This is a genomic window from Pseudomonas sp. X10 (assembly GCF_054889225.1).
In genome coordinates this window covers 3,137,618-3,360,506 of the sequence record NZ_CM142677.1, presented here as the reverse complement: position 1 = coordinate 3,360,506, position 222,889 = coordinate 3,137,618, and the positions used below count along the sequence as shown (strand labels likewise).

Annotated in this window: 215 protein-coding genes, 5 tRNA genes, 9 pseudogenes and 1 riboswitch (1 of these 230 only partly in view); of the genes and pseudogenes, 133 read left to right on the top strand and 96 right to left on the bottom strand. The window is 62.1% G+C overall.

Annotation, left to right across the window (positions count from 1 at the left end):
- Positions 1–294: 294 nt before the first annotated feature.
- From ACYU03_RS15415 to ACYU03_RS15400, 4 genes are all read right to left on the bottom strand, one after another.
- On the bottom strand, positions 295–1,719 hold the full coding sequence (locus ACYU03_RS15415; RefSeq protein WP_461891477.1) for a GGDEF domain-containing protein: 1,425 nt from the start codon (positions 1,717–1,719) through the stop codon (positions 295–297).
- A 149-nt stretch (positions 1,720–1,868) separates the two neighbouring features.
- Positions 1,869–3,698 (bottom strand): SLC13 family permease, encoded by a 1,830-nt coding sequence (locus tag ACYU03_RS15410; RefSeq protein ID WP_461885483.1) that lies wholly within the window; start codon positions 3,696–3,698, stop codon positions 1,869–1,871.
- Positions 3,699–4,047: 349 nt separating this feature from the next.
- On the bottom strand, positions 4,048–4,446 hold the full coding sequence (locus ACYU03_RS15405) for a glycine zipper domain-containing protein (protein WP_461885482.1): 399 nt from the start codon (positions 4,444–4,446) through the stop codon (positions 4,048–4,050).
- Between the two features lie 67 nt (positions 4,447–4,513).
- A complete protein-coding gene (locus tag ACYU03_RS15400; protein ID WP_461885480.1) occupies positions 4,514–4,708 on the bottom strand; it encodes a hypothetical protein in 195 nt (64 codons plus the stop codon).
- A gap of 221 nt (positions 4,709–4,929) precedes the next feature.
- Here ACYU03_RS15400 and ACYU03_RS15395 point away from each other — a divergent pair, with 221 nt between their 5' ends.
- Positions 4,930–6,090 carry a GGDEF domain-containing protein gene (locus ACYU03_RS15395; protein WP_461891476.1) on the top strand — a complete coding sequence of 387 codons (1,161 nt, stop codon included), beginning with the start codon at positions 4,930–4,932 and terminating at the stop codon, positions 6,088–6,090.
- A gap of 99 nt (positions 6,091–6,189) precedes the next feature.
- Entirely contained in the window at positions 6,190–6,540 is a 351-nt protein-coding gene (locus ACYU03_RS15390; RefSeq protein WP_461885478.1) for a hypothetical protein, read from the top strand.
- 3 nt (positions 6,541–6,543) lie between these two features.
- On the opposite strand, the gene ACYU03_RS15385 is transcribed toward ACYU03_RS15390, so the two are convergent.
- Positions 6,544–7,242, bottom strand: coding sequence for a YoaK family protein (locus tag ACYU03_RS15385; RefSeq protein ID WP_461885475.1), 699 nt, complete (start codon positions 7,240–7,242; stop codon positions 6,544–6,546).
- A gap of 265 nt (positions 7,243–7,507) precedes the next feature.
- Between ACYU03_RS15385 and ACYU03_RS15380 the strand changes: the two genes are divergently transcribed.
- On the top strand, positions 7,508–8,329 hold the full coding sequence (locus ACYU03_RS15380) for a class I SAM-dependent methyltransferase (RefSeq protein ID WP_461885474.1): 822 nt from the start codon (positions 7,508–7,510) through the stop codon (positions 8,327–8,329).
- A 3-nt stretch (positions 8,330–8,332) separates the two neighbouring features.
- Here the strand turns inward: ACYU03_RS15380 and ACYU03_RS15375 are convergent, their stop codons facing one another.
- The 4 genes from ACYU03_RS15375 to ACYU03_RS15360 form a co-directional block, all read right to left on the bottom strand.
- A complete protein-coding gene (locus tag ACYU03_RS15375; protein WP_461885472.1) occupies positions 8,333–9,100 on the bottom strand; it encodes an SDR family oxidoreductase in 768 nt (255 codons plus the stop codon).
- A gap of 23 nt (positions 9,101–9,123) precedes the next feature.
- Positions 9,124–10,191 (bottom strand): phosphotransferase family protein, encoded by a 1,068-nt coding sequence (locus ACYU03_RS15370; protein WP_461885470.1) that lies wholly within the window; start codon positions 10,189–10,191, stop codon positions 9,124–9,126.
- A gap of 205 nt (positions 10,192–10,396) precedes the next feature.
- The gene (locus ACYU03_RS15365; RefSeq protein WP_461885468.1) at positions 10,397–10,714 is read right to left on the bottom strand and encodes an SCP2 sterol-binding domain-containing protein; all 318 of its coding nucleotides are present in this window, start codon (positions 10,712–10,714) and stop codon (positions 10,397–10,399) included.
- Positions 10,715–10,770: 56 nt separating this feature from the next.
- The gene (locus tag ACYU03_RS15360) at positions 10,771–11,481 is read right to left on the bottom strand and encodes a histidine phosphatase family protein (protein WP_461885466.1); all 711 of its coding nucleotides are present in this window, start codon (positions 11,479–11,481) and stop codon (positions 10,771–10,773) included.
- Between the two features lie 200 nt (positions 11,482–11,681).
- On the opposite strand from ACYU03_RS15360, the gene sohB reads away from it, so the two are divergent.
- A complete protein-coding gene (gene sohB, locus ACYU03_RS15355; protein ID WP_461885465.1) occupies positions 11,682–12,698 on the top strand; it encodes a protease SohB in 1,017 nt (338 codons plus the stop codon).
- A 154-nt stretch (positions 12,699–12,852) separates the two neighbouring features.
- Positions 12,853–12,926 (top strand) — tRNA-Cys (locus ACYU03_RS15350).
- A gap of 123 nt (positions 12,927–13,049) precedes the next feature.
- Here ACYU03_RS15350 and ACYU03_RS15345 read toward each other — a convergent pair.
- On the bottom strand, positions 13,050–13,790 hold the full coding sequence (locus ACYU03_RS15345; protein WP_461885463.1) for an SDR family NAD(P)-dependent oxidoreductase: 741 nt from the start codon (positions 13,788–13,790) through the stop codon (positions 13,050–13,052).
- Between the two features lie 72 nt (positions 13,791–13,862).
- Between ACYU03_RS15345 and ACYU03_RS15340 the strand changes: the two genes are divergently transcribed.
- Complete coding sequence (locus ACYU03_RS15340) at positions 13,863–14,780, top strand: LysR family transcriptional regulator (protein ID WP_461885461.1); 918 nt, start codon at positions 13,863–13,865, stop codon at positions 14,778–14,780.
- Positions 14,781–15,256: 476 nt separating this feature from the next.
- Here ACYU03_RS15340 and ACYU03_RS15335 read toward each other — a convergent pair whose 3' ends face one another.
- The 3 genes from ACYU03_RS15335 to ACYU03_RS15325 form a co-directional block, all read right to left on the bottom strand.
- Complete coding sequence (locus ACYU03_RS15335) at positions 15,257–15,418, bottom strand: hypothetical protein (protein WP_461885459.1); 162 nt, start codon at positions 15,416–15,418, stop codon at positions 15,257–15,259.
- 956 nt (positions 15,419–16,374) lie between these two features.
- Complete coding sequence (locus ACYU03_RS15330) at positions 16,375–16,971, bottom strand: hypothetical protein (protein WP_461885457.1); 597 nt, start codon at positions 16,969–16,971, stop codon at positions 16,375–16,377.
- A gap of 381 nt (positions 16,972–17,352) precedes the next feature.
- A complete protein-coding gene (locus tag ACYU03_RS15325; RefSeq protein ID WP_461885455.1) occupies positions 17,353–18,396 on the bottom strand; it encodes an aldo/keto reductase in 1,044 nt (347 codons plus the stop codon).
- A gap of 88 nt (positions 18,397–18,484) precedes the next feature.
- Between ACYU03_RS15325 and ACYU03_RS15320 the strand changes: the two genes are divergently transcribed.
- The 3 genes from ACYU03_RS15320 (at position 18,485) to ACYU03_RS15310 (ending at position 21,152) form a co-directional block, all read left to right on the top strand.
- The gene (locus ACYU03_RS15320) at positions 18,485–19,042 is read left to right on the top strand and encodes a TetR/AcrR family transcriptional regulator (RefSeq protein ID WP_461885453.1); all 558 of its coding nucleotides are present in this window, start codon (positions 18,485–18,487) and stop codon (positions 19,040–19,042) included.
- Between the two features lie 482 nt (positions 19,043–19,524).
- Positions 19,525–20,742, top strand: a complete 1,218-nt coding sequence (locus tag ACYU03_RS15315; protein WP_461885452.1) for a multidrug effflux MFS transporter — start codon at positions 19,525–19,527, stop codon at positions 20,740–20,742.
- Positions 20,743–20,960: 218 nt separating this feature from the next.
- Complete coding sequence (locus ACYU03_RS15310) at positions 20,961–21,152, top strand: hypothetical protein (protein ID WP_461885450.1); 192 nt, start codon at positions 20,961–20,963, stop codon at positions 21,150–21,152.
- A 37-nt stretch (positions 21,153–21,189) separates the two neighbouring features.
- Here ACYU03_RS15310 and ACYU03_RS15305 read toward each other — a convergent pair whose 3' ends face one another.
- Positions 21,190–21,603: a DoxX family protein gene (locus tag ACYU03_RS15305; RefSeq protein WP_461891475.1), complete on the bottom strand. Its 414-nt coding sequence runs from the start codon at positions 21,601–21,603 to the stop codon at positions 21,190–21,192.
- A gap of 111 nt (positions 21,604–21,714) precedes the next feature.
- A tRNA-Leu gene (locus ACYU03_RS15300) sits at positions 21,715–21,799 on the bottom strand.
- A 394-nt stretch (positions 21,800–22,193) separates the two neighbouring features.
- Here ACYU03_RS15300 and ACYU03_RS15295 point away from each other — a divergent pair.
- The 3 genes from ACYU03_RS15295 to ACYU03_RS15285 are packed head-to-tail and all read left to right on the top strand — an operon-like array spanning position 22,194 to position 25,187.
- Positions 22,194–23,354, top strand: a complete 1,161-nt coding sequence (locus ACYU03_RS15295) for a two-component system sensor histidine kinase NtrB (protein WP_461885448.1) — start codon at positions 22,194–22,196, stop codon at positions 23,352–23,354.
- Between the two features lie 5 nt (positions 23,355–23,359).
- A complete protein-coding gene (locus tag ACYU03_RS15290) occupies positions 23,360–24,805 on the top strand; it encodes an ATPase domain-containing protein (RefSeq protein WP_461885446.1) in 1,446 nt (481 codons plus the stop codon).
- Between the two features lie 19 nt (positions 24,806–24,824).
- The gene (locus ACYU03_RS15285; protein WP_461885444.1) at positions 24,825–25,187 is read left to right on the top strand and encodes a response regulator; all 363 of its coding nucleotides are present in this window, start codon (positions 24,825–24,827) and stop codon (positions 25,185–25,187) included.
- A 72-nt stretch (positions 25,188–25,259) separates the two neighbouring features.
- On the opposite strand, the gene csrA is transcribed toward ACYU03_RS15285, so the two are convergent.
- The 7 genes from csrA to ACYU03_RS15250 all read right to left on the bottom strand — a co-directional run bounded on the left by csrA (position 25,260) and on the right by ACYU03_RS15250 (position 30,108).
- The gene (gene csrA, locus ACYU03_RS15280) at positions 25,260–25,457 is read right to left on the bottom strand and encodes a carbon storage regulator CsrA (RefSeq protein ID WP_461885442.1); all 198 of its coding nucleotides are present in this window, start codon (positions 25,455–25,457) and stop codon (positions 25,260–25,262) included.
- Positions 25,458–25,770: 313 nt separating this feature from the next.
- A complete protein-coding gene (gene modC / locus ACYU03_RS15275; protein WP_461885440.1) occupies positions 25,771–26,859 on the bottom strand; it encodes a molybdenum ABC transporter ATP-binding protein in 1,089 nt (362 codons plus the stop codon).
- A 2-nt stretch (positions 26,860–26,861) separates the two neighbouring features.
- Positions 26,862–27,542, bottom strand: coding sequence for a molybdate ABC transporter permease subunit (gene modB / locus ACYU03_RS15270; RefSeq protein WP_461885438.1), 681 nt, complete (start codon positions 27,540–27,542; stop codon positions 26,862–26,864).
- On the bottom strand, positions 27,542–28,300 hold the full coding sequence (gene modA, locus ACYU03_RS15265; protein WP_461885436.1) for a molybdate ABC transporter substrate-binding protein: 759 nt from the start codon (positions 28,298–28,300) through the stop codon (positions 27,542–27,544). The genes modB and modA overlap by 1 nt, the downstream gene beginning before the upstream one ends.
- A gap of 204 nt (positions 28,301–28,504) precedes the next feature.
- On the bottom strand, positions 28,505–29,578 hold the full coding sequence (locus tag ACYU03_RS15260; RefSeq protein ID WP_461885434.1) for an NAD(P)H-dependent flavin oxidoreductase: 1,074 nt from the start codon (positions 29,576–29,578) through the stop codon (positions 28,505–28,507).
- A 49-nt stretch (positions 29,579–29,627) separates the two neighbouring features.
- Positions 29,628–29,798 carry a hypothetical protein gene (locus ACYU03_RS15255; protein WP_461885432.1) on the bottom strand — a complete coding sequence of 57 codons (171 nt, stop codon included), beginning with the start codon at positions 29,796–29,798 and terminating at the stop codon, positions 29,628–29,630.
- A gap of 7 nt (positions 29,799–29,805) precedes the next feature.
- Positions 29,806–30,108 (bottom strand): DUF1883 domain-containing protein, encoded by a 303-nt coding sequence (locus ACYU03_RS15250; RefSeq protein WP_461885431.1) that lies wholly within the window; start codon positions 30,106–30,108, stop codon positions 29,806–29,808.
- Between the two features lie 161 nt (positions 30,109–30,269).
- On the opposite strand from ACYU03_RS15250, the gene ACYU03_RS15245 reads away from it, so the two are divergent.
- From ACYU03_RS15245 to gorA, 6 genes are all read left to right on the top strand, one after another.
- Positions 30,270–30,623: a hypothetical protein gene (locus ACYU03_RS15245; protein WP_461885429.1), complete on the top strand. Its 354-nt coding sequence runs from the start codon at positions 30,270–30,272 to the stop codon at positions 30,621–30,623.
- A 143-nt stretch (positions 30,624–30,766) separates the two neighbouring features.
- Positions 30,767–31,417: a c-type cytochrome gene (locus tag ACYU03_RS15240; RefSeq protein WP_461885427.1), complete on the top strand. Its 651-nt coding sequence runs from the start codon at positions 30,767–30,769 to the stop codon at positions 31,415–31,417.
- Complete coding sequence (locus ACYU03_RS15235; RefSeq protein ID WP_461885425.1) at positions 31,414–32,328, top strand: c-type cytochrome; 915 nt, start codon at positions 31,414–31,416, stop codon at positions 32,326–32,328. Before ACYU03_RS15240 ends, ACYU03_RS15235 begins: the two co-directional genes overlap by 4 nt.
- Positions 32,329–32,499: 171 nt before the next feature.
- On the top strand, positions 32,500–33,861 hold the full coding sequence (locus ACYU03_RS15230) for a UDP-glucose dehydrogenase family protein (RefSeq protein ID WP_461885423.1): 1,362 nt from the start codon (positions 32,500–32,502) through the stop codon (positions 33,859–33,861).
- Between the two features lie 49 nt (positions 33,862–33,910).
- Positions 33,911–34,750, top strand: a complete 840-nt coding sequence (gene galU / locus ACYU03_RS15225; protein ID WP_461885421.1) for a UTP--glucose-1-phosphate uridylyltransferase GalU — start codon at positions 33,911–33,913, stop codon at positions 34,748–34,750.
- 111 nt (positions 34,751–34,861) lie between these two features.
- Entirely contained in the window at positions 34,862–36,217 is a 1,356-nt protein-coding gene (gene gorA, locus ACYU03_RS15220) for a glutathione-disulfide reductase (RefSeq protein ID WP_461885420.1), read from the top strand.
- 124 nt (positions 36,218–36,341) lie between these two features.
- On the opposite strand, the gene ACYU03_RS15215 is transcribed toward gorA, so the two are convergent.
- The gene (locus ACYU03_RS15215) at positions 36,342–36,506 is read right to left on the bottom strand and encodes a hypothetical protein (protein WP_461885418.1); all 165 of its coding nucleotides are present in this window, start codon (positions 36,504–36,506) and stop codon (positions 36,342–36,344) included.
- Here ACYU03_RS15215 and ahpC point away from each other — a divergent pair.
- The 3 genes from ahpC (at position 36,505) to ACYU03_RS15200 (ending at position 39,012) form a co-directional block, all read left to right on the top strand.
- Entirely contained in the window at positions 36,505–37,068 is a 564-nt protein-coding gene (gene ahpC / locus ACYU03_RS15210; RefSeq protein ID WP_461885416.1) for an alkyl hydroperoxide reductase subunit C, read from the top strand. The two genes, ACYU03_RS15215 and ahpC, sit on opposite strands and share 2 nt — an antisense overlap.
- Before the next feature lie 126 nt (positions 37,069–37,194).
- Positions 37,195–38,757 carry an alkyl hydroperoxide reductase subunit F gene (gene ahpF, locus ACYU03_RS15205; RefSeq protein ID WP_461885415.1) on the top strand — a complete coding sequence of 521 codons (1,563 nt, stop codon included), beginning with the start codon at positions 37,195–37,197 and terminating at the stop codon, positions 38,755–38,757.
- Between the two features lie 63 nt (positions 38,758–38,820).
- Positions 38,821–39,012: a hypothetical protein gene (locus tag ACYU03_RS15200; protein WP_461885413.1), complete on the top strand. Its 192-nt coding sequence runs from the start codon at positions 38,821–38,823 to the stop codon at positions 39,010–39,012.
- 143 nt (positions 39,013–39,155) lie between these two features.
- Here the strand turns inward: ACYU03_RS15200 and ACYU03_RS15195 are convergent, their stop codons facing one another.
- The 3 genes from ACYU03_RS15195 to nhaR form a co-directional block, all read right to left on the bottom strand.
- Positions 39,156–39,797 carry a YceH family protein gene (locus tag ACYU03_RS15195; RefSeq protein WP_461885411.1) on the bottom strand — a complete coding sequence of 214 codons (642 nt, stop codon included), beginning with the start codon at positions 39,795–39,797 and terminating at the stop codon, positions 39,156–39,158.
- 96 nt (positions 39,798–39,893) lie between these two features.
- Positions 39,894–41,105, bottom strand: a complete 1,212-nt coding sequence (gene sstT, locus ACYU03_RS15190; RefSeq protein WP_461885410.1) for a serine/threonine transporter SstT — start codon at positions 41,103–41,105, stop codon at positions 39,894–39,896.
- A gap of 150 nt (positions 41,106–41,255) precedes the next feature.
- A complete protein-coding gene (gene nhaR, locus ACYU03_RS15185; protein WP_461885409.1) occupies positions 41,256–42,152 on the bottom strand; it encodes a transcriptional activator NhaR in 897 nt (298 codons plus the stop codon).
- 135 nt (positions 42,153–42,287) lie between these two features.
- Here nhaR and ACYU03_RS15180 point away from each other — a divergent pair, with 135 nt between their 5' ends.
- The 3 genes from ACYU03_RS15180 (at position 42,288) to ACYU03_RS15170 (ending at position 44,413) form a co-directional block, all read left to right on the top strand.
- The gene (locus ACYU03_RS15180; protein WP_461885408.1) at positions 42,288–42,530 is read left to right on the top strand and encodes a hypothetical protein; all 243 of its coding nucleotides are present in this window, start codon (positions 42,288–42,290) and stop codon (positions 42,528–42,530) included.
- A 26-nt stretch (positions 42,531–42,556) separates the two neighbouring features.
- A complete protein-coding gene (locus tag ACYU03_RS15175) occupies positions 42,557–43,309 on the top strand; it encodes a TerC family protein (RefSeq protein ID WP_461885406.1) in 753 nt (250 codons plus the stop codon).
- A 363-nt stretch (positions 43,310–43,672) separates the two neighbouring features.
- Positions 43,673–44,413 (top strand): peptidase C39 family protein, encoded by a 741-nt coding sequence (locus ACYU03_RS15170; protein ID WP_461885404.1) that lies wholly within the window; start codon positions 43,673–43,675, stop codon positions 44,411–44,413.
- Between the two features lie 18 nt (positions 44,414–44,431).
- Here ACYU03_RS15170 and ACYU03_RS15165 read toward each other — a convergent pair whose 3' ends face one another.
- Positions 44,432–45,715: an NAD(P)/FAD-dependent oxidoreductase gene (locus ACYU03_RS15165; RefSeq protein WP_461885403.1), complete on the bottom strand. Its 1,284-nt coding sequence runs from the start codon at positions 45,713–45,715 to the stop codon at positions 44,432–44,434.
- Positions 45,716–45,904: 189 nt separating this feature from the next.
- On the opposite strand from ACYU03_RS15165, the gene ACYU03_RS15160 reads away from it, so the two are divergent.
- The 12 genes and pseudogenes from ACYU03_RS15160 (at position 45,905) to ACYU03_RS15105 (ending at position 55,364) form a co-directional block, all read left to right on the top strand.
- Positions 45,905–45,981, top strand: a tRNA-Val gene (locus tag ACYU03_RS15160).
- A 229-nt stretch (positions 45,982–46,210) separates the two neighbouring features.
- Positions 46,211–46,287: transfer RNA gene (locus ACYU03_RS15155), tRNA-Val, on the top strand.
- 441 nt (positions 46,288–46,728) lie between these two features.
- Positions 46,729–47,595, top strand: a complete 867-nt coding sequence (locus ACYU03_RS15150; RefSeq protein ID WP_461885402.1) for a pirin family protein — start codon at positions 46,729–46,731, stop codon at positions 47,593–47,595.
- A 55-nt stretch (positions 47,596–47,650) separates the two neighbouring features.
- Positions 47,651–48,340 carry a hydrolase gene (locus ACYU03_RS15145; protein WP_461885401.1) on the top strand — a complete coding sequence of 230 codons (690 nt, stop codon included), beginning with the start codon at positions 47,651–47,653 and terminating at the stop codon, positions 48,338–48,340.
- Positions 48,341–48,369: 29 nt separating this feature from the next.
- Positions 48,370–48,996 carry an isochorismate family cysteine hydrolase YcaC gene (gene ycaC, locus ACYU03_RS15140; protein ID WP_461885399.1) on the top strand — a complete coding sequence of 209 codons (627 nt, stop codon included), beginning with the start codon at positions 48,370–48,372 and terminating at the stop codon, positions 48,994–48,996.
- Between the two features lie 255 nt (positions 48,997–49,251).
- Positions 49,252–49,805: pseudogene (locus ACYU03_RS15135) on the top strand (OprD family outer membrane porin); the annotation flags it as partial.
- Between the two features lie 8 nt (positions 49,806–49,813).
- Entirely contained in the window at positions 49,814–51,967 is a 2,154-nt protein-coding gene (locus ACYU03_RS15130; RefSeq protein WP_461885398.1) for an FUSC family protein, read from the top strand.
- Positions 51,957–52,163: a DUF1656 domain-containing protein gene (locus ACYU03_RS15125; RefSeq protein ID WP_461885396.1), complete on the top strand. Its 207-nt coding sequence runs from the start codon at positions 51,957–51,959 to the stop codon at positions 52,161–52,163. Before ACYU03_RS15130 ends, ACYU03_RS15125 begins: the two co-directional genes overlap by 11 nt.
- Positions 52,164–53,111, top strand: a complete 948-nt coding sequence (locus ACYU03_RS15120; RefSeq protein ID WP_461885394.1) for an HlyD family efflux transporter periplasmic adaptor subunit — start codon at positions 52,164–52,166, stop codon at positions 53,109–53,111.
- 19 nt (positions 53,112–53,130) lie between these two features.
- On the top strand, positions 53,131–54,039 hold the full coding sequence (locus tag ACYU03_RS15115) for a LysR substrate-binding domain-containing protein (RefSeq protein ID WP_461885393.1): 909 nt from the start codon (positions 53,131–53,133) through the stop codon (positions 54,037–54,039).
- Positions 54,040–54,147: 108 nt separating this feature from the next.
- Positions 54,148–54,726 carry an SPOR domain-containing protein gene (locus ACYU03_RS15110; protein ID WP_461885392.1) on the top strand — a complete coding sequence of 193 codons (579 nt, stop codon included), beginning with the start codon at positions 54,148–54,150 and terminating at the stop codon, positions 54,724–54,726.
- Positions 54,727–54,938: 212 nt separating this feature from the next.
- On the top strand, positions 54,939–55,364 hold the full coding sequence (locus tag ACYU03_RS15105; RefSeq protein WP_461885390.1) for a GTP pyrophosphokinase: 426 nt from the start codon (positions 54,939–54,941) through the stop codon (positions 55,362–55,364).
- A 3-nt stretch (positions 55,365–55,367) separates the two neighbouring features.
- Here ACYU03_RS15105 and ACYU03_RS15100 read toward each other — a convergent pair whose 3' ends face one another.
- From ACYU03_RS15100 to ACYU03_RS15090, 3 genes are all read right to left on the bottom strand, one after another.
- Entirely contained in the window at positions 55,368–56,060 is a 693-nt protein-coding gene (locus ACYU03_RS15100) for an endonuclease (RefSeq protein ID WP_461885389.1), read from the bottom strand.
- 6 nt (positions 56,061–56,066) lie between these two features.
- Positions 56,067–56,309 (bottom strand): DUF1654 domain-containing protein, encoded by a 243-nt coding sequence (locus tag ACYU03_RS15095; RefSeq protein WP_461885387.1) that lies wholly within the window; start codon positions 56,307–56,309, stop codon positions 56,067–56,069.
- Positions 56,310–56,557: 248 nt separating this feature from the next.
- Complete coding sequence (locus ACYU03_RS15090; protein WP_461891474.1) at positions 56,558–57,646, bottom strand: asparaginase; 1,089 nt, start codon at positions 57,644–57,646, stop codon at positions 56,558–56,560.
- 332 nt (positions 57,647–57,978) lie between these two features.
- Between ACYU03_RS15090 and ACYU03_RS15085 the strand changes: the two genes are divergently transcribed.
- The 7 genes from ACYU03_RS15085 to ACYU03_RS15055 are packed head-to-tail and all read left to right on the top strand — an operon-like array spanning position 57,979 to position 64,910.
- Positions 57,979–58,935: a substrate-binding domain-containing protein gene (locus tag ACYU03_RS15085; protein WP_461885386.1), complete on the top strand. Its 957-nt coding sequence runs from the start codon at positions 57,979–57,981 to the stop codon at positions 58,933–58,935.
- A gap of 44 nt (positions 58,936–58,979) precedes the next feature.
- Positions 58,980–60,530: a sugar ABC transporter ATP-binding protein gene (locus tag ACYU03_RS15080; protein ID WP_461885385.1), complete on the top strand. Its 1,551-nt coding sequence runs from the start codon at positions 58,980–58,982 to the stop codon at positions 60,528–60,530.
- On the top strand, positions 60,527–61,522 hold the full coding sequence (locus ACYU03_RS15075; protein WP_461885384.1) for an ABC transporter permease: 996 nt from the start codon (positions 60,527–60,529) through the stop codon (positions 61,520–61,522). Before ACYU03_RS15080 ends, ACYU03_RS15075 begins: the two co-directional genes overlap by 4 nt.
- Before the next feature lie 3 nt (positions 61,523–61,525).
- Entirely contained in the window at positions 61,526–62,548 is a 1,023-nt protein-coding gene (locus tag ACYU03_RS15070) for a LacI family DNA-binding transcriptional regulator (RefSeq protein WP_461885383.1), read from the top strand.
- Between the two features lie 9 nt (positions 62,549–62,557).
- Positions 62,558–63,466, top strand: a complete 909-nt coding sequence (gene rbsK / locus ACYU03_RS15065) for a ribokinase (RefSeq protein WP_461885381.1) — start codon at positions 62,558–62,560, stop codon at positions 63,464–63,466.
- A complete protein-coding gene (gene rbsD, locus ACYU03_RS15060) occupies positions 63,463–63,867 on the top strand; it encodes a D-ribose pyranase (protein WP_461885379.1) in 405 nt (134 codons plus the stop codon). Before rbsK ends, rbsD begins: the two co-directional genes overlap by 4 nt.
- Positions 63,868–63,890: 23 nt before the next feature.
- Entirely contained in the window at positions 63,891–64,910 is a 1,020-nt protein-coding gene (locus tag ACYU03_RS15055) for a nucleoside hydrolase (RefSeq protein WP_461885377.1), read from the top strand.
- Here the strand turns inward: ACYU03_RS15055 and ACYU03_RS15050 are convergent.
- Complete coding sequence (locus tag ACYU03_RS15050) at positions 64,882–65,094, bottom strand: hypothetical protein (RefSeq protein WP_461885376.1); 213 nt, start codon at positions 65,092–65,094, stop codon at positions 64,882–64,884. The two genes, ACYU03_RS15055 and ACYU03_RS15050, sit on opposite strands and share 29 nt — an antisense overlap.
- A gap of 291 nt (positions 65,095–65,385) precedes the next feature.
- Between ACYU03_RS15050 and ACYU03_RS15045 the strand changes: the two genes are divergently transcribed.
- On the top strand, positions 65,386–65,709 hold the full coding sequence (locus tag ACYU03_RS15045) for an I78 family peptidase inhibitor (RefSeq protein WP_461885375.1): 324 nt from the start codon (positions 65,386–65,388) through the stop codon (positions 65,707–65,709).
- Between the two features lie 235 nt (positions 65,710–65,944).
- Here ACYU03_RS15045 and ACYU03_RS15040 read toward each other — a convergent pair whose 3' ends face one another.
- Complete coding sequence (locus tag ACYU03_RS15040) at positions 65,945–66,157, bottom strand: cold-shock protein (RefSeq protein WP_007956027.1); 213 nt, start codon at positions 66,155–66,157, stop codon at positions 65,945–65,947.
- 157 nt (positions 66,158–66,314) lie between these two features.
- A complete protein-coding gene (locus tag ACYU03_RS15035; protein WP_461885373.1) occupies positions 66,315–66,620 on the bottom strand; it encodes a hypothetical protein in 306 nt (101 codons plus the stop codon).
- 330 nt (positions 66,621–66,950) lie between these two features.
- Here ACYU03_RS15035 and thrS point away from each other — a divergent pair, with 330 nt between their 5' ends.
- From thrS to ACYU03_RS14990, 9 genes are all read left to right on the top strand, one after another.
- Positions 66,951–68,873, top strand: a complete 1,923-nt coding sequence (gene thrS / locus ACYU03_RS15030) for a threonine--tRNA ligase (protein WP_461885372.1) — start codon at positions 66,951–66,953, stop codon at positions 68,871–68,873.
- Complete coding sequence (gene infC, locus ACYU03_RS15025; RefSeq protein WP_461891473.1) at positions 68,873–69,424, top strand: translation initiation factor IF-3; 552 nt, start codon at positions 68,873–68,875, stop codon at positions 69,422–69,424. Before thrS ends, infC begins: the two co-directional genes overlap by 1 nt.
- Before the next feature lie 60 nt (positions 69,425–69,484).
- Positions 69,485–69,679, top strand: a complete 195-nt coding sequence (rpmI, locus tag ACYU03_RS15020; RefSeq protein ID WP_009394045.1) for a 50S ribosomal protein L35 — start codon at positions 69,485–69,487, stop codon at positions 69,677–69,679.
- 28 nt (positions 69,680–69,707) lie between these two features.
- A complete protein-coding gene (gene rplT / locus ACYU03_RS15015; RefSeq protein ID WP_003250671.1) occupies positions 69,708–70,064 on the top strand; it encodes a 50S ribosomal protein L20 in 357 nt (118 codons plus the stop codon).
- A gap of 108 nt (positions 70,065–70,172) precedes the next feature.
- Positions 70,173–71,189 carry a phenylalanine--tRNA ligase subunit alpha gene (gene pheS, locus ACYU03_RS15010; protein ID WP_461885370.1) on the top strand — a complete coding sequence of 339 codons (1,017 nt, stop codon included), beginning with the start codon at positions 70,173–70,175 and terminating at the stop codon, positions 71,187–71,189.
- A gap of 35 nt (positions 71,190–71,224) precedes the next feature.
- Entirely contained in the window at positions 71,225–73,603 is a 2,379-nt protein-coding gene (pheT, locus tag ACYU03_RS15005; protein WP_461885368.1) for a phenylalanine--tRNA ligase subunit beta, read from the top strand.
- Positions 73,604–73,606: 3 nt separating this feature from the next.
- Positions 73,607–73,909: an integration host factor subunit alpha gene (gene ihfA, locus ACYU03_RS15000; protein WP_002553164.1), complete on the top strand. Its 303-nt coding sequence runs from the start codon at positions 73,607–73,609 to the stop codon at positions 73,907–73,909.
- Positions 73,890–74,246, top strand: coding sequence for a MerR family transcriptional regulator (locus ACYU03_RS14995; RefSeq protein WP_461885364.1), 357 nt, complete (start codon positions 73,890–73,892; stop codon positions 74,244–74,246). The genes ihfA and ACYU03_RS14995 overlap by 20 nt, the downstream gene beginning before the upstream one ends.
- Positions 74,247–74,357: 111 nt before the next feature.
- Positions 74,358–74,434 (top strand) — tRNA-Pro (locus tag ACYU03_RS14990).
- A gap of 87 nt (positions 74,435–74,521) precedes the next feature.
- On the opposite strand, the pseudogene ACYU03_RS14985 reads toward ACYU03_RS14990, so the two are convergent.
- A pseudogene (locus ACYU03_RS14985) lies at positions 74,522–74,746 on the bottom strand (integrase); the annotation flags it as partial.
- Between ACYU03_RS14985 and ACYU03_RS14980 the strand changes: the two are divergent.
- Complete coding sequence (locus ACYU03_RS14980; protein ID WP_461885363.1) at positions 74,690–75,040, top strand: MarR family winged helix-turn-helix transcriptional regulator; 351 nt, start codon at positions 74,690–74,692, stop codon at positions 75,038–75,040. The pseudogene ACYU03_RS14985 and the gene ACYU03_RS14980 sit on opposite strands and share 57 nt — an antisense overlap.
- A gap of 275 nt (positions 75,041–75,315) precedes the next feature.
- Here ACYU03_RS14980 and ACYU03_RS14975 read toward each other — a convergent pair.
- Positions 75,316–75,411, bottom strand: a pseudogene (locus tag ACYU03_RS14975) (LysR substrate-binding domain-containing protein); the annotation flags it as partial.
- Positions 75,412–75,431: 20 nt separating this feature from the next.
- On the opposite strand from ACYU03_RS14975, the pseudogene ACYU03_RS14970 reads away from it, so the two are divergent.
- From ACYU03_RS14970 to ACYU03_RS14950, 5 genes and pseudogenes are all read left to right on the top strand, one after another.
- A pseudogene (locus ACYU03_RS14970) lies at positions 75,432–75,620 on the top strand (hypothetical protein); the annotation flags it as partial.
- 348 nt (positions 75,621–75,968) lie between these two features.
- Positions 75,969–76,178, top strand: coding sequence for a hypothetical protein (locus ACYU03_RS14965; RefSeq protein WP_461885362.1), 210 nt, complete (start codon positions 75,969–75,971; stop codon positions 76,176–76,178).
- 139 nt (positions 76,179–76,317) lie between these two features.
- Positions 76,318–76,731, top strand: a complete 414-nt coding sequence (gene arfB, locus ACYU03_RS14960) for an alternative ribosome rescue aminoacyl-tRNA hydrolase ArfB (RefSeq protein ID WP_461885361.1) — start codon at positions 76,318–76,320, stop codon at positions 76,729–76,731.
- A gap of 75 nt (positions 76,732–76,806) precedes the next feature.
- Positions 76,807–77,101 (top strand): annotated as a pseudogene (locus ACYU03_RS14955) (IS66 family transposase); the annotation flags it as partial.
- A 55-nt stretch (positions 77,102–77,156) separates the two neighbouring features.
- Positions 77,157–77,777 carry a hypothetical protein gene (locus ACYU03_RS14950; RefSeq protein ID WP_461885360.1) on the top strand — a complete coding sequence of 207 codons (621 nt, stop codon included), beginning with the start codon at positions 77,157–77,159 and terminating at the stop codon, positions 77,775–77,777.
- Positions 77,778–77,849: 72 nt separating this feature from the next.
- Here the strand turns inward: ACYU03_RS14950 and ACYU03_RS14945 are convergent.
- A pseudogene (locus tag ACYU03_RS14945) lies at positions 77,850–78,095 on the bottom strand (type 2 periplasmic-binding domain-containing protein); the annotation flags it as partial.
- A 298-nt stretch (positions 78,096–78,393) separates the two neighbouring features.
- Between ACYU03_RS14945 and ACYU03_RS14940 the strand changes: the two are divergent.
- Positions 78,394–79,287 carry a serine hydrolase domain-containing protein gene (locus tag ACYU03_RS14940; protein WP_461885359.1) on the top strand — a complete coding sequence of 298 codons (894 nt, stop codon included), beginning with the start codon at positions 78,394–78,396 and terminating at the stop codon, positions 79,285–79,287.
- Positions 79,288–79,309: 22 nt separating this feature from the next.
- Here the strand turns inward: ACYU03_RS14940 and tnpC are convergent.
- Positions 79,310–80,095, bottom strand: a pseudogene (gene tnpC / locus ACYU03_RS14935) (IS66 family transposase); the annotation flags it as partial.
- Positions 80,096–80,193: 98 nt separating this feature from the next.
- On the bottom strand, positions 80,194–81,156 hold the full coding sequence (locus tag ACYU03_RS14930; RefSeq protein ID WP_461885358.1) for an XdhC family protein: 963 nt from the start codon (positions 81,154–81,156) through the stop codon (positions 80,194–80,196).
- A gap of 62 nt (positions 81,157–81,218) precedes the next feature.
- Between ACYU03_RS14930 and ACYU03_RS14925 the strand changes: the two genes are divergently transcribed.
- A complete protein-coding gene (locus tag ACYU03_RS14925) occupies positions 81,219–81,857 on the top strand; it encodes a TetR family transcriptional regulator (RefSeq protein WP_461885357.1) in 639 nt (212 codons plus the stop codon).
- 2 nt (positions 81,858–81,859) lie between these two features.
- Here ACYU03_RS14925 and ACYU03_RS14920 read toward each other — a convergent pair whose 3' ends face one another.
- The 4 genes from ACYU03_RS14920 to ACYU03_RS14905 form a co-directional block, all read right to left on the bottom strand.
- Positions 81,860–85,423 (bottom strand): molybdopterin cofactor-binding domain-containing protein, encoded by a 3,564-nt coding sequence (locus ACYU03_RS14920; protein WP_461885356.1) that lies wholly within the window; start codon positions 85,421–85,423, stop codon positions 81,860–81,862.
- The gene (locus ACYU03_RS14915; RefSeq protein WP_461885354.1) at positions 85,420–85,893 is read right to left on the bottom strand and encodes a (2Fe-2S)-binding protein; all 474 of its coding nucleotides are present in this window, start codon (positions 85,891–85,893) and stop codon (positions 85,420–85,422) included. The genes ACYU03_RS14920 and ACYU03_RS14915 overlap by 4 nt, the downstream gene beginning before the upstream one ends.
- 362 nt (positions 85,894–86,255) lie before the next feature.
- Positions 86,256–86,732, bottom strand: a complete 477-nt coding sequence (locus tag ACYU03_RS14910; RefSeq protein ID WP_461885353.1) for a MarR family winged helix-turn-helix transcriptional regulator — start codon at positions 86,730–86,732, stop codon at positions 86,256–86,258.
- Between the two features lie 69 nt (positions 86,733–86,801).
- Complete coding sequence (locus tag ACYU03_RS14905; protein ID WP_461885352.1) at positions 86,802–87,854, bottom strand: 2,5-dihydroxypyridine 5,6-dioxygenase; 1,053 nt, start codon at positions 87,852–87,854, stop codon at positions 86,802–86,804.
- A gap of 330 nt (positions 87,855–88,184) precedes the next feature.
- Between ACYU03_RS14905 and nicC the strand changes: the two genes are divergently transcribed.
- From nicC to ACYU03_RS14875, 6 genes are all read left to right on the top strand, one after another.
- Entirely contained in the window at positions 88,185–89,333 is a 1,149-nt protein-coding gene (gene nicC, locus ACYU03_RS14900) for a 6-hydroxynicotinate 3-monooxygenase (protein ID WP_461885350.1), read from the top strand.
- Positions 89,330–90,136 carry an N-formylmaleamate deformylase gene (gene nicD, locus ACYU03_RS14895; protein WP_461885349.1) on the top strand — a complete coding sequence of 269 codons (807 nt, stop codon included), beginning with the start codon at positions 89,330–89,332 and terminating at the stop codon, positions 90,134–90,136. Before nicC ends, nicD begins: the two co-directional genes overlap by 4 nt.
- 13 nt (positions 90,137–90,149) lie before the next feature.
- Entirely contained in the window at positions 90,150–90,902 is a 753-nt protein-coding gene (locus tag ACYU03_RS14890) for a maleate cis-trans isomerase family protein (protein ID WP_201206609.1), read from the top strand.
- Between the two features lie 14 nt (positions 90,903–90,916).
- Positions 90,917–91,558, top strand: coding sequence for an N-carbamoylsarcosine amidohydrolase (locus ACYU03_RS14885; protein ID WP_461885348.1), 642 nt, complete (start codon positions 90,917–90,919; stop codon positions 91,556–91,558).
- Positions 91,559–91,767: 209 nt separating this feature from the next.
- Positions 91,768–93,081, top strand: a complete 1,314-nt coding sequence (locus ACYU03_RS14880) for an MFS transporter (protein ID WP_461885347.1) — start codon at positions 91,768–91,770, stop codon at positions 93,079–93,081.
- Between the two features lie 138 nt (positions 93,082–93,219).
- Positions 93,220–94,512 (top strand): OprD family porin, encoded by a 1,293-nt coding sequence (locus ACYU03_RS14875; protein ID WP_461885345.1) that lies wholly within the window; start codon positions 93,220–93,222, stop codon positions 94,510–94,512.
- A 173-nt stretch (positions 94,513–94,685) separates the two neighbouring features.
- On the opposite strand, the gene ACYU03_RS14870 is transcribed toward ACYU03_RS14875, so the two are convergent.
- Positions 94,686–94,871, bottom strand: a complete 186-nt coding sequence (locus ACYU03_RS14870; protein WP_461885344.1) for a hypothetical protein — start codon at positions 94,869–94,871, stop codon at positions 94,686–94,688.
- Between the two features lie 294 nt (positions 94,872–95,165).
- Positions 95,166–96,206, bottom strand: coding sequence for an alpha/beta fold hydrolase (locus ACYU03_RS14865; protein WP_461885343.1), 1,041 nt, complete (start codon positions 96,204–96,206; stop codon positions 95,166–95,168).
- 122 nt (positions 96,207–96,328) lie between these two features.
- Here ACYU03_RS14865 and ACYU03_RS14860 point away from each other — a divergent pair.
- Positions 96,329–97,466 (top strand): annotated as a pseudogene (locus tag ACYU03_RS14860) (IS3 family transposase).
- 665 nt (positions 97,467–98,131) lie between these two features.
- On the opposite strand, the gene ACYU03_RS14855 reads toward ACYU03_RS14860, so the two are convergent.
- Both ACYU03_RS14855 and ACYU03_RS14850 read right to left on the bottom strand, forming a co-directional pair.
- Positions 98,132–98,722, bottom strand: coding sequence for a chorismate mutase (locus ACYU03_RS14855; RefSeq protein WP_461885342.1), 591 nt, complete (start codon positions 98,720–98,722; stop codon positions 98,132–98,134).
- 107 nt (positions 98,723–98,829) lie between these two features.
- Entirely contained in the window at positions 98,830–99,168 is a 339-nt protein-coding gene (locus tag ACYU03_RS14850; protein WP_461885341.1) for a chorismate mutase, read from the bottom strand.
- A 529-nt stretch (positions 99,169–99,697) separates the two neighbouring features.
- Here ACYU03_RS14850 and ACYU03_RS14845 point away from each other — a divergent pair.
- The gene (locus ACYU03_RS14845) at positions 99,698–100,282 is read left to right on the top strand and encodes a TetR/AcrR family transcriptional regulator (RefSeq protein WP_461885339.1); all 585 of its coding nucleotides are present in this window, start codon (positions 99,698–99,700) and stop codon (positions 100,280–100,282) included.
- A 4-nt stretch (positions 100,283–100,286) separates the two neighbouring features.
- A pseudogene (locus tag ACYU03_RS14840) lies at positions 100,287–100,412 on the top strand (IS5/IS1182 family transposase); the annotation flags it as partial.
- A gap of 85 nt (positions 100,413–100,497) precedes the next feature.
- Here ACYU03_RS14840 and ACYU03_RS14835 read toward each other — a convergent pair.
- The gene (locus tag ACYU03_RS14835; protein WP_461891472.1) at positions 100,498–103,812 is read right to left on the bottom strand and encodes a type III effector HrpK domain-containing protein; all 3,315 of its coding nucleotides are present in this window, start codon (positions 103,810–103,812) and stop codon (positions 100,498–100,500) included.
- An 808-nt stretch (positions 103,813–104,620) separates the two neighbouring features.
- Between ACYU03_RS14835 and ACYU03_RS14830 the strand changes: the two genes are divergently transcribed.
- Complete coding sequence (locus tag ACYU03_RS14830; protein ID WP_461885338.1) at positions 104,621–104,767, top strand: hypothetical protein; 147 nt, start codon at positions 104,621–104,623, stop codon at positions 104,765–104,767.
- A 23-nt stretch (positions 104,768–104,790) separates the two neighbouring features.
- Here ACYU03_RS14830 and ACYU03_RS14825 read toward each other — a convergent pair whose 3' ends face one another.
- Positions 104,791–106,554: an ATP-binding protein gene (locus tag ACYU03_RS14825; protein WP_461885337.1), complete on the bottom strand. Its 1,764-nt coding sequence runs from the start codon at positions 106,552–106,554 to the stop codon at positions 104,791–104,793.
- 563 nt (positions 106,555–107,117) lie between these two features.
- On the bottom strand, positions 107,118–108,035 hold the full coding sequence (locus ACYU03_RS14820) for a helix-turn-helix domain-containing protein (protein ID WP_461885336.1): 918 nt from the start codon (positions 108,033–108,035) through the stop codon (positions 107,118–107,120).
- Positions 108,036–108,288: 253 nt separating this feature from the next.
- Here ACYU03_RS14820 and ACYU03_RS14815 point away from each other — a divergent pair, with 253 nt between their 5' ends.
- The 9 genes from ACYU03_RS14815 (at position 108,289) to ACYU03_RS14775 (ending at position 118,364) form a co-directional block, all read left to right on the top strand.
- The gene (locus tag ACYU03_RS14815) at positions 108,289–109,119 is read left to right on the top strand and encodes an SDR family NAD(P)-dependent oxidoreductase (RefSeq protein WP_461885335.1); all 831 of its coding nucleotides are present in this window, start codon (positions 108,289–108,291) and stop codon (positions 109,117–109,119) included.
- Positions 109,120–109,199: 80 nt separating this feature from the next.
- Positions 109,200–110,945, top strand: a complete 1,746-nt coding sequence (locus ACYU03_RS14810) for an FAD-dependent oxidoreductase (RefSeq protein ID WP_461885334.1) — start codon at positions 109,200–109,202, stop codon at positions 110,943–110,945.
- Position 110,946: 1 nt separating this feature from the next.
- On the top strand, positions 110,947–111,279 hold the full coding sequence (locus tag ACYU03_RS14805; RefSeq protein WP_461885333.1) for an NIPSNAP family protein: 333 nt from the start codon (positions 110,947–110,949) through the stop codon (positions 111,277–111,279).
- A 176-nt stretch (positions 111,280–111,455) separates the two neighbouring features.
- Positions 111,456–112,814: an MFS transporter gene (locus ACYU03_RS14800; protein WP_461885331.1), complete on the top strand. Its 1,359-nt coding sequence runs from the start codon at positions 111,456–111,458 to the stop codon at positions 112,812–112,814.
- A gap of 388 nt (positions 112,815–113,202) precedes the next feature.
- A complete protein-coding gene (locus ACYU03_RS14795) occupies positions 113,203–113,988 on the top strand; it encodes a transporter substrate-binding domain-containing protein (protein ID WP_461885330.1) in 786 nt (261 codons plus the stop codon).
- A gap of 162 nt (positions 113,989–114,150) precedes the next feature.
- Positions 114,151–115,038: an AEC family transporter gene (locus tag ACYU03_RS14790; protein ID WP_461891471.1), complete on the top strand. Its 888-nt coding sequence runs from the start codon at positions 114,151–114,153 to the stop codon at positions 115,036–115,038.
- A gap of 249 nt (positions 115,039–115,287) precedes the next feature.
- Entirely contained in the window at positions 115,288–115,860 is a 573-nt protein-coding gene (locus tag ACYU03_RS14785; RefSeq protein WP_461885329.1) for a hypothetical protein, read from the top strand.
- Between the two features lie 358 nt (positions 115,861–116,218).
- Positions 116,219–116,371 (top strand): hypothetical protein, encoded by a 153-nt coding sequence (locus tag ACYU03_RS14780; RefSeq protein WP_461885328.1) that lies wholly within the window; start codon positions 116,219–116,221, stop codon positions 116,369–116,371.
- 736 nt (positions 116,372–117,107) lie between these two features.
- Complete coding sequence (locus tag ACYU03_RS14775; protein WP_461885327.1) at positions 117,108–118,364, top strand: HNH endonuclease; 1,257 nt, start codon at positions 117,108–117,110, stop codon at positions 118,362–118,364.
- A gap of 72 nt (positions 118,365–118,436) precedes the next feature.
- Here the strand turns inward: ACYU03_RS14775 and tynA are convergent, their stop codons facing one another.
- Entirely contained in the window at positions 118,437–120,728 is a 2,292-nt protein-coding gene (tynA, locus tag ACYU03_RS14770) for a primary-amine oxidase (RefSeq protein WP_461885326.1), read from the bottom strand.
- 410 nt (positions 120,729–121,138) lie between these two features.
- On the opposite strand from tynA, the gene ACYU03_RS14765 reads away from it, so the two are divergent.
- Both ACYU03_RS14765 and ACYU03_RS14760 read left to right on the top strand, forming a co-directional pair.
- Positions 121,139–122,068 carry a helix-turn-helix domain-containing protein gene (locus ACYU03_RS14765; protein WP_461885325.1) on the top strand — a complete coding sequence of 310 codons (930 nt, stop codon included), beginning with the start codon at positions 121,139–121,141 and terminating at the stop codon, positions 122,066–122,068.
- A gap of 252 nt (positions 122,069–122,320) precedes the next feature.
- Entirely contained in the window at positions 122,321–123,433 is a 1,113-nt protein-coding gene (locus tag ACYU03_RS14760) for an FAD-dependent monooxygenase (protein WP_461885324.1), read from the top strand.
- 81 nt (positions 123,434–123,514) lie between these two features.
- On the opposite strand, the gene ACYU03_RS14755 is transcribed toward ACYU03_RS14760, so the two are convergent.
- A complete protein-coding gene (locus ACYU03_RS14755; protein ID WP_461885322.1) occupies positions 123,515–124,087 on the bottom strand; it encodes a LuxR C-terminal-related transcriptional regulator in 573 nt (190 codons plus the stop codon).
- Positions 124,088–124,236: 149 nt separating this feature from the next.
- On the opposite strand from ACYU03_RS14755, the gene ACYU03_RS14750 reads away from it, so the two are divergent.
- The 5 genes from ACYU03_RS14750 to ACYU03_RS14730 all read left to right on the top strand — a co-directional run bounded on the left by ACYU03_RS14750 (position 124,237) and on the right by ACYU03_RS14730 (position 129,167).
- Positions 124,237–125,415 (top strand): acetyl-CoA acetyltransferase, encoded by a 1,179-nt coding sequence (locus ACYU03_RS14750; protein ID WP_461885321.1) that lies wholly within the window; start codon positions 124,237–124,239, stop codon positions 125,413–125,415.
- A gap of 2 nt (positions 125,416–125,417) precedes the next feature.
- A complete protein-coding gene (locus ACYU03_RS14745) occupies positions 125,418–126,959 on the top strand; it encodes a class I adenylate-forming enzyme family protein (RefSeq protein ID WP_461885320.1) in 1,542 nt (513 codons plus the stop codon).
- A 52-nt stretch (positions 126,960–127,011) separates the two neighbouring features.
- Positions 127,012–128,364, top strand: a complete 1,353-nt coding sequence (locus ACYU03_RS14740; protein ID WP_461885319.1) for an MFS transporter — start codon at positions 127,012–127,014, stop codon at positions 128,362–128,364.
- Between the two features lie 114 nt (positions 128,365–128,478).
- Positions 128,479–128,982: a DUF2199 domain-containing protein gene (locus ACYU03_RS14735; RefSeq protein ID WP_461885318.1), complete on the top strand. Its 504-nt coding sequence runs from the start codon at positions 128,479–128,481 to the stop codon at positions 128,980–128,982.
- The gene (locus ACYU03_RS14730) at positions 128,874–129,167 is read left to right on the top strand and encodes a TPM domain-containing protein (protein ID WP_461885317.1); all 294 of its coding nucleotides are present in this window, start codon (positions 128,874–128,876) and stop codon (positions 129,165–129,167) included. Before ACYU03_RS14735 ends, ACYU03_RS14730 begins: the two co-directional genes overlap by 109 nt.
- Here ACYU03_RS14730 and ACYU03_RS14725 read toward each other — a convergent pair.
- From ACYU03_RS14725 to ACYU03_RS14705, 5 genes are all read right to left on the bottom strand, one after another.
- Positions 129,123–130,418 carry an MFS transporter gene (locus ACYU03_RS14725; RefSeq protein WP_461885316.1) on the bottom strand — a complete coding sequence of 432 codons (1,296 nt, stop codon included), beginning with the start codon at positions 130,416–130,418 and terminating at the stop codon, positions 129,123–129,125. The two genes, ACYU03_RS14730 and ACYU03_RS14725, sit on opposite strands and share 45 nt — an antisense overlap.
- A gap of 39 nt (positions 130,419–130,457) precedes the next feature.
- Entirely contained in the window at positions 130,458–131,315 is an 858-nt protein-coding gene (locus ACYU03_RS14720; protein WP_461885315.1) for a sugar phosphate isomerase/epimerase family protein, read from the bottom strand.
- Positions 131,316–131,427: 112 nt separating this feature from the next.
- Positions 131,428–132,603 carry a dihydrodipicolinate synthase family protein gene (locus tag ACYU03_RS14715; RefSeq protein WP_461885314.1) on the bottom strand — a complete coding sequence of 392 codons (1,176 nt, stop codon included), beginning with the start codon at positions 132,601–132,603 and terminating at the stop codon, positions 131,428–131,430.
- Between the two features lie 15 nt (positions 132,604–132,618).
- Positions 132,619–133,389, bottom strand: coding sequence for a 3-ketoacyl-ACP reductase (locus ACYU03_RS14710; protein ID WP_461885313.1), 771 nt, complete (start codon positions 133,387–133,389; stop codon positions 132,619–132,621).
- Positions 133,386–134,531: an acyl-CoA dehydrogenase family protein gene (locus ACYU03_RS14705; protein WP_461885312.1), complete on the bottom strand. Its 1,146-nt coding sequence runs from the start codon at positions 134,529–134,531 to the stop codon at positions 133,386–133,388. The genes ACYU03_RS14710 and ACYU03_RS14705 overlap by 4 nt, the downstream gene beginning before the upstream one ends.
- Positions 134,532–134,719: 188 nt before the next feature.
- Between ACYU03_RS14705 and ACYU03_RS14700 the strand changes: the two genes are divergently transcribed.
- The gene (locus ACYU03_RS14700; RefSeq protein ID WP_461885311.1) at positions 134,720–136,228 is read left to right on the top strand and encodes a CoA-transferase; all 1,509 of its coding nucleotides are present in this window, start codon (positions 134,720–134,722) and stop codon (positions 136,226–136,228) included.
- A gap of 59 nt (positions 136,229–136,287) precedes the next feature.
- On the opposite strand, the gene ACYU03_RS14695 is transcribed toward ACYU03_RS14700, so the two are convergent.
- Positions 136,288–136,944, bottom strand: coding sequence for a TetR/AcrR family transcriptional regulator (locus ACYU03_RS14695; protein ID WP_461885310.1), 657 nt, complete (start codon positions 136,942–136,944; stop codon positions 136,288–136,290).
- Between the two features lie 231 nt (positions 136,945–137,175).
- On the opposite strand from ACYU03_RS14695, the gene ACYU03_RS14690 reads away from it, so the two are divergent.
- From ACYU03_RS14690 to ACYU03_RS14650, 9 genes are all read left to right on the top strand, one after another.
- Positions 137,176–138,684 carry an aldehyde dehydrogenase family protein gene (locus tag ACYU03_RS14690; RefSeq protein ID WP_461885309.1) on the top strand — a complete coding sequence of 503 codons (1,509 nt, stop codon included), beginning with the start codon at positions 137,176–137,178 and terminating at the stop codon, positions 138,682–138,684.
- A gap of 38 nt (positions 138,685–138,722) precedes the next feature.
- Positions 138,723–140,375 carry a GMC family oxidoreductase gene (locus tag ACYU03_RS14685; protein WP_461885308.1) on the top strand — a complete coding sequence of 551 codons (1,653 nt, stop codon included), beginning with the start codon at positions 138,723–138,725 and terminating at the stop codon, positions 140,373–140,375.
- A gap of 250 nt (positions 140,376–140,625) precedes the next feature.
- Positions 140,626–141,726, top strand: a complete 1,101-nt coding sequence (locus tag ACYU03_RS14680) for a sugar ABC transporter substrate-binding protein (protein WP_461885307.1) — start codon at positions 140,626–140,628, stop codon at positions 141,724–141,726.
- A 93-nt stretch (positions 141,727–141,819) separates the two neighbouring features.
- Positions 141,820–142,764, top strand: coding sequence for an ABC transporter permease (locus ACYU03_RS14675; RefSeq protein ID WP_461885306.1), 945 nt, complete (start codon positions 141,820–141,822; stop codon positions 142,762–142,764).
- 11 nt (positions 142,765–142,775) lie between these two features.
- Complete coding sequence (locus tag ACYU03_RS14670; protein ID WP_461885305.1) at positions 142,776–144,278, top strand: sugar ABC transporter ATP-binding protein; 1,503 nt, start codon at positions 142,776–142,778, stop codon at positions 144,276–144,278.
- Positions 144,279–144,290: 12 nt separating this feature from the next.
- Positions 144,291–145,238: an ABC transporter permease gene (locus ACYU03_RS14665; protein WP_338744568.1), complete on the top strand. Its 948-nt coding sequence runs from the start codon at positions 144,291–144,293 to the stop codon at positions 145,236–145,238.
- A 27-nt stretch (positions 145,239–145,265) separates the two neighbouring features.
- Positions 145,266–146,015, top strand: a complete 750-nt coding sequence (locus tag ACYU03_RS14660) for an electron transfer flavoprotein subunit beta/FixA family protein (protein WP_461885304.1) — start codon at positions 145,266–145,268, stop codon at positions 146,013–146,015.
- Position 146,016: 1 nt separating this feature from the next.
- On the top strand, positions 146,017–146,946 hold the full coding sequence (locus tag ACYU03_RS14655; protein WP_461885302.1) for an electron transfer flavoprotein subunit alpha/FixB family protein: 930 nt from the start codon (positions 146,017–146,019) through the stop codon (positions 146,944–146,946).
- A gap of 102 nt (positions 146,947–147,048) precedes the next feature.
- Complete coding sequence (locus tag ACYU03_RS14650; RefSeq protein WP_461885301.1) at positions 147,049–148,407, top strand: carbohydrate porin; 1,359 nt, start codon at positions 147,049–147,051, stop codon at positions 148,405–148,407.
- Between the two features lie 24 nt (positions 148,408–148,431).
- On the opposite strand, the gene ACYU03_RS14645 is transcribed toward ACYU03_RS14650, so the two are convergent.
- Positions 148,432–149,130 carry a FadR/GntR family transcriptional regulator gene (locus ACYU03_RS14645; protein WP_461885300.1) on the bottom strand — a complete coding sequence of 233 codons (699 nt, stop codon included), beginning with the start codon at positions 149,128–149,130 and terminating at the stop codon, positions 148,432–148,434.
- A 275-nt stretch (positions 149,131–149,405) separates the two neighbouring features.
- Between ACYU03_RS14645 and ACYU03_RS14640 the strand changes: the two genes are divergently transcribed.
- Genes ACYU03_RS14640 through ACYU03_RS14625 form a run of 4 tightly spaced genes read left to right on the top strand, consistent with a single transcriptional unit; the run spans position 149,406 to position 152,233 of the window.
- On the top strand, positions 149,406–150,191 hold the full coding sequence (locus ACYU03_RS14640) for a transporter substrate-binding domain-containing protein (protein ID WP_461885298.1): 786 nt from the start codon (positions 149,406–149,408) through the stop codon (positions 150,189–150,191).
- A gap of 10 nt (positions 150,192–150,201) precedes the next feature.
- Complete coding sequence (locus ACYU03_RS14635; RefSeq protein ID WP_461885297.1) at positions 150,202–150,867, top strand: amino acid ABC transporter permease; 666 nt, start codon at positions 150,202–150,204, stop codon at positions 150,865–150,867.
- Positions 150,868–151,515, top strand: a complete 648-nt coding sequence (locus ACYU03_RS14630; protein WP_461885296.1) for an amino acid ABC transporter permease — start codon at positions 150,868–150,870, stop codon at positions 151,513–151,515.
- Positions 151,502–152,233: an amino acid ABC transporter ATP-binding protein gene (locus ACYU03_RS14625; protein WP_461885295.1), complete on the top strand. Its 732-nt coding sequence runs from the start codon at positions 151,502–151,504 to the stop codon at positions 152,231–152,233. The genes ACYU03_RS14630 and ACYU03_RS14625 overlap by 14 nt, the downstream gene beginning before the upstream one ends.
- 27 nt (positions 152,234–152,260) lie before the next feature.
- Here ACYU03_RS14625 and ACYU03_RS14620 read toward each other — a convergent pair whose 3' ends face one another.
- Together ACYU03_RS14620 and ACYU03_RS14615 are read right to left on the bottom strand one after the other, a co-directional pair.
- Positions 152,261–153,196 (bottom strand): cyclase family protein, encoded by a 936-nt coding sequence (locus ACYU03_RS14620; protein ID WP_461885294.1) that lies wholly within the window; start codon positions 153,194–153,196, stop codon positions 152,261–152,263.
- 343 nt (positions 153,197–153,539) lie between these two features.
- Positions 153,540–154,175 carry an MFS transporter gene (locus ACYU03_RS14615; RefSeq protein WP_461891470.1) on the bottom strand — a complete coding sequence of 212 codons (636 nt, stop codon included), beginning with the start codon at positions 154,173–154,175 and terminating at the stop codon, positions 153,540–153,542.
- A gap of 56 nt (positions 154,176–154,231) precedes the next feature.
- Between ACYU03_RS14615 and ACYU03_RS14610 the strand changes: the two genes are divergently transcribed.
- The 3 genes from ACYU03_RS14610 to tenA all read left to right on the top strand — a co-directional run bounded on the left by ACYU03_RS14610 (position 154,232) and on the right by tenA (position 155,941).
- Positions 154,232–154,375 (top strand): hypothetical protein, encoded by a 144-nt coding sequence (locus tag ACYU03_RS14610; RefSeq protein ID WP_461885293.1) that lies wholly within the window; start codon positions 154,232–154,234, stop codon positions 154,373–154,375.
- Positions 154,376–154,439: 64 nt separating this feature from the next.
- Positions 154,440–154,554: riboswitch (TPP riboswitch) on the top strand.
- A gap of 77 nt (positions 154,555–154,631) precedes the next feature.
- The gene (locus tag ACYU03_RS14605) at positions 154,632–155,279 is read left to right on the top strand and encodes a TenA family protein (RefSeq protein WP_461885291.1); all 648 of its coding nucleotides are present in this window, start codon (positions 154,632–154,634) and stop codon (positions 155,277–155,279) included.
- Positions 155,276–155,941, top strand: a complete 666-nt coding sequence (gene tenA / locus ACYU03_RS14600) for a thiaminase II (protein WP_461885290.1) — start codon at positions 155,276–155,278, stop codon at positions 155,939–155,941. The genes ACYU03_RS14605 and tenA overlap by 4 nt, the downstream gene beginning before the upstream one ends.
- A gap of 119 nt (positions 155,942–156,060) precedes the next feature.
- On the opposite strand, the gene ACYU03_RS14595 is transcribed toward tenA, so the two are convergent.
- Positions 156,061–157,017 carry a LysR family transcriptional regulator gene (locus ACYU03_RS14595; protein ID WP_461885289.1) on the bottom strand — a complete coding sequence of 319 codons (957 nt, stop codon included), beginning with the start codon at positions 157,015–157,017 and terminating at the stop codon, positions 156,061–156,063.
- Between the two features lie 162 nt (positions 157,018–157,179).
- Between ACYU03_RS14595 and ACYU03_RS14590 the strand changes: the two genes are divergently transcribed.
- From ACYU03_RS14590 to ACYU03_RS14580, 3 genes are read left to right on the top strand one after another with little or no spacing between them, the layout of a single operon-like run.
- The gene (locus ACYU03_RS14590; protein WP_461885288.1) at positions 157,180–158,484 is read left to right on the top strand and encodes an MFS transporter; all 1,305 of its coding nucleotides are present in this window, start codon (positions 157,180–157,182) and stop codon (positions 158,482–158,484) included.
- 30 nt (positions 158,485–158,514) lie between these two features.
- Positions 158,515–159,744, top strand: a complete 1,230-nt coding sequence (locus ACYU03_RS14585) for a Zn-dependent hydrolase (RefSeq protein WP_461885287.1) — start codon at positions 158,515–158,517, stop codon at positions 159,742–159,744.
- Positions 159,745–159,754: 10 nt separating this feature from the next.
- Positions 159,755–160,777 (top strand): histone deacetylase family protein, encoded by a 1,023-nt coding sequence (locus ACYU03_RS14580; RefSeq protein ID WP_461885286.1) that lies wholly within the window; start codon positions 159,755–159,757, stop codon positions 160,775–160,777.
- Positions 160,778–160,848: 71 nt separating this feature from the next.
- Here ACYU03_RS14580 and ACYU03_RS14575 read toward each other — a convergent pair whose 3' ends face one another.
- Positions 160,849–162,273: an aminotransferase-like domain-containing protein gene (locus tag ACYU03_RS14575; RefSeq protein WP_461885285.1), complete on the bottom strand. Its 1,425-nt coding sequence runs from the start codon at positions 162,271–162,273 to the stop codon at positions 160,849–160,851.
- A gap of 462 nt (positions 162,274–162,735) precedes the next feature.
- Here ACYU03_RS14575 and ACYU03_RS14570 point away from each other — a divergent pair, with 462 nt between their 5' ends.
- A complete protein-coding gene (locus ACYU03_RS14570) occupies positions 162,736–164,148 on the top strand; it encodes an amino acid permease (RefSeq protein ID WP_461885284.1) in 1,413 nt (470 codons plus the stop codon).
- A gap of 137 nt (positions 164,149–164,285) precedes the next feature.
- Here ACYU03_RS14570 and ACYU03_RS14565 read toward each other — a convergent pair whose 3' ends face one another.
- From ACYU03_RS14565 to ACYU03_RS14555, 3 genes are all read right to left on the bottom strand, one after another.
- Positions 164,286–165,440: a cysteine desulfurase family protein gene (locus ACYU03_RS14565; protein ID WP_461885283.1), complete on the bottom strand. Its 1,155-nt coding sequence runs from the start codon at positions 165,438–165,440 to the stop codon at positions 164,286–164,288.
- Between the two features lie 242 nt (positions 165,441–165,682).
- A complete protein-coding gene (locus tag ACYU03_RS14560; protein ID WP_461885282.1) occupies positions 165,683–166,924 on the bottom strand; it encodes an MgtC/SapB family protein in 1,242 nt (413 codons plus the stop codon).
- 33 nt (positions 166,925–166,957) lie between these two features.
- Positions 166,958–168,031 (bottom strand): NAD(P)-dependent alcohol dehydrogenase, encoded by a 1,074-nt coding sequence (locus ACYU03_RS14555; RefSeq protein ID WP_461885281.1) that lies wholly within the window; start codon positions 168,029–168,031, stop codon positions 166,958–166,960.
- 273 nt (positions 168,032–168,304) lie between these two features.
- Here ACYU03_RS14555 and ACYU03_RS14550 point away from each other — a divergent pair, with 273 nt between their 5' ends.
- Entirely contained in the window at positions 168,305–169,228 is a 924-nt protein-coding gene (locus tag ACYU03_RS14550) for a universal stress protein (protein WP_461885280.1), read from the top strand.
- A gap of 58 nt (positions 169,229–169,286) precedes the next feature.
- Here the strand turns inward: ACYU03_RS14550 and ACYU03_RS14545 are convergent, their stop codons facing one another.
- On the bottom strand, positions 169,287–169,859 hold the full coding sequence (locus tag ACYU03_RS14545) for a GNAT family N-acetyltransferase (RefSeq protein WP_461885279.1): 573 nt from the start codon (positions 169,857–169,859) through the stop codon (positions 169,287–169,289).
- A gap of 175 nt (positions 169,860–170,034) precedes the next feature.
- Positions 170,035–170,967, bottom strand: a complete 933-nt coding sequence (locus ACYU03_RS14540) for a LysR family transcriptional regulator (protein ID WP_461885278.1) — start codon at positions 170,965–170,967, stop codon at positions 170,035–170,037.
- A gap of 139 nt (positions 170,968–171,106) precedes the next feature.
- On the opposite strand from ACYU03_RS14540, the gene ACYU03_RS14535 reads away from it, so the two are divergent.
- Positions 171,107–172,336, top strand: a complete 1,230-nt coding sequence (locus ACYU03_RS14535) for an acyl-CoA dehydrogenase (protein WP_461885277.1) — start codon at positions 171,107–171,109, stop codon at positions 172,334–172,336.
- Between the two features lie 51 nt (positions 172,337–172,387).
- Here the strand turns inward: ACYU03_RS14535 and ACYU03_RS14530 are convergent, their stop codons facing one another.
- From ACYU03_RS14530 to ACYU03_RS14515, 4 genes are all read right to left on the bottom strand, one after another.
- Positions 172,388–173,449 (bottom strand): TerC family protein, encoded by a 1,062-nt coding sequence (locus ACYU03_RS14530; RefSeq protein WP_461885276.1) that lies wholly within the window; start codon positions 173,447–173,449, stop codon positions 172,388–172,390.
- Positions 173,450–173,621: 172 nt separating this feature from the next.
- Positions 173,622–174,932 (bottom strand): substrate-binding domain-containing protein, encoded by a 1,311-nt coding sequence (locus tag ACYU03_RS14525; protein ID WP_461885275.1) that lies wholly within the window; start codon positions 174,930–174,932, stop codon positions 173,622–173,624.
- Between the two features lie 154 nt (positions 174,933–175,086).
- Positions 175,087–175,692: a helix-turn-helix domain-containing protein gene (locus tag ACYU03_RS14520; protein WP_461885274.1), complete on the bottom strand. Its 606-nt coding sequence runs from the start codon at positions 175,690–175,692 to the stop codon at positions 175,087–175,089.
- Between the two features lie 40 nt (positions 175,693–175,732).
- Positions 175,733–177,685 carry an oxidoreductase gene (locus ACYU03_RS14515; RefSeq protein ID WP_461885273.1) on the bottom strand — a complete coding sequence of 651 codons (1,953 nt, stop codon included), beginning with the start codon at positions 177,683–177,685 and terminating at the stop codon, positions 175,733–175,735.
- Between the two features lie 191 nt (positions 177,686–177,876).
- Here ACYU03_RS14515 and ACYU03_RS14510 point away from each other — a divergent pair, with 191 nt between their 5' ends.
- Both ACYU03_RS14510 and ACYU03_RS14505 read left to right on the top strand, forming a co-directional pair.
- Positions 177,877–178,920, top strand: a complete 1,044-nt coding sequence (locus ACYU03_RS14510) for an ABC transporter substrate-binding protein (protein WP_461885272.1) — start codon at positions 177,877–177,879, stop codon at positions 178,918–178,920.
- 74 nt (positions 178,921–178,994) lie between these two features.
- Positions 178,995–179,765 carry a class II aldolase/adducin family protein gene (locus tag ACYU03_RS14505; protein WP_461885271.1) on the top strand — a complete coding sequence of 257 codons (771 nt, stop codon included), beginning with the start codon at positions 178,995–178,997 and terminating at the stop codon, positions 179,763–179,765.
- 72 nt (positions 179,766–179,837) lie between these two features.
- On the opposite strand, the gene ACYU03_RS14500 is transcribed toward ACYU03_RS14505, so the two are convergent.
- On the bottom strand, positions 179,838–181,235 hold the full coding sequence (locus tag ACYU03_RS14500; RefSeq protein WP_461885270.1) for a purine-cytosine permease family protein: 1,398 nt from the start codon (positions 181,233–181,235) through the stop codon (positions 179,838–179,840).
- Positions 181,236–181,521: 286 nt separating this feature from the next.
- On the opposite strand from ACYU03_RS14500, the gene ACYU03_RS14495 reads away from it, so the two are divergent.
- The 4 genes from ACYU03_RS14495 to ACYU03_RS14480 all read left to right on the top strand — a co-directional run bounded on the left by ACYU03_RS14495 (position 181,522) and on the right by ACYU03_RS14480 (position 183,662).
- Entirely contained in the window at positions 181,522–182,406 is an 885-nt protein-coding gene (locus ACYU03_RS14495; RefSeq protein ID WP_461885269.1) for an EamA family transporter, read from the top strand.
- A gap of 51 nt (positions 182,407–182,457) precedes the next feature.
- Entirely contained in the window at positions 182,458–182,778 is a 321-nt protein-coding gene (locus tag ACYU03_RS14490; RefSeq protein ID WP_461885268.1) for a YbjQ family protein, read from the top strand.
- Positions 182,779–182,922: 144 nt separating this feature from the next.
- Positions 182,923–183,111 (top strand): hypothetical protein, encoded by a 189-nt coding sequence (locus ACYU03_RS14485; protein WP_461885267.1) that lies wholly within the window; start codon positions 182,923–182,925, stop codon positions 183,109–183,111.
- Positions 183,112–183,356: 245 nt separating this feature from the next.
- Positions 183,357–183,662 carry a hypothetical protein gene (locus tag ACYU03_RS14480; protein WP_461885266.1) on the top strand — a complete coding sequence of 102 codons (306 nt, stop codon included), beginning with the start codon at positions 183,357–183,359 and terminating at the stop codon, positions 183,660–183,662.
- Here the strand turns inward: ACYU03_RS14480 and ACYU03_RS14475 are convergent.
- The 3 genes from ACYU03_RS14475 to ampC all read right to left on the bottom strand — a co-directional run bounded on the left by ACYU03_RS14475 (position 183,653) and on the right by ampC (position 185,975).
- Positions 183,653–184,075, bottom strand: coding sequence for a group II truncated hemoglobin (locus ACYU03_RS14475; RefSeq protein WP_461885265.1), 423 nt, complete (start codon positions 184,073–184,075; stop codon positions 183,653–183,655). The genes ACYU03_RS14480 and ACYU03_RS14475 overlap by 10 nt on opposite strands.
- A 115-nt stretch (positions 184,076–184,190) precedes the next feature.
- The gene (locus ACYU03_RS14470; RefSeq protein ID WP_461885264.1) at positions 184,191–184,523 is read right to left on the bottom strand and encodes a hypothetical protein; all 333 of its coding nucleotides are present in this window, start codon (positions 184,521–184,523) and stop codon (positions 184,191–184,193) included.
- A 285-nt stretch (positions 184,524–184,808) separates the two neighbouring features.
- Positions 184,809–185,975 (bottom strand): class C beta-lactamase, encoded by a 1,167-nt coding sequence (gene ampC, locus ACYU03_RS14465; protein WP_461885263.1) that lies wholly within the window; start codon positions 185,973–185,975, stop codon positions 184,809–184,811.
- Positions 185,976–186,102: 127 nt separating this feature from the next.
- Here ampC and ACYU03_RS14460 point away from each other — a divergent pair, with 127 nt between their 5' ends.
- Entirely contained in the window at positions 186,103–187,032 is a 930-nt protein-coding gene (locus tag ACYU03_RS14460) for a LysR family transcriptional regulator (RefSeq protein WP_461885261.1), read from the top strand.
- On the opposite strand, the gene ACYU03_RS14455 is transcribed toward ACYU03_RS14460, so the two are convergent.
- A complete protein-coding gene (locus tag ACYU03_RS14455; RefSeq protein WP_461885260.1) occupies positions 187,006–187,803 on the bottom strand; it encodes an AraC family transcriptional regulator in 798 nt (265 codons plus the stop codon). The genes ACYU03_RS14460 and ACYU03_RS14455 overlap by 27 nt on opposite strands.
- Before the next feature lie 80 nt (positions 187,804–187,883).
- Here ACYU03_RS14455 and ACYU03_RS14450 point away from each other — a divergent pair, with 80 nt between their 5' ends.
- A complete protein-coding gene (locus ACYU03_RS14450; RefSeq protein ID WP_461885259.1) occupies positions 187,884–188,876 on the top strand; it encodes a bile acid:sodium symporter family protein in 993 nt (330 codons plus the stop codon).
- A 64-nt stretch (positions 188,877–188,940) separates the two neighbouring features.
- Here the strand turns inward: ACYU03_RS14450 and ACYU03_RS14445 are convergent, their stop codons facing one another.
- Together ACYU03_RS14445 and ACYU03_RS14440 are read right to left on the bottom strand one after the other, a co-directional pair.
- A complete protein-coding gene (locus tag ACYU03_RS14445) occupies positions 188,941–189,543 on the bottom strand; it encodes an eCIS core domain-containing protein (RefSeq protein WP_461885258.1) in 603 nt (200 codons plus the stop codon).
- Positions 189,530–190,093 carry a TetR/AcrR family transcriptional regulator gene (locus ACYU03_RS14440; protein WP_461885257.1) on the bottom strand — a complete coding sequence of 188 codons (564 nt, stop codon included), beginning with the start codon at positions 190,091–190,093 and terminating at the stop codon, positions 189,530–189,532. Before ACYU03_RS14440 ends, ACYU03_RS14445 begins: the two co-directional genes overlap by 14 nt.
- Before the next feature lie 86 nt (positions 190,094–190,179).
- On the opposite strand from ACYU03_RS14440, the gene ACYU03_RS14435 reads away from it, so the two are divergent.
- Positions 190,180–190,911, top strand: a complete 732-nt coding sequence (locus tag ACYU03_RS14435; protein WP_461885256.1) for an SDR family oxidoreductase — start codon at positions 190,180–190,182, stop codon at positions 190,909–190,911.
- A gap of 32 nt (positions 190,912–190,943) precedes the next feature.
- Positions 190,944–191,534, top strand: coding sequence for a 2-hydroxychromene-2-carboxylate isomerase (locus tag ACYU03_RS14430; protein ID WP_461885255.1), 591 nt, complete (start codon positions 190,944–190,946; stop codon positions 191,532–191,534).
- A 4-nt stretch (positions 191,535–191,538) separates the two neighbouring features.
- Here ACYU03_RS14430 and ACYU03_RS14425 read toward each other — a convergent pair whose 3' ends face one another.
- From ACYU03_RS14425 to ACYU03_RS14400, 6 genes are all read right to left on the bottom strand, one after another.
- The gene (locus tag ACYU03_RS14425) at positions 191,539–192,777 is read right to left on the bottom strand and encodes a DUF1835 domain-containing protein (RefSeq protein ID WP_461885254.1); all 1,239 of its coding nucleotides are present in this window, start codon (positions 192,775–192,777) and stop codon (positions 191,539–191,541) included.
- Positions 192,778–192,968: 191 nt separating this feature from the next.
- Positions 192,969–193,280: a DUF7693 family protein gene (locus ACYU03_RS14420; protein WP_461891469.1), complete on the bottom strand. Its 312-nt coding sequence runs from the start codon at positions 193,278–193,280 to the stop codon at positions 192,969–192,971.
- A gap of 12 nt (positions 193,281–193,292) precedes the next feature.
- Positions 193,293–193,838: a cupin domain-containing protein gene (locus tag ACYU03_RS14415; protein ID WP_461885253.1), complete on the bottom strand. Its 546-nt coding sequence runs from the start codon at positions 193,836–193,838 to the stop codon at positions 193,293–193,295.
- An 87-nt stretch (positions 193,839–193,925) separates the two neighbouring features.
- Positions 193,926–195,134, bottom strand: coding sequence for an MFS transporter (locus ACYU03_RS14410; protein WP_461885252.1), 1,209 nt, complete (start codon positions 195,132–195,134; stop codon positions 193,926–193,928).
- A gap of 149 nt (positions 195,135–195,283) precedes the next feature.
- Entirely contained in the window at positions 195,284–195,823 is a 540-nt protein-coding gene (locus ACYU03_RS14405) for a cytochrome b (protein WP_461885251.1), read from the bottom strand.
- Positions 195,820–196,866, bottom strand: a complete 1,047-nt coding sequence (locus ACYU03_RS14400; protein ID WP_461885249.1) for a catalase family peroxidase — start codon at positions 196,864–196,866, stop codon at positions 195,820–195,822. Before ACYU03_RS14400 ends, ACYU03_RS14405 begins: the two co-directional genes overlap by 4 nt.
- 132 nt (positions 196,867–196,998) lie before the next feature.
- Here ACYU03_RS14400 and ACYU03_RS14395 point away from each other — a divergent pair, with 132 nt between their 5' ends.
- The gene (locus ACYU03_RS14395) at positions 196,999–197,508 is read left to right on the top strand and encodes a sigma-70 family RNA polymerase sigma factor (protein ID WP_461885248.1); all 510 of its coding nucleotides are present in this window, start codon (positions 196,999–197,001) and stop codon (positions 197,506–197,508) included.
- A complete protein-coding gene (locus ACYU03_RS14390; protein WP_461885247.1) occupies positions 197,505–198,257 on the top strand; it encodes an anti-sigma factor family protein in 753 nt (250 codons plus the stop codon). The genes ACYU03_RS14395 and ACYU03_RS14390 overlap by 4 nt, the downstream gene beginning before the upstream one ends.
- A gap of 90 nt (positions 198,258–198,347) precedes the next feature.
- Here the strand turns inward: ACYU03_RS14390 and xthA are convergent, their stop codons facing one another.
- Positions 198,348–199,160 carry an exodeoxyribonuclease III gene (gene xthA, locus ACYU03_RS14385; protein WP_461885246.1) on the bottom strand — a complete coding sequence of 271 codons (813 nt, stop codon included), beginning with the start codon at positions 199,158–199,160 and terminating at the stop codon, positions 198,348–198,350.
- Positions 199,161–199,323: 163 nt separating this feature from the next.
- On the opposite strand from xthA, the gene ACYU03_RS14380 reads away from it, so the two are divergent.
- The 3 genes from ACYU03_RS14380 to ACYU03_RS14370 are packed head-to-tail and all read left to right on the top strand — an operon-like array spanning position 199,324 to position 205,432.
- On the top strand, positions 199,324–199,974 hold the full coding sequence (locus ACYU03_RS14380; RefSeq protein WP_461885245.1) for a GNAT family N-acetyltransferase: 651 nt from the start codon (positions 199,324–199,326) through the stop codon (positions 199,972–199,974).
- 44 nt (positions 199,975–200,018) lie between these two features.
- Positions 200,019–201,761, top strand: coding sequence for an autotransporter assembly complex protein TamA (locus ACYU03_RS14375; protein ID WP_461891468.1), 1,743 nt, complete (start codon positions 200,019–200,021; stop codon positions 201,759–201,761).
- Entirely contained in the window at positions 201,758–205,432 is a 3,675-nt protein-coding gene (locus ACYU03_RS14370; protein ID WP_461885244.1) for a translocation/assembly module TamB domain-containing protein, read from the top strand. Before ACYU03_RS14375 ends, ACYU03_RS14370 begins: the two co-directional genes overlap by 4 nt.
- A gap of 12 nt (positions 205,433–205,444) precedes the next feature.
- Here ACYU03_RS14370 and ACYU03_RS14365 read toward each other — a convergent pair whose 3' ends face one another.
- The 4 genes from ACYU03_RS14365 to ACYU03_RS14350 all read right to left on the bottom strand — a co-directional run bounded on the left by ACYU03_RS14365 (position 205,445) and on the right by ACYU03_RS14350 (position 207,910).
- Entirely contained in the window at positions 205,445–205,990 is a 546-nt protein-coding gene (locus ACYU03_RS14365; protein WP_461891467.1) for a DUF2589 domain-containing protein, read from the bottom strand.
- Positions 205,991–206,104: 114 nt separating this feature from the next.
- Positions 206,105–206,722, bottom strand: a complete 618-nt coding sequence (locus ACYU03_RS14360; protein WP_461885242.1) for a DUF2589 domain-containing protein — start codon at positions 206,720–206,722, stop codon at positions 206,105–206,107.
- 62 nt (positions 206,723–206,784) lie between these two features.
- On the bottom strand, positions 206,785–207,165 hold the full coding sequence (locus ACYU03_RS14355) for a transcriptional regulator (RefSeq protein ID WP_461885241.1): 381 nt from the start codon (positions 207,163–207,165) through the stop codon (positions 206,785–206,787).
- Between the two features lie 283 nt (positions 207,166–207,448).
- Positions 207,449–207,910, bottom strand: coding sequence for a hypothetical protein (locus ACYU03_RS14350; RefSeq protein WP_461885240.1), 462 nt, complete (start codon positions 207,908–207,910; stop codon positions 207,449–207,451).
- Between the two features lie 160 nt (positions 207,911–208,070).
- Here ACYU03_RS14350 and ACYU03_RS14345 point away from each other — a divergent pair, with 160 nt between their 5' ends.
- On the top strand, positions 208,071–208,259 hold the full coding sequence (locus ACYU03_RS14345) for a hypothetical protein (RefSeq protein ID WP_461885239.1): 189 nt from the start codon (positions 208,071–208,073) through the stop codon (positions 208,257–208,259).
- Positions 208,260–208,297: 38 nt separating this feature from the next.
- Here ACYU03_RS14345 and ACYU03_RS14340 read toward each other — a convergent pair whose 3' ends face one another.
- Positions 208,298–208,666 carry a fe2+ zn2+ uptake regulation protein gene (locus ACYU03_RS14340; protein ID WP_461885238.1) on the bottom strand — a complete coding sequence of 123 codons (369 nt, stop codon included), beginning with the start codon at positions 208,664–208,666 and terminating at the stop codon, positions 208,298–208,300.
- Positions 208,667–208,868: 202 nt separating this feature from the next.
- On the opposite strand from ACYU03_RS14340, the gene pvdQ reads away from it, so the two are divergent.
- Positions 208,869–211,187, top strand: coding sequence for a bifunctional acylase PvdQ (pvdQ, locus tag ACYU03_RS14335; protein ID WP_461885237.1), 2,319 nt, complete (start codon positions 208,869–208,871; stop codon positions 211,185–211,187).
- Positions 211,188–211,225: 38 nt separating this feature from the next.
- Here the strand turns inward: pvdQ and lpxH are convergent, their stop codons facing one another.
- Complete coding sequence (lpxH, locus tag ACYU03_RS14330; protein WP_461885236.1) at positions 211,226–211,948, bottom strand: UDP-2,3-diacylglucosamine diphosphatase; 723 nt, start codon at positions 211,946–211,948, stop codon at positions 211,226–211,228.
- A complete protein-coding gene (locus ACYU03_RS14325; protein ID WP_461885235.1) occupies positions 211,945–212,445 on the bottom strand; it encodes a peptidylprolyl isomerase in 501 nt (166 codons plus the stop codon). The genes lpxH and ACYU03_RS14325 overlap by 4 nt, the downstream gene beginning before the upstream one ends.
- Before the next feature lie 235 nt (positions 212,446–212,680).
- Here ACYU03_RS14325 and ACYU03_RS14320 point away from each other — a divergent pair, with 235 nt between their 5' ends.
- Together ACYU03_RS14320 and cysS are read left to right on the top strand one after the other, a co-directional pair.
- Entirely contained in the window at positions 212,681–214,384 is a 1,704-nt protein-coding gene (locus ACYU03_RS14320) for a glutamine--tRNA ligase/YqeY domain fusion protein (protein WP_461885234.1), read from the top strand.
- Between the two features lie 9 nt (positions 214,385–214,393).
- On the top strand, positions 214,394–215,779 hold the full coding sequence (gene cysS, locus ACYU03_RS14315; protein WP_461885233.1) for a cysteine--tRNA ligase: 1,386 nt from the start codon (positions 214,394–214,396) through the stop codon (positions 215,777–215,779).
- A 153-nt stretch (positions 215,780–215,932) separates the two neighbouring features.
- Here cysS and ACYU03_RS14310 read toward each other — a convergent pair whose 3' ends face one another.
- The 3 genes from ACYU03_RS14310 to ACYU03_RS14300 all read right to left on the bottom strand — a co-directional run bounded on the left by ACYU03_RS14310 (position 215,933) and on the right by ACYU03_RS14300 (position 218,669).
- Positions 215,933–217,327: a sensor histidine kinase gene (locus ACYU03_RS14310; RefSeq protein ID WP_461885232.1), complete on the bottom strand. Its 1,395-nt coding sequence runs from the start codon at positions 217,325–217,327 to the stop codon at positions 215,933–215,935.
- Positions 217,305–217,985 (bottom strand): response regulator transcription factor, encoded by a 681-nt coding sequence (locus ACYU03_RS14305; protein WP_461885231.1) that lies wholly within the window; start codon positions 217,983–217,985, stop codon positions 217,305–217,307. The genes ACYU03_RS14310 and ACYU03_RS14305 overlap by 23 nt, the downstream gene beginning before the upstream one ends.
- 114 nt (positions 217,986–218,099) lie before the next feature.
- Complete coding sequence (locus ACYU03_RS14300; RefSeq protein WP_461885230.1) at positions 218,100–218,669, bottom strand: GNAT family N-acetyltransferase; 570 nt, start codon at positions 218,667–218,669, stop codon at positions 218,100–218,102.
- Between the two features lie 103 nt (positions 218,670–218,772).
- Between ACYU03_RS14300 and ddlA the strand changes: the two genes are divergently transcribed.
- The 3 genes from ddlA (at position 218,773) to ACYU03_RS14285 (ending at position 221,477) form a co-directional block, all read left to right on the top strand.
- A complete protein-coding gene (ddlA, locus tag ACYU03_RS14295; protein WP_461885229.1) occupies positions 218,773–219,867 on the top strand; it encodes a D-alanine--D-alanine ligase in 1,095 nt (364 codons plus the stop codon).
- A 144-nt stretch (positions 219,868–220,011) separates the two neighbouring features.
- On the top strand, positions 220,012–220,533 hold the full coding sequence (locus ACYU03_RS14290; RefSeq protein ID WP_461885228.1) for a sigma-70 family RNA polymerase sigma factor: 522 nt from the start codon (positions 220,012–220,014) through the stop codon (positions 220,531–220,533).
- Positions 220,530–221,477, top strand: coding sequence for a FecR domain-containing protein (locus ACYU03_RS14285; protein WP_461885227.1), 948 nt, complete (start codon positions 220,530–220,532; stop codon positions 221,475–221,477). The genes ACYU03_RS14290 and ACYU03_RS14285 overlap by 4 nt, the downstream gene beginning before the upstream one ends.
- Before the next feature lie 6 nt (positions 221,478–221,483).
- On the opposite strand, the gene ACYU03_RS14280 is transcribed toward ACYU03_RS14285, so the two are convergent.
- Positions 221,484–222,401, bottom strand: a complete 918-nt coding sequence (locus ACYU03_RS14280) for an AraC family transcriptional regulator (RefSeq protein ID WP_461885226.1) — start codon at positions 222,399–222,401, stop codon at positions 221,484–221,486.
- A 103-nt stretch (positions 222,402–222,504) separates the two neighbouring features.
- Between ACYU03_RS14280 and ACYU03_RS14275 the strand changes: the two genes are divergently transcribed.
- Positions 222,505–222,889 carry the 5' portion of a carboxymuconolactone decarboxylase family protein gene (locus tag ACYU03_RS14275; protein ID WP_461885225.1) on the top strand. 173 nt of this gene lie beyond the right edge of the window, so the window shows 385 of its 558 coding nt (coding positions 1–385); the start codon lies at positions 222,505–222,507; its stop codon lies off the right edge, out of view.

Genomic DNA, 222,889 nt, shown 5'->3' with positions numbered 1-222,889 from the left:
TCGCCAACCTCCTCAACACAGGTGGCCTCTGCAAGCGCATTGCGCCTGTGTTGAGACACGTATGTTTCAAGGGAAAAACTGTCCACAAAAATCGTGGGTAGGTCTGTGGATAAATTGCTGTAGGCCAGACTGGCGGCGGCCTTTGTTAAATTGTGTAGAAATTGAACAGTGACAGGATGCGTCGAATCACGCAGTAGGCCGGGCGTTTCGCAAGGTCAGGTTGGGTCGGATCTGTTCCTGATCTGGCTGTGTGTGTTGACCGTCAAGCTGTCCTGGGATCTGCGAGTGGCCGGATCAAACTGCCTGGCGTTGAGCCTCGGCCAGTTCGATGCGGTTGCGGCCGTGGGCCTTGGCCCGGTAGAGCGCCTGGTCGGCTTGGGCCAGCAGTTCGTCCAGAGCAGGGGCGGCGGCGTCTTCGCTACAACCGCCAAGGCCGATGCTTACGGTGATCTGCAGGCGCTGGTCGGCTTGGACCACATGCAGGTCCTGTACGGCACGGCGCACCCGTTCGGCGGTGAACTTGGCCTGCTGCGCAGATTGGCCAGGCAGGACGATGACGAACTCTTCACCGCCCAGTCGGGCGAACAATCCGCCTTCAGGCAACTGGTCGGCGACCGTGCGAGTGAATTGCTTGAGTACCTGGTCGCCCACGGCATGGCCATGGTGATCATTGATGGTCTTGAAATGGTCGATGTCGAGCATCAGCAGGGCCAGGGGTAGGCACTGGGCATGTTGCTGGCGTGCGTCGAGCAGGGCGTTGGCACGTTGGGTGAAGGCGCTGCGGGTCAGGATGCCGGTCAGGTGATCGTTGTTGGCCCGGTGCGCCAGGCGGTTCAGTAGGCTGCGGTTGGCCTGGCTGACGCAGGCCACCACCAGTGGGCCGAGCACCAGCATGGCGATGCCCAGGCGCGCCGACACCAAGGTGGTGATGCCCAACTCGCTCTGCGGTGCGCTGAAGTGCATGAGGTTCTGCGCTACGGCGATGATCAATGCGCTGCCGGTCAGCACGGTCAGCAGGGCGACCAGGAAGGATGAATAGGTCAGGGCACACCATAGCAAGGCGGCAATAGGGAAGGCGATCGCACCCGGACCACCGAAGGCGATGCCCAAGGTCAACGAAAGCAGCAGCACCAGCAGCGGAGCGAAGCGGATCGGTTGGCTGTCGCCGCGTATCAATGCGCCCGGCGACGGCACCGTGAGCAGCGCCGGCAGCACCAGGATGCTGGTAGAAAATTGTTCGCTGAACCAAGCCAGCCAAGTGGGTTGCAATGATTGTTCGAACCAGGGCGTGGCCATGACACAGGCCAGGCTGGCAGCTACGGCGGCGCCTGCTGCGCATGCAGCGAACAGGCAAAGCACGCCGTGCGGAGTGCGCAAGCGCCGATGAGCGCGTGGCAAGCGGATTAGCAGTTGCCAGACGGTGAGGATAAAGCCCAGGTTGCACAGATTGAACCAAAGGGCCGGTTGCCAGGCACTGCCACAGGCCAGGTCGGCGCATACCATGGCGGCATACATCAAGGTGACACCCTGGGCTGTGGCCAGGCGCGGATAGCGCAGCAGTACACCGGCCAGCACGGCATTGACCGGCCAGAACAGCGACAGGGATTCGATCGGGCGGGCCAGGATGCCTGCCAACGTCAGGGCGAAGGTCAAGGCGAACAGGATGAAATAAGGCAGCAGGCGCGAATGGGTTGAAAACACCATGGGCTTGACCGACAGGCTGAGACGGAATCCAGGACGACGTCTGTAGGCACCTGGCTTGGATCCCGTCAGTGTGTTCAAGAAGGTATTTGATGTCAATTGGATATTATCGTGTAGCGAACTGCACGGATAATATCCAATATGCCTTTATTTGCGCCGGGCTTTGCTCAGAGTCCGAAAAACCAGGGTACCATCACCACGCTGACCAGCATCACCAGCAAGGTGAAGGGTACGCCGACTTTGACGAAGTCACTGAAGCGGTATTGTCCAGGGCCCAGCACCAGCGTGTTGACTGGCGACGACACCGGCGTCATGAACGCAGCCGAAGCGGCCAGGGCGACGATCATGGCGAAGGGGTAGGGCGACAGGCCGAGTTGCTCTGCGGTGCTGATCGCTACGGGTGCCATCAGCACTGCGGTGGCGGTGTTGGAAATGAACAGACCGATCAGCGCCGTCAGGGCGAACAGGCAGGCCAGGATGGCGCTGGGGCCGGCATCGCCGAGGGCGCCGACCAAGGCGCTGACCGCCAGGTCGATGCCGCCGGTCTTCTGCAGGGCCAAGGCGAAGGGCAGCATGCCGACGATCAGCACCAGGCTCTGCCAGTGGATGGCGCGGTAGGCGCTGTTCATGTCGATGCAGCGGCCGGCGCCCATCAGCAGGCAACCGATCAACGCAGCGATAACATTGGGCACGATGCCACTGACCATTAGCCCAACCATCACGGCCAGGCTGACCAGCGCGTAGGGCGCCCGGGTGCGTGCCGGGGCTACCTGGTCGATTTCCGTTGGCAGGCTGAGCACCAGGAAGTCGCGGGGCTTGCCCTGCAGTTGACGTACGGCTTTCCAGGGGCCGATCACCAGCAGGGTATCGCCGAGCTTGAGCTTTTCTTCCACCAGCTGTTCTTCTATGGCGCTTTGCTCGCGGCGCAGGCCGACCACGTTGAGGCCGAAGCGGCTGCGAAAGCCCAGTTCCAGGATGCTCTTGCCGATCAGCTGCGAGCCGGGTGGCAGTGACACCTCGGCCATGCCCAGCTCTTGGGACTGGTCGATGAAGTAGGCGGCCTTGAAGTGCAGGGGTTCGAGCAACATGGTCTGGCACAGGTTGCGCAGATCGTCGCGGTTGGCGAACAGGTCGAGCAGCAGCACGTCGCCCTGGTGCAGGATCGTGCTGGAGTCGGCGTTGATCACCCGGGTGGTGAACTTGTGCTGGCGCTCGATGCCAACCACGTTGGCACCATGCCGGGTGCGCAGTTCCAGCTCGCCCAGGCTGTGGCCGATCAGCGGCGAGCGGGGGCGGATGCGCAGGCGTCGTTCGCGGCCGGCCAGCTTGTAGTCGAGTATCAGGTCAAGGAGGGTGCGGCGCGACTCCACCCGGCCATCTTTGCGCACCTCGCCATTGAGCCAGTGGCGGGTCAGCAGCATGTAGCCAATGCCCAGCACCAGTACCACCAGGCCGAAGGGCGTGAAGCTGAAGAAGCTGAAGCCGGTTTCGCCGTGGCGCACCAGTTCACTGTGCACCACTACGTTGGGTGGTGTGGCCACCAGGCTGAGCATACCGCTGATCAGGCCGGCGAAGCTCAGCGGCATCATCAGCCGGCTGGGTGAAATCTGCAGGCGCGCGGCAATGCTCAACACCACCGGGATGAAGATGGCGACCACGCCGGTAGAACTCATCACCGAACCGAGGCCTGCCACGGCGACCATCAGCAGCACTAGCAGGCGGGTTTCGCTGTTGCCAGCGCGTTCGGTCAGCCATTCGCCGATGCGGTAGGCGATGCCGGTGCGTACCAGTCCCTCGCCGATCACGAACAAGGCGGCTATCAGCACCACGTTCGGATCGCTGAAACCGGCAAGGGACTGTTCGACGGTCAGGATGCCCGACAGGGGCAGTAGCACGATCACCAGCAGGGCGACCACATCCATGCGTGGTCGGTTGGCAATGAACAGGGCAACGACAATGGCCAGCAGACCAAGGACCCAGAGCAGATCATGGTTCATGGGACGAGGGTGTTCCTTCACAAAAGGGCACGCAAGATATGTGCGCCAGTGTGCCAGCTCGCACTGGAGGCGTCCTTGATGTACTGCAGTTTTTTCTTCGACGCAAACAGAAAACCCCGCCAAGGCGTAATGCTGTTCACTTAAGACATCTGTCGTATGGTTTGGGGCCGCTGCGCGCCCTATCGCGACACAAGGCCGCTCCCACAAGAGGCTTGCCGATACGTAAACGCGTGGCTTGCAAGCCCTCTGTGGGAGCGGCCTTGTGTCGCGATGGGCTGCGTAGCAGCCCCACCCGAAGGCACTCCAGCTTAAGTGAACAGCATTGCCGCCAAGGCGGGGCTTCTATTGGTCAGTGACGGTGGCGGCGCTTGTGCTTGTGCTTCTTGCTGCCGTTGTCATCGCCCAAGTGATTGCCAATGGCACCGCCAGCCGCACCGCCAAGGCCTGCGCCGATGGTCGAACCGGTGGAGCCACCAACCTTGCCACCGAGCAGCGAACCACCCGCCGAGCCCAGGCCACCGCCGAGGGCGGCCTCGGTGCGATTGCCCTTGCGCGCGCCGACCGCGCTGCCGGCCGCGCCACCTACGCCAGCGCCGATGGCCGCACCGGTGCTGCCGCCGATCTGCTGGCCGACGACATTACCCAGGGCGCCACCGAGGCCGCCACCTATGGCGGCGGTGCCGTCACCGGCCAGTGCGTTTTGGCACAGCAGCAGGCCGAGGGCGAAGGAAGGCAGAGTCAAACGCATGGTATGAACCTCGAAGAAATCATCAGGGGAAGGCGCCGCATGCAAGGCGGCGGGTCAAAGGGGCCATTCAACGGTAGCGGCGGTCGCGGTAACTACGGCGATCACCATCCCGGTCATGGCGCTCGTAGCGGCGGTCATGATGATGGCGGTGCTTGTCGCGGTCGCGCCAACCATCGTTGCGGTCATGGTGATGGTGGCTGCTGCAGCCGGTCATCAACAGCGCGGCGGCGATCAGTGGAAGGCTTGCAAAGCGGGTTAGCACGATATAGGTCCTTGATCCGCAAAGGTTTACGGGGCACACCCTGAGACCGGGTTTTGTCGATTTTGTTTCTGCAGCGCGCAAAATATTGCTGCGCCAGCGATGAGCGGCATGTTTGCCGGGTTGTTGTTCTGTCCCGATGGGTCATGGCCGAGCAGGATGCTGGCCTCTAGACTTTGCCGTAGCCGCGCATGACGCCGGCCATCTGCCCCGGTGAAACATTGATGATCGCCCATACCCCGACCCTTTTCGGCACCGTCGCCCTGGTCGCAACTATCCTGGCGTTCTGTCTGCTGCTGGTCGGTCAGCTCAACCGACGCGACAACATGCTGTTGACCGGATGCGGATTGCTATCCCATGCCTTGGCCTATGTCTGTTACACCCTCTACGGCCATGTGTCGCTGTGGATCAGCTACAGCCTGGGCAACAGCCTGCTGTCGCTGGCGCTGGCGTTCTATTCCGCAAGCCTGTTCCGCGTCCGTGAGCAACCAGTGCCCTGGCGTGGCCTGTTTTGCCTGCCGCTGGTGATGCTCATCGGTCTGGCCGCGTTGTTCGACACCTTGGAGCCGCGCATGCTGCTCGCTTCCCTGGTGCTGATGTTGCAGTGCGTGCTGATTCTCTATTGGGCGCAGCGTCATGCCGAGCGCCACGGCAAGGCGCATTTGCTACTGGTGATGGGCGCGATGGTCAGCCTGGTCGGTCTGGGCATGCGTGTGCTGGCGATCCTCGGCGGCGGTGCGTCGGAGATGCGCTACGACACCAGCAACCTCAAACAGACGATTTCTGTGAGCATCGGCACTGCCACGGTGATGATGTATTCCATCGGCCTGGTGCTGATGGCCAAGGAGCGCAGCGAATCACGCCTGCAGCATATGGCGTTGCGAGATGTGCTGACCGGGACCTACAACCGCCGGGCGATCCTGGAGCGCTTCGCTGTCGAGCTGGAGCGGGCGCGGGGTGAGCAGAGCCGCTTGGCGGTAGCCATGATCGATATCGACCACTTCAAGCGCATCAATGACCTGCATGGTCACCTTGCCGGCGACGAAGTGCTTTGTCATTGCGTGCGCCAGTTGCAGCAACGCCTGCGCCAGGGCGACAGCCTGGGGCGCTATGGGGGCGAAGAGTTCCTCCTGCTGTTGCCGCGCACCGACCAGGTGGGGGCCATGGCTGTGTTGCAAGGCTTGCGCGAGAGCATTGCCCACAGCCCAGCCTGTTATGCCGGGGCGGACATCCACCTGTGCTTCAGCGTTGGCCTGTGGTGCGGCGTGCCGACAGCGCAGGACAACACCGCCAGCCTGATCGCCATGGCCGATGCGGCGCTCTACCAAGCCAAGGCGGGCGGGCGCAATGCTGTGCACATGGCCAGGGTTGTCGGCCTGGGATGAACCGGTCCCGCCCAGGCGGGCATTTCATTTGGGAAATCCGCATTCTCGTCTGGGGCCGGCAATGCTAGAGTCGGACTCCTTTTACCTTGAGGATGCAATATGCGATCAATTGTGGCGATGGCCGCGGCGATGCTGCTGGCCGGCTGTGCGTCGTCGGCCATGGAGGCTGCGCGGGGCAAGGCGCCGAGCGCGCAGATGGATTCGCAGAAGGCACAGGAGGTCGTTGCCCAGTGCATCCAGTTCAGTTGGCAGGACGAGGCTGTGTTCGGTGTCGATGCCAGCGGCTACCTGGAGCCACGCAAACAGGGTGGTTTCACCATCTATACCCGCGAGGCTGAGTCGTTCGCCGATGTCTACCCGCAGGCCGGTGGCACCCGCGTCGATTATTACGCCCAGAAGACCAACAGCATTGCCCTGCGTCGCAAGGCAGCCGCTGCCACCTGCCTGTGATCCTCAGCGGGGCATATAGCGCAGTTGCCAGCGCCGCGGGATCTTCAGCGACACCAGGCCGAGAACCGCTGCCAGCAGCGCGCTGAACAGCAGCGCCGCCAGCTCGAACCGTTGCTCCAGCAATACGCCGACAACGGCGCCGAGGAACATGCCGGTCCAAGGGATCAGTTGCACCCGCCAGCCCAGGCGTTGCTGCCCCAGCAGGGTACGGCCCAGGCCCCGGCCAAAGCGCGACAGGGCACCGGTGACGTAGGTCAGGCCGATGGGCAGGCCGTTCACTTCCTCGACCACGGCATTGATCATGCCCATGGCCAGCACCGCCGCGACCAGCGCCAACAGCTGTATTGCCGGCGGCAGCAGACCAGCCAGGGCCAGCAGGGTGGCGATCAGGGTCAGTAGCGGCCAGGGGCGGCGGCCGCTCTTCGCCGCGATGATCACGCCTACCGCGTTGCCGAGGACAAAGGCGCCGATCACTAGGGTCAGGCGCAACACCGGTCCGAGGTCGGCAGCGCCCAGCGACACCGCCAGGCGCGTGGTATTGCCACTCATGAACGAGATGAAATCGCCGGTGGCCATGAAACCGATGGCATCAGTCATGCCCGCCAGCACCGACAGACAGGCGACGAAATACAGGCCGACCGTACCCCGTTGTTGCACCCACTTTTGCCGCTGACCCTTGGGGGACAGGCTTCCTGGTAACATGATGATTCCTCGGCAGATCAGGTCAGACTGGCCAGGCGCGTCTCGAGCCCGGCGGTATGTTCGGTGTTGTCCAGACTGAGGCCGGCCATCTTCGCTCCCTCAAGGGCATGCTGTTCTGGAGCGCTGGCCGAAGCCGGCAGTATACCCGAGCGCCCCCTTCGGTTGACGGCCTCGAGGGCCTTTCGTGGGCCAGCGGCCTGAGGGTTGCCATCGATGCGCAGCGCTGGTTACCGTAGCTTCGTGCCACCTTGGAGCAAGGATACTCATGACCCGCTCATTCGAACTCAACCGCGCCAGCTGGGACGAGCGGGCGCCGTTGCATGCTGCTTCCTGTGATTACCAGGTCCAAGCGTTCCTGGACAGGCCCGATCACCTGTCCGAGGTGGTGCGCTTCGACCTGTCACGCCTCGGCGATATCCAGGGCCTGCGCACGGTACACCTGCAATGCCACATCGGCACCGACACCTTGTCGTTGGCCAGGCTTGGCGCTCAGGTCACAGGCCTGGACTTTTCGCCGGCGTCGCTGGCGCAAGCGCGCCAACTGGCCGAGCGCTGCGGCACGCTCATCGATTATGTCGAGGCGGATGTCTACCGTGCCCATGAGGTCTTGCCCGCCGGCAGCTTCGACCTGGTCTACACCGGCATTGGCGCGCTCTGTTGGCTGCCCAGTATCCAGCGCTGGGCGCGCGCCGTGGCCGCCTTGCTCAAGCCGGGTGGGCGCTTGTTCCTGCGTGATGGGCACCCCATGCTCATGGCGGTGAACGAAGATCATCAGGATCGCCTGCAACTGGACTATCCCTACTTCGAACAGGAAGCCCCGACGGTGTGGGTCAGCGACCAGACTTATGTCGATACCGACACGGCTTTGACCCAGACCGAAACCCATGAATGGAGCCATGGTCTGGGCGAGGTCATCACCGCGCTGCTGGACAACGGTTTGCGCCTGACCGCGCTGGTCGAGCACCAGAGCATTCCCTGGGAGGCATTGCCGGGGCAGATGAGCAAGGGAGAGGACGGCGAATGGCGCCTGCTGCGCGAGCCCTGGCGGTTGCCGTTGAGCTACACGCTGCAGGCGCTCAAGGACTGAGGCTCAGGACAGGAAGCCGCCGTCCACGTTCAGGGCGACGCCGGTGGTGTAGCTGGAGGCATCGCTGGCCAGGTACAGCACCGCGCCGGCCATCTCCTTGGGATCGGCCACGCGCTTGAGCGGGATTTGTTGCAAAGCGGTGTTGAGGATGGCGTCGTTCTTTACCAGCGCGGAGGCGAACTTGGTGTCGGTCAGGCCTGGCAGCAGGGCGTTGCAGCGGATGCCGAACTGCGCGCATTCCTTGGCGAAGACCTTGGTCATGTTGATCACCGCGGCCTTGGTCACCGAGTAGATCCCCTGGAAGATCCCCGGCGACACGCCATTGATTGAGGCGACGTTGATGATGCTGCCGCCTCCCTGTTCGCGCATCAGCTTGCCGGCTTCCACCGACATGAAGAAATAACCCCGGATGTTGACGTCCACGGTCTTCTGGAAGGCGCCCAGGTCGGTGTCCAGCACATTGCAGAACTGCGGGTTGGTCGCCGCATTGTTGACCAGGATGTCCAGGCGCCCGAACTGCTCACGGATGCCTGCGAACACCTGGGTGATCTGCTCCATCTCACCGATATGGCAGGCCACGGCGGTAGCTTTGCCGCCGGTCGCGATGATTGCGTCAGCGACCTGCTGGCAACCTTCGAGCTTGCGGCTGGAGACGATCACATGGGCACCTTGCTGGGCCAGCAGGTGAGCGATGGCTTCGCCGATGCCTCGGCTGGCGCCGGAGACGAAGGCGATCTTGCCGTCGAGGTCGAACAGTTGGGTCTTGGACATGATGTTTTCCTTGTTGGATGTCGTCAGAGGCTGGATTTGCCGATCACCTGCAGGCTCATCTGCTCCAGCAGCCGGTTCATGTGGATGAACTGGGCGAAGCGTTTGTCCTGGGTCTGGCCGTGGTAGAAGCGGTAGTAGATCTGCTGGACGATGCCGGCCAGGCGGAACAGACCGTAGGTGTAATAAAAGTCGAAATTGTCGATGGCGATGCCGGCGCGCTCGGCGTAGTAGTCGACGAACTGGCGACGGGTCAGCATCCCGGGTGCGTTGCTGGGCTGGCGGCGCATCAACTGCACGGGAGCAGGGTCGCCGGCCTCGATCCAGTAGGCCAGACTGTTGCCCAGATCCATCAGTGGGTCGCCGATCGTGGCCATCTCCCAGTCCAGCACGCCGATGATACGCATGGGGTTGTCGGCATCGAGGATCACGTTGTCGAAGCGGTAGTCGTTGTGCACGATGCTTGGACGTGGGTGGTCGGCAGGCATTTTTTCGCGTAGCCAGGCGACTACCTGTTCCCAGCGCGGCGCATCGGGGGTCAGGGCCTTCTCGTAGCGTGAGCTCCAGCCTTCGATCTGGCGTTGCACATAACCTTCGGGCTTGCCCAGATCGCCCAGGCCGCAGGCGTTGTAGTCGACCTGGTGCAGCTCCACCAGGCGGTCGATGAAGCTCTTGCACAGGGCTTCGGTGCGGCCGGTGTCCAGGCCCAGTTCCGCTGGCAGGTCAGAGCGCAGGATGACGCCTTTGACCCGTTCCATCACGTAGAACTCGCCACCGATCAGTGATTCATCGGTGCAATGCACATAGGCCTTGGGGCAGAAGGGAAAGCCGCTGTTGAGCTGGTTGAGGATGCGGTATTCGCGGCCCATATCGTGAGCCGATTTGGCTTTGTGGCCAAAAGGCGGGCGGCGCAGCACGAATTCCTGTCCGGGGTACTTGACCAGGTAGGTCAGGTTGGAGGCGCCGCCAGGAAACTGGCTGATGGTCGGCACGCCGGACAGTCCCGGAACATGCGCTTTCAGGTACGGGTCGATAACCGCTGCATCGAGTTCTTCGCCGGGGCGTACCTGGGTGGACTGGTCGGTGAGCGTCATGCGTTTACCTTATGATTCAGGTCAAGGACTATTGGCTAATCTAATCCCCGCTCCAGACTGGAACAAGCGTCCCAGGGCCTTATTGGCGCGGGTGTTGCCGGGCGATCAACACACCTGATGCCGCAGGCTCCGGCCCTGGCGCAGGCAAAAAAAAGACCGAAGCGCGTCACGCTTCGGTCTTCTTCATTGCCAGGGCAGCCGCCACTCAGGCTGGGAACAGCTCGCTGAGCTTCATCGATAGCATCATGTCGCCTTCGACACGCAGCTTGCCGCCCATGAAGGCCTGCATGCCGTCGGTTTCACCGCTGACGATGCCCTTGAGGGTCTCGCTGTCCAGCACCAGGGTGCAGTTGGCATCGGGGTTCTCGCCTTCCTGCACGTCGCAGGTGCCGTCCTTGATGATCAGCGAGTAGTGCTTGTCTTCATCGGTGATGTTGAAACCGAATACCAGGTCCAGGCCAGCGGCGGCGGCTGGGTTGAACTTGGCTTTCATCGCTTCGACGGCTTTTGCTACATCGCTCATGGTGTGTTCCTTATTTAGTGGTTGTGGCGGCCGGTCGAGGCCGTCATGGGCCGGGCTTATCGATAGGTAACAAGCTCCGGCGTCCTCAACAACTGCACATGGGCTTGGCTGTTGAAGAAAGCTAGGGCTACGTCGCGGCCGCGGAACTTCAGCTGGCTGAGCGACGTGTTGATGATCTGCCAGTTCAGCGCGAAGGCTTGGCTGGGCGTGATCCGGGTAACCAGGTGGAGCAGGGCGGCGATGGTGCCGCCTGAGGTGAAAATGGCAATGTTGTGGCCGCTTTCGGCTTGCTGCAGTATCCGCTGCAGGCCCGCATCGACACGGGAGATGAAGGATTGCCAGCTTTCCAGGCCGTCGTCCGCATGTTCGCCGTCGTGCCAGCGTTGCACCATCAGGGCGAATAGGCGCTGGAACTCGCTGCGGTTCTGCGCGCCATTGCGCAGGATGTGCAGGGCTTCGGGTTCTTCCGGCAACAGGCCAGGGAGCAGAGCGCGGATCACGCCGTCGGCATCGAATTCGTTGAAGGCCGGATCGGTCTCCAGGGCAGGGTTCGGGCAACCGGCGGCCTGCAGGCTTTCCAGGGCTAGGCGTGCGGTATCCTGCTGGCGCCGCAGGCTACCAGCCAGGCAGCGATCCAGGCGCAGGCCGAGTTGGGCCAGGTGTTCGCCCAGTGCTTGGCTCTGACGCACGCCCACGGGCGAGAGGACATCATAGTCGTCGGCACCGAATGAGGCTTGGCCATGTCGAATCAGGTAGATGCTGCCCACGTCGGTCATCCGGCAGTGGTAAAGGTTGATGCGAGGTTAGGTCGCAGGCAGGAGGCTGTCAACGAAAAAACATACAAGCGTTTGAAAAGAGCGTTTGAACTGTGTTGCCAGCATTTTCCCATGCTGGCAGCCGCCCAGACGCATCGGTATGCTTGGAACAGTTTCGCGCCGCGACGGCGCTGGTCTATCAAGGAGTCAATGTGGAGTTTCTTGCCGAGTACGCAAGCTTTCTCGCCAAAACCGCAACGCTGGTGATTGCCATCCTGGTCATCCTTTCGGCCATCGCCGGATTGCGTGGCAAGGGCCGGCGCAAGGGCGGCGGGCAGTTGCAGGTCACCCGTCTCAACGAATTCTACAAAGAGCTGCGCGAGCGCCTGGAGTCGGGCTTGCTCGACAAAGCCCAGCTCAAGGCCTTGCGCAAGCAGCAGGCCAAGGCGCAAAAGCAGCAGAAGAAAAAGCCCGAGGACAAGAGCCGGGTATTCGTTCTCGACTTCGACGGCGACATCAAGGCCTCGGCCACCGAGAACCTGCGCAACGAAATCACCGCCCTGCTGACCCTCGCTACCCCTCGGGACGAAGTGGTCCTGCGTCTGGAGAGCGGCGGTGGCCTGGTGCACAGCTATGGCCTGGCTGCCTCTCAGCTGGCCCGCATCCGCCAGGCGGGCATTCCGCTGACCGTGTGTATCGACAAGGTCGCTGCCAGCGGCGGCTACATGATGGCCTGCATTGGCGAGAAGATCGTCAGCGCCCCCTTCGCCATACTTGGCTCCATTGGCGTGGTGGCGCAGTTGCCCAACGTCAACCGCCTGCTGAAAAAGCACGACATCGACTTCGAAGTGCTGACCGCCGGCGAGTACAAGCGCACCCTCACCATCTTTGGTGAAAACACCGAGAAGGGGCGGGAGAAGTTCCAGGAGGACTTGGACGTCACCCACCAGCTGTTCAAGGACTTCGTGTCCCGCTACCGTCCGCAACTGCACATCGACGATGTGGCCACTGGCGAAGTCTGGTTGGGCGTTGCCGCCCTGAACAAGAAGCTGGTCGATGAACTGCGTACCAGCGACGAGTACCTGAGCGACCGCGCCCGAGAGGCCAACCTGTTCCACCTGCACTATGCCGAGCGCAAGAGCCTGCAGGAGCGGGTGGGGCTGGCGGTCAGCGGCTCGATCGAAAATGCTCTGGTCAGCCTTTGGAGCAAACTCGGCCGCTTTCGCTAAGACGTTGAACCCCTTGAAGATTTTTTCCAGGCAAGGGGTTGCAAGCTTCATCGAATGCAGACATAATGGCGTCCATCGAAACGCAGCGGACTTGAAAAAGCCGAGCGATTTCAAGGAGATAGCAAAGCGTCAAGCAGCTGTTTCCGAGCTTTGAGGCCGAGTAGCAAAGTGGTTATGCTCCGGATTGCAAATCCGTCTACGCCGGTTCGATTCCGACCTCGGCCTCCACATTCGAAAGCCCCGCAGATTAACGTCTGCGGGGTTTTTCTTTGCGGGTCAGAAAAGTCATGGGTTCCGAAACTAAAGGGGTTGAGTTCCGAAACAACGTTTCCTCCAGGCCAGAACGGAATCTCAGAAAATCATACCGCCAGCGACATCGAGCGTGGTACCCGTTACCCAGCCTGCATCTTCCGATACGGCATACGCCACCGCCGCAGCAATATCCTTAGGTTTGCCTACGCGTCCCAACGGGGTTTTGGCGATAAAGAACTCATCCATGCCTCGTGCCGACTCCGCATTGCCTTCTGTGTGGACAAACCCTGGCGCTATGCCTACTACACGAATACCTCGGTGGCCCAGTTCCAGACCGAGGGAGCGGGTCAATGTATTGACCGCGCCTTTGGTGGCGCAATATACATGTACCTGTGGGTAGGGGCTGTGGGCCAGGCCTGAACTGATATTGACGATAACCGAACCAGCCTTCATAACCCGAGCAGCTGCTTGCGTGGTGAGTAATAGCCCCCGAACGTTCAGGTTGAAATGCTCATCGAAACTTTCGGCACTCAACTCTTCCAGTGAATCGGGTTTATATACGCCGGCGTTATTGACCAGAATATCCAGCCTGCCAAATGCTCGGACAGTCGCGTCGATCAATAGGGCGATTTCGTCCGGACGGGAGATGTCTGCCTTGTGCGCCAAGGCCTTGCCACCCGCCGCAGCGATACGCTTGACGACCTTTTCTGCGTCTTCGGCGCTTCTTGAATAGTTGACGATAACTTTGGCGCCTTCGGCTGCCAGGCGTTCGGCAATCCCCGCACCTATGCCTTTGGAAGATCCGGTGACGATGGCAACCTTTCCGGTCAAATCACTCATGCATACCGCTCCTATCAGATTGAGGCTCCATGGTAGGCTCGGAAAAACTTCTCAGTAACAGGCGTAATCAGCATGCAGTATGAAGATTTGCTTCACAATGGAGTCATACGATCAGACCTGTTGCCCGGTATTGCCGCCTTTGCCCAAGTCGCTAAATATGGCAGTTTCACCAAAGCGGCGGCGATGATGGGTATCTCGGCATCGGCACTTTCGCAAACTGTGCGCACGCTCGAAAGCCGGCTAGGCGTGCGTTTGCTTGAACGCTCCACGCGAAAAGTTGGCTTGACTGAGTTTGGTGAGCGTTTTTTGCAACACGCGCAGCCAGGCCTAGCCGCTCTCGCTTCGGCAATCGAAGACGTCAATGAGCTGCGCGATAAACCCACTGGGCTGCTGCGACTCAATCTCTCCCGAACTGCGGCGGATATTGTCCTAATGCCTCACTTGGTAGCTTTTATGGAGGCCTATCCAGACATTGTTCTGGAGATTAATTGCGACAATGCATTGTTGGACTTGGTGGCACACGGTTTTGATGCGGGTATTCGGGTAGGTGAACACCTCGCCCAAGATGTTGTTGCGTTACCCATAGGCGGCGCTCATCGTATCGCCACTGTTGCCGCGCCCCGTTACCTGCGGGGCCGCGAGCACCCGCACACACCTGAGGATCTGCGCCTGCATCGCTGCCTCAACATTCGCCTGGCCGACGGAGTTCGGCGCTGGGAGTACAGTCAAAACGGACGCACCGTAGATATCCAGCCTCCCGGCCCACTGATCAGCAACGACGCAGACACCATGATGCAAGCTATTCGTGCAGGGGCAGGAGTCGGGTGTTCGTTTGAAGCCCAAGTGCGAGCCGAGATCGATAGCGGGCAACTGATAGCACTACTCGAACCCTGGTGGCCTAGTGTCTCGCTGTTCCATCTTTACTACCCGAGCCGTACCCACGTTCCACGGAAACTGCGTGCTTTCATTGATTTCATGAGAGAGCAGTAGAACATTTGAGTCCGCAGCCGCCCTCTGAATCAGGTAGCCGTTCACGTGGTGCGGGGGATCTAAGGCATGAAACAGTATTGGTTTGCGTTTCTCTGTTAGATGCTAGGAGCGTTCATCGATCCGTTCAAGTTGGGCGTTCTAGGCAAGGACCTCAGGGAGGTAAAAGAAGCGGTTTACGATAATAACGGAACCCTTTTGGAGCCAACCCTGGAAGCCGGGGATGTCTACAACGTTCGTTTGACTGAGTTCCTCGCCCTCAAGTGTGCAGCACTATCTCGCAACCTGAAGTGGCTAGAAGAGCGCTTGGCAGCGCTTGAGGCTAAGTAGTTGAATTTTCGGGGCAAGAGTCCTACTTGCCCCGATAGTTTGTAGCAACTCCAATAACGCCCGTGTCGACGGGCGTTATCAAGTAAGCTAGATGTTATCAGTCCCGCGTCTATGCCAGAATCCTTTGGGTACGGGCAATTGCATGTGAATTAGTTTTCTGTCTCATTGAAGTGCTCGGACTCTCGCTTCATTACTTCAAGACGAATGAGGTCCTTAATTGCTTCGATTTGATCTGGCGTGAATATTTCTGAAAGCCTTTCATTGACTTCTGCTTCAAGCTTCTCTATTGCTCTAGGGCTGATGTCTTCCATTAGTTCCCGCCGATAATAAGTATTTAAATTTTTGTTAAGTGGTTTTATGTTTTAAGACAACCTAAAAGCGGCTGTCAATAGCATTTTGACATAATAGTGAATAATACCTGCTCCATTGAAGTCAAGAGACTTCTGGCTGGAGAAGCCCATGGCTCGATTTTCTACTGCCCAAGGGAGGGCGTGAACGTGCTCGCCTTCGACCATCGCCTCCAGCAATGACGGCTACAACGTCCTGGTTGGCGGCAAGCTGTTCACCGACTACAGCAAGTACCCGCGTGTGCTGGCGCTCTTGCCACGCTATGGGTTCAAGGGACGGTTCATCCCTGAGGCCTAGGACCTGGCGGTGATCAAGCTGCTGACTGAGTGCGGCGCACTGCCGCTGATCAGGGCTGGAGGCGATCGCTAAGGCCGCCCCGATCTTGGCCAGTCTGCCCGGCCTGGGTTTGGCCATCGGCACCTGATTGCCTCAATTGCTTTCGACATAGATCAATGTGTATTTCATTTCCTGAAGGACGGATACCTCACGCAACCTGCCCAGGTGAGCTAATCGCAACTGGAGCTCGATCCGCTATCACTGGAGCCGCTGTCACTCGATGAGTGGCTACCGCTATCAGGGTCGTAGCCGCCATGGCTATGACTGGAGCAACTGTGGGATCGGGATGGCTCGCTGGTGTCGATGTGGTTGACCGTATACAGGGTGCTCATCGGGCTTGCTGGGTCGGGCGTTTTATCTGGGTGCTTGGCTGAAGCATCTCGACGGGAGGCGCCTGGTGGTTGCGGCTGCTTCTTGCGTCCAAAAAGTCGAGTCAGGAAATTAGGCATGTTCCATCCTTGCCGCCAGGCGCGGGTCTGGGGTCGGGGTGCAGGGTTGAAGGTGCGCCGTACCCGGCACCTCCTTGCATGATTGGCCTGCACTGGCGTTGCATTGAACGATTAGGCAACACGCAGCGCCAGATTCACAGCTTGGGCTCATCCGTCTCGCGTGTCGGAACGGTCGCTGTTTCTACGGCGGGGGTGGCAGTGTCAGCCGACCGGGAAAAGGTCACTGCATATTTCCCCAGGTCGTCGTCGATCCGCTGAAAGTTGATCGTCACCTTCTCGCCCTTCCAGGTCAGTACCTCATTGAGGTAGGACGCTCCGGATTTCATCTTGATCCAATGGCTTGTCTGTTCAGCGGGTTGTCCGTATCGCTCTGTCAGCATGTCGGTGACCAAGTAGAGGCTGCTGGCATTGCCCGTGAAGAGCAACTGCTCTATTCGCCCTTGCTGCAGTTTTGCCACAAGGCTATAGCCTGGCGGAATTGGCAGGTAGGGGAGGCCGCGGATGACATGTTGATCCGGAGCGGCAGTGATTTCACGGCAGATCTTTTCCAATTTCGCGACACCAGCCGGGCACTCCTTGACCTGTTCCAGAAAGTCTCCGTGCAGATCGACACCGAGGAACGTGCTTGGCTCCTGGGGCCATGGGGTGATGATTGCCGTCCTGTCAGTGGCGCATACGGGAAGAGCACCGATCAGGCCTGCCGATAAAAGGAGGAGTGAAAGAGGCTTCATTGAACCGTCCTTGGGAGCGTAGTGCTAGAGAATCCCTCATGGTACAAGAGTACTCAATGCTGTCACTAGGCTATTGCCATGACTCGGAGAGTTCGCCCTGTAGGTTGGGAAATTTCCGACTGAAGGGGTAGGGCTGGCAGGCGGGGAAAAAGAAAACCCGCCGGTGGGCGGGTCAAGAGAACGTATCGAAGTGGTTGTAGAGTGCCTGATCGGATGTCAGAAATTCGTGAAGAGGATGTGAACTGGTCGTTCTCATCACCTCATGCGCTTTGGTAAGTAAGCGCCGTATCTTGGAGGGCATTCACGCCATTGGTACAGCCAGTCGTCGCTGTCGATTTCGCCTATGACTCCCGTCACAAGTATTTGTGTTCATGTCGTTCTTCACGCTATTGGAGAGATTGGGTGTTCTACCCGGTCGGGCAACCCTCCTGCCAGTCGTTCGCGTTGGGCGTCTGCCGCCAGCATTTCGTGCGGGAAACCGAGTGCAATAGCACTTGCAGCGTCCAGGCGTGCTAACTGCTCGGTTGTCAGATCGACACCTGACGCGGCCAGATTGTCGCGAAGCTGATCGGCTGTTCTGGGACCCAGGATCGGGATCACGCCCTGCGCGCCCACCCATGCCAGGGCGGCGACTGTCGGTGTCACGCTGGCCTCGTCAGCAACTTCCAGTAGCGCGTCGACTGTTGCGGCCTTTACTGGGTCGGATTCGGTGTGGATCAAACGATTGAAGGTCGTAGCACGACCCTCTTCGCCGCGGCGGTACTTGCCGGTGAGCAGGCCGCCGCCCAAAGGTGACCAGCCAACCGTACCAAGGCCCAGGCCTTTCGCCATCGGCAGCAATTCCCGCTCAGGCGTCCGCTCTACTAGGCTGTACTCCATTTGTAGGCCCACAACCGGAGCCCATCCGCGCAACTCGGCGATAGTCGCAGCCCGGGCTACGCGCCAGGCCGGGAAATCCGACAATCCGATATAGAGGATCTTTCCGCTACGAACCAGGTCATCAAGGCCGCGCATCAATTCGTCGGAAGAGGTGACACCATCTGGCATGTGTACCCAGAGTAGATCGATACGATCCGTTTGCAGGCGCCGCAGGCTTGCCTCGACCGAGCGCACCATTGTTTTACGGCTATTGCCCACAGCGAGGACGCCATTGCTGGCGTTCGCGCCGAGCGAGAATTTCGTGGCAAGCACGAGATCATCACGGGTGTGCTTGATGAACTCGCCCAGCAGTTCCTCGGACTCACCAATTTGATAGGAGTCAGCGGTGTCGATGAAGTTACCGCCAGCGTCGATGTAAGTGTCAAACATGCGCCGCGCCTCGGTGGGTTCGGCGCCATAACCCCAGCGTGTACCGAACGTGCCACAGCCTAGCGCCAGTTCGGACACCCGAAGGCCCGAGCCCTTGCCGAAGAGTCTGTATCGCATGGAACACCTCATTCATGTTGGTTGTCATGTTTATTATAATCATGTTTGGGAACATGTATAGTGCCCCCCCGAAACGAGAGAGGTAGCTATGAAAGTGAGCCGGGAACAGGTCGCCGAAAACCGCCGCAACATCCTTGATGCGGCAGCTCGGCTATTCAAAGAACGGGGCTTCGATGCGGTGACCGTCGTCGAAGTGATGAAGGCGGCAGGCCTGACCCACGGTGGGTTCTATGGGTACTTCAGGTCCAAGGACGACTTGGTCACCCAGGCATGCATTCACGCGATAGAGGCAATCCAAACCACCAAGCCGCAATCGCTGCAGGACTATTCATCTCGTTACCTGAGCTCGAGGCATCGCAACAATCGGGCAGGTGGCTGCCCGTTCGCTGCGTTGGGGTCGGAGGTATCGCGCCAGTCGGCAGAAACGCAGCATGAGCTGACCCAGGGTTTGCGGCTGACCATTGAGCAACTCTCCAAGGCGGCTCCAGGTGAGACGGCCGATGCACGTCGTGCCGCTGCAATCGCTTCTTTCTCTGCGATGCTCGGGGGGATCATCCTGGCTCGCATCGTAGATGACCCTGTATTTTCGGAAGAGATACTGGTCGCTAACCGGAAAGCTTTAGGCGCAGTGCCTGAGAACGAGTGAACGGGGTAAGCCCTACCCTAGCTGACGCGCTGTGCTGTTGATGGCGAAAGCGGTGTCGCTGGCGCCAAGCTCAGGGCGGCACTCGTCATCTCCTCATGGGTCCTTGGTACTGCCTTCTGCACGCTCGCGGATGGCTTCCCATGCTTCTCGCATGGGCAAGTTCTTCCGCTGCATGCGTGTGCGGATTCAGATGGCCAAGTCGATGTCCTTCGCTTTCGCTCCTGACGTTATTCATATCTGGTTTGTGGCATGTGCTCCATGGAATGGCTTGACAGGTTACATGATGGCAATCATATAATTTTAATCATGATATGTGTAATGTAATTTCGCTGCCGTAGGCACAAGCATCCTGGGTCAGGGCATTACTACCGTGCTCGATGCGCTTTGACCATATGCCATGGCCGCACTCATCTCATGCCGGTGGGGTGCTCACTATGCGCATGGCATCTCTTCCTGCCTGATCGTCCATCCGGAGGCCAAACGTGGTTGATAATGCGAGCGTTACTCAAACAGTTGCGCCGATCGAGCAGCAGTTGACCCGTAGCCAATTGCTCCTGCTCGCTGGATTGGCGGCACTCGGCGCCTTGTCTACCAACATCATGCTGCCCTCGTTTCCTTCGATAGCGCAGGCATTGCAGGTTCCAACCAGTGCGTTGGGCATGACGCTGAGCAGCTTCTTCGTCGCCTTTGCCGTGGGCCAGCTTGCGGTAGGGCCGCTTTCGGATCGCTATGGACGCCGGTCGCTGGTGCTTGGTGGGCTGGCCATCTTTCTGGTGGGGAGCGTGCTTTGTGCCAGCGCCACCGAGATGCCCACGCTCATAGTGGGCCGTATTGTTCAAGCATTGGGCGTCTGCGCGGCGTCGGTACTTTCCAGAGCGATCGCGCGTGACCTGTTCGCAGGGGAGGCGCTGGCACGTGTTCTCGCGCTCACCATGGTGGCAATGTCTGCGGCACCAGGGTTCTCGCCATTGCTGGGTGGCGCGCTGGAACAGGCTTTCGGTTGGCGTGCCGCATTCATTTTTGTGGCGATCATCGGCATCGTGTTGGCAGCTCACTATGTGCTGGTTATTGGCGAAACCCACCCAGTGCACCGGCGTGCTCCGATTTCACTGCGCACCATTGCCTACGGTTACGCGAAACTCGCTGGCAACCGCCTGTTCATTCGCCCGGCTTTGGCGGTAAGCCTGATTATCGGCGCGTTGTATGCCTTCTTCGCGACCGCTCCTGCCATTCTCATGGAGATACTTGGATTGTCGGCCATACAGCTCGGGCTGTTCTTCGCGGCCACAGTGCTGGTTGTTTTCGCTGCCGGCATGCTGGCTCCACGCATGGCCCACCGATACGGCGCGCGCAGTACGGCAACCGCCGGTTTTGGTATCGCTCTGCTGGGTGGCCTGGCGCTGGTTCTATCGGCGAGCCACATTGGCTTGTTGACCTTCTCGATGGCGATCACGATTTTCCTGTTTGGGATGGGACTGGCTAATCCCTTGGGAACTGCTGCCGCGTTGCAGCCATTCGGTCAGCAGGCGGGGCTCGCTTCGGCCTTGCTTGGATTCCTGCAGATGGGCTGCGCGGCAGCCGTCATTGCTGTTGCGAGCGCTCTGCCGGTTACACCCGTCGCATCGTTGGGGTGGGTACTGACGGGGGCTTCGCTGCTTGCCGTTTTCTTGATGGCGTATCGCGGGTCATTACTGAGATGAAAGAGGCAGCATTCCTTAGGCAGATTGCGGCGGGTCAGTGAAATAAAAAAGGCCCGCTAAGGTAGCGGGCCAAGACGTTTGAAGGGAGAGCGTCCAGAGTAGTGGAGGTCGGGTTAAGCCAGCATTAACCCAGCGTGCTCTTGGGCTGCCGGCCATCTGGTCATTGACCTTGGTATCCGTTCCGCCTATATAGGCGGGCCGTTATCCTGGAGAAGGTCATGCGCGACGAAGACGATATCCCCGAACCTGAGCACGATCACTTGCTCGATCACGAGTTCCATGACGGCGGTGCCGGACAGGAGCTTGATGCTTCTCCCTTCGACGACGCGCTGGACGAAGACGAAGCTCTGCTCGACGAACTCGAAGGTATGGACCATCCCGCCTGGCACGACGAAGTCGCTGACGACTGAGGCTCCCGGTACGCCGGGAGCCCTGCTCTGAAAAGTGTCAGCCGCGGTCGAGGGAGAAGCGTCCGGCGCCGGTCACTGCGAGTAACAACATGCCGCCGACGATGCTCAGGTTCTTGAAGAACTGTGTCATGTTGGCGCTGCGCTCCGGATCGACCATGCTCCAGAACGGATGGCCGATCAAGGCTGTGCCCAGCACGAACAGGGCGAACAGGAAGGCCAGTGGCCGGGTGTAGAAACCCAGGATCAGCACAATGGCGACGAAGAACTCCATGATCACCGCGATAGCGGCAGCCAGCATGGGGGCGGGTGCTCCCAGGGAGGTCATGTAGCCGACCGTGCCTTCGAAGCCGGTCAACTTGCTCCAGCCGGACATGACGAACAGGATCATCAGCAGGATGCGGGCTAACAGGATGATGGCGTCTCGTTGGCCTTCGAACAGGGTATGGCGCATGGTGGATTTCCAGTGGACAAGGGTCATGTTCCACTCTAGCAGCTGCGCGAAAGTTTTCCGGTCGAGTGGCAGATAGCGAAAAGGCGCCTCTAAGGCGCCTTTCTCAGAAGATGGTGCGAGTGGCGGGACTCGAACCCGCAAGGCTCACGCCGGCAGATTTTAAGTCTGCTGTGTATACCAATTCCACCACACTCGCACGCTTGAAAGGGTCATGGCGACCGGGCGCGCTTCAGATTAGAAGGGCCAGGAGAGAATAGGTTTTCTCCGCAATCAAGCGGGCTTTATAACTCATCGTTATATTTGCGTCAACCGCGTCGTCCTCTTGCAACCCATGCACTTGGGGGCAACCCTTTCTGATGCTCTTGGTCGTGGATGTCTACGGCGGCTTGGCGCACGCCCCGCGCTTGACGGCTCCAGGTGACTAGGTGCTGATTCTGGGGGCTGTCTGTGGCCGTTGAAAGTAGTGATACACCATCGCTTTCGCCCTGTGGCCGTGGAGAGCGAAACCTGAACATTCGCTTCACAGGAATTGTCGACGGGGGCTATTGTCTACGCTCAATAATGTCGAATGCGGTGCCTGTGGAGTTGTCATGGTTCCTTCCGACCGCTCGGATTCTTTTGTCATGTCCTCCAACCGCTATGAGCAACTGGTTCAGGCGGTGGTGGACTACGCTATCTACATGCTCGATGTTTCCGGCCATGTAGTGTCATGGAATCCTGGCGCCGAGCGTATCAAGGGCTATCGCGCCGAAGAGGTCATCGGACGGCATTTCTCGCTGTTCTTTACCGAACAGGACTGCGCCGAAGGGCGGCCCGACTGGCTGCTGCAGCGCGCCTTGAGCACGGGCGGGGCCCAGGATGAGGGCTGGCGCGTGCGCAAGGACGGCACGCAGTTCTGGGCTTTGTCGGCGTTGGATGTGATCCGCGGTCCACAAGGTGAGATCGTCGGCCTGGCCAAGGTCACCCGTGACATCACTGACAGGCGTGACTCCGCACTGCAACTGGACGCCATGCGCGCCCAGTTGTTCCAGGCACAGAAGCTCGAAGCGCTCGGCCAACTCACCGGTGGCCTGGCCCATGACTTCAACAACCTGTTGACCATCATCATCGGCTCGGCCAGGTTGGCGCTGGGCAGTCAGGATCCGCAGCGTGCCCAGCGCTTGCTGGAGCACATTCTCGATGCCGGCCACCGTGGTTCGCAGCTGACCCAGCAACTGCTCAGCTTTGCCCGGCACAAGCATTTGAACGTAACGCGCATTGCTCCTGTCGAACTGGTTGAGTCCACCCGTGGCCTGGTCAGCCATGCGCTGCCGGGCGGGGTCGACTTCGAAGAGCGCCTCCAGCCCGACCTACCTTTTATTGAAGTGGACGCGGGGCAACTGCAGATGGTCCTGCTCAACCTGATCTTCAATGCCCGCGATGCCGTGGGCGCGGAAGGGAGCATTACCCTAGCGGTGAGCTGTGGTGAACTCAATGGAGAGGTGGACGGCTTGCAAGGGCCCTTCGTGCGTTTCGATGTGCGTGACAACGGGCAAGGGATCGACGCCAAGGTAATGCCGCGGATTTTCGAACCTTTTTTCACCACCAAGGCGTTTGGCAAGGGTACCGGCCTGGGGTTGAGCCAGGTCTATGGTTTCGCCAAGCAAAGCAATGGTGCCATCACCGTGTCCAGCGTGGTGGGCGAGGGGACTTGCATGAGCCTCTACCTACCCGCCTGGCGAACGGCCGATGACATCGAACTCGACGGGTGACTGCGATGGTTGAACCACTCAAGCGTCTGGCCACGGGAATCAGCGGACTCGATGCCCTGCTCAAGGGCGGCCTGGTGGCAGGGGCGTCCTATATCGTCCAGGGCCGCCCGGGGTCGGGTAAGACGATCCTGGCCAACCAGCTGGCCTGCAACCACGTCCGGCAGGAGGGGCGGGTGCTGGTGGCGACGCTACTCAGCGAGTCCCACGAGAGACTGTTCCAATACCTGTCGACTCTGAAGTTCTTCGATCCGTCGCTGGTTGGCGACCAGATCCAGTTCGTCAGTGCCTTCGATACCCTGGAGGAGGAGGGCCTTGGCGAGGTGGTCAAGGTCTTGCGCCAGGAGATCGCCCGGCACCAGGCCAGCCTGCTGATCGTCGACGGGTTGCTCAATGCCCGATCCCGAGCGGACACCCCGCTCGACACCAAGAAGTTCATTTCCGAATTGCAAGGGCATGCGGCGTTCGCCGGCTGCACTGTCTTGTTGCTGACCAGTTCGCGGCTGGACGATGGCAGCCCCGAGCACACCATGGTCGATGGCGTCATCGAGCTGAGCGAGCAACTGGTCGGTAGTCGTGCGGTACGGCAGATCCAACTGCGCAAGACCCGCGGCAGCGGCGCGCTGTCGGGGTTGCATGAGTGCGAGATCACCGACGAGGGGTTGCAGGTCTATCCGCGACTGGAGTCACTCTACAGCCACCCCAGCCACTTGGGTTGCGCCACCCTGAGCCGTGTCTCCAGCGGCATCGAGTCTCTCGACCGGGTGCTCGCCGGAGGCCTGGCGGAGGGAGCGGTAAGCTTGGTGATGGGCCCTTCGGGTATTGGCAAGACCTCGCTTGGTCTGAGCTTCCTGGCAGCATCCACGACCGCAGAGCCTGGGCTGCATTTCGGTTTCTACGAAACGCCAGCGCGGTTGCGTCTGAAAGCGCGTTCATTGGGGCATGACTTCACGGCATTGGAACAGCAAGGCTCCCTGCATTTGTGTTGGCAGCCGACCACCGAGGGCCTGCTGGACCAGGTCGGCGCCCGGTTGCTGCAAACCGTGGAGCAGCACGGTATCAAGCGCGTGCTGGTCGACAGCCTGGGGGCGTTCAGCCGCCTGGCGAACAACCCGGCGCGCCTGAACGAGTTCTTCCGTGCGCTGACCGGCGAGCTGCGTGCCCGCAATATCAGCGTGCTGCTGACTTGGGAGATGCGCGATATCTTCGGTTCGGAAATCAACGCTCCGGCACCGGACCTGTCGAGCATCGTCGACAACCTCCTGCTCATGCGGTTCGTCGAACTGGACTCCCAACTCAAGCGCATGCTCTCTGTGCTCAAGGTTCGGGACAGCCAGTACGATCCGGCCCTACAGGAAATGCTCATCAGTGGGCAGGGTATTACCCTGCGCAAGGCCTTCTCTGGTGCCAGCGGCGTGCTTACGGGTACGCCGGTGCCGCCAGCGCAGAGCTGATGAGAAAGGTGATGGGACGATGAACACCATTCTGATCGTCGACGACGAGTACCTGATTGCCGATATCCTCGGTTTTGCCTTGGAGGACGAGGGCTACCTGGTGGAAAAGGCCAGTAACGGCAAGAAGGCACTGGATGTTCTGAACGAGAAGCGTGTGGAGCTGGTGATCACCGACTACATGATGCCGGTGCTCAATGGCGAGGAGTTGGCGCGGGAAATTCGCGAGAAGCTGCAGATGCCTGATTTGCCAGTGATCCTCATGAGCGGCGCGCAGGCCAGCATGGGGCGGACCAGTCCACAATTGTTCGCCGCGGTGTTCGACAAGCCTTTCGACATGGACAAGATGGTCGCCAAGGTGCGCGAACTGCTTGGCACCTCCTGAGGCAAAGGCAGATTCCCGCACGGGCGGGCAATCGGGGTCAAGCGCATCCGTGCGGCTTGAAGCAGTCGCCACTCAGTGCTGGTCGTCCCCTTTCTCCGGAGCCGGAGTGCCGGCCTGAATGCGCTTGTAGATCTCTTCTCGGTGGACCTGGACATCCTTCGGCGCATCGATGCCGATCCTCACTTGCATCCCTTTGACGCCCAGAATGGTGACTTTGATGTCATCGTTGATGACGATGCTTTCGCCAACCTTGCGGGTGAGTATCAGCATGTAGTTCTCCTTGGTGATATTGAAAGCCGCGCAGCAATCGCCGCAACGGCCGGGAGCGGGGCCCTGTGGCCTGTCCCTCTTCCTTCTCATTAAAGACGCTTTCGGCGGATATTAATTCCTCCGCAGACAAATTCTGTAGCGTGTCTTTAGTCGCAGGTGCCCACAGTCAACAGGGCCAAAGACTGTCGGTGGAGGTGCTCTGGTGGCAAGGATAGGGGGCTTGGGCCGATATGGGAAATTTCTCTTCATGATGAAGGGTATAGACCCAATCGATGAGCTCTCACAGGGCTTCAAGTCACGCCGGTGCCGGTGCTCAACCCAGCAGCGCCACCGACTTGATCTGAGCCCACAACGCTTGCCCCGGGTGCAGCCCGAGCTGGTCGGCCGAATAGCGGGTGATGCGGGCCAGCAGCAGGTTGCCAGCAGCGTCCAGGCTGACCAGGACATGGGCTGCGTTATCGGCAGGGCGGAATTCGCGCACTTGCACTGGCAGGCGATTGAGAATGCTCGACGCACAGTCTTCGCTCAGGCTGAGGCTGACATCACGAGCTTGCACCTTGACCCGCAGCGTGGTGCCTGTGGCTTGGGCGGAATGGGTGATGCGCAGCAGTGGCCCGTCTCCTGGCAACTGCAGGTCGAGCAATTGGTAGTGTGGGTCATGGGCGCGTACCCGGCCCTCTAGCACTACGCCGGCATCCTCGCCCTGAGCCAGGGGCAGGTCGAGGCGGGCCAGGGTATCGGCGACCGGCCCGCTGGCCATGGCCTTACCCTGTTCCAGCAGGACCACGTGATCGGCCAGGCGGGCGACTTCGTCCTGGGCATGGCTAACATAGACCAGTGGGATATCCAGCTCGTCATGCAGGCGTTCCAGGTACGGCAGGATCTCACGTTTGCGAGGGCCATCCAGGGCTGCCAGGGGTTCGTCCATCAGCAACAGCCGCGGGCTGCTCAGCAACGCCCGGGCAATGCCGACGCGCTGCGCCTCGCCGCCAGACAAGGTGGCGGGCTTGCGCTGCAGCAGGTGGCCGATGCCGAGCAACTGGCAGGCTTGGTCCAGGCTGACCTTGCGCTCGCTGGCTGCAATGCGGCGCCAACCGAACTCGAGGTTGCCACGCACCGACAGGTGTGGAAACAGGCTGGCTTCCTGGAATACATAGCCGACCGGGCGTTTGTGTGGGGCGAGGAAATAGCCGCGCTGGGAGTCTTCCCAGACCTCGCCATTGATTTCGATGTAGGCCTGGGGCGCGCGTTCCAGGCCGGCCAGGCAGCGCAGGCAGGAGGTCTTGCCCGAGCCGGAATGGCCGAACAGCGCGCTGATTCCGTGTCCAGGCAGTTGCAGGTCGACATCCAGGATGAAATCACCACGGCTGAGGGTCAGCCGCGCATGGATCGCTGTACTCATGTTCAGCTCCAGCCCGCCTTGCCACGGCGTCCGGCATAGAGCATCAGCAGCACCAGGAAGGAGAACACCAGCATGGCACCGGCCAGCCAGTGGGCTTGCGAATATTCCATGGCCTCGACGTGATCGAAGATCTGCACCGAGACCACACGGGTCTTGTTGGGAATGTTGCCGCCGATCATCAGTACCACGCCGAACTCGCCCACGGTATGGGCAAAACCGAGGATGCTGGCAGTGATGAAGCCAGGGCGGGCCAGCGGCAACACGACATGGACGAAGGTATCCCAGGGACTGGCGCGCAGGGTCGCGGCCACTTCCAGGGGGCGTTCGCCGATGGCGCTGAAGGCGTTCTGTAGCGGCTGCACCACGAAGGGCATGGAATAGACCACCGAGCCGATCACCAGCCCCGTGAAGCTGAACACCACGCTGCCCAGGCCCAGGGCTTGGGTAGCCTGGCCAATCCAGCCGTTCGGGCCGAGGGCGAGCAGCAGGTAGAAGCCGATCACGGTCGGTGGCAATACCAGCGGCAGGGCCACCACCGCGCCTATCGGCCCGCGCAGCCAGGAGCGCGTGCGCGCCAGCCACAAGGCGATAGGCGTGCCTACCAGGAGGAGGATCAGGGTGGTCAGGCTGGCCAGTTTAATGGTCAGCCAGACTGCGCCCAGGTCGCTGGCGTCAAGTGGCATCAGAGTTCGTAGCCGTACGACTTGATCACTGCAGCGGCTTTCGGACCTTTGAGGTAATCAACCAGTGCCTTGGCGGCCGGGTTGTCCTTGCCTTTGTTGAGGATCACCGCATCCTGGAGGATCGGCTCATGCAACTCGGCCGGGACGATCCAGGCAGAACCGCTCTCGACCTTGCCGTCCTTGTAGATCTGCGACAGCGCCACGAAACCCAGCTCGGCATTGCCGGTGGAGACGAATTGGAATGCCTGGGTGATGTTCTGACCCTCGACCAGTTTTGGCTTGGTCGCTTCGGTCAGGTTGAGCTTGTCCAGCACCTGGGTGGCGGCCAGGCCGTAGGGCGCGGCCTTGGGGTTGGCGATGGAGAGGTGCTTGAATTCGTTCTTCTTCAGCACTTCGCCCTTGTCGTCGACATAGCCGGGTTTGGCCGACCACAGTGCCAGGGTGCCGATGGCGTAGGTGAAACGCGAGCCGGGAACGATCTCGTTTTCCTGCTCCAGCTTGGCGGGTGTGGTGTCATCGGCGGCGAGGAACACCTCGAAGGGGGCGCCGTTCTTGATCTGCGCGTAGAACTGGCCAGTGGCGCCAAAGGCGGCGACCAGCTTGTGACCGGTGTCCTGCTCGAAGTCCTTGGCAATGGCCTGGATTGGTGCGGTGAAGTTGGCGGCAACAGCGACCTGAACTTCATCGGCCCAGGCGCTGCCGAGGGCGAACAGGCTGGCCAGGGCACCGAAGGCCATATGGGACGGGCGAATACGCATGAGGACAGCTCCTTGGGGCGGGTTATCGTTATGTGGCCGACTATATAGCGATAACCCGTCCGTCGGGAAGTGGGCAATGAGCGCGGCTGCGCAGCTCATAACAGGTTTCCTGCATACCTCGTTCATCTAGTCGACGTAGCAGGGCCTGTAGGAGCTAGCGTCAGCTGGCGAAGTGTGATGAAAGACAGTTGTCCTTGCCTGGGCTCAACGCCCCAACAGCTTCAGGGCGTTTTCCGCCAGGTTGCGGGTCAGCTCGCCAGCCGGCAGGTGCTGGCCCAGGCGCAGGGCCTGACCAGACCAGAGGTTGCTGAAGTCGCTGCTGCCCTGGGGCTCACTGATCGCCCGCAGTGGCATCAGGGCGCCTCCTGCCAGGGGGAAGCGTGGTGCCAGCCCGCTGATCGGCCCCAGCTCGCGCATGATGCGGTTGTTGATGCCACGGGCCGGACGGCCGGTGAACAGGTTGGTCAGTGCCGTGTCGCTGGCCGAAGCGTTGTCCAGCGCGTGGCGGTGGGCTGGTGAGACCTTGGCCTCGGGGCTGAACAGGTAGGCGGTGCCGATCTGTACCGCCGAGGCACCCAAGGCCAGGGCCGCGACCAGGCCGCGGTGGTCGCCGATGCCGCCGGCTGCGATCACTGGCACCTTGACCGCATCCACCACCTGCGGCACCAAGGCGAAGGTGCCGATCTGGCTGTGGATGTTCTCGGTGAGGAACATGCCGCGATGGCCGCCGGCCTCATAGCCCATGGCAATGACCGCGTCGCAGCCATGGGCCTCCAGCCACAGGGCTTCCTCGACCGTAGTGGCGCTGGACAGCACCTTGGCGCCGCTGGCCTTGACCCGTTGCAGCAACGCTGCCTCGGGCAGGCCGAAGTGAAAGCTGACGACCTCCGGGCGCAAGGACTCCACCAACTCGCAGCTCTGTTCATCGAACGGAGCGCGGTTGGAGACGGGCGTCGGTGCCGCGAAGTCCGCGCCCACTTCCTCGTAATAGGGCTTGAGTGCCTGCTTCCACCGCGCATCGTGCCCGGCATCGGGGGCGGGCGGCTGGTGGCAGAAGAAGTTCAGGTTGAGCGGAGCTTGGCAGCCCAGGCGGAAGACCTCGATCTCGGCGCGCACTTGCTCGGCCGTGAGCATGGCGCAGGGCAGGGCACCGAGGCCACCGGCATTGCCTACCGCAATGGCCATGGCCGAACCGCAGGCGCCGGCCATGGGCGCCTGGAGAATGGGCACCTCGATGCCCAGAAGGTCGAGGATGCGGCTGTCTGGCCAGGTGCTCATGCGCGGAGGCTCCTTTCTATGCGGCGTGTTGATCCTGTGTTCAGGTGGATTACAGGGCCTTGCTGACCTGGATATCGCTGATCTTCCCGGCGTCATCGCCATGGATCTTGCGCAGGGCTTGCTGGGCCTGCTCCAGCGAGGCATCAGGCATGTGTGCGAAGTCCCAGCGGCGCTCGCCGTCGAGCTTGTACTTGATCACGTATTTGATGGTCTGGGTCATGGCGCTTTTATCTCAGTTGCGACGACGAACGACGGATGATCTTGATCTTGTGGGTGAAGGTCGGCTTGCGCACCACCGAGAGGGCGCGGGGGCCGACAGTGTCGATGGTGATGTTCCAGAAGCCGGTGCTTGGAACGGTGATCTTGGCCGGGAAGCGGATGAAGGCACCGCCGTGGTAGGTGTGTCGGCCACCGTTCTTGAAACTGCGGAAGTTGGCGTCATTCATCAGACGGATGTTGCAGCGCTGGGAGCATTCGATGACGACGATGTCGTCCTCGTTGAGGTGCTCGCGCTGGTGTACGAATTTCATGGAGGTCTCCGCAAGGGATTGGTTCAGCAAAGGCAAAAGATACCACGATGTCGGGCTACACTGGCGGTTCAGAGGGTGGGGCAGGGATAAAACCGCCAGGCAAGGGAGCAAAATTGCCTGGGCATTGTCCAACCGTTTCTTTAATGGCAGAGGTGTTGCGAATGAGGTGGATGTTGGCAGCGTTGGCAGTGACGCTGGGGGGATGCGTCAGTGTGTCGGAGCTCGAGCAATCGCGTGAGACGATGGATGTGATTTCCGGCAAGACGCCACGTGAATATGCCGATTGCATCAAAGCGAAACTGGCTGATACCCGCGAGCCACTGCAGGAAGAAACACGCGATGAAGGCTACCGTCTGGTCGTGCCGCAGAAGCTGGCTGGCGGGCCGGCTGCGTTGATCGATATCGACAAGCGCGGCAGTGGCAGTAGCATCAAGGTCCATGAACGTTTGAATAACTTCCCCCTGCGCCTGGGCGATGTACGCACCGCGGCCACCCAGTGCATCTCCGGTTCTTGACTCAGCTCAGCAAATGATCGATTAGCAGGCAAATTGCCACTTCCTTGTCCGCCCGGGCGTTGTTCCTGGGCGGCTATAGGCCTAATATTTTTAGGCTTATATCTTTTAAGCCTAAGCTTATAACAAGGAAAGGGAGTCCCGTGATGAACCTACTGGGTCGCTTTTTGATCAGCAGTATGCTGATAGGGGGCTGGTCTATGGCGCAGGCCGCCGATGGCCAGAAAATCTTCACACAAGGCGGACAGGACCCCGCCGCCATGGCTTGCCTGGGGTGCCATGGCCCTGATGGAAAAGGCGTTGCCGCTGCGGGGTTTCCGCGTTTGGCGGGCTTGCCAGCCGGTTACCTGAGCAAGCAACTAGCAGACTTTCGCAGTGGCAGCCGCAAGCACGCCATCATGGAGCCACTGGCCAAGGCGCTCAGTGATGAGGAGATTCAGGCCGTCAGCGCCTCGCTGGCCAACATGCCGTCTGATCCCGCACCGGACTTGCGTCGTCAGCGGATGACCAGCGATCCGGTGGAGAAGTTGGCGCTCTACGGCGACTGGAACCGGCAGATCCCTGGCTGCGTTCAATGTCACGGACCGGGCGGCAGTGGCGTTGGCGAGCATTTTCCACCTCTTGCCGGGCAACCGGCGACCTACCTGATCGCACAACTCGATGCCTGGCGCGACGGCAGCCGCAGCAATGACCCGAACCAGTTGATGGTTGGCGTGGCCAAGGCCATGACCGATGCCGAGGTCAAGGCAGTCGCTGAGTATTTCGCCAATGTCGTCAGCCAGGAGGCCCAACAATGAAACGCTTGACTCCAGCCATTCTGGCCCTCGGTCTGGGCAGCACCCAGGCGGCGACCATCGCCATGGAAGACCAGTCCCAGCTCAAGGTCCCGGGCAGCCAGGCTGCCCCAGTGTTCATGCCGCCCGCTGAAAGCGACTTGCCGGACAACGCATTCGGCGAGATGGTCCGTGAAGGTTACGCCTTGTTCGTCGATACCCGCCGGCTGATGCCGGAAGCCGTGGGCAATGGCATGAACTGCAGCAACTGCCACCTTGACCAGGGCCGTATGGCCCATTCCGCGCCATTGTGGGGCGCCTACCCGATGTACCCGGCCTATCGCAAGAAGAATGACAAGGTAAATACCTACGCCGAGCGCATCCAGGGTTGTTTCCAGTTCAGCATGAATGGCAAGCCCCCAGCGGCCGATAGCCCACAGATGACCGCGCTGTCGGTCTATTCGTACTGGTTGGCGAGCCAGGCCCCCATCGGTGTGGAAACCCCTGGCCGTGGCTACCCCGAGGTACCACAGCCCAAGGGCGGCTATGACTTCAAGCGCGGTGAGCAGGTCTACCAGCAGCAATGTGCGATCTGCCATGGTGACAACGGGGAGGGGCAGAAGGTCGCCGGTGAGTACGTGATGCCGCCTTTGTGGGGCAAGGACTCCTACAACTGGGGGGCCGGCATGCACCGGATCAACACCGCCGCTTCCTTCATCAAGCACAACATGCCCCTGGGCAAGCCCTCCAGCTTGAGCGACCAGCAGGCCTGGGACGTGGCTGCCTGGATCAACCGCCACGAACGGCCGCAGGACCCACGCCTGGTGGAGGGCTCGGTCGAGAAAACGCGGCTGAAGTTCCATGGCAACGACGGCGTCAACCTCTATGGCCAGCAGCTCGATGGCGTGCTGATCGGACAAGGTACCGATGGCTGATAGACCCTGAGTGCAAGGCACGCCACTCCCACACGCGGGCGACAGCCGAAGGAGCGTGCCTTTTTGGGGCTGTTGGCATGGCTTCCACTGTCACCGCATTGCCCCAAGGCTGTCACCGCCCTGCAATGGCCCTTGGGTGCAATGGCTGCATCTTGCTGAGGAGGTGCGGCCATGGAGCTCTGTGTGATCGGTGCGGGGTATGTGGGGCTGGTCACGGCGGCCTGTTTCGCCGAGATGGGCAACCGGGTGGTCTGCCTGGAGCGTGACCAGGCGCGCCTGGCGCAACTGCGGCAAGGACAGTGTCCCATTCATGAGCCGGGCTTGCAGGCGCTGCTGCAGACCCAATTGCGCAGCGGCCAGCTGAGCTTCACCGAGCAGTGGGAACAGGCGCTGGCCAAGGCTGATGTCATCTTCATCGCCGTGGGTACGCCCAGTCAGGAGGACGGCTCAGCCGATCTGCAGCATGTGTTGGCGGTGGCCGACAGCCTTGGCCGCTACTTGGTGCGCTCTTGCTTGGTGGTCAACAAGTCAACCGTGCCGGTGGGCACCGCAGAGCGTGTGGCAGGGCACATCGGCGCAGGTATACGTAAGCGGGGAGCATCCTTTACCGTCGACGTGGCGAGCAACCCAGAGTTCCTCAAGGAGGGCAGTGCCGTCAGCGACTTCATGAGGCCAGACCGGGTCATCATCGGCTGCGATAGCGAGCAGGCGAGCCAGTGCCTGCAGCGGCTCTACGCGCCGTTCGTTCGTAACCACGAGCGGGTGTTGCTGATGACTCCGCGCGCTGCCGAGTTCAGCAAGTACGCGGCCAATGCCTTCCTTGCCACCAAGATCTCCTTCATCAATGAGTTGGCCGGGTTGTGCGCGCACCTGGACGTGGACATCGAGCAGGTGCGCCGTGGCATAGGCAGCGACCGACGCATCGGCAGCCATTTCATTTATGCCGGTTGCGGCTACGGCGGTTCGTGCTTTCCCAAGGATGTGCGGGCGCTGATCCATTGCGCCGAGCAGCAGGGCTATCGGCCTGCGATCCTGCAGGCCGTGCAGGCACGCAATAACGAGCAAAAAGCCTTGTTGTTCCGCGCCTTGCATCAACATTTCGGAGGCTTCCTACGCGGCCGCACCGTGGCGCTCTGGGGGCTGGCCTTCAAACCGGGAACGGACGACCTGCGTGAAGCGCCGAGCCTGGTTCTGCTCGAGGCCTTGCTGGCAGCGGGGGCTCGGGTGCAGGCCTGCGACCCGGCAGCCCTGGCAGGTGTCGCCAGCGCCCATCCGCAGGCCCTGGCCAGCGGCCAACTACGGCTGATGGAGGACCCTTACGCCTGCGTCGAAGGCGCCGATGCCCTGGTGCTGGTGACCGAGTGGAAGCAATTCCGCCAACCGGACTTCTTGCGGGTGCGCGGGCTGATGCGCATGCCGGTGCTATTCGACGGGCGCAATATTTACGATCCATTGGAACTATCTACGCTGGGTTATCTCTATCATGGAATTGGCCGGCCGCCGGCGGGGCATTGTAAGGTGTCTGCCGCCTGATTAGACTGCGCCGAGAGTTTCGTACGCAAAACCCTTGTTAAGGATGGATATGATCAAGAAATGCTTGTTCCCGGCAGCCGGTTACGGCACCCGCTTCCTGCCCGCTACCAAAGCCATGCCCAAGGAAATGCTGCCAGTGGTCAACAAGCCACTTATCCAGTATGGCGTCGAAGAAGCGCTGGACGCTGGCCTGAACGAAATCTCCATCGTTACCGGCCGTGGCAAGCGTGCACTGGAAGACCATTTCGACATCAGTTATGAGCTGGAAACCCAGATCAAGGGCACCGACAAGGAAAAATACCTGGTCGGCATCCGCCGCCTGATCGACGAGTGCTCTTTCTCCTACACCCGTCAGACCGAAATGAAAGGCCTGGGCCACGCTATCCTCACTGGCCGTCCGCTGATCGGCGATCAGGCGTTCGCGGTGGTCCTGGCGGATGACCTGTGCGTCAACCTCGAAGGTGACGGTGTGCTCAAGCAGATGGTCAAGCTGTACGAGCAATTCCGCTGCTCGATCGTCGCCATCCAGGAAGTCGACCCGCAGGAAACCAACAAGTACGGCGTGATTGCCGGCGAGATGATCCGCGACGACATCTACCGTGTGAACGCAATGGTCGAGAAGCCCAAGCCTGAAGACGCCCCGTCCAACCTGGCGATCATCGGTCGCTACATCCTGACGCCAGACATCTTCAAGCTGATCGAAGAAACCGAGCCGGGCAAGGGCGGTGAAATCCAGATCACCGATGCGCTGATGAAGCAGGCGCAAAACGGCTGTGTGATGGCCTACAAGTTCAAGGGCAAGCGCTTCGACTGCGGTGGCGCCGAAGGCTACATCGAGGCGACCAACTTCTGCTTCGAGAACTTCTACAAGTCGGGCAAGGCGTACTAAGCCACAAGCTACAAGTCGTCCGCGCAAGCTTCTCGCACTTCCTGTAGCTTGGAGCTTGAAGCTTGGCGCAAAAGAAGCCACCCTCGGGTGGCTTTTTTGGAGGAGTTTATTGTGGCCTACGATTTTGATCTGTTCGTGATTGGCGCCGGTTCCGGCGGCGTCCGGGCCGCGCGCTTTGCCGCGGGGTTTGGCGCGAAAGTGGCAGTGGCTGAGAGCCGCTACCTGGGGGGCACCTGTGTCAACGTCGGCTGCGTGCCGAAAAAGTTGCTGGTTTATGGCGCGCACTTCGCCGATGACTTCGAGCAGGCATCGGGTTTTGGCTGGTCACTGGAGGATGCGCAGTTCGACTGGGGCACGCTGATCGCCAACAAGAACCGCGAGATCGAGCGACTCAACGGTATCTACCGTAACCTCCTGGTCAACAGCGGCGTGACATTGCTGCAAGGCCACGCTCGACTTACCGCTGCCCACGAGGTGGAGGTCGAGGGGCAGCGCTACACTGCCGAGCGAATCCTTATCGCCACCGGCGGATGGCCGCAGATCCCGGACATTCCTGGCAAGGAGCTGGCGATCAGTTCCAACGAGGCCTTCTATCTCAAGCAACTGCCTCGGCGAGTGCTGGTGGTCGGCGGCGGCTATATCGCCGTGGAGTTTGCCGGCATCTTCCAGGGCCTGGGTACCAGCACTACCTTGCTGTACCGCGGCGACCTGTTCCTGCGAGGCTTCGACGGGTCGGTGCGCACGCACCTGAAGGAAGAGTTGGAGAAGCGCGGCCTGGACCTGCAGTTCAACAGCGATATCCAGCGTATCGACCAGCAAGAAGATGGCAGCCTCAAGGCGACCCTCAAGGATGGTCGCGAGTTGGTCGCCGACTGTGTGTTCTACGCCACTGGCCGCCGTCCGATGCTGGACGACCTGGGGCTGGAGAACACCGGCGTGGAGTTGGACGCACGCGGGTACATCCGCGTCGATGACCAGTACCAGACCACCGAGCCTTCTATCCTCGCCATTGGTGATGTGATCGGCCGTGTACAGCTCACCCCGGTCGCCCTGGCCGAAGGCATGGCCGTGGCCCGCCGCCTGTTCAAGCCCGAGCAGTACCGGCCGGTGGACTACCTGAACATCCCCACGGCAGTATTCAGTCAGCCACCGATCGGCACCGTCGGCTTGACCGAAGAGCAGGCGCTCGAGGCCGGGCATAAGGTACAAATCTTCGAAAGCCGCTTCCGGCCGATGAAGTTGACCATGACCGAGGTTCAGGAAAAGACCCTGATGAAGCTGGTGGTCGACGCCGAGACCGACCGCGTGCTCGGTTGCCACATGGTCGGGCCGGACGCCGGCGAGATCATTCAAGGCCTGGGCATTGCCCTCAAAGCGGGGGCGACCAAGCAGCAGTTCGATGAAACCATCGGTGTGCACCCGACGGCGGCCGAGGAATTCGTGACGCTGCGTACGCCGACCCGCTGAGCGCCAGTCGGCGAGTATGGCTCTCTCGAATCGCGGGCAAGCCCGCTTCTACAGGACATCGGTGTCTGCGCCGTAACTGTAGGGGCGGGCTTGTCTGCGATAGGCCTGTACAGGAGGCGGTACATCATCCTGAATCCAGGGTGGCCTTCAGCTCAATCCCTTCTATTAATATCCACCCGTTATAGCCAAAACCAATCACCAGCATGAGCTTTGCCAATGAGCCTTTGTCGGCAGCGTTGGTTAGTATTCTCCCATCAAGTTTCTCAACCCCTGAAGGAGCGTCACTCATGCCTATCATCAATAGCCAGGTCAAACCGTTCAACGCTACCGCTTACCACAACGGCGAATTCGTCGAAGTGTCCGAAGCCGACCTCAAGGGCAAGTGGTCCGTTGTGTTCTTCTACCCAGCCGACTTCACCTTCGTTTGCCCGACCGAGCTGGGCGACCTGGCTGACAACTACGCCGAGTTCCAGAAGCTGGGCGTGGAAATCTACGGTGTGTCCACCGACACCCACTTCACCCACAAAGCCTGGCACGACACCTCGGAAACCATCGGCAAGATCAAGTATCCGCTGATCGGTGACCCGACTCACGCTATCGCTCGCAACTTCGACGTGCTGATCGAAGAAGCTGGTCTGGCTGACCGCGGTACCTTCGTGATCAACCCAGAAGGCCAGATCAAGATCGTCGAAATCAACGACGGTGGTGTAGGCCGCGATGCCAGCGAGCTGCTGCGCAAGGTCAAGGCTGCTCAGTACGTCGCTGCCCACCCAGGCGAAGTCTGCCCGGCCAAGTGGAAAGAAGGCGAAGCCACTCTGGCTCCTTCGCTGGACCTGGTCGGCAAGATCTAAGACCGTGCGCCAGCCGCGGGCGGTGAGCAGCCGCCACACCTGATGTTGTCACCGCCCCGCCAAAACGCCCGGGCGAATCTGCCTGGGCGTTTTTATTTACACCGTTTGAAAAAGGAATCGCCCGTTATGTTGGACGCCACGCTTAAATCGCAACTCAAAGCCTACCTGGAGCGGGTCACCCAGCCGATCGAGATCGTTGCATCGCTCGACGACGGCGCGAAATCCCGCGAACTGCACGACCTGCTGGTGGAAATCACCGGCCTGTCCGACCTGATTTCTCTGCGTGTGGACGGTGACGACGCCCGTCGCCCATCGTTCGCGCTCAATCGCCCTGGGGGTGATATCAGCCTGCGTTTCGCCGGCATCCCCATGGGCCACGAATTCACCTCCTTGGTCTTGGCACTGCTGCAAGTCGGCGGCCACCCCTCCAAGGCGAGCGCCGAAGTGATCGAACAGATCGCCGGGCTCAAGGGTGAGTTCAACTTCGAAACCTACTTCTCGCTGTCCTGCCAGAACTGCCCGGACGTGGTCCAGGCCCTTAACCTGATGGCGGTGCTCAATCCGAATGTGCGCCATGTGGCCATCGACGGTGCGCTGTTCCAGGATGAGGTCGAGGCCCGCAAGGTCATGGCTGTGCCGAGCATCTACCTCAATGGCGAAGTCTTCGGCCAGGGCCGCATGGGCCTGGAGGAGATCCTCGGCAAGATCGATACCAGCGCCGGTGAGCGCCAGGCCGAGAAGATCAACGCCAAGGACGCCTTCGATGTGCTGGTAGTCGGTGGTGGCCCTGCCGGCGCTGCAGCGGCCATCTATGCGGCGCGCAAAGGCATCCGCACCGGTGTCGCGGCCGAGCGCTTCGGCGGCCAGGTGCTGGACACCATGGCCATCGAGAACTTCATCTCGGTCCAGGAAACCGAAGGGCCGAAGCTGGCCAGCGCCTTGGAAGAGCACGTCAAGCAGTATGACGTCGACATCATGAACCTGCAGCGTGGTGAAGCGCTGATCCCAGCCAGCGACGGTGGCCTGCACGAAGTACGCCTGGCCAGTGGCGCCTCGCTCAAGGCCAAGACCGTGATCCTGGCCACTGGTGCCCGCTGGCGTGAAATGAACGTACCGGGCGAGAAGGAATATCGCAGCCGTGGCGTGGCCTACTGCCCGCACTGTGACGGCCCACTGTTCAAGGGTAAGCGCGTAGCAGTGATCGGTGGTGGCAACTCCGGCGTGGAAGCGGCCATCGACCTGGCCGGTATCGTCGCCCATGTGACCCTGATCGAGTTCGACAGCCAGCTGCGAGCCGACGCCGTGTTGCAGCGTAAGTTGCACAGCCTGCCGAACGTCAAGGTGATCACCTGCGCTTTGACTACCGAAGTGCTGGGCGACGGTGAGAAGGTCAACGGCCTGCGCTACAAGGACCGCACCACCGAGCAAGCGCACGACCTGCAGCTCGAAGGCATCTTCGTGCAGATCGGTCTGTTGCCCAACACCGATTGGCTCAAGGGCACGGTCGAGCTGTCGCCGCGTGGCGAGATCATTGTCGATGCCAAGGGCCAGACCAACCTGCCGGGCGTGTTCGCTGCCGGTGACGTCACCACCGTGCCGTACAAGCAGATCGTCATCGCCGTGGGCGAGGGCGCCAAGGCTTCCCTGGCTGCCTTCGACCACCTGATCCGCACCTCGGCACCGGCCTGAAACTGATCGGGGCCTCCGCGGCGGGTGTCTATAGTGAGACAGATACCTGCCGGAGAGGCCCCGATGACGTTGATCAGCCGTGAACCCTGGTGGCTCGTGCCACCCAAACCCGGTCAGCAGGAGAAAGACCTGCACTGGGGCTACCTGGAAATCTACGCTGATGGTCGCACCGTGTTCGTCGACCAGCGTCCCAGCGATCAGGAACTGGCCGAGCGCAAGAGCTGCCGCAACTTTCCCGAACCTGATAAAAACTGAGCCAGTTCGCTGTTCGCGCCGGTTTGACGTGTTTCCTATGGTCGGCACGGGACCAGTAGGAGCCAGAGACAGGGCCGTTAGGCGGACGTCTGCATCACCGGCTATCGCCAGAAGCGCTTGCTGCCAAATCCGCGTCCTCGCTGTTACTCCAACTCGGCCAAGCGCGCCTCCAGCGCAGCGATCCTTGCCTCCAGCGCTTCGATCCGCTCTTCCGATACCCCGCTACCACCGCTGCGTTCGCCACCTTGCTGGCGTGCGGCGAGAATCGCCTCGATCTCTGCCGGGTCGCCCAGGGCATGGGTGTAGCGGTCTTCACGCTGGCCGGCTTGGCGCGGCAGGTGCAGGGCCAGTTCGCGGGAGACCAGGCGCTCGAGCTGGTGCTGGACCTGCTCGGCGTCCTCGAAGGCATGCAGGCGGTTGCTGCGGGTTAGCAGTTCGTTGACTGTCTGCGGGCCGCGCAGGAACATCAGGCCCAGCAGGATTAGCTGTGCCGGCACCAGTTCCAGTGCTTTGTCGGCCCGCTGTTCCCAGCGGTCGGCGCGGCTGCCCATCTGCAGTCGGGTCATGCCCTGTGCCTCGAGGGCGCGCAGGCTCTGGCCGACCTGGCCTGGGGTGAGGTTCATCACCGGTTCCCGGCTGGTCTTCTGGTTGCAGGCCAGGACCAGGGCATTGAGGGTCAGCGGGTAGCTTTCCGGGCTGGTGGCCTGTTTCTCGATCAGCGAACCGAGGATTCGGATCTCGACGCTGCTGAAACGGCCTTCGCCGGAGGTATCGTGTTCTGACATGGCCCTGTCTCTATACGAGGAAAGGCCCCTAGCCTAGGGGCGTGACAGGGCAAAGACAAGCTGCCGGCGCATGGGGCGCCGGCGGTTGGGAAAGTTTCAGGCGCCTTGGCGCTCTTTGGCCTCACAGGCCGCGGCGGTGAAGATCACATCGGTGGAGGAGTTCAGCGCGGTTTCGGCCGAGTCCTGCAGCACGCCGATGATGAAGCCCACGGCCACCACCTGCATGGCGATCTCGCTCGGGATGCCGAACAGACTGCACGCCAGTGGAATCAGCAGCAGCGAGCCGCCGGCCACGCCCGAGGCGCCGCAGGCGCAGATCGATGCCACCACGCTGAGCAGCACCGCGGTCGGCAAGTCCACCGGAATCGCCAGGGTGTGCACGGCAGCTAGGGTCAACACGGTGATGGTGATCGCCGCTCCGGCCATGTTGATGGTGGCGCCCAGCGGGATCGACACCGAATAGGTGTCTTCGTGCAGGCCGAGTTTCTCGCTCAGCGCCAGGTTGACCGGGATGTTGGCTGCAGAGCTGCGGGTGAAGAAAGCAGTGATGCCGCTCTCGCGCAGGCACAGCAGAACCAGTGGGTAGGGATTGCGGCGGATCTTCCAGAATACGATCAGCGGGTTGGCCACCAGCGCCATGAACAGCATGCAGCCGATCAGCACCGTCAGCAGGTGCAGGTAGCCAAGCAGGGCGTCCAGACCGGACTCCGCCAAGGTCGAGGCGACCAGGCCGAAGATCCCCAACGGCGCGAAGCGGATTACCACGCGTACGATCAGGGTTACGCCGTTGGACAGGTCCTCGACTACGGTACGGGTGGTTTCACCGGCATGGCGCAGGGCTATGCCCAGGCCGATAGCCCAGGTCAGGACACCGATGAAATTGGCGTTCAGCAGCGCATTGACTGGATTGTCCACGGCGCTCAGCAGCAGGTTTTGCAATACTTCGGTGATGCCACCGGGAGCGCTAAGCGATGTCTCGGTGGTGCTGAGCACCAAGGTGGAAGGAAAGGTCATGCTGGCAACCACGGCGACCACGGCAGCGGAAAAAGTACCGAGCAGGTACAGCCAGAGGATGGGACGGATATGGGTTTCCTGACCGTGGCGATGATTGGCGATCGACGCCATGACCAGGATGAACACCAGTATTGGCGCCACCGCCTTGAGGGCCGAGACGAATACCTTGCCGAGGAACGCCAGATTGCTGGCTGCCGAGGGCGCGATCAGGGCCAAAGCGATGCCGGCCACCAGGCCAATCACGATCTGCGTCACCAGGCTGGTGCGGTTCAACAGGTGGAGGACAGGGGTCATGTGGGTGGATTCTCTGTCTTGTAAAAGTAATGAGTTCGGGGCGTACCCACGAAAAGGGCGCGACTTTAGCACAGAGCGGAGAGGGCTTCGCGTTTCGATCCGTTTCCACCATCCAGAAAACCTCCGCTCTGCGCCGACCTTTAGTGCCCCTCACCAGTTGAACAGTTCACGCCGTGCCCCTTCGGTGATGGCGACGATTCCCGGGTGCTTCACCTTGCGCTCTACCGAGATGGCGTAGAACGACTCATTGACCGCTTCGGTCTGGCCGATCAACTGCACGCCATACTGGCGGCACACTTCTTCGGCAATCACACTTGGCGCGACGAAGATGCCGCTGCCGGATTGACCGAAGGCCTGCATCAGCGCGCTGTCGTCGAACTCGCCGATGATCTGCGGCTGCACCTGCTGTTCGGCCAGCCAGCGCAACAGGCGGCTGCGAACCACGGTTTCCTGACCGGGGATCAGCAGCGGTGCATGGTGCAGGCAGGCAGGGAAGGGCTGGTCATGCTTGCGGGCCAGGTCGGCGGTGGCGAAGAAGCTCAGGCCGCATTCGCCGAGCTTCTGGCTGTAGCCCTTGATGTCCAGGTGGTTAGGCATGGGGCTGTCGGAGATCACCAGATCCAGGCGCTGGATCGCCAGGTCGGCGAGCAGGCGTTCGAGCTTGTCTTCCCGACAACTGATGCGCAGCACGCTGTCCAGCTCCATGGTTGGTGCCAACAGGCGGTAGACGATGGACTTGGGCACCACGTCGGCCACGCCGACTCGGAACAGGATCTGCTGTTCCTCGGGCCGGGCCCGCAACATGGCCTCCAGTTCGCTGCCGATCTGGAACATTTGCTCGGCGTAGGTAAGGGTCTGGCGGCCACTCTCGGTCAGCTCCAACTGACGCCCCACGCGCTGGAACAACTCGATGCCGTAGGTTTGTTCGAACAGGCTGATCTGCCCGCTGATGGTTTGTGGTGTCAGGTTCAGTTGCTCGCTGGCGCGCACGATGCTGCCGGTCTTGGCCACTACCCAGAAGTAATGCAACTGCCGGTAATTGAGCACGGGGGTGCCTCTATTCGTAAAAACCGAAGTATAACCGGTGAAAATACGAATTTTCCTGATGTATTGGCGTCCCTAGAATGCATTCACATCAGGCGCCGGGTAGGCGCTGACGAATCATCGACAAGAGAGGGATCCATGCTTCAATTCAAATCTATCGGTACGCCACTGGTGTTGCTGCTGGCCGTGCTATCCACGGCAGGTTGCGACCAGGCTGAGAAGTCCACTCAGCAAATGCTCGACCAGGCTGCCGAATCGGCCAAGCAGGCCATCGACAAGACCAATGCGGCCGCCCAGCAAGCGCTGAGCGAAGCCATTGGCAGTAACGGTGAGAAGGCGCCCAGCGATGCTGGCGACAAGAGCAAGACCCAGGACATCTGACCCAAGACCCGATGCAGGATTGATTCATGGAATATTTGCTGGAACTCGCTGCAAGCCCGACCGCCTGGGTCGCCTTGGCCACTCTGGTGGCCATGGAGATCGTGCTGGGTATAGACAACCTGATCTTCATCTCCATCCTGACCAACAAGCTACCTGAGGCTTACCGCTCCAAGGCGCGACGTGTCGGCATCAGCATGGCCTTGATCATGCGCCTGGCGTTGCTCAGCACCGTGGCCTGGATCGTCCAACTCACTGACCCAGTGTTCGAGGTGTTCGACCAGAGCTTCTCCTGGAAGGACATGATCCTGATCGCTGGCGGCCTGTTCCTGTTGTGGAAGGCGACCAAGGAAATCCATGAGAGCGTCGATCCACGCGGCGCCAAGGAAGAAGCCAAGGTTTCCTCGACCATCACCTTGGGTTTCAGCGCGGCGATTTTCCAGATTCTGTTGCTGGATATCGTCTTTTCGGTGGATAGCATCATCACCGCCGTGGGCATGACCGAGCACCTGCCGATCATGATCATCGCCGTGATCAGCGCCGTGATCGTGATGCTGGTGGCGGCCGACCCGCTGGCCAACTTCATCAACGACAACCCGACCGTGGTGATGTTGGCCCTGGGCTTCCTGATCATGATCGGCATGACCCTGATCGCCGAAGGTTTCGGCGCCCATGTGCCCAAAGGCTACGTCTATGCCGCTATGGCCTTCTCCACCGCGATCGAGGTGCTGAATATCCTGTCGCGCCGGGCAAGGGTCAAGCGTGAGGCGGCTGAAAGATGACCGTTGGTCGACGCTGAGTCTGTAGCCATCAATGCGCGTTGGCGTGCCGACGCGCGCGACGCGCAGGGGCGGTTGGCAAGGTCTTGGGCGGGGCGGAATGATGGGGGTGATGGCGGCGAACGATTCGCAGCACACCCCAAAGCATGGCGGCCGCGACGCTAAGCCACATACCGACCAGCATGAGGATTGCCATTGTAAGGCTCATGTGTGCCTCCTTCTCTCTGGCGGGCCTCGTGGCTCGCCATCCAGACACTGCTTAAGTCTAGCCTGTCGCCCATGACGTTCCATTGACCGATGGTCTATCCCCTTGGGCCACTTTGTTCTAAGGCAGGGGCAGGCTATACCCGGGCGCGCCGCCAGCCTATGATCAGCCTCCAGGGCCGGGCGCTGTCTGCCTGGCGTCGATACAAGCGAGTGCCCATGTTGCAAGTTTCCGCGAAGTCGTTCACCGCCCCGCGCCGCCTGCTGGCGGCCTGCCTCGTGGCTGCATGCCTGGCTGGTTGCGCCAGCCAGCCACCCTCAGCGCTCAACGGGCTTGCCCAGCGTGTCGAGTTGGGCAGCGTGCCGTTCTATCAGGGCAATGCCAACCACAGCGGCGCCATGGCCCTTGCCGCGCTGCTGTCGCAGCAGGGCGTACAGATTACCCCGGGTTTGCTCGACAAGCCGCTGAACCTGCCCCAGGGGGCCGAGTCATTGCAATCCGGCATACCCAAGGCGGCCCGTGAATATGGCATGGTCGTCTATCCGTTGGAGGCGCGCCTGGATGCCTTGCTGGCACAGGTCGCTGCGGGCAATCCAGTATTGCTGCGTTATCAGGAAGGTTCGGCGTTCTGGAGCGAGCCGCGCTATGCGTTGCTGGTCGGTTACGACCGTTACAAGGAGCGGGTGCTGTTGCGCTCCGGGATGAACCGGCGGTTGCTGATGGACTTCGATGACTTCAATACGGCTTGGGCCAAGGAGGGGAGTTGGGCTGTATTGGTCCAGCCACCGCGGCAATTGCCGGCCCAAGTGGACCGGCAGCGCTGGTTGCAGGCCGCCGATGAACTGGCCCGGGCAGGCCAGGAGTTGGCGGCGCGGCAGGCGGTCAGCACTCTGGGGCCGTGACCGCTCGCCGGGTGTCGCTTAGATGCCCAGGCGGTCGCGCAGGCTGTAGTACCAGGCGCCCAAAGCGCTGAATGGTACGCGCAGCAACTGGCCGCCCGGGAACGGGTAGTGCGGCAGTTCGGCGAAGGCGTCGAAGCGCTCGGCCTGGCCACGCAGGGCTTCGGCCAGCACCTTGCCTGCCAGGTGGGTATAGGTGACGCCGTGGCCACTGCAGCCCTGGGAGTAATAGATGTTGTCGCCCAGACGGCCCACTTGCGGCAGGCGCGACAGGGTCAGCAGGAAGTTGCCGGTCCAGGCGTAGTCGATCTTCACGTTCTTCAGTTGCGGGAAAGCCTTCAGCATCTTCGGACGGATGATCGCTTCGATGTTCGCTGGGTCGCGGGCGCCGTAGACCACGCCACCACCGAAGATCAGGCGCTTGTCACCGGTCAGGCGGTAGTAGTCGAGCAGGTAGTTGCAGTCCTCGACGCAGTAGTCCTGTGGCAGCAAGGTCCGGGCCAGCTCATCACCCAGGGGCTCGGTGGTGATCACCTGGGTGCCGCATGGCATGGACTTGGCGGCCAGTTCGGGCACCAGGTTGCCCAAGTAGGCGTTGCCGGCGACGATGATGAACTTGGCGCGCACCTTGCCTTGCGGGGTATGCACCACGGGGTTGGCACCGCGCTCGATGCGTACGGCTGGGGTTTGTTCATAGATGATGCCGCCCAGCGACTCGACTGCCGCGGCTTCGCCCAGGGCCAGGTTCAACGGATGGATGTGGCCGCCGCTCATGTCGAGCATGCCGCCGATATAGTTGTCGCAGGCCACTACTTCGCGAATGCGCTTCTGATCCATCAGCTCCAGCTGGTTGTGGCCGAAGCGTTCCCACAGGCGTTTCTGCGATTCCAGATGGCCCATCTGCTTGGCGGTCAGGGCGGCGAACACGCCACCGTCCTTCAGGTCGCACTGGATGTTGTACTTGGCCACACGCTCACGGATGATACGGCCGCCTTCGAAGGCCATCTGGCCCAGCAGTTGCGCCTGCTTGGGGCCGACGGTGCGTTCGATCACATCGATGTCGCGGCTGTAGCTGTTGACGATCTGGCCACCGTTGCGGCCCGAGGCACCAAAGCCAACCTTGGCCGCCTCGACGATGGTCACCTTGAAGCCGTTCTCGAGCAGGAACAGGGCGCTGGACAGGCCGGTATAGCCTGCACCGATGATGCAGATGTCAGTTTCCACCTCGCCCTGCAGCGCCGGACGTGGCGGCACCGGGTTGGCCGAGGCGGCGTAGTAGGACTGGGGGTAGGGGGTATTGGCCATGCTCAGGAAACCTCTGTTTTATATTTTTTACGAATGTACCGATGCTATCAATAATAATAAACACCCGCTAGTCGTCTGTTGAAAATCCTTTACCCGTCATTCAGGTAAATAGTTTTTAGATTCAGTGGGTTAGGGTGAAAAAAAGAGTTGACACTCTTTTCGGAATGAGTAGAATGGCCGCCACACGACAGGCACATAGCTCAGTTGGTTAGAGCACCACCTTGACATGGTGGGGGTCGTTGGTTCGAGTCCAATTGTGCCTACCAAATTGAAAAGGGCGATCCCGCAAAGGGTCGCCCTTTTTGCATTCTAGGCTGCTCTCTCCCTGTAGGGAGGGGCTGGCCCGCGATGTGCCAGCCCAGGCAACTTCACGCCAGCAGCGGCAACGCCGTTTGTACGAACTTCGTTTGCCGGCACCCCGCAAAGTTTTTGATTTTTTTGAGAAAAACTACTTTACAGGGTCACGCTTCCTCCGTATTATGCGCCCCACACGACAGGCACATAGCTCAGTTGGTTAGAGCACCACCTTGACATGGTGGGGGTCGTTGGTTCGAGTCCAATTGTGCCTACCAAATAAAAGTCCCGGTTTCCGGGCACATGAAGGGCGATCCGAGAGGGTCGCCCTTTTTGCTTTTGCAGAATATTTGCAAAAGCACCCATCTCAACGCGGTTCATTCTGGCCCCGACCACCGGTCAGATTGCGAGATCCGCCTTCACTTCGACGTACTGAGTTTCCTTTGGTACGTGTCCTTCCCGATACATCTTTGTCATCCCTGGGGTGATGCATCACAGCCCGCGAGCGCCCAGCCGGGAGTGCCTCGGAATGACCAGGTAGACCATCAGAAACACCATCCCATCGCCACAGGGTCCCCGTTCAAGGGGCGACTTCGTAGCACCGACAAGAGAGGTCGAGTGTTCACGAAATAGAACTCTGCAGGCCATTTTTTTGGCCTACCGCCGACGGTGATATCCAACTACCGTGAATGCCTACGGTCGTGATGCAGGGCGGGGCAATGAAAAAAATCCTGGGTGTATACACCAGTGCCAGCTCCCATTGGGTAGGGGACGGTTTCCCAGTGCGCACGCTGTTTTCCTACGACAGCTTAGGCAAGCACATTAGTCCATTTCTATTGCTCGACTTTGCTGGGCCACAAGATTTCGCGCCTACCACGAGCCGTCGAGGCGTGGGGCAACATCCACATCGTGGCTTTGAAACAGTCACTATTGTTTTTAAGGGAGAGCTCGAACATCGAGACTCTACAGGGGCCGGTGGGCGCATTGGCCCCGGAGATGTGCAATGGATGACGGCTGCGTCGGGCATCCTCCATGAGGAGTTCCACGCCGAAGCCTTCAGTCGCATTGGCGGGACGCTGGAAATGGCGCAGTTATGGGTCAATCTGCCCGCGCGGGACAAATCATCATCGCCGCGCTACCAGACTATTCTCGACAACACCATTCCGGTCATCCCGCTGGCCAGGGACGCCGGCACGCTTCGCCTGATTGCCGGCGCCTTCGATAACCAGCAAGGCCCCGCCCGAACTTTTACCCCCATCAATGTCTGGGACGTGCGGCTCAAGCGTGACAAGTCGATCAAGCTGCTGTTGAGCACAGGGCATACCGTCATCCTGGCAGTGTTGCAAGGTACGTTGCAGGTGAACGGTAACCAGATCGTACGGGAGGCCCAGACGGTGTTGTTCGATCGCGTCGGCGACAGGGTGCTGCTGGAAGCGAACGATGAAGCCCATGTACTGCTACTGAGCGGGGAGCCCATCAATGAGCCAGTCGTTGGCCACGGACCTTTCGTGATGAATAGCAACGCTGAAATCCAGCAGGCGATCCAAGACTTCCAAGCTGGGCGATTCGGTGCGCTGGACGACTAACGATTCTGTTACCAGCAGCAGGATGGCCTTAAATCCGTGCAAAGAGGAAATCATCATGAGCAATTTTGCGCAAGTCGCCAACTTCAATGGCCAGGTTCCCAGGATCGACCCCGATAATGCCGCAATGTTGTTGATTGATCATCAGAGCGGATTGTTCCAGACGGTCAAGGACATGCCCATGACCACTCTCCGGGCCAATGCCATTACGTTGGCGAAGGTCGCCACGCTGGCCAAAATCCCGGTTATTACTACCGCCTCTGTCCCGCAGGGCCCCAACGGCCCGTTGATTCCGGAAATCCACGAAGCCGCGCCCCATGCCCAGTACGTCGCCCGCAAAGGTGAAATCAATGCCTGGGACAATCCCGAGTTCGTCGCGGCGGTGGAGAAGACCGGCCGCAAGCAACTGATCATCGCCGGCACTATCACCAGTGTGTGCATGGCCTTCCCCAGCATCAGCGCGGTGGCTGCCGGTTATCAGGTGTTCGCCGTCATCGATGCGTCTGGCACCTATTCCAAGATGGCCCAGGAGATCACTCTTGCGCGCATCGTCCAGGCTGGCGTGGTGCCTATGGACACCGCCGCAGTGTGTTCGGAAGTGCAGCAAACTTGGAACCGTCCAGACGCCGCTCAGTGGGCCGAAGCCTACAGCGCTGTGTTCCCGCACTACCAACTGCTGATCGAGAGCTACATGAAGGCGCAGTCGGTAGTGACCAACAAAGAGCAACTGGATTCTGATCGCAAGTGACCTACCACAACGAAGAAAGGAGAATACCCATGGCTTTCCAATACAAGCGTCTGGACAAGAACAACGCTGCAGTTCTGTTGGTCGATCACCAGACCGGCCTTCTCTCCCTAGTGCGGGACATCGACCCAGACCGGTTCAAGAACAACGTACTGGCCCTGTCGGACCTGGCCAAGTACTTCAAGCTGCCGACCATCCTTACCACCAGCTTCGAGAACGGCCCCAATGGCCCGCTGGTGCCCGAGCTCAAGGAGCAGTTCCCTGAGGCGCCCTACATCGCCCGTCCCGGCAACATCAATGCTTGGGACAACGAGGACTTCGTCAAGGCGGTGAAGGCCACCGGCAAGAAGCAACTGATCATCGCGGGCGTGGTGACCGAGGTGTGCGTGGCCTTCCCGGCGTTGTCGGCCCTGGAGGAGGGCTTCGATGTCTTCGTGGTCACCGATGCTTCCGGTACCTTCAACGAACTGACCCGGGATTCGGCCTGGCGCCGGATGGAAGCCGCCGGTGCGCAGTTGATGACTTGGTTCGGCGTGGCCTGCGAGCTGCACCGCGATTGGCGCAACGATATCGAAGGCCTGGGGACCTTGTTCTCTAACCACATCCCGGACTATCGCAACCTGATGAGTAGCTTCAGTTTGCTGAACGCTCCTAAATGATCCAAGGGCGAGGAGTCATATCGTAGCGTATGGCTCCTCGACCCGATGAGTTCCCAATTGTTGTGCAAACGATTTTCAATGAGGAATTGCAATGGGAGAGCCCACCGTCCGCGCATCCTTTGGAGGCGTGGCATTCCAGGTGAACCTGACCGATGGTCAGCATCGGTGGGGCAGTGATGTCCCTGTGGCATTAGGGGGTGGGGATACAGCGCCGACGCCTCACCAACTGTTGTTGTCGTCTTTGGGAGCTTGCACCTCCATCACGGTCGCCTCAAGGGCATGTGGAATCAGTATTACATAGGGGGCGCAGGCTTTTGGGGTAAACGATGCGCTTGTCCTCAAGCTCTCCCTGCACTATTACAAGGCGCAGGACCAGGGGCGCAGCCAACTGGGCGACATCGATAACGACACCTACGGTGCTGGAGTCTGCGCAACCGCTTATGGCCAGACCTTGACCCTTGGGCTGCAGAAGGTCGACGCAAGAACGCCCTTCGACTACATCACGCAAAACGACCGGATCTTCCTCTATCTAAGCAACTCCCACCAGTTCATCGCCACCTACACACGGGGCGAGGCAGACCTGACCCGCGTGGGCCCCAACAGCGTCGGCTATGGTTACATCTACAACCCGGATGGCAGGTATGCGAAGCATTGGGAGCGGGACCTTGTCGTCAAATACCAAGTACCTTCATTGCGCTGGGCCACTCACCGTGAGGTGTGATGGTTATACCGCTCCAGGCAATATGCGGGGCAACTCCAGAGCCGATGAGTACCGCTTGATCCTCGATTATCCGATCAGCTTGTTTTGAGACATCCAATGGCGCCGTTGATCTCCTATTTCAAACTGGCACTTAACCCCGGCCGCGCGGTGCTGTTCTTCTCTCTACGCACCATCGTCGCGGGTCTGTTGTGCCTATACCTGGCGTTCATCTTCGACTTGGAGCAGCCGAAGTGGGCGCTGATGACCGTGATCATCATCAGCCTGCCGCTGGCCGGCATGACCCTCAAGCGTAGCTTCGCCCAGGTACTGGGTACGGCGGCTGGGGCTGCCGTGGCGGTGGCGATCATGGCGCTGTTCCCCCAGGCGCCGATGCCCTTCATTGTCTGCCTTGCCCTGTGGCTGGCGTTCTGCACGGCTGGTGGCACGCTGCTGCGCTACACCGATTCCCATGCCTTCGTCTTGAGCGGATTTACCGCTGTCGTGGTAGCGATGCTGGCGATCCCGGAGCCGGACGGCATCCTCATGCTGGCCATCACCCGGCTGACAGAAACCCTTTTGGCGGTGGCCTGTGTCGCCGTGGTCAGCCTGTTGACAGCGCGCCCGCAGGCCGTGTCGCAGAGCTACTTCAGCAAGGTCGACAGTCTGGTCAAGCTGATCGCCCGGCATGCTGCCGAGGTGGTCAGGACAGAGGAAGACGAAGCCGCCTTCCACCAGCGCCAGGCTCAACTGATCGCCGAGATCAGCGCGTTGGAGGGCCTGCGTCGGCATCTGTATTTCGACGCGCCACACCTGCGCAGCGCCGATGGGCTGGTGCAGTTGCTGGCCAACCAACTGGTGCTGCTGGTGTCGCGCCTGCTGGTGCTGCGTCAGCAACGCGCGCTGATCAAGCAGCACTGGCAAGGACCATTGCCGGCAGACATCCAATTGTTGCGCCAAGCCGAGCTGGACAGCCTGGATGCGCTGGCCCGTGACGGTGTGGCGCTGTCAGCGCAGTGTCGCGAGTCGATCCGCAGCCTGCACCAGGGCTTCGATGAGGCGGCCGACCGTGCCGAGTTCCTCAGCGAGCCATTGCCGCCGCGCATGCGCTCGCTGGCCTGGGCCCTGCGTTGGGAGCAAGCACGCTTGCTACAGCAACTGAACGAACTGATCGAACTCGACGAGGCGATCCAACAGGGCAGGGCGGCCAGCAGTCCTCACGCCCAAGGGCAGGTCAGTGCCTTGCACTTGGATTTCCGCCTGGCTGGCATGAACGCCGTGCGGGCCTTCCTGGCGTTGTTTCTCTCCGGCTGGCTGTGGATCGAGACAGCCTGGGACGGTGCGCGTGCCGGGGTGATTCTGATCGGCGTGATGTGTTCGTTGATGGCGACACTACCCCGGCCCTTGCTGGCCAGCCAGAACTACAACCGCGGCCTGCTGGTCGCGCTGGTGTTGTCGGCCGTGTACCAGTTCGCCCTGTTGCCGATCTTCACCGATTTCGAAATGCTCGCCTTGTGCCTGGTGCCGTTGCTTTATCTCTCCGCTGTCGGCCTGGCCAACCCCATGACCGCGGGCATCGGCATGGGCATCGGGCTGATCAGCTTGCTGATGATTGGCCCCCAGAATGTCAGCGTTTACCACAACACGGCCATCCAATGGTTCGAGTTCGCCGGGGGGTATTCGGCCGCTGGCGTGCTGGCCATGGTGGTGTTTGCCCTGGTGTTTCCGTTCAACCCGCAAAAGCGTATGGCCCGGTTGTTCAGCCTGAGCCGCGAGGACGTGTACCTGCTGGTGACCGCGCCGTCCAGCCTGGTGCGCCAGTTCGAATTCGAGAGCCGCATGCTGGATCGGCTCTCGGCGATGAGCGGCGTACTGCCGGCTACCAGCGATGCCCGCTCCCGGGAACTGTTCGATTGCAGCCTGGTGTGCCCGGCGTTGGCCATTGCCCTGGTTCAGGCCCAGGCCCAATGCGTCAGCAGCGAGGTACTGCCGGAAGGCATGAAGGCGCGTTTGCACCTAGGGTTGCAGGAGATGGCGGATGTCATTGGTGCGCGCCGCCTGGTGGATATAGACGGTTTGCTGCAGGAACTGGACGAACTCGGCGAAACCCTGGACGCGTTGCACCAGGCGCATTTCGAAGCCGGTCGGAAAGCGTTGCGGCAGTTGTTCATCCTGCGCGTCGCGCTGGCCATCGCCGGCCAGTTGTTGCAGCGCTATCGAGCGGTCCTGGCGTCGGCCGCGTTGTCTGAAGAGGAGGGCGTCTATGCCCATTGATTTCGAGTTCGGCGGTGTCTACCTGCCGCCGATTGCGCAGGCCCTGCTGCTGGCCTTGCCGCTGTTTTTGATCGCCGACGCGTTGTTGCGCCGTGTCGGCGTGCTGGCGCTGGTGTGGCACCCGGCCTTGTTCCAGGGCGCCCTGTATACCGCGATCTGCGCGGCTTTGGTGTTGTCGATGGGAGTGAGCCTGTAGATGTCTGCGTTGAAACCTGTTCTTTCCAAAGCCCTGACCCTGGCGGTGCTGGCGCTTGCGCTGGTGCTGGGCTGGTTTGCCTGGGACTACTACACCCGTGCGCCCTGGACCCGTGATGCCCGGGTGCGGGCAGATGTGGTGACCCTGTCGGCTGAGGTGGCGGGACGCATCATCGAGCTGCCGGTGCACGACAACCAGTTCGTCCGCCAGGGCGAACTGCTGCTGCAGATCGATCCGGCTCGCTACGAGCTGGCCGTGCTGCATGCCGAGCGTGCCGTCGAGGTCGCGCGTGCCGCTCTGGGGCAGTCGCAGGCCTCGATCGTGGCCAACGAGGCCCTGCTCAAACAGCGCCGTAGCGAAGAGCAACGCCGACGCAAGCTTCAGTCATTGTCGGCGATCTCTGCTGAGGAGTGGGAGAAGTCCAGCACTGATGTGGCCGTGGCCCAGGCCGACCTGTTGCGTGAGCAGTCCAACCTAGGCCTGGCCCAAGCCAACGTGCAGCTCGCCGAGGCCATGCTGAAGCAGGCCCGGCTCGACCTGGAGCGAACCCGGGTCACCGCTCCTGTCAGTGGTTATGTGACCAACCTGCTGACCCGCCAGGGCGACTACGCCCAGCCGGGGACGCCCCTGTTGGCCTTGGTAGATAGCGCATCGTTCCACGTCAGTGGTTACTTTGAGGAAACCAAACTACCCAAGATCAAGGTGGGCAGCCGCGCGCGCATCGCCCTGATGAGTGGCGAGGTGCTGGAGGGCACGGTGGAGAGCATTGCCTACGCTATCACCGACCGTGAGAACCAGCCGGGCGACCGCCTGCTGGCCAACGTCAACCCGAGCTATACCTGGGTCAAGCTTGCCCAGAGGATTCCGGTGCGCCTACGCCTGGAACGCAGTGCCGATGCGCCGCCGCTGCGTGCCGGGACCACGGCGACGGTCACCATTCTGGAGTGAAAGTGGGTGAGCCTGTCGCATGTTTGATCTGAATGACCTGTATCTCTACACCAAGGTGGTCGAGCATGGTGGCTTCGCGCCCGCCGGGAGAATCCTCGGCTTGCCGAAATCACGCCTGAGCCGGCGCGTCGCCAAGCTGGAAGAGCGCCTGGGCGTGCGCCTGATCCAGCGCTCGACCCGACAGTTCGCGGTCACCGAAGTCGGCCTTGAGTACTACCATCACTGCGTATCGATGATGGACAGGGCCTTCGCCGCCGAGGATGTGATTGAACGCAGCCGCATCCTACCCAGTGGTATTGTCCGCCTGGCCTGCAGTACGCCGCTGCTGGACTCGCGTTTGGCACCGATGCTGGCACGTTTCATGGCGGGGTGCCCGGTGGTGGAGTTGCTGGTCAAGAGCTACAACCGGCGGGTCGATGTCATTGGCGAGGGTTTTGACCTGGTCCTGAGCGTGCGTCACCAGCCGTTGGAGAGCAGTGAGCTGGTGATGCGTAAGCTGGCCCAAAGCCGCCAGTGCCTGGTGGTGGCGCCACGTCTGTTGGGCGGTCACGACTGCCCGCTGCTGCCGTCGGACCTGTTCGAACTGCCGAGCCTTGGCTGGGGTGCCAATATTCAGGAATACATCTGGGACCTGGACGGGCCGGACGGAGCCGGGGTGTCCATTCGCTTCCGGCCGCGCCTGGTGTCGGACGACCTGGCCGTGTTGCATCAGGGCGCCTTGGCTGGTGTCGGTGTGGTGCTGCTGCCAGAAGAGCTGGTGCACGCCGATCTGGCGGCTGGGCGCTTGGTGCATGCACTGGAAGGTTGGACGCCACGGATGGGCGAAATCGTCGCGCTATTTCCTTCCCGTCGCGGCCTGATGCCGGCGGTACGCAAGTTAATCGATTTTCTGGTCGATGAGTTCGAAAAAGAGGTCGGTGCGTATTGAAGGGTCGGCACAGGAGTACAGTGCTTGTACCTCTATAGCTGCTTGGTCTCAGGGTAATCCAGCCCCTGGCATGGTAGACTCCGGGCCTCGAAATCAGGAGGTAGGCGCGTGCGCAAAGTGGCGGTGGTAATGGCGGTGCTGGTGCTGGCCGGCTGTGAGAACGAAGTCGAAGGCGTGCACAAGCAGGTCGCCGAGCATCTGCAGAACCCCAAGACAGCCAAGTTCGCCAACGTGCGAATCGACACCCAGGGTTCTATCTGTGGCCAGGTGCGCGGTAAGGATGACGCCGGTACTTTCGAGCCGTACCGCAGCTACGTCGCGATCAAGCACGATGGTCAGTACGAAATCCTCATCGACGGTGTCGGCGACGCCGGCACCATCCTGCGTATCCGTGAAGTCTGTGGCGGCGCCGACCTGCAGCGCCGCGCCGATGCCCTGGCCGACCAGCCGGCACCAGACGGCTGGGATGTGGAAGTGATCCAAGGCCCGAACATGGGCGCCCTGAGCGACATGACCGCGCGCCTGATCGAGAAGGGCATCCCGTCCTCGGTGGAATACCGCAACGGCAAACCGGTGGTGCTGATGGGACCGTTCCCTAGCAAGGCCGAGGCTGAGGCGCGCAAGGCCGATGTCATGGCCCGCCTGGGCACCGACTCGATCGTTATCCAACACGGGGCTGAGCGCTAGGCTGGAGCGACGAGGGGCTAATCGCCCTGCTGCTAGCTCATAGGGTCGGCGCTATATCGGTAGGAGCCAGCGCCAGCTGGCGATGCCGCCGGTTCTCCAACCCGACGCCATGGTGTTGATGTCGAAGGACATTTGCTTGACTATGCTTCATATCAAGGTGTTTTTGAGGACACCTGTGTCATGCTGCGTCGAACGCTGGAGCAGGAGGGCTCATGTCAACACTGGAGCGGGCTATCGCAGTGGCGGCCAGGGCTCATGAAGGGCAGCGCGACAAGGGAGGCTCGGCCTACATCCTTCACCCATTGCGGGTGATGTTGCGGGTCTCGACGCCGGAGCAGCGGATCGTCGCGGTGCTGCACGATGTGCTGGAAGACTCGCCACTGACCCTGTCGGACCTGGCGCGGGAAGGCTTTGCCCTCAAGATTCTTGCGGCGCTGCTGGCCTTGAGCCGCCGCGCTGATGAAAGCTATGAGGATTTCGTCGTTCGCGTCGGGGGCGATCCCCTGGCGCGAGTGGTCAAGTTGGCTGACTTGGCTGACAACAGCGACCTGTCACGCATTCCTTGCCCTGGCCCGGCCGACATGGCCCGCCTGGCCCGCTACCAGCAGGCCAGCGCCTACCTGCAGGCGCTGGCCTGAGCCTTAGCTGCAGGCTCGGAGGTTGACTGGGCCGACAAACTCGTTGCCGTGGCCCATGATGCAGGCCACCTGCTGGTTGCGTTGCTGCTCCCAGGGTTGCGGCGGGTAGGTCTTGTTCCAGGCATTGAACAGTTGCCGGTCCTGCTTCGACAGGCGCAAGTCATAGTGCTTGCTCATATAGAAGTAGGTGCGCGCGATCATTCCTCGGATCGACGGGCGAGGCATGACCTTTCTGGCCTTGAAGTCGACCTGGGTCAGGCAACTGCCATATTGCCCTTGCTGCTGGGGTAGCCAGCCGAAACTATAGTTGCTGCGGTCTCCGTTGACCTCGCCGATACTCGGCACCAGGTTGTGCAGGTCGGCTTCGGCCCGCTGGAAGACCTTGTCGTTGCGTGAACAATTCTTGCGTCCACCGTTCTGCCAGCATTGGCGCTGGTGGCCGATGTGCCAGGCCGGGACGATATGCTCCCATTCGATGCGTGAGGCGCGCTGGGCATTCTTGCGCGGGACGTAGCCGCAGGTCTTCAAATCCACCTTGTTGCCCTTGTATTTGCAGCCGCAGTAGAACTCGGTGGATTGCGGCGCATACAGGCGCCACGCGACCTTCTTGGCTTCACTGAAGGTGCGCGGGGCGTCGGCATGGGCGAGGGTGGCGGTGAACAGCAGGCAGGCAGTAGCGAAAAGCGAAACTCTCATGCGGGGTCAGTCTTCCTTCGGCACGGTCCAGAAGATCTGCACACCGCCATCGTCGCGGTGAGCGATGGTGACGTTGTCGTTCTCGGCAATTTCTTCGAGCAAGGTTTCCCAGTCGTCCGGCGACTCATGTTCAAGGCGCATGAGCAGGGCGGTACGGCTGCGCTGGGCGATCGGGCTGTTGATGATCTTCTGGATACGCAGACCCAGTTGTTCATAACTGCTGGGGGAAGAGGCTGCGGGGGTGGCCACGGGATGTTTCCTTATTTTGCTGTATGCGCATACAGTATTTCACTGTACGAAAATTCGCAACTGAGCATCAGTAAAAGAGCGCATGTGACCGTGAGGCGCTCATTCTGCTGCAGCAAACAGGAATATTTTTTGGCGAGGGTAGGGTGGGGCGAGGGCTGTGCCCTTGATTACGGGCAGTAGCAGCCTCAGGGGCTGCGCGCGGTCTTGTGTCGCGGTGACCGCGCGGCAGCCCGAAGGCCTTTATCTAATCAGTATTCCCAGAAGATCCGCTGCAGTTCCTTGCTGTCCTGGGTCTTGGTCAGTGCGACCATGGCCAGGATCCGCGCCTTCTGTGGGTTCAGGTCATGGGCCACGACCCAGTCGTTCTTGTCGTCAGGCTGTTCGGCATTGCGCAGCACGAAACCGCCGCCATTGACGTGGGAAGAGCGGATGATCTGCACGCCATCCTTGCGCAGCTCCTGCAGGGCAGGGACTACGCGCGAGGAGACCGAGCCATTGCCGGTGCCGGCGTGGATGATTGCCTTGGCGCCGTTCTGAGCCAGAGCCTTGTAGGCGGTATCGGTCACGTTGCCGTAGCCGTAGGCGATATCCACGGCTGGCAGGCTGCTGATGTTCTTGATATCGAACTCCGAATCGGTGGTGTGGCGCTTGGCGGGCAGGCGGAACCAGTACGATTTGCCTTCGACCACCATGCCCAGTGGGCCCCACTGGCTCTTGAAGGCTTCGGTCTTGATGTTGATGGATTTGCTCACATCGCGGCCGGACTGGATCTCGTCGTTCATGGTCACCAGGACGCCTTTGCCCTTGGCATCCTTGCTGCCGGCCACGGCCACGGCGTTGTACAGGTTGAGCATGCCGTCGGCGGACATGGCGGTGCCTGGGCGCATGGAGCCGACGACCACGATTGGCTTGTCGGTCTTCTCTACCAGGTTGAGGAAGTAGGCGGTCTCTTCCAGGGTGTCGGTGCCATGGGTGATGACGATGCCATCGACGTCCTTGCTGTCGGCCAGCTCGGCAACGCGTTTGCCCAATTGCAACAGGTTGTCGTTGCTGATGCTCTCGGACGCGATCTGCATGACCTGCTCGCCACGTACGTTGGCGATATCGGCCAGTTCCGGTACACCGGCGATCAGCTTGTCGACGCCGAGCTTGGCGGCCTGGTAGGTGGCGCTGTTGGCCGCGCTGGCGCCCGCGCCGGCGATGGTGCCGCCGGTGGCGAGAATCACCACATTGGCCAGTTTCGTCTGGTTTTCGACTTCCTTGGCGTTGACACCTGAGGGGAGGACCAGCAGCAGGGCCAGGGCGCCCGGAACGAAGGAGTGGAGGACAGCTTTCATCATTATTTTCTCTTCTGAATGGAGTTTTCGCTGTGTTGCCTATGAAGATAGGCAGTTTTCGTACCAGCTACTACCGTTCGTCGTGTTTCATTTTCAAGTGCTTGAGATTCATCTGTTTGCCTGTCCGACAGGATAGGTCGTTCAGGCTCTTTTATTCGGCATTCCGAATATTCTTATTAAAAGTGTTCGGTTTTCCGAAAATTTCCCGGATAATTCCTACCCGCGCCGGCGCGGGTCAGGAACGGATTGACAAAAACGGGAGTCGTTCGCATAGTTAGGCAACGCAAACGTTTGCGACCCGACAAAAACCATAAGATCCGGAGTCATTACCCATGAAGTTGCCGTTCCCCGGCCGTCTGCTGGCCATCGCCGTCCTTTCTTCCCTGTCGCTTGCCATGCCGCTCTCCCAGGCCCACGCCGAGGACAAGCCCAAGGTCGCCTTGGTCATGAAATCCCTTGCCAACGAATTCTTCCGCACCATGGAAGACGGGGCCAAGGCCTACCAGAAAGAGCACCCCAATGATTTCGAACTGGTCGCCAACGGCATCAAGGACGAGTCCGATACCGGCAACCAGATCCGTATCGTGGAACAGATGATCGTCTCCGGCGCCAAGGCGCTGGTCATCGCGCCAGCGGACTCCAAGGCCCTGGTGCCAGTGGTGAAGAAGGCCATGGACGCTGGCATCACCGTAGTCAATATCGACAACCGTCTAGACCCCGATGTGCTCAAGAGCAAGAACATCAGCGTGCCATTCGTAGGCCCGGACAACCGCAAGGGCGCGCGTCTGGTCGGTGACTATTTGGCCCAGCAGAAGCTCAAGGCCGGCGACCAGGTCGGTATCATCGAGGGCGTGCCGACCACGACCAATGCCCAGCAGCGCACCGCTGGCTTCAGGGACGCCATGGAGGCCGCGCAGATGAATGTGGTCTCGGTGCAGTCGGGCAACTGGGAGATCGACAAAGGCAACGCCGTGGCCGCCGCCATGCTCAACGAGTACCCCGAGCTCAAGGCGTTGCTGGCAGGCAACGACAGCATGGCCCTGGGCGCCGTCTCCGCCGTACGTGCCGCGGGCAAGACCGGTCAGGTGCAAGTGGTCGGTTACGACAATATCAACGCCATCAAGCCGATGCTCAAGGATGGCCGCGTGCTCGCGACCCTCGAGCAGCACGGTGCCGACCAGGCGGTGTACGGCATCCAGGCCGCGTTGAAGATGATCAAAGGTGAGAGCCCTGAAGTGGATGCCGACAATGTCATCCAGACCCCGGTCGAACTCGTCACTCAACCCTAGTCGTAACGCGCGCCTGCTGTGCGGGCGCACCAGGAGAACCGGCCATGTCAGCGACGGCGAATGTCGTGCTAGCAGTCAGCGCCCTTGGCAAGACTTACGCCCAGCCGGTGTTGGGTGATATCGAATTGAGCCTGCGCGCGGGCGAGGTCTTGGCCCTGACCGGTGAGAACGGTGCAGGCAAGAGCACCTTGTCCAAGCTCATCAGCGGACTGGAAATCCCTACCACCGGGCACATGCATTACCGTGGCCAGCCCTACAGTCCAGGTAGTCGCAGCGAGGCCGAGCGTCTCGGCGTGCGCATGGTCATGCAGGAGCTCAACCTGCTGCCCACCCTGACCGTGGCCGAGAACCTGTTCCTAGACAACCTGCCCAGCCGTGCCGGCTGGATCAGCCAGAAACGCCTGCGGCAGTTGGCCACCGCCGCGATGGCCCAGGTCGGCCTGGACGCCATCGACCCGGACACCCCGGTCGGTGAGCTGGGCATAGGTCACCAGCAGATGGTGGAAATCGCCCGCAACCTGATTGGCGACTGCCATGTACTGATTTTCGACGAGCCCACGGCCATGCTCACCGCCCGCGAGGTGGAGCTGCTGTTCACCCAGATCGAGCGCTTGCGTCAGCGCGGCGTGGCCATCGTCTATATCTCTCACCGACTGGAGGAGCTGCAACGTGTGGCCCAGCGCATCGCTGTGTTGCGGGACGGCAAGCTGGTCTGTGTCGAGCCGATCCAGCGCTACAGCAGCAATGAGTTGGTCAACCTGATGGTGGGTCGTGAGCTGGGCGAGCACATCGACCTGGGACGTAGGCAGATTGGTGCACCGCTGCTCAAGGTCAATAACCTCAGCCGTGGCGACAAGGTTCGCGACGTGTCGTTCGAGGTCCGCGCTGGCGAGATCTTCGGTATTTCCGGGCTGATCGGCGCTGGCCGCACCGAGCTGCTGCGGCTGATCTACGGCGCCGACCATGCCGACAGTGGCAGCCTCGAGATCGGCCAGCCGCCGCGTCCGGTGAGCATCGACTCGCCCAAGGCCGCCGTGCGTGCCGGCATCGCCTTGATCACCGAGGACCGCAAGGGCGAGGGGTTGCTGCTGTCCCAGTCGATCAGCGCCAATATTGCCCTGGGCAACCTCGGCGCCGTGTCTCGCGCCGGTGTGCTCGATGGCGATGCTGAGCGGGCTCTGGCCCTGCGCCAGATCGCTGCTATGCGCATCCGCAGCGCCGGCCCGGCTCAGGCGGTCGGCGAGCTGTCTGGTGGCAATCAGCAGAAGGTGGTGATCGGCCGCTGGCTGGAGCATGACTGCCAGGTGCTGCTGTTCGACGAACCGACCCGTGGCATCGACGTGGGTGCCAAGTTCGATATCTACGGCCTGCTGGCCGAGCTGGCGCGCCACGGCAAGGCCCTGGTGGTGGTGTCCAGCGATTTGCGTGAGTTGATGCTGATCTGCGATCGCATTGCCGTGCTCTCTGCCGGGCGCCTGATCGACACCTTCGAGCGGGAGCATTGGAGCCAGGACCAGCTCCTGGCCGCTGCTTTTGCCGGATACCAGAAACGTGACGCGCTGCTGAACGATGCAGCTCCCAGGACGGACGCATGAAGACCACTCCTCTCGACACCCCGAGCAGCACACCTGTGCGGCGCAGCGGCACCTATTACGGCCTGGGCACCTACCTGGGCCTGGCAGGTGCCTTGCTGGCGATGGTCGTGCTGTTTTCCTTCCTCAGTAGCCACTTTTGGTCTTACGCCACCTTCAGCACCCTGGCTAACCAGATCCCTGACCTGATGGTCTTGGCGGTGGGCATGACCTTCGTCCTGATCATCGGGGGCATCGACCTCTCGGTCGGCTCGGTGCTGGCCCTGGCCGCTTCGACGGTCAGTGTCGCCATCCTCGGTTGGGGCTGGGGCGTACTACCCGCGGCTTTGCTGGGCATGGCCGTGGCGGCCATGGCTGGCAGCATCACTGGCGGCATCACCGTGGCCTGGCGCATCCCATCGTTCATTGTGTCCCTGGGCGTGCTGGAGATGGCCCGTGGCTTGGCCTACCAGTTCACCGACTCTCGCACCGCCTACATCGGCGATGCCTTCGCCTGGTTCTCCAACCCGATCGCCTTCGGCATCTCGCCGTCGTTCATCATTGCCTTGCTGGTGATCATCCTCGCCCAGCTGGTGCTGACCCGCACCGTGTTCGGCCGCTACTTGATCGGCATCGGCACCAACGAAGAGGCCGTGCGTCTGGCCGGTATCGACCCACGCCCATACAAGGTCCTGGTGTTCGCCCTGATGGGGTTGCTCGCCGGGCTTGCAGCGCTGTTCCAGATTTCCCGCCTGGAAGCCGCTGACCCCAATGCTGGTTCGGGCCTGGAACTGCAAGTGATCGCCGCCGTGGTCATCGGCGGTACCAGCCTGATGGGTGGGCGCGGCTCGGTGATCAGCACCTTCTTCGGTGTGCTGATCATCTCGGTTCTGGCCGCCGGCCTCGCGCAGATCGGCGCTTCGGAACCGACCAAACGCATCATCACCGGGGCGGTCATCGTCATCGCCGTGGTGCTCGACACTTACCGCAGCCGGCGTGCGAGCCGGCGGAACTGAACTATGGCAACGATAAAAGACGTCGCGGCACTGGCGGGTATTTCATACACCACCGTGTCCCATGTACTGAACAAGACCCGCCCGGTCAGCGAGCAGGTGCGCCTGAAGGTCGAGGCGGCCATCGCCGAGCTCGACTACGTGCCTAGCGCCGTGGCCCGCTCGTTGAAGGCGCGCAGCACTGCGACCATTGGCTTGCTGGTGCCCAATAGCGTCAACCCGTACTTCGCCGAATTGGCCCGAGGAATCGAGGACGCCTGCGAGCGCAACGGCTACTGCGTGATCCTCTGTAATTCCGACGACAACCCGCAAAAGCAGCGCAGCTACCTGCGTGTGCTGTTGGAAAAGCGCATCGACGGCCTGGTCGTCGCCTCGGTCGGTGAAGACAAGGACTTGCTCGACAGCTTGGCCTGCGTGCGTACGCCGATGGTCATCGTCGACCGCGCTCTGGAGGGTGTCGATGCCGACTTGGTGCGCATCGACCACGAACTCGGCGCCTACCTGGCCACCCGGCATCTGCTCGATCTTGGCCACAGCGACATCGCCTGCATTGGTGGCCCGGCCGATACCGGTGTCGGCCAGTTGCGCCTGGCCGGGTTCCGCCGGGCCATGGCCGAAGCTGGCGTGAGCGTGGCCGAAGGGCGCGTCCTGCACAGCGACTTCACCAGCGATGGCGGCCACGCTGCCGCGGCAAGCCTGCTCGACGGCCAGCGGCCCACGGCGATCTTCGCCGGCAACGACATGATCGGTTTCGGCGTGCTGCGCGCCGCTGCCGAGCGCAACATTGGCGTGCCCTGCGAACTGTCGGTGATCGGTTTCGACGATATCCAGCTCAGCCGCTACGTGTACCCGGCGCTGACCACCGTCGGCCAGTCGATCCGTGAGCTGGGTGAAAGCGCCGCCGAGGTGCTGCTCAAGCGCATCGCCAAGCCCCTGCTCGGGGAGCGGGAGCAGCGCATCGTCAGGCCGAAGATCGTTCTGCGCGAATCCACCGGGCCGCGCCCGGACCTGTTCAATGATTACCGTTGAGAGCCCAGTATGGATGCCAAGGTAGTAGTAGTCGGTAGCCTCAACATGGACCTGGTGGCTCGCGCCGAGCGCTTGCCGCGTGGCGGCGAAACCCTGGCCGGTGACAGTTTCTTTACCGTGCCCGGCGGCAAGGGGGCCAACCAGGCGGTGGCGGCGGCGCGCCTCGGCGCCACGGTGGCGATGATCGGCAATGTTGGCGATGACGCCTACGGCCAGCAATTGCGCCAGGCCTTGGCAGATGAGCAGATCGATTGCCGGGCGGTGAGCGTCTGCCCGGGTGTCTCCAGTGGCGTGGCACTGATCGTGGTGGACGCCGACAGCCAGAACGCTATTGTCATCATCCCGGGCGGCAACGGTCAGTTGCTGCCGGAATCTGTGCAGCGTTTCGATGCCTTGCTGCAGCGTGCCGAGGTGGTCGTCTGCCAGTTGGAAGTCCCTCCGGCCACCGTGGCCTGGACCCTGCAGCGCGGCCGAGAGCTGGGCAAGACGGTGATCCTCAATCCGGCGCCGGCCACGGGGCCGTTGCCGCAGGACTGGTACCGCCACATTGACTACCTGATCCCCAACGAGAGCGAAGCCGAGGCCCTGACTGGCCTGCCCGTGAACGACCTGGACAGCGCCCGCCGTGCTGCCGAGCGCCTGCTGGCGCTGGGTGTCGGCAAGGTCATCGTCACCCTGGGTGCCCAGGGTGCGCTGTTCGCCAGCGCTGTCGGCAGCCAGCACTTCCCGGCACAGATGGTGAAGCCGGTGGACACTACTGCAGCTGGCGACACCTTCGTCGGAGGCTTCGCTGCCGGTTTGGCGAGAGGGCTGGAGGAGGGCGAAGCGATCAGTATCGGCCAGCGCGCCGCCGCCCTCTCTGTGACCCGCTCCGGGGCCCAACCGTCCATCCCGCGCCTGGTGGAGCTGACGCCGTGAAGAAGACACCGCTGCTGAACATTGCCCTGTCGCGCACCATCGCCAGTCTTGGCCATGGCGACATGTTGGTAATCGGCGATGCCGGCCTGCCGGTGCCGCCGGGTGTCGAGCTGATCGACCTGGCTCTCACGCGGGGCATTCCCGATTTCTCCAGCACCTTGCGGGCGGTGCTGAGCGAGATGCAAGTCGAAGCCCATGCTGTGGCTGACGAGATATTCCAGGCCGTGCCACCGGCACTGGCGCTGATCGAGAAACTCCACGGCGAAGGTCAACTGGGCATGCGCCAGCAGTTGTTGCATAGCGACTTCAAGCTCCTGTGCCGTAGAGCCCGAGCCGTGGTGCGCACGGGTGAGTGCCAGCCCTACAGCAATATCGCCCTGATTGCCGGTGTAACCTTTTAGATCGCAAGCACAAGGAGTGTCTGATGTTCGTTCGAGCTGCCAAACGTTTGCTGCAAGGAGCCTTGCTGATGTCCACGCTGACCGTCACCGCGCTGCAGGCTGCCCCACGTGACTTGATCATCGACACCGACCCAGGGGCCGACGACGTGGTTGCACTGTTGCTGGCCATGGCCTCGCCAGATGAGTTGAAGATCCGTGCCATCACCACCGTGGCTGGCAACGTGCGTCTGGACAAGACCTCGCGCAATGCCCGTCTGGCCCGGGAGTGGGGCGGTCGGGAAGAGATCCCGGTGTACGCTGGGGCAGGGCGGCCGTTGGTGCGAGCGCCCATCTATGCTGCCAACGTGCATGGCGAGGAAGGCCTGACCGGCGTGCAGGTCCATGAGCCGCGTAAGGGGCTGGCCAAGGGCAATGCCGTGCAGTATCTGATCGATACCCTGGGCCAGGCCGAGCCGCACAGCATCACGGTCGCCATGCTCGGCCCGCAGACCAATCTGGCTTTGGCGCTGATCCAGCAGCCGGACATCGTCAAGGGCATCAAGGAAGTGGTGGTCATGGGCGGCGCCCACTTCAATGGTGGCAACATAACGCCGGTGGCCGAATTCAACCTGTTCGCCGACCCGCATGCCGCCGAGGTGGTGCTGGCCAGTGGGGCCAAGCTAACCTACCTGCCGCTGGACGTGACCCACAAGCTGCTGACCAGTGACGCCCGACTCGAGCAACTGGCTGCGGTGAACAATCAGGCCAGCAAGCGCGTGGTGGATATCCTCAACGCCTATATCCAGTACGATATGCAGCACTACGGCATGCCCGGCGGCCCGGTGCACGACGCCAGCGTCATCGCCTACCTGCTCAAGCCCGAGCTTTTCAGTGGCCGGCAGGTGCACATGGTGGTCGACAGTCGCGAGGGCCCGACCTTCGGCCAAACCGTTGCTGACTGGTATGGTGCGCTCAAGCAACCGGCCAACGTGATGTGGATCGAAAACGGTGACGCCCAGGGCTTCTTCGACCTGCTTAGTGCCCGTCTGGCACGATTGAAATAGCCGCGTGCGGCGCGTAGCGCTCGAACACCTGTTCGATGAAGCTGCGCGCCGCCTCGCTGCCGCGGTCGCGCACCAGCAGGTCGATGGCGATCAGCAGCAGTTCTTCCGGGGTGGCGGGGCTGTAGGCGCTCTGGCCTTCGGCCCATTTGACCTTGATGTCGGCATCGATGCTGTGGCTACTCATGGGGAAAATCTCGGCTGCAGGCCCGTGCTGTTGGTTCAAATGCCTGACCCTGGCGTTTGAAGGGGAGGCGTGGTGCGCTCCACTTAGTGCAGTAAAACATGACATTGCGCCAATAGCCCAGCGACTTAGGTATAAGAAGGCGGACGTGGCAAACTAACGGTGCGATGCAAAATTCGGTCACGATTGCCTTTGGCCTGCCTTGGCCGATTCAGGCAGACTTGGGCGGTTTTGCAACAAACTGTGAGCGGAGCTGTCGCATGGACAGTTCCCGAGATCGATTTAGGAGGATTCATGTTCCGTACCCGTGCTTCCCTGGCAACCTTGCTGGTGGCTGTAGTCCTGGCAGGTTGCAGCACTGGTGGCTCCTCGCATGGTGGCAGCAGCGCGCCCGCGGCGCCGGCCAACAACGATGGCCGCTGCCAGGCCAGCGGTGCCGATTTCACTCTCGGCAAGCCAGGTACTGCTGAACTGCTGGAGCAGGCGCGACAGTCCAGCGGTTCGCAGACGGCCCGTATCCTCAAGCCCCATGATGTGGTGACCTTGGAATACCGCTCCGACCGACTGAACCTGAATGTCGATGAGCAAGGTGTGGTGACTCGCGTCAACTGCGGTTGACCTGTCGGCCCAACGAGTCGAAGTGGGCAGGCTCACTGTAAGAGTGTGCTTGCCCTCGATTGGCTGGTGCAGGACTTGTGTAAGAGTCAGCGTCAGTTGGCGATGCAAGATGAAGCCTTGCCAGGGGCAGGACCGCTGCGCAGGCGTGCTCGTCACCGGCCCATCGCTATTCACCCCGAATCCCAGGCAACAAAAAACCCGCCACTAAGGACGGGTTTTTTACAGCTCTACCGAATTACTCCGGGCGAACCTGTGCAGCCTGCATGCCCTTCTGGCCTTTCTCGGCAACGAAGGAAACGGTCTGGCCTTCTTTCAGGCTCTTGAAGCCGTCGGTTTCGATGGCTTTGAAGTGAACGAACAGGTCGTCGCCGCCACCTTGTGGAGTGATGAAGCCGAAGCCTTTTTCATCGTTGAACCATTTGACGGTGCCGGTTTGGCGATTGGACATGGGTGAATCTCCAGAAACATGATTTTCAATGGTGCGATGTTGCCGAGGCCACAAGGTGCACGAGCGACATCATAGTCTAATTCTGCGGGTGTGGTGTCTTTTACCTTCGCAGAATGCTGATCCAGGGCAAATAATTTTTCGTTTGGCCTGGCAAAGCCTATTGTTTCGGGGCGCAGGACTCGGTCACGACCGCCTGTGCACGCTGCATCAACCTGGCATCAACACCGTCCTTGCTGTCCAGGTCCTCGATCTCCTGGGTCGTGAAGTTCTTTTCGATGGCATCGGCTCCGCACTTGCAGTGTTGGTCGGCCGTCTTGGCGTCAACACCTTGTCCGGTGGCCACCTGCACGCACTGGTCCATGTAGGCGCCTTTCTTGCCGGCAGGCCACGGACCGGCGTTCGCGGCCAGGGGCAGCAACAGCGCGCCAGCGGCGGTCAGGGCCAGAAGAGACTGAAATCGCATAGCCAGACACTCCTTGGGTTGGGTCTTATCAAGAGTAGGATGCTTCAGAAACTCTGAGGGAAAAAAATCCGTACAAGTTCACCTCAGCGGGGCAATTTCCAAATATTTCTGCCTGGCCTCCGAGCTGCGTGCTAGGATGGCCGGCTTGCTGCTCACCACTTGCAGCTTGCAACTAATTTTTCCAGTCACTCTGGTTCGCCCCTGGCAGGCCGAAAGGCCTCTGCCACTGTGAGGCAGGCTTTCCCGATGGAAAGGCTGGGCGGATCTTGTACTGGCTCATCCCAACCCACGTGACCTTTGGTAGGGGTCACCACTAGGAGAGGAGGCGCCATGCCCATTATTACTCTTCCCGATGGCAGTCAACGTACGTTCGACAAGGCCGTCACCGTAGCCGAAGTCGCAGCCTCCATTGGCGCGGGCCTCGCCAAGGCCACCGTGGCCGGCAAGGTCGACGGCAAGCTGGTCGACGCCTGCGACCTGATCGAGAACGACGCCACCCTGCAGATCATCACCCCTAAAGATGAAGAGGGACTGGAGATCATTCGTCACTCGTGTGCCCACCTGGTCGGTCACGCGGTCAAGCAGCTGTACCCGACCGCCAAGATGGTCATCGGCCCGGTGATCGACGAGGGCTTCTATTACGACATCGCCTACGAGCGTCCTTTTACCCCTGAGGACCTCGTAGCGATCGAGCAGCGCATGCACCAGTTGATCGACAAGGACTATGACGTCATCAAGAAGATGACCCCACGGGCCGAAGTCATCGAGGTGTTCCAGGGCCGTGGCGAAGACTACAAGCTGCGTCTGGTCGAAGACATGCCTGATGAGCAGGCCATGGGCCTGTACTATCACGAAGAATACGTCGACATGTGCCGCGGTCCGCACGTGCCGAACACCCGCTTCCTCAAGGCGTTCAAGCTGACCAAGCTGTCCGGCGCCTACTGGCGTGGCGATGCCAAGAACGAGCAACTGCAACGCGTGTACGGGACCGCTTGGGCTGACAAGAAGCAACTGGCAGCCTACATCCAGCGCATCGAAGAAGCTGAAAAACGCGACCACCGCAAGATCGGTAAGCAACTGGACCTGTTCCACCTGCAGGAAGAAGCGCCGGGCATGGTCTTCTGGCACCCAGCTGGTTGGACCGTCTATCAGGTGCTTGAGCAGTACATGCGCAAGGTTCAGCGTGACCACGGCTACGTCGAGGTGCGCACCCCGCAGGTGGTTGACCGCATTCTCTGGGAGCGCTCCGGCCACTGGTCCAACTACGCCGAGAACATGTTCACCACTTCGTCGGAAAGCCGTGACTACGCGGTCAAGCCGATGAACTGCCCGTGCCACGTGCAGATCTTCAACCAGGGCCTGAAGTCCTACCGCGACCTGCCGCTGCGCCTGGCCGAGTTCGGTGCCTGCCACCGCAACGAGCCATCCGGCGCCCTGCACGGCATCATGCGCGTACGCGGTTTCACTCAGGACGACGCCCACATCTTCTGCACGGAAGACCAGGTGAAGAAGGAAGCGGCTGACTTTATCAAGCTAACCCTGCAGGTCTATCAGGACTTCGGCTTCACCGACATCGCCATGAAGTTGTCTACCCGCCCGGTCAAGCGCGTGGGTTCCGACGAACTGTGGGATCGCGCCGAAGGCGCCCTGGCCGATGCGCTGAACGAGTCCGGCCTGGCCTGGGAGTACCAGCCGGGCGAGGGTGCGTTCTACGGTCCGAAGATCGAGTTCACCCTGCGCGATTGCCTCGGCCGTAACTGGCAGTGCGGTACGCTGCAGTACGATCCGAACCTGCCAGAGCGCCTGGATGCCAGCTATATCGCCGAAGATAACAACCGCAAACGCCCGGTCATGCTGCATCGTGCCATCCTCGGGTCCTTCGAGCGCTTCATTGGCATGCTGATCGAGCACTACGCGGGTGTCTTCCCGGCTTGGCTGGCGCCAACCCAGGCGGTGATCATGAATATCACCGACAAACAGGCCGATTTCGCCCTCGAAGTCGAAAAAACCCTGAATGACAGCGGTTTCCGTGCCAAGTCTGACTTGAGAAATGAGAAGATCGGCTTTAAAATCCGCGAGCATACTTTGCTCAAGGTCCCGTACCTTTTGGTTATAGGGGACCGTGAAGTCGAAACGCAAACCGTCGCTGTGCGTACTCGCGAAGGCGCAGACCTGGGCTCCATGCCCGTCGCCCAGTTCGCTGAGTTTCTTGCGCATGCGGTTTCCCGGCGTGGTCGCCAAGAATCGGAGTAATTACTATTAAGCGTGAAATGAGAAACGATAAACGAACTGCACCGAAGGCCCCGATCAACGAGAATATCTCGGCACGCGAGGTTCGGTTAATTGGCGCTGATGGCGAGCAGGTTGGCATCGTCTCGATTGATGAAGCGCTTCGTATCGCTGAAGAAGCGAAGCTGGATCTGGTAGAGATTTCTGCTGACGCCGTACCGCCCGTCTGTAAAGTCATGGACTACGGCAAGCACCTCTTCGAGAAGAAGAAGCAGGCCAACGAGGCCAAGAAGAATCAGAAGCAGATCCAGATCAAAGAAATCAAGTTTCGTCCAGGGACGGAAGAAGGGGATTACCAGGTAAAACTACGCAACCTGGTACGTTTCCTTAGTGATGGGGACAAGGCCAAGATTTCCCTGCGTTTTCGCGGCCGTGAGATGGCTCACCAGGAACTGGGCATGGAGTTGTTGAAGCGGGTTGAAGCTGACCTCGCCGAATATGGCACCGTTGAGCAGCATCCGAAGATGGAAGGACGCCAACTTATGATGGTCATCGCCCCCAAGAAAAAGAAATAACCACCAGGGCACGGCAGGCCTTGCGGTTATGTTTATCCACTGAATGCGGAGTATCCGAACATGCCAAAAATGAAAACCAAAAGCGGTGCCGCGAAGCGTTTCCTGAAAACCGCTTCCGGCTTCAAGCACAAGCACGCTTTCAAGAGCCACATCCTGACCAAAATGTCGACTAAGCGTAAGCGTCAACTGCGCGGTAGCAGCCTGCTGCATCCGTCTGACGTTGCAAAAGTCGAGCGCATGCTGCGCGTACGTTAATTTCGGTCAAAGATAGAGGAAGTTACTCATGGCTCGTGTAAAGCGTGGCGTCATCGCTCGTAAGCGTCACAAGAAAATTCTGAAACTGGCTAAAGGCTACTACGGTGCGCGTTCGCGCGTATTCCGCGTTGCCAAGCAGGCTGTCATCAAGGCTGGCCAATACGCCTACCGCGACCGCCGTCAGAAGAAGCGTCAGTTCCGCGCTCTGTGGATCGCTCGTATCAACGCTGGTGCGCGTACCAACGGTCTGTCCTACAGCCGTCTGATCGCTGGCCTGAAAAAAGCGTCGATCGAAATCGACCGCAAGGTTCTGGCCGATCTGGCAGTGAACGAAAAAGCGGCGTTTGCTGCGATTGTCGAGAAAGCTAAAGCCGTCTTGGCTTAAGTACCCACGACAATCATCCGGCGACGCTTGCGGCGCCGGGTGTTAAACGTCATCGATAGGGGAAGAGCCTGTAAAGCTCTTCCCCTATTTCGTATCTGGAGTCTGTACATGGAAAACCTGGATGCGCTGGTCTCCCAAGCCCTGGAGGCCGTGGAGCGCGCTGAAGACATCAATGCCCTGGAACAGATCCGGGTTCAATTCCTCGGCAAGAAAGGCGAGTTGACCCAGGTGATGAAGACCCTGGGCAATCTGCCGGCTGAAGAGCGGCCAAAGGTTGGCGCGCTGATCAACGACGCCAAGGAACGCGTCACCGAAGTGCTCAACGCGCGCAAGGCTGCCTTCGAAGAGGCCGAGCTCAGCGCTCGCCTGGCTGCCGAATGCATTGATGTGACCCTACCAGGCCGTGGCCAGACGACCGGTGGCCTGCATCCGATCACTCGGACCCTGGAGCGCATCGAGCAGTTCTTCACCCACATCGGCTACGGCATTGCCGAGGGCCCTGAGGTCGAAGACGACTACCACAACTTCGAAGCCCTCAACATCCCAGGCCACCACCCGGCCCGGGCGATGCACGACACCTTCTACTTCAATGCCAACATGCTGCTGCGCACCCACACCTCGCCGGTGCAAGTGCGGACCATGGAGTCCACCCAGCCGCCGATCCGCATTGTCTGCCCGGGCCGCGTTTATCGTTGCGACTCGGATATTACCCACTCGCCGATGTTCCACCAGGTCGAAGGCCTGCTGGTCGACCGCGGGATCAATTTCGCCGACCTCAAAGGCACCATCGAAGAGTTCCTGCGCGTGTTCTTCGAAAAAGAGCTGTCGGTGCGCTTCCGCCCGTCGTTCTTCCCGTTCACCGAGCCTTCCGCTGAAGTCGACATCCAGTGCGTGATGTGCAGCGGCAACGGCTGCCGCGTCTGTAAGCAGACCGGCTGGCTCGAAGTCATGGGCTGCGGCATGGTCCACCCGAACGTACTGCGCATGTCCGGCATCGATCCGGAAGAGTACCAGGGCTTCGCCTTCGGCATGGGTGCCGAGCGCCTGGCCATGCTGCGTTATGGCGTCAACGATTTGCGTCTGTTCTTCGACAACGACCTGCGGTTCCTTGCGCAATTCCGCTAGGCCCGTACCCGTAACGCAACTTTCAGGAGAACAGCATGAAATTCAGTGAAAAGTGGCTGCGCGGTTGGGTCAACCCGCAAGTCAACCGTGACGAGCTGGTCGCTCGTCTGTCCATGGCCGGCCTCGAAGTCGACAGTGTCACCCCGGCTGCCGGCCAGTTCAGCGGCATCGTCGTCGGCGAAGTGCTGAGTACCGAACAGCACCCGGATGCCGACAAGCTGCGCGTGTGCCAGGTCAGCAACGGCAGCGAGACCTTCCAGGTGGTGTGCGGCGCGCCCAATGTGCGCCCCGGCCTGAAGATCCCGTTCGCCATGATCGGCGCCGAACTGCCAGGCGACTTCAAGATCAAGAAGGCCAAGCTGCGTGGCGTCGAGTCCAACGGCATGCTCTGCTCGGCTGCTGAACTGCAGATCAGCGAGGAGAACGACGGCCTGCTCGAACTGGCCGCCGACGCCCCTGTGGGCGAAGACATCCGCGTCTACCTGGACCTGGACGACGCCAGCATCGAGGTCGACCTGACCCCGAACCGCGGCGACTGTCTGTCCCTGGCCGGCCTTGCCCGTGAAGTCGGCGCCCTGTACGCCGCTCCGGTCACCCGCCCAGTCGTGCCAGCCGTTGCCCCGGCCCATGACGAAGTGCGCCCGGTCGAAGTCCTCGCCCCGGCAGCCTGCCCACGCTATCTGGGTCGCGTCATCCGCAACGTCGACCTGTCCAAGCCGACCCCGCTGTGGATGGTCGAGCGCCTGCGCCGTGCCGATGTGCGCAGCATCGATGCCGCTGTCGACATCACCAACTACGTGATGCTTGAGCTCGGCCAGCCGATGCACGCCTTCGATCTTGCTGAAATCAACGGTGGCATCCGTGTGCGCATGGCCGAAGAGGGCGAGAAGCTCGTCCTGCTCGACGGCCAGGAAGTGGCCCTGCGTGCCGACACCCTGGTCATTGCCGACCACACCCGCGCCCTGGCCATTGCCGGCGTGATGGGAGGCGAGCACAGCGGCGTCTCCACCAATACCCGTGACTTGTTCCTGGAAAGCGCCTTCTTCGACCAGATCGCTGTCGCTGGCAAGGCCCGCTCCTACGGCCTGCACACTGACGCCTCGCACCGCTACGAGCGTGGTGTCGACTCGCAACTGGCGCGCGAAGCCATGGAGCGCGCCACTGCGTTGCTGCTGGAGATCGTCGGCGGCGAAGCCGGCCCGATCATCGAGACTGTCAGTGAACAGCACTTGCCCAAGGTCGCGCCGATCACCCTGCGCGCCGAACGCATTAACCAGATGCTCGGCATGGAAATGGACGGCGCCCAGGTCGAGCAACTGCTCAACGCCCTGGGCCTGATCACCAGCGCCAATGGGGCAGGGCAGTGGCAGGTCGAAGTACCGAGCCACCGCTTCGATATCAGCCTAGAAGTCGACCTGATCGAAGAACTGGCCCGTCTGTACGGCTACAATCGCCTGCCGGTCCGTTACCCGCAAGCGCGCCTGGCCCCACAGGGCAGGCCTGAGGCCCGTGGCGAACTGCCAAGCCTGCGCCGTCTGCTGGTTGCCCGCGGTTATCAGGAAGCTATCACCTACAGCTTCATCGATCCCAAGCTGTTCGAGCTGTTCAGCCCGGGCGTCGAACCGCTGCTGTTGGCCAACCCCATCTCCAGCGACATGGCGGCCATGCGTGCCTCCCTGTGGCCGGGCCTGGTCAAGGCACTGCAGCATAACCTCAACCGCCAACAAGACCGCGTGCGCCTGTTCGAAAGCGGCCTGCGCTTCGTCGGTCAACTGGGCGACCTCAAGCAACAGCCTATGCTCGCCGGCGTGGTCTGTGGCAGCCGTCTGCCAGAAGGTTGGGCCAACGGCCGTGATGGCATCGACTTCTTTGACGTGAAAGCCGACGTGGAAGCCGTACTGGGGTATGCCGGTGCCCTGGCTGAATTCAACTTCGTCCCTGGCAAGCACCCGGCTCTGCACCCTGGCCAGACCGCCCGCATCGAGCGTAACGGTCAGGACGTCGGCTACCTCGGCGCCCTCCACCCGGAACTGGCCAAGACCCTCGGCCTGGACCGTCCGGTGTTCGTCTTCGAGCTGGTACTGGGCGATGTGGTCGAAGGCCGCTTGCCGAAGTTCAGCGAGCTGTCGAAATTCCCAGAAGTGAGGCGTGACCTGGCTTTGATCGCAGGACGTGATGTAGCTTCTAGCTCCGTGTTGGACGTAATTCGTGACAATGCAGGCGAATGGCTCACGGACCTCAGGCTGTTTGATGTCTATCAGGGTAAAGGTATTGATCCGGATAGAAAAAGCCTCGCCGTTGGCTTGACCTGGCAGCATCCATCGCGCACTCTTAACGACGATGAGGTGAATGCCACCCTGCAGACGATCCTCACTTCGCTCGAACAAAGGTTGAACACCACGTTAAGGAAATAGCGTATGGGTGCTCTGACGAAAGCTGAGATGGCCGAACGGCTCTATGAAGAGCTGGGCCTGAACAAGCGTGAGGCCAAGGAGCTGGTCGAACTGTTCTTCGAGGAGATCAGACACGCGCTTGAAGACAACGAGCAGGTCAAATTGTCCGGTTTTGGCAATTTCGACCTGCGGGATAAACGCCAGCGACCGGGTCGCAACCCCAAGACGGGGGAAGAGATCCCGATCACCGCCCGGCGTGTCGTCACCTTTCGTCCAGGGCAAAAATTGAAAGCCCGAGTTGAAGCCTATGCTGGAACCAAGTCATAACGACGAGCTTCCGCCGATCCCAGGCAAACGCTACTTCACCATTGGTGAGGTCAGCGAGCTCTGTGCAGTAAAACCGCACGTGCTGCGCTACTGGGAGCAGGAGTTCCCGCAGCTCAACCCGGTCAAGCGCCGCGGAAACCGCCGGTATTACCAGCGCCAAGACGTGCTGATGATCCGTCAGATCCGCGCGCTGCTGTATGACCAAGGCTTCACCATCGGCGGCGCACGGTTGCGTATGTCCAGTGAAGAAGCCAAGGAAGACACCACCCAGTACAAGCAACTGATCCGGCAGATGATTGCCGAGTTGGAAGATGTACTGGTGGTGCTGAAGAAGTAGACGAGGCCTGGTGAATGGAAGTTTTTTCGAAAAAAAGCTTCCATCTTTCAAAAGGTTAAGGTACATTCTTCATCGTTCTCAGCAGCATCGAGAACATGCTTCAAGCCCAGTCGGGGCGTAGCGCAGCCCGGTAGCGCACTTGCATGGGGTGCAAGGGGTCGAGTGTTCGAATCACTCCGTCCCGACCAAAAACTCCAAGAAATCCAGTCACTTAGCGGTGACTGGATTTTTTTATGGGCGGCTCTGCGCAAAACTTGCGCAAAATGGGCGTAAAACTATCCGGCGAATTCGCCAATATCCAGGTCGGCTTCGACCTCGGACCACACCACATCTTCGTGCCCCTTCTGGTAGTTCCTGGTCATACCTTCAGTGGTATGACCCGCGATCTTCTGGCCATCTTTCCCGGCCCGCTTGTACAGATGAAGGGATAGGGCGCGCACTTCATGAAACCCCGGCATCTCTTCTTCTTTGAGATCTCTGTAGCAGCCGGCGGCATCTATCTGTCCATCCACAGCGCGGCCATGACCCGGATGCTGAATCGGCTGGAAGGCAAGGCACTGATCGTTCGCACTCGGGACCCTATCGATCAGCGCCAGATGCAATTGGCGCTGACAGAGAAAGGGCTGGCGGTGAATGAGCGGTTGCCGAAGCTGGCGGGGGCGGCCATGAACGAATTCGCTGCCGGGCTTACCGCTTTGGAGCTTTCGCAGTTGGCGGTTCTGCTGGAGAAGATGCTGTTGGCACGGGGCACTGAAGGAACCGTGTGCCACTGCACCTTGCGTTCGGCCAGCTAGCTGCACCCGCCTGGCCGACAGCCAGGGCTGCGTTGACGCCACGTGCAACACCGCCCACCGGTGGCGGCGCTGACTGTCATGGCGTGATGGAATGACGCGACTTTGGGGGAGTGACAACGGGAAACGATGAGCATCTTGGGCATCAGGGGCTGCTCGAAGCGATCAAGGTGTGAACTGCCTACTGAGGCGCCGGTATGCGTGCCCCAAAGACCTCAAGAACCACTCATACCGCCACATGCGTCCTACGCAAGGCCAGTTGGGCCAATCCGCGTAATCGAGTTGCCCACCCGTATCGACACCTCGATCTGCGGGTAATCGCGGTAGTAGCGGTCGATCATCTCAATCACATGGAACGGCCCGACTGCGCCCTGCCTAGCGGGTCGCGGGTTCGGTTGTGGCGAAGATGCTGGGGGAGGACACAGCTGACGACAGCTTGCGTATCGGCCATCCACTTGGCGTGATGGAGGTGAAGGTGGTTGCCGATCAGGTGGATGACAACCCGCAGATGATCGCGTTGGGTCTGACGCGAACTGCCCGCCGGCTTATGGCCGGTGTTGTACTTTTACCTGAGGCCGGATAATAGTACGCGTCCGGCCAAGTAATCTTCCTAACTCCAGCATTAAGGCCGATGGTGTCCGCGTATTTTTCAGAGCGCCGTTTTTTTGAATCAATCCGGCCAGTACTCAAATCCATGGAGCGTCAACTTGAAGTTGCGTTAAAAGCGCCATTCCTCACACAGGTCAAAGAGGTTGTGCTCGTGAGGCCTCAATCTATGGTCTTCCACAAGCACCCGCTCTACTCAAGATTCGACAAGCTTTTCCGTCTGTTAAATGGTGGTCTTTCTTTTGTAGGAGCACTGTTCATAAACACAGTGTATCTTTGCTAAGCTCGCAAGGAAAACATTTGTATTCTTGCGGTGACGAGCGTTATGAATGATCTGGACGGGCAGCCGTTGCAGTGGCAAGACCTCTTGGCACACCACCGGGTAGTAATCCTGTCTGAGGCAGGCTCCGGGAAGACGCAGGAAATTCGACAGGTGACCCGCACGCTTCGGGAAGAATGCAAGCGTGCATTCTTCATCCGTTTGGAATATGCGAGATCGGATATCGAAGATGCCGTCGAGGAAGGTGACGCCTAGAGACGTGCTGAGAATGGCATACCAGACAAGTGTACAGGGCAGCAACGGTGGACTTCCGGGCTGATTCAAGGAGTTGTATGTTGGTCTATGGGAGAGCGGCGGAGGCTGTGATAATGGGGGCAATTACAAGGGCCATGTCATGCTGATCATCTCCAATAACGTGCATCTGCCGGATGCCGAAATCGAACTAACATACATCCGCGCACAAGGCGCGGGTGGGCAGAATGTCAACAAGGTGTCGAGTGCCGTGCACCTGCGCTTCGACATCCCGGCCTCATCGTTGCCCGAGTTCTACAAGGAGCGGCTGCTGGTGCTGCGTGACAGTCGCATCACCGGCGACGGCGTGTTGATCATCAAGGGCCAGCAATACCGCACCCAGGAGCAGAACCGTGCTGACGCACTGGCGCGTCTTGCCGAATTGATCATCACTGCCGGCAAGACCGAGAAGAAACGCCGTCCCACGAAGCCGACCCTCGGCTCGAAGACCCGCCGCCTCGAAGGAAAAGCCAGGCGGAGCACTGTCAAGGCGGGTCGGGGCAAGGTGGAGTTCTAGTGCTGGTGGTGGAGCGTTGCTGGCAAGTTCAGTGTTGGTAATGCCAATATCGCCTGAGTGAGCAATTTAGGGCTGGGATCAGCCACGGCCAAAGCCCTCGTTTAGAGCCTTAAACGCTGGGTGGCGCTGACGCGCTACCTGGAAGACGGAGCCGTGTCCATCGACAACAACCCAGTGGAGAACCAGATCCGACCATGGGCCCTTGGGCGTTCGAACTGGTTGTCTGCCGGGGCGTTTCGCAGTGGCAAACGGGCGGCGGCGATCATGAGTCTGATCCAGTCGGCACGCATGAACGGGCATGATCCGTATGCCTATCTGAAAGATGTGCTGACTGCTACCGCATCAGTGGGTGGCTGCAGAAACCACGTAAGCCCCGATGCTTTGAGACTTACAGGGATGACGCAATTAAGGGAGTGGTCAAGACGATGATTTTGGTTGTTGAAGGTATCAGCGCCAGCGGGAAAACCACTTGGTGCGCTAAGCATGGAGGGCAACATGTCATTCCTGAAAACGGCCGTTTTGAAAACGAGCCGGATCGAATAAAGGATCCAGTGGGAGCAGCAGCTTTTTGGGCAGAGCGAAACGTGGATCGCTGGCAAACGGCACTGGCCATGGAAGACATTTCTTCGTGGGCTTTGTGTGACAGTGACCCTCTCAAGCTCCACTACATTTGGAGCCTTTGGCAGATCGGCGAGGCGAGCGAACACGACTGGCGAATGGAGTTGGACGCCACAAGAGAAACTATCGCACAAGGACGTATTGGCTTTGCTGACTATTACATTATCGGCTGCATAGAGCCTCAGCTCGCGCGCGAACGAGCCAAAGCAGACACGACCCGTCGCCGGAGTAAGTTCGAGCTACACGTGCGCCTCCAACATGCTCTGCTGACCTGGTACTCAGCTATGAATGAAGTGCTTCCCGGCAGAGTGCGATTTGGCTTTCCTTCAGAAATGCCAACCCTGAAAAGCATTGATGGAAGGTATGCGGTGACGGCCTTTGATCAAATGATCGCATCGCTCCCACGACCCACTCACACCTCTTGGTAAGACGGAGCCTTATAGAGGTCGGAAGCGGATCGAGGTGAGGGCGAAGTAAAGATGTGTTCACATCCGCTTACTTTATAAGCAGGAAATCGTTTCCTTGAGGAACCCGCAGAACCATAGCTGGGCAGTGTTATCACCACTGTGCTCATGCCAGTGCAGGCTGACCTCAAACTTAGGCACAGTGAATGGTAGCTCCATGGTTTTAAGGCCATTACGCTCCGCATAGACTTTCGCAACCCGCTCTGGAAGCGTTACCAGCAGGTCGCTGGATGAGATGATTTCGGGCAGAACGCTGAAGTGAGGTACTCGAAGGCTCACAGTTCGCTCAACGTAAGCGTCTGGCCATCACACCATAAGTCCGCCTCGCTCGATTGGGGTGAAGATTGGCTCCGCTTCCTGCCACCCTGAAGCAATCGCTTCGCACGTGAAGCTATGAACGAGTATCAGGATCTTTTCGAGTGTCCGCTGTGAGGACGCATGTAGCTACCGTAAAATGGAGGCAGTTTGCTATTGATCCCTGCGCAAGTCTGCACGACCACTGTACCCTGTAATACTCGATGCTCTTTTCTGCCGAAGCCTTCGCTGGTTTCAAGACTTCGCCCTACAAGGATGTCTAAGGATGTTCTACTCCACAATATTGAACGGTAAACAGTTGCCTACGGAGCAATCACAAGTGGTTGTCCCTTGGTGGAGCTTTACCAAACCGGTGCTAGCTGCGGCGGCGCTTTCTCTTGTTCGTGATGGATTGATCCAGCTTGACGATCCTGTTCAGGAAGGCCAATTCACCCTTCGGCAACTCCTCAAGCACCAAGCCGGACTTGCGGACTACTCGGATCTGACGGAGTACCACACGGCAGTTGCCCAGCGCCAGGCTCCATGGTCAGCAGATGAAATGATGCAACGTCTTGACGGTTCCAGATTACGCTATGCACCAGGGGCTGGCTGGCGATACTCCAATGTGGGCTACATGTTCGTTGCCAGATTGATCGAGCGGGTTACGGGGCTATGCATTGAAAAGGCACTGACCCAACGTGTGTTGTCGCCACTTGGTTTGACACATGCTCGACTCGCAAAAAAGCAAGAGGATCTGGATGAGGTATATCCGGAAACCATTACGTCATACCACCCTGGCTGGGTCTACCATGGTCTGCTGGTGGGCCCGCTCTCAGAAGCGACTACTTTGCTGAACCAATTGCTGACCGGAAAGCTTCTCCCTTCTTCATTGCTGTGGGAAATGCAAGATGCAATCGCACTCGGAGGGCCAATGCCAGGAAGGCCGTGGGCCACTCCAGGCTATGGGCTGGGCTTGATGATCGGCGGAACTAAAAGTGGGCACATGCTTGTTGGGCACACAGGAGTCGGGCCAGGCGGCGTAATCGCAGTATTTCATTATTCAAGTGGCAATAATGCGGCGACTTGCTCTGTGTTCAGGGAGGGCAGCGATGATGGGGGGATTGAAGCAGAGGTCTTGGAGCGGCTTTTAGCTGCTGTCGGAACCTGTGAAGAGCGATGATCGCACTGGAGACCTATTTGATTCAGGCAGGTGTCCATTGATGCGGCAGCAGTTGGCCGATCTCGCTGGCCCGCTGCGTCGGCAGCCGCGTCAGCACATCCTTGAGGTAAACATACGGATCATGCCCATTGATACGCGCCGACTGGATCAGGCTCATGATCGCCGCCGCCCGCTTGCCGCTGCGCAGCGACCCGGCAAATAACCAGTTAGACCGCCCAAGCGCCCACGGCCGGATCAAGTTCTCGATCTGGTTGTTGTCGATGGGCACAGCACCATCTTGCAGGTAGCGCGTCAGCGCTACCCAGCGTTTAAGGCTGTAATCCAGAGCCTTGGCCGTGGCTGAGCCATCGGGCAGAAGTTCACGCTGGGCCAGCATCCACTCATGTAGTTTTTCAGCGATGGGCACCGCCGTTTCCTGGCGTAGTCGCCAGCGATCTTCGTCGCTCATTTCCTTGGCGTGTCGCTCGACTTCGTACAGCCCGCCAATCGAGTGAAGCGCTTGCTCTGCCAACTTGCTTTTATTGGCTACATGCAGGTCGAAGAACTTGCGGCGCGCATGCGCCATGCAGCCGATTTCGATGATGCCCAGCTCGAAGCTGGCCTTGTAGCCTGCGAAGTCATCGCAGACCAGCTTGCCGTTCCAGGAGCCCAGAAAGTTACGTGCGTGTTCGCCGGCACGGCTGGGGCTGAAGTCGTAGACCACGGCTTTGAGTGCCGAAAACGGCGTCGAGACATAGGCCCGGCGGGTTTTCTTCTCGCCTGGCGCAAGCATTTGAACCGGTGTTTCGTCAGCGTGAATCACGCTCTGTTTGCTGTCACGTGTCTGGGCGTGCAAGTCAAGGAGGGGCGCAGAAAGGCTGCCTGGTAAGCATCGGCTGATGCATGATGCAGGCCGGGATGTGGGTATTACAACGCATCCCGCGCCTTGCCCCGGTACACCCGCAACACATCCGCCATCACCGCCAGTGCGATCTCCGCTGGCGACTTGCTGCCCAGGTCCAGGCCGATGGGCATGTGCAGCCGCTGGATCTGTTGGTCGCTCAACCCGCCAATCCGCTGCAGCCGCTCGGCGCGCCGCGCCGATGTTGCCGCCGACCCCATTGCCCCGATATAGAACGCCGGCGTATTCACCGCTTCCATCAATGCCAGGTCATCGATTTTCGGATCATGGGTCAGCGCCACTATGGCAGTGGCTGCATGGCAGCCGCCAGCGGCGATAAACAGCGAGGGCAGCACCCGGTGCATCTGTGCGCCTGGTATCTCGATATACGCCATCTCTTCACGCGGGTCGCAGGCGATGACCTCACAGCCCAGCGTTCGGGCGATATCGGCACAGGCTTCGGCGACCGGCGACAGCCCGGCCAGCACTAGGCGCAGGGCAGGGCCGATACCGATATGCACTGCGTCTTCATCCATGCGCACGGCAACACCGTTGTCGCCATGCAACTTGAAATCTCCCGCCGGCAAACTGACTTTGCGCGTACTCCGTTGCTGCCCCAGCAGCGCCCCACGCAAGGCCTGCAGATGCTCCAGCCACGCGCCATCCGCCGGCCGCCGCTCCACCAGTACCACAAGCACGCCGCCGCACGGCAGGCGCAAACGCCGGCTCTGCTCCTGGCCATCGCCATAACGCACTACCTGCGCTGGTTGGCTGAACGCGCCCTGCGCCAGGCTGGCTAGGAACTCCTCTTCCACGCAGCCGCCAGATAATGAGCCGACCCACTCCTGCGCGCTGCGGCACGCCAGCATCGCCCCAGGCGAGCGGGGTGCCGAGCCATAGGTGGACAGCACCGTGCACAGCCACACCGTGTCCCCGGCCCGGGCCCATTGCAGGGCCTGGTCGATCACCTGCAGGTCGAGATGCTGCATGCTCCGCTACCTCGCTCATTTCGTGTAGTGTTGGTTTTCTGGCCAGCCCCACAGGGACCGACATGCAAACGCGTAAAACAGGGGTTCGCGCCCAACAGGCCGACCGCACCCGGGACAACATCCTCAAGGCCGCGGTGAAGGTCTTCAGCAAGGAAGGCTTCACCGGTGGGCGCGTCGAGCAGATCTCCACCCTGGCCAGGTCCAACGACCGGATGATCTATTACTACTTCGGCAACAAGGAAAAGCTGTTCATCAGCGTGCTGGAGCACATCTACGCCAGCTTCAACCAGGCCGAAGCCAGGCTGCGCCTCGACCTCGCCGACCCAGAGCAGGCCCTGCGTGAGCTGGTGGCGTTCATCTGGGACTACTACGTGCGCCATCCGGAATTCGTCACCATCCTGGCCACCGAAAACCTTCACCAAGGCCAGCACGCGCGCAAGTCGCAAAACCTCAAGGCATTGTCTGGCGAGGCGGTCGGCGTGTTGCGGCCAATCATCGAGGCGGGCCAGGCCAAGGGCCTGTTCCGCGACGACATCGACATCACCCACGCCTACCTGATGATTGCCTCGCTGTGCTACTTCTATAACTCTAACCGCCATACCCTCAGCTCGTTCCTCGCCGTGGACCTGGCCGACAAGCAGGCCAAGGCCGACTGGCTGGCCTTCATCAGCGACCTCGCCCTGCGCGGCCTGCGCCGCTGACCTCAGTGGCTGCCGGGGTTGGCGCGTACCTGTGCAGCCTTGGCCGCCAGCCCTTGCCAAGCCGGCTTGTCGGCGGCAAAGCGCTGGCGCAGGTAGGCCGCCAGGTCGGCGACCTGGCGGTCCGACAGGCTGTCCTTGAAGCCGGGCATGTAGCCCAGGTCGCGGGTTGCCGGGGTTGGAATGCCGTGCAGTACCACCCGTAGCAGGTTGTCCGGCAGGTCGCTATGGACGTTGCTGTTGACCGCCATCGATGGGCTGACGCCAAACAGCTTCGGCCCCAGGCCATCGCTGTGGCACGCCATGCACGCGCCTTTGAATACTCGTTCACCGTTGCTCAGCGACACTTGTGTGTCGGCCTGGGGCGCGGCCTTGGCTGCTTGCGCCTGCGGCTCGCCATCGAGTGAGCTGAGGTAATGGGCGATGGCGCGCACATCGCTTCTGGGCAGGGTGGCCAGTTCGCTGACGACCGGGCCCATGGGGCCGGCCGCTACACCGTGCTTCTCGGAGAATCCGCTGCTCAGGTAGCTGAACAGTTCGTCTTCGCTCCACGGCGTGGACGACTTGCCCAGGGCGTTCAGGGCCGGGGCTTCCCAGCCATCGACCATGCCGCCAGCGAGGTAACTGCTGCCGCCTTTTTCTGCGCCCATCAGGTTGCGCGGCGAGTGGCAGGCGGTGCAGTGGCCCAGGCCGTCGACCAGGTAGGCCCCACGGTTCCACTGCGCACTGCGCTGCGGGTCGGGCTGGTATTCGCCGTGCTGCAGAAACAGCGCGTTCCAGCCGGCCATCAGCGGCCGCTGGTTGAACGGGAAGCGCATCTGGTTGGCCGGCGCTTCCTGGCGTACCGGTGTTTGCGACATCAGGTAGGCATACAGCGCCTGCATGTCGGCGTCGTTGATATTGCGAAACGAGGTGTAAGGGAAGGCCGGGTACAGGTGCCGGCCGTCGCGGCTGATACCTTCGCGCATGGCCCGCTCGAACGCGGCGAACGACCAGCGGCCGATGCCGGTTTCCGGGTCGGGGGTAATGTTGGTGCTGTACAGCGTGCCGAATGGTGTTTCCATCGCCAGTCCACCGGCATTGACCTTGCCGCCGCTGACCGTATGGCACACGGCGCAGTCGCCGGCGGCCGCCACCTGGCGCCCGCGTTCGAGCATCGCCGCGCTCCAGCTGCCTGCACCAGGCGGGGTAACCGGGGCAATCTCGGCGCGCCAGGGCAGGGCGGTGGCAAGCATGCCCAGCGCTGCGCCAAATACGCCGGCCAGCCCGCCGAACCACCACTTGGAACGCTTGGCTGTCGGTTGCGCCGGCGCCGCTGCCTCAGGCCCCTGGCTTTCGCCAGCGAGCGCCGCGCGCACCCGTTCGGCCGTGATCGGCAGCTCGCGAAAACGAATGCCGGTGGCGTCGAAAATGGCGTTGGCGATGGCCGCTGCGCTCGGCACCGATGCCGACTCGCCACTGCCCATCGGCGGTTCGTGCTGGCGCGGCAGCATCATCACGTCGATGGCCGGCAACTCGGGGAAGGTCAGGATCGGGTAGCCGCCCCATTCCTTGCTCGCCACGGTCGACTCTTCGAAGCTGACCTGCTCCTTGAGCACTCGGCTGGTGGATTGGATGACATTGCCGTGGATCTGGTGACGCACACCTTCGGGATTGACCATCATCCCGGCATCGTGGCCGATCACCACGCGGGTGACCGCGACTTCACCGGTACGCCGGTCCACTGCCACATCGGCGACCCATGCCGCCCATGCCGCGCCAAAGCCGGGGAACTTGCTGTGGATGTAGCGCGCATAGGCAAAGCCGCGGCCACGCAGCACATCACCTTCGGCCTGTGCCTGCATGGGCTGGGTATGTGGCTGCCAGTCGGCGCGTTCGGCGGTGGCCTTGACCAGGTCGATGGCACGCGGATCCGACAGGTGCTTGAGGCGATACTCGACCGGGTCGATGCCTGCGGCGAAGGCCAGCTCATCGATGTAGGACTCATGGGCAAAGCTGTTGGGCATGGCCGACACGCCACGCATCCAAGAGGCGCGCACCAGCGGCGTCATATCGTTGATGGTGACGCGCATGTGCTCGTAGTCATACGGCGGGATCGAGGTGCGGTCGCCCATTTCGAACAGCGCCGGCACCGGCTCCACGGCGCCGGTCAGCAGCAGGGCCAGGGTAGGTGCGCCGTTGGACGGGTAGCTGGTCTGGAAGTCGTAGGCGGCCACGCTGCCGTCGGCGTTCAGGCCGCCGTCGATCTCCATCAATTGCGCGGTGCCCTTGGGTTCCCACACATGTTCCTGCTCGCGGGTCAGTTGCACCCGCACCGGGCGCTGCACCGCGCGCGACAACAGCACCGCATCGGCGCACACGTCATCGGCGCAGTTGCGGCCATAGCAGCCGGCGGCCTCCATGCGGATGATCTCGATGCGTTCTTCGCCGCATTCCAGCAGCCAGGCCAGGTCGGCACGCAGCAGATGCGGGTTCTGCGTGCCAGACCACACGCGGATCTGCCCTGGGGTAACGTCGGCCAGCGCGCATGATGGGCCGATCGAGGCATGCAACTGGTACGGCCACAGGTAGCTGCGGCTCAGGCGCTGGCTGGCATTGGCGATGCCGGCGTCGACATCACCCTGGTCCAGCACGGTACGTTGTACTCGCGGGTTGTCGCGGATGGCCTGGGCGACATCGCTGAGGTCGGGCAGCTTGCCGGTAAATGGCTTCCAGCTGATTTTCAGGTCATGGGCTGCACGGATCGCTTGCTCTTCGCGCTCGGCCACCACGCCGACGAAGTCACGGATGACCACCACAGCCACCACACCGGGCACATGGGCGATGGAGGATTCATCGACCGCCAGCAGGCTGTTGCCGACGAAGTCACCGCTGTCGTGGCCGGCGTAGGGCGGGCGGATCACCCGGCCATGCAGCATGTCGGGCAGGCGCATGTCGTGCACGTAGGTCAGCTCGCCGGTGGCCTTGCCGGGGATGTCTACCCGTGCGGCGCTGCGCCCGACCAGGCGGTAGTCCTCGATGGCTTTCAGTGGGGCATCGTCGGCAATGCGCAGTTGCTGGTTATCACCTTGCACCAGTTCGGCATAGCTCAGCGTGCTGCCGTTGCTGGTGATCACCGTGCCTTCTTCAATGCGCAAGGCATCGGGCGTGCAGCCAAGACGTCGCGCGGCCTGTTGCAACAGGTAGCGCCGCGCCGTGGCCGCCGCCTTGCGCAGCGGCACGGCGGAAATCTGCAGGGTGGCGCTGGCGATGGTCGCGCCCTGATTGGGTGCCCGCTCGGTATCGCCCAGCACCATGTGCACCTGGTCCATGCGCAGGTCCAGCTCTTCGGCGACGATCTGCGCCAGCGAGGTGCGGATGCCGGTGCCCAGGTCGACGTGGCCATTGAAGGCGTAGACCATGCCGTCGTCGCTGACGGCGATGAACAATGCCAGCTCGCGTTCCTTGACCACAGGTGTCACACCCTTGGCCACCGGGCCGGAGGGTGGGGTGATCTGGTCGACGATCAGCAGTACACCGGTCTTGGCCAGCAGCTGGTCGCGGCTGGGCACCTGTTGTGAGTGGTTCATGTTTTTCTCCGGGGCTCGGCGGCGCGACGCACGGCGCGCAGGATTTCGACGTGGGTGCCGCAGCGGCACAGGTTGCCGGACAGTTCATGGCGGATCTGTTCGTCGCTGGGGTTGGGGATACGGTCGAGCAGGGCCTTGGCGGTCATGATCATGCCGTTCATGCAGTAGCCGCACTGGGCTGCCTGCTCGTCGATGAACGCCTGTTGCACCGGGTGTGGGGCGGCCTTGCAGCCCAGCCCTTCGAGGGTGGTGATGTCGCGATCTGCGGCGCCGGCCAGGGGGATGACGCAGGAGCGCGCGGCCACGCCATCGATGATTACCGTGCACGCCCCGCATTCGCCCAGGCCGCAGCCGTACTTGGGGCCGTTCAGGCACAGGTCGTTGCGTAGGATCAACAGCAGCGGGGTGTCGGGCATGGCGCTGACTTCGACCGACTGGCCATTGATCCGCAGGGAGATGGTTGTTTGCATTATGGGCTCATCTCTGGAGGTTGCTTGCGCTACCAAAACACTCAAAGGCTGCGTGTATTTCGGTAAGTACTCACTACATGAAATGAGATAGCAAGAAGCAGGCCAGGGATGAATTTGAAGCTTTCTATCCGGTTGCAGGGGGCTGTGGGAACTGACGTGATCAAAATCTAAAGGCTGGAGTTAGTCCTGTGGGAGCTGGCTTGCCGGCGATCACCAGCAAAGCCGGTGCCATTCAGCGCGTCGCCTGTTTCGCGGGCACGCCCACTCCCACAGATGCTGTGCTGGCTTTGAGATTACGCTATATCTGTGGGAGCGGCTTCAGCCGCGAACACCGGCGCAGCCGGTGCCATCCACTACAAGGCTCAGCCCGCGCTGTCGTCGCTGTCGATCATCTTGCGCAGCAGGTACAGGATCGCCACGCGCTCACCGGCATTCAGGCTGCCCATGCTCAGTTCGCTGATCTGCCGGGCGCAGGGGATCATTGCATCGAGAAGCGCGGAGCCGCTGTCGGTGAGCTCGACGATGACCTTGCGCCGGTCGCCCGGGTCCGGCGACAGCTGCACCAGTTCGCGCGCCTTCAGGCGCTCGACGATGCCGCGAATGGTCGCCTGGTCCACCGCTGTGGCCTTGATCAGCTCGGCCTGGGAACTGGGGCCGTGGTCGCGCAGGGCGCACAGGGTGACGAACTGGATCGAGGTCAGCTGCGGGTCGCAGGCCTGTTGCTGGAAGATCGCCGTATGCCGCTGGTAGGCCTTGCGCAGCAAGTGGCCGACCTGTTCGGTGACGTCGTAGGGGGTGGTGTCGAGCGGGGCGCTGCTGGGGGTGGTTTTGTTCGGCATAGAATGGCTTGGGCTGGTGGAAAGGTGCTGGCCGGCCGCCAATAGCGGAGCGCCCGGCCAGTATAACCACTATCGTGCCCGTGACTCCTCTGGTGCGACCACGTCGCCCGCCAATACCACGGCCTGGTCATCCAGATAGATATCGCAATTGCGCAGTGGGATGTCCAGGTGGCACGGGGTCTTGCGTTTGCCGCCGACCTCGGTGTTGGGGCCGGTGGAGAACAGGAAGTTGCCGTAGAACGCGCGGGCGTCCATGCACATGCCGTCGTTGCGGTCGTGCAGGCCCATGGCTGTCCACTGCGCACGTGGTTGCAGGCCCCAGCCGATGTGCGAGATGCCGTACACCTCGGGGTCATTGAAGTATTTCATGTAGTCGCGCAGATATTCGGCCTCGAAGCCGCCATGGATGCCGGTGATAAAGCCTTTTTCGATTTCCAGGGTGATGCGCTCGCGGCAGTAGTTCTTGAACGGCAGGATGATGTCGCCCACGTCCAGCACCAGCGTGCCTTCGGCGCTGTCCTCGTTCGGCCAGGTGAACAGGAAACCGCTGGGCCAGTGGTCCCAGCGCCCCGGCTCGTCGGCATAGCCGTATTCGGTCACGGCTGGGTACTGGCCGAGCGGGGCGTGGAAGTCGCTGCCGGCCTTGGACCGCACATGCATGCTGCGCGCCTGTTTCAGCAGGGTTTCGGCAGCCAGTACGCGGCGTTTGTCGTCTTCTGTGGGCAGCATGCGTGCCAGCACTTCCGGCGGCTCCACGGCCAGCAGGATGCGCGTGCCGGTCTTGAGGATCTGCTCCTGCTCGGGCGAGTGCAGCAGCATCATGGTGTCGACGATCAGGTCGGCCGCCTCCAGCGCGCGCTGCGCCGCCAGGTTGCCGGTGAGCGCGGTGTCGCCGCAGTAGGCGGTCATGTCATTGCCCATGGCGGTCGGGTGGTTGAACGCCGGCAGCTCTACTGCATACACCTTGGCCTTCAGGCGCTGCGCGGCCTCCATCGCGGCGTTGACCGTGCGCGGGTCGGAGTAGTGGCTCTTGAGCACGGCAACGCTCTGCGTCTCGTCCACGCGAGACAGCTTCAGTACGTGCTCGAACATCTGGGTCAGTTGTGCATTGCTCACCGGCATCGGGGTTCTCCTGGGTGGCGTTGACGGGGGAGAGGTGCTGCACCATGGCGGTGCCTGGCGCTTCATCTCGGTGCAAATTAATAGTGTGTACACCATACTTTTGCAGATGAAAGCGCATCCTGCCGGCAAGCGCAAGTTATCTGTAGAGCGTTACCTATTCACACATAACGCCAATATTTACTGTAACAATCTCTTGGTCGTGGTTTTCGATCAGGTGTTTGAAAAATATTTGCTCGGACCTCTTTTCAAAAAACAATTACAGCGTATACGCTATAAATCGTCGAGCGGTCGAGCCGCTGGCCACACATCAGAACAAGAGGAGAGACGCCCATGCGGGGTAGGCAGAAAATCGCAATCGTCGGTGCAGGTCTGGGTGGGGCAGCCGCCGCCACGCTGCTGCAGCAGGCCGGCTTCGATGTCGAGGTGTACGAGCAGGCGCCGGAATTCACCCGCCTGGGTGCGGGCATTCACATCGGCCCCAACGTGATGAAGATCTTCCGCCGCATGGGGCTGGAGCAGAAGCTGGAGCTGATGGGCTCGCACCCGGACTTCTGGTTCAGCCGCGACGGCGCCAGCGGCGATTACCTGTCGCGCATCCCGCTGGGTGAGTTTGCCCGCCGCGAGTACGGCGCGGCCTACATCACCATTCACCGTGGCGACCTGCACGCCCTGCAGATCGACGCGATCAAGCCGGGCACCGTGCACTTCGGCAAACGCCTGGAAAAAATCGTCGATGAAGGCGACCAGGTGCGCCTGGACTTCGCCGACGGCACCCACACCGTGGCCGATATCGTCATTGGTGCCGACGGCATCCACTCGAAAATCCGCGAAGAGCTGCTGGGCGCCGAAGCGCCGAACTACAGCGGTTGGGTGGCGCACCGGGCGCTGATCCGCGGGGTCAACCTGGCGCAGCATGCCGATGTGTTCGAGCCCTGCGTCAAGTGGTGGTCCGAAGACCGCCACATGATGGTCTACTACACCACTGGCAAGCGCGACGAGTACTACTTCGTCACCGGCGTGCCGCATGAAGCCTGGGACTTCCAGGGCGCGTACGTCGACAGTAGCCAGGAAGAGATGCGCGCCGCTTTCGAGGGTTACCACCCCACCGTGCAGAAGCTGATCGATGCCACCGAATCGATCACCAAGTGGCCGCTGCGTAACCGCAACCCGCTGCCGTTGTGGAGCCGTGGTCGCCTGGTAATGCTCGGCGATGCCTGCCACCCGATGAAACCGCACATGGCCCAGGGCGCGTGCATGGCCATCGAGGACGCGGCCATGTTGACCCGCTGCCTGCAAGAGACCGGGTTGTCCGATCACCGCACTGCGTTCGCGTTGTACGAGGCCAACCGTAAAGAGCGGGCATCGCAGGTGCAGTCGGTCTCCAACGCCAACACCTGGCTCTACACCCAGGAAGATCCGGCCTGGGTCTACGGCTACGACCTATATGGGCAGCAGCTTAAAAGCGGGGAGGCGGCATGAGTACCTTCGTCGCCGGCGGCAACGTCAGTGCCAATGGCATCCGCCAGCATTATCTGCGCTATGGCGGCAGGGGCCAGGCGCTGGTCCTGGTGCCGGGCATCACCAGCCCGGCGATTACCTGGGGTTTCGTTGCTGAGCGTCTTGGCCAGTACTTCGATACCTATGTACTGGATGTGCGCGGGCGTGGCTTGTCTTCGAGCGACCCGGAACTGGATTACGGCACCGACGCCTGCGCTGCGGATATCCCGGCCTTTGCCGCGGCGTTGGGGCTGGCCAGCTACCACCTGGTCGGGCACTCGATGGGGGCGCGCTTTGCCATCCGCGCTGCTGCCCAAGGTGCGCCGGGGCTACAGCGGCTGGTGCTGGTCGACCCGCCAGTGTCCGGGCCGGGTCGCCGTGCCTACCCGAGCAAGCTGCCGTGGTATGTCGACTCGATCCGCCAAGCCACGGCGGGCATGAGCGGCGACGACATGCGCGCTTTTTGCGCCACCTGGAGCGACGAGCAACTGGCGCTGCGCGCCGAGTGGCTGCACACCTGCTACGAGCCGGCGATCGTGCGTGCCTTCGATGATTTCCACCAGGTGGACATCCACCAGTACCTGCCCGCAGTGCACCAGCCGGCGCTGCTGATGGTGGCCGGGCGTGGCGGGGTGATCGAACCGCGCGACATCGCCGAGATACGCGAGCTCAAGCCGGATATCCAGGTGGTACAGGTGGACAACGCCGGCCACATGATCCCCTGGGATGACCTGGATGGCTTCTTCGCCGCATTTGCCGACTTCCTCGACCAACCCCTTGTCTGACGGAGCACGAGACATGACCAAGCTATACCGCATCGGCCAGATCGTGCCGAGCTCGAACACCACCATGGAAACCGAGATCCCGGCGATGCTCAACGCCCGCCAGGCCATCCGCCCCGAGCGCTTCACCTTCCATTCCAGCCGCATGCGTATGAAGCAGGTGAAGAAGGAAGAGCTGGCGGCCATGGACGCCGAGTCCGACCGCTGCGCCGTGGAGCTGTCCGACGCCAAGGTCGACGTACTGGGCTACGCCTGCCTGGTGGCGATCATGGCCATGGGCCTGGGCTATCACCGCCAATCGGAGAAGCGCCTGCAGCAGGCCACCGCCGACAACGACGCGCTGGCGCCGGTGATCACCAGTGCCGGGGCGCTGGTCGAGGCCTTGCATGTGATGAAGGCCAAGCGCATTGCCATCGTCGCACCCTACATGAAGCCGCTGACTGAGCTGGTGGTGAACTACATCCGCGAGGAAGGCTTCGAGGTGCAGGACTGGCGCGCCCTGGAAATCCCCGACAACCTCGCCGTGGCCCGCCACGACCCGGCCAACCTGCCAGGCATCGTCGCCGGCATGGACCTGGAAGGCGTCGATGTGGTGGTGCTGTCGGCCTGCGTGCAGATGCAGTCGCTGCCGGCTGTGGCCAAGGTCGAGGCGCAAACCGGCAAGCCGGTGGTCACCGCTGCCATCGCCACCACCTACGCCATGCTCAAGGCGCTGGACCTGGAGCCGGTCGTGCCGGGCGCTGGTGCCTTGCTGTCGGGCGCCTACTGAACCGGGAGACGGACATGAACGACGCACAAAGCGCCCGTGACAACTACCAGGGTGTGTGGGGCCAGCGCATCGGCTTCGGCCGCAAGCCGGCGCTGCTGATGATCGACTTCATGCAGGGTTACACCACCCCCGGCGCACCGCTGTACGCCCCAGGCGTTGTCACGGCGGTGGAGCAGGCCGCCGGCCTTCTGGCGCTGGCCCGCGACTGCGGTACATTGGTGGTGCACACCAATATCCGCTACCAGCCGCCGCATTTCGCTGATGGCGGCGTGTGGGTGCGCAAGGCGCCGGTGATGAAGGACATGGTCGAAGGCAACCCGTTGGCCGCGTTCTGCGAGGCCGTCGCGCCACAGCCGGGGGAGGTGGTGCTGAGCAAGCAGTACGCCAGCGCCTTCTTTGCCACCAGCCTGGCCCCGCTGCTGCATGCCCAAGGGGTGGATACCGTGGTGCTGGCCGGTTGCTCCACCAGTGGCTGTATCCGCGCCAGTGCGGTGGATGCCATGCAGCATGGTTTTCGAACCATCGTGGTGCGCGAGTGCGTCGGTGACCGCCACAACGACCCGCACGAAGCGAACCTGTTCGACATCGACAGCAAGTACGGCGATGTCGTCACCCGGCAGGACGCCATGCAGCAACTCAGGCAGCTGGCCGGCTGAACGCCGGGCAGCGCTTACCCAATAACAATCAAGGAACGGTGCCGGAAGCCCGTCCATGACCGCCTGCTGTCCGGGCGGTCGCCCCGCAGGAGCACTCGGGGTCTTTCAGGCGCTGCCCAGGCTCGCCGCGTATAGTGCGCGGGGTGCCCGGCGCGTCGAAAACTGCTGGCCTTAAAACAACCACTAAGTCGCCCGCCAGGAGACAGGAAATGCCAATTGCGAATGCAACCACGGTCCACAGTGGCATCGACCATGGCACAAAAGCGCTGTACAGCAAGATCACCTGGAGGCTCATCCCCTTCCTGTGCTTCTGCTACCTCGCAGCTTATCTGGACCGCATCAACGTCGGCTTCGCCAAGCTGCAGATGCTCGAAGACCTGCAGTTCAGCACCGCCGCCTATGGCCTGGGTGCCGGGCTGTTCTTCGTTGGCTACATCATTTTCGAAGTACCGAGCAACCTGATCCTGCAGCGCGTTGGTGCCAAGCTGTGGATCGCCCGCATCATGATCACCTGGGGCCTGCTGTCGGCCTGCACCATGTTCGTCAGCACCACCACGCAGTTCTACATCCTGCGTTTCCTGCTCGGCGCGGCCGAGGCCGGCTTCCTGCCGGGCGTGCTGTTCTACCTGACCATGTGGTACCCCACCTATCGGCGCGGGCGCATCATTGCCCTGTTCATGATCGGGTTGCCGCTGTCGAGCGTGATCGGCGGGCCGATCTCCGGCTGGATCATGGGGCATTTCGACCAAGTGCACGGCTTGCACGGCTGGCAGTGGCTGTTCCTGCTGGAAGCGATCCCTAGCGTTCTGCTCGGCATTCTGACGTTCTGGGCATTGCCCAACCACTTCCAGCAGGCCAAGTGGCTGTCGACTGAGGACAAGGCGCAACTGGCGGCGGACCTGGCCGCCGACGACGCCGAGGGCAAGGACAGCAAGCACAGCTTCCGCGACGGCTTCTTCAACCTGAAGGTGTGGATGCTCGGTGGCATCGACTTCTCGATCCTGCTCAGCGCCTATGCCATGGGCTTCTGGATGCCGACCTTCATCCGTGATGCGGGCGTCAGCGACACCTTCCACATCGGCCTGCTCACGGCCATCCCGAGCCTGGCCGCGCTGGCCGGCATGCTGATGATCGGTGCCAGCTCCGACCGCCACCGTGAGCGCCGCTGGCACATCATCGTGCCGTTCATCATTGGTGCAGTCGCCATGGCCAGCAGCACCTTGTTCAGCCAGAACCTGGTGATGACGGTGGTGCTGTTCGCCATCGCTTCGGCAGCGATCATCGGCGCGGTGCCGGTGTTCTTCAGCCTGCCGGCGACCTTCCTCAAAGGCACGGCGGCTGCCACCGGTTTTGCCCTGGCCTGCTCGGTGGCCAACATCGCCGGCCTGGTCAGCAACTCGCTGATGGGCCTGGTCACCGACCTCACCGGCACTTCCCACGCGGCACTATGGGTGTTTGCCGGCTGCCTGATCCTCAGCTGCTTCCTGGTCATCGCCCTGCCAGCGAAGCTGGTCAACCGCTAGCGGCCCAGCGCTTTTCGCAATGGCAGGGTAGGCGGGCCGGGTGCCCGCCTGCCGACTCGTTCTCGATGCAATCCCACGTCGGGGGCCGCACAAGGTCGCCGCATCGGGTTGCTGTTGCCCGAAATCCAGGAGTAGCCCATGCAAGGTTCCACTGCACCGCGTTTTTCCTCGTCTGCGCGCCTGGCCGGTGGCTGTATTGCCGTCGCGCTGTGTGCCGAGGCCTCGGCAGAAGAGGCCGGTTTCATCGAAGGTGCCCGCGCCACGCTGCAGGCGCGCAATTATTTTTTCAGCCGCGATTATGCCGATATCAAGGGCGCCAGCACACAGTCGCGTACCCAGGAATGGGCACAAGGTTTTATCCTCAATGCCAGCTCGGGTTATACCCAGGGCACGCTCGGCGTTGGCGTGGATGTGACCGGCCTGCTTGGCTTCAAGCTCGACAGCAGCCCGGCGCATGCCAAATCCGGCTTGCTGCCCAGCCTGGACAGCGGCAAGTCGGCGGACGAATACAGCCGCCTGGGGGCGGCGATCAAGTTCAAGGTGTCGCAGACCGAGCTGAAGGTGGGCGAGCTGATGCCCAACCTGCCTGTGCTGTTGTTCAGCGACTTGCGTCTGCTGCCGCCGACCTATCAGGGGGCGATGCTGGAGTCGCGCGAGTTTGCCGGGCTGACCCTGAATGCCGGCCAGTTCCGCTCCACCAGCCTGCGCGACTCGTCCAACAGCCAGAAGATGTACGCGCTGGTCAACGACCCGATCAACCCGGCGCGGCTGGCGCGTTTTACCAGCGACCGCTTCAACTACGTGGGTGCCGACTATGCGTTCAATGACAACCGCACCAGCGTAGGCGTGTGGCAGGTGCAGTTGGAGGATATCTACCAGCAGCGCTTCTACAGCTTCAAGCATGCCGAGCCGCTGGGTGACTGGACGCTGGGGGTGAATGCCGGTTATTTCGATGCCCGCGAGGACGGGCGCAAGATTGCCGGCGACTACGACAACCATGCGCTGTTCAGCCTGTTCTCGGCCAAGACTGGCGGGCATACCTTCTATGTGGGCTACCAGCAGATCGGCGGCGATGACGGTTTTATCCAGGTAGGGGCCAACACCAACCCGATGGGCAACACGCTGCCAACCTATGAGTTCTCGGCGCCGGGTGAGCGCTCGTGGCAGGTGCGGCATGACTACAATTTCGTCGCACTGGGCATTCCGGGCCTGACCTCGACCCTGCGTTATGTGAAGGGGCGGGATGTGGACACCGGGCTAGGGTTTGAAGGGCGTGACCGTGAGCGTGACCTGGACCTGGCCTATGTGGTTCAGAGCGGGCCACTGGCCGGACTTGGGGTGCGGGTGCGCAACGTGATGGCGCGTTCCAATTATCGGACCGATATTGACGAGAACCGCTTGATCCTGAGTTACACGGTCAAGTTGTTCTGATGCTCCAAAGCCTGTGCGGTCCCTGTAGGAGCGGCCTTCGCGATCGGGGCGCAAGGCGCCCCTGGTAATTCATGCGTCGCCGCTGAAATCCTGGGGTTGCTTTGCAGCCCGATCGCGACACAAGGCCTACACGGATCGTGTAGGCCTTGCAGGAGCGGGCTGCCCGCGAGCCTTCACTGCAAGGTCACCGGTTTCATGCCATCTGGCAATTGCCCAATCGCCGCCTCCAGGCGGGCAATCGGCCCCGCCAGCTGGTCCGCTTCCATGTCCTTGCCTTCGTTTCTCAGGCGATCACGCTCAACCCGCAGGTTAAGCAAGTTTTTCTGCAGCCTCAGGGCAGCGGTATTGAACGTGTCCATGCTTTTCTCATGCAGTGGGCCTCCATGCCGTTGTAGGAAAAGTGGACCGTAGCAATTCGAATTTGCTGGTGAAACTGATCTTTCATACAGCTAAATGTTGCTGGCTCTATCCTTCCTACGTTGCGCGGTAAAAGATCCTACAAGCTGCGTTTCAAATAGTGTCCTTCAAATCAAGCTCAATCCCGCGTGGTAGCGGGGGTATGCTCGGTTTTCAGCAACGCAGGCCCTCAAGGTGATTCACGCAGGGCCTGCCGTGCTTTTCGAAACCTTATGTAGCAATTGCCGCCTTGCAAGCTACAAGTGATCCGCATCCACCACTGCCTGGGTAAACGCCTGCGGCGCTTCCTGGGGCAGATTGTGGCCAATGCCGCCGCTGATCAGCCGGTACTCGTATTTGCCGGTAAAGCGTTGCGCATAAGCTTCGGCCGGTGGGTGTGGAGCGCCATTGGCGTCTCCCTCCAGGGTAATGGTCGGTACGCCGATGCTGGGGAAGCTGGCCAGTTTGGCTTCAAGCGGGTCGTAGCGCGTTTCGCTTTGGGCCAGTCCCAGCCGCCAGCGGTAGTTATGCACGGGAATGGCCACTTGATCGGGGTTGTCCAAGGCTTTGGCGCTGCGTTCGAAGGTGGCGTCGTCGAAGGCCCACTTGGGCGAGGCGGTCTGCCAGATCAGTTTGGCGAAGGCATGGCGATTCTTGTCGTAGCCGGCCTGGCCGCGCGCGGTGGCGAAATAGTACTGGTACCACCACTGCAATTCGGCGCTGAGGGCAGGGGGCTTGGCCGCTTCCTGGCTGCTGATCAGGTAGCCGCTGACCGACACCAGCGCTTTTACTCGCTCGGGCCACAGCGCCGAGACGATGTTTGCGGTGCGCGCACCCCAGTCGAAGCCGGCGAGCACGGCGCGCTGGATATGCAGCGCATCCATGAAGGCGATGACATCGCTGGCCAGCGCCGCTGGCTGGGCGTTGCGTGGGGTTTGTGCGGACAGGAAGCGGGTTTGCCCGTAGCCGCGTACGTAGGGCACCAGCACCCGGTAGCCTTTTGCCGCCAGGGCGGGGGCGACGTCCTCGAAGCTGTGAATGTCATACGGCCAGCCATACAGCAGGATCACCACTGGCCCGTCGGCCGGGCCTTGCTCTACATAGGTCACATCGAGCACACCAACGTTGACGTGTTTCAGTGGGCCGAAGTCATCCGCCGCGACGGCTGCCACCTGGGGCTTTTGTGGGGCCGCCATGGCGCTGTTCGCGGCTACCAGGCCAAGCGGCAGCAGGGCGCAGGCGAGCAATGTACGGCCGAAACGGCGTGGGAGGGCGGTGGTCGAGTGGCTGGCAGACATCGGGTATCTCCTTGGCAAAGCCATCGGTGCGGTTGATGGGGGCCAGTAAAGATTGACCTGCTCCCCGATTTCAGTACCCACGCCGAACTTAGTAGAGTCCGTTATCCGAGCAGGAGACGGCAGTGAAAAAGCGTTTTACGGAAGAACAGATTCTCGACTTTCTGAAGCAGGCGGAGGCCGGTGTGCCCGTGAAGGAGTTGTGCCGGCGGCATGGCTTCAGTGATGCCTCGTTCTACACCTGGCGCGCCAAGTTCGGTGGCATGACCGTGCCGGATGCCAAACGGCTCAAGGATCTCGAACTGGAGAACAGCCGGCTGAAAAAGCTGCTGGCCGAAGCCCATCTGGATATCGAGGCACTGAAGGTGGTCGCTCGGGGAAAAGGGTAAGCCCGACAGCTCGGCGGGAAGCGGTGCAGGAGATGCAGGCCCGAACCGGCATTTCCCAGCGCCGTGCCTGTCAGCTGATCGGGCTGTCTCGCTCGGTGCTGCACTATCAACCCCGTGCCAGCGAGCAAAACACCAAGCTGCAAACCCAACTCGTGGAACTGGCACAGGAGCGCCGGCGTTTCGGCTATCGGCGCCTGCATATCCTGTTGCGGCGCGCTGGCGTGCAGGTCAACCACAAGCGGATTATCGCCTGTACCGGGCTGCCGGTTTGATGGTGAAGCGGCGGAGGCGCCGTCACGGCGTCGCCATAGAGCGCGAAGGCCTGAGCCTACCGAGCGCGCCGAATCAGGTGTGGTCGATGGACTTCGTTTTTGATGCGCTCAGTACGGGGCGGAGGATTAAATGCCTGACGGTGGTCGATGACTTCACCAAGGAGGCGGTGGGAATCCTCGTGGATTACGGCATCAGCGGCTTTCGCGTTACTCACGCACTGGATGAAATGGCTCGGTTCCGCGGCTACCCGGCAGCAATCCGCACCGACCAGGGCCCCGAACTCACTGGCAAGGCACTCGATCAATGGGCCTATCAGCGCGATATCAAGCTGAAGCTGATTCAGCCTGGAAAACCCACACAGAATGCGTTCATCGAGTCCTTCAACGGCAAGTTTCGAGACGAATGCCTGAATGAGCACTGGTTCTGCTCACTGGCCGAGGCCAAAATTCGCATCGCGGCCTGGCGGAGGGATTACAACGAACACCGACCGCATAGCGCTATCGGAAATCTCACCCCGGCGGAGTTTGCCGCGAAATGGCGGGCGAGCCAGCAGCAACCGCGACATGAAAAAACGATATCAACCCCAGGGCCTACTAACTAGGAAGCGGTACTAAAACTGGGGGCAGGTCAATTGCGACCATAGCGGCTGCGATAAAATTGCGAAGTGCGAACATCCCTGACCCCTTGTTAGTTTCATCAGCTCTCTCCCGCACGGGGCAAGAGCAGGCCATTCTATAGTATGTGATGGCATTTTGCCTTGCATGCTTCAGGGAGCAGCCGGTGTTTGGCTAATGAGAAGGGGAGAAAAACCGCCGATGCAGTAGGCCTGTCAGACTTTCCAGTCTGGTAGAAAGTGACGCTCAAGGCGGCAATGGCTACGCCAAGGCCTACAGTAGTCAGCATCGCGCCCCAGATGTTCAGCTTTAGTCTGCCAAGCTTGTCCATGTCACGGCGCACACCAGCAATAGATTCATCAAGGCGACGATCTCTCTCTGCCTAGGCAGCAAGGAATCCGTCGATTTTTGACGAAATGGACTCTCCTTGAGCGCCCATCTTCACCTCGATCGTTTCCAGTTTGGCGTTGAATTTTTCGCGCGTGATGTCGTTCACGGGCTGAGCATCGTGTCTTTGCTCAGGTTTGTTACGATCCAGAGGCCCCATAAACTGAGGCCAATTAGGAGGTGCCTTTGCTGATGTTCAGGTCTTGCTCAATGCCAGCGGTAGCGTCAAACCCGTAGTTGAGCGTTACCGCCTCGCAACTGGGCGTCAAGTATGTGGTTTGCTACCGGTACATAGTTCACCTGTAGCTCGAATCAGCGCCAACTCATGCAAGTGATCGCTGGCTAGCCGCGGTCGTGCCTGGTTCAGCCAGGTAGAGCAGGCCGGGTTTGCCCTGAATGGACTGAACTTGGCGTACTGCTCTAGCAGGCGGTTCTGGAGCTCATCCAATAGCGGCCGGATCTGATTCTTCAGATCCGGCCGCTTCGTTTCAGGGGCTTTTCCTGCCGTTTGCCACTCAGCAAGCAGGCCATATTGAACGAGTTTGTTCGCTTCGATCTGAGCTGCCAGCAATTGCACGATATCGTCCTTGCCAACCCCGAACCTGACGGCCTGCTGTTGGGCGTTGGCGATCACCTGTGACTCTCTGTCACTGTCCTGGATCGGCTTCGCGCTGTCCCATTTGGTGAGTGCGACGAGATCTGCGATTTCAAGACGCTCGTTTATGGTTGCCAGCAGCGATTTCAATTCTTCGGGAGCGGGTTCGGTTATGGGGGAATTGGTTTGCGCCGCGATGGCGTTCAGGCTAATGAAGGCCAAGGGTAGCAGGGCGGTTCTAAATACAGATTTCAAGAGCACGTGAGCACCTCATACAACATTGACAAGCCAGCCAGTATGAACAGTCGGAGAATGGGAGGCATGATGCAACGCTGGCAGCCCTGGCTGGCGTCCAGTCGCATCAGGCATCAGGAGTCTTTCGTTGTCGAGGGGCGTGGCGCATTTGCGGCCTCATGCGCAGATGCGATCTGTCTGTGCCGCTGGACTACCTCACTGATGACGAACTCCATCAACCTCTCGACGAAGGCTGGATCGAGATTGGCATTCTCCGCAAGTGCTGTCAGTCGCTCGTACTGGTGTTGCTCTCTGTCCTTATCAACCGCAGGCAATTGATGTTCTGCTTTCAGCACACCGACCTGATCGGTACAGCGAAAGCGTTCAGCGAGCATATGAATAAGCGCGGCATCAATATTGTCGATTGTCTGTCGAAAGGATGAAAGCCGAGTCGTGATGTCAGGCGTTTCCATAAAATGTCCTCTTTACAGGCTGGTCCAGTGATTCTTGAATGCTACTGTGATGGACCTTTCGTGACTGCCTGGTCCGATTGGCTGGAGCAGGCGGGTAGGCAAATTGGTTCCCTGCGTCGACGTCTGTCGTTATCGCCGTTGATAGGGAGTGCTACTGGAATAGCACAGGGTAGAGGGATGCAATGAGCAGCAACGCCATCGCGATACTGAGGGCCCTGAGTCGTGGGCCTGACAGCCAATGCCGCAGGGCGGGGGTCCCCATTCCACTCCAGATTGCATTCGAGGCCAGGCCGATGATGGCCAAGGCCCTTTTCTCCGGGGGCGCTCGTCGATCCTTCTGGCGATGAAATCAATGGCCGAAAACCTACTAGAAGGTAGTTTTTCTTGCAATAACTAACATTTGCTCAACCTGAGGAAAAGCGCCGAGCCAAACCCGCTGGTACTCCGATGCTATCTGGTCTCTGGCATCAGGGAGGCTTACAAAAACGCGGGTTTGACGCAAAGCCTACCAGAAGGTAGGGTGTGCTCCATGGCTAATCATTCAAACACCTTTTTCGAAATCCTCAGTTGCGCCCGCTCACTCATCATTGCTGGTGGATACAGCAGTTTTAGCTATGCAGACATATCCGAGTTCGTGGGCATCCGCAAAGCCAGTATCCATCATCATTTTCCAACCAAGGTTGATCTTGTACGTACGCTGGTCACTCAATATCGACAAGAAGCGGAGGTTGGAATTGCCCATCTTGAACGTCTGTACCCAGACCCGGCCGATCAGCTCCGTGCCTACACAGGCTATTGGCAGGGGTGTATTGAAGATGCGACCAAGGGCTATTGCGTATGCGCGTTGCTCGCGACCCAGATTCCAGTATTGCCTCAAGAGATCGTCCTGGAGGTAAGAGCTCATTTTCGGACGCTGTCCGCATGGCTCACTTCCGTATTCGAGCGAGGGTCAAAGCAGGGTTGTCTTATGTTGCCGGGCGATGCGCGTTCTGAAGCAGAGAGATTCATGGCGACCGTTCATGGCGCCATGCTGTCGGCTCGTGCCTACGGCGATCCTGAAATGTTTGGTGCGATTACTCAGCCGATGATCGAAAGGCTCGTCATCGCGAAATGATTCAAAGACCGGTGCTGGTCGTAAGCCATATCCACTGGAAACCATACTACGTACTCACCCACCGCAGAATGGGTTTTCGCTGAGCGATCCCGCTATGGAAGAAGCATTGTACGAAATCACCTCGATGCGCCCAGTTCGACAGTAGTGTTTGACGGGGTTCGGATCGAAGGTAGGTGACGCAACTCATGTTTGCGCCACCTTTGGTCCGGCGGCTGTCAGTCAGCAGACGTGTCTGATGTGCCGGGCCAGTCCTCATCAGGGATGTCGGCGAGGGTGCCATTCTCGATGCCGTCAATGCCATAGCGTTGGATGGCATCGCCGAGCACGTCGCCAAACGCGTCAGCCTTTCTCTCCTGTTTGCCTTCTGCGATCAGGCTGGGAATGAGTGCACCCAGTGCCGCCACGCCCGCCCCGACGGCGCCCAGTATGCCGGCTGCGCTTGCCACCGCTGGGAGGAACCGCGGCAGATTGGCGCCCAGCAGACCGAGGGTGCCCTCAATGGCCGAAGCCGAGCCCGCAAGAATGCCCAGCGATCCTGCGGTAATGCTGAAACCGCCAGTCACCGTGTCGCCTCGACGGATGGCTTGAACGCCGTCGAAAATCCCGTAGGCCCCCGCGGCGATCCCGACGATACCACCCACGCCTTTGGCGCTTTCCTCAAACCGCTTGGCAATGGTTCTGTCATTACCCGCGCTGACGTCTTTCTTGACTTGGTCGAGAAATTCGCGGGGTAGGTCAGGGTGCGCGTCGACCCATTGGTCGGCTTTCTTGATCGCGTCGTTTATATATTTCTGGAAAGCTTTGGTACCGCCCTCGGTGAGAACCGTTGCGGTCTGGATAGAGCCCGCGGTGATGTCGACGATATTGCGGTCCGTCAGTTTGCCGCTGTTCTGCGCACCCCGGGCGATAGTGATACCCGCCAGAAACAGACCGCTGACCCCGTGCAGCACGCCTCTGTCGTATGCCCCCTTGACGTCGCCGTTGGTATCGAACATCGAGAGCAGGTTCATCTTGTCCAGGGCCTTTGTGCCTTGGCGGAACTCGTCCCAGTTGCCGCGGAAACTCGTCAGAATCTGATCGGCAGTGGCCACGGTCCCGTCTTGGTTGAGCAGCAGTTCCGGCGATTCTTTACGTATCTGCTCAATCAGCTTGCGGACCTTATCTTCATCGAGCTCCGATCCTCCATCCTTGCCGAACGCAACTTTCAGGTCATCGAAACTGGCGTCTTTGAAGGCGTTTTCCTGCACGACAATGGAGAAGTTATCGTTGAGTTGCTTGTCGAATTGTCCGGTGAACTCAGGGTCCAGAGTGGCGTTGTACAAACCCACTTCCAGGGTATACGCGCTGGTCGCCGCTTCCGGTGTCTCTGTCTTGAGGAGCTCGCGCAGGCGATCGCCGGTAGCCAGCGAGCCTTTGTAATAGTTCTTCAGTTCTTTGCTATGGGAGGACTTGCCGACGGCGGCCTGGATGTCGCCAATGTTGTCGATGCCCAGGATCGATTGCAGGCCTTGGGCGGTGGCGTAGAAGTTGCTCAGGGCTTCTGTCTGATCGACCTTTCCGTCCTTGGTGGCAGCCTGCCATGATTGGTCCAGCGCCTTGCCGGATTTGATCTCGTCCTTGTAGGTTTGCGTCACGGCTTTCTTGAGTTCTGGATCGGACTCGAACAGCGCTTTGGTGGCGTCAGCGGTGCCTTTCTTCAGGTAGTCCGCCGTGGGCTGATCGTTCTGCAGAATGCTGATATGTTCATTGATGTCCAGGAGGACTTTGTCCGGTTCCCAAATAGCGCCGGAACGGTTGGCAATCGATACCTTGCCGTAGTCATCTCCCCACAGGCCTGCGTTGGCCCCATCGATCACCAGTTTCTGTGCACCTTGCAGGTCGAACAACACGGCCGCCTTTTCCTTGGCCGTGTAATTCTCGGGATGCTCGAACACATCTTTGTCCAGCTTGCTGGTGTCAACGTTGTGGCTGAGGTTGCCTGTGACCACGCCCGACAGCAGACTGGTCACACCGGTTGCGTCAGCCGGGGCGTCAGATTTGAGCCAATTCTGGATATCATTCTTGCTGACTTTGCCGTCGGCCTTGTCGCCTGTCTTATCACTGGCAGTGTCGAGCATTTTGTAGGCACCTGGCTGGCTCCAGAAACTCAGTGCTGCTTTTTCTTTGTCACTGAGCTGCGGGTTGGCGTCTATATAGTCTTTGATATTCTGCTCGGTCAGCGGACCGTCAGAGCCGTTCTTGCCGCGGATCGAATCATATTTCTGGTCCAGGATCGCCGTGTATTCGGCGACTTTCTTCGAACCTGTGTCGGCGTTGGGGTTGCTCTTGAGATAGTCTTTGTAGCTCGACAGCTCTTCGCTGGCCTGAGCGTGGGGCAGGGCCTCGAAGCCATACTTGCCGAAATCCTGGAGCCGGCCAGCCTCCGTGCCATGCTTGGCTTCGCCGCTGTTGGTGAAACCGTCCACACTGCTGTTGGCCACGCTGTCGCCGCTGAGGGCCTTGCCGTTTTCATCGTAGCCGACGATGCGGTCCAGAACCTGGCTGGCGCGAAAAGCCGCATCGGGGTCGTTCTCGAAATCGCCTACGCGTTCTTTAAAGGCGTCCCTCACGCCGCTCTGGTTACCAAGGTTCTTGAGCAGCGGATTGGCGTCGATGATGTCTTTGGCAGAGCGATCATCATCCTTTGGCAGTTCCCATACGATACCCGCGTCTTCGCCTGCCTTGCGCGCCTCGCGATCGTTACCCACATCGGCGACGTTCTTGAGTTTGCCATGCAGGCTGTCGAAGCCATACTTGCCGAAATCCTGCAGTCGACCGGCTTCGGTACCGTGCCGGGCTTCACCGCTGTTGGTAAAACCGTCGATGCTGCTGTTGTTGACATCCTTTCCGGCCAGACGCTGACCGTTATCGTCGAACCGCGTAATGTGGTCCAGCACCTGAGTGGCGCGATAGGCAGCATCGGGGTCACGTTCGAAATCGCCCACCTGCTGTTTGAGTGCGTCTTTCACGCCACTTTGATTGCCAAGATTTTTCAGTAGCGGGCTGTCGTCGATGATGTCCTGTGCCGAGCGACTGTCGCCTGCGGGACGCTCCCATTTGATGCCCAACGATTCCGCTTTTTTACGGGCGGCCGGGTCCTCTGCCGCTGCGTCGACGTGCTTGAGTTCACCTTTGAGGTTTTCGAAGCCGTATTTGCCGAAATCCTGCAAGCGGCCTGCTTCGGTACCGTGTCTGGCCTCAGCGCTGTTGGTGTAGCCGTCCACTCTGCCATTGCCGATATTCTTGCCCGCAATGCGGTTGCCGTTTTCGTCCAGTTGCTCGACATGATCCAGCACTTGTACCGCGCGATAAGCTGCGTCGGGATCGGTTTCGAAATCGCCGACCCGTTCCTTGAGCTTATCTTTTACACCGCCTTGATTGCCCAGGTTCTTGAGCAGTGGGCTGTCGTCGATGATCTCTTGGGCGGAGCGATGATCATCGTCGGGGCGTTCCCATTCGATGCCGGCATCCTTGGCCCGTGCACGCTCCATCGCGTCGCCCCAGCGGCCCGTGGATGCATTGCCGAGCGCGCCAAATGTGACGGGAAACAGAGAGGATATATCGGTGATTGTGAGTGGCATGTGCAGGCTCCCGTGATGAGGTAAAGAAACAGTCGAACTCAAGAAGGCGTGTACGGATTAACGCTAAAGGGCCGGATGAATACGTTGACTTAGTTAGCATTCAGGGGAATGGTATTGTCGCAGGCATTCACCCGTGCAGCGAACTGTCAAAAATAAATCCGGCTCGATATGTAGACTGGCGGCATTTCCACCCTGGAAAGATAGCGTCCTGCTGTCCCGCACAGCACATCAATCCAACGGTTGTTTCTGCGAAAACAGTACCAGAGAGATGTAATGACGGATGACAGTGGCGTACGCTTTCACAACATTTCACACGCCTGGAGTCGCTATGTTGCGGCGCCTGGCAGGAGTATTTCGTTTGGTCGGTAGTGTGAGCGCTGAAAATACAGCTACTCTTGTGTTTTTGCAGAAATATATTAAGTCTCATGTTTTTCTTACATTAATGTCGAAGGCTATTTGATTCCGATTGATGAAGGCCAATTAATGTTTTTCGCTGCAATTTCATTACGCCGTTGCATTACCGGTCGCTCTTTCACAACGTTTCACGGTGGCCGCCTCAGTACCCTGCTTACTATTAATTCGTGTGGTGCAGTCATGCCAAGGCGTTCGTGGCGCGAGCATGTCTGCATTAGCCACAGGAAGTTTCGTACCTCAAGACATCAGGTTCTACTGGCGGTGCAGGCGCAGCCATCGTAAAAGTGGAAGCGGTGTTTCTGACGTGAGCGTTCCAGTGCTCAGCATCGCTCACAGGATCGACGCCCAATTGGCCGTGGACATCGCCAGGCGCGCAACCCTAGGCGACCCGGTGCCCGATCACATGTTCCAGGCCGTAGCAGACGGGCTAGTGTCGGCGTGGTTGATCTGAAGCCTGACCTCAGATCGTTTGCCTCAACTCGCGCTCGTTGCAGCCGTCACTAACAACATGCGCTGATGCTGTTGCACAGGGCAGCTTTCAGAGTCGCTGTTGAGGCCGCGTTTGATCCAGCCCTGGCATTCATCTGTCAATGACAGGCGCGACCAAAGCGGGACGCTGACCAGCGTCAGCTCTACGGCCAGTTTCGCGTCACCGTGTGTTGAGTAGGCCCAGGCCAGCGCCGTGCGAACGCTGTCAATCTCCGCACCGTAATGCTCCAGCCACGCTTGCGGTGTCATACTGTCGAGGTCCTCAACAGATCGTTTCTGTTCATCAAGCACCCATCTGGCGTGTCGTCGTGCCAGCAGATCTTTTTCAGCCTGCGTTCCGACTTTCTGCGCAGCGTAAAGCCGTGTCGTTTCCAGCAGCCGGTAACGTTTGACCGGGCTTTGTCCACGTGAAACCACCAGCGACTTGCTAACGAGGCGCTCCAGGGTCTGCGCGAGATCCTGCCCATCGGCGTGTATCACGGCCGTCACTGCACGCAAGGTGAACGATCCGGAGAACACAGACAATTGGCCCAGCATCGCTTGCTCCTGACGCGACAGCAGGGTGTAGGTGAAGTCCAGCGCCGCAGCCAGCGAACGATGTCGGTGCGGAGCCGTTCGCCGACCGATCATCTGCAAGCGCCAATCCCCATCGACCATCTCGGCCAAGTGCTCCAGACCGAAGCTGCGCACCCTGGCAGCGGCGATTTCTATTCCCAGCGGGTTGCCATCGAGCTTTTGACAGATGGCCACCGCTGCACGAACGTGTTGATTGGTGAAGATATAACCCATGTTATGGGCGACCATACAGTTGACCAACAGCGTGATTGCGGGATAACTCAGCGCTTTCACGCTGTCCAGCTGATCGCTGGTCGTCGGAAACTGTAGGGGAGCCAGTTCGTGGACGAACTCGCCGTTTGCTCCAAGCGGCTCACGGCTGGTGACCAGGACCAGGCACTGTCGGGCAGAGCGTAGGATCGCTTCAATCACTTGTGCCGTGTCTTCCAGTACAGCTTCGCAACTGTCGAACACGAGAAGCATCTTGTGCGACTCGAGGTGTCTGGTAACGACCCGCAGCGGATCTTCGGTAAGGCAGTCTAGTCCCAGAACCTGCGCGATAAGCGTGGAAACGGGCAGATTTCGGTCGCTCGTTGCGAGATCGATGAACACATTGCCTTCTGGATATTGCCGCTGCATCCGGTTCGCCAAGGCAAGCGCGACGGTGGTTTTGCCAACGCCTGCGTGCCCGGTAATGGTCACGAAACGGTGGCTCGCCAGTTTTACTTCAAGAATGCCTAGCAGTTCCTCACGACCGAAACTTCGAGCTATAGAGGGCTCGTATACTTCGTCCATCTCGCGGGAGGTGCGCTCAGTGCTGATCGATCGGCGACTGATCGGTGCGACGAAACGGTAGCCACGCCCCGCAACGGTAACGATCCAGTCTCTGCCCTCACCGAGCGCACGACGTAAGGCAAGAACCTGTGCTCGCAGGTTGCATTCCTCGACCACTAATCTTGGCCAGACATGGGCGAGTAGTTCGGTCTTTGCCAGCAGTTCTCCTGGGCGGGAGACCAATGCGATCAATAGAAGAATCGCACGGCTTCCCAAAGGCACCGGCTCGCCATTTCTTAGCAACAAATGCTGTTGTGGGAAAAGGACAAATTCACCGAAACAGATTTCGTTGGCCCGAACACGATCATTCTCTTCGTTGTTGGCGCTTGATGTCTCGGCAACGAGAATGTCTGAAACCATCACGCTGCTCCATGAATGGGACGACGGGCGCTCCTGAAACGCACCCATAGTGTCAGGGGACAGTGGCAGTAAGTATCCACATCGATAGTTACGTTTTTATTCTGAGTCTGACTCTGATTTGTCATTCGAGGTCAGGAATGCAAAGTCATCATCGTTCAACCGGAGCAAGGCCGTGTAGTGACCATGGGTCAATCGAATAGCCGCTGAGCACGTGCTCTCGCGGCCACCTTGAACAGCGATAGTTGGTGACGAACGGGTGGTTACCTGATCCTGGCCGGCGCATGAGGGGTGGCAGTTATCTGTCGCTCTGCGCACAGATCTGTACATGCGGAACTACCCTATACGGCTTCTGCCTCGGATATGTGACGCGAAGCGACCCTCGGAGTAGGGCCTCCAGCAATCCATCCGGAGCGCGTGTACCGGAGTAGTGGAGACATGAGGGGGCTACATAGTTCCCTACATCAATTACAACCGACAGTCCGCCTTCGGGCGGTTTTATTGCCCGGAGGAAAGCATTGGGGGCGAATTGTTTGGGGAAGCGCGGCGATAGGTGCAGAAAACCTTCAATCGGTGGGACGATTCGCACAATCACTGGGGCGTTCCTCGCACTGCGAGGCCTCGCGGAATTCACTCGGGGTCAGCGTGCTGTTCTTGCGGAAGAAGCGGCTGAAGTAGCCGACGTCGGAGAAGCCCAGGTCGTGGGCGATCTCCTTGATGCTCAGGCTGGAGTAGGCCAGTTCACGCTTGGCCTCTAGCACCAGTCGGGCGTTGATCACCGCCATCGGCGTCATGCCCAGCTGTTCCTGGCACAGGCGGCCGAGGGTGGCGACCGTGACGCCGAGGTCGCTGGCGTACTCGTTGACCGCGCGGTGGCCACGGTAGTGGCTGTCGACCAGTTCGCGGAAGGCCTTGACCTGTTGGCTGCGCCGGCTGTTGGCGGCTACCGGCTGCTCGGCGTCGAATCCGGCGAAGCGCAGGACATGGATCAGCAGCGCGAGCAGTAGCGACATGCTGCAGGCCTGGTGTTCGCGCTCGCGGTTGAAGTATTCCTCGCGCAGTTGCCGGCAAAGCGGCAGCAGCGGGTCTTCGGCGTCGCTCCACTGCGGCAGGGCGAGCACATGGGGTTTGTGCAGCAGTGTCAGCAGGTTCGGCGAGAGTATTCGGGCGACGCCCTCCAGCGGTGGCTGCACTGCAGTGATCACTAGGCCCTCGACCCGGCCGTTCCAGTTGAAACCGTGCACGGTCTGCGCCGGGATGACGATGGCGCAGGGCGCCTGCATCCGTATCCGCGCGCTGTCCGCCAGCACTTCGCCGGAGCCCTGCTGGACGTAGAGGATCTGCAGCAGGCCGTCGTGACGGTGGGCGGCTATCTCCCAGTCGTAGGCGCCGGAACGGGTGGAGATCGACTCCACGTGCAGGGACTCGTGCCAAGCCGGCTGCGGTGCTTCGCCGTAGAGGTCGTAGCTGGGGATCTGGCTCATTGTTGTTGTAATTGGGGAGGCGGTGTTTTTTACCATAGCGAAGACTTCACCCCGTGCGCAAACCCCTGACCCTATGTACGAGGTTTCTATCTGCCTGCCCAATACCACCACCTGGACATTTGCCGAAAATGTCTGGCTGCTTGTGAGTTTTGTCCATTCTGCGCTCGTCCTGGCTGGTCATAAACTCTGCTCCACGTGAAGAGGCTGCCGAGTTCCTCCTTCGCCTTTCTTGCCCAGCACGCTGGAGATAACAATGACCAAGATCCAAGCGCATAATTCCTGGCTCGCTCTCGACGGAGCCGTCTGCGTCGTTACTGGCGCGGCCGGCGGTATCGGTAGCGAGATAGCCACCTCCCTGGTCCATGAAGGGGCGCGCGTCGTCCTGCTGGACCGCGACGAAGCCAAGTGCCGCGACCTCGCCGGCAGCCTCGCCGAAGCTGCCGGCACCGAGGTCCCGGTGATCGCCTGCGACATCGCCGACCCGGCCAGCGTGCACGACGCCGCCGCCCAGGTCGAGGCGCTTTACGGCACCTGCGACGTCTTGGTGAACAACGCCAGCGTACTGCGGCCGGCGGCGCTCGAAGATATCACCCTGGAACAGTGGAACGCGGTGCTGTCGGTCAACCTCGGCGGCTACCTGCTGTGTGCCCAGGCCTTCGGCCGGGCGATGCTGGCCCGTCAGGGCGGACGCATCGTCCATGTCGCCTCCATCGCCTCCCATTACCCGCAGACCTGGAGCGGTGCCTACAGTGCGGCCAAGTCGGCGGTGAGCATGCTGTCGCGGCAACTGGCCGCCGAATGGGGCGCGCGTGGGGTGCGCAGCAATGCCATCTGCCCGGGGCTGATCCGCACGCCGCTGTCGGCGGCCTTCTACGCCGACCCCAGGGTCGAGCAGCAGCGCCAGGACATGACCGCCAACCGCCGTATCGGCGAGCCTCGAGACATCGCCGACGCTGTGCTGTTCCTTGCCAGCCCGCGCTCGGACTACATCAACGGCGCCGAGTTGACCGTCGACGGCGGCCTGGAAAGCATGCTGATGGCGCTGATTCCGCGTCCCGGCTACGAGTCGCCGATCGCCCGCTGAGTACAGCGCCCCACCAAGACCACGACCCGTTATCGGCCGCCCTGACGGCCGGTGCCCGGTCATGCCCGGAGAACACGACCATGACCCAGCAGACTGCTTCCACCCTCCATTGCGACGTACTGGTGATAGGCGCCGGAGCTGGCGGCTTGTCCACTGCTATCACCGCGAAGAAACACGGCCTCGACGTGGTGGTGATTGAGAAGGAGGCCTACTTCGGCGGCACCACCGCGTTTTCCGGCGGCGTGCTGTGGATTCCCGGCAACCCGCATGCGCAGGCCAATGGCGTGAGGGACAGCCGCGAGGCGGCGTTGACCTACATGAAGAACGAGGCCGGTGCCTGTTTCGACGCCGAGGCGGTGGACGCCTTCCTCGACACCGCCCCGGAGATGGTCGAGTTCTTCGAGCGCGAGACCGAGGTCAGGTTCGTGCCGACCCTGTACCCGGACTATCATCCGGACGTTGCCGGCGGTGTCGATATCGGCCGCTCGATCCTCGCCGCGCCGTTCGACATCCGTACGCTGGGCAAGGACATCGAACGCCTGCGGCCGCCACTGAAGACCATCACCTTCATGGGCATGATGTTCAACTCGTCGAACGCCGACCTGAAGCACTTCTTCAACGCTACCCGCTCGTTGACCTCGTTCCTCTACGTGGCCAAGCGCCTGGCCGTCCACCTCAAAGAGTTACTGCTGTACCGCCGTGGCGTACAGGTCACCAGCGGCAACGCTTTGGCCGCGCGGCTGGCCAAGTCGGCCCTGGACCTGGGCATCCCGATCCACACCGGTACTGCTGCCCGCCAGTTACTACTGGAGCGGGGCAGGGTGATCGGCGCGCAGGTCAATGATGCACAAGGTACGGTGCGCATCGAAGCGCGGCGTGGCGTGGTGCTGGCCTGCGGCGGTTTCTCCCACGATCTGGCACGAATCCGGCAGGCCTATCCGCACCTCAGGCGCGGCGGCGAGCACTTCTCGCCGGTGCCGAGCGGCAATACCGGCGATGGCGCGCGCATGGCCGAGGCGGTCGGCGGCAAGGTCGATATCCGCTTCCCGCAGCCGGCGGCCTGGATGCCTACCTCCAAGGTGCCCCTGGGCAACGGCCAGTTCGGCGCCTTCCCGCATCTGCTGGACCGCTACAAGCCGGGGGTGATTGGCGTGACCCGCAATGGCAAGCGCTTCACCAACGAGTCCAACTCTTACCACGACGTCGGTGCGGCGATGGTCGAGGCCTGTGCTGGCGAGCCAGAAACCGCCATGTGGCTGGTCTGTGACAGTCGCACCATCGGCAAGTACGGCCTCGGCTACGCCAAGCCAGCACCGATGCCGCTAGCGCCGCTGGTGCGCAACGGCTACCTGGCCAAGGGCCGGACCCTCGCCGAGCTGGCGCGCAATGCCGGGCTCGACGCGGCGGGGCTGGAGCAGACCGTGCGCGAGTACAACCAGGGTGCGCAACTGGGCGTGGACAGCCAGTTCGGCCGTGGCAGCACCAGCTTCAACCGCTACCTGGCCGATCCCGAGCACAAGCCCAACCCTTGCGTGGCGCCGCTCAGCGAAGGGCCCTTTTACGCACTGAAGGTGGTGATGGGGGACCTCGGTACTTTCGACGGCTTGCGCACCAGCGTCGAGGGCGCGGTACTGGCCGACGATGGCAGCGCGATTCCCGGCCTCTACGCGGTGGGCAACGACCGCGCCAGCGTGATGGGTGGCAACTATCCCGGCGCCGGCATCACCCTCGGCCCGATCATGACCTTTGGCTACATCACCGCCCGCCACCTGGCCCGGGTCGAGCCGGCTGCCGTTGCGCAGCAGAACAAGCAGGAGGTGGCTTGAGATGAACCACAAACCGATCGTCGACCACCGCATCTACAGCATCTCCCCGCGTGGCATGGCCGAGTTCCTCGAACTGTTCGACCGCTTGGCCATGCCGATCCTGCTCAGGCACCTGGGCGCGCCGCTGGCCTTCTACACCAGCAGCATCGGCCCGCTGAACCAAGTGGTGCACTTGTGGGGCTACGACAGCCTGGACGACTTCGAGAAGCGCAGCGCCGCGCGCGACAGCGACCCGGCGTTCAACGAGTACCTGCAGGCCACCCGACACCTGGTGGTGGCCCAGGAGACGCGGATTATCAAGCCGGTACGGTTCAGGGTGCTGGAAGGGCTCTGAGTTCCGGCTACTCCTTTCCCATTCATATGGGGGAGGGGATCGCTCCGAGGAGACAGCCCCTTCCCCGACAGCCCTTGGGGAAGGGGGCAAGGCAACACCTTGGCCACCCGGCCATCGCTTCGACAACAAGAAAGAGGCCGCCCACCTTGGCGACCCGACTATGAGAGGTGACTGCTGTGAACAAAGCGCAAACGCTGGACGTGCGTGAGCTGATCGACAACCGACCCATCGGCGGCTACCAGAAATGGGTGGTGTTCTTCGGGTTCCTGATCATCGCCCTGGATGGTTTCGATGTGGCGATCATGGGCTTCATCGCCCCGCAATTGCGGATGGACTGGGGTATCGATCACCAGGCCCTGGGCCCGGTGCTGAGTGCCGCGCTGGTCGGCCTGGCGATCGGCGCCTTGGTCGCCGGTCCCCTGGCCGACCGCTACGGACGCAAGATCGTGCTGGTGGTCAGCACCTTCTTCTTCGGCTTCTGGACCTTGGCCACGGCGTTTTCCACCGACATCACCATGATGGTCATTTTGCGCTTCCTCACTGGCCTCGGCCTTGGTGCGGCGATGCCCAACGCCAGCACCCTGGTATCGGAGTACGCTCCCGAGCGCAGCCGTTCGTTCCTGATCACCGTGGCCTTCTGCGGCTTCTCCCTCGGTGCCGCCGGCGGTGGCTTCCTCTCCGCCTGGATGATTCCCAACCTGGGCTGGCACAGTGTATTGGTGCTCGGTGGCGTGCTGCCGCTGATCGTCGCACCGATCCTCTACTTCAAGCTGCCGGAGTCGGTGAGCTTCCTGGTGGCGAAGAATGCTCCCGCGGCGAGCATTCTCCATATCATCGATCGACTGGCGCCGGGCCTGGCCGACGCGAATACCCATTTCGTCGTGCCCAAGGCACCTGTCGCCAACACCAGCGCCGCGCGGATAGTGCTGTCGCCGCGCTACCGCTTCGGCACCCTGATGCTGTGGACCGGCTATTTCCTCTCGCTGTTCCTGGTCTACCTGTTCAGCAGTTGGCTGCCGACCCTGGTCAAGGAAGGCGGCGGCTACAGCATCGCCGATGCCGCCATCGTCACCTCGATGTTCCAGGTCGGCGGACCGGTTGGTGCGCTGACGGTTGGCTGGGCGATGGACCGCTGGAGCCGCTACAAGGTGATCATGTTGACCTTCCTGGTCGCCGGTGTGGTGATCTTCGCCATCGGCCACGCCACTCACGAGTTCGTCTTGCTGTGCATGGTCGCCTGGGCGGTGGGTTTCTGCTTGAACGGTTCCAGCGTCGGCATGAACGCCCTGGCCGCCTACTGCTACCCCACCGAGGCACGTGCCACTGGGGTCAGCTGGATGAGCGGGGTCGGCCGCTTCGGCGCGATCCTCAGCGCCTTCGCCGGTGCGCAGATGATGAGCCTGGGCTGGTCGTTCGAGCAGATCTTCGCCGTCCTGGTGATCCCCGCCGGCCTTGCCGCTCTGGCAGTCCACGCCCAGGGGCGCCAGTATGCGCGCACGTGCCAGGCTTACGGGCTGGAGGTGTCGTCACACTGATTTGGCGTGGCGGCGCCTTTACCCAAGGGGCCGTCCGCCTTTTTCTCTATTTCCTACCCCAGCGTTGGACCAATGCCGGCGGGGGATGGCTTGCAAGGTATTTGCTGAGGCGGGGTAGGAATGAGATCCACCCAGCAATTCAGTTGGATGGGCACTTCGCATGCAAGGGCCAGGGCTTGCTCCTTGCTAGCACAAGGGCCTACAGGCTTGCACGAAAGAGGGGCGAGGCACACACGGCGTATCGCCTCGATGATGCAGCTGTTCAGACTGGTCCGACCAGGCGGCCATGGGCGATACCGCGTTCTTGTCATCCGAAAAGGCTAGCCTGGCATGGGCTGTGCACTTGCCAGAGCAGGCAATCTTCCTGCATCCCATCGAGGTCATCCCCATGAAAACCTTCCGTTCCCTGCTCCTGGCAACCCTGTTCTGCGGCGGTGCCCTGGCATTGCCCCAGGCCCAGGCCGATGCCCTCGCTGACATCAGCGCACGTGGCGTGCTGAAGGTGGCCGTGCCCCAGGACTTCCCGCCGTTCGGCTCCGTCGGCCCGGACCTCCAGCCGCGTGGCCTGGATATCGACACCGCGAAGCTGCTGGCCGACAAGCTCGGGGTGAAGCTGGCGATGACCCCGGTCAACAGCACCAACCGCATCGCGTTCCTCACCACCGGCAAGGTCGATCTGGTGATCTCCAGCCTGGGTAAGAACCCCGAGCGTGAGGCGGTGCTCGACTTCTCAAGCTCCTATGCGCCGTACTACCTGGCGGTGTTCGGGCCTGAGGCGACGAAGGTCGAGTCAATCGAGGCTCTGGTGGGCAAGACCATCAGTGTCACTCGCGGCGCGATTGAAGACATAGAGCTCAGCGCGGTAGCGCCCAAGGGGGCCATCATCAAACGTTTTGAAGACGGCAACGCGACCGTCGCCGCTTACCTCTCCGGTCAGGTCGAGCTGATCGCCAGCGGTAGCGTGGTCATGGCCTCCATCGCTGAAAGGAATCCGGCCAAGGTGCCGCAACTGAAGGTCAAGCTCAAGGACTCACCGGTCTACGTCGGCCTGTCCAAGAACGAACCCGCACTGCTGGAGAGGATCAACACCAGCCTGGCGGAAGCCAAGGCTGATGGCAGTCTGAGCCGCAACGCCGAGAAATGGCTGAAACAGCCGCTGCCTGTCGACCTTTGAGAAGTTGCCAGTGGTTTATCAATTCGACGTCGTGTCTGTGTTGGCGCAGGCGTAGGGTATTGAGTCTGTAATCACCTCGTCGCGCCCAGCAGGGGTGGGTAGCTTCTTGCAACATCCTGCAATCAGCTTCTAGGATGGCCGTTTCTTTGGAGATCCATGGCCATGCTGGCTGAGCTGTTTGCCGTACTCGCCCCTGTTTTCATCGTCGCCGGTATCGGTTACGGCTGGGCTCGCAGTGGTCATGTCTATCCCACGGATTTTATCGCTCGTTTGGTCATGACCATTGGCACACCGTCTCTGGTGCTGTCGACGTTGAGCCGTACCAACCTGGACCCGGGTGCATTCGCTTCCATGGCGCTTGCGTGTGTACTTGCCATGACCGCTATGGGCCTGCTCGGGGTGCTCTTGAGCCGTGTGTTCCGCCAGCAATGGCGGGTGCTCGTGCCGGCGTTCATGTTTCCCAATACGGGCAATATGGGGCTGCCAATCAGCCTCTATGCCTTCGGTGATCACGGTTTGGCGCTGGCTGTAGCGTTTTTTCTGACGCTGTCGATCTTCCAGTTCACGATTGGTCTGGCAATTTCGGGCAGTGCTGCGTCTATCAGGGACCTGGTACGCAATCCGATCGTGATCAGCTTGGCGCTATCCATGCCGATCATTTTCTTCGATCTGCAATTGCCACGCTGGCTGGGCAATACCGTTGATTTGTTGGGCGGGATGACCATTCCGTTGATGCTGCTGACGCTGGGTGTCTCGCTGGCCAGTATTCGCTTGAGCCACCTTGGCAACGGCTTGCTGCTGGGTGGGTTGCGGATTCTTTTGGGGGCCGGCGTGGGCTGGGGGCTGGGGTATGCGCTGGGGATGGAGCCGTTGGCGCATGCGGTGTTGGTGGTGCAGTCGTCGATGCCCGTGGCGGTTTTCAACTACCTGTTGGCGGTACGGGCCAATCGTTCTCCTGAGCAGGTGGCGAATCTGGTGATGTGCTCGACGGTACTGTCGTTTGTTTTGTTGCCGGCGATTCTGGTGTGGTGGTTGGCACCTTTGAACTAAACATTTTGGGTATGGCTCGTTTCCTGTCGTACACCTGAGGCGGCAGCCAGATGCGCTTGTTCGATGGCTATGGATCAGGCAGTTATCACTATCTACAAGCTGTAACACGGAAACTTTTCTCGCAGTAACGGCAAAATGATACTAAGGTTGACTAGGGCGTATTTTATGGAAACGCCCTGATGCTTGGCTGAGAAAGCTGACGAACGGCTAGCGGATGATGGATGCTATCAGCATCCAAGAAGGTGCTCAGTGACTGGAATACTCGGCAGCCAGATAACCGCCGTATCTAACGAGGGCCTGATTCTCTTCGCCTTGATGACGTTGACGAATTTATTTCTCACCATGGCGAACGTTATAAGTTGGACGATTGGTAAGGTGACCAGCTTTTTTGCCAACAATGTCGTTGACTCAGTTTTCCGTCAGTCGACGGACTCTGCTGACAGAGCACATAAAAGAAGTGAGGCTAAGGACTTCATCACGGATGAACTTGGCACCGGCAGGCCTTTAGGGCAACTGGTCGGATTGATTGAGCGACAACTTTACATCTATGCGCTGCTTCGGGGCGTGCCGGACATAATAGTGGCTACCCTGCTGTTCAAGGCTTTTCAGCTCTGGTTGGAAGCGAGGTATCTGAGGCTCCCCTTTGAGGAAAGGCTCCTCCTTTCTTCCGGTAAAAGAACGCTTTGCATTTCTCATTACTACTGTTATGCCATGGGGAACTTTATCTCGCTGATGTGGGCGCTAACTATCTGTGAGACCTGGATCTATATTGCTGCTAATACAACCGTATGCATTAGGTTCATGAGTTGGATAGTGGCGTAGGATAGCTTGCTTCATACCCTCTTCAGGTTTACCGATAGTCCAGCGTGGCCCCATGGCAGAAAAGGTTGAGGATTCTGCTGGGGCTTAGCGGACTGCAAAACCGATGAAATCTTCAGACTTTCCTTATTCCTTGTAGTCCATTTCCCAATCATGCTTTTACCGTTGCGGCAGTATTCATCCGGTCCTGTCAAAACCGGTCGTGAGTGTTGTTCTGCGTGTGTCGCTTTATGGCGGCTGTGCGTGGGGCACCCTCGTGTGCGCCGAGTTCCAATACTCTCAGTCTGTCAACCCGCGTACAGCTGCCACCTTCTCGTTTGACAGCAGGGCCGTGGCGGTTCCACCAGTATTGGGGGTTGCTATGTTAAAGACCGTCCCCGACCCACCATGCATCCCAAAAGACACCAACGTCACCCTCGAAGACCTCCTTATCCAGACCTCCGAATACCTGGTCTGCGCCCTGACCCCACCCCAAACCCTCAAGCCAGGTTTTCACCCTGGCGACGATGCATGAGATCGACAACTCCCGGAGCCTGGTCGAGATGGCATTGAGCAAGGTGCAGTTGCATCACTGACCCATCTTTGCCAGTTAAGTGATTGGGAGCGGGTGCTGCATTCGGTGGGTAAGCACGGGTCTGTCCACTGGCTTGCCAGCGAAAGGACCGCTGCAAGCAGTACCTGCGCAAGGCGAGGACTTTGTCCTCGATCGCAGGCTTCGCCTGCTCCTACAGAGGGTGCGGCGACCGCAAAAATTGAGGTATGCAGGGGACAGACAGGGAGTAATGCATGAGCGAAAAATCCGATACGACGGAATCCACGGTCACGACACCCCTCAAGCCTGTCGGCATCGGCAGTTTTGGCGAGGGCGTTGGCGGTTGAATAGATGACCGCCTGCTCCGCGTTACGCCAGAGCATGACGTGGGCTATGCCCGCGACATGCTGCCGATGTTTGGCGTGATTGCGGGCACCCAGGTGTATGTGGGGCTCAGTGAACTGGCGTTCTGTTTTTTCGGAAAGTGAACACGCGCTCTTGCACGTCAATCGGCATCCAACAGCAACAATGTCCTGACATGGGGGGTGGAGAATGAGAATGGTCCGGGATGATCAAGCCGCTTTTTCATTCTGCGGCTTACGTGCAACCGCTCGCTCGAGCGATCATTGTATTGCGTTTACGTAACATCTTGTATAAAAGACTTCCCTATGGACCAATGGCATATCGCCATAGAAACTCGTCAAGGGGATCGTAGTGTATGGCTGTCTGGGTGATTGCTGCTGGTGGCTTGAACGACCCCACTGCTATTGAAAACTACGATAAAACGCTGACTGCACCCATCTCACAGGTTCGCCTTCAGGCACTTCCCCCACAGGTTACGGTGCCACAGGGCGATCTCTATGCATGGGGTTTTCCCAAAACGGCAAAGGGCGGGAATGAACGGAAGTTCGATGAGATCGCGGTAGGAGACATCTGTTTTTTCTGTACGACGCGTTGTGAAGGGCCTAAGGCGTCCTGGACGAATGCCTATCGCTGGGTGGCCAAGGTCTCTGGTCTGTTCAGGAAACCCGACGCTGCGGCAGTGTCCAGGGCATTCTGGGATTCGGACGATTTTTTTCCCTACCTGCTGGAGCGCCCAATCCCTATCGACGTTTCATTCCAGGCATTCAGCAAGGAAATCAATCCTGCTGGGATTCACTACGCGCGCAGTCCCCAGAACTCAACGAAGTTGGTGGATCCGGCAAAGCTGCGGAATGTGATTGACCGTTATGGCTCCGTCGACAACTGGGCTGAAGATTACATGGCTCGTTTGGCACAGGCCAGCCTCGCAGGTAATGAGCGCACGAGGCGCGCTCTGGAATACACGTCCCGACTTCCAGCCATGCGCCATTGGTTGATTGCCTTGGCCAAGGCTCATGGCACTGTCTCTTACATGGAGATAGCGGAAGTTTTTGGCATTACCGACAGGTTCACACTCGAACATAGTATGGAGCTGTTAGCAGAGCAGGCATTAGCGCTCAATGAACCGATTATTACGGCGTTGATAATAGGGACCCGCGAAGAGAGTTCATCTGATGGCTTGCCAAAGTTTGGCATCGAGGATGAGGAGCGTGAGCGACTGAAACTCTATGCGTACTGGTCCGACAAAGAGTTCCTTCTGCAACCAGCCGTTCAAGGCGAGTCGCTGGAAGCGAAGGCGGCCAGGTTTGCCTGCGTGGAGATACGTCCAGACCAGGCCGCGTTCAGGCGCAAGGTATTCACGGCCTTCGGCGGCCGTTGTGCGATCAGCGGCTGTGCAGTTGAGCGGGCGCTCGACGCCGCACATCGTCACGGTAAGAAGTGGCGACAGGGTGATAACAACGCGAGTGATGGCCTGCTGCTGCGCAAGGACTTGCATGCCCTGTACGACTCGCATTTGCTGACCATTTCCGAGGACGGGCTGATAGGGCTTGCCGAAGACGTTGTTGACTACTACACCGAATTCAATGGCAGAAAGGTCGCGATGCTGGAGTAAGCGGCGTCAGACCAATCAACAATATAAAAGAAAGGCGGCCTGGGATGACCAGGCCGCCTTTCTCACATCCGCTTACTCGCTACTCACCTTCGCCCCCAACGTCGGCGTCTCATCAAAGAAATTCCAAGGCTTCATCAACACATGCACCCATTCGGTCGGCATGATCGGCCACTCTTCGGCCCGGGCCACGTGGGTGGTGCCGGTGGTCAGCCAGACCACGTTGTCGGTGTTCTCGATCGACTGGTCATCCTGGGTGAATTGCCCCAGCCCGGTGTCTTTGTCCGAGCGGTTGGGGTAGCGGCCTTCAGGGAAGCGCTCGTCACGGTCGTAGCGGGTCACCCACAGTTGCTTGTCCATGAAGCTCAGGCGGTGGTACAGCCACTCATCCGAGCCGAAGTTGGCGCCCTTGGCCACAGGGTGGGTGCCGCCGGCATAGGGGATCAGTTGGTACGAGACGGGGTTGCCGACTTTGTTTTCCTTGCCCGGGTTGCTCAGCAGGCGGATGGTGCCGGGGTCGAATTTCTGTGCGGCCTGCTGCTCGTGGGTGACGGTGCGCTGTTCGGTGCGCATGGTGCTGGTGCGCGGGCCGCCGCTGTCGTTCTTGGCGACCACGGGGTTGATCTCGACCAGGGAGTTGTTCTCACCGTCGACGTCCAGGTCGAGGCGGAAGTTGTAGATGTGCTGGTGAGTGGTGCCGACGATGTTGTGGTCGATCAGGGTGCCGAAGCGGGTGTCGTGTTCGGCGCTGTGGTCATGCATGGTGCTGGCCTGCACGCCCTTGACCGCTTCGATGCCAGTGGCGCCGGCGTCGATGCCGATGGTGCCGTTCTGGTGGAAGACCCAGTCGAAAATGTAGTCGTAGTTGCCAACGGTGCTGATCCAGCGCACCACCAGTTCGCGGCGCTCGCTGCTGACGTTGGGACGGCCCAGCTCTTGGTGCTTGTACTCGGGGCCGGCGTAGCGCTCGAAGATGGCCATGGCCCGCGGGATGGTGGTCGGCTCGCCGTTGTAGTCGGCGATGGTGGCGTCGAGCAGCACGGCGTTCTGCGGGGCGTCCTTGCCACGCTCGATCGGCGAGGTGAGGGTGCCCATGCCGTAGTCGCCGGAGTCGAGGTAGGCCTTGAAGTACCAGCCCACGTCCGGGTCGCCGTACGGCACGATCATGCCGCCGAGGTTGCCTTCGTACATGATCTTGCGTTTGACGCCTTTATCGTTGTAGGTGACGGTCGACAGCACCGGGCCGACGCGTGAGTCCAGGCGCAGGTGCAGGTCCCAGTTTTGCCACTGGATGCTGTTGCCGGCGATGGTGTAGTTCTTGCCTTCGGGTTCGAGGATCTCCAGCGGCTTGAGCGGCTGTTGCTGGCGGTCACGGCCGTCGTACGGGCGCGGTGCGAGGGGGACGGGGACGACGCCGGCGTCTTCGATCTTGATCACGGCCTTCTGTTCGAGGTCGACCACCGCCACGAGGTTTTCGATCGGGTGGGCCCAATAGTTGCCATCGCCCACGTCTTGGTAGCTGACCACCTTGAGCAGGCGCTTGTCTTGCTGCAGGCCATCCTTGCCGTCGAAGTAGCCGACGGTCAGTGGTGTGGTGATGACCTTCTTGATGTCGGTGATGCCGCGCTTGGCCACGGCCTGGGCGAACTCAGGGCTGCTCTCGATGATCGATTGTACGGCGACGAAGTCGTCCAGCAGGACCATGCCGTGGGCGCCTTTGACCGGTGTCCAGGACAGCACCTCGGCACTGTTAAGGTCGACCAGTGCTTCGATCACGTGCTTGCCGTCGAGCACCGCCACGGCTGCCTGGCGCGGCGCGGTGACGGGGGCGCCGGTGAGGGCGAAGTTCCATACCTGGGCCTTCTCTGGCTCGTGCAGGGAAACCTGGGTGAAGCGCAGGTTCGGTTGGTCCTTGTGGGCGGCCTTGATGGCGTTGACGGCGCGCTTGATCTCGTCGGCAGTCAGCGGGTTGAGCGGGTGGGGGCGGGTTTCGAGGACGAAGGTCTTGTCCAGGCCGGATTGGAACACCTGGTTGATGAAGCCCTTGCCCATGTAGGCCGTGTCGCCCTTGAATACCACCGGCACTTCGAGCTCCACGCGCTTGCCGTTGAGTTGCGCGGTGTGGGCCTTGGGTTTGACCTTGACGAAGGCACCGTCCTTGGCAATGACGAAGACGTCGGCGTAGTCGTCCCATTTCACGGTGGCACCAAAGGCTTCGAGAGTCGATTGCAGGGGCACCATCTCTGCTGCGCCACCGTGGGCCAGGGCATCGGGCATCAGGCCGGGTACGGCCTGGGTCGCCAACGACACCGCCAGGGCCAGGCCGGTGAAGGTTTTACGATGGCGCCTGTTGAATGAACTGAACATTGCGAAGTTCCTCGAAGTAACCGGCGTTTGTTATTGCCTGGTTCTTTTGGTAACGAGCGGAAAATTTGCTTTTGTTTTTCTGCCAGGTTTTTTTGTTTCTCTGCCAACCAGGCGGGGCGGCTGGGTTAATTGCCGGGCCCCGTTGTGACGAATAAATACTAAGTGCCGGTCAACCGGGTCGAGTAACACAAATCGGCAATTGATGAAGTGTGAAACTTCATTCATTTGAGGTGCTGCCCAATGCCCTGCGCTAGTGCGTTTGCTGCTGCAAAACGGTGCTATCCGTGGGGGCGCCGAAGGGGCTGACGAAGATGCCGGCGGCTGTCGAGGCTGGTGGCGGGCGAGGGCGGTTGGCGCGCATCTTGCTCGGCATTGTCCACCGCGTTCCCATTGCCCTTCCGAGCCCCAGCATGCGCCATACCTTCCACAGCACTGATATCCATGAGCACGCCGGCGCCTTGCCGGGTTGGCAGCAGCGTTACGACCAGCTCAGTCGCGGCAAGCTCGATGGCAGCTTGTCGTTGACCGAGGTCGCTGGCGTGTCGGTGTTCCGCGAGCGCCTGAACCAATCGGCGGTGCAGCACATGCGTTTGCCGGAGGGCGCGGTGAACGTCATCCTGCCGCTGTCTTGGCAGCATGCCGAGGAAGACCTGTCCAGCGATACCCTGGCGTTCATGCCCAGCCAGGGCGAGTTTTCCATTGTCAGTCCGGCGGACATGGACGTGCTGTGCCTGTCCATCGGCATCGAGGCGCTGCGCCCGCTGGCCAGCGAGTCGGCCTTCGAGCGCCTGGGCGCACGTGAGACATTGCAGTCCATCAGGCTTTCGCACCAGCGGAAGGCCCATGCCTTGACGGCTCTGCTGGCGTTGCTCGATGGGCCTCAGGAGGGCGCCCGGGCCGAGGCTAACGCCCAGGAGGTGATGCTGCTGGCGGCGGACTGGCTGGAGGCGCTCGAGGATGAGCCGCGAGCGCTGCCCTGTGTGAGCACCCGGCGTTATATCGTCAACCGCTGTCACCAATGGTTGCTGGAGGAGCCCGACAGTGCCCTGAGCGTGATCGACCTGTGCAAGCGGCTGAAAGTGTCGCGGCGTACGCTGCAATACAGTTTCCAGTCGATTGCCGGGGTGACGCCGGTGCAGTACTTGCGTTCGGTGAGGTTGAATGGCGCCCGGCGGGTGATCAGGGAGCGGCCACTGGCGAATATTTCCGATATTGCGGCGAGTTGGGGTTTTTCACATACCAGTTACTTCAGTCTGGAATATCAGAAGTTGTTTGGCGAGTTGCCTTCGGCAATGCGCAAGTTGCTGGGCGAGGTGCAGAGTTGGAGGGCTGTGGTTTAAGTACGTAGTGAAAGCCCCATCATCAAACGACGTGATCGCATCATGCTGGCCATTACCGTACAGGACACTAGAGCAGTTCAGCAGAGACCCAGCAGTGACATCTTGCCCCTTCGGGTAGTACCGAGATAGGGAGAAACATCATGATTACTGGCGCAGGAGATTGTGGCAAGCTCTGCCTGATTGGCTCTCTGTGGGTGGAGCTCCTGGGGTTCACCCGCTGCTTAATGAACGAAGAAGCGGATAGGCATTTAAATGAGAATTTTGATTGTCGGCGGCGGCGTTGCGGGGCTGTCGTTAGCCATTGCTTTAGAGCAGCGTGGTATCAAGGCGGACGTAGTGGAACAGCAAGCGAGCACGTCGCCCTCTGGAACCGGGCTGTATCTGCCAGGTAACGCGGCGCGTGCCATTGAACATCTTGGCCTGTTAGAGCGCGTGCGCGAGAAGGCCGTCCCAATCGAGAATCAGCGCATCCTCGACAGCCAGGGCCGGCAACTGAGTAATACCCGCACGAGGGATGTATGGGCAGCATGTGGCCCATGCCTTTCCCTTCCGCACGCCACGTTCCATGGCATGTTGCGCAGCGCCCTGGGTGACATCAAGGTTCGCTCTGCCATGTCCATCAACGCCATCAATCAATCAGCCGGACAGTGCGAGGTCGTATTCACCGATGGCACATCAGATGTGTATGACCTGGTCGTCGGTGCGGACGGCATCAATTCCGTCGTACGCAAGATCGCTTTCCCGCAGGTTGTACCGCAGTACACCGGCCAGGTCTGTTGGCGCTTTATCACGCAGAACATTTCTTCTGTAGATTGCTGGACCGCGATGCTTGGAGATGGCTGCACGCTTCTGGCTATTCCCGTGAGTCCCGGTGAAGCATACGTCTATGCGGATGTTACGTTGCCCGCGAGTGCGGACCCTGAGTCGCTTAGACATAACGGCCTCGCAACGCTGTACCAAGGATTCGCATCGCCTGTGTTGCCCCTTGTCGAAAAGGCGTCAGATAGCGCACACATTCATTTTGGGCGCATTGGCCAGGTCGTGATGGATAACTGGGTTCACGGACGTGTCGTACTCATCGGCGATGCTGCCCACGCTTCGTCGCCAAGCATGGCGGAAGGCGCGGGCATGGCGATGGAGGATGCGTGGGTGCTAGCCCAGGCGCTTGCGACAGAGGTCAGCCTGGACGCTGCACTGTCCTTCTATACAGCTAGACGCCAGCCCCGGGTGCGCTGGGTTCAACGACAGTGTGCCGCCAGGGACAAGATGCGTACACTGCCCGCACTGGCCCGCACCGGTATCCTCAGGTTCTTTGGTGACAGGTTATACAGGCGCAGCTATGGGCCGTTGCTTGCCCCGGTGTAGAGCGTTGATAGTTGTTCGCCGCTATGCTGAGACCGCCGTCATCGGCTTGCTTGTGAGTACCTAACGAGCAGCGCGCGGCCCTCAATTCAACACAATGATCTTCGACACCAGCTCCGCGCTGTTCTTCGCCTGCAGCTTCTTCATCAGCCGCGCCCGGTGCACCTCCACCGTGCGGTGCGAGATGTTCAGTTTCCTGCCGATTTCCTTGCAGGTCAGCCCGTTGACGATATGCGCGGAGATCTCGCGCTCGCGTGGCGTGAGGTTGACCGTGGGCCGGAACACCCGGTCCATGCGTTCGAAGTGCCAGACCATCAGTTGGAACGGGTCTTCCGGGGTCAGGGTGTAGCCATTGGCCCGAGCCCAGAACACTTCACCGCTGTGGTGCTGCATGAAGCGTTCGTCGGAGTAGGCGCCGTTCTTGGCGTGGCGTAGCCAGCTCAGGCTGCGTTCGCCGATGGCCTGGTAGTCGGCCTGGGAGGGGTAGAGCTTGAGAATCAGTTCGCCGATCAGCTCTTCGCGCTCGAAACCGAACAGGCTCTGGAAGGCTTCGTTGAGGTCGAGGATGCGGCGGTTGCCGGTGATCACCTGGGGCGCGGGGGAGACTTGAAACGCCAGGCGTTCGAGGTCTTGCAGTTGACGTGAAGGGTCGCTCATCGGGGCAGGCCTGGCGTGTTCTTGTTCTGGTGTCCGATAGAGTATCCACCCATCGGGCTACTCATCCCTATACGTAGTTGCACGAATAGCGAGGGCGCGCAGTGGTGGGCCATTGTAGGTCACGCCTGTTCAACAAGAAGGATAAAACAATGGCTGCCGACTCTGTAAGCATCGTTGCCGCTGCCCATACACGCTTCGGCCGCTTGGCCGATGCCACGTTCGAAGACCTTGTCGTCGAGGTGACTCGCGCCGCGCTGGCCGAGGCGCAGGTCGAGGCGTCGCAGATCGACGCGTTGTTCCTCGGGCACTTCAATTCCGGCCTGGTGCCGGATGGTTTTCCCGCATCCCTGATGCTGCAGGCCGACCCGGCCCTGCGCTTCACGCCGGCCACCCGCTGCGAGAACGCCTGCGCCTCGGGCGCGGCGGCGATCCAGGCGGGCATCCAGGCGATTCAATCGGGCGCGGCCGAGCTGGTGCTGGTGGTGGGCGCGGAGAAGATGACGTCCAACAGCACCCCCGAGGTGACCCGGGCCTTGGCCGGCGCAGGCTACCAGCACGATGCGGAGGAGGCGGGGCTGAGCTTCCCGCAGTTGTTCGGCCTGGCGGCTGCGCAGTACGCCCAGCGCTATCAGAGCCCGTTCTCGGCCATGGCCGCCATCGCTGTGAAGAACCACGCCAACGCCTTGGCCAATCCCCTGGCGCAGATGCATAGGGCAATGAGCTTCGAGCACTGCAATACAGTCTCCGAAAGTAACCCATACATTGCCGAGCCCTTGCGCATGACCGACTGTTCGCTGATCACCGACGGTGCAGCCGCCATCGTGCTGGCCTCACCCGAGCGCGCCCGCCAGTTCAGCAAGGCTGTGCAGATCCGCAGCATGGTTCAGGTCAACGACTTTCTGCCGCTGTCCAAGCGCGATGTGCTGGCGTTCGAGGGGCCGCGCCGGGCGATCCGCTCGGCCTTGGACAAAGCGCAGGTGACGTTGGATGACCTGGACTTCGCCGAGGTGCACGACTGCTTTACCATCGCCGAACTGCTGATCTACGAGGCCATGGGCCTGGCGCCGCAAGGGCAGGGGCATCGGGCGCTGGAGGAGGGCATCGTGCAGGCCGGCGGCAAGCTGCCGGTGAACCTCTCGGGCGGGCTCAAGGCCAAGGGGCATCCAGTTGGAGCAACGGGCGTGTCGATGCATGCGCTGGCGTTCCGTCAGCTGACCGCAGAGCCGATCGGCCTGGCGGTGCCGGGCGCCGAGTTTGGCTTGCTGTTCAACATGGGCGGCATGGCCGTTGCCAACTACGCCTCGGTGCTGCAAGCGCGGAGGGCGTGAGCATGAACATTGCCAATTGGTTGCACGCTGCTGCGCAGCGTTGGCCTGAGCGTCCGGCGTTGTTCGAGGGGGCGCGTCAGGTGGCCGACTACCGCGGCTTCGCTGACCGCGTGCGAGGGTTGGCGTGGACGCTCAGCCACGAACACGACGTCCAGCCGGGTGACCGTGTCGCGTTGTTCATGAAGAACTGCTGCGAATACCTGGAGCTGCTCTACGCCGTGTGGTGGATCGGGGCCGTGGCGGTGCCGGTCAACTGCAAGCTGCATCGCAGCGAGGCGAGCTGGATCGTCGATAACGCCGAGGCGCGGGTGATCTTCACCGACGATGGTCAGGTGTTCGCCGCGGGTGAGTTGGCGCGGGATTGCCACGAGCTGGCCGGGTGTGGCCAGCGGAGCACAGTGGGCGGGCAGTTGGATGCGCTGGCGGCCCCGTACAGCTGCCACGGCGATCACCTGGCCTGGTTGTTCTACACCTCGGGCACGACTGGGCGCTCCAAGGGCGTGATGCTGTCCCATGGCAACCTGGTGGCGATGTCCCAGTGCTACCCCATCGATGTCGACAGCGTCAGCGGCAAGGACGCGGTGCTGTACGCCGCACCCATGTCCCATGGCGCCGGGCTCTACAACTTCATCCATGTGCGTGTCGGTGCCCGGCACGTGGTGCCGGAGTCCCGTGGATTCAACGCCAGCGAGATGTTCGAGCTCGCCAGTCGGCTGGGCGACGTCAGCCTGTTCGCCGCGCCGACCATGGTCAAGCGCATGGTCGAACAGGCGCGCCTGGTGGGTTATGCCGGCGAGGGCATCCGCACCATCGTCTACGGCGGCGCGCCCATGTACCTGGCCGACCTGCAGGACGCGCTGGACACCTTCGGCCCACGCTTGGTGCAGATCTACGGCCAGGGCGAGAGTCCGATGACCATCAGCGCGCTGCCCCGTGAACTGGTCGCCGGACGTGAGCGGCCGGACTGGGCGCGCCTGGCCTCCTCGGTCGGGGTGGCGCAGTCCTGCGTGGAGTTGCGGGTGCTGGACGCCCAGCGCCGCCCGCTCGCCGCCGGGCAACCCGGCGAAGTCGCCGTGCGTGGGCCGACGGTGATGCGTGGCTACTGGCGCAACGAAGCCGCCACCGGCGAGGCCTTGGTCGATGGTTGGCTGCTCACCGGCGACATCGGTTACCTCGACGCCCAGGGCTACCTGACCCTCACCGACCGCAGCAAGGACGTGATCATCTCCGGTGGCAGCAACGTGTATCCCCGCGAGGTGGAGGAGGTGCTGGCGTTGCACCCGCAGGTGTTCGAGGTCTGCGTGGTGGGCGAGGCGGATGCGCAGTGGGGCGAGTCGGTGGTGGCCTTCGTCGTCCCCCGTGGCGACAGCCTGTTGGACGAGCGCGTGCTGGCTGCCTGGTTCGTCGAGCGCATGGCCTCGTTCAAGAAGCCGAAGAAGTACGTGTTCCTGCCCGAGCTGCCGAAGAACAGCTACGGCAAGGTGCTCAAGACCGACCTGCGGCACAGGCTGAAGGAAGCCATGGGCACCGCCGCCGCACCCTGAGTGTTTCCCCATGAGTGTCTTCCATCAATAAGAACAAGACAGGAATACCGCTATGGCTACCCAACAGCACAACCCGGCCCGGCAACGTCGGCGAGCTTTTATCGGCGCCACTTCAGGGCACTTGATCGAATGGTACGACTACGGCGTGTACGGCTTTCTGGCGGTGTATATCGGCCAAGCGTTCTTCGTCTCCGATGACCCGACCACCAGCCTGCTCAGCAGCTTCGCCGCCTTCGCCCTGAGCTTTTTCGTCCGCCCCTTGGGCGGGCTGTTCTTCGGGCCTCTGGCGGACAGGATCGGCCGGCGCAAGACGTTGATCACCGTTCTGATCATGATGTCTGGCTCCACTTGCCTGCTGGGCTTGTTGCCGACCTATGCCTCGATCGGTATCGCTGCGCCGATCCTGCTGGTGCTGATCCGCTGCGTGCAGGGCTTCTCTGCCGGGGGTGAGATCGGCACCATCACCAGCTTCATTTCCGAATATGCCGGGCCGGGACGGCGCGGTTTCTCGACCTGCTGGCTGATGGTCACGGCGGTGCTCGGGCTGGTGCTGGGCGGGGTGGTGGCCAACGGCATGACTTGGTGGCTCGGCACCGAGTTGATGCAGGACTGGGCTTGGCGCATTCCCTTCCTGGTGGCCGGGCCCATGGGGCTGATCTCCATGTACATCCGCCTCAAGCTGGAAGACAGCCCGGAGTTTCTCGCCCTGCAGAAGGCCGGAGAAACCTCCAAGGCGCCGCTGCGCGAGGTCTGGCAATGGAAGCGCGCAATCACCCTGGTGTTTTTCATCATCACCCTGCACAGCTCGATCTTCTACCTGGTGCTGACCTTCGCCTCGACCTACATGTCGCGCATCCTCAAATTCGACAGTGGCACCACGCTGCTCTATGTGTTCATTGCCAGCCTCTCGGCCGCCTTCGTCATGCCCTTTGGCGGGATGTTCACCGACCGCTACGGACGCAAGCCCTTCCTGGTGGTGGTCGGGGCCCTGGCGACGCTGGCGATGTTCTGGTTCTTCAAGGCGGCGCCTGGCGCGACACCAGCATCGTTCTTCCTGCCGTTGATGGCCGTGGCGATCCTGTTCGGGCTGTATGCCTCGTCCACCTACGCCACCATGAGCGAACTGCTGCCGACTCGGATCCGTTCCACCGGAATCGCGGTGGCCTACAACATTCCGGTGGCGGTGTTCGGTGGCAGTGCGCCGCTGATTTCCACTTGGTTGATCCAGCAGACGGGGGATATCTCCTCGCCCTGGTACTTCTACATTGGTACCGGGATCGCCTCGCTGATTGCCTTGGTGGTGCTGCGCAAGGAGGACTTCGTGGCCTGTCGCGGCGCCGCCGACGCGCTGGCCGAGCATCCGGAGTCGAATGTCGGCGCAAGGGTGCGGCCGGCGCATAACTGAGTGTGGCGGCCTGGAGGCTGGTCCTGCCCTGCGTCAGCTTCGCGTCGTTGTCTATCGGTGATGCGGTTGAGGTAGGATCAGTGCTCCTTTCCCTTGCTCAAGGACAACTGCTTCATGCCGGGCTTTCACTGTGCCACCTGTGGCGACTATCACCAGGACCTGCCCATGACCTTCGGGGCCTTGGCCCCGGCGGCGTGGTACGCCCTGCCCGAAGGGGAGCGCGAGCAGCGAGCGCAGTTGTCGAGTGACCAGTGCGTCATCGACGATAGCTTGTACTTCCTGCTCGGGCGCCTGGAGATCCCGGTCATCGATGGTGACGAACCCTTCACCTGGCTGACCTGGGTGTGCGTCAGCGAAGCGGACTTCGAGCGTGTTTCCGCACTCTGGGAAAGCCCTGGCCGCGAAACCGAACCACCCTGCGCTGCCACGGTGCAGAGTGCCTTGCCTTATCCCGATGGCACGCTCGACCTGCGCGCGACCCTGCATACCCAACCTGTCGGTGAGCGGCCTTGCGTGTTCCTCGACGACGCCAGCAGCCTGCTCGGCGCGGAGCAGCAGAACGGGATCACCCTGGCGCAGGTCCAGGCCATGGCCGAAATGGCTCTGCATGGGCACTGAGCGCTAACGCTTTCCTGGACCAGCTGTTCCGGGCCTGGAAGCTGGGGCGCCAGACGGTGGACGACGGCATCCTGCTGCTGGTTGCCAAGAACGGCCGCAAGGTGCACATCGAGGTCGGCATTGGCCTATTCGCCGTCCGGTCACGGCTGCAGCGTACGCGCGGGCCCCGGCTGTCCATCCTCTGAGTGGGATGGGGCAGGGGTCAGCAGGCGCATCAGTACCCAGGCCGCCAGGTAGGCACTGGCACAGGCGATGAAGATCAGGTTGTAGCCCAGGTTCAGTTGCTCCAGGGCCTTGTAGTGCTCCAGCACCAGGCCGACGATCAGTGGGAAGATCATTCCGCCCACTGAGCCCGCGGTACCGCCAATGCCCATGACCGAGGCGACTTGGGCCTTCGGGAAGTTGTCCGCGACGGTGGTGAACAGGTTGGCCGACCAGCCCTGGTGAGCGGCAGCGGCCAGGCTTAGCAGAGCGACCATGACCCACATTGTGTCGATGTAACTGGCAAGGGCGATGGGCAGCACCAGCAGCGCCATGACCAGCATCGCCGTGTCGCGGGCCTTGCGCGTCGACCAGCCGGCGCCGATCAGCCGCGACGACAGCCAGCCGCCGAAGATGCTGCCGATGGAGGTGGCGCAATAGACAACCATCAGCGGCAAGCCGAGGTGCTTGAGGTCCAGGTCGAAGCGGCTGGAAAAGTACGACGGCAGCCAGAACAGCATGAACCACCAGATCGGGTCGGTGAGGAACTTACCGGTCACGAATACCCAGGTCGCACGCAGGCGCAGCAGCGTACGCCATTTGACCTTCTCCTGCGGCTCGGGTTGGGCACCCTCGTTGATATGGGTGAGCTCGGCGAGGCTGATGCGGGCGTGCTTGTCCGGAGCCCGGTAGAGCCACTGCCAGAACAGCAACCAGACGAAGCCGGTCAACCCAGTGACGATGAACGCCGCTTCCCAGCCATAGGTCGCCGCTAGCCACGGCACGCAGGCGGGCGCGAGGATGGCGCCGACACTGGTGCCAGAGGTCAGGATGCCGACCGCCAGCGCACGCTCCTTGCGTGGGAACCACTCGGAAACGGCCTTGATCGCCGCCGGGAAGTTGCCTGACTCGCCCAACCCCAGCAGTGCCCGCATGAACAGAAAGCTCAAGGTCGAATGGGCTGCCGCATGGCCAATGGCGGCCAGGCTCCAGACCACGATGCACAGGGCGTAGCCAAGCTTGGTGCCCAGGCGGTCGATCAGCGTGCCAAATACCAGCAGGCCGATGGCGTAGCTGGCCTGGAATACGATCACCAGGTAGCTGTAATCGGTCTCGCTCCAGTGGAACTGCTGCTCCAGCAGTGGCTTGAGCAGGCCGAGAACCTGACGGTCCAGATAGTTGATGGTGGTAGCGAAGAACAGCAGGGCGCAGATCTGCCAGCGGTAGCGGGACATGGGGGCGTTCTCATTCTTGTTGTTGTAAGGAGGGGGTGGTCAGCAGCGTTGTTGCAGGCGTTCGGCACAGGTGCGTAGCACCTCGTCCGGCGCGCGTTGCCACCAGTTGTCGCGGGAGAAGATCTCGACCTCGATGGCGCCTTGGTAACCGGCGGCCTCGACGTCATGGCGCAGGCCGCGCAGGTCGATGACGCCGTCGCCCATCATGCCGCGGTCGAGCAGCAGGTCGCGCGTTGGCACCAGCCAGTCGGACAGGTGCAGGCCGAGAATGCGTTGTTGGCGGCCAGCGCGCTGTACTTGCTCGGCGAGCTTGGGGTCCCACCAGCAGTGGTACGCGTCGATCGCCACGCCCAGGTGCTGGAAGCCGTCCGGCTCCAGGGTGTGGCACAGGTCCAAGGCCTGCTCCAGGGTCGACAGGCAGGAACGGTCCGCGGCGTACATCGGGTGCAGCGGTTCCAAGGCGAGGGCGACGTTGTGCTGGCGGGCATGCTCCAGCAGCAGGGCGACCCCCTCGCTCACCTGACTGCGTGCGGCACTGAGGTCGCGGGAGCCTTCGGGTAGTCCGCCGACCACCATGATGAAACACTCGGCCTGCAGCTCGGCGGCGTCTTCGATGGCCCGGCGATTGTCGGCCAGGGCCGCCTCGAAACCTTCGCGGGTGGCTGCGGGCAGGTAGGTGGAGCGGCAATAGGCGTTGACCTTGAGCCCGCAGTCGCGCAACTGTCGGCGTGTCTGTTTCAGGTCGCAGCCCTGCAGGTCGCGGCGCCAGGGGGCGACGTGGCCGAAGCCGGCGCGGGCGATAAGCTCTAGGGTTTGTCCGATGGGCAGGCGGTGGCCGAGGGTAGCGGTGTTGATCGAGCAACGGTCGAGGCGCTGCTCCAGGGTTGAATAGGTCATGCGGCAGTCACCAGGGCAGGTGGACGAATATGGAGCGCCGCATATCGCGGCGCCTCTCGTGACAGGTGGCCTGAGTGGTCAGCCCGACTCAGCGGACCGACCGTACAGGTCACTAGCCGTCGACGCCGTAGAGCGCGAGCAAACGCTTCATCCGCGTGACCGCCAGGACCGGGTCGGCGAGCAGGCCAGCCTGATCGGCCAGGCGGAATATCTCGCAGAAGTACGGCAGCGGCCGCATGGCCTGGTGGCCTCCGAGCATGATGAAGTGCTCCTGGTGGCCGTTGAGGTAGGCCAAGAACACGACACCGGTCTTGTAGTACTGGGTCGGGCTACTGAAGATCAGCCGGGCCAGGGGGAGCGTCGGTTCGAGCAGGCGCTGGTAGCCCGCCATGTCGTCCTGGGCCAAGGCGGCCAGGGCGTGGGCAGCGGCCGGAGCGATGGCGTCGAAGATCCCCAGCAGGGCGTGGGAGTAGCCATGCTCGTCGCCGGCGATCAGCTCCGGGTAGTTGAAGTCGTCGCCGGTGTACATCTTCACCGAGGCTGGCAAGCGCCGGCGCATGAGGATTTCCTTGTCCTTGTCGAGCAGGGAGATCTTGATGCCGTCCACCTTCTGGACGTTTTCATGGATCACCTCCAGGCAAGTGTCCAGAGCCTCCTCGAAGCGCTCGCTGCCCCAGTAGCCCTGCAGCGCGGGGTCGAACATATCGCCCAGCCAATGCAGGATCACCGGTTGTTCGGCCTCTGCCAGTACTTTGCGGTAGACCAGGCGGTAGTCGAACGAGGTTTTCGCCACTCGGGCCAAGGCCCGGCTGGCCATGAGGATCATGCGCCCGTCGAGTTTGGCGACGGCGTCGCGCTGCTCCCCATAGGCGCGCACCACGTCGTCCAGGTTGCGGGCTTCGTCCGCTGGCAACTGGTCGGTGCCACAGCCGGAGAAGATCACGGCGTGAGGGATGTCGCGGGTCTCGGCCAGGGTACGCTCGATCAGTTCGAGCGCCGTGGGCCAGTCCAGGCCCATGCCGCGTTGGGCGGTGTCCATCGCCTCGGCGATACCCAAGCCTTGTTGCAGTAGATAGCGGCGGTATTCCAGGGTCCGCGTCCAGTCGATCGCGGCCTTGCCACCTGGTGGGGCGGCGCTGAACGGGTCGGCTACCACGTGGGCGGCGGACAGGGCGATGCGGTTAGCCGGCAAGGGGGTTTGCGGTGGCAGTAGTGGTTCGCCGGAGAGGGTGTAGCGCTGCAGCGGATGACCGGCTTCAGCGCTGGGCAGGTTGATGCTCAAGGACATGCGAATCGCTCCAGGTCAGAACTTGGGAATCAGCAGGCCGCCATCCACAGGGACGGCATGACCGACGGTATAGGGCAGGGCGCCGGTGGCCATGCTGACCACCACGCGGGCGACATCCTCGGGCTGCCCCCAGCGTTTGATGGCGGTCAGTCCGCGGTCGATCTCGGCGTCGTAGCGGGCTTTCGAGGGCGCGGTCATCTCGGTGGCGATCAGGCCGGGCTGCACCTCGTAGACACCTATGCCGATTTCAGCCAGGCGCACTGCGAACAGGCGCGAGGCCATGGACAGGCCGGCCTTGGAGATGCCGTATTCGCCACGCAGCACGGACACCGCCTGGGCGTTGGAGGAGGTGATGGTGATGATGCTGCGCTGCGCCTGGCCCACCTCCCGCTGCACCAGGCGCCGGGCGAAGGCCTGGGTCAGGAAGAAGGTGCCGCGGGTATTGATCTGCATACAGCGATCGAAGCTCTCGGGGGTCACCTCCAGCAGGTCGCCACGTGACAGCACTGAGACACCGGCATTGTTGACCAGGCAGGTCAGCGCGCCGATGGCCTGCTCGGCGGCATCCAGCAGGGCCTCATGGCGGTCGATGGCGGCGATGTCACCGGCCAGCGCGACGGCACGGGCGCCGTGTTGCGTGGCCAGGGACGCGGTCTCCTGCAGCGCGGCATCGGCTTGCAGGTCCACCAGGGCGAGGTCGAAGCCGGCCTGGGCCAGGCCGATGGCGATGGCTCGGCCGATACCGGCGCGGGCGCCGGTGACCAGAGCGGTTGGGCGGGCAGTCATGCGCGTGCCCCCTGGTTGAGCAGCTCACGGGCGATGATCGTGCGCTGGATCTGGTTGGTGCCTTCGTAGATCTGGGTGATCTTGGCGTCGCGGTACAGGCGTTCGACCTCGAAACCGCGGATGAAGCCGCTGCCGCCGAACAGCTGCACGGCGTTGGCGGCCTGGGCGACGGCGATGTCCGCGGCGAAGCACTTGGCCATGGAGCAGGCGATGGTGGCGTTGTCGGCGCGGTCCAGGCGATCGGCCGCGTCCAGCACCAGCAGGCGTGCGGCGCGGATGTCCTTGGCCATGTCGGCGAGCATCCATTGCACGCCTTGGTTGTCGGCGATCGGCTTGCCGAACTGCTTGCGCTGTGGCACGTATTCCAGCGCCGCTTCAAGCCCGGCCTGGGCGATACCCACGGCCAGCGAGGCGATGCCAACGCGGCCCTTGTCCAGGGCGCTCATCATGATGTGGAAGCCACGGCCTTCGACACCTAGCAAGGCATCTGCCGACAGCTCGACGTTGTCGAAATTCAGGCCGCCGACTTGGGACGCGCGCTGGCCCATTTTGTGTTCCTTCGGCCCCTTGGACACGCCCGGCAGATGGCAGTCGACGATGAAGATGCTCATGCCCCGTTTGCCAGCGGCCGGGTCGGTGCGCGCCAGGACAAAGGCCAGGTCGGCCACTGGGGCGTTGTGAATCCACAGCTTCGAGCCGTTGAGTAGCCAGCCTTTTTCGGTGCGCACGGCGGTGGTGCGGATGCCCGACACGTCGGAGCCGGCCTCGGCTTCGGTGATGCAGTAGGCCGGGTGTTTTTCAGCGCGCAGCAGCGTTGGCAGATAGCGCTCGCGTTGTTCGGCGGTGCCATGCACCGAGAGCAGGGTGCCGATCAGTTCCAACAGACCGCACTGGTCGGCGACCGAGGCATAGCCGCGGGACAGCTCTTCCATCACTAGGGCATAGGCGATGGTGTCCAGTCCGGCGCCGCCAAAGGCGTCCGGCACGGTGATGCCGAACAGGCCGAGCTCGCCCATCTGCCGATACAGCGGCGCAGGGAAGCTTTCGTCGTGATCGAGCTGCTCGGCCATGGGGCGGATGGTCTGGTCGGCGAAGCGCCGGGCAAGGTCCTGGATCTGCAGGTGGGTTTCAGAAAGCTGCATTGTTTTTTTCCTTTCTGTGGGCGGCGAGGGGGCTTCGTCGCGTGGGTTGTGTTCTTTTTCGGGCTGGACTAAAGTGTTTTTAAGTAACCAACTGGTTATTTATTTAAAGCGTCCTTTGGCAGGGCGTCAAGCACTCTCTTGCAAACCCGGATTCGCCTGCGACCCGGCAATCGATGAGGAAAAAAACAATGAAAAGAAGCTGTTCATCAGCGTCGGATGTGGCCAGCCGGATTGCCGATGGCTCGACCCTGGCCATTTGTGGCTCGGGCACCTTGCTGGAGCCGGACGCCCTGCTGGAGGCCATCGAAGACTCGTTCCTGCGCACCGGCCACCCGCGTGACCTGACCCTCGTGCATGCCCTGGGCATCGGCGACGGACGCGGCAGTGGCCTGGAACGCCTGGCTCACAAGGGGCTGGTGCGCAAGGTCATCGGCGGGCACTGGAGTTGGTCAGCGAAGATGCAAGCGTTGGCGCGCAACGATGAGATCCAGGCTTACAGCCTGCCTGCCGGGGTGATCATGAGCCTGATGCGCGAGATCGGCGCCGGCCGACCCGGCCTGATCACCCACATTGGCTTGGGCACCTTCGCCGATCCGCAGGTAGCCGGTGGCAAATGCAATGCCAGCGCGAACGAGGACATCGTCGAGCGCCTGCAGATCGATGGGCAGGACTACCTGCGCTACAAACCCTTCAAGGTCGATGTGGCGATCGTGCGCGGTAGCCTGGCCGACCCCAGCGGTAACCTCAGCCTCTGCCACGAGGCCGCCGACCTGGATGCCTATGCCTTGGCGCTGGCCGCCCACAACAGCGGGGGCAAGGTCTACGCCCAGGTGCGTGGGTTGAGCGACACCGCGTTCGTACCGGCGCGCCTGGTGCGCATCCCTGGTGTTCTGGTCGATGAAGTGGTGGTGGTGGACCAGCGCCAATGCGTGGCGGCCGATTACGATCCGGCGATCAGCGGCGAGTGCTTGCCCCAGTCAGCGGCCAGCGAGCAAGTGATGGCCGACGATATCCGGCGCATCATCGCCGAGCGTGCCGCCAATGAGTTCATTCCTGGCATGTCCCTGAACTTCGGTTTCGGCATCCCGGGTGGCATTCCCTCCCTGCTCGCCGAGCGCGGCTTGCAGGACAGCTATTGGGGCAGCATCGAGCAGGGCATCCACAACGGCCGCATGATGGGCGGCGCCATGTTTGGCGCGGCGCTGTACCCGCAAGCGATCGTCACTTCACTGGACCAATTCGATTTCTACAGTGGTGGCGGCGTCGATCTGGCGTTCCTCGGCATGGGCGAGATGGATGGGCTGGGCAACGTCAATGTGTCGAACCTGGGCGGCACCCTGGTCGGTCCCGGTGGTTTCATCGACATCACCCAGGGTGCGCGCAAGGTGGTGTTCTGCGGCGCCTTCGAGGCCAAGGGGCTCGAAGTGGCCAAGGTGGGCGATGCTTTGCAGCTCGAGCGCTGTGGCGAAGTACCGAAGCTGGTCGAGCAAGTGCGCCACATCACCTTCAGCGGCCCGCAGGCGGTACGCGCCGGTCAGGAGGTGCTGTACGTGACCGAGCGTGCGGTATTTCGCCTGTTGCCTGAGGGCATCGAGCTGATCGAGGTGGCCCGGGGCGTGGATATCCAGCGCGATGTACTGGAGCGCATGGCGTTCACGCCGATCGTACGTGACGTCAAAGTGGCGGGCCTGGCATGAGCCAGGCAGCCCCCCGCGGCGCCGTGCGTGGCCGGGAGGGGCTGCGCCCGGTGTGGGCGTCAATCCGGGCGGAGCATGCCGAGGATGGTCTGGACGTTGAAATCGATCCGTGCCTGCAGGGCTTCGGGCGACATCAGGTCGAAGCCGTAGATGATCTCGCCGGTGAAGCGGTTGTTCAGGTAGTAGTAATTGATCGCAGCGATCGAGATGTTCAGCTGGACCGGGTCGACGCCTTCGCGGAATACACCCTGGGCCACGCCGCGGGCCAGGATGTCGCCGACCATCGACACCATCGGGGCGTGCATCTGGTGCATCTTCTCCCGGGAGCGCTTCAGGTGGGCGGCTTTGTGCAGATTCTCGCTGTTGACCAGGGTCAGAAAGTGCGGGTTCTTCAGGTAGTACTTCCAGGTAAAGGTCACCAGTTGGGTGATCGCTTCGACCGGGTCCAGCTCTTCGAGTTTGAGCTTGCGTTCAGCCTGGCGGATGTCCTGGTAGGCCGACTCGAGCACAGCTTCGAACAGCCCCTCTTTGTTGCCGAAATACTCGTAGATCATGCGTTTGTTGGACTTGGCGCGCAGCGCGATGCTGTCGATGCGTGCGCCGCCCAGCCCCAGTTTGGCGAATTCGACCTTGGCGGCATTGAGGATTCTCAGCCGCGTCGCATCGGAGTCACGGGTGGGTCGCGTGGTGGCCTCTTCGGTGGGTTTCCTGGGCATGTAAAGCGCTCTCCAGAGCTTGGGTACTGTACTTCCTGGCGCAGGTAGCAATGGCCTGCGGCGTTAAGGGCGATGAGCTTAGCCGCGAGGGCATAAGGCTGACAAACAAAGCTTAGCCCGAGGCTTGTATGTAAACAACTGGTTAGTTATACCTATTGGGTTGGTAACTGCTTGATGCGAATGCTCGCAGCGGGGTTGCCAGAATAAAACGCTGTACTGAGGATGTTTTCCGTGAACAACAATGACAACACGCCACACCTTACGCTGCCCCAGCAGCCGCGCCTTTTCGAGATGTTCATCGACGGCCAGTGGACCCGCGGCTCTGCGGTCAAGCAAGTCACCCGTTTCAGTCCGGCCCATGAGGTGCCTGTCAGCGTTTATCCTTCCGGCGGCGTCGCGGATGTCGAGCAGGCCGTCGCCGCTGCCCGCCGGGCATTCGACCAAGGGCCTTGGGTCCGCTCGGGCGCGGCGTTCCGTGCTGGCATACTGCTGCGCACTGCTGAACTGATCCGCCAGAACAGCGAAGCCCTTGCCCTTTGCGAAACCCTGGAGACCGGCAAGCCGATCAGCCAGTCTCGTGGCGAGGTGCTGGGTGCCGCTGGCATCTGGGAATACGCCGCTGGCCAGGCCCGTGCGCTGCATGGTGACAGCTTCAACAACCTCGGCGACAGCCTGCTTGGCCTGGTCACCCGCGAGCCAGTGGGCGTGGTCGGCCTGATCACACCGTGGAACTTCCCATTCTTCATCCTCGCCGAACGCTTGCCCTTCATCCTGGCCTCCGGTTGCACCGTGGTGGCTAAGCCCAGCGAACTGACTTCCGGCACCACCCTGATGCTGGCCGGGCTGATGAAGGAAGCCGGCCTGCCCGACGGTGTGCTCAATGTGCTTACCGGCCCGGGCTCGGTGCTCGGCCAGGCGATCAGTGAGCATGCCGACGTTGACATGGTGTCTTTCACCGGCTCCACCGAGGTAGGGCGCCTGACCATGGCGGCGGCCGCGGGCAACATGAAGAAGGTCGGCCTGGAGCTGGGCGGCAAGAATCCGCAGATAGTGTTTGCCGACGCCGACCTGGATGCCGCTGCCGACGCCATCGTCTTCGGCATCTGCTTCAACGCCGGGCAGTGCTGCGTCAGCGGCAGCCGGTTGATCGTCGAGCGCTCGGTCGAACAAGCGCTGACCGATAAGATCTGCGCTTTGCTCGACAAGGTGCGTATCGGCGAGCCCTTGGAAGAGGGCACCCAGGTCGGTTCGATCACCGAGGCCCGGCATTTGGAGCGGGTCTTGGGCTACATCGAACAGGGTCGCAGGGAAGGGGCGCGGCTGCTGCGTGGCGGCCAGCGTATCGAGGCGCCTACCGGCCTTTACCTGCAGCCCACCGTGTTCGCCGATGTCACCCCGCAGATGGTCATCGCCCGCGAGGAAATCTTCGGTCCGGTCCTGACCATCACCGCTTTCGACGACTTCAACGAAGCCATGGCGCTGGCCAACGACACGCCGTTCGGCCTGGCCGCGAGCATCTGGAGCCGCGACCTGGAGACCTCGATGCAGGCAATGCGTGAGATCAAGGCCGGCCGGGTCTGGGTCAACACCACCATTGCTGGAGGGCCGGAACTGCCGTCCGGTGGCTTCAAGCAGTCGGGCATTGGCCGGGAGACCGGACGCTATGGGGTGGAGGAGTACACTGAACTCAAGTCCGTGCATGTGCAGATGGGGCCGCGCACGCCTTGGGTCAGTGCCTGAACGCCGACAGCAGTACAACAAGACTGGAGATAACAAGAATGTACGATTATGTCGTTATCGGCGGTGGCTCCGCCGGTTGTGTGCTGGCGGCGCGCCTGAGCGAGCAGGCCGATGTGCGGGTGTTGCTGCTCGAGGCTGGGCCTGCCGACACCAACCCCTATATCCACATGCCCGTGGGCTTCTTCAAGATGACTGGCGGTCCCCTGACTTGGGGCTTCGATACCGTGGCCCAGGGCACGATGAACAATCGCTCGGTGCTCTATCCGCAAGGTCGGGTGCTCGGTGGCGGTGGTTCGATCAATGCCATGGTCTACACCCGGGGCAACGCCAAGGATTATGACGACTGGGAGCAGGAGGAGGGTTGCCGTGGCTGGTCCTTCCGCGAGGTGCTGCCGTACTTCCGCAAGGCCGAGGACAACGAGCGCCTGGCCAACGAGTACCACGGCACTGACGGCCCGCTGGGCGTGTCCGACCTTATCAGCGTGAATGAAGTGACCAAGGCCTTCATCCGCTCGGCCCAGGAAGCCGGTATCCCCTACAACGCCGACTTCAACGGCGCCCGTCAGGAAGGCTGTGGCGCCTATCAGGTCACCCAGCGCGGCGGCCGTCGTTGCAGCGCTGCGCAGGGCTACCTGGGCAATGCCCGCCAGCGGCCGAACCTGACCATCCAGACCGGCTGCCTGGTGACCCGGGTGCGTGTGGAGAATGGCCAGGCCACGGGGGTCGAGTACGTCCAGGGCAGCGACTCGCGCGAGGTGAGCTTTGCCGCCGCCGAGCGGGAAGTGGTGCTGGCCGCTGGTGCCATCGGCTCGCCGAAGATCCTCATGCTCTCGGGGATCGGGCCTGGAGAAGAACTGGCGCGCCTGGGTATCGAGGTAAAACAGGACCTGCCAGGGGTCGGGCAGAACCTGCAAGACCACTTCGATATCGACATCGTCTACGAACTCAAGGGCAAGCAGAGCCTGGATAAATACGCCAAGCCGCACATGATGCTGATGGCCGGGCTGGAGTACAAATTGTTCAACAAGGGGCCGGTCACCTCCAACATCGCCGAGGGTGGTGCCTTTTGGTACGGTGACTCGCGTTCCAGCACCCCCGATTTGCAGTTCCACTTCCTGCCTGGCGCCGGAGTGGAGGCGGGCATACCGCCGGTGCCGTCAGGGGCCGGCTGCACGCTCAACTCCTACTTCCTGCGTCCGCGCAGCCGTGGCAGTGTGCGGCTGCGCAGCGCCGACCCGCTGCAGCCGCCGCTGATCGATCCCAACTACATCAGCGATCCTTACGATCTGCATGTTTCGGTCGAGGGTATCAAGCTCAGCCGCGAGATCATGGCTCAGCACTCGCTCAGTCGCTACATCAAGGCTGAGCACTTCCCTGGCGACAGTGTGCGCACCCAGGCCGACTACGAAGACTATGCGCGGCGTTGCGGACGCACTGGCTACCACCCGGTGGGCACCTGCAAGATGGGCATCGACGCCATGGCGGTGGTCGACCCGCAATTGCGCGTGCGTGGCGTGCAGCGCCTGCGGGTGGCTGACTCGTCGGTGATGCCACGGCTGGTCAGCTCCAACACCAATGCGCCGTCGATCATGATCGCCGAGAAGGGCGCCGACCTGATCCTGGGGCGCAGCCTGGCGCCATCCGAGGTGCAGTTGCAAAGCGAGCGCAGCGCCCTCCACAAGGCGCTCTGAAGCACTGCAGCGGCAAGGCAGTGCGCGCCTGATGCGGGAGCTGCAGGCGCAGGCGTGCCCGCGAAGCGTCAGTGCGGACAACGTTGTTGTGCCTGCTGGCGTTATCGCGGGAAGCCACCTTCCATAGGGTCGCCAACACACCACAACGATTAGGGATTGCATCCTCGCTGCGTTCGATTTATAAATAACTAGTTGGTTACAAAAATTACAACAAGGATCACTCACCCGGTGCGCAGCACCCGGAGGTCGTATGAATAACAACAATGATCCCGCCCGCTTCCTTGAGATCAACCGGCGCAAACTATTGCTCGGCGCAGCCAGCCTGGCTGGCGTGGGAGCCGTGTCTGCACTCATGCCGGGCATGCTATGGGCACAGACCACGCTGACGTTCTCCAATTCCTTCCGCTCCCTGACCAATCCCTACCACGCGATCTTCAATCGCGGTGGCGCAGCCTACGCGGCCAGCCAAAACATGCCTTATTCGCCTCTGGTGACCGAGGGCAACAGCCAGAAGGGCATCGCCGATATCCGCGCACTGATCGCCAAGACCGAGGGCAATCTGGTACTCAACATCGAACCCAACGACTCCGCCGATGCCCGCGCGATCATCGAGCAGTGCGTCAAGGCCGGAGTCTATGTCACGACGGTATGGAACAAGCCCGATGACATGCACCCCTGGGATTACAGCCCCTATTGGGTGGCGCATATCTCCGAGGATGGCCAGGCCGTGGGCGAGGCTGTGGCCACTGAACTGTTCGAGGCCATGGGTGGCAGCGGCGGTATCGTCGCCCTGGGCGGCATCCTCAGCAACGTGGCGGCCATCGGCCGGCGCAGTGGCTTGGAAGCGGCGCTGAAGAAATACCCTGGCATCACCTTGCTCGACTTCCAGGCCGCCGACTGGAGCGCGAACAAAGCGTTTCCCATCGTGCAGTCCTGGCTGACCCGCTTCAACAGCGACATCAAGGGCATCTGGTGCGCCAATGACGACATGGGCATGGGCGCGCTCGAAGCGCTGCGTGGCGAGGGCCTGGCCGGGATGATCCCGGTGGTGGGCATCGACGGCATCGAGCAGGCGGTCGAGGCTATCCGCACTGGCGAATACATCGCCACCACCAGCCTCGACCCTTACTGGCTCGGCAGCATGGGCCTGGCCCTCGGCCACGCGGCCAAGACCGGGCGCATCGACCCGGCCAAGGAACCCCACGAGCATCGCGAGTTCTACGTGCGCCCGCAGTTGGTGACCAAGGCCAATGTCGAAGAGTTCTACGCCAGCAACTTCAAGTCCACACCTGTGGTGGACGTGAATGATTTCTGGGGACGTGTCGCCGGACCGATCCGCTACACCTCGTAGAACCAAGCGCTCCCGTCATTCGGCCTGCCAGTGGCGTATCTGCCGGGTTGCATGCCGAAGCTTTCTCAATGCCCGTTTTCCGGAGTTATCGTCATGGCCCGCCTGCGACGGTTTTCATCGCTGATTGTCTTGCTGCTCATTGGCCTGCTCATCGGTTCGATCAATACCAACTTTTTCGACCCGATGAACCTGGTCCGCATCGCCACCACCTGCTCGATTCCGCTGCTGATGGCCCTGGGGGGCATGTTCGTGATCCAGATGGGCAGCATCGACCTGTCCGTGGAAGGAGTGGTCGCGGTCGCGGCTGTCTGCTTCGCCCTGTTGATCGGCAACAACCTCAACGCCCATGCCATCGGCCTCTGGGCCCTGCCCGTGGCCATCCTGGTCGGCGCCTTGACTGGCCTGCTCAATGGGCTGCTGCAGGTCAAGCTGCGTATTCCCTCGTTCATGGCCACTCTTGGCGTCGGCTTCGTCGGCATCGGCCTGGCCACCGCACTGTTGCAGGGCAACACCGTGCGTGTGCTGGACATGGACGTGCGGGCGATCGCTCTGTACCGCCTCCTCGGTCTGCCGCTGTCAGTGTGGATCGTGGTCTTGGCGTTGGGCGTTGCGCATTTCGTTTCGCGGCACACGGTGCTCGGGCGGCACGCCCTGGCCATTGGTGGCGGCGAAGACCTGGCGCGCCTGAACGGCGTCAATGTCAGCCGCACGCGCATCAGCATCTTCGCCTTGGCCGGTGCCTTCTACGGCCTGGCTGCGATCCTGGCGGTGGCCCAGTTCGGCCAGGGCCATGCGCTGATCGCCCAGGGCCAACTGTTCACCGCCATCACCGCCATCGTGGTGGGCGGGGCGTCGTTGGCCGGCGGCAATGGCAGCCCGCTGGGCACCTTGCTCGGTGTACTGATCGTCGTCGTGGTGAGCAACGGCATGGTCCTGATGGGCGTTGCGCCCTATGTCCAGCAAGGGGTGCAGGGCGTGCTGATCATCACCGCCGTCGCCATCGCCCTCGACCGTGCCAAGGCACGGGTCGTCAAGTGAGGAAGTCCGTCATGCTCACGCTCAACAATGTCACCAAGCGCTTCAATGGTGTAACCGTGCTCAAGGGTATCGACCTGGAGGTACGCAAGCACGAAGTGGTCGGCCTGATCGGTGAGAACGGCGCCGGCAAGTCGACGCTGATGAAGATCCTCACCGGGGTCTACCAGCCCGATGAAGGGCACCTGGAGCTGGATGGTCAACCCATCGTCCTCGACAGCCCCCGGGGCGCCACCGCGCAAGGGATCGCCATGGTCTATCAGGAGCAGTCGATCCTGCCCAACCTATCCGTGGCGGAAAACCTGTTCATGGGCCGCGAAGACGAGTTTTCGCGTTTTGGCTGGCTGAACTGGAAGAAGCTGCACCGCGCGGCACGGGTGCAACTGGCCAAGGTCAACCTGGATATCGACCCCGGTATGCCGTGCAGCGAACTGAGCTTCAGCCAGCGGCAGATGATCGAACTGGCCAAGGCACTGGCGCTGGAAGAGCGCTGCCAGGGCCATCTGGTGATCCTGCTGGACGAGCCTACTTCGGTGTTGGAGCAACGCGAGATCGATACCCTGTTCCGCCTGGTCCGGCAGTTGAAATCCCGTGCCTCGTTCATTTTCGTTTCCCACCGGCTCGATGAGCTGCTCGACCTCAGCGATCGCGTCTATGTGATGAAGGACGGTGAGGTGGTCGCGCAGATGCCGGCTGCCGAGGCCTCGAAGGAGCGCCTGCACACCCTGATGGTTGGCCGTTCGCTACAGGCCGAGTTCTATCGTGAGTCGCTGCAGAAGGACTGCTTCCCTGAAGTGGCCATGGCGGTGCGCGGTCTGGCATTGGAGGGCAGTTTCGCCAGCCTGGATTTCGATCTGCATCGCGGCGAGATCCTCGGTATCGCCGGGGTGATCGGCTCGGGCCGCGAGGAGCTTTGCCGAGTGCTGGCCGGCCTGCTGCCCAGGAGCGCGGGCGAGATCCAGGTGCATGGCAAGCGCCTGGCCGCTGCTGGCCCTGGCGCCGCTATCCGAGCCGGGATTGGCTACATCCCGCGCGAGCGCAAGATTGAAGGCATCGTTTCGATGCTCAGTGTGGCGCAGAACATGACCCTGGCGCGGATCGGCCAGGTGACCCGTTGTGGCCTGGTGGACGAAGGGCGCGAACGCTCCATCGCCGAAGACTGGATCAAGCGCTTGAGCATCAAGACCCCAGGGCCGGACGCCTTGCTGCTCAACCTCAGCGGCGGTAACCAGCAGAAGGTGGTGCTGGCCAAGTGGCGCAATGCCGGTTCGACGATCCTGATCCTCGACCACCCCACCCGTGGACTGGACGTGGGTGCCAAGGAAGACGTCTACCAACTGATCCGCGAGATCACCGAGGAGGGCGTGTCGGTGATCCTCACCGCTGACACCCTGGAAGAGATGATCGGCCTGAGCCACCGCATCCTGGTGATGCGCGACGGCGAAGTGGCCCAGTCCTTCGAATGTCTGCCGGGGGCCAAGCCCCAACAGGTCGACCTGATCCAGTACATGGTCTGAGAGAACAGAACGATGCCTATCATCCTCAATGGTTTTCGCACCCAGGCGCCCTTGTTGGCGCTGATCGTGCTCGTTGCGCTGATCGCGGGGTACGACCCCGGCTTTATCCACCCCGGTGCCGTGCTCGGCCTGCTCGCCGACACTGCGACACTGTTCATCATGGCCACTGGCATCACCTTCGTGCTGCTGATCGGTGGGATCGACCTGTCGTCCCAGGCGGTGGCCTCGATGGCCAGCGTGGTCATCGCGCTACTGCTGCCGGGCTTCGGCATCTGGGCCTTCGCCATCGGCATCACGGCGGGCATTGCCGCTGGTGCGCTGAGCGGCGTTCTGCACACCTGGCTGCGTATCCCGTCGTTCATCGTCACCCTGGCGGTCGGCGGCGTAGTCACCAGCCTGACCATGCTCGCCTCGAGCAACCGCACCATCAACATCGATGGTGCCCAGCGCGATGCCTGGTTCGGCTGGGTGACCGGGCAGACCGCCGGCATCCCCAACGAAGTGCTGGTCGCCTTCGTCGTGCTGCTGCTGTGCATCTTCCTGCACCGCAAGACGCCGTTCGGCCGCTTCGGCAATGCCGTCGGCGCTGGCGAGCCGGCCGCCTGGGCCTCGGGCGTGAATGTCAACCGGATCAAGGTCATGACTTTTGCGTTGTCGGCGGGCTTGGCAGCCTTGTCCGGGATCATCATGGCCGGCCGCTTGTCCAGTGGCTCGCCGACCCTGGCCAACGAGTTTCTGTTGCCGGCGATCGCCGCCGTGCTGGTCGGTGGTACCGCGCTGACCGGCGGCGTGGGTGGCGTCTGGCGTACCTTGATCGGTGCCTTGCTGGTGTCGGTGGTGCGCATCGGCATGACCTTCGTCGGTATCAGCGTGTTCGCCCAGCAGATCGTCTTCGGTGTGATCCTGATCATCGCCGTGGCTTTCACCCTCGATCGTTCCAAGCTTCCGATCGTCAAGTAACCCATCCCCAAAGGTGGAAACACAACAATGAAAATCCTTGTGTCAATCAAGCGAGTGGTCGACTACAACGTCAAGGTTCGCGTCAAGGCGGACAACTCCGGCGTCGACCTGGCCAACGTCAAGATGGCCATGAACCCCTTCTGCGAGATCGCTGTGGAAGAAGCCGTACGCCTGAAGGAAAAGGGCGTAGCCACCGAGATCGTTGCCGTTACCATCGGCCCGGTTGCCGCCCAGGAACAATTGCGCACCGCGCTGGCCCTGGGTGCCGACCGTGCCGTCCTGGTCGAAGCCAATGAAGAATTGAACTCCCTGGCCGTGGCCAAGCTGCTCAAGGCTGTGGTCGACAAGGAGCAGCCGCAGTTGGTGATCCTTGGCAAGCAAGCCATCGATAGCGACAACAACCAGACCGGCCAGATGCTCGCCGCGCTGACCGGCTTCGCCCAAGGCACCTTCGCCTCCAAGGTGGAAGTGGCTGGCGACAAGGTCAATGTCACCCGCGAGATCGATGGCGGCCTGCAGACCGTCGCGTTGAACCTGCCGGCGATCGTCACCACCGACCTGCGCCTGAACGAGCCGCGCTACGCGTCGCTGCCGAACATCATGAAGGCCAAGAAGAAGCCGCTGGAGAACATCACGCCAGACGCGCTGGGCGTTTCCACCGCCTCCACCAACAAGACCCTGAAGGTCGAAGCGCCGGCTGCACGCAGCGCGGGCATCAAGGTCAAGTCGGTGGCCGAATTGGTCGAGAAACTGAAGACTGAAGCTAAGGTGATTTGAGATGGCAATCCTGGTAATCGCTGAACATGACAACAGCACCCTGGGTGCGGCCACCCTCAACACCCTGGCCGCGGCCAGGCAGATCGGCAGCGAGGTCGTCGTCCTGGTGGCCGGGCACAACGCCTCTGGCGTGGTGGACGCGGTGACCGAGGCGGAGGGAGTCAGCAAGGTGCTGGTCGCGGACAACGCCGCCTATGCTCATCAGTTGCCGGAGAACGTCGCTCCGCTGGTGGCCAACCTGGGGCGCGACTTCAGCCACGTACTGGCTGCCGCCACTGCCAACGGCAAGAACATCCTGCCGCGCGTCGCCGCGCTGCTGGACGTGGACCAGATCTCGGAAATCATCTCGGTCGAATCCGCCGACACCTTCAAACGCCCGATCTACGCCGGCAACGCCATTGCCACCGTGGAGTCGAGCGCTGCGGTCAAGGTCATCACCGTGCGTGCCACCGGTTTCGACCCGGTTGCCGCTGAAGGTGGCTCGGCGACCGTCGAAGCCGTCGGCGCTGCGCACGATGCCGGCCAGTCGGCCTTCGTTGGCGAAGAGCTGGCCAAGTCCGACCGCCCAGAGCTGACCGCTGCCAAGATCGTCGTTTCTGGCGGTCGCGGCATGCAGAACGGCGAGAACTTCAAGCACCTGTACGCCCTGGCCGACAAGCTCGGCGCTGCCGTCGGCGCTTCCCGCGCTGCGGTGGACGCAGGTTTCGTCCCCAACGACATGCAGGTCGGCCAGACCGGCAAGATCGTTGCGCCGCAGCTGTACATCGCCGTCGGTATTTCCGGCGCGATCCAGCACCTGGCGGGGATGAAGGACTCCAAGGTGATTGTGGCGATCAACAAGGACGAAGAGGCGCCGATCTTCCAGGTCGCTGATTACGGTTTGGTGGGCGATCTGTTCGAGGTTCTGCCAGAACTTCAAGCCGCTCTGTAGGGCGGCTTCAGCAATATCGCAAGGGTATCGCTGCGGCCTGTCACGGCAGGCCGCAGTGGTGAGTCGTGCGCCAAACACAACAACAATAGAGGTCGTCACACGATGAATAACGCTGATCTGCGCGGCGGGCATGCCTGCGCCCTGTTCACGGGAACTGTATTCACGGCCCTGGCCCTGGCGGGCAGCCAGGTGGCCCAGGCTGCCGGGATGTTCGACCCGGGTGCGCCGGGCATGACCGGGGACTGGGGCGGGACCCGCACTGAGCTGCTGGAAAAGGGCTACGACTTCAGCCTCGATTACGTCGGCGAACTGGGCTACAACGCCAGCGGGGGCTACGACCAGGACCGCACCGCACGCTGGAGCGGCCAGTTCACCCTGGGGGCGCAACTGGACCTGGAGAAGATCTTCGGCTGGGAAGATGCGACCTTCAAGCTGGCCATCACCGAGCGTGAAGGCCGCAACATCTCCAATGACCGTATCAGTGATCCACGGGCGCCGATGTATTCCTCCAACCAGGAAGTCTGGGGGCGAGGGCAGACCTGGCGCCTGACCCAGATGTGGGTCAGCAAGTCGTTCTTCGAGCGCAAGCTGGATATCAAGTTCGGCCGCTTCGGCGAAGGCGAGGATTTCAACAGTTTTCCTTGCGACTTCCAGAACCTGGCCCTGTGCGGCTCGCAGATGGGCAACTGGGCGGGCGCCAACACTTGGTACAACTGGCCGATCGCGCAGTGGGCCGGGCGAGTGAAGTACCAGCTGACGCCGGAGCTGTTCGCCCAGGTCGGCGTGTTCGAGCACAACCCCTCGCTGCTGGAGACAGGCAACGGCTTCAAGCTCAACTTCAGCGGCGGCAAGGGCCTGATCATGCCGGTGGAGCTGGTGTGGAAACCCACCGTCAACCAGCTGCCGGGCGAGTACCGGGTCGGCGCCTACTACAGCACTGCAGACGCCGATGACGTGCACAGCCGGGAAGTCCCGGGCGACATGAACAGCCCCCTGCGCAGCCGAGACAGCAAGTATGGTTACTGGCTGGTCGCGCAGCAGCAGGTTACCGCCCATGCCGGAGATCCGAACCGGGGCTTGTCGCTGTTCGCCAACCTGACCGTGCAGGACCGGGAAACCAGTCAGGTCGGGCACTTCATCCAGGCCGGGTTGACCTATAAAGGCTTGTTCGATGCACGGCCGCAGGACGATATCGGCTTTGGTATCGCGCGGGTCCACACCAACTCGCGCTACCGCGACAACCAGCGTGCGCTGAACGCCGCCAATCTGCAGAGCGACTATGACAACCCGGCGTACCAGCCCCTGCAGGGCAATGAGTACGACGCCGAGCTGTACTACGGCATCCACGCCACGCGCTGGCTGGTGATCCGCCCGAATGTGCAATACGTGCGCAACCCGGGCGGGGTCAGTGAGGTCGATGATGCCTGGGTGCTTGGTTTGAAAGTGCAGAGCAGCTTCTGATAGCGCGGCCCATCCGCAGCAGGTCTACACCGGAAACACCACGCCGGTGCGCGACGCCGCATTGCGGATGTGCTCCTGCATCGCCCGCTGTGCCCCTGCCTGGGCACGGCGGGCGAGCTGGCGGAGGATCTTGCGGTGTTCTTGCCAGGTCTCCATGGCCCGTTCGGGGCGGATGAAGGGCAGTTTCTGACTCTCCAGGAAAATGTCTTGGCTGGCGGTGATCACCTGCAGCATGGCGTGGTTGCCGCAGGCTTCCAGCAGTCGGCGGTGGAACTCGAAGTCGAGGCGGGCGGCTGCCTCGAAATGACCAGCGCGCAATTCCAGGCGCATCGCTTCGACATTGGCCTCCAGCTGGTCGATGTCTTCGGCTGTCAGCGACAGGGCCGCTTGGCCAGCAGCGAAGCCTTCCAGGGCATAACGCAACTGGAAGGTGTCGACGGCTGACACCTGCTCGGCATAGGGCCAGGAGAACCCGGGAGAGGGTTGATTGGCCGGCGCGGGCGTCTGGACGAACACTCCCTTGCCCGGTTGCACGCTCACCAGCCCCAATGCACTCAATGAGGACAGCGCCTCGCGAAGGGAGGCGCGGCTGACGCCGAGTTGCTCGGCCAGGTCGCGCTGGGAGGGCAGGGCGTCGCCAGGCTGGTAGCCGCCTTCCTGGATCAACTTGCGGATGGCTTGCAAGGCGATTTCCGGGACGGCGCGGGGAAGGATATCGAGCATGCTGTTCAGACCAGTCGGATGGGGGATCTGTGCTTTGTAAGGGCTTTGCCTGCACCTGGCAAGCGTTGCTCCGACCTGGAGCAGGGCGCGGCAGGCATGCACGAAAGGGGGGCGGGGCATACCAGGGCGGTGGCTCCGGTCGCACAACTGTTCAGACCAGTAAGACCGCGAAGTCATGGGCTTCGCGGCATTTTTGCCATTGCAAGGGCCAGTCTGGCATGGGCTGTGCACTTGCCAGTACAGGCAATCTTCCTGCATCCATCGAGGTCATCCCCATGAAAACCTTCCGCTCCCTGTTCCTGGCAACTTTGTTCTGCGGTGGCGCCCTGGCGTTGCCCCAGGCCCAGGCCGATGCCCTCGCCGATATCAGCGCACGTGGCGTGCTGAAGGTGGCCGTGCCCCAGGACTTCCCGCCCTTCGGCTCCGTCGGCCCGGACCTCCAGCCACGCGGCCTGGATATCGACACTGCGCAATTGCTGGCCGACAAGCTCGGTGTGAAGCTGGCCCTGACGCCGGTCAACAGCACCAACCGCATTCCGTTCCTCACCACCGGCAAGGTCGACCTGGTGATCTCCAGCCTGGGCAAGAACCCCGAGCGTGAGGCGGTGATCGACTTCTCCAGGCCTTACGCCCCGTTCTATCTGGCAGTGTTCGGGCCTGAGGCGACGAAGATCGAGTCCATCGAAGACGTGTCGGGCAAGACCATCAGCGTCACCCGCGGTTCGATCGAAGACATGGAACTCAGCGCCGTGGCGCCCAAGGACGCGATCATCAAACGCTTCGAAGACAACAACTCGACCATCGCCGCCTACCTCTCCGGCCAGGTCGAGCTGATCGCCAGCGGCAGTGTGGTCATGGCCGTCATCGCCGAGAAGAACCCGACCAAGGTGCCGCAGTTGAAGGTCAAGCTGAAGGACTCGCCGGTCGCCATCGGTTTGTCCAAGAACGAACCTGCGCTGCTGGAAAAGGTCAACGCCAGCCTGGATGAAGCCAAGGCCGATGGCAGCCTTGGTCGCAACGCCGAGAAATGGCTGAAACAGCCGCTGCCAGCCGATCTCTGAGGCGTTGCCGATGGCTTACCAATTCGACTTCGCGCCGGTACTGGCGCAGGGCGACCTACTGCTCAAGGGCGCACTCTTCACTTTGGAGCTGACCGCTGTCGGCACCCTGCTCGGGGTGGCCATCGGCGTGGTCGGCGCCGGGGTCAGGGCCTGGCGCCTGCAGCCGTTCGCCTGGCTGTTCGGTGTCTATGTGGAACTGATCCGCAACACGCCCTTCATCGTCCAGTTGTTCTTCATCTTCTTCGGCCTGCCGTCTCTGGGTGTGCGCTTGACCGAGTGGCAAGCGGCGCTGCTGGCGATGGTGATCAACCTGGGTGCCTATTCCACGGAAATCATCCGCGCCGGTATCCAGGCCATTCCCAAGGGGCAGCTGGAAGCTGCCTCGGCATTGGCGATGAGCCGCTTCGAGGCCTTCCGCCATGTGGTGATCCAGCCGGCCTTGGCCAAGGTCTGGCCGGCGCTGACCAGCCAGATCGTGATCGTCATGCTCGGCTCGGCGGTCTGCTCGCAGATCGCCACTGAAGAGCTGTCCTTCGCCGCCAACTTTATCCAGTCGCGCAACTTCCGCGCCTTCGAAACCTACCTGCTGACCACATTGCTGTACCTGGCCATGGCGATCCTCCTGCGCCAGTTGCTGGCCTGGGTGGGGCAGCGCCTGCTGATGGGGAGACGCTGAATGGACTTCACTCTCTGGGATATCGTCCGCAACCTGCTCACCGGCCTGCAGTGGACCCTGTTGCTATCGTTGGTGGCCTTCCTCTGCGGCGGCCTGGCCGGGCTGCTGGTGTTGCTGGCGCGGATCTCCGACAACCAGTCCTTGCGCGTCCTGGCGCGGGGCTATATCGAGCTGTTCCAGGGCACGCCGTTGCTGATGCAGCTGTTCATGGTGTTCTTCGGCATTGCCCTGTTCGGCATCGACGTGTCCGCCTGGATGGCAGCGGCCATTGCCCTGACCCTGTTCACCAGCGCCTTCCTGGCCGAGATCTGGCGCGGCTGCGTCGAGTCCATCCCGCGTGGCCAGTGGGAAGCTTCCGGCAGCCTGGCGCTGAGCCGCGTGGAGCAACTGCGTTACGTCATTCTGCCCCAGGCCTTGCGTATCGCTGTCGCGCCCACGGTGGGCTTCTCGGTGCAGGTGGTGAAGGGCACCGCCGTCACCTCCATCATCGGTTTCACCGAGCTGACCAAGACCGGTGGCATGCTGGCCAACGCCACCTTCGAACCCTTCCTGATCTACGGCCTGGTCTCCATCGGCTACTTCATCCTCTGCTATCCGCTCTCCCTGAGCGCACGTCATCTGGAAAGGAGGCTGCATGCCCCTGCTTAGCGTTTGCGCATTACACAAGTACTACGGCGACAACCACGTGCTCAAAGGTGTCGACCTGAACATCGAAGAAGGCGAAGTGGTCGCCATCATCGGTCGCAGCGGCTCCGGCAAGAGCACCTTGCTGCGCACCCTTAATGGCTTGGAGTCGATCAGCGACGGCGTGATCGAAGTGGACGGGGAATACCTCGACGCCAGCCGCGCCGACCTGCGCGCTTTGCGCCAGAAGGTCGGCATGGTGTTCCAGCAGTTCAACCTGTTCCCCCACCTGACCGTGGGCGAGAACGTCATGCTCGCGCCCCAGGTGGTGAAGAAGACCAGCAAGGCTGAAGCTCGCAAGCTGGCCGAACAGATGCTTGCCCGGGTCGGCCTGGCGGAGAAGATCGATGCCTACCCCGACCGCCTCTCCGGTGGCCAGCAACAACGCGTCGCGATTGCCCGCGCCCTGGCCATGTCGCCCAAGGTGCTGCTGTGTGACGAAATCACCTCGGCGCTGGATCCGGAGCTGGTCAACGAGGTGCTCGGTGTGGTGCGTCAACTGGCCAAGGAAGGCATGACCCTGATCATGGTCACCCACGAGATGCGCTTTGCCCGGGAGGTGGGGGACAAGTTGGTGTTCATGCACCATGGCAAGGTGCATGAAGTGGGTGACCCCCGGGAGTTGTTCGCTGCGCCCAAGACACCGGAGTTGGCGAACTTCATCGGAGCGGTACAGGCCTGACCTGGCGGTAGGCGTGCCCCGTAATGCTCAGCGAATGGCCACGGGGTTGACGTTCACCTGGGTCGAGCCCTTGTACAGCGGCTGGCCCAGCACGAAGAGGAACTCGAAGGCCTTGTCGCGCACCAGGGCCCGGGTGTCGATCAGTTCCAGGTTGTAGATGCCGCGCTTGGCGAGCATGAACTGGTTGACCGGGAACTCTTCACCCGTCGGGTTGGGGTACACCTCCGACGCCCAGGTGTCGCCGCCGAAGGCAACGATCCCCTGGTCGGCCAGCCACTGGGCGGCAGGCAGATCGATGCCCGGCTCGGTGGCGAGGAACTGCTGGTTGTCCTTGCCGATCAGCTCCAGCCAGCCGGTGTTGAACAACACCACATCGCCCTTGCGCAGGGTGATGCCTTGCTTCTTCAGCACCGCCTTGACGTCGTCGACGGTAAACGAAGTACCGCCGGGCACGATGGCCTTGCCGTAATGGACGGTCATGTCCAGCACCACGCCGCGGGTGACCATCGGCGGCACCTTCTCGACGCCCAGCTTGGTGACGCCTTCGACCGTGACGAAGTCGGCGGCTTTGTTGCCGTTGTAGTAGACGTTGTCGATGCCGATATGGCCGATGCCGTTGAGCTGGGTGCCGACGCCGGTCCAGCCGTTGACCAGTTCATCGTTGAAGCTGAACTTGTTCACTCCCAGGGTCTGCCCGGCCTGTTCGCCGGGCTGGATGTTGTAGAGGTGGAAGCTGCGGTGACGGAAGGCCGGCAGGTCCCTGCTCACTGGCACGCCCAGGGAGTAGGTTTTGCCGGTAGTGACCAGGCCGATGGCCTTCTTCACGACCTCGGGGGTGAGCAGATTGGCAGCACCGATCTCGTCGTCCGGGCCATAGGGGGCTGGGTACCAGTCGGCGGCCAGGGCAGTGTGGGCGGTGGCCGTCAACGCGGCGGCGAGCAGCAGGGGCTTGAAGCGTTTCATAGGGTTCTTTCCTTGGGCAGATCAGTGGGCCGTACCGGCCAACGTGGGGTAGTCGGTCAGGCCCTTGGCGTCGCCGCGTTGCAGCGGTTGGCGCAGAGGCTCGCAAAGGCACTGAGGGTGAGGGCAAACGAGGCAAGCGGAAGGGGCATGGGAATCACCTGTCGAAATGGATGGGTGGATTCTCGGCATGCACGGCCAGCGGAAAAAGCGGCCTTGGGGACAATGACTTTTGACTCAGGGGCAAGAACCGATGGCAGATGAAGTCTTGCCTGACGTATGCGGCTCGGGGTGGGCTTGCAGGAGGGCCGGGCTGGCACGACCTAGGACGGCGGCCCGGGATACTTTAGTGGCGCCAGCGCCGACGCCTCGCGGGCAAGCCCGCTCCTACAGGGCTTGCATACCTTGATACCTGCAATCGACAGTGTCGTTTGGCCTTACACCTTGCCTGGTTGCGTGCGCTGCGCCATCCGGCACCTTGGCCAGTGCCTGCCAGGCGGCTGCCGGCGGTCTCGCCCAAGGTGATGCCGAGGTTGAAGGCGGAGATGTTCAGGCCCGAGGCGAAATCCACGGCCCTGGGTGTGTAGCGCTCGGCGGTGTCGAGCATGCCGGCCTGGAAGCCCGGGGTCATACCAAAGGCCAGCACGCCCCAGACGAACAACAGCACCACCATCGCCACCGGCGAAGACAGGGACAGGCCCAAGAGCACCAGGGTCGCCGCCAGCAATACGAACAGCAGACGCAGGGCGCGCTGCCAACCGAGGCGGTCGGCCAGGCGTCCGCCGGCCAAGTTGCCGATCAGCGTGGCGACGCCGAACACCACCAGTAGGCTGCTGGCGGTAGCCGAGGAGAAGCCGGTGATGTCGGTGAGGATCGGGGTGAGGAAGGTGAAGGCTGCAAAGCTGGCGCCAAAGCCGAGGATGGTCATCAGCATCATCGACCAGATCGCCGGCTGCCCAAGGGCAGCCAGTTGGGTGCGCAGGCATTGCCCGGCTGGCCAACTTTCATGTTGGTGCGGATATCCAGGCGGGGCGCCTGGTGCCGTTGCTGGAGGATTTCGACAGTGGCGAGCAAGACACCCTGCACGCGGTGTTCATCGGGCCGGGCCGGCAGTTGCCGCAGCGGGTGAGGGTGTTCATCGATTTTCTCGTGGAGCGGCTGGACGTACGGTATTTCAACTGATCGGACCCAAGACGCGACATGGGGGCGGCGGTGGTGACAATACCCTGCACCTGCTGTATACATGAGCACCACCAAGGGGAGCCCGGCAACGGGCTGAGAAACCGCTGGCAGCTGCAGCGCGGTGACCCTTCGAACCTGATCCGGATCATGCCGGCGAAGGGATGGGATTTCGGACCTGCCTTTTTGCCGGCCTCACTGCGAGGCCGCTCCATGCCCCAGGCAACGGTCTCGCTGTCACCTCACAGAGGACAGCACCATGACCGAACGCTTCACTGAAACCCTGCGCCGCCAGAGCGAGCCAACCTGGTCGGCCGCTGTTGGGCACCGCTTTGTCAGCCAGTTGTTCGACGGCAGCGTGCCGGACCCTGTCATGGTCCGCTACCTGGTGCAGGACCATCGTTTTCTCGACAGCTTCCTAACCCTCCTGGGCGCCGCCATCGCCACGGCGGACACCTTCGAGGCACGTCTGCGCTTCGGGCGTTTCGCAGGGATGATCTCGGGCGAGGAGAACACCTATTTCCTGCGCGCCTTCGAGGCTCTGGGCGTCAGCGAGGCGCAGCGCAGCGAGCCGCAGGACACGGTGCCCACCGCCGGCTTCAAGGCGATCATGCGCGAGGCAGCGGCCACCCGCTCGTATGCCGCTGCGTTGGCCGTGCTCAATGTCGCCGAAGGCTTGTACCTGGACTGGGCGCTCAAGGCGCCGCAGCCATTGCCGGAGAACTTCGTTTACGCCGAGTGGATCACCTTGCACGACAACCCGGCATTCCGTGACTTCGTGGCCTTCCTGCAGGCGGAACTGGATCGGGTCGGGCCGAAGGAGGTTGCGATCAGCACCGATTTCTTCCTGCGCACGGTGGCACTGGAGCTTGAGTTCTTCGATGCCGTCTACGACGAGGAGGTATGAGCATGGACATCTTCGAGCGTCTCAAGGCTGCAGCGGCGCCGCAATGGAACAGTTATGTCGACCACGCCTTCGTGCGCCAGATGGGCGAAGGCACCTTGGGCGAGAGTGCCTTCCGTACCTACCTGGTGCAGGACTACCTGTTCCTGATCCAGTTCGCCCGGGCCTGGGCACTGGCGGCCTACAAGAGCCGGCGCCCCTCGGATATCCGCGCGGCACAGGCGGGCCTGGCGGCGATCCTCGACGAGACCGACCTGCACCTGCGTTTGTGCGCCCGCTGGGGCTTGTCGCAGGCGGATATCGAGGCGGCACCGGAGCATCAGGCGACGGTGGCCTATACCCGTTTCGTGCTCGATTGCGGCGCTGCGGGCGACCTGCTCGACCTGCACGTAGCCCTTGCGCCGTGCGTGATCGGCTATGCGGAAATTGGCCGCAAGCTGTCGACCGGTATCGCTGACCTAGCGGCGCACCCTTACCGCGAGTGGATTGGCGAATATGCCGGAGAGGCTTACCAGGGCGTCGCAGACGCGGCGCGCAAGCACCTGGACGAATTGGCGGCGCGCAGCATGACCGAGCAGCGCTTTGTCGAACTGGCGGCGATCTTTGCCCAGGCCTCGAAACTGGAGGCCGACTTCTGGCAAATGGGCCTGGATGGTGCGAACTAGGCACGCCATGTCGCCCTGGCCCTACGGTCGACGCTGCAGGGGGTAGGCGCCAGCGTCATCAGCTGGCGATGCGTCGGCATCAGCGCATGCGGCCCATCGTCAGTTGACTGCGCAGATCATCAAGGCGCCTCTCCATTGCCCTGGCGTGCGCCATGCCCCGTATCCGGGCCTTCCTGCAACGCCTCGATGAACACCGCCTCGGCCCGGCTCATGCGCTGATCCCGGTTCCACAACAGGTGGATGTCCACATCGGCGATCCCTTCATGCGGCGGCAGCCGCCAGAGCAAGCCTGCTTCCACATCGGCCGCCACCACATGCTCGGGCAGGCAGCCGATGCCGAAGCCGGCGATCACCAGCCGGCGCACTTCCTCCAGGCTTGGCGACGACGCGACGATGCGTCCGCTGAAGCCTTGCTGGTCGCGGAAGATGGTCAGCGGCGAGAGCATGCCGCCGATCTGGTCGCTGGTGAAGCTGACGAAGTTTTCACGTTGCAGGTCGCCCCCGGCGATATCGCTCTTGCCGAACAGGCCGTGGTGCTTGCCGCAGAAGAAGGCGTAGCGCTGACGCAGGAACAGGCGCTGCTCCAGACGTGGCTGGGGCTGGCGGTTGAGGCTCAGGCCGAGGGTGGCGGTTTTTTCCTGCAGGGCGCTGACGATGTCGGAGCTGCGCATCACATCGATCTCCAGATCGACCCGCGGGTGCTGGCGGTGAAAGCTGGCGAGAAAGTCATCGAAGCGCTCGGAGCAGATGCGGCTGATCATCAACAGACGCACTTTGCCGATCAGTTCGTCGCCGGGTTGTTCGAGCACGCCACTGAGCTGTGACATCTGCCCATAGACCTCGCCGGCCAAGTGGAAGATCTGCTCGCCCACCTCGGTCAGGGCAAAACGTGGGCCGCGGCGGGCGATGAGCTGGCGACCGAGCTGTTCCTCCAGGCGCTTGAGGGCCTGGCTCACCGCCGGTTGGGTCAGGTGCAGGCGCGCGGCGGCACGGCTGATGCTCAGCTCCTGGCCGATCACGCGGAAGGTGCGCAGCAGGTTCCAGTCGAGGCGGTCGTTGAGCAGGCGGTCGGACATGGCAGTCTCGCGATAATAAATGGGCGTTATAGTTGAAATAATAAATAGAAAATTGACTAATTATAGCCCCGCGACGATAAATCCTTTCCAGACAGGCGCCATCCAGAGCGCTTCCGTGACCCTTACTCCTGCCAGAAAAAAACAAGCAAAGGAGCCTGACCCATGAAGCCCTCCGCTTCGCCCCAACCGCGCCGGGCCGCGGCCGCCGCATTCATCGGCACCATGATCGAGTGGTACGACTTCTACATCTACGCCACCGCCGCAGCGTTGGTGTTCGGTGCCTTGTTCTTCCCTTCCGACGACCCTCTGTTCAGCACCATGGCGGCGTTCGGCACCTTCGCCGTAGGCTTCTTCGCCCGGCCGCTGGGCGGCATCGTTTTCGGCCATATCGGCGACCGTATCGGCCGCAAGAAGTCGCTGGTCATCACCTTACTGATGATGGGCGTGGTCACCGTGTGCATCGGCCTGTTGCCGACCTACGCGCAGATCGGCGCCACCGCGCCGGTGCTGCTGATCCTCCTGCGTATCGTCCAGGGTATCGCCGTGGGCGGGGAGTGGGGCGGGGCGGTACTGATGGCTGGTGAACATGCACCCAAGGGCCGGCGTAATTTCTTCGCCTCCTTCGCCCAGTTGGGCAGTCCGGCTGGCTTGATTCTTTCGCTGCTGGCTTTCAGCGCGGTGACCCGCCTGCCAGAAGAAGACCTGATGAGCTGGGGCTGGCGCTTGCCGTTCCTGGCCAGCGCACTGTTGTTGGTGGTCGGGTTGGCGATCCGTCTGGGCGTCAATGAATCGCCGGAGTTCATCGCCAGCCGCGAGCAGGCCAGCAAGACGGTGCGCAAGGAGCAGGCACCGGTGCTGGAAGTGCTACGTAGCGCCTGGCGGCCGCTGTTGCTGTGCATCGGTGCCAATACCCTGGGCATTGCCGGTGTGTACTTCACCAATACTTTCATGATCGCCTACAGCACCCAACAGCTCGGTTTGCCGCGCTCGCTGATCCTCGAGTGTTTGTTCGTGGTGGCAGTCATCCAGTTCTGCGTGCAACCGCTGGCCGCCTGGTTCTCCGAGAAGCTCGGCGCCACGCGTTTCCTGTGCCTGATGTCGTTGCTGGCGATGGCCTCGCCGTACCCGATGTTCGTGCTGGTCAGCTCCGGCCAGGCGCCGCTGATCATCCTCGGCATCGCTCTGGCGGCGGCGTGCATGGCGTCCTTCTATGCGGTGATCGCCGGCTACGTCAGTGGCATGTTCGAGACCCGCGTGCGCTACACCGCGATTTCCATGGCTTATCAGATTTGCGGTGCGATCGCTGGCGGCTTGACCCCGCTGATCGGCACCTGGCTGGCGCATAGCTTTTCCGGGCAATGGTGGCCGATGGCGCTGTTCTACAGCGTGATCGCGGGCATTTCCCTGGCTTGCGTGTTGGCTCTGTCGCGCCGTTATGCCAATGCCCGGCGCCTGGAACTGGCCTGATCGACTGATTCGAATACTGGAGTACTTGCAATGTTGAAGAGCAATGGCCAACGCCTGTGGGCGAGCCTGATGGCTATGGCCGAAGTCGGCGCCACCGCCCGTGGCGGTAGCTGCCGTCTGGCTTTGAGCGAGGAAGACAAGGCCGGCCGCGAGCTGTTCGGCCACTGGTGCCGCGAGGCCGGCCTGAGCCTGTCGGTGGATGCCATCGGCAACCTGTTCGCCCGCCGTGCCGGCACCGACCCGGACGCCGCGCCAGTGATGATGGGCAGCCACCTGGACACACAGCCTGAAGGTGGCCGCTTCGATGGCGTATATGGCGTGCTGGCTGGACTTGAGGTGGTGCGCTGCCTCAACGACCTTGGCATTCAGACCCGCAAACCGCTAGAGATCGCGGTCTGGACCAACGAAGAGGGCGCGCGTTTCACCCCAGCCATGTTCGGTTCGGCGGTGTTTACCGGCAGCCTGGCCTTGGGGGATGCCCTGGCGATCCGCGACGCCGACGGCATCAGCGTCGCCGAGGCGCTGCAGCGCACCGGCTATGCCGGCCAGCGCCCTCTGGGCGGCCCGGTGGACGCTTATTTCGAAGCGCATATCGAGCAGGGGCCGATCCTTGAAGACAACGCTAGGAGTATCGGCGTGGTCAGTGGAGGCCAGGCCATCCGCTGGCTGGATGTGCAGGTCGAAGGCATGGCTGCCCACGCTGGCACCACGCCGATGCAACTGCGCAAGGACGCTCTTTATGGTGCCGCACAGATGATCCTGGCCATCGAGGCCTTGGCCGCCGATTTCGCTCCGGAGGGCCTGACCACGGTGGGTGAGCTGAGTATCGCCAAGTCCTCGCGCAACACGATTCCCGGTGTGCTGCGGTTCACTGTCGACCTGCGCCACCACCGTGACGAGGCTATCGAGGCCATGGAGCGCGACTTGGGCCGGCAGTTACAGGCCATCGCCGAGCAGCGCGGCCTGAAGTTGAGCATTCAGCGTCACTGGGTCAGCCCAGCGACGCCTTTCGATGCCGATTGCGTGGCCGCCGTGCAGCAGGCCGTGGATGGTCTGGGCTATACCCAGCAGCGCATTGTCAGTGGCGCCGGCCACGACGCGATCCTCCTGGCGCGTTACTGCCCGACAGCGATGGTGTTCATCCCTTGCGTCGGCGGACTGAGCCACAACGAAGCCGAAGACGTTTTGCCCGAGGACGCCCGCCAGGGCGCCGATGTCTTGCTCAATGCCGTGCTGGCCCGCGCCGGTCGGGTCGAATAAGGAGATACCCATGCAGTGCTACTTCCATCCCGAACAACTGCTGCACCACCCGCGCAGCTACTACTCGCGTGGTGCCATGCGCACGCCGCAGGAAGTGCCCGAGCGTGCCCGCAACCTGTTGCAGGCGGCGCGCAACCTCGGCTTCGACATCCGCCAGCCGGAAGATGCCGGCCTGCAGCCGCTGCTGGCGGTGCACGGTGCGCCCTACCTAGCTTTCCTTGAAGAGGCCCATGCCCGCTGGAAGGAAGTGCCCGAGGATTGGGGGGACGAAGTCATGTCGAATATCTTCGTTCGTGAGCCCAACGCCCTGCGCGGCATCCTTGCCCAAGCCGCCCGCTACCTGGCTGACGGCAGTTGCCCGGTGGGCGAACTGACCTGGCGTTCGGCCTACTGGTCCGCCCAGAGCGCCATCGCCGGGGCCAAGGCCCTGCTCGACGGCGAGCCGGCAGCCTACGCCCTGTGCCGGCCTCCGGGGCACCACGCCCGTGCCGAGGCCGCCGGAGGCTTCTGCTACCTGAACAACGCTGCTGTCGCTGCCCAGGTGCTGCGCGAGCGCTACCCGCGTGTGGCCGTCCTCGACACCGACATGCACCACGGCCAGGGTATCCAGGAGATCTTCTACGAGCGTGACGACGTGCTCTACGTCTCTATCCACGGTGACCCAACCAACTTCTACCCCGGCGTCGCTGGCTTCGACGACGAGCGCGGTAGCGGCGTAGGGGAGGGCTACAACCTCAACCTGCCCATGGCCCATGGCGCCAGCGAAGCGGACTTCCTGGCCCAACTGGATATCGCTCTGGATACGGTGAAGGACTTCGGTGCCGATGTGCTGGTGCTGTCACTGGGGTTCGATATCTACGAACTGGACCCGCAAAGCAAGGTGGCCGTCACCCGCGAAGGTTTCGCCACCCTGGGCGAGCGGATACGAGGATTGCGGGTGCCGTGCCTGATCGTGCAGGAGGGTGGCTACCACCTGGAGAGCCTGGAAGACAATGCGCGGGCGTTCTTTGCAGAAAAAGAAGCCTGGCGCTGAGCCAAGGCCGGCTTTTCATGGAACCGCCCCGGCAGCGTTGGAGAGAGGTAGGCGCTAGCGTCAGTTGACGCTTAAACCCCACCCCGCCTGACGTGCTTGACCAATAACTTCTCCAGCATCTCCCACATCGCTGGGTCGGTACTGAACGCCACATTGAACCGCATCCAGCCGGTGGCCTGGGCATCGACCATGAACAGTTGCCCGGGTCCGAGCATGATGCCTTGCTCCAGAGCGTCGTCGAGTAGGGCGGCGCTGTCGGGGATGGCGGGGTGGCGGGTCCAGATGTACATGCCTTCGTCAGACTCGACGAACAGCTCGAAGCCCAGCCGGTGCAACTGCCGGCTGACTTCCTGCTGGGCTTCGGCCAGGCGCTGGCGCAGGCGTTTGAGGTGCTTGCGCCAGCGGCCGTCGATGATCGCGGCATAAACCACACGCTCCATGACCTGGGAGGTGGTCAGGCCTGAACGCATCTTCAGGTGCAGCAGTTGCTGCATCAGATCGGGATTGGCCAGCAGGTAGCCGACGCGCACGTTGGGCGAGATGCTCTTGGAGTAGCTGCCCACATAGACCACCTGTTGCAGGTGGTCGAGGCTGGTCAGGCAGGGCTGCGGTTCGGCGATCATGTCGGCGTAGAGGTTGTTCTCCACCAGGCGCAAGCCGTGCTGGGTTGCCAGTTGCAACAGGCGGTGCAATTGCGCCAGCGGGGTGCGCGAGCAAGTCGGGCTGTGCAGGTGCGGTTGGGTGAAGAAGGCGGTGGGACGGTGGTGGGCCAGCAAGCGCTCCAGGTGGTCCAGGTCGTAGCCCGCCGGGGTGCGCGGCACACCGACCAAGGTCGCGCCCTGGAAACGCAGGATGCTCATCAGGTTGGGGTAGCCAGGGTCATCCACCAGCACCACGTCGCCTGGGCGCACCAAGGTGCGTACCGCCAGGTCCAGAGCCTGGCTGGCGCCGTGGGTGAGCATCACCTGGGCCGGGTTGGTGACGATACTCAGCTCCTGCTGCAGGTTTTGCGCGGTGAGGGCGCGCAGCTCCGGCAGGCCCATCGGGTCGCCATAGCCGCTCAACTCCATCGGGCTGCCGGCCACTTGGCGCAGCCCACGGCGCAGACCATCCTCGAACATCCAGTCGTTGGGCAGCCAGCCACATCCCGGTTTGAACGGTAGTTGGCGGATTTCGAAGATCTGCTGCAGGTACCACTCGGAGTTGAAGGTCGGCCGCGCCGGGTCGGCTTCGTGGTGCTGGTTGTCCAGCAGCTCGCTGGCCGCACGGTTGACGAAGAACCCGGCGTTGCCCCGGCTGACCAGCAAGCCCTGCGCCACCAGGCGGTCGTAGGCTTCGACCACGGTGAAGGTGCTGACCGAGTAGGTGGCGGCAAAGGCCCGGATCGAGGGGACCTTGGCGCCGGGCTTGAGGGTCTGGTTGTCGATCAGCCCGCGCAACCCATCGATGATCTGGTTGACCAGCGGGGTGGAGGAATCTGGACGTAGTTCGAGCATTCGGGATGGGCCTTCAGGTGTGCGTAACGCCAAGCGCCTGCAGGTTGGTGCGGGTGTATTGCATTGGCGGCCTGTACAGTGCAGTGCAGATTTCACTGTGCTGTGCATGGCTCTCTGTGTCGGACATTTTTACATTAGGTGTCAGATATCGCCAGATAAAGCACGACACAGCGTCATGAACAATCACAATGCAACCGCTGCTTTACCGATGGGGGCTATCCCCTTCACCTCTTACGTCACGATGGGGCGGTCAGCCATGACTGCTGCCCGTCCTGCCATTGCACCGTTCAGTCGGCTCGAGGTTTGCGCCTCGGCCGCGTAGGCAGGCTGTCCGCCACGGAAGGCCTGCGTGCGCGTCGTGCACGCCGTCCTGCTCACACAGCACTGATGAATGGGTGGAACCGCCATTGTCGCGGTTCCACGAGTTTCCTTGGATAAAAAGAAACACGGGGTAGACTACTGATGGACGCAATATCCACAACCACATCCACCGCCAAGGGGGAGCCCGAGAGCAAGCTCAGCGCTTCGCTCAAGTCGCGCCACCTGACGATGATGTCGATCGCCGGCGTGATCGGCGGCGCTTTGTTCGTCGGCTCCGGTAGCGTGATCCATAGCGCTGGCCCGGCGGCGATCCTGGCCTACCTGGCCGGCGGCATCCTGGTGGTGCTGATCATGCGCATGCTCGGCGAGATGGCCACATCCTCGCCGGACACCGGCTCCTTCTCCACCTATGCCGAGCGCGCCATCGGCCGCTGGGCCGGCTTCACCATCGGCTGGTTGTACTGGTGGTTCTGGGTCATCCTCATGGCCTGGGAAGCCTACGTGGCGGGCAAGATCCTCAATGGCTGGTTCCCCGAGGTCAGCGTCAATGTCTTCGTGCTGGCCACGACCCTGGTGCTGATTGGCGTCAACTTCTTCAACGTCAAGCACTATGGGGAGTTCGAATTCTGGTTCGCTTTGATCAAGGTGGTGGCGATCATCTGCTTCCTTGCGGTCTGCGGTATGGCCGTGATGAACCTGTGGCAGTTCGGTGAAGTGAGCGGGATAAGCAACCTCACGGCCCAGGGTTTCATGCCCAATGGCATCGAGGCCGTGGTGGTGGCCATCCTCGGGGTGATGTTCGCCTTCCTGGGGGCGGAAATCGTCACCATCGCCGCCTCCGAGGCAAAGGATCCGGCCAACCAGATCGTCAAGGCGACCAATTCGGTGGTATGGCGTGTGTGCCTGTTCTATGTCGGCTCGATCTTCCTGATCGTCTGCCTGGTGCCATGGAACGATCCGATGCTGGGCCAGTCGGGCTACGGCTCCTACCGCCGTACCCTGGAGCTGCTGGGGATTCCGGGCGCCGAGTTCGTGATGAACTTCGTGGTCCTGACCTCGGTGAGCAGCTGCCTGATCTCGGCGCACTACACCGCCTCGCGCATGCTGTTCTCGCTGTCGACCCGTGGCGATGCGCCGTCATTCTTCAAGATCACCCGCGCCGGCACCGGCGTTCCGGTGTTCGCCATCATTGGTTCGTGCTCGGTGGCGGTGTTCTGCGCCCTGATCAACTTCAGCGAAACCCTGCGCCCGAAAGACGTGCTGGACGTGCTGATGAACACCACCGGCATGATCGCGCTGCTGGTGTACCTGGTGATCGCCTTCTCGCAGCTGAAGATGCGTCGCAAACTGGAGGCCGAAGGCAAGCAGATTCGCCTGAAGATGTGGCTGTTCCCCTGGTTGACCTACCTGGTGATCGGCTTCATCGTCGTCTGTCTGGTGGTCATGGCGTTCGTTCCTGACTACCAGGTCCTGGTGGTCTCCACCGGTGCTGCGGCCATCCTCGTGGCGCTGATGGGCGTGGTGCACCAGATCCGTACTTCGAAGCAGCGTTGAACCTGGTTCAGGGCAGGCCCTGAATCAACACATGGGAGCGGGCTTGTGCCGCGATAGCGATGAGTCAATCACATCGCATCGCGGGGCAAGCCCGCTTCCATTTTTGTCGATTGTCGAGGCGCTGATCAGCACCGTCCTCACCACAGCGCCACCGCCGCCGCGCCGACCACCCGGGTGAACACCTCGATTGCCTTGTCTACTTGCCCTTCGGTCGTATACCGCCCCAGGCTGACCCGCACGCTGTTGCGCGCCTGGCGTTCATCCAGGCCAAGGGCCAGCAGGACATGGGAGGCGGCGTTGGCGGCGGAGTTGCAGGCGGAGGTCGAGGACAGAGCCAGTTCGCTGGCCAGGGCCGCGCTGTTGAAACCTTTGGCGTCGATGCACAGGTTCAGGGTATGGGCTATGCGTTGCTCCGGGCTGCCATTGAGGGTGACGCCGGGCAGCCGTAGCAGCCCTTCGCGCAGGCGCTGGCTGAGGCGCTCGATACGCTGGTGCTCGCTGTCGCCTGGCTGGCCGGCGAGGGCGAAGGCAGTACCCATGCCGACGATTTGGTGAGTGGCCAGGGTGCCGGAACGCAAACCGCCTTCATGGCCGCCGCCGTGGATCTGCGCTCGCAGCGCCGGGCGCGCGCGTGGGCCGACGTAGAGAGCACCGATGCCTTTAGGGCCATAGGCCTTGTGCGCCGAGAAGGACATCAGGTCCACCGGCGCTTGTTGCAGATCGATCAGCACCTTGCCAACCGCCTGGGCCGCGTCCACATGGAACAAGGCGCCGTGTTCGCGCACCAGGGCACCGATGCTGGCGAAGTCGGTGAGCGTGCCCAGTTCATTGTTCACAGCCATGAGCGAGACCAGCAGGGTATCGGGGCGCAGTGCAGCCTGTACTGCTGCCGACTGGATCAGGCCGTTGGCGTCCGGCGCCAGGCGGGTGACCTCGAAGCCCTGGCGTTCCAGTTCCGCGGCGGTGTCCAGCACGGCCTTGTGTTCCAGCTGGCTGGTGATCAGGTGGCGGCGCTCTCCCGCGCCTTGGGCGATGCCCTTGAGGGCCAGGTTATTGGACTCGGTGGCCCCGGACGTCCATACCAACTCGCCAGCCTGGGCACCAACTCGCTGGGCCACCTGCTGGCGTGCCTGTTCCACCGCCGTGCGGGCGGCCTGCCCGTAGGCATGGCCGCTTGAAGCGGGGTTGCCGAAGTTGGCCTGGTGGCCGAGGCAGGCGACCATGGTTTCGATGACCCGTTCATCGACGGGAGTAGTGGCGGCGTAGTCGAAGTAGAGCGGTGCGCTGTGCATGATGGCGGCGGATCCGTGCGGGTATTAGGGGCGCCGGTGAGCGGCGGCTTGAAAAATGGTACTAAGCCAGCAGCGGAAAATTTTTATTATTTATTCGGGTAAATCAAGCAGTAGGCGGGAGGAGAATCTCTAAATCAGGTCTTTTATAGAAAACTATTTCGTCATTTTGTTTTTTGGTTAAAACGCTATTTCATTTGGTTATATGTCCTCGTTGGAGCACCTCGTCCGGCAGGGCACCGGGCCTATTGCAGGAGCACGCCGGCCCACATCGCGCCGATGATCATCAACTGCCCGGGTATGACGTACTTGCCAAATGCCGCACCGCCGCTGAACCAGGCCAGCACACACTTGGTGACGGTGTTGCTGCTCATGGCGATCAGTGATGGCACGGCAATGTCGTGCAACGACAACTGCCCGGCTTTTACCAGCGAAGCAATGGAAGCGGTCGCTGCATGGGCGTCGGCCAGGCCACTGAGTGCGGCGGCAATCAGTAGGCCCTTGTGGCCGAGCAGGCTCAACAGCGCGGCGGACAACAGGGTTACGCCTGTCAGGGCCAGCGCGACCACCGCAGCGATCTTGAGGTTGAAAGCTCCTTCGCCAACCTTGGTCGAGGGCGGCACGGTCGATGGGCTCCAGGGCGATAGCAACAGGGAGCCATAGACGGCTGTGGTCACGGCTCCCAGCAACATCGGTATCCATAGCGCTTTCAGGAAAACCAGGTCGACCGTCGCCAGCACCAGACCGAACTGCACGACCGTAGCCAGGTTGGAAAACACCGCCGCCGCAGCGAGCGCCCGGACGGCAGGCCGGTCCGTCCGGGCCAGGTGCCCGACCACGGCGATGGTCGCAGTGCTCGAAGCGAAACCCGAGGCAATTGCGCTGAGTGTGTAGCCGTAGCGCGCGCCCACCGTGCGCAAGGCGATATGCCCCAATGCCCCGACCCCCATCAGCAGGACGATGAGGGTGCACAGGGTGCGGGGATTGATGGCCGCAAAGGGGCCGATAAAGCGGTTGGGCGTCAGCGGCAAGACAACCAAGGCTACGGTCAACAGGATCAAGCCATCGCGGATCTCGGCTTCCGTCAATTGTTCGAGGGCGAAGCGGTGGAGCCTTTGCCGGTGGGCCAGCAAGACCGTCAGCACGACGCCGACAGCGATCGCCAGCGCTGGCTGCTCATGGGTCAAGGCGCCAAGTATCAGGACACAAAGCAGGGCGATTTCACTGGTGATGCCCGGGTCCTTGCCGGACTGTTTCCAGTAGGCGACCGCAATGATCACGGACAGGCCCAGGCTCATGAAGCCGACCAGCAGCGCGCCGCCGACGGCCATGCAGAGATAGCCGAGTACGGAGGTGATGGCGAAGGTCCTCAGGCCTGCGCAGGCCCTGTCTTCGCCACGGCCCTTTTTGCGCTCACGCTCCAACCCCACGAGCATCCCAATGCCCAAGGCCGCGGCGGCATGGGTGATGCTCAGGGTCTCAAGCATGGCGGCCTTACCGAGTCATGCAGGCGTAGGCCTTCACGGTGTGATGGCGATCTTCATGACGCCGTCGCGTTGGTTCGCAAACAGCTCATAGGCCGCTTCGATGTCATCGAGCTTGAAGCGGTGGGTGACCAACGGCGATAGGTCGACGCAACCGCTGGCGACGACCTCCATCAAGCGGCGCATCCGTTCCTTGCCACCCGGGCAGAGCGTGGTCACGATGCTGTAGTCGCCGAGCCCGGCAGCGAAGGCGTCGAGGGGAATCCGCAGGTCCGAGGAATAGACCCCCAGGCTGGACAACGTGCCTCCAGGACGCAGCACCCGCAGCGCCGACTCGAAGGTCGACTGGGTGCCCAGCGCCTCGATCGCCACATCGACCCCGCGACCATCGGTGAGCGTCATGATCTGCTCGACGACATTGCCTTGCTTGAAGTCGACGACATGGGTCGCGCCCAGCTGGCGGGCAACGGTCATGCGCGCGTTCACGGTATCGACGCCGATGATGGTGCTGGCCCCCTTCAGACGCGCACCGGCAACCGCGCAAAGGCCGATGGGGCCGAGTGCGAACACCGCGACAGCGTCGCCAATCTTCACGTCGGCCCGTTCAGCGCCAGAGAAGCCGGTGGACATGATGTCCGGACACATGAGGACCTGTTCATCGCCAAGGTTATCGGGGATGGGGGATAGGTTGGCCATGGCGTCCGGCACGAGCACATATTCGGCCTGGCAGCCATCGATGATATTGCCGAACTTCCAGCCGCCGGTAGCCTTGAAACCGTGCCGGGTTCCGGGGCCATCCTGGGACGCGCACCCGCACAGGCAGGCATTGCTGTGGCCACTGGGGGTGATGGCGCCGGCGATGACCCGTTGCCCTTCGCTGAAGCCCTGGACCTGGGCGCCGAGCTTTTCAATGATGCCCACCGGCTCATGGCCGATGGTCAGCCCCTTGGCCACCGGGTACTCGCCACGCAGGATGTGGACGTCGGTGCCGCATATCGTCGTCGTGGTGATCCGTAGCAGGGCATCGGAGGGGCCGACTTCAGGGATGGGTTTTTCGTCCAGTACGATTCTGTTCTTTTCAACGAAGATTGCAGCTTTCATGGTCGCCATGGCAATGCTTCCTGATCTGGGATCGTGGTATCGAATCTTTGCTCAGCGTGCGCTCAACGGCAGGAGAAGGCTTGATCAGGATCAAGGATTCACGCTTATCCTCACCTGATCAAATACCGTGCGTCGGCAGGGGCCTGTACAACCCTCGCCGAGGCCTGGGAGGAAGGCACCGCCTGGGCGCGGCAATAAGGGAACCTTGATGCAAGTCAAGTCGGCACGTTCAGGCAGGCGCAGGATGGTTTTCCCTACCTATCGTTCTGCGTGAGGTGTGCCATGTCCGATCATCGACTTCTGCTCGTCGTTCCCCCTTTGATGCGCCGCACCGCGGCCTATGACCGGGCTGCGGCCCTGGCGAAAGCTAAAGGCATGGCATTGCACATCGTGGCCTTCGATTACCTGGAGGGGCTGGCCACTGCAGGGCTGGTCAACGAACAAGCCCTGGTTGCGCTCCGCCAGGGGTATGTCGAGCATCACCGCCAGTGGCTCGAAACCCAGGCCCTGCCCATGCGCAGGAACGGGCTGACGGTAACGACAGAGGTCGTCTGGGTGGAGGATGTGCTCGAGGAAATCCTGATACACCTGAAGGAACAGCCTTTCGCGATGCTGATCAAGGATGTCGAGCATGAGTCACGCCTGATGCGCGCCTTGTTCACCACGCTGGATGTCCGGCTGTTGCGTGAATGCAGGGTGCCTTTGCATTTTGTCTGCAACACCCGTCATGTCATGCCGCGCAAGATCCTTGCCGCTGTCGATCTGTCTCGTCCTGAAGATCAGTATCAAGGGTTCAATGACCGGATCATCAAGGAAGCATTGAAGCTGGCCATGCAGTGCAAGGCGCAAGTGGAGGTCCTGTATGCCTACGACCTGGCCTCTATGCACATGGACGTGGATGGCAATGGGCGCAAGTCGTTCTTGTTCTCCTCGAATGTCACCGACACCTTGCACGAGGCCCAGGCCGACGTCTTCCATGAGCTGGCCGAGCGCAACGGCATTGCGCCCGAGGATCGCCGCATGATCATGGGCGATCCGGCGAAGGTCCTGGCCCTTTACGCCGAAACCCATGATATCGACGTGCTGGTGATGGGGCGGGTGCATCACCGTGGCGTGGCCAAGTACATCGGCAGCACGGTTGAACACGTGCTGTACAAGATGCCAGGCAGCGTATTGGTCATCACCCCAGAGCTGCCCGCACCCTGACGCGCCGGCCCCAGCGCGCTTGCCTGTGTGCATGGGCGCGCGCGCCAGGTGGTGCTTGTCACGCCAGCAAGAGGCGATGGATCACCTGGCTGGCGTCGTCCGGATCACGATAGGTCGAGAACCCGAAGGCTTTTGCCAGTTCGTGCATGGCGAGGTTGGCGGCCGAGTCGATGGAGTACATTTCTTCGTAGCCATTGGCCCGTGCCGCGTCGATCAGGTGGCCGAGTAGCAACGAGCCCAGGCCTCGATGTCGCCACTGATCGTCGACGGTCACTGCACACTCGCAGCGCTTGGCTTCGCCGGAACCGGCATAACGGCTGATGCCCACTTCGCGTAGTTCGCCGTCGACATGCGCCAGGGCGATGTAGGCCATGTGTTGATGGTGGTCGATGGCCATGAGCTGATCGAGCATCGCCTTGCCAGGCTCCTTGATCTGGCACAGAAAGCGGAAGTGGCGCGACTCGGGTGAAAGGCGTTGGATGAATGCCTTCTCCCGTTCGCGATCGTCCGCCCGCAAGGGTCTGACAAGGACATGGCCACCCTCCTTGAGCGACTCGATCCAGTGTTCTCCCGCTACCTCGGGAAATGTCCCGGCAACGGGGGCTTGGGCGTTGGATTGAACAGATGCCATGGGGTTGACTCCGACAGGGAAAGGAGTGGAAGGGCGGTGCCCCTTTTCCTGTTTACGCCTGCCAACGTCCGGTCGCTTGATCTACATCAACAACAGCCCGCAGTGGCTCTGGTTGTCGGGACCGCCGGTCTTCCGGCTTGTCCGCAGGGCATCGGCAAGGACGATCCAGGCTGCATCAGGCTTCGGCTGCTGTCGCTTCTCGCTCGTCCTGAGCCACCACCGCCTGGCACAGTTCGATGATCTGCTCGCGCATCCACCGGTTAGCCGGGTCCTGGTCGGTGCTTTCATGCCAGTACAGGTGCGTTTCCAGCGCCGGTACTTCCACAGGCAGGGCCAGGTAGCGCAGTTGATGGCGGCGGGCGAAGCGTTCGGGGACGGTCATGACCATGTCAGTCTGCTGCAGCACCTGCGAAGCCATGAGGTAGTGCTGGGAGCGCAGGGCGATCTTGCGCTGCACACCCATCTTGCCCAAGGCCAGGTCGACATAGCCCAGGCCGTTGCGACGGCTGGAAATGTGGATGTGGGTCAGTCCGAGGTAGCTGTCGAGGCTGAGTTTGGTATCGCTCAGTGGATGGCCCTGGCGCATGGCGCAGACGTAGCGGTCTTGCATGAGCTTGACGTGGCGTACCTGCGGGTCGGTGTTGAGCGGGGCATCGACGGCGAAGTCGAGGCGGCCGGCGGCGAGTTCCTTGGTGGTCTCGCGGCGCTTGCACAGGAAGCTTTCGATCACCAGGGCCGGTGCCAGGCGGCGCAGGCGCTGGAACAGCAGCGGCAGGATCACGGCCTCGGTGAGGTCGGTCATGCTGATGCGGAAGGTCTTGTTGGCCTGCAGGGGGGTGAAGATGCGGCTTTCCTGCACCGAAGTGCGCAGCAGGGCGAGGGCGTTGCGTACCGGGCCGATGATGTTCTGGGCCATGGGCGTGGGCACCATGCCCTGGGCGGTGCGTACGAACAGCGGGTCGTTGAAGGTCTCGCGCAGCCGCGACAGGGCATTGGACACGGCCGGCTGGGTGATACCGACGATCTGCCCGGCCCGGGTCAGGTTGGCTTCGGTGTAAATGGCATCGAAGACGATGAACAGGTTCAGGTCGACCTTGCTGAGATTCATGGGCGCCGCTCTTTGTTGGTGTTATGGGTCGATCATATATCGGTTATGAATGTTTATACACGATGAAAATAGACTAGGTGGATGGGGCGGGCTGATCTAGGCTCTAGGACATCTCCTTATTCCCGTGAAGGTAGCCCCGATGGATTTCGCCTATTCGCCCAAGGTTCAGGAACTGCGCGAGCGTGTCACCGCGTTCATGGATGCCTATGTCTATCCCGCCGAAGCGGTGTTCGAGCGCCAGGTCGCCGAGGGTGACCGTTGGCAGCCCACCGCGATCATGGAAGAACTCAAGGCCAAGGCGCGTGCCGAAGGGTTGTGGAACCTGTTCCTGCCCGAATCGGAGTATGGCGCCGGGCTGAGCAACCTGGAGTACGCACCGCTGGCCGAGATCATGGGCCGCTCGCTGCTGGGGCCGGAGCCGTTCAACTGTTCGGCGCCGGACACCGGCAATATGGAGGTGCTGGTGCGCTATGGCAGCGAGGCGCAGAAGCGCCAGTGGCTGGAGCCCTTGCTGCGGGGCGAGATCCGCTCGGCTTTTGCCATGACCGAGCCGGACGTGGCCTCATCGGACGCCACCAACATGGCTGCTACGGCCGTGCGCGACGGTGATGAGTGGGTAATCAACGGCCGCAAATGGTGGACCTCCGGCGCCTGCGACCCGCGCTGCAAAGTGATGATCTTCATGGGCCTGAGCAACCCGGACGGGCAGCGCCACCAGCAGCATTCGATGGTCCTGGTGCCGACCGATACCCCCGGCGTGAAGATCGTCCGGCCCTTGCCGGTGTTCGGCTACGACGACGCCCCGCACGGCCATGCCGAGGTGCTGTTCGAGAACGTGCGGGTGCCGTACGAAAACGTGCTGCTGGGCGAGGGCAGGGGCTTCGAGATCGCCCAGGGGCGGCTGGGCCCAGGGCGCATCCACCACTGCATGCGGTCGATCGGCATGGCCGAGCGGGCGTTGGAACTGATGTGCAAGCGCTCGGTGGAACGCACCGCGTTTGGCCGACCACTGGCGCGCCTGGGCGGCAACGTCGACAAGATCGCCGACTCGCGCATGGAGATCGACATGGCTCGGCTGCTGACCCTCAAGGCCGCCTACATGATGGATACTGTCGGCAACAAGGTGGCGCGCAGCGAAATCGCACAGATCAAGGTAGTCGCGCCGAACGTGGCATTGCGCGTGATCGACAGGGCCATCCAGATCCATGGCGGCGCTGGTGTCAGCGGCGACTTCCCGCTGGCCTACATGTACGCCATGCAGCGCACCCTGCGCCTGGCAGACGGGCCGGATGAGGTGCACCGGGCTGCGATTGGCAAGTATGAAATCGGCAAGTATGTGCCGAGGGAGATGCTGCGAAGCAGCCATTGAAATGAGAGGTCAGGCCCGCGAATGCGGGCCTTCTTTGGGTCACACTGAAACTCAGACCCGCGGCTGCGGGTCTTTTTCCTTACGTGCCGAGGCATTTACATCGTGGGGCAGGTCAGGACGCGAGGCGTCGTCACGGTCATGCTGATCCCGCGTCTTGAACAGCGACAGCAGCACGCCCCCGAGCAACAGTGCCAGGGTCACTCCCAGTGACAGCAGCGCTGGTACTTCGCCGATCAGGCCGTGGTAGAAGATCTTGCAGCCGATGAAGATCAGCACCAGGGCCAGGGCGTATTTCAGGTACACGAAGCGGTGCATCAGCGCCGCCAGGGCGAAGTACAGCGAGCGTAGGCCGAGGATGGCGAAGATGTTCGAGGTGTAGACGATGAACGGGTCCTGGGTGATGGCGAAGATCGCCGGTACGCTGTCTACCGCGAACACCAGGTCGGCCAGTTCGATCAGCACCAGGGCGAGGAACAGCGGTGTCGCGTAGCGCAGGGCTTTCGACTTGCCGGGCGGGGTGAGGTGGACGAAGAAGTGCGCGCCGTGGATCTGCTCGGTGACACGTATGTGTCGCTTGACGAAGCGCAACACAGGGTTGTTGGCCAGGTCCGGATGGCTCTCTTCGTGGGAGGAGAACATCTTGATCCCGGTGAACAGCAGGAATGCGCCGAAGATGTACAGGACCCAGGCGAAGTTCTGCACCAGCGCAGCACCGACGCCGATCATGAGCGCCCGCAGGAACACGACGCCGAGGATGCCCCAGAACAGAACACGGTGTTGATAGCGGCGGGGGATGGCGAAGAAGCCGAAGATCATCGCCATGACGAAGACGTTGTCCATCGACAACGACTGCTCGACCAGGAACCCGGTGTAGAACTCCAGGGCCGATTGCGCGCCCAGTTCGTACCAGACCCAGGCGCCGAACAGCACGCCGACGCTGAAATAGCCCGAATACAGCAGCAGGCTTTCGCGCATCTCGATCTCGCGGTGTTTGCGGTGCAGTACGCCGAGGTCCAGGACCAGCAGGGCGGTGACGATAGCGATGAAGACCAGCCACAACCAAGTGCTGGTGCCGAGGAATGGTGTGAAGAGAAATGTCTGCAGAGTCGCCATGCGCCCCTCCTTGATTGTCGACGTTGCTGAGCAACAGTGATTCCGACATGGCGGCTTGGCAGCCGTCAGAGGGGCCCGGCATCACATGAGTTTCAGCCTAGACCGACTTCCCGGGGTTTCCGAACGGTGCCTGTAACATTTCGTTGCCTAGACCTCGGTTGCGCCTCCATCATCAGTACACCCACACCTCGACTCGGCGATTGCGCAGGCGCCCTTGTTCGAGGTCGTTGCCGGCCACCGGCAGGTCATCTCCCAGCCCCGTCACCTCCTTGACCTCCACACCGCCCCGGGCCAGTTCCCGACGCACGGCCATGGCCCGCAGGCGCGAGAGCAGTGCCGCACGTCCTGGCGTGGCCTTGGAGTCGCCAAAGCCGACGAGGACCGCCTTGTGCTGCAGCTTGCCGGTCTGGCGCAGGTACTCGGTAACCCGCTGGATGTCCCGCAGGGCCTTGTTGTCGAGGCTGGCGCTGCCTTCCTGGAAACGGAAGTTCACCGACAGACGCCGCGCCTCGCTGGCGAGGGTGCGATAGCGGGCTGGCATGCTGGCTTCGGCGGTTATCGGCAGGGCGTTTACCTGCTGGGAGATGAAGCCTTGTTCGGCGACGATGGCCTGGCCGGCCGGGCTCTGGGCGAATTCGGCCAAGGCTTGGGCCTGTGGCTTGGTGGCCTTGCCTGGCAAGTAGAAATACAGGCGGCGGGAGAGGGGATAGTCCTCGCTGGCGATCAGGGCAGGGGTGGGCAGCATGGACGGAGCCTGCCCTTCGGCGATGGCCAGGACCTTGGCGCCATGCACCGCCGCCAGGCTGCTGAAACCGATGGCCTGGCGGTCAGACTTGACCTGGTCGGCCAGCTCTTCGCCGGATTCGAAGCGCAGTGCCTGGGTTGCGAGACTGCTGTGATGTGGATCTAGCACCAGGGCCTTGAAGGTCTCGAAGGTGCCGGAGCGGTCGTCGCGGGTGTAGAGGCGGATCGCCCCGCCGGTGATACCCAGTTGCTCCCAATGGTTGACCTGGCCGGAGAAAATCTGCGCCAGTTGCGCGGTGTTCAGCTGTGGTAGCGGGTTGTCGGGGTGAACGATCACGGCCACACCGTCCAGGCCAATGACCTGCTCGGCGGCCGGGCTACGCAGATCTCCCAGGGCTTGCAACTGGCTGGCCTCGATGTCGCTGATCGGTCGTGAGGCGCTGGCCAGGTCGGCATCGCCGCTGCGCAAGGCGATGAAACCAGTACTGGAACCGTGGGCCGCGATATCGATCCGCAGTACTTGGCCCTTGGCGTCGCGGGCCTGGACCTGTACTTCGTTGAGCGCCGCGCCCGGCAGGGTTTCGATGGCGGTGGCGCCTTGCGCTTGCAACAGGCCACGCACCAGTGCCGGGGCCAGCGCTGCGCCGATGGTGTTGGACCCCTGGATACGCAACTGCGCCGGCTCGGCCAGAGCCAGCAGCGGTAGCAGGCAAAGCAGCAACGGAAGGAGACGGGGCATGCCGATCATGACCTGTGGCATAGAGTTGCCCAGGAGATTACGACAGTGGGATGAATGAAATATGACCGTGGTAGTAGGGCCGCTGCGCGGATTCTTGCAGTCGACACGAGACCTGTAGGAGTGGGCTTGCCCGCGATGCGCCGGCAGCCATCACTCAGAACGTCGGTGGGGTAATCACCCAGATCACCACAGCATCCTCCTTTCCAGGGTTGCCATAGCGGTGCGGCTCCTGGCTGGAAAAGCTGAAACTGTCACCTTCATTGAGCTGGAAGTGCCGTTCGCCAACCCACAACTCGAAGCACCCGGACAGTACATAGCCTGCTTCCTCGCCTTCATGGCTGTAGCTCTGCTGGCTGTAGGTCCCGGGTGGAAAGCGCGAGTGGAGGATCTCCAGGTGGCGGTTGGGTTGCGGGGTGAGCAACTGGTCGACGATGCCATCCTCGTAGTGCACGCTCAGGCGGCTGTGCTTGCGCACCACGTAGCCCTGGTCTTCGGGCGCGGTGGCGGCTTCGCTGGCGAAGAACCACTGGATGGTCACGCCCAGGCTCCGGGCGATGTTGAACAAGGCCGGGATCGATGGGTACGACAGGTTGCGTTCCAGTTGGCTGATGTAGCCGGCAGTCAGCTCGCTCTGCTGCGCCAGCTCCGTCAGGGTCATGCCGCGGCGCTTGCGCAGTCCGCGGATACGGGTGCCGAGGAACTGAGGTGCCGGGCTGCCGTCTTCGGCAGCGTTGGGCGGCAGGTGGGATTGCTGGCTCATCGGGATCGGTCCATCGGGAAAGCCCGAAGTATAAACAGCCTCAAACCGCGCAGGCGACTTTCAGGCCTTCGTAGATGGCTTCCTCGGCGGTGCGCGGTGCGAGGCAGTCGCCAATGCGCCGCACCTCCACAAGGCCGGTCAGGGACGCGGCCAGTTCGTCGTGGGGCTGGTGGCCCTGGCACAGCACCAAGGTGTCGATGCCTTCGTGGATCATCGGCTCGCCGCTGGCGGTGTGCTGCAGGTAGACGGTGTTGTCGTCGCAGCCATAGAGGCGGGCGTAGGGGATGACCGGGATGCCCAGCTTGTGCAGTTCTCCGGCCATCTGGTCGCGCACATAGAGGGGCAGGGACTCGCCACAGTGGGTGCCATTGACCGCCAATTGCACCTGATGGCCTTCCCGCGTCAGGCGTTCGGCGATACCTGGGCCGATCCAATCGCAGCGCCAGTCCACGACCATGACCGAGCGTCCCAGGGACACTTCATTGCGCAGTACCTGCCAGGCGTCTACCACCTGCAGTTCGCCGGCACGTTCGAAGGCTGGCCAATAGGGTGTGGCGCCGGTGGCGGCGATCACCAGGTCGGGGCGCTCGCGCTCGACCAGGGCACGGTCGACCCGGGTATTGCGCACCACACGCACACCGGCCAGTTGCATCTCCCGTTGCAGATTGGTGCTGGCGCCGCCGAACTCGCTGCGCCGGGGCAACAGTTGCGCCAGCAGGACCTGGCCGCCAAGTTGCGGGCCGGCTTCATACAAGGTGACTTCATGCCCACGAGCGGCAGCCACCGCAGCAGCCTTCATGCCGGCGGGGCCGCCGCCAGCCACCAGGATGCGCTTGCGCACGGCTGTCGGCTGCAACTGGCCGAACTGTTGTTCGCGGCCGGTTTCCGGGTGTTGGATGCAAGAGATCGGCAAGCCCCGGTGGAAGTGGCCGATGCATGCCTGGTTGCAAGCGATGCAGGCGCGCACGTCTTCAACCTGGCCTTGCAGGGTCTTGTTGGGCATCTCAGGGTCGCAGATCAGCGCGCGGGTCATGCCGCAGACGTCGGCCTGGCCACGGGCGATGATCAGTTCGGCTTCCTGGGGCTGGTTGATGCGCCCGGTGACGAACAGCGGGATGGCCAGGCGTGCCTTGAAGGTTCCGGCCTCGCGGGCCAGGTAGGCCGGTTCGATGGCCATGGGCGGAACGATATGGATCGCTCCGCCGAGGGAGGCGGACGTACCGGCGACGATGTGCACGTAGTCGAGCTGGTGCTGCAAGGCCTCGACGGCGGCCAGGGATTCGTCCTCGGTCAGGCCTTCGCTATCGCGCTCGTCGGCGCTGATACGCAGGCCGACGATGAACTGCTCGTCGGTGGCGGCGCGTACGGCGGCAATCACTTCGCGCACAAAGCGCAGGCGCTGCTCCAGTTCGCCGTTGTAGCCGTCGCTGCGCTGATTGACCCGTGGATTGAGAAACTGCGCGGGCAGGTAGCCGTGGCTGGCTACCACCTCGACGCCATCCAGCCCGGCCTGGTGCAAGCGTCGAGCGGCGTTGGCGTAGCCCTGGACGATCTCGTCGATCATCACTTGGTCGAGGGCCCGGGGCATGACACGAAAGCGCTCGTTGGGCACCGAAGAGGCCGAGTAGGCCACCGCCAAGAGTCCGTCGGCCGACTCCATGATCTCCCGTCCGGGGTGGAACAGCTGCGACAGCACCACGGTGTCATGGGCATGGCAGGCTTCGGCCAGGCGCCGGTAGCCGTCGATGCATTCATCGTCCGTGGCCATCAGCACATGGGAGGTGTAGCGAGCACTGTCGTGCACCCCGGCCACCTGCAGCACGATCAGCCCCACACCGCCTTCGGCGCGGGCGCGCTGGTAGGCGATCAGGCGTTCGTTGACCAGGTTGTCGGTGGGCATCGAGGTGTCGTGACCACTGGACATGATGCGGTTCTTCAGGCGCTTGCCACGGATCTGCAGCGGTTCGAACAGGTGGGCGAAGGCGGTCGACATGCGCTCAGGCTCCAGCGATGTGTTGTTATTGTTTTTCCATGAAAGTGTAGTGTCAGTAAAAAATCAACTTGTTTTTTTACTGGTCATTGACTAGCTTCGAAAAGGCTCCCGGCACTGGGGCGTACCTCACAACAACAAGAAATCGGGCTTGCCGCGCGTCATCCGGCGAGCACCGGCAGGAGGCACCATCGATGCAAGCATTTCCCCGTAAGACCGGTCTTTGCGCATTGTTTCTGGCTTTGGGCCTGGGCAGCGCGCAGGCGGCGCCGCAGATGGTCGTGGTCGGCTATGGCGGTGCCGGGCAGAAAGCCCAGGACGTGGCGATCTTCCAGCCTTTCAGCGCCCAGGACGGCAGCAAATTGATCCAGAGCGAATACAACGGCGAGATGGCGCGTATCCAGGTGATGGCCGATACCGGTAACGTCGACTGGGATGTGGTGCAAATCGAAGGGCCTGACTTGATGCGTGGCTGTGACGAAGGCATCTATGAGCGCCTGGACTGGCAACGTCTGGGCCACGCCTCGGAGCTCATTCCGGACGCCGCCCAGGAATGTGGCTCGGCGGCCCTGGTGTGGAGCGTGGCGATTGCCTATGACCGCGACAAGCTGGCCGAGGCACCGACCTCCTGGGCTGACTTCTGGGATGTGCAGAAGTACCCGGGCAAGCGCGGCCTGCGCAAGCGCGCGGTGTATAACCTGGAGTTCGCTTTACTGGCCGATGGGGTCAAGGTCGGGGACGTGTACAAGGTCCTGGCCACGCCTGAAGGGGTGGATCGTGCCTTCGCCAAGCTCAGCGAACTCAAGCCTCATATCCAGTGGTGGGATGCTGGCGCCCAGCCAGCGCAGTGGCTGGCCGCCGGCGATGTGGTGATGACCTCGACCTACAGCGGCCGTATCGCCGTCGCCGCCCAGCAGGGCAGCCCGTTGGCGGTGGTCTGGCCAGGCAGCCTGTATGGCATGGACTACTGGGCGATCATCAAGGGTTCGCGCCATACCGAACAGGCCAAGCGCCTGATCGCCTACGCCAACCAGGCGGACACCCAGGTGCGCTATGTCGAGCAGATACCCTATGGGCCGACCAACACCCAGGCGGCTGCCAGGCTCGATCCGGCCCTGGCGAACTGGGTGCCGACCTCGAAGGCGAACCTCGACGGGGCGCTGGCGATGGACGTGGAGTTCTGGGTCGACCATGGCGAGGAATTGGAACAACGCTTCAACGCCTGGGCCAGCCGCTGAGAGGGGCACCGCTGGACAGCCTATGCTGTCCAGTCCTACAGTCCGCTGCACCATGACGCCTGGGAGACACGACAATGACAATCCCCGCACAGGCTATCAACGAACGGCAGTTGCGCCAGGACCTGGCCGCCTGCTATCGCCTGATCGCCCACTTCCGCATGACCGACCTGATCTTCACCCATATCTCGCTGCGCATACCGGGGCCGGAACATCACTTCTTGATTAACCCCTATGGCCTGCTGTTCGATGAGATCACCGCCTCGAGCCTGGTCAAGATCGACCTGCAAGGGCATCCAGTGGAGCCGACGCCGCACCCAGTCAATCCCGCCGGCTTCGTCATTCATAGCGCCATCCATGGTGCTCGCGAGGATGCCCAATGCGTGCTGCATACCCACACCCGCGCCGGGTGTGCGGTGGCGGCGCTGGAGTGCGGCTTGTTGCCGGTCAACCAGATTTCCATGGAGTTCTACGGCAAGGTCGCCTACCACGACTATGAGGGCATTGCCCTGGACATGGACGAGCAGCAACGCTTGGTCGCCGACTTGGGCGACAAGCCGGTGATGATCCTGCGTAACCATGGGCTGTTGACGCTCGGCCGCAGTGTGGCGGAAGCCTTCCTGCGTATGTACTACCTGGAAAAGGCTTGCGAGATCCAGCTAGCCGCCCTGAGCGCTGGCCAACTGGTGCTGCCGTCCCATGAGGTGTGCGCGCACACCGAGCGCCAGTTCAATGAGCCGGCGCGGGTGTTGAAGGAAGGGGAGTTGGCGGACCCGGGGGCCTTCGAACTGGCCTGGGCCGCGCTGTTGCGGCTGCTCGACCGGGTGGCGCCGGATTATCGCGATTGATGCTGATCCTGCGTTTTGCAGGGGTACAGGAGCCCGCGTTAGCTGGCTCCTGCAGGGCACGCAGGGAACCTCTCAGCTCGCCTCAGGCACGATCATCTGCCTAGGCGCTTCTTGTGCGCGGCGCCGTGCCACCCAGTAATACAGCACGCTCGGCACCACCAGTCCGATGATCCAAGACAGGTCGACACCACCGAGGTACGCCACCAGCGGCCCGGTGTAGATCTTGGTGGCGATGAAAGGCATTTGCACCAGTACGCCGAGGGTGTAGACGATGATTCCCGGCCAGTTCCAGCGCCCGTAGCGGCCATTTGGGTCGGCGAGGGCAGGGATGTCGTAGCGCTCTTTGGTGATGAAGTAATAGTCCACCAGGTTGACCGCGCTCCAGGGTACGAAGAAGGTCAGCAGGAACAGGATGAACGACTTGAAGGCGGTGAGGAACGAGTGCTGCCCGAGCAGCGCCACCAGGGTCGCGGCTCCGACGATGCCAAGGACGAACACCAGGCGTTGGGTGCGGCTGATGTTCAAGTGCCCGCGAAAGCCGCTGATGATGGTGGCGATGCACATGAAGCTGCCGTAGGAGTTGAGCGTCGAGATGGTCACCTTGCCGAAGGCGATGCTGAAGTACAGCAACGCCGCCGTGGTGCCCACGCCGCCGAGGCCGACGATGTAGGCCACCTCACGGCCAGAGAACTGGCCATTGGCGATGGCTGCGGCGAACACGCCGAGCATCATCGAGGCCTGGGCGCCGAGCACCGAGCCCAGGCCGGCGGCGAGGAAGGTCTTCAGCGGCGAGGTGCGGCTGGGCAGGTAGCGCGAATAGTCGGCCACGTAGGGGCCGAAGGAGATCTGCCAGGACGCCGACAACGACACCGCCAGCAGGAACGAGGCCCAGCTGAAATGGCGGTTGTCCAGCAACTGGCCGATGTCGGCGATCATCAGGATGCGGCTGAACAGGTAGACGAAGGCGATGATCCCCAACACGCTGGCCAGGCGGCCAATCCAGTGGATCATGCGGTAGCCGAACACTGTGACCAGCACGATCACACTGGCGAAGATCAGGATGCCAGTGCTATCGCTGACGTTCAGCAACTGGCCGATGGCCTGGCCTGAGAGCACCGTGCCGGTGGCGGTGAAGCCCAGGTACATCAGGCACACCAGGGCCATTGGGATGGCCGCGCCGTAGACGCCGAACTGCACCCGGCTGGAAATCATCTGCGGCAGGCCTAGCCGCGGCCCCTGGGCAGCGTGCAGGGCCATCACCGCGCCGCCGATCAATTGCCCGAGCAGCAGCCCGATCAACGACCAGAACACATCACCCCCGAGCACCACGGCCAGGGCGCCGGTGACGATCGCGGTGATCTGCAGGTTGGCTCCCAGCCACAAGGTGAACTGACTGTAGACGCGTCCATGGCGTTCGGATTCAGGGATGTAGTCGATCGAGCGCCGCTCGATCAGGGGCTTGCTGGACATTGCTCGACTCCGCGTATTTGTTGTTGTCAGGCGGTGGCCATCGCTGGGACGCAGGGCAGATGGCCTGAGGCTGATATGATCATGTATATACAAGATCGGTCAAGTGAAGGATCTAGACACACTCAACCAGGCAAGAAAGGCCGGGCGGGCTGTTCCGCGATGAACCCAGCACCGGTGAAAGCAGATCCCAGGCCCAAGACAAGCTGCGCCATGCTGGCCTATAGGAAAGGAATATGCTTATGCTGTTACGAAATATTTCTAAAGAGCCTGGAGAAGAGGAGGCGCTATGCCGCTCAAGGACTTGCTGCTGGCGCTGGTGGTGATTGTCGCCTGGGGTGTCAATTTCGTGGTGATCAAGATTGGCCTCGATGGCCTGCCACCCATGTTGCTGGGAGGCTTGCGCTTCCTGCTGGTGGCCTTTCCCGCGATCCTGTTGGTCAAGCGTCCGCAATTGCCCTGGCGCTGGCTGATCGCCTATGGCGCGACGATTTCTCTGGGCCAGTTCGCCTTCCTGTTCCAGGCCATGTACAGCGGCATGCCCCCGGGGCTGGCCTCCCTGGTACTGCAATCCCAGGCGTTTTTCACTTTGTTCTTCGCGGCATTGTTCCTAGGCGAGCGGCTGCGCCCGGCCAGTGTGCTCGGTCTGCTGGTGGCCGCTGGCGGCCTGGCCCTGATCGGCAACGAAGACAGCAGCCACGTGCCGTTGCTGGCCCTGCTCCTGACCCTCTGCGCCGGCGCCATGTGGGGCATGGGCAATATCATCACCCGGCGTTTCGGCTCGGTCGACCTGGTGGCCCTGGTGATCTGGGGTGGCCTGATTCCGCCATTGCCGTTCTTCGCCCTGTCCTGGTGGCTGGAAGGGCCCGAGCGCATCAGCCATGCGTTGTTGAACATCGGTTGGAGCTCGGTGCTGGCCCTGGCCTATCTGGCCTTCATCGCCACCATGCTCGGCTACAGCTTGTGGAGCACGTTGCTTTCGCGTCATCCCGCGGGCAAGGTGGCACCGTTCTCGCTGCTGGTGCCGGTGATCGGCCTGAGCTCCTCGGCCTGGTTGCTGGGTGAACGGCTGAGCCCGCTGCAGGGCTGGGGCGCGTTGCTGGTGATGTTCGGCCTCCTGATCAATGTGTTCGGCCCACGCCTGGGTCAGCGTCTGCGTGCGGCAGTTTGCTAAGATCGCTTCCTTTGCCCCGGCGCCAGCCGGGGTGTGCACAAGGAGCATCCCATGATCATCACCACCACTAGCCAACTCGAAGGGCAGCCGATTGCCAGTTACCTGGGCATCGTCAGCGCCGAGTCGGTGCAGGGGGTCAACTTCGTCCGGGATTTCTTCGCCCGTTTTCGCGACATCTTCGGGGGGCGCTCACAGACCCTGGAAAGCGCCCTCAAGCAAGCCCGTGAACAGGCCACCGAGGAACTCAAGGCCCGCGCACGCCTGTTGCAAGCTGATGCCATTGTCGGTGTCGATTTCGAGATCAGCATGCCCAGCGTCCAGGGTGGCATGGTCGTGGTGTTCGCGACCGGTACGGCGGTGCGGTTGAAATAAAGCCTTCTGCCATTGGTCGGGCTGGGTTCTTTTTGCCCAATAGGTCTGCAAATGACCGGCTAGTCTCATTTCAACAGGACCGGCGTTTTTTCAGGCAAATACTCTGTTTGCCGACACCGGTTCACCGTCGGAGGGAGACAGGGCATGAGCGAATCCTATTTCGAGGACATGGGTGACGAGTTCCCAATCAACAACCAAGTGCGCTGTGGCCAATCGGCTTTTCGCCTGGGTTTTGCCAACATGACGCTGGACGAGTCGGAGCAACTCAAGCCCGGCCATCTGCAGCGCAGCAAAAAGGGCCGCTTCACCCCCAGGGTGCCACCGAAAAGGTGAGTCAGCGCCCCACACCCCGCTCATCCCACAGTGGGCTTGCCTTGTGGGAGCGGCCTTGTGTCGCGATGGGCTGCGTAGCAGCCCCACTTGAAGGCCCTCCAGCTTAAGTGAACAGCATTACGCTCAATGGCGGGGATTTTTTGGCTTTCTTTGATCTTGCTCATGGCTCCGGCGGGTTGCACTCGCCGGATTGTTGCGACTGTGTCTTACTATCGCGGCATTTCAATACAGGAGGATTGAGTTCCATGCGCATCAGGGAAGAGACCTATTGGCAATGGGCCGACGCACAGCTGCACAGCCGTTGCCATGACGAGGAGCTTTGCGACGGCACCAGCATCGATGTGCAGGTACGGCTGTCGCGCCTCGGCGCCACGCAGTTGTTTCTCGGCTTGTATTCCCGGCAAGGCAAGGCCTTGGTCGAGGAGTACTACCCGGCTCGTCCGGGCGAGACCATGACCCGGGCACTGGTATGGGGCGTGGACCGGGCACGGGCCTTGGCGACTGGCGCATTGCCGCTGGAGTCTGCGCGGCAAGCGCTTCGTCAGGCCTGAGTGTGACGGTTGCGGCTGGCCTGGACGATGCGCTGGGCCGGCACCTGCAACTGGCGCAGCAGGTAGTCTGCGAAGGCTGCCGACCAGGGTTGCTGGGCGATGGCTTGGCGCATGCAACCCAACCAGATGGCGCTGTGCGCCTCATCGATCGGCCACTGGGCATGGAAGGAGGGGATAGCGATCGAGCCGTAGCGTTCACTGTAAAGACGTGGGCCGCCGAGCCAACCGCTGAGGAAGCAGGCCAGCTTGTCCCGTGAGCTGGCCAGGTCTTCAGGGTGCATGCGGCGTACGCTGGCAGCGGTGGGGCTTTCGTCCATGAGTCGGTAGAAATCGTCCACCAACCGGCGCAGGCCATCGATTCCGCCAGCGGCCTGGTAGGAGGTATCGCCAGTGCCGAATGCAGGGGTGTTCATCGAAAGTCTCCAGGCAGTGAACGCGTCGGGCGCCATTCTAGCCGGTTGCCGGTCTTTCCCCCAGGTATGAAAAAGCCCGGCCTTTTGGGCCGGGCAAGAAACAGGGCAATGCAACTCAATTCAGTGGGTCGATCACCTTCACTGCCTGCTGCTCACGGGCGGCAGGCCATTCTTGTTGCAGGGTCTGCAGGACGCGGCCGACGAATTCGGTATCGGCGGCGGCCTTCTTGCCGACGTAGCCCAGGCCACGGCGGTAGACCTTGAAACGGGCGCGCATGCTAGGCATGTGCTCTTCGAACTCATCCTCGACTGTGTTCGGCGGCAGGCGGTCGAGGCGAACCTCGCCCGTCTGGCTGACCCACAGGAGGTGGTCGTCGAGGCTGTCCTTGCGCGCGGCGAACAGCTGAGCCAATTGGTCGATCGTGGGTTGGTCGTTCAAGTTCATCATAAAGCCCCCTATTACCCATTCATTGGTCATTTCACGCTTGGCGCCACAACATGTAGCGCACTACCAAGGCTGCTACAGCAGCACCGCAACAGGGGCTTTCTTCACGCTGCCTTTTGGACAGTTCCCTCTCCACGGACGGCCTGCGTTACCGCGCAGGCCGTCTGGAACACCCTTGCCACCGCTCCCGATCGGGGAGACGGCCTCATCATGCCCAAGGCTGATGAACGGCGTCAACCGTTTTGTAGTGAAAAAATTCCATCACTACATCTTGTCTGACAATCCGTCTTATTGCTCCAGGACCGAGAGTATTTCGTGAGCTGCGCGTACCCGCTCGCCGTTCGGATAATTCTTGTTGGCCAGCAGGACGATGCCCAGCCCACGCGAAGGCACGAAGGCCAGGTAGGCGCCGAAGCCACTGGTGGAACCGGTCTTGTTGTACCAAGCCTGGGGCAGTGCCGGGCTTGCCGGGCGCAGGCGCTTGATTGGTTGTGGTTCGAGGGCCATGTCTGCGCTGTTGCCGTGTTGCAGGGTGTCGAGGCTGACCGGATAAGGGTAGCGCTCCCAGCCCAGACCCTGGGTCATGGCGCCGACCTGGAAGTAGCCGGCCTGGGTGATAGTGATGGCTTGGCGCAGGTTGGTGTCCAGAGGGGCGGGATGCAGGTTCAGGCGCGCGTAGCGCAGCAGGTCGACGGCACTGCTCTTCAGGCTATAGGCTTCATCGCCCAATGGGCCCGGGGTGACCCGCACTGGACGGTCTTGGGCGTCGTAGCCCTGGGCATAGAGACTTTGCTGGCTGGCAGGAACCTGCAGGTAGGTATGTGCCAACCCCAACTGCGGCAACAGTTGCTGTGCCATCACTGTGGCAAAGGGCTTGCCCTGGCTGCGAGCCGCCAGGTAGCCGAACAGGCCCAGGCTCGGGTTCGAGTAGCAGCGTTGGCTGCCATTGGCGGCACGCGGTTGCCAGTGTTGATAGAAGGCCAGGACCTGCTGCGGTGTCTTGACCTCGTCGGGAAACTGTAGCGGCAGGCAGCCGGCGCTGTAGGTGCCGAACTCAAGGACGCTGGCATCGCCCAGTGGTGTGCCACTCAAGGCTGGCAGGTAGCGGTTGGCGGGGGCCTCCAGATCCAGCTTGCCTTCGGCGTGGGCCAGGGCGGCGAGGGTGGCGGTGAAGGTCTTGGTCAACGAACCGATCTCGAACAGGGTGTCGCGGCTTACCGGTTGGTGCTCGGCCTTGTTGGCCATGCCGTAGGTGAAGTAATGCTCATGGCCATCGGCGATTACGGCCACCGCCATGCCGGCAATGCCCTGCTGTTGCATCAGGGGGTGGATGACCGCATCGACCCGCGCCTGCAGTTTGTCGTCGGTGGTGTCGGCTGCAATGGCCTGGTTGGCGCTGATAACCAGCAGAGCTAGCGCTGCCAGGGCTGGCGCGCGGGGAGGGGCAAGGTGCATGATCAGACTCCTGTCATTCGATGGAGGCCCAGGCGGGCTGCCGGGGGCGCGGCTAATCTAGGTCAGCCCAGGTTTGGTGACAAAGGATCATTTTTCAACGCAGTCATTAGAAAATCTTGGGGTCAGCATGCTTCGTCCACACCTGCCGCTCAATGCGCTTCGCGCTTTCGAAGCCTCCGCCCGGCACCTGAGTTTCACCCGGGCGGCCATTGAGTTGTGCGTGACCCAAGCGGCGGTCAGCCATCAGGTCAAAGGCCTGGAGAGACAACTCGGCGTGGCCCTGTTCAAGCGCCTGCCGCGCGGGTTGCTGCTCACCAATGAAGGTGAGCGCTTGCTACCGGTGCTTACCGATTGCTTCGACCGTATTGCCGGCACGCTCGGCCAGTTCCAGGGCGGCCACTACCGGGAGGTCCTGAGCTTGGGCGTGGTGGGCACCTTCGCGGTAGGCTGGTTGCTGCCGCGTCTGGGGGATTTCCAGGCACGCCACCCGTTCATCGACTTGCGCCTGTCGACCCACAACAACCGGGTCGACCTGGCTGCCGAAGGGCTGGATTTCGCCATTCGTTTCGGGGCTGGCGCCTGGCACGGCACTGAGGCCTTGCCGCTGATGACCGCGCCGTTGTCGGTGTTGTGCATTCCGTTCTTGGCCGATCAGTTGCGCAGCCCCGAAGACCTGCTCCAGCACACGTTGTTGCGCTCCTACCGCAGCGACGAGTGGCCCGAATGGTTTCGCGCAGCGGGTGTGGAAACTGGGGCAAGGCCGCTGCGCAGCATCGTCTTCGACAGTTCGCTGGGCATGATGGACGCGGCGCTGCAAGGCGTTGGTGTTGCCCTGGCGCCACCGGCGATGTTCAGCCGGCTGCTGGTCAGCGAGCAGGTCCGCCAGCCGTTCGCGGTATGCATAGAGACTGGCCGTTACTGGCTGACGCGTTTGCAGTCACGAGGCGAGACGGCGGCGATGCAGGTGTTCAGGGAGTGGTTGCAGGACGCCCTGGGCGGCGTCGATAGTGAGCCAGACCCGCCAGTGCAGTCAGCCCTGGGCCCTGCGACCGCGTAGGAACTCGCCGGGCGATAGGCCAAAGTGCTTGCCGAATGCCGCGATGAACGCCGACAGCGAAGCATAGCCACAGTCCAGCGCCACATCGGTGACCCTTTCACCGCGCTCCAGCGCCGGCAGCGCGCTGAGCAGGCGCACGCGTTGGCGCCAGAGGCGGAAGGTCAAGCCGGTTTCACGTACGAAGCGGCGGCTCAGGGTCTTTTCCGAAACACCCTGTTGCCCGGCCCAGTCGGCGAGGCTACGTGGGTCGTCCGGGGCCTCCTGCAGCCACTGGCACAGTTGACGCAGTTGCTGGTCGCGGGGCAGTGGCAGCAGCAAGGGCTCTTCCCGGGCGCTGGCGAGTTGGTCCAGCAGCACCTGTACCAGGCGGCCATCAGGGCCCTGTTCATCGTATTCCATTGGCAGGTCGGCAAAGGCCTGGATCAGTTCGCCGAGCAGGGCAGTGACGGCAATCACCCGGCACTGTCCGGCAGGCCAGGGCAGCGCCGTTTGCTCGATGTACAGGCTACGGATGCACGTCTCGGGCGGGCAACTCACCCGGTGTGGCACCTGCGCGGCAATCCAGACTGCGCGCTGCGGAGGAACCAGGTACAGGCCTTGTGCGGTGCGCACTTCGAGTAGGCCACTGCGGGCATGGGACAACTGCCCCCAAGGGTGCTGGTGGCGGTAGTCCAGGGCGATGTTCGACAGGCCACCGGCATGCCCGTAGACCGGGCGCGGCAGATGCTCCAGTTGTTCGAGGCGTGGCTCGTGGTGTCCGTTCAGCGACACTGGCAGGGGTTCCGGCGTTAGCAAGACAGGAGGCCAGACCTTATCGTTTGGCCTTACATAATGACAAGCCGGAACCTGCCATGAAGTACTTGCGGATGCTCTTCGACAATTTCACCCTGGCGCTGCTCGGGGTGGTGTTGATCGCCACGCTGTTGCCCTGTGAAGGCAACGGTGCCTTGCTGTTTGGCTGGTTGACCAACCTGGCCATTGGCCTGCTGTTCTTCCTCCACGGTGCCAAGCTGTCGCGCGAAGCGATCATCGCCGGTGCCGGGCACTGGCGCCTGCACCTGCTGGTGTTCTGCTGCACCTTCGTGATGTTTCCCTTGCTTGGCCTGGCCTTCAAACCGCTGTTCCTGCCGTTGGTGGGCAATGAGTTGTACCTGGGCGTGCTCTACCTGTGCGCGTTGCCGGCCACGGTGCAGTCAGCCATTGCCTTCACCTCGCTGGCCCGTGGTAACGTGCCGGCGGCGATCTGCAGCGCAGCGGCGTCGAGCTTGCTGGGAATCTTCCTGACGCCGCTGCTGGTGGTGATGTTGCTGGGGGCCGATGGCGATACCGGCTCTGGCCTGGACGCGGTGCTGAAGATCGTCATGCAGCTGCTGGTGCCTTTCGTTGCCGGTCAGATCGCCCGCCGCTGGATCGGTGCCTGGGTCAGGCGCAATGCACGCTGGCTGAAGATCGTCGACCAGGGCTCGATCTTGCTGGTGGTCTACACCGCGTTCAGTGATGCAGTGGTCAGTGGCCTGTGGCACAGCGTGTCGCTGGAGCACCTGATTGGTCTGTTTGCCGTGTGTGGCATCCTCCTGGCGGTGGTTCTGCTGGGCACCCGCCTGCTTGGGCGCGCCTTGGGTTTCAGCCTGGAAGACCGCATCACCATCCTCTTTGCTGGCTCGAAGAAGAGCCTGGCCACCGGCGTGCCCATGGCCCAAGTGCTGTTCGTAGGCAGTGGCATTGGCGCGATGATCTTGCCGCTGATGCTGTTTCACCAGATCCAACTGATGGTCTGCGCAGTGCTGGCGCAGCGCTATGCCAGCCGGGAAGAGGCTGGCGAGGAAGTGTCGGCGGCGTCCTGACCCGATAACACCTTGCAAGGCGTGGGCTTCACCCGTGATCGAGGTCGAAGGCCACGCCGAGCATTCAGCGCGCCAGCCCTGACGCTCGCTCGCGCAGGGCCTTCCTCACTTGTGCCTCGATCTCATAGGCCGGCGCCTCGATGCTCTCGAAGTCTCGGGTATAGCGTCGGGCGAACTCCTCCACGCCCCACTCTTGGTACTGCTGCACATGCTTGAGCTCGTGGGCCCACAGCGCGACATTGTCCTCGGCATCGCGGGCATGGCGGAAGATGATGGTGTCGATCAGGGTTACGGCGTTGACGTCGGGGTTGCGCAGCAGGGCATTGGCGGCGCTGACCTGCTGTTCGTCACCGACCCGGTAGCGCGCAGCGTCCAGCACGGCGAAGTCGTACCAGGGCTCCAACTGCACACGGATATGCAAGGGAAGAGGCTGGCTGCCACGGGCAGTGGCTTCGTCACGGGCCTGTTGCAAGGCGATGGCCAGACTGGTCGAGGCCACGCGTTCGACATCCCGCAGCACCTGGCCGACCTGGCCGAGGTCAATGGGGGAGCAGAAGCAGGTGCCCAGGCAGACCTGATATTGCCCGGTCGGGCAGGCCTCCTCAGTGTGGGCTTGCAGGGGCAGCGCCAGAGCCAGGGCCAGCAGCGTGCTGCTAGCGCTCTTCATGCAGGGCTTGCATCACCAGGTGGCGGCTGGCGTCCAGCACCTGGGTCTGGACGTCCTCGCTGGCCAGCATGCGGCCCACCACCAGGGCGCCCACGCATTGGCTGATCAGCGCCCAGGCCAGCTCAGGGTCTTCGAGGGTGCTGGCCCAGGCCTCATGCAGGGTGACCAACCAGTGCTCGGCTTCTTCGCGCACAGCCTGGTCGGCGCGGGCGATCTCGACGCCCAGCGGAGGCAGGGGGCAACCACCTTCCGGGTTGTGCAGGTGGGCCAGGCTCAAATATTGCTCCAGGCAGCGCTGCAGGCGGGCACGGCTGGCACCTTCGCGAGCCAGGCGGGCCAGTGGACTGTTCGACAGTTCGCGTCGCACCACTTCGCTGAACAGGTCATCCTTGGACGGGAAGTGGTTGTAGAACGCCCCGCCGGTCAGGCCGATGGCCTTCATTAGGCCAGCCACGCCGGTGCTGGCAAAGCCGCCGCGCTTGGCCAGCGCGCCGCTGCTTTCCAGCAGTTTCTGGCGGGTCTGTTGCTTATGTTCGGTGGTGTAGCGCACGGGGGCCTCGGCAGCGTTGGCTTGACGATGGGCGGATCATAGCATAGCGTTCGTTTACTAAATGATCGTTTATCAAAGGAGGCGCCATGCAACAGTTCGACAAGGTGGTCCTGGTGATAGGGGCCGGCGATGCGACCGGCGGCGAAATCGCCAAGCGCTTTGCCCGCGAGGGCTACACCGCCTGTGTGACCCGGCGCCAGGCTGACAAGTTGCAGCCACTGGTGGACGAGATCCGCGCCGCAGGTGGCCGGGCCCATGGCTTCGCCTCGGATGCGCGCAAAGAGGAGGAGGTGGGGGAGTTGATCGAGACCATCGAGCGCGACATCGGCCCGATCGAAGCCTTTGTGTTCAATATCGGGGCCAATGTGCCGTGCAGCATCCTCGAGGAAACCCCACGCAAGTACTTCAAGATCTGGGAAATGGCCTGCTTCGCCGGTTTCCTCACCGCCCAGGCGGTGGCGCGGCGCATGGTCACTCGTGAGCGCGGCACCATTCTTTTCACCGGTGCCACCGCAGGTCTGCGTGGCGCCGCCGGGTTCGCCGCCTTCGCCGGGGCCAAGCATGGCATCCGCGCCCTGGCCCAAAGCATGGCCAGGGAGCTGGGGCCGCGCAATATCCATGTGGCCCACGTGGTGGTCGACGGTGCGATCGACACGGCCTTCATCCGCGATAATTTCCCTGAACGCTATGCCCTCAAGGACCAGGATGGCATCCTCGATCCTGCCCATATCGCCGATAACTACTGGTACCTGCACAGCCAGCCTCGCGATGCCTGGACTTTCGAGCTGGACCTGCGCCCGTGGACAGAGCGCTGGTAATCCCGTCTACCGCCATTAAGGATCACCTTTCCATGAGCAAGACCGTCGAGTTCTTCTTTGACTTGGGCAGCCCGGCCAGCTATCTGGCCTGGACCCAACTGCCCGGCCTCTGTGCCCGTCACGGTGCCCAACTGGTGTACCGGCCGATGCTGTTGGGTGGCGTCTTCCAGGCCACCGGTAATGCCTCGCCGGTCATGGTGCCGGCCAAAGGGCGCTACATGCTCACCGACCTGCAGCGCTTTGCCACGCGCTACGGCGTGACCTTGGCGCTGCCGCCTGGATTTCCGGTCAATACCCTAGGCCTGATGCGCGGGGTGATCGGCACTCAGTTGCAACACCCGGAGCGTTTCGATGATCTGCTCAGCGCGCTGTTCAACGGCCTCTGGGTGCAACGGCGCAACCTGTCCGATGCCCGGTTGCTCGACCAGACACTGGAACAGGCCGGTTTCGACCCCGCCGGGTTCCATGATCTGGCGGGTCAGCCCGAGGTGAAGGAGGCGCTCAAGCGCGCCACTGACGAAGCGGTGGCCAGGGGCGTGTTCGGCGCGCCGACCTGCTTCGTCGGCGAGCAGATGTTCTTCGGCCAAGACCGCCTGGATTTCGTCGCGCAAGCCCTGGCCTGAGGCCTCAGCCGCGCCATACCGGTAGCAACCGCTCGTCCAGTGCCCAGTGCCCCTGGCCCGGTCGCAACTGGACGCCACCCACCCAGCGTTCGCTGCCGATCAGGTCGAAGGCGTAGGCCTTGCCAGCTAGCACCTTTTCGCCCGAAGGTGTCAGGCTCAGCAGGCGTTGCGGCCAGGGCTGTTGCGGTCCTTCCTCGCGGATCAGGGCATTTGGCGAATCGATCAGCGGGCGTAGCAAGGCGTGGAACATCAGGTCGCCGAGGAAGGGCAAGGGTTCGCGTACGGCCATCAACTCGGCGAACACGCGTGCGAAAGGGCATGGGCCGAGATCGCGCAAGGTCTGCAAGGCCAGGCGTTCGGTCAGTGACAGGCCGTCGGCAAGGCCGGGCAGCTCTTGCAATTGGCGCAACAGGGCTGGGCCGAGCAGCGGCAAGGCCTCATGCCGGACATGGGCCAAGGCGGCCCAGGCCTGTGGCGAGGATGCGCAGTAGGCGGCCCAGGCCTTACGGGCCAGGAGCAGCATGCTGGCGTTCACCGCTTGGCGTTGCGGCCAGAGCCAGGCCAGCACCTCTGGCGCCAACTGGCCGATGCCGATGAAGCGTTGTACGCCGGGCACCCGGTCGATCTGGATCAGACCCAGGTTCGGCGGTACTTCACGCAGGCCAGCCAATACCCGGATCAGGAACAACTGGTCGTAGGCGTCGGCTTCGCACCAGAGCACGCCGGGCACCTGTTCGTCGAGCAAAGCGAGGCTGGCGTATTCATTGTCCATGCGTTGCCGGGCCTGCAGTGGATCGATGCCAAAGGCGTGACTGATGAAACTGCTGCGCACGGCGCGGTAGTTGTCTTCGGGCAGGTCCGGCACCGGCCCCATGCACAGCGGGTCGGCCATCATATGGAAGCGCCCTTTGAATCCGGCCAACTGCAGACTGTGCTGGATGTCGTTGCCGCAGCGCCAATGGCAGGTGTCGGGGGTATCGTCGGCGGCGAAGCCGGGATGGCGGCTGGCGAAGGACAGGGCATCGCAGTGAGCTTTGAGCTTGGGCCAACTGGCGAAGCCGAGGCCTCGGGCGATCAGCCACTGCGCATCGGCCAGGCGTGGCGGACGTCGCGGGTCGAGCAGGGCGCGTTGTTCGGCCGCCTCGCCGTTGTGCAGGCGTTGCAGCAGCTCTTTGGCACGCTTGCGTTGCTGGTCGAGGCTCAGGCGGCCATCATCGGCCCTGGCTGAGTGGGGTACTGGCATACGAACTCCTTGGTGAGCCTTGTCCGCTGTCAGGCCGGAGTCGTCATGGGCGATTGGCAATGCAGGTTCCTGGGCGCAGCCCTTTCCGCGGACCGGAGGCGTGGAGCACGCCGGTCGGGACTATAGGCTGCTGGTGGCGGTACTGGCAACTGCCGGGCCTCTGCGTGGCCATCGCTAGCTGACGCTGGCGCCTACCTCGAAACCGCAACTGCAGCATCCCGCAACAGTTGCTCGACCTGCTGTAGTTCCCAGCTGCTCAACAGCTGCACCGGGTTGGTGCCATAGCGCTGCCAGTTGGCGAGGTCGGCGCTGCGACCGTCGGGGCTGCGGCAGTGGGCGCAGTGGGCCAGGCCTTCGTTGTCGAGATGCAGGGCCAAGCGCCAGCCGTCGATTTCGACTTCGATAACACCGTCAGGATGATGGCCGCGAATGATCAATGTACTGACGCCGAGGGCGGCGTCGCGCAGGCATTGGTAGGCTTCGCGGCTGGTCAGCAGTGGCAGAGCGGGCACGGATCAGAAGTTCGCCGGGGTGTTGGCGCTGATGATTTCCGCCTCGTCCGGGCCGATGTTCTTGAAACTGTGCGGCAGGGTGGTGGGGAAGTAGTAGCCGTCGCCGGAGTTGAGCACACTTACCTGGCCATTGACCCAGAGCTCGATGGTGCCACGGGTGACCAGGCCACATTCTTCGCCTTCGGCATGCACGATCGGCTCGCCGGAGTCGGCGCCCGGGGCATACAGTTCGCGCAGCATGCGCATCTGCCGGCCTTCGACGCTGGCGCCGACCAGCAGCATGCGCAAGCCGTTGCTGCCCAGGTCCGGCTGCTCGCCGGCACGGAACACGTAACGCTCTTCACGGGGCGGCTCATCGAAGCTGAAGAACTCCGCCAGGGTCATGGGAATGCCTTCGAGCAGTTTCTTCAGGGAACTGACCGAGGGGCTGACGCGGTTCTGTTCGATCTGCGAGATCGTCGAGTTGGTCAGGCCGCTACGGCGGGCCAGTTCCCGTTGGGAGAGGTTGTTGCGTTCACGCACCAGTTTGAGTCGTGTCCCCGTGTCCATAGCCGCCTTGGTGTCAGAAAAGTAGAGGTGTCAAAAATAATGAGCGACGCATTAAAACATACTCCGGGCGCTGTGGCGCTGTGCTTCTCAGCTTCGTTGGCCGGCGCTGCCCGAGGGGGCTGGCCAGAGTCCGACCAACAACAGCAACGCAGCGACCGCCAGGAACGGCAGGCGCGGGTCGAGTGCGTAGATCAGGGTGCCGGCCAGCGGGCCGATCACCGCTCCCATGCCTTGTGCCGCGCCGATGGAACCGGCGGTCGAGCCTTGTTCCGATGCGTGCATGGCATTGGCTGCCAAGGCCGAAAAGGCGGGGAAGACGAAGCCCATGCCGGCGGCGGCAACGAAGAAACAGGCCCAGAGTACAGGCGCGCTGTCGGCTAGGGCGCTGCTGCCGAACCCCAGCGCCGAGACCGTGGCGCCCACGTGGATCATACGCAAGGGTGGCCATTGCAGTTTGCGCAGTGTCGCCTGGGAGAGGATCAGCGCCACCCCGACAGTGGTCAGGGCGATCCCGGCAGCCTGGGCCGCTTCGGCAGGGGGGAGGCCAAGGCGATCCAAGGCAAAGAAGCCGACCGTGATCTGCACTACGGTAACGCTGAGCATGGCGCTGAACGCCACCAGCAGCGGGCGCCGCAGGCGTGGATCGCTCAGGCGCACAGGATTCGGTGCGTGGGCCAGGTGCAAGGGGTGCGGCTTGAGCCGGTACAGCAGCACCACGAAGGCCGTCGCCGGTAGCAGCGACATGACGTAGAACGGCAGGCTCAGGCTGTGCCGCGCCAGCAAGGCGGCCAGCGCTGGCCCCAGCACCAGACCAACGGCATTGGCCGCGCCCAGCGAGGCCATGGCGCGTGCTCGGCCGTGCGGTGCGACATGGTCGGCGATCAGCGCGGCAGCACCGACCGGCAAGGCGGCATAGAAGGCACCGATCAAGCCGCGTGCGAGCATCAGGCCGACAAAGGCCAAGGTCGCGCCAGGCAGGAAGCGTAGGGCGCCGTCGATGAACAGGCAGAGGAACCAGTAGCCCAAGGTGAAACCGGCGCTGCCCAGCAGCAGGATGCGCCGCCGGCCATAGCGGTCTGAGGCTTGCCCCCAGGGGCGCGCCAGCAACACCCAGACTATGCCGGACACGGTTACGGCGGCACCTGCCTGCCAGGTCGCCATGCCCAACAGGCGGGCGATTGGGCCGATCAGGGAAACGAAGGCCATCATCGACATGGTGCAGGCCATGTTCACCAACAGCAGTGGGCGGAGGTCGAAGGCGGTGGAGGGAGGGGCAGGATCCTTTGCGGCGGTCATGGGCAGTCCAGGGCAGTCAGGGCGGCAAGCCGAATAAAAGGTCGGATAGTAGTAATAATTATTTACAGGTGTCGACCCTGATACCATCCAGAGTGTCCGTGGGAGCGGGTGGCTCCCACGGACACTCCGACGCCACCACTGGTGGTGCATCATTCGCTGCGGCGCAGCGGGCCTGGCCACATGCTACGCAATACCCCATCCCGGTGCACCAGCGCATGTACCAGCGCGGCGCCCAAGTGCAGCAAGATGGTGGCGAACAACAAGTAGCCCAGCCAGCCATGGGTCTGGCGCAATACGGTATAGAGCTGAAGGTCGTGAGGCGCGATGGCCGGCAGTTGCAGGGGCAATGGATAGCCACCGGCCGAGAGCATGCCCCAACCGAGCAGGGGCATGCCCAGCATCAGGCCATAGAGCAGCCAGTGCGAGGCGCCGGCGGCCAGGCGCTGCAGCGCTGGCAGTTCGCGTGGCAGCGGCGGGTGCGGCAGGGTCAGGCGCAGGCCGATGCGCAGCAGCACCAGGACCAGCAAGGCCAGGCCGGTGGCCTTGTGCAGTTGAATGAACAGGCTGTGGCGTGGCGAAAGGTCGTTGACCATGCTCACGCCAATGAACAGCATGGCCAGGATCAGCACCGCCATCAGCCAATGCAGCAGCCGGGCCAGGGGGTGGAAAGCGACAGGGGTGGATTTCATGGCTGGACTCCTGGGTGCAGGGATTCGCGGCTGCGGCGGTTGAAAGATTCCGAATAGGCAGAGGAGCGGGCGGCAAGGATCGGGTCGGCGGACGGCTCGATGCCGTGGGGCAGAATCAGCGGATCGAAGTTCAGGTCGCGGCAGGCGCCTTGTTCAGGGGCATCGACATGCTCGATGACCAGGGTGCCGGCGTCGATGCTGGGCCGATCGGCCGGCCAGGGCCGCGCCGGGTCATCCACCGGGTCGCCAGCGTCGGCCAGGGTCAGGCGCAAGGTCCAGCGCAGGGCACCTTGGGCCAGGCGCTGCTGGAGGTCGTGCTGCAGGTACTGCTTGTCGTCGACCTGGGCTGGCAGGGCGGTGAACGGCGTTTGCGCCACCAGACTCCAGCGTACCGGCCGGGCCTTGCCATTGGCATCGATCAGGCGGAAGGCATTGATGCTGTTGTAGTCGGTGCTGGCGAAGCTGTCGCTGGGCTTGTAGGCCGCCGCCCACTGGCGGAAGGCCGCGCTTTCCGGGTGGGCGGCGAAGAAGGCCTGGATCTTGGCCGGGTCGGGCTTGCCAGTGGCCGGGTCTGGCGCTGCTGCCAGGATTTGTTGGTAGAAGCCCTCCGGCGTACTGACTGGCAGCACCGGTGGGTTGTTCATCCCGGTGCGCCAGACCTGGCCATCATCACTGCTCAGCTGCAGCGCGAGACTGCGGGTCGGTGTGCTGGTGTCGGGGCTGTAGGGATTGGCGCCGCCAATGGCGAAGCGGCCGATGACCGGCACGCGCGGTTGGCTGAATACCCGTGCCGTGGACAGCAATGCAGCCTTGCCGCTGCTCTGGAAATAGCCACTGACACACAAGCCCTTAGCGTGGTTCTTGCGATAGCCGGGAAAGTGCCCGGCCTGTGCCTCGAAGGTGTCGATGAAGCGTTGCGGTGTCAGTCGCGGGCTGCCGAACCAGCCAGCGGCGTAGGCGAAGGTAGCGCCCAGGGCTGAGAGGCCCAGGCCGATGGCGGCCAGGCGCAGGACCTTGGCGGGGCCGTGTAGCGGAGTGCTCATGAAGGCGATCCGGGTCAGTGAATGAGCCGGTACGACGCGCCTGCAACGGATTTATTCCATGGCCATGGAATAAATTCGGCGCTAGGGCGTCTGCCCCGTACACTGATTGCCTGTAAGGTCCGGATACTGGCCATGCATGAACTAGACGACCAACGACTGCGCGAAATGCTCCAGCGCTTGCGCCGCTTTGCCCTGTGGCTGACCCGCGAGGCCAGCAGCGCCGATGACCTGGTCCAGGCCACCGTCGAGCGTGCCCTGAGCCGAGGTAACCAGCGACGCGATGACGCCAGCCTGCGGGCCTGGTTGTTCGCCATCCTCTACCGGCTATTTCTCGACGGCAAGCGCCGTGAGCGCCGTCATGCGCGTTGGCTGAGTTGGTTCGGCCAACGCGAGGACAGTGGTGGCGAGACCGAAACCATCATCCTGGCGCAAGCCGACCTGAAGGCCTTTTCTCGTCTGCCGACCGAGCAGCGGGCACTGCTGTTGCTGGTCAGCGTCGAGGGGCTGAGCTACAAGGAGGCCGCCCAGGCTCTGGGGGTACCGATCGGCACGGTCATGTCGCGCCTGTCGCGCGCCCGTGCCGCCTTGCGTGAACTGACCGAGGGCAACCCACCGCCACCGGCTTTGCGGAGACTGAAATGACACGCCTGATCCCCTCCGAAGAAGAGTTGCATGCTTACATCGATGAGCGCCTGGACAGCGTTCGTCGGGCCGAGGTCCAGGCCTGGCTGGCCGCTAATCCGCAAGAGGCGGCGCGGGTCGAGGCCTGGCGCAGCGATGCCCGCCGCTTGCGCGCAGCCCTCGCTGGGCTTGGCGAGTTGCCGGGCAATTCGCAGCTGGATCCGACACGCATCCGCCAGCAACTGCGTCATCGACGTCAGCGCCGCTTCGCCAGCGCTGCGGTGTTGCTGGTGGCGCTGGGCCTGGGTGGTCTAGGCGGCTGGCAGGCGCGCGACGCCGCCCTTGAGGCTGCCGTCGTGCCGATGGCCGATGCGGTCCAGGCTCACCGGCTGTTTGCCGACGCCACCGCCCTGGACGTGCAGGCCAGCGCTCCGGCGCAGTTGCAAGCCTGGCTAGGCCTGCACTTCAAACAGGTCGGGCAGTTGCCGGACCTGGCCAGCTATGGCTTCGAACCGGTGGGCGCGCGCTTGCTCAGCAACGAGCAGGGGCCAGCGGCGTTGCTGGTGTTCCAAGACCGCAACGGGCAGCGCATTAGCCTGTTCCTGCGTTCTCCGAGCGGGCTCTTCGAACGCATGCCTAGCGGCGAGCGCACCGAGGGCCAGTTGCAGGCGCGCTACTGGTCCGATGGCATCTATAACTTCGCCCTGGTCAGCGCGGTGGATGATGTGCGAGGCGAGGAGGTGCGACAGGCGCTGGGGGTTAGCCTGTAGCGCTCAAGGGCTGGCTGGCGATGTGGGCAGCTGTCTCTTCATGGCAAGGTAGCCCTGGCATCGCCAGCCGACGTTGGAGGAAAGCCGGCTTCAGGCCAGTTCCAACCAGATCGGCGCATGGTCCGACGGTTTTTCCATTGCGCGCAGCTCATAGTCCACACCCGCCGCCTTGACCCGTGGCAGCAAGCCGTGGGAGGCGAGGATCAGGTCAATGCGCAGGCCGCGCTTGGGCTCGTCCTCGAAGCCGCGGCTGCGGTAGTCGAACCAGCTGAAGCGGTCGGTCACTTCAGGGTGCAGGTGACGGAAGCTGTCGGTCAGGCCCCAGCTCTTCAGGCGTGCCATCCATTCGCGCTCTTCCGGGAGGAAGCTGCACTTGCCGGTCTTGAGCCAGCGCTTGGCGTTGTCGGCGCCGATACCGATGTCGCTGTCTTCCGGCGAAATGTTCACGTCACCCATCACCAGTAGCGGCTGGTCGTTCCTGAACTGGCTTTCCAGCAGGGCCTGAAGGTCGCTGTAGAAGCGCTGTTTGGCGGGGAACTTGGTGGGGTGGTCGCGGTTTTCACCCTGGGGGAAGTAACCGTTCATGATGGTGATCGGCGTGCCGTCGACGTCGGCGAAGGTGCCCCAGATGAACCGGCGCTGGGCCTCTTCCTCATCGGTGGTGAAACCTTTGTATAGGCTCAGCGGCGCCTGGCGCGAGAGTAGGGCGACGCCGTAATGGCCCTTCTGGCCATGGAAGTGCACGTGATAGCCCAGGGCCTGGACCTCGGCCAGCGGGAACTGATCGTCGCTGACCTTGGTTTCCTGCAGGCCGATCACATCCGGCTGGTGCTTTTCGATCACCGCCGCCAGCTGATGCGGACGGGCGCGCAGGCCATTGATGTTGAACGAGACGATCTTCATGGAAACACAATCCTAGTAAAACTCCGGATGCTAGCCGACATCGGCGGCGGCCACCAGCATGGCGCAAGCCGCCAGGCGCTGCTAACGTGCTGAAGGAGGTGAACGTTGTGCCGTGGTGCACCTCAAAGGCAATTGAGTGCCCTTTCCAGGAGGTTTGCCCGCAATGCCCGAATCCACTGCCGCCCCGGCGAGCATCAGCCTGCTCGATGACGGCTACAGCCGTGAGGCACGCTCCCTGCTTTATCACGCCTACCGGCATGAGCCGACTTTCGCCTACCTGTTCGAGGCCCAGCGGCCAGGTTATGAACGGCGCTTGCGGGTGGTGGTGCGCGAGCGGGTGCGCCAGCACTTCTACATGCAGTTACCCGCTATTGGCCTGATGATCGAGGATCGCCTTATCGGCCTTGCCCTGATCGTGCCGCCATACCGGCGCCTGGGGGTGACCGACAGTTGGGCCTGGCGCTTGCGCATGATCCTTGGCACCGGCTTGCGCTGCACCCGCCGTTACCTCGACTATCAGGCCGCGCTGGCCAGTTGCCTGCCGACAGGGCAGGTCCATGTGCTGCCGTTGCTGGGCATCCATCCGCAGTTCCAGGGGAAGCACTACGGCGAGCAATTGTTACAAGCTGTGCACGATTGGTGCGCGGAGGACCCGAACACCCAGGGCGTCGTGTTGGACACCGGCAATGAGCACTACCTGGCGTTTTACCAGCGCCAGGGTTATCAGGAAATCGGTGAAATCGCGGTAGGCCCGATCCGAGAGCGTGTGTTTTTTCATCCCGGGCCTGAATCCTCCCGCACGGCAATGCCCTGAAACAGCTGTGCCGCCTGGCGTCAAGCTCTGGTAGCATGCGCCGCATGACGTATTCAGGAAGACTAATCTGGGGCCTGATTTTCTGGTCTGCCAGTTTCGCAGTGTGCGCGCAAAGCGAGCTTTTGGTGCGGGTAAAACCGGCCAACAAGGCGCTTCAGGCCAATGTCGAAGGCTATATCGGCAGCCTCGGCGATCGCGACGAGGAGGCCTTGCTGCGCTTGAGCCGTGGCGCGCAGGAACAGGCGCGCAAAGCTGCCCAGGCGCTCGGCTACTACCAGGCGCAGATCGACACGGAGGTCAAGCCGCCAGCAAAGGCCGGCCAGCCGCTGCAATTGATCATCAACATCGACCCGGGCGAACCGGTGCGCCTGCGCAACGTGACCGTGCGTATCGAGGGACCAGCCAGCGAGCTCAGGACCTTTCGCGTTCCCGACGGCAAGGCTCTGCGTCCGGGTGAGGTGCTCAACCATGGGCATTACGAGGACGCCAAGCGGCTGATCCAGAACCAAGCTTCGCGCTACGGGTTCTTCAGCGGGCGCTTCGAGCGCCAGCGCTTGGCGGTCGACCCCCAGGCCGGCGTGGCCGATATCGAACTGGTCTACCAAAGCGGCCCGCGCTATCGCTTGGGCGCGGTCACCTTCGGTGGCGATACGCCCTTGGACGATGATCTGTTGCAACGTATGGTGCCGTTCAAGGCCGACACCCCCTATGATTCCGAGCTGATAGCCGAGCTCAATAGCGCCCTGCAATCCAGTGGTTATTTCGAGGGCGTCAGGGTCGATGCGGCTCCAACCGCAGCGGTGGACCAGCAGATCCCGGTGGACGTCCGGCTGGAAACCCGCAAGCCTCGTACCATGGGGTTGGGCCTGGGCTTTTCCACCGACGTCGGCCCGCGCGGCAAGGCCAACTGGACGCGCCACTGGGTCAATCCCCAGGGCCATAGCTATGGCTGGGAGACCGAGTTGTCGGCGCCCCGGCAGAACGTCGGGCTCTGGTATGACATCCCTCTCGACCCGCCGCTGACCGACAAGCTGCGCTTTGCCGGCGGCTACCAGAACGAGGAAATCGCTGGCACCGACACCCTCAGCAAGCTGCTCACGGTTGGCCCGGAATGGCACTCCAAGTTGCCCAGCGGCTGGCAACGGGTGATCTCGCTGAAGTACCAGCGCGAAGAGTACCGCCTGGGCGACGACTCGGGCTTGAGCAACCTGCTGATGCCCGGCATCAGCTACGCCTACCTGCGCAGTGACAACCGTATCGACCCCCACAACGGCTACCGCCTGCAGTTCGATGTGCAGGTGGCCAAGGAAGGCTTTGTCTCCGACACCAACCTGCTGCATGGCAATGTGCTGCTCAAGGGGTTGACCACCCTGGGGCAGAACCATCGCTTCCTCGGTCGCGTGCAGTTCGGTGGTAGCGCCACCAATGGTTACAAGCACAACATCCCGCCCTCGTTGCGCTTCTTCGCTGGTGGTGACCAGAGCGTGCGCGGTTATGACTATCAGACCCTGTCGCCGAAGAACAGTGACGGCGATCGAATCGGTGGCCGCTACCTGGTGGCGGGCAGCGTCGAATACCAGTACTCGATCGCGGAGAAATGGCGCGTGGCGACCTTCGTCGACCAAGGCAACTCATTCAATTCGCTGGAACTGCCCAGCCTCAAGACCGGCGTCGGCATCGGCGTGCGCTGGGTATCCCCGGTCGGCCCCTTGCGCCTGGACCTGGCCCACGCGCTGGATGACGAGGGCGGTTTGCGCTTGCACTTCTCCATGGGGCCTGAACTGTGACGCGCCTGCTCAAACCGATTCTGCTGACGCTGTTGGCCCTGCTGGTTCTGGTATTGCTGACCCTTGGCCTGCTGTTGGGCACCCAGGCCGGAAGCCGCTGGGCACTGGGCCTGGTGCCGGGCCTGGAGGTGGACGACTTCCAGGGCCGCCTGGGTGGGCAATGGCATGCTAGCCAGTTGCGCTGGGTCCAGGGCGAGGACCGGGTCGAGGTGCTCGCGCCGCAGATGACCTGGTCACCCGCGTGCCTGTTGCGCTCGACGCTGTGCATCGATCGGTTGCAGGCCGAACGGGTCGACATGACCTTCGCCCCCGGGGCCGAGAAGACCGACAGCGGTCCGCTGCAACTCCCGGCGTTGCGCCTGCCCGTAGGTATCGAACTGGGTGAGGTGCGCCTGGGCCAGTTGCGCCTGGATGGCAGCGATTTGTTGGGCGACTTGCAACTGAGCGCGCGCTGGACCCTCGATGGCCTGCACATCGACAGCCTGCAACTGCAGCGGGACGATCTGCACCTGAGCCTGCAAGGTACGATGAAGCCCGAAGGCGACTGGCCGTTGCAGCTCAGCGGTCAGGTCCAACTGCCGGCGGTGGACGGCCAGGCCTGGCAACTGGCCGTGCAGGCCGAAGGCGAACTGCAGAAGACCCTCACCCTAAAGGCTGACAGCAGCGGCTACCTCAATGCACAGTTGAGTGGCGAACTGCAGGCCCTGGCCGAGAACCTGCCGGCCACGTTGCAGATCCGCTCCGAGGCCTTCAAAGCGGCCAGCACGCTACCCGATACCTTGCAACTGAACCAGTTGCAACTTAATGCCAGTGGCGACCTGCTCAAGGGCTACCAGTTGACCGGAACGGCCAGCCTGCCCGCCGAGCAGGCGCCGATCGCCTTGGTCTTGACCGGACGGGTGGATGCCAAGGGGGCGCAACTCAGTGCCCTGGACCTGACAGCAAGTGAGCAGCAACGGGTCAAGTTCCAGGCTAATGCCGACTGGCAGGACGGGCTCAGTGCCGATGCCAAGGTCGACTGGCTGGACTTCCCGTGGCTGCGCCTATATCCGTTGGCGGAAGCGCCGCAGGTCACCTTGCGGCGTTTGAATGCCGAGGTGAAATACCGTGATGGCAACTACCAGGGGGCCTTCAAGGGCGACCTCGACGGTCCGGCAGGCGCCTTCACTCTGGAAAGCCCGTTCGATGGGGACCTGACCCAGATCCGCCTGCCGCAGTTGGCGCTGACTGCCGGGCAGGGCAAGGCAGCCGGTAGCGTCGCAGTCCGCTTCGCCGAACAGTTGGCCTGGGATGTCGACCTGCAATTGTCGGCGCTCGACCCTGCCTACTGGCTGGCCGAACTGCCGGGTACCCTGGCTGGCCCATTGCGCAGCAAGGGCGAAATGAAGAACGACCAACTGCGCCTGGATGCCCAACTTGACCTCAAGGGACGCCTGCGTGGCCAACCGGCGCTGCTGAAGGTTGAAGCAGAAGGCGCAGGGCAGGAGTGGACCCTGGGCACCTTGGCGGTGCAGTTGGGTGACAACCGTATCAATGGCAGCGGCAGTCTGCAGCAGCGCCTGGCCGGCAGGCTCGACCTCGACCTGCCACGCCTGGGCCAGCTATGGCCGCGTCTACAGGGCCAGGTGAAGGGTCGCCTGGACGTTGCCGGCACCCTTGCGGCGCCCCAAGGCACGCTGACTCTGCAGGGCCAGCAGTTGGCCCAGGCTGAAAACCGCGTCCAGCGCCTGGACCTGGATGCGCGCCTCGACAGCGCCCAGCGTGCGCTGATCGACTTGAAGGTCGGCAGTATCCGCTTGGGTGAGACGGCCTTGGGCAATCTCGATGCCAGTGGCAAGGGCGATATCCGCCAACAAGCGTTGACCTTGGCGCTGGACGGCCCGCAACTGAAGCTCGACCTGGGCCTGGACGGTAATCTGGACAAGGGCAACTGGCGCGGGCGCCTGGCCAGTGGGCGGATTCAGGCCGGTGGCCAGGACTGGCAGCTACAGGCGCCGGCGCGGCTGCAACGTCTGGCCAGCGGCCAGCTGGATTTCGGCGCCCATTGCTGGCGCTCGGGCCAGGCCAGCCTGTGTGGTGAAGACCAGCGGCTGGCGCCGGAACCACGCCTTCGCTATCACCTCAAGCAGTTCCCGCTGGACAGCCTGGCCCAATGGCTGCCGAAAGACTTCGCCTGGCAGGGGTTGCTGAATGCGGACATCAACCTCGATATCCCGGCCAGTGGCCCCAAGGGCACCATCCTGATCGACGCCAGCGGAGGCACGCTGCGCGTGCGCGATAAAGACCGCTGGCTGGACTTCCCGTACCAGACCCTGCGCCTGGACAGCACTCTCACGCCGCGGCGGGTCGATACGCGGCTGGACTTCCGTGGCGAGCGACTGGGTGAGCTGAGCCTGACTACGCGCATCGACCCGGTGGCCAGCAGTAAACCGGTTTCTGGCGACTTCCGCCTGTCTGGGCTCGACCTGTCGATCGCGCGCCCCTTCGTGCCGATGGTCGAGCGCCTGTCCGGCCAGTTGAACGGTAGCGGTCGCCTGTCTGGCAGCTTACTGGCACCACAGGTAAACGGCAGCATCAACCTGAGCGGCGGCGAGATCAGTGGCGGTGAGTTGCCGGTCAGCCTGAACGATCTCTCGTTGCAGGCGCTGATCGCTGGCGAGCAGATCCAGTTGAGCGGCGGCTGGCGCAGTGGCGATGCCGGCCGTGGCCAGCTCGGTGGCAACATCACCTGGGGCCAGGCCCTGGCAGTCGACCTGCGTCTGCAGGGGCAGCAGTTGCCGGTCAACGTCGAACCCTATGCGGCTCTTGAGGTGGCCCCGGACCTGACCATCCGCCTGATCGACGACAAGCTGGCGATAACCGGCAAGGTAGAGGTGCCCAAGGGCAACATCACGGTGCGCGAGTTGCCACCCTCGACGGTCAAGGTCTCGGACGACACGGTGATCGTTGGCCATCAGACCGAGGAGGGCAAGCCACCGATGGCCGTGGCCATGGACATCAATGTGGAAGTCGGGCGAGACAAGCTATCCTTCAGCGGCTTCGGCCTTACCGCCAACCTGTTGGGGCATGTGCATATCGGCGACAACCTGGATACCCGTGGTGAACTGAGCCTGGCCGACGGCCGCTACCGCGCCTATGGCCAACGCTTGAACATCCGCCGCGCACGCTTGCTGTTCGCCGGCCCTATCGATCAGCCCTACCTGGACATCGAGGCAATCCGTCGGGTCGATGATGTGATCGCCGGTATCCGCTTGAGCGGAAGCGCTGAGCAACCGACCACCGAAGTCTTCTCCGAGCCGGCCATGAGCCAGGAACAGGCACTCTCCTACCTGGTGCTCGGCAGGCCGCTGGGGACGTCGGGCGAAGATAACAACATGCTAGCCGAGGCGGCGCTTGGCCTCGGTCTGGCAGGCAGTGCAGGGGTGACCGGCAGCCTGGCGTCGAGCCTGGGGATCGATGACTTCCAGCTCGACACCGAAGGAACCGGCAACACGACCAGTGTGGTGGCTAGCGGTAACCTGACCGAGAAACTCAGCCTGCGTTACGGGGTGGGGGTGTTTGAACCGGCCAATACCATCGCGCTGCGCTACAAACTGAGCAAGAAGGTCTACCTGGAGGCCGCTAGTGGCTTGGCCAGTTCGCTGGATATCTTCTACAAACGGGACTTCTGAAAAAGGCTGGGTTTAGCGGACGGTCGCCGCCTCGATGAATTCGTTGCTGTCCTTGGGCGCAGCGGGAGGCGGTTCGGGTTGACGTTGTGGATTGATCAGGTTGGTGTACTCCTCGATCAGGCGGTTGAGCGCCTCGGGTGGGTCGCTCGCCTGGAATTGCATGCGGATCTGGACCTCGTCCGGATCGCGGGCATCGCCGCGCCTGCCCTGGGCGCCGACGGTCACCTTGAAGCGGGCGCGTGGGGCAGGGTCGCCGGCCATCTCCTGTAGGGCATCGACCGTCTCGGTGCCCTGCACGCGCACTGACAGATCGACCTGCATGCGCTCCAGGGCCAGGCCGCGTGGCGACACTAGGGCGATCAGGGGAATCTGCAGGGTGTGTTGGTCATCCATGGCCACTTCGACCATCTTGGCCTTCATCGGCGCGCCGAGCGCTTCAGTGTCGTAATCGAAGAACTGGTCGAACAATTGGATGTACTGCTGGGCGATCAGGTTGTTGGTGGCGGCGGCGGCTTCCTGCAAGCCACGGGTGATATCGCAGAGATCGCTCGACGTCATGGGGGCTTGGCTGGCTTTGCGAGGTTCCAATCGTCAGGCTCCTTGGACGGTCCTTGGAGTCCCCGCCCGCTGGGCGGGGGGCTTGCCATGGGCAGTTGCGGGACAGCTCAGGTATCAGGCTTCCCGGGATTCCTCCTGTGGCTCTTGCTGGATCGTCGGAGTGCTGCCTTGGGCGGTAACCGGCTTGGTCGCGGCATCGGTGAGGAAATCCATCACTCGCCTCAAGGCTTCCGGCGGCTCCTGGCGCCGCACGGTGGTATTGAAGGCGTAGCGGGCGCGGGTGTCGGTCTTGCGGGTCTGCTCGGACTTGTGGCTGACACTGCCTTTGACATTCAGCCTGAACGGTCCCCACCCCAGCGATGCGCTGCCCGAGGCGCTGGCATCGGTGGAACTCCGGCTTTCGGCCATCTGGTTGATGGTCATCTCGAACTCGACCTTACCTTCCTCGATGGCGATGTTGGGGTGGGTGATCGCCGCCATGAGCGGAATCTTCATGGACTTGGAGAGGGTGCCCTGATGCTGGCCTTGCTCGTCCACGACGGTTTCGTCGTAGTTGAACTCGATCGCCACGGCTTGGCCGTCTTGGATGCAGACCTGCATCAGGAAGTCCGCATAGGACTTGCTGGCCGTTACCTGTGCCTGAATCATCGCCTGCAAGGGGCCCGCGATCATGCGGTCCATGGGTAGGGAGTTGATAACCGAGCCAATGAGGCTGTTATCGATGTTTGCCATTTTTCGATTTCCTTATCGTAGGGATGGCAGCGCAGGGACGGTCCCTGCGCTGTGATGTGAATTCAACGTGCGTGGTGGTCCTGTCGGCGGATGTTGCCGATCTGCCGCAGGCTCAGCCCGTATTTGTCCGCGAGCAGGCTGCGCGACAGTCCATTGGCGCTTTCCTTCTGGATCTGCAGGTTGCGCAATTGGCGCAGGAAGTGGTCAGGCTTGGGAATTTCCAGGGCCATGCCGGCAAAGCGCTTGATCAGCTCGTCCAGGGCTTCTGCCGGCAGGATATCGATCAGTTTGGTGCGTTCGCGATGCTTGGGTATGTATTTGGGGCGGCCGCCGTAAGCGCAGGTCAGGCGATAGGCATTTTCGATGCCGATGCATTCAATCAGCGACTGCAGTGAGTGAGGTAGTTGCGCGACATCGATGCGAGTGAGGTCATGCAGTTCCATGGTGACTTCCTTGAGCGAAGGTGGGGCAGCGCAATGCTTGGACATCCGTGCCGAGCGTTAAGAGCCACTGCTCGATGTGCTGTGGAGTGGCCTGGAGCGATTCTCGGGCAGCGCCCCACAAGGTCGCTAGGGGCCAAGCGGACTGGTGTTTGTAGTCGTCTTGGTCACCGATTGCAGGCAGCGATAACTGTCGATGTAGGACTTGGGATCGATCTTGTTTCGCAGCCCTTTAAGTATCGGGGAAGCGTTTTTCCTGCACTGCGATGGTTCGCGCACCCAATGATCAATCGCAGGGATAGCTTCTGAGCAGGCTGACCTGACCCAGGTAGGCCGTCGGCGCATCGATCATGCGCGGTGGCAAGGTCCGCCAGTCGACTTCCAGGCAAAGGGCGTTGAGCTCACGTTCGCCGTGTATGCCGATGAGCTGGGGTTCGAAGTCATGGCGATAGCGTGCGCGTGTCCTGGCGAAGGGCTGGACGCTGTGTGCATTGGTCAGGGCGCTTCGCGCCAGTGCTGGCAATTGTGTCGACGGGAGGCTGAAGTACGGCTGAAGGGGTTGCTCGGAAAAATGCCCTGCCCGCCGGGTGTTCTGCCAGAGTTGCTGCCACTGGCTGCTGCCGGCATGGGTTGCCAGCTTGCTGCCCAGCGCCAACAAGTGTTCAGGCGCCACGGATTCGGTGTCCAGTGCATGGCTGGCCAATGGGCCGCATAGAAACAAGGCGATCAACAGTTTCCGTGTTGACATGAGGAAGCTCCAAGGGAGGGGGCACAGGGCCGGGAGCTCATGTTTTCAGCGATGCCTGACGGGCAGCAGCGGGAAATGCTCCGCCGTCTTCGGGGGACGTTGTATGATTGGCGTCAGCTCGACGCGAGCCTATTGTCCCTGATGTCGCAAGGAACCCTCGATGACACACGTGCAGCGCCTGAAATACTCCATCCTGATCATCCTCGTCGTACTGGGTGTCATGCTGGGCCTGTCCTACCTGCAGAAGCAGGGAGTGATCAGTGAACAGATGTTCCAGTACATCGCCATTGCCATTGCAGTGATCGTCGTGGTGATCAACGGCATCCTGCGGCGCAAGGTCAAGCCTTAGGCCCGGTGGCCTGGCCGGCGCGGTCGCCGGCCATCCGCTCAACGCGCCTGGTCGAGCACCGCGCGAGCCTGGGGGTTGAGGCTGTAGCATTTGTCGCTGCCCAGGCTGATCACACCTTCGGCGCACAGGCGCTTGAGCACCTCGCGTACACTCAGGAACGACAGCGGAATATCCAGTTGTTCGAGCTGGGCGTGCACCCCGCGCACGCCGATGCTGCGGCCGTTGCGGTCGGCGTTGTGCAAGGCATCGATGACCTTGAGGCGTATTAGGCTGGTGCGCAGGCCGAAGACCCGCAGCAGTTCGCGAATCTGTTCGTTGCCCACGCGCTCCTCCGTGCTGGCAGTTTGCCTTGGTTTTGGATTGCCGAGGCTTTCGCCGCTGTGCAACGATGGTTGCGGGTTGTACATGTGAATGCTCCTTTTCGTGGACTGTCCCGAAAACTTGTGGGGGGCCTCATTTACTAAGACGAATGAGTTCGGCAAAACTGCAGCTCCGGGTGAAAAAAAACTGCCACTCCCTGTTCAAGACGTTCCAGCACCGCGCTTGACGTAAAATTTTCATGCTGATTTTCGTTTGATCGGGATGACCCTTGAATCCGTAGGAGTGCCCGTGATCCCCCGTTCCCGTCCCCTGGTGAGCCTTGGCCTAGCCGCCGCACTTGTCGCATCCAGCCTTGCTGTACAGGCCCGGGAGGTTTCCGCTGATGCCACGGCGCAGATCCGCCGTACCAGCTTTGGTGTGCCGCATATCCTGGCCAAGGACGAGCGTGGCCTGGGGTACGGCATCGGTTATTCCTACGCCCAGGACAACCTGTGCCTGCTGGCCAACGAAGTGCTGACGGTCAATGGCGAGCGTTCGCGCTACTTTGGCCCGCAGCAGACCACCTTCGAGCAGCGCAAGAATCTCGACAGCGACCTGTTTTTCACCTGGCTGAACACGCCCTCGGCGGTGTTCGGCTTCTGGCAGGCGCAGCAGCAGGACGTGCGGGCCCTGCTCGAAGGCTATGCCAGTGGTTACAACCGTGCATTGACCGAACGCAAGGCCCAGGGGTTGCCAGCCGAATGTGGTCAGGGTGACTGGTTGCGGCCGATCACGGCCCTGGATCTGGTCAAAATTACCCGTCGCCTACTGGTGGAAGGTGGCGTTGGCCAGTTCGCCGAGGCGTTGGTAGCGGCCGCGCCGCCCAAGGGCGTGGCGCAACGTCGGCAAGCCGGGTTCGAGGCGGCTGCTGCGCGTCAGGCACGGTTTGCCGTGGAGCGGGGCAGCAATGCGGTCGCGGTAGGGGGCGAACGTTCCTTCAATGGCCGCGGCCTGCTGCTGGCCAACCCGCACTTTCCCTGGATGGGCGGCCTGCGCTTCTACCAAATGCAACTGACCATTCCCGGCAAGCTCGATGTCATGGGCGCGGCGCTGCCGGGGCTGCCGGTGGTCAACATCGGTTTCAACCAGCATCTGGCCTGGACCCACACGGTCGACACGTCCAAGCACTTCACGCTCTATCGGCTGCAACTGGACCCTAAGGATCCGACCCGCTACTTACTCGACGGCAAGTCCCTGCCGCTGACCCGGCAGGCCCTGAGCGTGACAGTCAAGGGTGAGGATGGCCAACTGAGCGAGGTCCGCCGAGAGGTCTACGGTTCGACCTTCGGCCCACTGGTGCAGTGGCCGGGCCGCCTGGACTGGGACCGCCAATACGCCTACAGCTTGCGTGATGCCAACCTGGACAACACCCGGGTGTTGCAGCAGTGGTACCGGATCAACCGCGCCGACAGCCTGGCGGCGCTCAAGGCCTCGGTGCAGCAGCTCCAGGGGATCCCCTGGGTCAACACCCTGGCTGTGGATGCGGGCGGCAAGGCCTTGTACATGAACCAGTCGGTGGTGCCCTATGTGGACCAGGAGTTGCTGGGGCAATGCAGCGATCCAGCAGCGGCAGGGCAGCCGTTGGTAGTGCTCGACGGCTCACGTAGTGCCTGCCAGTGGAAGATCGATCCTCAGGCTGCCCAGCCAGGCATTTTTCCGGCCCACCTGCTGCCGAGCCTGGCGCGGGGGGACTATGTGCAGAACTCCAACGATTCCGCTTGGATGGCCAACCCGGCCCAGCCGCTGAGCGGATTCTCCCCCGTGGTCAGCCGCGCCGAGCAACCACTGGGCATGCGCAGCCGCTTTGCCCTGCAGCGCCTGGGCGGCTTGGCGAAAATCGATGCGGCCGACCTGCAACGCATGGTCATGGACGATGAGGTCTATATGGCTGGGTTGGTGCTGCCTGACCTGCTGAACTGGTGCCAGGGCGCCGAGGCCGCGCTACAGCCAGTCTGCAGTAGCCTCCAGGCCTGGAACGGCAAGGCCGACCTGGACAGTGGCATTGGCCTGGTGCACTTCCAGAACATCCTCCGAGTGCTGGAGGAACACCCCGAGATGTGGCGCGTGGCTTTCGATCCAGCCGATCCGCAGCACACCCCGCGTGGCCTGGCGGTCGAGCAGGCGGCGGTGCGCAAGTTGTTGAACGAGGCGGCCCTGGCTTCCCTGGCACAGGTCACCGAGGCCGGACTGGATGCCGACAGCCGCTGGGGGCAGATCCAGCAGTCGGCCGATGGTACGCCAGTGCATGGTGGGCCTCAGGCGTTGGGGGTCTACAACGCGATCCAGAGCGTGCCGCATGGGCAGGGCAAGCGCCTGGTGGTCAGTGGCACCAGCTACCTGCAACTGGTCAGCTTCACCGACAAGGGGCCGCAGGCCCAAGGGCTGCTAGCATTCTCCCTGTCCAGTGAAGCCGGCTCCCGTCATGCCAGCGACCAGACCCGCGCTTTTTCCGCCAAGCACTGGCAGACTATTCCCTTCACCGAAGCGCAGATCAAGGCTGATCCGCAGTATCGCCAGTACGTGATCAGCGAGCGTGACCAGGCCACGGTCGCCGCGACCCAGCACTGAACATCGGGGCCGCCGTGTAGCGGCCCCAAGGCAGTGCCTCAATGAAAGTCGAACGGGGCCAGCTGGAAGCCCTGTTCATCCACTTGCAAGGCCCAGCCCCGGCGATCCCAGTCACCCAGCACGATGCGCCGCGCAGGTGCGCCATCGACCATCAGCTTGTGAATCGCCGGGCGATGGGTGTGGCCGTGCACCAGGGTGCGCACGCCATGTTCCTGCATCACCCGTGGCACTTCCTCGGGCGTGACATCGATGATCTCGGTGGCCTTCATCCGCATCTGCGCGCGGCTTTCGTTGCGCAGCTTGCGCGCCAGCTTCTGCCGGCTGCGCAGGGGCAGGTGGTGGAGGATCCACAGGCTCAGCGGATTGCGCAGGTAGCGGCGCAGTTTCATGTAGCCCAGGTCGCGGGTGCACAGGCTGTCGCCATGCATCAGCAGCACCGGCTCGCCGCCCAGCTCGACCACGCTCGGGTCCGCCAACAGCGTGCAACCAGCCGCTTCGCAGAAGGCCTGGCCGATCAGGAAGTCGCGATTGCCGTGCATCAGGTAAATGGCCGTGCCGCTGTCGCTCAAGGCGCGCAGGGCCTGGCAGATCTGTTGCTGGAAGGGCGTCATGGCGTCATCGCCGATCCAGGCCTCGAAAAAATCGCCAAGGATGTACAGCGCCTCGGCATGGCGAGCGCGGCCGTCGAGCAGATCAAGAAACGCCCGGGTGATGTCCGGGCGTTCTTCTTGCAGGTGCAGATCGGAGATCAGCAGGATCACTCAATGATCTCGGCTTTCTCGATGATCACGTCGTCGTTCGGCACGTCCTGGTGGCCGGACTTGGAGCCGGTGGAGACGCCTTTGATCTTGTCGACGATGTCCTGGCCTTCGGTCACTTCACCGAACACCGCGTAGCCCCAGCCCTGTACGTTCTTGCCGCTGTGGTTGAGGAAATCGTTGTCGGCGACGTTGATGAAGAACTGAGCCGATGCCGAATGCGGTTCCATGGTGCGAGCCATGGCGATGCTGTACTTCTTGTTCTTCAGGCCGTTGTCGGCTTCGTTCTGGATCGGGGCGCGGGTGCTTTTCTGTTTCATGCCCGGCTCGAAACCGCCGCCCTGGATCATGAAGTTGTTGATCACGCGGTGGAACACGGTGCCGTTGTAGTGGCCGTCCTTGACGTACTGAACGAAGTTCTCGACGGTTTTCGGGGCTTTCTCGGCGTCCAGTTGCAGGACGATGTCGCCGTGGTTGGTGCTCAGTTTGACTTTGGACATGCTGAAATTCGCTCTTTCAAGGCATTCGTGAATGGGGCGCAGGCTCGCGTACAACCACCTGACGCGCAGTCTGGCAGCGGCGACACATGGCGCACGGCGGCTATTTTGCACAGGCCATGACAAATCGCGCCAGTTTAGTAGGTGCCTGACTGTCAGCAGCTTGACTGCTTCGGCTATGATAAGCGCTTTGATTCAGTCGGCCTACCCAGGCCGTGTACCCGTATTCAAGGATCCTATGAGCAAGCCCACTGCCGACACCGCTCCCAACGCCGCTGCCAAAGGCGCCCCAGCCGTCCCTGCGAACTTCCTGCGTCCGATCGTGCAGGCTGACCTGGACTCGGGCAAGCACAGCAGCATCGTCACTCGCTTCCCGCCGGAGCCCAACGGTTACCTGCACATCGGCCATGCCAAGTCGATCTGCGTGAACTTTGGCCTGGCCAAGGAGTTCGGCGGTGCCTGTCACTTGCGTTTCGATGACACCAACCCGGCCAAGGAAGACCAGGAGTACATCGACGCCATCCAGAGCGACATCAAGTGGCTGGGCTTCGAGTGGGCGGGCCCGGTGCGCTACGCTTCGCAATACTTCGACCAGTTGCACGCCTGGGCCGTCGACCTGATCAAGGCCGGCAAGGCCTATGTCTGCGACCTGACTCCGGAGCAGGCCAGGGAGTACCGTGGCAATCTGACCGAGCCAGGCAAGAACAGCCCGTTCCGCGAGCGCAGCGTCGAGGAGAACCTGGACCTGTTCGCCCGCATGAAGGCCGGCGAATTCAAGGACGGTGAACGCGTTCTGCGCGCCAAGATCGACATGGCTTCGCCGAACATGAACCTGCGTGACCCGATCCTGTACCGGATCCGCCATGCCCACCACCACCAGACCGGCGATGCCTGGTGCATCTACCCGAACTACGACTTCACCCACGGCCAGTCCGACGCTATCGAAGGCATCACCCACTCGATCTGCACCCTCGAGTTCGAAGGCCACCGGCCGCTGTACGAGTGGTTCCTGGACAACCTGCCGGTGCCGGCCAAGCCACGCCAGTACGAGTTCAGCCGCCTCAACCTGAACTACACCATCACCAGCAAGCGCAAGCTCAAGCAACTGGTCGACGAGCAGCATGTCAACGGCTGGGACGACCCGCGCATGTCGACCCTGTCGGGCTTCCGCCGCCGTGGCTATACCCCGGCCTCGATCCGCAACTTCTGCGAGATGATCGGCACCAACCGTTCCGACGGCGTGGTCGACATGTCCATGCTCGAGTTCAGCATCCGTGACGACCTCGACCGCACCGCGCCACGCGCCATGTGCGTGCTGCGCCCGTTGAAAGTGGTCATCACCAACTACCCGCAAGGCCAGGTCGAGCAGCTCGAGCTGCCGCGCCACCCGAAGGAAGACATGGGCGTGCGCGTCCTGCCGTTCGCCCGCGAGATCTACATCGACCGCGACGACTTCACGGAAACGCCGCCGAAGGGCTACAAGCGCCTGGTGCCGGACGGTGAAGTACGCCTGCGCGGCAGCTACGTGATCCGCGCCGACGAGGCGGTCAAGGACGCCGAGGGCAATATCGTCGAGCTGCGTTGCTCCTACGACCCGGACACCTTGGGCAAGAACCCCGAGGGCCGCAAGGTCAAGGGCGTGATCCACTGGGTGCCGGCCGAAGGCAGCGTCGAGTGCGAAGTGCGTCTGTACGACCGCCTGTTCCGCTCGTCGAACCCGGAGAAGACCGAGGAGGGCGGCAGCTTCCTGGATAACATCAACCCTGATTCGCTGCAGGTGCTCACCGGTTGTCGTGCTGAGCCTTCGCTGGGCCAGGCCCAGCCCGAAGACCGCTTCCAGTTCGAGCGCGAAGGTTACTTCTGCGCCGACCTGAAGGACACCCAGCCGGGCCGCCCGGTGTTCAACCGCACCGTCACCCTGCGCGATTCGTGGGGCAGCTAAGGAATCCTCGTGCTTACCATCTACAACACCCTGAGCAAGACCAAGGAAGTCTTCAAACCACTGGACGGCAACAAGGTGCGCATGTACGTCTGCGGCATGACCGTGTATGACTACTGCCACCTGGGCCATGGCCGCAGCATGGTGGCCTTCGACCTGGTCACCCGCTGGCTGCGCTACAGCGGCTATGAACTGACCTACGTGCGCAACATCACCGACATCGACGACAAGATCATCAACCGCGCCAATGAAAACGGCGAAGCGTTCGACGCCCTGACTGCGCGCATGATCGATGCCATGCACGAGGACGAGCGGCGCCTGAACATCCTGCCGCCGGATCAGGAGCCGCGTGCCACCGACCATATCGCCGGCATGCACGCGATGATCCAGACCCTGATCGACAAGGGCTATGCCTACGCGCCGGGCAACGGCGACGTGTACTACAGGGTCGGCAAGTTCGTCGGCTACGGCAAGCTGTCGCGGCGCAAGATCGAAGACCTGCGCATCGGCGCACGGATCGAGGTTGGCGAAGCCAAGCAGGATCCGCTGGACTTCGTCCTGTGGAAGGCCGCCAAGCCGGGCGAGCCGAGCTGGGAGTCGCCATGGGGCCCGGGCCGGCCGGGCTGGCACATCGAATGCTCGGTGATGTCCACCTGCTGCTTGGGCGAGAGCTTCGACATCCACGGTGGCGGCAGCGACCTGGAGTTCCCGCATCACGAGAACGAGATCGCCCAGAGCGAGGCGGCCACTGGCAAGCCCTACGCCAATGCCTGGATGCATTGCGGCATGATCCGCATCAATGGCGAGAAGATGTCCAAGTCGTTGAACAACTTCTTCACCATCCGCGACGTGCTCGACAAGTACCACCCGGAGGTGGTGCGCTACCTGTTGGTGGCCAGCCACTACCGCAGCGCGATCAACTACTCCGAAGACAGCCTGCGCGAAGCCAAGGGCGCCCTGGAGCGCTTCTACCACGCGCTGCGTGGCCTGCCCCGGGTGGCGGCCAAGGGTGGCGAGGAGTATGTCGAGCGCTTCAAGGTGGCGATGAACGATGACTTCGGCACCCCCGAAGCTTGCGCCGTGCTGTTCGACCTGGTGCGCGAAATCAACCGAGTGCGTGACAGCGAGCCGGACGTGGCCGCTGGTCTTGCCGGCCGTTTGCGTGAGCTGGCCGATGTACTGGGCGTATTGCAGCTCGACGCCGATGAGTTCCTGCGCGCCGGTGCCGAAGGCAAGGTCGATGCGGCCGAGGTCGAAGCGTTGATCCAGGCGCGCCTGGCTGCGCGGGCGGAGAAGAACTGGGCCGAGTCTGACCGTATCCGCGACCAGCTCACCGCCATGGGCGTGGTGCTGGAAGACGGCAAGGGCGGCACTACCTGGCGCCTTTCTGGGGCTTGACGGGCTTCGAGCTGGTTATGGCTAGCGGGGCATGCCTTGGGGTCTTTGGTGTTCTTGAGACCCCGCGCCGCGCGGGCGGCGCGGGATCTTGAGGGCGCCGAGGAACTGTCGGCATGCATCTGGTGGCCATCACGCAATTGCCCCAGCAATCTTCTACTTAAGGCTTGCCGCTAGAAGCTTGCAGCTTACAAGCAACTTCGCCCCGCCCAGCTCGCTGGCCCCTACCTCCAACCCGAACCCATGCAGGTCAACGATCGCTGCGACGATCGACAACCCCAGCCCGAATCCGGCATGGCGCTGACCTTCTTCGCTGCGATAGAAGCGTTTCAACACCGCCTCGCGCTCATCTTCTGGAATGCCCGGGCCGCTGTCTTCCACGGCGATGTGTACGCCTGACGCATCCTGGGTCGCCAGTACCCGTACCTGTCCGCCTTCGGGGGTGAACTTGATGGCATTGCCGACCAGGTTGGCCAACGCCTCGAACAACAGCTCACGGTCGCCGTGCAGTGCTGGCAGTTGGGTCGGCTGTTCCAGGCTCAGGCGGATCCCGCCATCTTCGGCCAGGGGCAGGTAGAAATCATGCAGTTCGGCCAGCAGCGCATGGGGGTCGAGTTCGACAAAGCCTGCGCGGCGCTGGCGGTCTTCCAGTTCACTGATGCGCAGCAGTCCACGGAAGCGCGCCATCAGCGTGTCGGTTTCGCTGATGGCCTGCTCCAGCGCTTCGGCCTGCGGGGCATCGTCGCCGCTTTGCTGGCGGATGCGGTAAAGCTGGGCGCGCAGTCGGGTCAGGGGTGTGCGCAGGTCGTGGGCGATGTTGTCACAGACGCCCTTGACCTCATGCATCAGCCGCTCGATGCGGTCGAGCATGGCGTTGACGATGGCGGCCAGCATGTCCAGTTCGTCGCGCCGTGCCGAGAGGGGTAGGCGTCGGGTCAGGTCGCCGGCGACGATCAGCTCGGCGCTGGCTTGCACGGCGCGGATACGCTTGAGCGGCCGGCGGCGCAGTAGGTACCAGCCGGCAAAGCCCGGAATGATAGTCAGTGAGATACCCCAGAGCAGGGCGTGGAGAATGATCCGGGTCACCACGAACAGCGAACCGTTGTCGCGCACCAGCACCAGCCAGCGGCCATCGCGGACCTTGATCGCCACGGCATCGCAACTGTCGCGTGGCAGGTGCGGGTCGTCGGCGTCCAGGCAGCGCTTGAGTTCGTGGATCTGGCCGTCCAGGCCCAGCTCTGGTGGGATCTGACGGATCCGCCCGCCAATCGGGTTGAGCTGGGCATCGAACAAGCCGTAGGCATCGAAGCTGCGTTCCTCGAAGGCCTGGCTGGCGATCAGGGCATCGTCCAGTTGCTTGCCGGTCATGTGGGCGAACAGGTGCTGGCGCTGCAGCATGGAATGCCGGGTGAGTTTGTTCAGGTAGCTGGACACCTCGAAGTAGAGCACACCCATGAGGATGCTGCTCCAGGCCACGAAGAGGAAGCTGTACAGCGCCAGTAGGCGGCTGGTCGAGGAACTCCAGCCTTTAGACGGGTTCAGCAATGGCATAGCCGGAGCCCCGCACGGTACGGATCAGCGGGGTCTGGCCGGGCGCGTCGATCTTCTTGCGCAAGCGGCCGATATGCACGTCGATCAGGTTGGTGCCGGGGTCGAAGTGATAACCCCAGACTTCCTCGAAGATCATCATCCGGGTGATCACCTGGCCGGCGTGGCGCATCAGGTATTCCAGCAGCTTGTACTCGGTGGGCAGCAGGTTGAGGGTCTGTTCGCCACGGCGGGCTTCATGGCTGATCAGGTCCAGCTCCAGGTCGGCGACCTGCAGGCGGGTCTGGGCCGTCGGCACGCTATTGCGTCGCAACAGCACCTCCACCCGGGCAGCCATCTCGTCAGAGGCGAAGGGCTTGGTCAGGTAGTCGTCGCCTCCTGCGCGCAGGCCGCGTACGCGCTCGTCGACATCCGAGAGAGCGCTGATCATCAGGATCGGTGTGGCGATCTTCAGGTTGCGCAGGGTAGTGACGATGCTCAGGCCATCGACCTCAGGCAGCATGCGGTCCAAGGTGATCAGGTCGTAGCCGCCGGCGATCGCCTTGGACAGGCCCTCACGGCCATTGTCGGCCCAGTCCACTTCCAGGCCGTGGCTGGACAGCTCGGCAACGATTTCCTGTGCGGTGACGGCGTCGTCTTCGATGGTCAGTACGCGGGGCATGCTAATACCTGGGCAGCGAATGGGACACTGATTGTGCCAAAGAATAGACAGTGCCCGGTTTAAGAAAAATTCATCTGGGCCGACGCCTCGGGTACAGGCAGGCGGGCGTTGACGTCAGCGCCCGCGCTTGCGCGACACTCTGGCCTCGATATTTTTGCGTCCGATCAGCAGACTGGGCTTTTCGATCACCGGTTCATCGGCCAGCCATTTGTACATCACCAAGCAATCCACCAGCCCCAGCCGGGCATGGCGATAGGCGCGGGGCAGGCGGCCGACGGTCTCGAAACCGAGCGCGCGCCACAGGGCCACGGCCACTTCGTTGCTGGCCACCACTGAATTGAACTGCATGGCCAGGAAGCCTTCCTGGCGCGCCAGCTTTTGCGAGTGCTCGCACATTAGCCGGGCCACTCCGCGCCCGCGTGCTGCTTCGCAGACCATGTAGCCGCAGTTGCTCACATGCCCGCCGGGGCCAGCGGCGTTGGCCTTGAGGTAATAGGAGCCAAGCAGTTCGCCATTCTCTTCCGCCACCAGGGTGTGCAGGGGTGTTTGCAGCCATAGCTGGCGGGCCTGGTCGAAGCTGGTTGCCGGATCGAAGGCGTAGGTTTCGCGGGCGCCGACGACGGCCTGGAAGGTTGGCCAGAAGCGTTCGAAATCGGCATCGGTCATGGGGCGGATGTGGATCATGGAGGGTCCCTTATGCGTGAGCCCCGAGTCTGGAAGTGTTAGTGTTGCTGTGCAACTTTTTCCCGCAGATCGCTTTCTTGAGAACAAGGACTCGTCTCTTTATATGAACAAACTGCGCGTTGGCATCATCTTCGGCGGCCGCTCGGTCGAACACGAAGTGTCGCTGCAATCGGCCAAGAACATCATCGATGCCCTCGACCGTTCCCGCTTTGAGCCGGTGCTGATCGGCATCGACAAGCAAGGGCGCTGGCACCTGAACCACGAGTCGGACTATCTGCTCAACCAAGAGAACCCGGCATTGATTGCCCTCAACGAGTCCAACCAGGACCTGGCCGTGGTCCCTGGCGAGGCTGGCCAGGGCTTGGTCCAGGCGGGCGGGCAGGGCAGCCTGCCGCCGGTGGATGTGCTGTTTCCCATCGTCCATGGTTCGCTCGGCGAGGACGGTTCGCTGCAGGGCCTGCTGCGCATGCTCGACCTGCCTTTTGTCGGCTCGGACGTGCTGGGTTCGGCCATCTGCATGGACAAGGACGTCAGCAAGCGTCTGTTGCGCGATGCCGGTATCGCGGTCACGCCTTTCGTCACCTTGACCCGTGGCACTGTGGGCGCCACATCCTTTGACAAGGTGGCGGCCGAGCTGGGCCTGCCGCTGTTCGTCAAGCCGGCCAACGCCGGGTCGTCCGTAGGCGTGAGCAAGGTCAGCAGCGAGGCGGATTGGGCGGCGGCTTTGCAGGAGGCCTTCGCCTACGACCATAAGGTGCTGGTGGAAGCTGCCGTGGATGGCCGGGAGATCGAGTGCGCGGTGCTGGGCAACGAGGAGCCGATCGCCAGCGCCTGCGGTGAGATCGTGGTGAGCGGAGGGTTCTATTCCTATGACAGCAAGTACATCGATGGCGATGCTGCCGAAGTGAAAGTGCCTGCCGACCTCAGTGACGAACAGTCGCAGCGGATCCGCCAGGTGTCGGTGGCGGCGTACCAAGCGCTGGAGTGTTCCGGCTTGGCGCGGGTCGACGTGTTCCTCACCCGGGATGGCAAGGTGCTGGTCAACGAGCTCAATACCTTGCCAGGCTTCACTCGCATCAGCATGTATCCCAAGCTGTGGCAGCACAGCGGCATGGCCTACAGCGAACTGGTCAGCCGCCTGATCGACTTGGCCCTGGAGCGCCACGCCCGGCGCAACGAGCTGCGTTTCTCACGCTAGGGACACTCGGCGGCGTCTGGTGCGGCTGCGCCTATCCGGCAGGTACGGTCTCATTGCCGTTGACCTGCCGGATGCTTGGCTCGAGCGTTAGAAGCAATTAGAATCACTCGCATTCATATCTTCGAGCCTCCAGCGTGCCTCCGAATGACCGACTCTGCCGCGGCACCCGATACTTCCCTCAGCACGCTCTACCGTGATCACCGCAGTTGGTTGGAAAACTGGCTGCGCCGGCGCCTGGGTGATGCCTGGGATGCCGCGGACCTGGCTCAGGACACCTTCGTCCGGGTGCTTGCCGCCCAGCAGACGCAACCCCTGGCGGGCCTGCGTGAGCCGCGCGCCTACCTGCTGACCGTCGGCAAGCGCCTGCTGGTCAATCACTACAAGCGGCGCAGCCTGGAGCGTGCCTACCTGGACGCGCTGGCGAGCCTGCCCGAGGCATTGGCACCGTCGCCGGAGCAGCGTTGGCTACTGCTCGAAGCCCTACAGGCGCTGGATGAACTGCTCGATGGTCTGCCGCAGGCCGTGCGTCAGGCCTTCCTTTGGGCGCAGTTGGAGGGAGTGGACTACGCCACCATCGGCGGGCGTCTGCAGGTGTCGGAGCGTACGGTCAAGCGTTACATGGCCAAGGCTTACGAGCATTGCCTATTGGTGGACCTAGAGCTATGAGCGCCCGACCATCCACCCAGACGCGTCAACTGGCCCGTGAAGCGGCGCAGTGGTTGGCTCTACAGGATGCCGGTCGCTTCAGCGCCGCTCAGGAGGCTGAACTGCAACGTTGGCGAGCCCGCAGCGCCGCTCATGAGGCGCTCTGGCAAAAGGCCGAGGCCTTGCGCCAGCGTTTCGCGCAAGTGCCTGCGCCTCTGGCGCTGGCCAGCCTTGACCGGCCGGATCAGGGCCGACGCAAGCTGCTCAACCAGGCGCTGGCCCTGGGGGCCTTGGCGCCATTGGCTTGGCTGGGCTACCGGCAATTACCGGTCGACAGCTGGCGTGCCGACCTGCGCACCGCCACAGGAGAGCGGCGTGGCCTCGAATTGCCCGACGGCAGCCGTTTGCAACTGAACACGGCCAGTGCGGTGAACCTCGATTTCAGTGCAGGGCAACGGAAGTTGCAGCTGCTGGAGGGTGAAATCGCGCTAGACAGCGTCAGCGAGCTGCAGGTGCAGACCCGCCAAGGCACGCTGCTCGCTTCCCGCTCCAGCTTCTGCGTACGCCAGTATCCAGACCATTGCCAAGTCCTGGTCAGCAGCGGGGAGGTACGCCTGCAACCGAGGCAGGGAAGCGCGATGCTCTTGCTGCCAGGGCAGCGCGCGCGGCTGGACAGTGGCGGCGTCAGCGCTGTCCAGGCATTCGATGCGCAATTGCCGGGCTGGCAACAGGGCTTGCTGATCGTCGACAACCAACCCCTGGGCGATGTCTTGCGTGAGTTGGACCGCTACCGTCCGGGGTTGCTGCGCTGGGACCCGGCGCTGGAGCGCCTTGCGGTGACCGGCACCTTCCACCTGGACGACACCGACAAGGTTCTTGCGCTGCTTGCCGCCAGCCTGCCGCTGCAGGTGCATTACCGCACCCGCTACTGGGTCTCGCTGACACCGCGATCACTCATTGGCTGAGCGCTGTTAGCCCACCCGTCCTTCATGCTGCTTGCGATAGGCACCTGGTTGCACGCCAACCGCCTTGGCAAAGGCCCGGGTGAAGGCGGCAACCGACTGGTACCCGGCCTCGGCACCCACCTGCTCGACAGTATTGCCGGCACGTAGCAACTGGCAGGCATGGCGCATGCGCAGGGCCAGCAGCACCTGCCCGGGGGACTGCCCGGCCAGTTCGTTGAAGCGCTTGAAGAAGGCCGAGCGCGACAGGCCGGTGCAGGCTGCCATGCTTTCCAGGGTCCAGGTATGCCCGGGGCGGTCGATCAATTGCTCCAGCAGGCCAGCGAAGGCGCTTTGGCGGGCGAGGGCGACCAGGCCGCCGATGGACTGCTCATCGCGCACCTGTTGGCGCAGGACATACAGGAACAACAAGTGCGTCAGGCGCTCGAGCAGGGTTTGAGAAGGTGCGGGGGGCCGCTGGCATTCCTCCAGGATCAGTTGGAACAAGGCCCGCGCCGCGCTCAGCGCCGGGTCTCCGGCACGCAGGATGATCCAGTCGGCCAGGCCCTCGATGATCAGCGACGATAACGCTGACTGGAAATGGAAGAACCCGCAGACCAGGCCAACTCCGTCGGCGGCGCTCGTATCCAGCGCCTGCATGGCCTGCCGCGGCTGGGCGCAGGCGTTCAGTGGGTCTTCATCACTGGACAGGCGATAGCCGAGGTCGCGCAGCAGGAACACCGCATCGCCGGCTTCCAGGCGCACGCCATCAGGCTGGCCGTCTATATGCAGCCAGCAATGGCCCTGGACCACCAAGTGGAAGCTGGCGCGGCCCATGCCCTGGGTGCTGGCATGCCAGCCGCCGCAGTAGCGGCCGACATGGAACAAGCTGGCATCCAGCTCCAGGCTCTCTAATAACCAATCGATAAGCGGGCTGGCGGAAATCATCTAATGGAAACACTCAAGAGCAAGGAATGACGACTCACGAATATGGCAGGCAATTCTTATAACCAACAGACTGTACGGACCCCAAGTCACAGGAGTCCACTCCATGTCGCGTATTACTCTACACACTCTGCAAAGCGCTCCGGAAGCGGCCCGCCCATTCCTTGAGAATGCCCAGAAAGCCTCCGGCTTCATTCCCAATTTGCTGGGCGTCTTGGCCAATGCCCCAGCGGCGCTGGAAACCTACGTCACGGTCTCTGCGCTCAACGGCAAGGCCGAGCTGAGCCTGCCCGAGCGCGAAGTGGTGCAACTGGTGGCCGCGACCAACCATGGCTGCGATTTCTGCGTGGCCGGGCATACCGCCGTCGCCTTGAACAAGGCCAAGCTGCCGCAGGAAGTGGTGGATGCCTTGCGCGCCCGCAGCGAGCTGCCAGTGGAGAAGCTCGAAGCCTTGGCTGCCTTCACCCGTGAAGTGATCGCCAGCCGTGGCA

Coding starts and splice junctions, on each gene's coding strand:
- ACYU03_RS15410 (WP_461885483.1), bottom strand. CDS start 3,698: ATGAACCATGATCTGCTCTGGGTCCTTGGTCTGCTGGCCATTGTCGTT.
- ACYU03_RS15405 (WP_461885482.1), bottom strand. CDS start 4,446: ATGCGTTTGACTCTGCCTTCCTTCGCCCTCGGCCTGCTGCTGTGCCAA.
- ACYU03_RS15395 (WP_461891476.1), top strand. CDS start 4,930: ATGATCGCCCATACCCCGACCCTTTTCGGCACCGTCGCCCTGGTCGCA.
- ACYU03_RS15390 (WP_461885478.1), top strand. CDS start 6,190: ATGCGATCAATTGTGGCGATGGCCGCGGCGATGCTGCTGGCCGGCTGT.
- ACYU03_RS15385 (WP_461885475.1), bottom strand. CDS start 7,242: ATGTTACCAGGAAGCCTGTCCCCCAAGGGTCAGCGGCAAAAGTGGGTG.
- ACYU03_RS15380 (WP_461885474.1), top strand. CDS start 7,508: ATGACCCGCTCATTCGAACTCAACCGCGCCAGCTGGGACGAGCGGGCG.
- ACYU03_RS15375 (WP_461885472.1), bottom strand. CDS start 9,100: ATGTCCAAGACCCAACTGTTCGACCTCGACGGCAAGATCGCCTTCGTC.
- ACYU03_RS15370 (WP_461885470.1), bottom strand. CDS start 10,191: ATGACGCTCACCGACCAGTCCACCCAGGTACGCCCCGGCGAAGAACTC.
- ACYU03_RS15365 (WP_461885468.1), bottom strand. CDS start 10,714: ATGAGCGATGTAGCAAAAGCCGTCGAAGCGATGAAAGCCAAGTTCAAC.
- ACYU03_RS15345 (WP_461885463.1), bottom strand. CDS start 13,790: ATGAGTGATTTGACCGGAAAGGTTGCCATCGTCACCGGATCTTCCAAA.
- ACYU03_RS15340 (WP_461885461.1), top strand. CDS start 13,863: ATGCAGTATGAAGATTTGCTTCACAATGGAGTCATACGATCAGACCTG.
- ACYU03_RS15335 (WP_461885459.1), bottom strand. CDS start 15,418: ATGGAAGACATCAGCCCTAGAGCAATAGAGAAGCTTGAAGCAGAAGTC.
- ACYU03_RS15330 (WP_461885457.1), bottom strand. CDS start 16,971: ATGAAGCCTCTTTCACTCCTCCTTTTATCGGCAGGCCTGATCGGTGCT.
- ACYU03_RS15325 (WP_461885455.1), bottom strand. CDS start 18,396: ATGCGATACAGACTCTTCGGCAAGGGCTCGGGCCTTCGGGTGTCCGAA.
- ACYU03_RS15320 (WP_461885453.1), top strand. CDS start 18,485: ATGAAAGTGAGCCGGGAACAGGTCGCCGAAAACCGCCGCAACATCCTT.
- ACYU03_RS15310 (WP_461885450.1), top strand. CDS start 20,961: ATGCGCGACGAAGACGATATCCCCGAACCTGAGCACGATCACTTGCTC.
- ACYU03_RS15305 (WP_461891475.1), bottom strand. CDS start 21,603: ATGCGCCATACCCTGTTCGAAGGCCAACGAGACGCCATCATCCTGTTA.
- ACYU03_RS15295 (WP_461885448.1), top strand. CDS start 22,194: ATGGTTCCTTCCGACCGCTCGGATTCTTTTGTCATGTCCTCCAACCGC.
- ACYU03_RS15290 (WP_461885446.1), top strand. CDS start 23,360: ATGGTTGAACCACTCAAGCGTCTGGCCACGGGAATCAGCGGACTCGAT.
- ACYU03_RS15285 (WP_461885444.1), top strand. CDS start 24,825: ATGAACACCATTCTGATCGTCGACGACGAGTACCTGATTGCCGATATC.
- csrA (WP_461885442.1), bottom strand. CDS start 25,457: ATGCTGATACTCACCCGCAAGGTTGGCGAAAGCATCGTCATCAACGAT.
- modC (WP_461885440.1), bottom strand. CDS start 26,859: ATGAGTACAGCGATCCATGCGCGGCTGACCCTCAGCCGTGGTGATTTC.
- modB (WP_461885438.1), bottom strand. CDS start 27,542: ATGCCACTTGACGCCAGCGACCTGGGCGCAGTCTGGCTGACCATTAAA.
- modA (WP_461885436.1), bottom strand. CDS start 28,300: ATGCGTATTCGCCCGTCCCATATGGCCTTCGGTGCCCTGGCCAGCCTG.
- ACYU03_RS15260 (WP_461885434.1), bottom strand. CDS start 29,578: ATGAGCACCTGGCCAGACAGCCGCATCCTCGACCTTCTGGGCATCGAG.
- ACYU03_RS15255 (WP_461885432.1), bottom strand. CDS start 29,798: ATGACCCAGACCATCAAATACGTGATCAAGTACAAGCTCGACGGCGAG.
- ACYU03_RS15250 (WP_461885431.1), bottom strand. CDS start 30,108: ATGAAATTCGTACACCAGCGCGAGCACCTCAACGAGGACGACATCGTC.
- ACYU03_RS15245 (WP_461885429.1), top strand. CDS start 30,270: ATGAGGTGGATGTTGGCAGCGTTGGCAGTGACGCTGGGGGGATGCGTC.
- ACYU03_RS15240 (WP_461885427.1), top strand. CDS start 30,767: ATGAACCTACTGGGTCGCTTTTTGATCAGCAGTATGCTGATAGGGGGC.
- ACYU03_RS15235 (WP_461885425.1), top strand. CDS start 31,414: ATGAAACGCTTGACTCCAGCCATTCTGGCCCTCGGTCTGGGCAGCACC.
- ACYU03_RS15230 (WP_461885423.1), top strand. CDS start 32,500: ATGGAGCTCTGTGTGATCGGTGCGGGGTATGTGGGGCTGGTCACGGCG.
- galU (WP_461885421.1), top strand. CDS start 33,911: ATGATCAAGAAATGCTTGTTCCCGGCAGCCGGTTACGGCACCCGCTTC.
- ahpC (WP_461885416.1), top strand. CDS start 36,505: ATGCCTATCATCAATAGCCAGGTCAAACCGTTCAACGCTACCGCTTAC.
- ACYU03_RS15215 (WP_461885418.1), bottom strand. CDS start 36,506: ATGAGTGACGCTCCTTCAGGGGTTGAGAAACTTGATGGGAGAATACTA.
- ahpF (WP_461885415.1), top strand. CDS start 37,195: ATGTTGGACGCCACGCTTAAATCGCAACTCAAAGCCTACCTGGAGCGG.
- ACYU03_RS15200 (WP_461885413.1), top strand. CDS start 38,821: ATGACGTTGATCAGCCGTGAACCCTGGTGGCTCGTGCCACCCAAACCC.
- ACYU03_RS15195 (WP_461885411.1), bottom strand. CDS start 39,797: ATGTCAGAACACGATACCTCCGGCGAAGGCCGTTTCAGCAGCGTCGAG.
- sstT (WP_461885410.1), bottom strand. CDS start 41,105: ATGACCCCTGTCCTCCACCTGTTGAACCGCACCAGCCTGGTGACGCAG.
- ACYU03_RS15180 (WP_461885408.1), top strand. CDS start 42,288: ATGCTTCAATTCAAATCTATCGGTACGCCACTGGTGTTGCTGCTGGCC.
- ACYU03_RS15175 (WP_461885406.1), top strand. CDS start 42,557: ATGGAATATTTGCTGGAACTCGCTGCAAGCCCGACCGCCTGGGTCGCC.
- ACYU03_RS15170 (WP_461885404.1), top strand. CDS start 43,673: ATGATCAGCCTCCAGGGCCGGGCGCTGTCTGCCTGGCGTCGATACAAG.
- ACYU03_RS15165 (WP_461885403.1), bottom strand. CDS start 45,715: ATGGCCAATACCCCCTACCCCCAGTCCTACTACGCCGCCTCGGCCAAC.
- ACYU03_RS15150 (WP_461885402.1), top strand. CDS start 46,729: ATGAAAAAAATCCTGGGTGTATACACCAGTGCCAGCTCCCATTGGGTA.
- ACYU03_RS15145 (WP_461885401.1), top strand. CDS start 47,651: ATGAGCAATTTTGCGCAAGTCGCCAACTTCAATGGCCAGGTTCCCAGG.
- ycaC (WP_461885399.1), top strand. CDS start 48,370: ATGGCTTTCCAATACAAGCGTCTGGACAAGAACAACGCTGCAGTTCTG.
- ACYU03_RS15130 (WP_461885398.1), top strand. CDS start 49,814: ATGGCGCCGTTGATCTCCTATTTCAAACTGGCACTTAACCCCGGCCGC.
- ACYU03_RS15125 (WP_461885396.1), top strand. CDS start 51,957: ATGCCCATTGATTTCGAGTTCGGCGGTGTCTACCTGCCGCCGATTGCG.
- ACYU03_RS15120 (WP_461885394.1), top strand. CDS start 52,164: ATGTCTGCGTTGAAACCTGTTCTTTCCAAAGCCCTGACCCTGGCGGTG.
- ACYU03_RS15115 (WP_461885393.1), top strand. CDS start 53,131: ATGTTTGATCTGAATGACCTGTATCTCTACACCAAGGTGGTCGAGCAT.
- ACYU03_RS15105 (WP_461885390.1), top strand. CDS start 54,939: ATGTCAACACTGGAGCGGGCTATCGCAGTGGCGGCCAGGGCTCATGAA.
- ACYU03_RS15100 (WP_461885389.1), bottom strand. CDS start 56,060: ATGAGAGTTTCGCTTTTCGCTACTGCCTGCCTGCTGTTCACCGCCACC.
- ACYU03_RS15090 (WP_461891474.1), bottom strand. CDS start 57,646: ATGAAAGCTGTCCTCCACTCCTTCGTTCCGGGCGCCCTGGCCCTGCTG.
- ACYU03_RS15085 (WP_461885386.1), top strand. CDS start 57,979: ATGAAGTTGCCGTTCCCCGGCCGTCTGCTGGCCATCGCCGTCCTTTCT.
- ACYU03_RS15080 (WP_461885385.1), top strand. CDS start 58,980: ATGTCAGCGACGGCGAATGTCGTGCTAGCAGTCAGCGCCCTTGGCAAG.
- ACYU03_RS15075 (WP_461885384.1), top strand. CDS start 60,527: ATGAAGACCACTCCTCTCGACACCCCGAGCAGCACACCTGTGCGGCGC.
- ACYU03_RS15070 (WP_461885383.1), top strand. CDS start 61,526: ATGGCAACGATAAAAGACGTCGCGGCACTGGCGGGTATTTCATACACC.
- rbsK (WP_461885381.1), top strand. CDS start 62,558: ATGGATGCCAAGGTAGTAGTAGTCGGTAGCCTCAACATGGACCTGGTG.
- ACYU03_RS15055 (WP_461885377.1), top strand. CDS start 63,891: ATGTTCGTTCGAGCTGCCAAACGTTTGCTGCAAGGAGCCTTGCTGATG.
- ACYU03_RS15050 (WP_461885376.1), bottom strand. CDS start 65,094: ATGAGTAGCCACAGCATCGATGCCGACATCAAGGTCAAATGGGCCGAA.
- ACYU03_RS15045 (WP_461885375.1), top strand. CDS start 65,386: ATGTTCCGTACCCGTGCTTCCCTGGCAACCTTGCTGGTGGCTGTAGTC.
- ACYU03_RS15040 (WP_007956027.1), bottom strand. CDS start 66,157: ATGTCCAATCGCCAAACCGGCACCGTCAAATGGTTCAACGATGAAAAA.
- ACYU03_RS15035 (WP_461885373.1), bottom strand. CDS start 66,620: ATGCGATTTCAGTCTCTTCTGGCCCTGACCGCCGCTGGCGCGCTGTTG.
- thrS (WP_461885372.1), top strand. CDS start 66,951: ATGCCCATTATTACTCTTCCCGATGGCAGTCAACGTACGTTCGACAAG.
- rpmI (WP_009394045.1), top strand. CDS start 69,485: ATGCCAAAAATGAAAACCAAAAGCGGTGCCGCGAAGCGTTTCCTGAAA.
- rplT (WP_003250671.1), top strand. CDS start 69,708: ATGGCTCGTGTAAAGCGTGGCGTCATCGCTCGTAAGCGTCACAAGAAA.
- pheS (WP_461885370.1), top strand. CDS start 70,173: ATGGAAAACCTGGATGCGCTGGTCTCCCAAGCCCTGGAGGCCGTGGAG.
- pheT (WP_461885368.1), top strand. CDS start 71,225: ATGAAATTCAGTGAAAAGTGGCTGCGCGGTTGGGTCAACCCGCAAGTC.
- ihfA (WP_002553164.1), top strand. CDS start 73,607: ATGGGTGCTCTGACGAAAGCTGAGATGGCCGAACGGCTCTATGAAGAG.
- ACYU03_RS14995 (WP_461885364.1), top strand. CDS start 73,890: ATGCTGGAACCAAGTCATAACGACGAGCTTCCGCCGATCCCAGGCAAA.
- ACYU03_RS14980 (WP_461885363.1), top strand. CDS start 74,690: ATGAAACCCCGGCATCTCTTCTTCTTTGAGATCTCTGTAGCAGCCGGC.
- ACYU03_RS14965 (WP_461885362.1), top strand. CDS start 75,969: ATGAATGATCTGGACGGGCAGCCGTTGCAGTGGCAAGACCTCTTGGCA.
- arfB (WP_461885361.1), top strand. CDS start 76,318: ATGCTGATCATCTCCAATAACGTGCATCTGCCGGATGCCGAAATCGAA.
- ACYU03_RS14950 (WP_461885360.1), top strand. CDS start 77,157: ATGATTTTGGTTGTTGAAGGTATCAGCGCCAGCGGGAAAACCACTTGG.
- ACYU03_RS14940 (WP_461885359.1), top strand. CDS start 78,394: ATGTTCTACTCCACAATATTGAACGGTAAACAGTTGCCTACGGAGCAA.
- ACYU03_RS14930 (WP_461885358.1), bottom strand. CDS start 81,156: ATGCAGCATCTCGACCTGCAGGTGATCGACCAGGCCCTGCAATGGGCC.
- ACYU03_RS14925 (WP_461885357.1), top strand. CDS start 81,219: ATGCAAACGCGTAAAACAGGGGTTCGCGCCCAACAGGCCGACCGCACC.
- ACYU03_RS14920 (WP_461885356.1), bottom strand. CDS start 85,423: ATGAACCACTCACAACAGGTGCCCAGCCGCGACCAGCTGCTGGCCAAG.
- ACYU03_RS14915 (WP_461885354.1), bottom strand. CDS start 85,893: ATGCAAACAACCATCTCCCTGCGGATCAATGGCCAGTCGGTCGAAGTC.
- ACYU03_RS14910 (WP_461885353.1), bottom strand. CDS start 86,732: ATGCCGAACAAAACCACCCCCAGCAGCGCCCCGCTCGACACCACCCCC.
- ACYU03_RS14905 (WP_461885352.1), bottom strand. CDS start 87,854: ATGCCGGTGAGCAATGCACAACTGACCCAGATGTTCGAGCACGTACTG.
- nicC (WP_461885350.1), top strand. CDS start 88,185: ATGCGGGGTAGGCAGAAAATCGCAATCGTCGGTGCAGGTCTGGGTGGG.
- nicD (WP_461885349.1), top strand. CDS start 89,330: ATGAGTACCTTCGTCGCCGGCGGCAACGTCAGTGCCAATGGCATCCGC.
- ACYU03_RS14890 (WP_201206609.1), top strand. CDS start 90,150: ATGACCAAGCTATACCGCATCGGCCAGATCGTGCCGAGCTCGAACACC.
- ACYU03_RS14885 (WP_461885348.1), top strand. CDS start 90,917: ATGAACGACGCACAAAGCGCCCGTGACAACTACCAGGGTGTGTGGGGC.
- ACYU03_RS14880 (WP_461885347.1), top strand. CDS start 91,768: ATGCCAATTGCGAATGCAACCACGGTCCACAGTGGCATCGACCATGGC.
- ACYU03_RS14875 (WP_461885345.1), top strand. CDS start 93,220: ATGCAAGGTTCCACTGCACCGCGTTTTTCCTCGTCTGCGCGCCTGGCC.
- ACYU03_RS14870 (WP_461885344.1), bottom strand. CDS start 94,871: ATGGACACGTTCAATACCGCTGCCCTGAGGCTGCAGAAAAACTTGCTT.
- ACYU03_RS14865 (WP_461885343.1), bottom strand. CDS start 96,206: ATGTCTGCCAGCCACTCGACCACCGCCCTCCCACGCCGTTTCGGCCGT.
- ACYU03_RS14850 (WP_461885341.1), bottom strand. CDS start 99,168: ATGGAAACGCCTGACATCACGACTCGGCTTTCATCCTTTCGACAGACA.
- ACYU03_RS14845 (WP_461885339.1), top strand. CDS start 99,698: ATGGCTAATCATTCAAACACCTTTTTCGAAATCCTCAGTTGCGCCCGC.
- ACYU03_RS14835 (WP_461891472.1), bottom strand. CDS start 103,812: ATGGAGCGTGCACGGGCCAAGGATGCCGGCATCGAATGGGAACGCCCC.
- ACYU03_RS14825 (WP_461885337.1), bottom strand. CDS start 106,554: ATGGTTTCAGACATTCTCGTTGCCGAGACATCAAGCGCCAACAACGAA.
- ACYU03_RS14820 (WP_461885336.1), bottom strand. CDS start 108,035: ATGAGCCAGATCCCCAGCTACGACCTCTACGGCGAAGCACCGCAGCCG.
- ACYU03_RS14815 (WP_461885335.1), top strand. CDS start 108,289: ATGACCAAGATCCAAGCGCATAATTCCTGGCTCGCTCTCGACGGAGCC.
- ACYU03_RS14810 (WP_461885334.1), top strand. CDS start 109,200: ATGACCCAGCAGACTGCTTCCACCCTCCATTGCGACGTACTGGTGATA.
- ACYU03_RS14805 (WP_461885333.1), top strand. CDS start 110,947: ATGAACCACAAACCGATCGTCGACCACCGCATCTACAGCATCTCCCCG.
- ACYU03_RS14795 (WP_461885330.1), top strand. CDS start 113,203: ATGAAAACCTTCCGTTCCCTGCTCCTGGCAACCCTGTTCTGCGGCGGT.
- ACYU03_RS14790 (WP_461891471.1), top strand. CDS start 114,151: ATGCTGGCTGAGCTGTTTGCCGTACTCGCCCCTGTTTTCATCGTCGCC.
- ACYU03_RS14780 (WP_461885328.1), top strand. CDS start 116,219: ATGTTAAAGACCGTCCCCGACCCACCATGCATCCCAAAAGACACCAAC.
- ACYU03_RS14775 (WP_461885327.1), top strand. CDS start 117,108: ATGGCTGTCTGGGTGATTGCTGCTGGTGGCTTGAACGACCCCACTGCT.
- tynA (WP_461885326.1), bottom strand. CDS start 120,728: ATGTTCAGTTCATTCAACAGGCGCCATCGTAAAACCTTCACCGGCCTG.
- ACYU03_RS14765 (WP_461885325.1), top strand. CDS start 121,139: ATGCGCCATACCTTCCACAGCACTGATATCCATGAGCACGCCGGCGCC.
- ACYU03_RS14760 (WP_461885324.1), top strand. CDS start 122,321: ATGAGAATTTTGATTGTCGGCGGCGGCGTTGCGGGGCTGTCGTTAGCC.
- ACYU03_RS14755 (WP_461885322.1), bottom strand. CDS start 124,087: ATGAGCGACCCTTCACGTCAACTGCAAGACCTCGAACGCCTGGCGTTT.
- ACYU03_RS14750 (WP_461885321.1), top strand. CDS start 124,237: ATGGCTGCCGACTCTGTAAGCATCGTTGCCGCTGCCCATACACGCTTC.
- ACYU03_RS14745 (WP_461885320.1), top strand. CDS start 125,418: ATGAACATTGCCAATTGGTTGCACGCTGCTGCGCAGCGTTGGCCTGAG.
- ACYU03_RS14740 (WP_461885319.1), top strand. CDS start 127,012: ATGGCTACCCAACAGCACAACCCGGCCCGGCAACGTCGGCGAGCTTTT.
- ACYU03_RS14735 (WP_461885318.1), top strand. CDS start 128,479: ATGCCGGGCTTTCACTGTGCCACCTGTGGCGACTATCACCAGGACCTG.
- ACYU03_RS14725 (WP_461885316.1), bottom strand. CDS start 130,418: ATGTCCCGCTACCGCTGGCAGATCTGCGCCCTGCTGTTCTTCGCTACC.
- ACYU03_RS14720 (WP_461885315.1), bottom strand. CDS start 131,315: ATGACCTATTCAACCCTGGAGCAGCGCCTCGACCGTTGCTCGATCAAC.
- ACYU03_RS14715 (WP_461885314.1), bottom strand. CDS start 132,603: ATGTCCTTGAGCATCAACCTGCCCAGCGCTGAAGCCGGTCATCCGCTG.
- ACYU03_RS14710 (WP_461885313.1), bottom strand. CDS start 133,389: ATGACTGCCCGCCCAACCGCTCTGGTCACCGGCGCCCGCGCCGGTATC.
- ACYU03_RS14705 (WP_461885312.1), bottom strand. CDS start 134,531: ATGCAGCTTTCTGAAACCCACCTGCAGATCCAGGACCTTGCCCGGCGC.
- ACYU03_RS14700 (WP_461885311.1), top strand. CDS start 134,720: ATGAAAAGAAGCTGTTCATCAGCGTCGGATGTGGCCAGCCGGATTGCC.
- ACYU03_RS14695 (WP_461885310.1), bottom strand. CDS start 136,944: ATGCCCAGGAAACCCACCGAAGAGGCCACCACGCGACCCACCCGTGAC.
- ACYU03_RS14685 (WP_461885308.1), top strand. CDS start 138,723: ATGTACGATTATGTCGTTATCGGCGGTGGCTCCGCCGGTTGTGTGCTG.
- ACYU03_RS14680 (WP_461885307.1), top strand. CDS start 140,626: ATGAATAACAACAATGATCCCGCCCGCTTCCTTGAGATCAACCGGCGC.
- ACYU03_RS14675 (WP_461885306.1), top strand. CDS start 141,820: ATGGCCCGCCTGCGACGGTTTTCATCGCTGATTGTCTTGCTGCTCATT.
- ACYU03_RS14670 (WP_461885305.1), top strand. CDS start 142,776: ATGCTCACGCTCAACAATGTCACCAAGCGCTTCAATGGTGTAACCGTG.
- ACYU03_RS14665 (WP_338744568.1), top strand. CDS start 144,291: ATGCCTATCATCCTCAATGGTTTTCGCACCCAGGCGCCCTTGTTGGCG.
- ACYU03_RS14660 (WP_461885304.1), top strand. CDS start 145,266: ATGAAAATCCTTGTGTCAATCAAGCGAGTGGTCGACTACAACGTCAAG.
- ACYU03_RS14655 (WP_461885302.1), top strand. CDS start 146,017: ATGGCAATCCTGGTAATCGCTGAACATGACAACAGCACCCTGGGTGCG.
- ACYU03_RS14650 (WP_461885301.1), top strand. CDS start 147,049: ATGAATAACGCTGATCTGCGCGGCGGGCATGCCTGCGCCCTGTTCACG.
- ACYU03_RS14645 (WP_461885300.1), bottom strand. CDS start 149,130: ATGCTCGATATCCTTCCCCGCGCCGTCCCGGAAATCGCCTTGCAAGCC.
- ACYU03_RS14640 (WP_461885298.1), top strand. CDS start 149,406: ATGAAAACCTTCCGCTCCCTGTTCCTGGCAACTTTGTTCTGCGGTGGC.
- ACYU03_RS14635 (WP_461885297.1), top strand. CDS start 150,202: ATGGCTTACCAATTCGACTTCGCGCCGGTACTGGCGCAGGGCGACCTA.
- ACYU03_RS14630 (WP_461885296.1), top strand. CDS start 150,868: ATGGACTTCACTCTCTGGGATATCGTCCGCAACCTGCTCACCGGCCTG.
- ACYU03_RS14625 (WP_461885295.1), top strand. CDS start 151,502: ATGCCCCTGCTTAGCGTTTGCGCATTACACAAGTACTACGGCGACAAC.
- ACYU03_RS14620 (WP_461885294.1), bottom strand. CDS start 153,196: ATGAAACGCTTCAAGCCCCTGCTGCTCGCCGCCGCGTTGACGGCCACC.
- ACYU03_RS14605 (WP_461885291.1), top strand. CDS start 154,632: ATGACCGAACGCTTCACTGAAACCCTGCGCCGCCAGAGCGAGCCAACC.
- tenA (WP_461885290.1), top strand. CDS start 155,276: ATGAGCATGGACATCTTCGAGCGTCTCAAGGCTGCAGCGGCGCCGCAA.
- ACYU03_RS14595 (WP_461885289.1), bottom strand. CDS start 157,017: ATGTCCGACCGCCTGCTCAACGACCGCCTCGACTGGAACCTGCTGCGC.
- ACYU03_RS14590 (WP_461885288.1), top strand. CDS start 157,180: ATGAAGCCCTCCGCTTCGCCCCAACCGCGCCGGGCCGCGGCCGCCGCA.
- ACYU03_RS14585 (WP_461885287.1), top strand. CDS start 158,515: ATGTTGAAGAGCAATGGCCAACGCCTGTGGGCGAGCCTGATGGCTATG.
- ACYU03_RS14580 (WP_461885286.1), top strand. CDS start 159,755: ATGCAGTGCTACTTCCATCCCGAACAACTGCTGCACCACCCGCGCAGC.
- ACYU03_RS14575 (WP_461885285.1), bottom strand. CDS start 162,273: ATGCTCGAACTACGTCCAGATTCCTCCACCCCGCTGGTCAACCAGATC.
- ACYU03_RS14570 (WP_461885284.1), top strand. CDS start 162,736: ATGGACGCAATATCCACAACCACATCCACCGCCAAGGGGGAGCCCGAG.
- ACYU03_RS14565 (WP_461885283.1), bottom strand. CDS start 165,440: ATGCACAGCGCACCGCTCTACTTCGACTACGCCGCCACTACTCCCGTC.
- ACYU03_RS14560 (WP_461885282.1), bottom strand. CDS start 166,924: ATGCTTGAGACCCTGAGCATCACCCATGCCGCCGCGGCCTTGGGCATT.
- ACYU03_RS14555 (WP_461885281.1), bottom strand. CDS start 168,031: ATGGCGACCATGAAAGCTGCAATCTTCGTTGAAAAGAACAGAATCGTA.
- ACYU03_RS14550 (WP_461885280.1), top strand. CDS start 168,305: ATGTCCGATCATCGACTTCTGCTCGTCGTTCCCCCTTTGATGCGCCGC.
- ACYU03_RS14545 (WP_461885279.1), bottom strand. CDS start 169,859: ATGGCATCTGTTCAATCCAACGCCCAAGCCCCCGTTGCCGGGACATTT.
- ACYU03_RS14540 (WP_461885278.1), bottom strand. CDS start 170,967: ATGAATCTCAGCAAGGTCGACCTGAACCTGTTCATCGTCTTCGATGCC.
- ACYU03_RS14535 (WP_461885277.1), top strand. CDS start 171,107: ATGGATTTCGCCTATTCGCCCAAGGTTCAGGAACTGCGCGAGCGTGTC.
- ACYU03_RS14530 (WP_461885276.1), bottom strand. CDS start 173,449: ATGGCGACTCTGCAGACATTTCTCTTCACACCATTCCTCGGCACCAGC.
- ACYU03_RS14525 (WP_461885275.1), bottom strand. CDS start 174,932: ATGCCCCGTCTCCTTCCGTTGCTGCTTTGCCTGCTACCGCTGCTGGCT.
- ACYU03_RS14520 (WP_461885274.1), bottom strand. CDS start 175,692: ATGAGCCAGCAATCCCACCTGCCGCCCAACGCTGCCGAAGACGGCAGC.
- ACYU03_RS14515 (WP_461885273.1), bottom strand. CDS start 177,685: ATGTCGACCGCCTTCGCCCACCTGTTCGAACCGCTGCAGATCCGTGGC.
- ACYU03_RS14510 (WP_461885272.1), top strand. CDS start 177,877: ATGCAAGCATTTCCCCGTAAGACCGGTCTTTGCGCATTGTTTCTGGCT.
- ACYU03_RS14505 (WP_461885271.1), top strand. CDS start 178,995: ATGACAATCCCCGCACAGGCTATCAACGAACGGCAGTTGCGCCAGGAC.
- ACYU03_RS14500 (WP_461885270.1), bottom strand. CDS start 181,235: ATGTCCAGCAAGCCCCTGATCGAGCGGCGCTCGATCGACTACATCCCT.
- ACYU03_RS14495 (WP_461885269.1), top strand. CDS start 181,522: ATGCCGCTCAAGGACTTGCTGCTGGCGCTGGTGGTGATTGTCGCCTGG.
- ACYU03_RS14490 (WP_461885268.1), top strand. CDS start 182,458: ATGATCATCACCACCACTAGCCAACTCGAAGGGCAGCCGATTGCCAGT.
- ACYU03_RS14485 (WP_461885267.1), top strand. CDS start 182,923: ATGAGCGAATCCTATTTCGAGGACATGGGTGACGAGTTCCCAATCAAC.
- ACYU03_RS14480 (WP_461885266.1), top strand. CDS start 183,357: ATGCGCATCAGGGAAGAGACCTATTGGCAATGGGCCGACGCACAGCTG.
- ACYU03_RS14475 (WP_461885265.1), bottom strand. CDS start 184,075: ATGAACACCCCTGCATTCGGCACTGGCGATACCTCCTACCAGGCCGCT.
- ACYU03_RS14470 (WP_461885264.1), bottom strand. CDS start 184,523: ATGATGAACTTGAACGACCAACCCACGATCGACCAATTGGCTCAGCTG.
- ampC (WP_461885263.1), bottom strand. CDS start 185,975: ATGCACCTTGCCCCTCCCCGCGCGCCAGCCCTGGCAGCGCTAGCTCTG.
- ACYU03_RS14460 (WP_461885261.1), top strand. CDS start 186,103: ATGCTTCGTCCACACCTGCCGCTCAATGCGCTTCGCGCTTTCGAAGCC.
- ACYU03_RS14450 (WP_461885259.1), top strand. CDS start 187,884: ATGAAGTACTTGCGGATGCTCTTCGACAATTTCACCCTGGCGCTGCTC.
- ACYU03_RS14445 (WP_461885258.1), bottom strand. CDS start 189,543: ATGAAGAGCGCTAGCAGCACGCTGCTGGCCCTGGCTCTGGCGCTGCCC.
- ACYU03_RS14435 (WP_461885256.1), top strand. CDS start 190,180: ATGCAACAGTTCGACAAGGTGGTCCTGGTGATAGGGGCCGGCGATGCG.
- ACYU03_RS14430 (WP_461885255.1), top strand. CDS start 190,944: ATGAGCAAGACCGTCGAGTTCTTCTTTGACTTGGGCAGCCCGGCCAGC.
- ACYU03_RS14425 (WP_461885254.1), bottom strand. CDS start 192,777: ATGCCAGTACCCCACTCAGCCAGGGCCGATGATGGCCGCCTGAGCCTC.
- ACYU03_RS14415 (WP_461885253.1), bottom strand. CDS start 193,838: ATGGACACGGGGACACGACTCAAACTGGTGCGTGAACGCAACAACCTC.
- ACYU03_RS14410 (WP_461885252.1), bottom strand. CDS start 195,134: ATGACCGCCGCAAAGGATCCTGCCCCTCCCTCCACCGCCTTCGACCTC.
- ACYU03_RS14405 (WP_461885251.1), bottom strand. CDS start 195,823: ATGAAATCCACCCCTGTCGCTTTCCACCCCCTGGCCCGGCTGCTGCAT.
- ACYU03_RS14400 (WP_461885249.1), bottom strand. CDS start 196,866: ATGAGCACTCCGCTACACGGCCCCGCCAAGGTCCTGCGCCTGGCCGCC.
- ACYU03_RS14395 (WP_461885248.1), top strand. CDS start 196,999: ATGCATGAACTAGACGACCAACGACTGCGCGAAATGCTCCAGCGCTTG.
- ACYU03_RS14390 (WP_461885247.1), top strand. CDS start 197,505: ATGACACGCCTGATCCCCTCCGAAGAAGAGTTGCATGCTTACATCGAT.
- xthA (WP_461885246.1), bottom strand. CDS start 199,160: ATGAAGATCGTCTCGTTCAACATCAATGGCCTGCGCGCCCGTCCGCAT.
- ACYU03_RS14380 (WP_461885245.1), top strand. CDS start 199,324: ATGCCCGAATCCACTGCCGCCCCGGCGAGCATCAGCCTGCTCGATGAC.
- ACYU03_RS14375 (WP_461891468.1), top strand. CDS start 200,019: ATGACGTATTCAGGAAGACTAATCTGGGGCCTGATTTTCTGGTCTGCC.
- ACYU03_RS14365 (WP_461891467.1), bottom strand. CDS start 205,990: ATGACGTCGAGCGATCTCTGCGATATCACCCGTGGCTTGCAGGAAGCC.
- ACYU03_RS14360 (WP_461885242.1), bottom strand. CDS start 206,722: ATGGCAAACATCGATAACAGCCTCATTGGCTCGGTTATCAACTCCCTA.
- ACYU03_RS14355 (WP_461885241.1), bottom strand. CDS start 207,165: ATGGAACTGCATGACCTCACTCGCATCGATGTCGCGCAACTACCTCAC.
- ACYU03_RS14350 (WP_461885240.1), bottom strand. CDS start 207,910: ATGTCAACACGGAAACTGTTGATCGCCTTGTTTCTATGCGGCCCATTG.
- ACYU03_RS14345 (WP_461885239.1), top strand. CDS start 208,071: ATGACACACGTGCAGCGCCTGAAATACTCCATCCTGATCATCCTCGTC.
- ACYU03_RS14340 (WP_461885238.1), bottom strand. CDS start 208,666: ATGTACAACCCGCAACCATCGTTGCACAGCGGCGAAAGCCTCGGCAAT.
- ACYU03_RS14325 (WP_461885235.1), bottom strand. CDS start 212,445: ATGTCCAAAGTCAAACTGAGCACCAACCACGGCGACATCGTCCTGCAA.
- ACYU03_RS14320 (WP_461885234.1), top strand. CDS start 212,681: ATGAGCAAGCCCACTGCCGACACCGCTCCCAACGCCGCTGCCAAAGGC.
- ACYU03_RS14310 (WP_461885232.1), bottom strand. CDS start 217,327: ATGCCATTGCTGAACCCGTCTAAAGGCTGGAGTTCCTCGACCAGCCGC.
- ACYU03_RS14305 (WP_461885231.1), bottom strand. CDS start 217,985: ATGCCCCGCGTACTGACCATCGAAGACGACGCCGTCACCGCACAGGAA.
- ACYU03_RS14300 (WP_461885230.1), bottom strand. CDS start 218,669: ATGATCCACATCCGCCCCATGACCGATGCCGATTTCGAACGCTTCTGG.
- ddlA (WP_461885229.1), top strand. CDS start 218,773: ATGAACAAACTGCGCGTTGGCATCATCTTCGGCGGCCGCTCGGTCGAA.
- ACYU03_RS14290 (WP_461885228.1), top strand. CDS start 220,012: ATGACCGACTCTGCCGCGGCACCCGATACTTCCCTCAGCACGCTCTAC.
- ACYU03_RS14285 (WP_461885227.1), top strand. CDS start 220,530: ATGAGCGCCCGACCATCCACCCAGACGCGTCAACTGGCCCGTGAAGCG.
- ACYU03_RS14280 (WP_461885226.1), bottom strand. CDS start 222,401: ATGATTTCCGCCAGCCCGCTTATCGATTGGTTATTAGAGAGCCTGGAG.